The sequence below is a fragment of the Serratia sp. CY84636 genome (assembly GCF_052166245.1).
GTDB lineage: Bacteria > Pseudomonadota > Gammaproteobacteria > Enterobacterales > Enterobacteriaceae > Serratia > Serratia nevei.
Window position 1 is genome coordinate 1 of the sequence record NZ_JBJNOX010000012.1, and the last position, 221,594, is coordinate 221,594.

At 60.7% G+C, this 221,594-nt stretch carries 196 protein-coding genes, 2 tRNA genes and 1 pseudogene; 113 read left to right on the forward strand and 86 right to left on the reverse strand.

The window, feature by feature from the left end:
* Positions 1-42 precede the first annotated feature (42 nt).
* Together ACJ8QI_RS22535 and ACJ8QI_RS22540 are read left to right on the forward strand one after the other, a co-directional pair.
* Positions 43-119, forward strand: a tRNA-Asp gene (locus ACJ8QI_RS22535).
* Positions 120-170: 51 nt separating this feature from the next.
* A tRNA-Trp gene (locus ACJ8QI_RS22540) sits at positions 171-246 on the forward strand.
* A 260-nt stretch (positions 247-506) separates the two neighbouring features.
* On the opposite strand, the gene hdfR is transcribed toward ACJ8QI_RS22540, so the two are convergent.
* Positions 507-1,334: an HTH-type transcriptional regulator HdfR gene (hdfR, locus tag ACJ8QI_RS22545; protein ID WP_060425370.1), complete on the reverse strand. Its 828-nt coding sequence runs from the start codon at positions 1,332-1,334 to the stop codon at positions 507-509.
* A 119-nt stretch (positions 1,335-1,453) separates the two neighbouring features.
* Between hdfR and ACJ8QI_RS22550 the strand changes: the two genes are divergently transcribed.
* Positions 1,454-1,792: a DUF413 domain-containing protein gene (locus tag ACJ8QI_RS22550; protein ID WP_048232148.1), complete on the forward strand. Its 339-nt coding sequence runs from the start codon at positions 1,454-1,456 to the stop codon at positions 1,790-1,792.
* Positions 1,793-1,820: 28 nt separating this feature from the next.
* On the opposite strand, the gene ACJ8QI_RS22555 is transcribed toward ACJ8QI_RS22550, so the two are convergent.
* Positions 1,821-3,344, reverse strand: a complete 1,524-nt coding sequence (locus tag ACJ8QI_RS22555) for a YifB family Mg chelatase-like AAA ATPase (protein WP_442533120.1) — start codon at positions 3,342-3,344, stop codon at positions 1,821-1,823.
* Positions 3,345-3,686: 342 nt separating this feature from the next.
* Here ACJ8QI_RS22555 and ACJ8QI_RS22560 point away from each other — a divergent pair, with 342 nt between their 5' ends.
* The 9 genes from ACJ8QI_RS22560 (at position 3,687) to ACJ8QI_RS22600 (ending at position 12,931) form a co-directional block, all read left to right on the forward strand.
* Entirely contained in the window at positions 3,687-4,919 is a 1,233-nt protein-coding gene (locus ACJ8QI_RS22560) for an MFS transporter (protein ID WP_084827060.1), read from the forward strand.
* A 133-nt stretch (positions 4,920-5,052) separates the two neighbouring features.
* A complete protein-coding gene (gene ilvL, locus ACJ8QI_RS22565) occupies positions 5,053-5,151 on the forward strand; it encodes an ilv operon leader peptide (RefSeq protein WP_013814970.1) in 99 nt (32 codons plus the stop codon).
* A 142-nt stretch (positions 5,152-5,293) separates the two neighbouring features.
* Positions 5,294-6,940, forward strand: a complete 1,647-nt coding sequence (gene ilvG, locus ACJ8QI_RS22570; RefSeq protein WP_159318774.1) for an acetolactate synthase 2 catalytic subunit — start codon at positions 5,294-5,296, stop codon at positions 6,938-6,940.
* Positions 6,937-7,194, forward strand: a complete 258-nt coding sequence (gene ilvM, locus ACJ8QI_RS22575; RefSeq protein WP_038874702.1) for an acetolactate synthase 2 small subunit — start codon at positions 6,937-6,939, stop codon at positions 7,192-7,194. The genes ilvG and ilvM overlap by 4 nt, the downstream gene beginning before the upstream one ends.
* Positions 7,195-7,217: 23 nt before the next feature.
* Positions 7,218-8,144: a branched-chain amino acid transaminase gene (locus ACJ8QI_RS22580; protein WP_033636413.1), complete on the forward strand. Its 927-nt coding sequence runs from the start codon at positions 7,218-7,220 to the stop codon at positions 8,142-8,144.
* Positions 8,145-8,220: 76 nt separating this feature from the next.
* Positions 8,221-10,071, forward strand: coding sequence for a dihydroxy-acid dehydratase (ilvD, locus tag ACJ8QI_RS22585; protein WP_442533121.1), 1,851 nt, complete (start codon positions 8,221-8,223; stop codon positions 10,069-10,071).
* Between the two features lie 5 nt (positions 10,072-10,076).
* The gene (gene ilvA, locus ACJ8QI_RS22590) at positions 10,077-11,621 is read left to right on the forward strand and encodes a threonine ammonia-lyase, biosynthetic (protein WP_060425379.1); all 1,545 of its coding nucleotides are present in this window, start codon (positions 10,077-10,079) and stop codon (positions 11,619-11,621) included.
* A gap of 53 nt (positions 11,622-11,674) precedes the next feature.
* Positions 11,675-12,208 (forward strand): hypothetical protein, encoded by a 534-nt coding sequence (locus tag ACJ8QI_RS22595; RefSeq protein ID WP_141960510.1) that lies wholly within the window; start codon positions 11,675-11,677, stop codon positions 12,206-12,208.
* A gap of 21 nt (positions 12,209-12,229) precedes the next feature.
* Positions 12,230-12,931 (forward strand): DUF2461 domain-containing protein, encoded by a 702-nt coding sequence (locus ACJ8QI_RS22600; protein ID WP_141960508.1) that lies wholly within the window; start codon positions 12,230-12,232, stop codon positions 12,929-12,931.
* Positions 12,932-12,939: 8 nt separating this feature from the next.
* Here ACJ8QI_RS22600 and ilvY read toward each other — a convergent pair whose 3' ends face one another.
* Positions 12,940-13,830: an HTH-type transcriptional activator IlvY gene (gene ilvY, locus ACJ8QI_RS22605; RefSeq protein WP_033636409.1), complete on the reverse strand. Its 891-nt coding sequence runs from the start codon at positions 13,828-13,830 to the stop codon at positions 12,940-12,942.
* 168 nt (positions 13,831-13,998) lie between these two features.
* Between ilvY and ilvC the strand changes: the two genes are divergently transcribed.
* Positions 13,999-15,474 (forward strand): ketol-acid reductoisomerase, encoded by a 1,476-nt coding sequence (ilvC, locus tag ACJ8QI_RS22610; protein WP_442533122.1) that lies wholly within the window; start codon positions 13,999-14,001, stop codon positions 15,472-15,474.
* Positions 15,475-15,522: 48 nt separating this feature from the next.
* Here the strand turns inward: ilvC and ACJ8QI_RS22615 are convergent, their stop codons facing one another.
* Entirely contained in the window at positions 15,523-16,224 is a 702-nt protein-coding gene (locus ACJ8QI_RS22615; RefSeq protein WP_060441493.1) for a LuxR family transcriptional regulator, read from the reverse strand.
* A gap of 243 nt (positions 16,225-16,467) precedes the next feature.
* Positions 16,468-17,400 (reverse strand): sugar kinase, encoded by a 933-nt coding sequence (locus tag ACJ8QI_RS22620; protein WP_442533123.1) that lies wholly within the window; start codon positions 17,398-17,400, stop codon positions 16,468-16,470.
* A gap of 238 nt (positions 17,401-17,638) precedes the next feature.
* On the opposite strand from ACJ8QI_RS22620, the gene pdeH reads away from it, so the two are divergent.
* Positions 17,639-18,430, forward strand: coding sequence for a cyclic-guanylate-specific phosphodiesterase (pdeH, locus tag ACJ8QI_RS22625; protein WP_060425390.1), 792 nt, complete (start codon positions 17,639-17,641; stop codon positions 18,428-18,430).
* A gap of 90 nt (positions 18,431-18,520) precedes the next feature.
* Complete coding sequence (locus ACJ8QI_RS22630) at positions 18,521-20,560, forward strand: AsmA family protein (protein WP_442533124.1); 2,040 nt, start codon at positions 18,521-18,523, stop codon at positions 20,558-20,560.
* Here ACJ8QI_RS22630 and ACJ8QI_RS22635 read toward each other — a convergent pair whose 3' ends face one another.
* The 3 genes from ACJ8QI_RS22635 to yhjD form a co-directional block, all read right to left on the reverse strand.
* On the reverse strand, positions 20,561-21,328 hold the full coding sequence (locus ACJ8QI_RS22635; RefSeq protein WP_060425394.1) for a CDP-diacylglycerol diphosphatase: 768 nt from the start codon (positions 21,326-21,328) through the stop codon (positions 20,561-20,563). It lies immediately after the preceding gene.
* Between the two features lie 101 nt (positions 21,329-21,429).
* Complete coding sequence (locus ACJ8QI_RS22640; RefSeq protein ID WP_038874673.1) at positions 21,430-22,752, reverse strand: MFS transporter; 1,323 nt, start codon at positions 22,750-22,752, stop codon at positions 21,430-21,432.
* A 328-nt stretch (positions 22,753-23,080) separates the two neighbouring features.
* A complete protein-coding gene (yhjD, locus tag ACJ8QI_RS22645) occupies positions 23,081-24,100 on the reverse strand; it encodes an inner membrane protein YhjD (RefSeq protein WP_049270142.1) in 1,020 nt (339 codons plus the stop codon).
* A gap of 342 nt (positions 24,101-24,442) precedes the next feature.
* Here yhjD and ACJ8QI_RS22650 point away from each other — a divergent pair, with 342 nt between their 5' ends.
* Complete coding sequence (locus ACJ8QI_RS22650; protein WP_038874666.1) at positions 24,443-25,309, forward strand: crotonase/enoyl-CoA hydratase family protein; 867 nt, start codon at positions 24,443-24,445, stop codon at positions 25,307-25,309.
* Between the two features lie 16 nt (positions 25,310-25,325).
* Here the strand turns inward: ACJ8QI_RS22650 and pdeR are convergent, their stop codons facing one another.
* On the reverse strand, positions 25,326-27,320 hold the full coding sequence (gene pdeR / locus ACJ8QI_RS22655; protein ID WP_442533125.1) for a cyclic di-GMP phosphodiesterase: 1,995 nt from the start codon (positions 27,318-27,320) through the stop codon (positions 25,326-25,328).
* 535 nt (positions 27,321-27,855) lie between these two features.
* Here pdeR and spy point away from each other — a divergent pair.
* Complete coding sequence (spy, locus tag ACJ8QI_RS22660) at positions 27,856-28,344, forward strand: ATP-independent periplasmic protein-refolding chaperone Spy (RefSeq protein WP_038874659.1); 489 nt, start codon at positions 27,856-27,858, stop codon at positions 28,342-28,344.
* Positions 28,345-28,436: 92 nt separating this feature from the next.
* Here spy and ACJ8QI_RS22665 read toward each other — a convergent pair whose 3' ends face one another.
* Positions 28,437-29,654: a Tm-1-like ATP-binding domain-containing protein gene (locus tag ACJ8QI_RS22665; RefSeq protein ID WP_442533126.1), complete on the reverse strand. Its 1,218-nt coding sequence runs from the start codon at positions 29,652-29,654 to the stop codon at positions 28,437-28,439.
* Between the two features lie 250 nt (positions 29,655-29,904).
* On the opposite strand from ACJ8QI_RS22665, the gene ACJ8QI_RS22670 reads away from it, so the two are divergent.
* The 4 genes from ACJ8QI_RS22670 (at position 29,905) to ACJ8QI_RS22685 (ending at position 38,590) form a co-directional block, all read left to right on the forward strand.
* Positions 29,905-30,558 carry a TetR/AcrR family transcriptional regulator gene (locus tag ACJ8QI_RS22670; protein ID WP_038874652.1) on the forward strand — a complete coding sequence of 218 codons (654 nt, stop codon included), beginning with the start codon at positions 29,905-29,907 and terminating at the stop codon, positions 30,556-30,558.
* Positions 30,559-31,036: 478 nt separating this feature from the next.
* Positions 31,037-34,060 (forward strand): autotransporter outer membrane beta-barrel domain-containing protein, encoded by a 3,024-nt coding sequence (locus ACJ8QI_RS22675; protein ID WP_442533127.1) that lies wholly within the window; start codon positions 31,037-31,039, stop codon positions 34,058-34,060.
* Positions 34,061-34,177: 117 nt separating this feature from the next.
* Positions 34,178-37,282: an autotransporter outer membrane beta-barrel domain-containing protein gene (locus ACJ8QI_RS22680; protein ID WP_442533128.1), complete on the forward strand. Its 3,105-nt coding sequence runs from the start codon at positions 34,178-34,180 to the stop codon at positions 37,280-37,282.
* A 456-nt stretch (positions 37,283-37,738) separates the two neighbouring features.
* Entirely contained in the window at positions 37,739-38,590 is an 852-nt protein-coding gene (locus ACJ8QI_RS22685) for a helix-turn-helix domain-containing protein (RefSeq protein ID WP_038873866.1), read from the forward strand.
* On the opposite strand, the gene ACJ8QI_RS22690 is transcribed toward ACJ8QI_RS22685, so the two are convergent.
* From ACJ8QI_RS22690 to ACJ8QI_RS22705, 4 genes are all read right to left on the reverse strand, one after another.
* A complete protein-coding gene (locus ACJ8QI_RS22690) occupies positions 38,580-40,364 on the reverse strand; it encodes an ATP-binding response regulator (RefSeq protein WP_060441428.1) in 1,785 nt (594 codons plus the stop codon). The two genes, ACJ8QI_RS22685 and ACJ8QI_RS22690, sit on opposite strands and share 11 nt — an antisense overlap.
* Positions 40,361-40,855, reverse strand: a complete 495-nt coding sequence (locus ACJ8QI_RS22695) for a molybdopterin-dependent oxidoreductase (RefSeq protein WP_033636391.1) — start codon at positions 40,853-40,855, stop codon at positions 40,361-40,363. The genes ACJ8QI_RS22690 and ACJ8QI_RS22695 overlap by 4 nt, the downstream gene beginning before the upstream one ends.
* 156 nt (positions 40,856-41,011) lie before the next feature.
* Positions 41,012-42,364 carry a glutathione-disulfide reductase gene (gene gorA, locus ACJ8QI_RS22700; RefSeq protein WP_025304617.1) on the reverse strand — a complete coding sequence of 451 codons (1,353 nt, stop codon included), beginning with the start codon at positions 42,362-42,364 and terminating at the stop codon, positions 41,012-41,014.
* A 130-nt stretch (positions 42,365-42,494) separates the two neighbouring features.
* Positions 42,495-43,337 (reverse strand): 23S rRNA (adenine(2030)-N(6))-methyltransferase RlmJ, encoded by an 843-nt coding sequence (locus ACJ8QI_RS22705; protein ID WP_004931012.1) that lies wholly within the window; start codon positions 43,335-43,337, stop codon positions 42,495-42,497.
* Positions 43,338-43,472: 135 nt separating this feature from the next.
* Between ACJ8QI_RS22705 and ACJ8QI_RS22710 the strand changes: the two genes are divergently transcribed.
* The 4 genes from ACJ8QI_RS22710 to rsmJ all read left to right on the forward strand — a co-directional run bounded on the left by ACJ8QI_RS22710 (position 43,473) and on the right by rsmJ (position 47,271).
* On the forward strand, positions 43,473-43,877 hold the full coding sequence (locus tag ACJ8QI_RS22710) for an ASCH domain-containing protein (RefSeq protein ID WP_047729643.1): 405 nt from the start codon (positions 43,473-43,475) through the stop codon (positions 43,875-43,877).
* Between the two features lie 16 nt (positions 43,878-43,893).
* A complete protein-coding gene (locus ACJ8QI_RS22715) occupies positions 43,894-44,355 on the forward strand; it encodes an HIT family protein (protein WP_442533129.1) in 462 nt (153 codons plus the stop codon).
* 118 nt (positions 44,356-44,473) lie between these two features.
* Positions 44,474-46,516 carry an oligopeptidase A gene (prlC, locus tag ACJ8QI_RS22720; protein WP_049202892.1) on the forward strand — a complete coding sequence of 681 codons (2,043 nt, stop codon included), beginning with the start codon at positions 44,474-44,476 and terminating at the stop codon, positions 46,514-46,516.
* A gap of 8 nt (positions 46,517-46,524) precedes the next feature.
* Positions 46,525-47,271: a 16S rRNA (guanine(1516)-N(2))-methyltransferase RsmJ gene (rsmJ, locus tag ACJ8QI_RS22725; RefSeq protein WP_060441426.1), complete on the forward strand. Its 747-nt coding sequence runs from the start codon at positions 46,525-46,527 to the stop codon at positions 47,269-47,271.
* Positions 47,272-47,299: 28 nt separating this feature from the next.
* On the opposite strand, the gene ACJ8QI_RS22730 is transcribed toward rsmJ, so the two are convergent.
* The 10 genes from ACJ8QI_RS22730 to ACJ8QI_RS22775 form a co-directional block, all read right to left on the reverse strand.
* Positions 47,300-47,899, reverse strand: a complete 600-nt coding sequence (locus ACJ8QI_RS22730; protein ID WP_060424423.1) for a KpsF/GutQ family sugar-phosphate isomerase — start codon at positions 47,897-47,899, stop codon at positions 47,300-47,302.
* A complete protein-coding gene (locus ACJ8QI_RS22735) occupies positions 47,899-49,536 on the reverse strand; it encodes an FGGY-family carbohydrate kinase (RefSeq protein WP_442533130.1) in 1,638 nt (545 codons plus the stop codon). The genes ACJ8QI_RS22730 and ACJ8QI_RS22735 overlap by 1 nt, the downstream gene beginning before the upstream one ends.
* A gap of 10 nt (positions 49,537-49,546) precedes the next feature.
* The gene (locus tag ACJ8QI_RS22740) at positions 49,547-50,500 is read right to left on the reverse strand and encodes an ABC transporter permease (RefSeq protein ID WP_060424425.1); all 954 of its coding nucleotides are present in this window, start codon (positions 50,498-50,500) and stop codon (positions 49,547-49,549) included.
* Between the two features lies 1 nt (position 50,501).
* A complete protein-coding gene (locus ACJ8QI_RS22745; protein WP_047729644.1) occupies positions 50,502-51,491 on the reverse strand; it encodes an ABC transporter permease in 990 nt (329 codons plus the stop codon).
* A complete protein-coding gene (locus ACJ8QI_RS22750; RefSeq protein WP_060441425.1) occupies positions 51,484-52,983 on the reverse strand; it encodes a sugar ABC transporter ATP-binding protein in 1,500 nt (499 codons plus the stop codon). The genes ACJ8QI_RS22745 and ACJ8QI_RS22750 overlap by 8 nt, the downstream gene beginning before the upstream one ends.
* Positions 52,984-53,088: 105 nt before the next feature.
* Complete coding sequence (locus ACJ8QI_RS22755) at positions 53,089-54,075, reverse strand: autoinducer 2 ABC transporter substrate-binding protein (protein ID WP_033636379.1); 987 nt, start codon at positions 54,073-54,075, stop codon at positions 53,089-53,091.
* A 329-nt stretch (positions 54,076-54,404) separates the two neighbouring features.
* Positions 54,405-55,748 (reverse strand): NADP-specific glutamate dehydrogenase, encoded by a 1,344-nt coding sequence (gdhA, locus tag ACJ8QI_RS22760; protein ID WP_033649380.1) that lies wholly within the window; start codon positions 55,746-55,748, stop codon positions 54,405-54,407.
* A 199-nt stretch (positions 55,749-55,947) separates the two neighbouring features.
* Positions 55,948-56,385 (reverse strand): universal stress protein UspA, encoded by a 438-nt coding sequence (gene uspA, locus ACJ8QI_RS22765; protein WP_004930988.1) that lies wholly within the window; start codon positions 56,383-56,385, stop codon positions 55,948-55,950.
* A 267-nt stretch (positions 56,386-56,652) separates the two neighbouring features.
* Positions 56,653-57,561: a LysR family transcriptional regulator gene (locus tag ACJ8QI_RS22770; RefSeq protein WP_442533131.1), complete on the reverse strand. Its 909-nt coding sequence runs from the start codon at positions 57,559-57,561 to the stop codon at positions 56,653-56,655.
* A gap of 103 nt (positions 57,562-57,664) precedes the next feature.
* A complete protein-coding gene (locus ACJ8QI_RS22775) occupies positions 57,665-58,438 on the reverse strand; it encodes an SDR family oxidoreductase (protein WP_049202881.1) in 774 nt (257 codons plus the stop codon).
* A 421-nt stretch (positions 58,439-58,859) separates the two neighbouring features.
* Here ACJ8QI_RS22775 and uspB point away from each other — a divergent pair, with 421 nt between their 5' ends.
* Entirely contained in the window at positions 58,860-59,195 is a 336-nt protein-coding gene (uspB, locus tag ACJ8QI_RS22780) for a universal stress protein UspB (protein WP_016930435.1), read from the forward strand.
* A 73-nt stretch (positions 59,196-59,268) separates the two neighbouring features.
* On the opposite strand, the gene pitA is transcribed toward uspB, so the two are convergent.
* Positions 59,269-60,771, reverse strand: a complete 1,503-nt coding sequence (gene pitA, locus ACJ8QI_RS22785; RefSeq protein ID WP_033636373.1) for an inorganic phosphate transporter PitA — start codon at positions 60,769-60,771, stop codon at positions 59,269-59,271.
* A gap of 300 nt (positions 60,772-61,071) precedes the next feature.
* On the opposite strand from pitA, the gene ACJ8QI_RS22790 reads away from it, so the two are divergent.
* Positions 61,072-62,271 carry an NAD(P)/FAD-dependent oxidoreductase gene (locus ACJ8QI_RS22790; protein ID WP_442533132.1) on the forward strand — a complete coding sequence of 400 codons (1,200 nt, stop codon included), beginning with the start codon at positions 61,072-61,074 and terminating at the stop codon, positions 62,269-62,271.
* Positions 62,272-62,299: 28 nt separating this feature from the next.
* Here ACJ8QI_RS22790 and add read toward each other — a convergent pair whose 3' ends face one another.
* Complete coding sequence (add, locus tag ACJ8QI_RS22795; RefSeq protein ID WP_442533133.1) at positions 62,300-63,268, reverse strand: adenosine deaminase; 969 nt, start codon at positions 63,266-63,268, stop codon at positions 62,300-62,302.
* Between the two features lie 33 nt (positions 63,269-63,301).
* Positions 63,302-64,243, reverse strand: a complete 942-nt coding sequence (locus ACJ8QI_RS22800) for a nucleoside hydrolase (RefSeq protein ID WP_442533134.1) — start codon at positions 64,241-64,243, stop codon at positions 63,302-63,304.
* 161 nt (positions 64,244-64,404) lie between these two features.
* Between ACJ8QI_RS22800 and ACJ8QI_RS22805 the strand changes: the two genes are divergently transcribed.
* Positions 64,405-65,088: a Crp/Fnr family transcriptional regulator gene (locus ACJ8QI_RS22805; RefSeq protein ID WP_442533135.1), complete on the forward strand. Its 684-nt coding sequence runs from the start codon at positions 64,405-64,407 to the stop codon at positions 65,086-65,088.
* Here ACJ8QI_RS22805 and ACJ8QI_RS22810 read toward each other — a convergent pair.
* The 4 genes from ACJ8QI_RS22810 to ACJ8QI_RS22825 all read right to left on the reverse strand — a co-directional run bounded on the left by ACJ8QI_RS22810 (position 65,085) and on the right by ACJ8QI_RS22825 (position 71,965).
* Complete coding sequence (locus ACJ8QI_RS22810; RefSeq protein ID WP_060424441.1) at positions 65,085-65,498, reverse strand: VOC family protein; 414 nt, start codon at positions 65,496-65,498, stop codon at positions 65,085-65,087. The two genes, ACJ8QI_RS22805 and ACJ8QI_RS22810, sit on opposite strands and share 4 nt — an antisense overlap.
* Positions 65,499-65,592: 94 nt before the next feature.
* Complete coding sequence (locus tag ACJ8QI_RS22815) at positions 65,593-67,773, reverse strand: virulence factor SrfC family protein (protein WP_336844237.1); 2,181 nt, start codon at positions 67,771-67,773, stop codon at positions 65,593-65,595.
* Positions 67,770-70,715, reverse strand: a complete 2,946-nt coding sequence (locus ACJ8QI_RS22820) for a virulence factor SrfB (RefSeq protein WP_060424595.1) — start codon at positions 70,713-70,715, stop codon at positions 67,770-67,772. The genes ACJ8QI_RS22815 and ACJ8QI_RS22820 overlap by 4 nt, the downstream gene beginning before the upstream one ends.
* Positions 70,715-71,965 carry an SrfA family protein gene (locus ACJ8QI_RS22825; RefSeq protein ID WP_442533136.1) on the reverse strand — a complete coding sequence of 417 codons (1,251 nt, stop codon included), beginning with the start codon at positions 71,963-71,965 and terminating at the stop codon, positions 70,715-70,717. Before ACJ8QI_RS22825 ends, ACJ8QI_RS22820 begins: the two co-directional genes overlap by 1 nt.
* A 372-nt stretch (positions 71,966-72,337) precedes the next feature.
* Here ACJ8QI_RS22825 and ACJ8QI_RS22830 point away from each other — a divergent pair, with 372 nt between their 5' ends.
* Entirely contained in the window at positions 72,338-73,177 is an 840-nt protein-coding gene (locus ACJ8QI_RS22830; RefSeq protein ID WP_442533166.1) for a DMT family transporter, read from the forward strand.
* On the opposite strand, the gene pdxR is transcribed toward ACJ8QI_RS22830, so the two are convergent.
* The 9 genes from pdxR to ACJ8QI_RS22875 all read right to left on the reverse strand — a co-directional run bounded on the left by pdxR (position 73,174) and on the right by ACJ8QI_RS22875 (position 82,195).
* Positions 73,174-74,667: a MocR-like pyridoxine biosynthesis transcription factor PdxR gene (gene pdxR / locus ACJ8QI_RS22835; RefSeq protein ID WP_442533137.1), complete on the reverse strand. Its 1,494-nt coding sequence runs from the start codon at positions 74,665-74,667 to the stop codon at positions 73,174-73,176. The two genes, ACJ8QI_RS22830 and pdxR, sit on opposite strands and share 4 nt — an antisense overlap.
* A 79-nt stretch (positions 74,668-74,746) precedes the next feature.
* Positions 74,747-75,370 (reverse strand): LuxR C-terminal-related transcriptional regulator, encoded by a 624-nt coding sequence (locus ACJ8QI_RS22840; RefSeq protein ID WP_060441415.1) that lies wholly within the window; start codon positions 75,368-75,370, stop codon positions 74,747-74,749.
* A gap of 108 nt (positions 75,371-75,478) precedes the next feature.
* On the reverse strand, positions 75,479-76,018 hold the full coding sequence (locus tag ACJ8QI_RS22845) for a fimbrial protein (RefSeq protein WP_038871490.1): 540 nt from the start codon (positions 76,016-76,018) through the stop codon (positions 75,479-75,481).
* 17 nt (positions 76,019-76,035) lie between these two features.
* Positions 76,036-77,040, reverse strand: coding sequence for a fimbrial protein (locus ACJ8QI_RS22850; protein WP_060441414.1), 1,005 nt, complete (start codon positions 77,038-77,040; stop codon positions 76,036-76,038).
* 14 nt (positions 77,041-77,054) lie between these two features.
* A complete protein-coding gene (locus ACJ8QI_RS22855; RefSeq protein ID WP_197862541.1) occupies positions 77,055-77,666 on the reverse strand; it encodes a fimbrial protein in 612 nt (203 codons plus the stop codon).
* Between the two features lie 11 nt (positions 77,667-77,677).
* The gene (locus tag ACJ8QI_RS22860; RefSeq protein ID WP_047729655.1) at positions 77,678-78,424 is read right to left on the reverse strand and encodes a fimbrial biogenesis chaperone; all 747 of its coding nucleotides are present in this window, start codon (positions 78,422-78,424) and stop codon (positions 77,678-77,680) included.
* 24 nt (positions 78,425-78,448) lie between these two features.
* The gene (locus tag ACJ8QI_RS22865) at positions 78,449-80,935 is read right to left on the reverse strand and encodes a fimbria/pilus outer membrane usher protein (protein WP_084827083.1); all 2,487 of its coding nucleotides are present in this window, start codon (positions 80,933-80,935) and stop codon (positions 78,449-78,451) included.
* Positions 80,936-81,021: 86 nt separating this feature from the next.
* Positions 81,022-81,573, reverse strand: a complete 552-nt coding sequence (locus tag ACJ8QI_RS22870; protein ID WP_060441410.1) for a fimbrial protein — start codon at positions 81,571-81,573, stop codon at positions 81,022-81,024.
* Positions 81,574-81,664: 91 nt separating this feature from the next.
* Positions 81,665-82,195 (reverse strand): fimbrial protein, encoded by a 531-nt coding sequence (locus ACJ8QI_RS22875; RefSeq protein WP_038871472.1) that lies wholly within the window; start codon positions 82,193-82,195, stop codon positions 81,665-81,667.
* Positions 82,196-82,952: 757 nt separating this feature from the next.
* Here ACJ8QI_RS22875 and ACJ8QI_RS22880 point away from each other — a divergent pair.
* The 5 genes from ACJ8QI_RS22880 (at position 82,953) to fetB (ending at position 86,465) form a co-directional block, all read left to right on the forward strand.
* Complete coding sequence (locus ACJ8QI_RS22880; protein ID WP_038871468.1) at positions 82,953-83,366, forward strand: hypothetical protein; 414 nt, start codon at positions 82,953-82,955, stop codon at positions 83,364-83,366.
* Positions 83,367-83,395: 29 nt separating this feature from the next.
* A complete protein-coding gene (locus ACJ8QI_RS22885; protein ID WP_442533138.1) occupies positions 83,396-84,502 on the forward strand; it encodes an FKBP-type peptidyl-prolyl cis-trans isomerase N-terminal domain-containing protein in 1,107 nt (368 codons plus the stop codon).
* 38 nt (positions 84,503-84,540) lie between these two features.
* Positions 84,541-84,828, forward strand: coding sequence for a FaeA/PapI family transcriptional regulator (locus tag ACJ8QI_RS22890; protein ID WP_070913853.1), 288 nt, complete (start codon positions 84,541-84,543; stop codon positions 84,826-84,828).
* A gap of 190 nt (positions 84,829-85,018) precedes the next feature.
* Positions 85,019-85,705, forward strand: coding sequence for an iron efflux ABC transporter ATP-binding subunit FetA (fetA, locus tag ACJ8QI_RS22895; RefSeq protein WP_038871460.1), 687 nt, complete (start codon positions 85,019-85,021; stop codon positions 85,703-85,705).
* Entirely contained in the window at positions 85,692-86,465 is a 774-nt protein-coding gene (gene fetB / locus ACJ8QI_RS22900; RefSeq protein WP_442533139.1) for an iron efflux ABC transporter permease subunit FetB, read from the forward strand. The genes fetA and fetB overlap by 14 nt, the downstream gene beginning before the upstream one ends.
* A gap of 36 nt (positions 86,466-86,501) precedes the next feature.
* Here the strand turns inward: fetB and ACJ8QI_RS22905 are convergent, their stop codons facing one another.
* Both ACJ8QI_RS22905 and ACJ8QI_RS22910 read right to left on the reverse strand, forming a co-directional pair.
* The gene (locus tag ACJ8QI_RS22905; protein WP_197757769.1) at positions 86,502-87,338 is read right to left on the reverse strand and encodes a TIM barrel protein; all 837 of its coding nucleotides are present in this window, start codon (positions 87,336-87,338) and stop codon (positions 86,502-86,504) included.
* A 32-nt stretch (positions 87,339-87,370) separates the two neighbouring features.
* Positions 87,371-88,813, reverse strand: a complete 1,443-nt coding sequence (locus tag ACJ8QI_RS22910; protein ID WP_049202853.1) for a sugar porter family MFS transporter — start codon at positions 88,811-88,813, stop codon at positions 87,371-87,373.
* 556 nt (positions 88,814-89,369) lie between these two features.
* Between ACJ8QI_RS22910 and ACJ8QI_RS22915 the strand changes: the two genes are divergently transcribed.
* The 4 genes from ACJ8QI_RS22915 to ACJ8QI_RS22930 all read left to right on the forward strand — a co-directional run bounded on the left by ACJ8QI_RS22915 (position 89,370) and on the right by ACJ8QI_RS22930 (position 92,571).
* Complete coding sequence (locus ACJ8QI_RS22915) at positions 89,370-90,875, forward strand: CoA-acylating methylmalonate-semialdehyde dehydrogenase (protein ID WP_049202852.1); 1,506 nt, start codon at positions 89,370-89,372, stop codon at positions 90,873-90,875.
* Positions 90,876-90,952: 77 nt separating this feature from the next.
* On the forward strand, positions 90,953-91,774 hold the full coding sequence (iolB, locus tag ACJ8QI_RS22920) for a 5-deoxy-glucuronate isomerase (RefSeq protein ID WP_033636349.1): 822 nt from the start codon (positions 90,953-90,955) through the stop codon (positions 91,772-91,774).
* 174 nt (positions 91,775-91,948) lie between these two features.
* The gene (locus ACJ8QI_RS22925) at positions 91,949-92,218 is read left to right on the forward strand and encodes a hypothetical protein (protein WP_004930864.1); all 270 of its coding nucleotides are present in this window, start codon (positions 91,949-91,951) and stop codon (positions 92,216-92,218) included.
* A gap of 14 nt (positions 92,219-92,232) precedes the next feature.
* Positions 92,233-92,571 carry a type II toxin-antitoxin system RelE/ParE family toxin gene (locus ACJ8QI_RS22930; RefSeq protein WP_049202849.1) on the forward strand — a complete coding sequence of 113 codons (339 nt, stop codon included), beginning with the start codon at positions 92,233-92,235 and terminating at the stop codon, positions 92,569-92,571.
* Between the two features lie 18 nt (positions 92,572-92,589).
* Here the strand turns inward: ACJ8QI_RS22930 and ACJ8QI_RS22935 are convergent, their stop codons facing one another.
* Complete coding sequence (locus ACJ8QI_RS22935) at positions 92,590-93,426, reverse strand: MurR/RpiR family transcriptional regulator (RefSeq protein WP_004930856.1); 837 nt, start codon at positions 93,424-93,426, stop codon at positions 92,590-92,592.
* A 203-nt stretch (positions 93,427-93,629) separates the two neighbouring features.
* Entirely contained in the window at positions 93,630-95,561 is a 1,932-nt protein-coding gene (locus tag ACJ8QI_RS22940; protein ID WP_442533140.1) for a bifunctional 5-dehydro-2-deoxygluconokinase/5-dehydro-2-deoxyphosphogluconate aldolase, read from the reverse strand.
* Positions 95,562-96,106: 545 nt separating this feature from the next.
* Between ACJ8QI_RS22940 and iolD the strand changes: the two genes are divergently transcribed.
* From iolD to iolE, 4 genes are read left to right on the forward strand one after another with little or no spacing between them, the layout of a single operon-like run.
* Positions 96,107-98,047 (forward strand): 3D-(3,5/4)-trihydroxycyclohexane-1,2-dione acylhydrolase (decyclizing), encoded by a 1,941-nt coding sequence (gene iolD / locus ACJ8QI_RS22945; RefSeq protein WP_442533141.1) that lies wholly within the window; start codon positions 96,107-96,109, stop codon positions 98,045-98,047.
* 35 nt (positions 98,048-98,082) lie between these two features.
* Positions 98,083-99,096: a Gfo/Idh/MocA family protein gene (locus ACJ8QI_RS22950; RefSeq protein WP_038871433.1), complete on the forward strand. Its 1,014-nt coding sequence runs from the start codon at positions 98,083-98,085 to the stop codon at positions 99,094-99,096.
* Between the two features lie 40 nt (positions 99,097-99,136).
* Positions 99,137-100,021, forward strand: a complete 885-nt coding sequence (locus tag ACJ8QI_RS22955; protein ID WP_442533142.1) for a sugar phosphate isomerase/epimerase family protein — start codon at positions 99,137-99,139, stop codon at positions 100,019-100,021.
* A gap of 59 nt (positions 100,022-100,080) precedes the next feature.
* Positions 100,081-100,977 carry a myo-inosose-2 dehydratase gene (iolE, locus tag ACJ8QI_RS22960; protein ID WP_019455194.1) on the forward strand — a complete coding sequence of 299 codons (897 nt, stop codon included), beginning with the start codon at positions 100,081-100,083 and terminating at the stop codon, positions 100,975-100,977.
* A gap of 58 nt (positions 100,978-101,035) precedes the next feature.
* Here the strand turns inward: iolE and ACJ8QI_RS22965 are convergent, their stop codons facing one another.
* Both ACJ8QI_RS22965 and ACJ8QI_RS22970 read right to left on the reverse strand, forming a co-directional pair.
* A complete protein-coding gene (locus ACJ8QI_RS22965) occupies positions 101,036-102,217 on the reverse strand; it encodes a P1 family peptidase (RefSeq protein WP_308345168.1) in 1,182 nt (393 codons plus the stop codon).
* Positions 102,210-102,725: a GNAT family N-acetyltransferase gene (locus ACJ8QI_RS22970; RefSeq protein WP_060424478.1), complete on the reverse strand. Its 516-nt coding sequence runs from the start codon at positions 102,723-102,725 to the stop codon at positions 102,210-102,212. The genes ACJ8QI_RS22965 and ACJ8QI_RS22970 overlap by 8 nt, the downstream gene beginning before the upstream one ends.
* 388 nt (positions 102,726-103,113) lie before the next feature.
* On the opposite strand from ACJ8QI_RS22970, the gene ACJ8QI_RS22975 reads away from it, so the two are divergent.
* The 4 genes from ACJ8QI_RS22975 (at position 103,114) to gntK (ending at position 107,221) form a co-directional block, all read left to right on the forward strand.
* A complete protein-coding gene (locus ACJ8QI_RS22975) occupies positions 103,114-103,809 on the forward strand; it encodes a pirin family protein (RefSeq protein ID WP_038873615.1) in 696 nt (231 codons plus the stop codon).
* 130 nt (positions 103,810-103,939) lie between these two features.
* Complete coding sequence (gntR, locus tag ACJ8QI_RS22980) at positions 103,940-104,935, forward strand: gluconate operon transcriptional repressor GntR (protein WP_060424481.1); 996 nt, start codon at positions 103,940-103,942, stop codon at positions 104,933-104,935.
* 340 nt (positions 104,936-105,275) lie between these two features.
* Complete coding sequence (gntT, locus tag ACJ8QI_RS22985) at positions 105,276-106,592, forward strand: gluconate transporter (protein ID WP_442533143.1); 1,317 nt, start codon at positions 105,276-105,278, stop codon at positions 106,590-106,592.
* Between the two features lie 101 nt (positions 106,593-106,693).
* Positions 106,694-107,221 (forward strand): gluconokinase, encoded by a 528-nt coding sequence (gene gntK, locus ACJ8QI_RS22990; protein WP_033649350.1) that lies wholly within the window; start codon positions 106,694-106,696, stop codon positions 107,219-107,221.
* Between the two features lie 30 nt (positions 107,222-107,251).
* On the opposite strand, the gene ACJ8QI_RS22995 is transcribed toward gntK, so the two are convergent.
* Positions 107,252-107,845, reverse strand: coding sequence for a YhgN family NAAT transporter (locus ACJ8QI_RS22995; protein WP_025159894.1), 594 nt, complete (start codon positions 107,843-107,845; stop codon positions 107,252-107,254).
* A gap of 192 nt (positions 107,846-108,037) precedes the next feature.
* Here ACJ8QI_RS22995 and asd point away from each other — a divergent pair, with 192 nt between their 5' ends.
* The 8 genes from asd to glgP all read left to right on the forward strand — a co-directional run bounded on the left by asd (position 108,038) and on the right by glgP (position 120,518).
* Positions 108,038-109,141: an aspartate-semialdehyde dehydrogenase gene (gene asd, locus ACJ8QI_RS23000; protein WP_016930397.1), complete on the forward strand. Its 1,104-nt coding sequence runs from the start codon at positions 108,038-108,040 to the stop codon at positions 109,139-109,141.
* Between the two features lie 158 nt (positions 109,142-109,299).
* A complete protein-coding gene (locus ACJ8QI_RS23005; RefSeq protein WP_442533144.1) occupies positions 109,300-110,130 on the forward strand; it encodes an RNase A-like domain-containing protein in 831 nt (276 codons plus the stop codon).
* Positions 110,131-110,138: 8 nt separating this feature from the next.
* The gene (locus tag ACJ8QI_RS23010) at positions 110,139-110,429 is read left to right on the forward strand and encodes a contact-dependent growth inhibition system immunity protein (RefSeq protein ID WP_442533145.1); all 291 of its coding nucleotides are present in this window, start codon (positions 110,139-110,141) and stop codon (positions 110,427-110,429) included.
* 475 nt (positions 110,430-110,904) lie between these two features.
* On the forward strand, positions 110,905-113,091 hold the full coding sequence (gene glgB / locus ACJ8QI_RS23015; RefSeq protein ID WP_442533146.1) for a 1,4-alpha-glucan branching enzyme: 2,187 nt from the start codon (positions 110,905-110,907) through the stop codon (positions 113,089-113,091).
* Positions 113,088-115,070, forward strand: coding sequence for a glycogen debranching protein GlgX (gene glgX, locus ACJ8QI_RS23020; RefSeq protein ID WP_442533147.1), 1,983 nt, complete (start codon positions 113,088-113,090; stop codon positions 115,068-115,070). Before glgB ends, glgX begins: the two co-directional genes overlap by 4 nt.
* 15 nt (positions 115,071-115,085) lie before the next feature.
* On the forward strand, positions 115,086-116,363 hold the full coding sequence (glgC, locus tag ACJ8QI_RS23025; protein WP_004930810.1) for a glucose-1-phosphate adenylyltransferase: 1,278 nt from the start codon (positions 115,086-115,088) through the stop codon (positions 116,361-116,363).
* Between the two features lie 135 nt (positions 116,364-116,498).
* Positions 116,499-117,929 (forward strand): glycogen synthase GlgA, encoded by a 1,431-nt coding sequence (gene glgA, locus ACJ8QI_RS23030; RefSeq protein ID WP_049202834.1) that lies wholly within the window; start codon positions 116,499-116,501, stop codon positions 117,927-117,929.
* Between the two features lie 141 nt (positions 117,930-118,070).
* Positions 118,071-120,518 (forward strand): glycogen phosphorylase, encoded by a 2,448-nt coding sequence (gene glgP / locus ACJ8QI_RS23035; protein ID WP_442533148.1) that lies wholly within the window; start codon positions 118,071-118,073, stop codon positions 120,516-120,518.
* A gap of 63 nt (positions 120,519-120,581) precedes the next feature.
* On the opposite strand, the gene glpD is transcribed toward glgP, so the two are convergent.
* The 6 genes from glpD to ulaG form a co-directional block, all read right to left on the reverse strand.
* Positions 120,582-122,090 (reverse strand): glycerol-3-phosphate dehydrogenase, encoded by a 1,509-nt coding sequence (glpD, locus tag ACJ8QI_RS23040; RefSeq protein WP_049202828.1) that lies wholly within the window; start codon positions 122,088-122,090, stop codon positions 120,582-120,584.
* Positions 122,091-122,337: 247 nt separating this feature from the next.
* Positions 122,338-123,096 carry a DeoR/GlpR family transcriptional regulator gene (locus tag ACJ8QI_RS23045; protein WP_004930797.1) on the reverse strand — a complete coding sequence of 253 codons (759 nt, stop codon included), beginning with the start codon at positions 123,094-123,096 and terminating at the stop codon, positions 122,338-122,340.
* A gap of 50 nt (positions 123,097-123,146) precedes the next feature.
* Positions 123,147-123,983 carry a rhomboid family intramembrane serine protease GlpG gene (glpG, locus tag ACJ8QI_RS23050; RefSeq protein ID WP_442533149.1) on the reverse strand — a complete coding sequence of 279 codons (837 nt, stop codon included), beginning with the start codon at positions 123,981-123,983 and terminating at the stop codon, positions 123,147-123,149.
* A 171-nt stretch (positions 123,984-124,154) separates the two neighbouring features.
* Positions 124,155-124,481: a thiosulfate sulfurtransferase GlpE gene (glpE, locus tag ACJ8QI_RS23055; protein ID WP_004930790.1), complete on the reverse strand. Its 327-nt coding sequence runs from the start codon at positions 124,479-124,481 to the stop codon at positions 124,155-124,157.
* Between the two features lie 84 nt (positions 124,482-124,565).
* On the reverse strand, positions 124,566-125,321 hold the full coding sequence (ulaR, locus tag ACJ8QI_RS23060) for an HTH-type transcriptional regulator UlaR (RefSeq protein ID WP_060424494.1): 756 nt from the start codon (positions 125,319-125,321) through the stop codon (positions 124,566-124,568).
* A gap of 110 nt (positions 125,322-125,431) precedes the next feature.
* The gene (ulaG, locus tag ACJ8QI_RS23065) at positions 125,432-126,496 is read right to left on the reverse strand and encodes an L-ascorbate 6-phosphate lactonase (RefSeq protein WP_060424495.1); all 1,065 of its coding nucleotides are present in this window, start codon (positions 126,494-126,496) and stop codon (positions 125,432-125,434) included.
* 354 nt (positions 126,497-126,850) lie between these two features.
* Between ulaG and ulaA the strand changes: the two genes are divergently transcribed.
* From ulaA to ACJ8QI_RS23095, 6 genes are read left to right on the forward strand one after another with little or no spacing between them, the layout of a single operon-like run.
* Entirely contained in the window at positions 126,851-128,248 is a 1,398-nt protein-coding gene (ulaA, locus tag ACJ8QI_RS23070) for a PTS ascorbate transporter subunit IIC (protein WP_060424498.1), read from the forward strand.
* Between the two features lie 14 nt (positions 128,249-128,262).
* A complete protein-coding gene (gene ulaB, locus ACJ8QI_RS23075) occupies positions 128,263-128,571 on the forward strand; it encodes a PTS ascorbate transporter subunit IIB (protein ID WP_047729673.1) in 309 nt (102 codons plus the stop codon).
* Between the two features lie 10 nt (positions 128,572-128,581).
* Positions 128,582-129,052, forward strand: coding sequence for a PTS ascorbate transporter subunit IIA (ulaC, locus tag ACJ8QI_RS23080; RefSeq protein ID WP_047729674.1), 471 nt, complete (start codon positions 128,582-128,584; stop codon positions 129,050-129,052).
* 18 nt (positions 129,053-129,070) lie between these two features.
* Complete coding sequence (locus ACJ8QI_RS23085) at positions 129,071-129,721, forward strand: 3-keto-L-gulonate-6-phosphate decarboxylase UlaD (protein ID WP_442533167.1); 651 nt, start codon at positions 129,071-129,073, stop codon at positions 129,719-129,721.
* Between the two features lie 9 nt (positions 129,722-129,730).
* Entirely contained in the window at positions 129,731-130,585 is an 855-nt protein-coding gene (locus ACJ8QI_RS23090) for an L-ribulose-5-phosphate 3-epimerase (RefSeq protein ID WP_142110641.1), read from the forward strand.
* Positions 130,586-130,589: 4 nt separating this feature from the next.
* Positions 130,590-131,276, forward strand: a complete 687-nt coding sequence (locus ACJ8QI_RS23095) for an L-ribulose-5-phosphate 4-epimerase (protein WP_442533168.1) — start codon at positions 130,590-130,592, stop codon at positions 131,274-131,276.
* Positions 131,277-131,279: 3 nt separating this feature from the next.
* Here ACJ8QI_RS23095 and malT read toward each other — a convergent pair whose 3' ends face one another.
* The gene (gene malT / locus ACJ8QI_RS23100; RefSeq protein ID WP_060424501.1) at positions 131,280-133,994 is read right to left on the reverse strand and encodes an HTH-type transcriptional regulator MalT; all 2,715 of its coding nucleotides are present in this window, start codon (positions 133,992-133,994) and stop codon (positions 131,280-131,282) included.
* 460 nt (positions 133,995-134,454) lie between these two features.
* On the opposite strand from malT, the gene malP reads away from it, so the two are divergent.
* Positions 134,455-136,860 (forward strand): maltodextrin phosphorylase, encoded by a 2,406-nt coding sequence (malP, locus tag ACJ8QI_RS23105; protein WP_055311831.1) that lies wholly within the window; start codon positions 134,455-134,457, stop codon positions 136,858-136,860.
* A gap of 9 nt (positions 136,861-136,869) precedes the next feature.
* Positions 136,870-138,960 (forward strand): 4-alpha-glucanotransferase, encoded by a 2,091-nt coding sequence (malQ, locus tag ACJ8QI_RS23110; protein ID WP_442533150.1) that lies wholly within the window; start codon positions 136,870-136,872, stop codon positions 138,958-138,960.
* A 69-nt stretch (positions 138,961-139,029) separates the two neighbouring features.
* On the opposite strand, the gene nfuA is transcribed toward malQ, so the two are convergent.
* Positions 139,030-139,605: a Fe-S biogenesis protein NfuA gene (gene nfuA, locus ACJ8QI_RS23115; RefSeq protein ID WP_033631902.1), complete on the reverse strand. Its 576-nt coding sequence runs from the start codon at positions 139,603-139,605 to the stop codon at positions 139,030-139,032.
* A gap of 58 nt (positions 139,606-139,663) precedes the next feature.
* Complete coding sequence (gntX, locus tag ACJ8QI_RS23120; protein WP_442533151.1) at positions 139,664-140,347, reverse strand: DNA utilization protein GntX; 684 nt, start codon at positions 140,345-140,347, stop codon at positions 139,664-139,666.
* Positions 140,348-140,387: 40 nt separating this feature from the next.
* On the opposite strand from gntX, the gene bioH reads away from it, so the two are divergent.
* Together bioH and ACJ8QI_RS23130 are read left to right on the forward strand one after the other, a co-directional pair.
* The gene (gene bioH, locus ACJ8QI_RS23125; protein ID WP_442533152.1) at positions 140,388-141,158 is read left to right on the forward strand and encodes a pimeloyl-ACP methyl ester esterase BioH; all 771 of its coding nucleotides are present in this window, start codon (positions 140,388-140,390) and stop codon (positions 141,156-141,158) included.
* Positions 141,159-141,429: 271 nt separating this feature from the next.
* A complete protein-coding gene (locus tag ACJ8QI_RS23130; protein ID WP_049202818.1) occupies positions 141,430-141,714 on the forward strand; it encodes a YdgH/BhsA/McbA-like domain containing protein in 285 nt (94 codons plus the stop codon).
* A gap of 41 nt (positions 141,715-141,755) precedes the next feature.
* Here the strand turns inward: ACJ8QI_RS23130 and ACJ8QI_RS23135 are convergent, their stop codons facing one another.
* The 5 genes from ACJ8QI_RS23135 to greB form a co-directional block, all read right to left on the reverse strand.
* A complete protein-coding gene (locus ACJ8QI_RS23135) occupies positions 141,756-141,995 on the reverse strand; it encodes a FeoC-like transcriptional regulator (protein ID WP_048232091.1) in 240 nt (79 codons plus the stop codon).
* Positions 141,995-144,310: a Fe(2+) transporter permease subunit FeoB gene (gene feoB / locus ACJ8QI_RS23140; protein WP_049272751.1), complete on the reverse strand. Its 2,316-nt coding sequence runs from the start codon at positions 144,308-144,310 to the stop codon at positions 141,995-141,997. Before feoB ends, ACJ8QI_RS23135 begins: the two co-directional genes overlap by 1 nt.
* Before the next feature lie 72 nt (positions 144,311-144,382).
* Positions 144,383-144,607, reverse strand: coding sequence for a ferrous iron transporter A (gene feoA / locus ACJ8QI_RS23145; RefSeq protein ID WP_038878234.1), 225 nt, complete (start codon positions 144,605-144,607; stop codon positions 144,383-144,385).
* A gap of 606 nt (positions 144,608-145,213) precedes the next feature.
* Positions 145,214-147,547 (reverse strand): Tex family protein, encoded by a 2,334-nt coding sequence (locus ACJ8QI_RS23150; protein ID WP_089186540.1) that lies wholly within the window; start codon positions 147,545-147,547, stop codon positions 145,214-145,216.
* 157 nt (positions 147,548-147,704) lie between these two features.
* Positions 147,705-148,178 (reverse strand): transcription elongation factor GreB, encoded by a 474-nt coding sequence (gene greB, locus ACJ8QI_RS23155; RefSeq protein WP_038878177.1) that lies wholly within the window; start codon positions 148,176-148,178, stop codon positions 147,705-147,707.
* Positions 148,179-148,408: 230 nt separating this feature from the next.
* Here greB and cbpA point away from each other — a divergent pair, with 230 nt between their 5' ends.
* The 4 genes from cbpA to envZ all read left to right on the forward strand — a co-directional run bounded on the left by cbpA (position 148,409) and on the right by envZ (position 152,026).
* Entirely contained in the window at positions 148,409-149,371 is a 963-nt protein-coding gene (gene cbpA / locus ACJ8QI_RS23160; protein WP_442533153.1) for a curved DNA-binding protein, read from the forward strand.
* Between the two features lie 5 nt (positions 149,372-149,376).
* Positions 149,377-149,682 (forward strand): chaperone modulator CbpM, encoded by a 306-nt coding sequence (locus ACJ8QI_RS23165; RefSeq protein ID WP_019455157.1) that lies wholly within the window; start codon positions 149,377-149,379, stop codon positions 149,680-149,682.
* A 257-nt stretch (positions 149,683-149,939) separates the two neighbouring features.
* Positions 149,940-150,659 carry an osmolarity response regulator transcription factor OmpR gene (ompR, locus tag ACJ8QI_RS23170; RefSeq protein ID WP_004709363.1) on the forward strand — a complete coding sequence of 240 codons (720 nt, stop codon included), beginning with the start codon at positions 149,940-149,942 and terminating at the stop codon, positions 150,657-150,659.
* Positions 150,656-152,026: a two-component system sensor histidine kinase EnvZ gene (gene envZ, locus ACJ8QI_RS23175; protein WP_038881686.1), complete on the forward strand. Its 1,371-nt coding sequence runs from the start codon at positions 150,656-150,658 to the stop codon at positions 152,024-152,026. Before ompR ends, envZ begins: the two co-directional genes overlap by 4 nt.
* Positions 152,027-152,060: 34 nt before the next feature.
* On the opposite strand, the gene ACJ8QI_RS23180 is transcribed toward envZ, so the two are convergent.
* The 7 genes from ACJ8QI_RS23180 to ACJ8QI_RS23210 form a co-directional block, all read right to left on the reverse strand.
* Complete coding sequence (locus ACJ8QI_RS23180) at positions 152,061-152,540, reverse strand: type II toxin-antitoxin system VapC family toxin (RefSeq protein ID WP_015379310.1); 480 nt, start codon at positions 152,538-152,540, stop codon at positions 152,061-152,063.
* Entirely contained in the window at positions 152,537-152,797 is a 261-nt protein-coding gene (locus tag ACJ8QI_RS23185; protein WP_015379309.1) for a FitA-like ribbon-helix-helix domain-containing protein, read from the reverse strand. Before ACJ8QI_RS23185 ends, ACJ8QI_RS23180 begins: the two co-directional genes overlap by 4 nt.
* A gap of 126 nt (positions 152,798-152,923) precedes the next feature.
* Complete coding sequence (gene pckA / locus ACJ8QI_RS23190) at positions 152,924-154,543, reverse strand: phosphoenolpyruvate carboxykinase (ATP) (protein ID WP_015379308.1); 1,620 nt, start codon at positions 154,541-154,543, stop codon at positions 152,924-152,926.
* Between the two features lie 194 nt (positions 154,544-154,737).
* Complete coding sequence (hslO, locus tag ACJ8QI_RS23195) at positions 154,738-155,616, reverse strand: Hsp33 family molecular chaperone HslO (RefSeq protein WP_015379307.1); 879 nt, start codon at positions 155,614-155,616, stop codon at positions 154,738-154,740.
* Between the two features lie 25 nt (positions 155,617-155,641).
* Positions 155,642-156,049, reverse strand: a complete 408-nt coding sequence (gene hslR / locus ACJ8QI_RS23200; protein WP_015379306.1) for a ribosome-associated heat shock protein Hsp15 — start codon at positions 156,047-156,049, stop codon at positions 155,642-155,644.
* Positions 156,046-156,726, reverse strand: a complete 681-nt coding sequence (gene yrfG / locus ACJ8QI_RS23205) for a GMP/IMP nucleotidase (protein WP_025304546.1) — start codon at positions 156,724-156,726, stop codon at positions 156,046-156,048. The genes hslR and yrfG overlap by 4 nt, the downstream gene beginning before the upstream one ends.
* Before the next feature lie 98 nt (positions 156,727-156,824).
* Entirely contained in the window at positions 156,825-158,960 is a 2,136-nt protein-coding gene (locus tag ACJ8QI_RS23210) for an intracellular growth attenuator family protein (RefSeq protein WP_070913841.1), read from the reverse strand.
* Between the two features lie 445 nt (positions 158,961-159,405).
* Here ACJ8QI_RS23210 and nudE point away from each other — a divergent pair, with 445 nt between their 5' ends.
* Positions 159,406-159,960: an ADP compounds hydrolase NudE gene (nudE, locus tag ACJ8QI_RS23215; RefSeq protein WP_038878156.1), complete on the forward strand. Its 555-nt coding sequence runs from the start codon at positions 159,406-159,408 to the stop codon at positions 159,958-159,960.
* 51 nt (positions 159,961-160,011) lie between these two features.
* On the opposite strand, the gene mrcA is transcribed toward nudE, so the two are convergent.
* Positions 160,012-162,570 (reverse strand): peptidoglycan glycosyltransferase/peptidoglycan DD-transpeptidase MrcA, encoded by a 2,559-nt coding sequence (gene mrcA, locus ACJ8QI_RS23220; RefSeq protein ID WP_047729686.1) that lies wholly within the window; start codon positions 162,568-162,570, stop codon positions 160,012-160,014.
* Between the two features lie 121 nt (positions 162,571-162,691).
* On the opposite strand from mrcA, the gene pilM reads away from it, so the two are divergent.
* From pilM to trpS, 12 genes are all read left to right on the forward strand, one after another.
* Complete coding sequence (gene pilM / locus ACJ8QI_RS23225) at positions 162,692-163,525, forward strand: pilus assembly protein PilM (protein WP_060424519.1); 834 nt, start codon at positions 162,692-162,694, stop codon at positions 163,523-163,525.
* Positions 163,525-164,064, forward strand: coding sequence for a PilN domain-containing protein (locus ACJ8QI_RS23230; RefSeq protein ID WP_060424521.1), 540 nt, complete (start codon positions 163,525-163,527; stop codon positions 164,062-164,064). Before pilM ends, ACJ8QI_RS23230 begins: the two co-directional genes overlap by 1 nt.
* Positions 164,057-164,551, forward strand: a complete 495-nt coding sequence (locus tag ACJ8QI_RS23235) for a hypothetical protein (RefSeq protein ID WP_442533154.1) — start codon at positions 164,057-164,059, stop codon at positions 164,549-164,551. The genes ACJ8QI_RS23230 and ACJ8QI_RS23235 overlap by 8 nt, the downstream gene beginning before the upstream one ends.
* Positions 164,544-164,906 carry a HofP DNA utilization family protein gene (locus ACJ8QI_RS23240; protein ID WP_442533155.1) on the forward strand — a complete coding sequence of 121 codons (363 nt, stop codon included), beginning with the start codon at positions 164,544-164,546 and terminating at the stop codon, positions 164,904-164,906. Before ACJ8QI_RS23235 ends, ACJ8QI_RS23240 begins: the two co-directional genes overlap by 8 nt.
* Positions 164,903-166,147, forward strand: a complete 1,245-nt coding sequence (gene hofQ / locus ACJ8QI_RS23245; protein WP_442533156.1) for a DNA uptake porin HofQ — start codon at positions 164,903-164,905, stop codon at positions 166,145-166,147. Before ACJ8QI_RS23240 ends, hofQ begins: the two co-directional genes overlap by 4 nt.
* 349 nt (positions 166,148-166,496) lie before the next feature.
* Positions 166,497-167,018: a shikimate kinase AroK gene (aroK, locus tag ACJ8QI_RS23250; RefSeq protein WP_004391482.1), complete on the forward strand. Its 522-nt coding sequence runs from the start codon at positions 166,497-166,499 to the stop codon at positions 167,016-167,018.
* Positions 167,019-167,124: 106 nt separating this feature from the next.
* A complete protein-coding gene (gene aroB, locus ACJ8QI_RS23255) occupies positions 167,125-168,225 on the forward strand; it encodes a 3-dehydroquinate synthase (RefSeq protein ID WP_060424528.1) in 1,101 nt (366 codons plus the stop codon).
* A 156-nt stretch (positions 168,226-168,381) separates the two neighbouring features.
* The gene (locus ACJ8QI_RS23260) at positions 168,382-169,398 is read left to right on the forward strand and encodes an SPOR domain-containing protein (RefSeq protein ID WP_442533157.1); all 1,017 of its coding nucleotides are present in this window, start codon (positions 168,382-168,384) and stop codon (positions 169,396-169,398) included.
* Between the two features lie 84 nt (positions 169,399-169,482).
* On the forward strand, positions 169,483-170,295 hold the full coding sequence (gene dam, locus ACJ8QI_RS23265; protein ID WP_038878140.1) for an adenine-specific DNA-methyltransferase: 813 nt from the start codon (positions 169,483-169,485) through the stop codon (positions 170,293-170,295).
* 51 nt (positions 170,296-170,346) lie between these two features.
* The gene (gene rpe / locus ACJ8QI_RS23270; RefSeq protein ID WP_019456160.1) at positions 170,347-171,024 is read left to right on the forward strand and encodes a ribulose-phosphate 3-epimerase; all 678 of its coding nucleotides are present in this window, start codon (positions 170,347-170,349) and stop codon (positions 171,022-171,024) included.
* A complete protein-coding gene (locus tag ACJ8QI_RS23275; protein ID WP_038878137.1) occupies positions 171,017-171,715 on the forward strand; it encodes a phosphoglycolate phosphatase in 699 nt (232 codons plus the stop codon). The genes rpe and ACJ8QI_RS23275 overlap by 8 nt, the downstream gene beginning before the upstream one ends.
* Positions 171,716-171,717: 2 nt before the next feature.
* Positions 171,718-172,725: a tryptophan--tRNA ligase gene (gene trpS / locus ACJ8QI_RS23280; RefSeq protein ID WP_025304534.1), complete on the forward strand. Its 1,008-nt coding sequence runs from the start codon at positions 171,718-171,720 to the stop codon at positions 172,723-172,725.
* A gap of 51 nt (positions 172,726-172,776) precedes the next feature.
* Here the strand turns inward: trpS and cysG are convergent, their stop codons facing one another.
* The 4 genes and pseudogenes from cysG to nirB all read right to left on the reverse strand — a co-directional run bounded on the left by cysG (position 172,777) and on the right by nirB (position 177,554).
* Positions 172,777-174,180, reverse strand: a complete 1,404-nt coding sequence (gene cysG / locus ACJ8QI_RS23285; protein ID WP_442533158.1) for a siroheme synthase CysG — start codon at positions 174,178-174,180, stop codon at positions 172,777-172,779.
* A 107-nt stretch (positions 174,181-174,287) separates the two neighbouring features.
* Positions 174,288-174,665 (reverse strand): annotated as a pseudogene (locus ACJ8QI_RS23290) (formate/nitrite transporter family protein); the annotation flags it as partial.
* A 16-nt stretch (positions 174,666-174,681) separates the two neighbouring features.
* Positions 174,682-175,008, reverse strand: a complete 327-nt coding sequence (gene nirD / locus ACJ8QI_RS23295) for a nitrite reductase small subunit NirD (protein ID WP_038878129.1) — start codon at positions 175,006-175,008, stop codon at positions 174,682-174,684.
* Positions 175,005-177,554 (reverse strand): nitrite reductase large subunit NirB, encoded by a 2,550-nt coding sequence (gene nirB / locus ACJ8QI_RS23300; RefSeq protein ID WP_442533159.1) that lies wholly within the window; start codon positions 177,552-177,554, stop codon positions 175,005-175,007. The genes nirD and nirB overlap by 4 nt, the downstream gene beginning before the upstream one ends.
* 303 nt (positions 177,555-177,857) lie before the next feature.
* Between nirB and ACJ8QI_RS23305 the strand changes: the two genes are divergently transcribed.
* Positions 177,858-179,126, forward strand: a complete 1,269-nt coding sequence (locus ACJ8QI_RS23305) for a cytosine deaminase (RefSeq protein WP_038629982.1) — start codon at positions 177,858-177,860, stop codon at positions 179,124-179,126.
* Here ACJ8QI_RS23305 and ACJ8QI_RS23310 read toward each other — a convergent pair.
* The 6 genes from ACJ8QI_RS23310 to ACJ8QI_RS23335 form a co-directional block, all read right to left on the reverse strand.
* Entirely contained in the window at positions 179,123-179,473 is a 351-nt protein-coding gene (locus ACJ8QI_RS23310; RefSeq protein ID WP_089197523.1) for a type II toxin-antitoxin system ChpB family toxin, read from the reverse strand. The genes ACJ8QI_RS23305 and ACJ8QI_RS23310 overlap by 4 nt on opposite strands.
* Entirely contained in the window at positions 179,467-179,715 is a 249-nt protein-coding gene (locus tag ACJ8QI_RS23315; protein ID WP_089197522.1) for an AbrB/MazE/SpoVT family DNA-binding domain-containing protein, read from the reverse strand. The genes ACJ8QI_RS23310 and ACJ8QI_RS23315 overlap by 7 nt, the downstream gene beginning before the upstream one ends.
* 110 nt (positions 179,716-179,825) lie before the next feature.
* Positions 179,826-181,010: an MFS transporter TsgA gene (gene tsgA, locus ACJ8QI_RS23320; protein ID WP_033636290.1), complete on the reverse strand. Its 1,185-nt coding sequence runs from the start codon at positions 181,008-181,010 to the stop codon at positions 179,826-179,828.
* 191 nt (positions 181,011-181,201) lie between these two features.
* Positions 181,202-182,182 (reverse strand): LacI family DNA-binding transcriptional regulator, encoded by a 981-nt coding sequence (locus tag ACJ8QI_RS23325; protein ID WP_038878117.1) that lies wholly within the window; start codon positions 182,180-182,182, stop codon positions 181,202-181,204.
* A 73-nt stretch (positions 182,183-182,255) separates the two neighbouring features.
* Positions 182,256-183,563 (reverse strand): 6-phospho-beta-glucosidase, encoded by a 1,308-nt coding sequence (locus ACJ8QI_RS23330; RefSeq protein WP_164268679.1) that lies wholly within the window; start codon positions 183,561-183,563, stop codon positions 182,256-182,258.
* Complete coding sequence (locus ACJ8QI_RS23335; RefSeq protein ID WP_038878111.1) at positions 183,560-183,898, reverse strand: PTS lactose/cellobiose transporter subunit IIA; 339 nt, start codon at positions 183,896-183,898, stop codon at positions 183,560-183,562. The genes ACJ8QI_RS23330 and ACJ8QI_RS23335 overlap by 4 nt, the downstream gene beginning before the upstream one ends.
* 353 nt (positions 183,899-184,251) lie before the next feature.
* On the opposite strand from ACJ8QI_RS23335, the gene ppiA reads away from it, so the two are divergent.
* The 8 genes from ppiA to ACJ8QI_RS23375 all read left to right on the forward strand — a co-directional run bounded on the left by ppiA (position 184,252) and on the right by ACJ8QI_RS23375 (position 193,688).
* A complete protein-coding gene (gene ppiA / locus ACJ8QI_RS23340) occupies positions 184,252-184,821 on the forward strand; it encodes a peptidylprolyl isomerase A (RefSeq protein ID WP_038878108.1) in 570 nt (189 codons plus the stop codon).
* A 156-nt stretch (positions 184,822-184,977) separates the two neighbouring features.
* Positions 184,978-186,663, forward strand: coding sequence for a sensor histidine kinase (locus ACJ8QI_RS23345; RefSeq protein ID WP_033636285.1), 1,686 nt, complete (start codon positions 184,978-184,980; stop codon positions 186,661-186,663).
* A complete protein-coding gene (gene btsR / locus ACJ8QI_RS23350; protein WP_047729698.1) occupies positions 186,663-187,388 on the forward strand; it encodes a two-component system response regulator BtsR in 726 nt (241 codons plus the stop codon). Before ACJ8QI_RS23345 ends, btsR begins: the two co-directional genes overlap by 1 nt.
* A gap of 151 nt (positions 187,389-187,539) precedes the next feature.
* Positions 187,540-189,087 (forward strand): helicase HerA-like domain-containing protein, encoded by a 1,548-nt coding sequence (locus ACJ8QI_RS23355; RefSeq protein ID WP_442533160.1) that lies wholly within the window; start codon positions 187,540-187,542, stop codon positions 189,085-189,087.
* A gap of 72 nt (positions 189,088-189,159) precedes the next feature.
* The gene (locus ACJ8QI_RS23360; protein WP_084827108.1) at positions 189,160-189,735 is read left to right on the forward strand and encodes an aminodeoxychorismate synthase component II; all 576 of its coding nucleotides are present in this window, start codon (positions 189,160-189,162) and stop codon (positions 189,733-189,735) included.
* 131 nt (positions 189,736-189,866) lie between these two features.
* Positions 189,867-191,084, forward strand: a complete 1,218-nt coding sequence (gene argD / locus ACJ8QI_RS23365; RefSeq protein WP_197827341.1) for a bifunctional acetylornithine/succinyldiaminopimelate transaminase — start codon at positions 189,867-189,869, stop codon at positions 191,082-191,084.
* Positions 191,085-191,958: 874 nt separating this feature from the next.
* Entirely contained in the window at positions 191,959-193,041 is a 1,083-nt protein-coding gene (locus ACJ8QI_RS23370) for a hypothetical protein (protein WP_442533161.1), read from the forward strand.
* Positions 193,042-193,085: 44 nt separating this feature from the next.
* A complete protein-coding gene (locus ACJ8QI_RS23375; protein WP_442533162.1) occupies positions 193,086-193,688 on the forward strand; it encodes a GNAT family N-acetyltransferase in 603 nt (200 codons plus the stop codon).
* A gap of 432 nt (positions 193,689-194,120) precedes the next feature.
* Here the strand turns inward: ACJ8QI_RS23375 and ACJ8QI_RS23380 are convergent, their stop codons facing one another.
* Together ACJ8QI_RS23380 and crp are read right to left on the reverse strand one after the other, a co-directional pair.
* Positions 194,121-196,199, reverse strand: coding sequence for a YccS/YhfK family putative transporter (locus ACJ8QI_RS23380; protein ID WP_060424556.1), 2,079 nt, complete (start codon positions 196,197-196,199; stop codon positions 194,121-194,123).
* A gap of 50 nt (positions 196,200-196,249) precedes the next feature.
* On the reverse strand, positions 196,250-196,882 hold the full coding sequence (gene crp, locus ACJ8QI_RS23385; protein ID WP_004090925.1) for a cAMP-activated global transcriptional regulator CRP: 633 nt from the start codon (positions 196,880-196,882) through the stop codon (positions 196,250-196,252).
* A gap of 382 nt (positions 196,883-197,264) precedes the next feature.
* On the opposite strand from crp, the gene ACJ8QI_RS23390 reads away from it, so the two are divergent.
* The gene (locus ACJ8QI_RS23390; RefSeq protein ID WP_004930372.1) at positions 197,265-197,672 is read left to right on the forward strand and encodes an OsmC family protein; all 408 of its coding nucleotides are present in this window, start codon (positions 197,265-197,267) and stop codon (positions 197,670-197,672) included.
* 38 nt (positions 197,673-197,710) lie between these two features.
* Here ACJ8QI_RS23390 and ACJ8QI_RS23395 read toward each other — a convergent pair whose 3' ends face one another.
* The 3 genes from ACJ8QI_RS23395 to ACJ8QI_RS23405 form a co-directional block, all read right to left on the reverse strand.
* Positions 197,711-198,580 carry a phosphoribulokinase gene (locus tag ACJ8QI_RS23395; protein WP_033636275.1) on the reverse strand — a complete coding sequence of 290 codons (870 nt, stop codon included), beginning with the start codon at positions 198,578-198,580 and terminating at the stop codon, positions 197,711-197,713.
* A 151-nt stretch (positions 198,581-198,731) separates the two neighbouring features.
* On the reverse strand, positions 198,732-198,965 hold the full coding sequence (locus ACJ8QI_RS23400) for a YheU family protein (RefSeq protein ID WP_004930376.1): 234 nt from the start codon (positions 198,963-198,965) through the stop codon (positions 198,732-198,734).
* Positions 198,962-199,942 carry a hydrolase gene (locus ACJ8QI_RS23405; protein ID WP_442533163.1) on the reverse strand — a complete coding sequence of 327 codons (981 nt, stop codon included), beginning with the start codon at positions 199,940-199,942 and terminating at the stop codon, positions 198,962-198,964. Before ACJ8QI_RS23405 ends, ACJ8QI_RS23400 begins: the two co-directional genes overlap by 4 nt.
* A gap of 119 nt (positions 199,943-200,061) precedes the next feature.
* On the opposite strand from ACJ8QI_RS23405, the gene ACJ8QI_RS23410 reads away from it, so the two are divergent.
* The 6 genes from ACJ8QI_RS23410 to tauD all read left to right on the forward strand — a co-directional run bounded on the left by ACJ8QI_RS23410 (position 200,062) and on the right by tauD (position 205,022).
* Positions 200,062-200,664 (forward strand): LysE family translocator, encoded by a 603-nt coding sequence (locus ACJ8QI_RS23410; protein WP_038878079.1) that lies wholly within the window; start codon positions 200,062-200,064, stop codon positions 200,662-200,664.
* A gap of 10 nt (positions 200,665-200,674) precedes the next feature.
* Entirely contained in the window at positions 200,675-201,457 is a 783-nt protein-coding gene (locus ACJ8QI_RS23415) for a PhzF family phenazine biosynthesis protein (RefSeq protein WP_342121410.1), read from the forward strand.
* 114 nt (positions 201,458-201,571) lie between these two features.
* Positions 201,572-202,567 carry a taurine ABC transporter substrate-binding protein gene (tauA, locus tag ACJ8QI_RS23420; RefSeq protein ID WP_060424564.1) on the forward strand — a complete coding sequence of 332 codons (996 nt, stop codon included), beginning with the start codon at positions 201,572-201,574 and terminating at the stop codon, positions 202,565-202,567.
* A 9-nt stretch (positions 202,568-202,576) separates the two neighbouring features.
* Positions 202,577-203,344, forward strand: coding sequence for a taurine ABC transporter ATP-binding subunit (gene tauB, locus ACJ8QI_RS23425; protein WP_038878069.1), 768 nt, complete (start codon positions 202,577-202,579; stop codon positions 203,342-203,344).
* Entirely contained in the window at positions 203,341-204,177 is an 837-nt protein-coding gene (gene tauC, locus ACJ8QI_RS23430; RefSeq protein WP_442533164.1) for a taurine ABC transporter permease TauC, read from the forward strand. Before tauB ends, tauC begins: the two co-directional genes overlap by 4 nt.
* Positions 204,174-205,022: a taurine dioxygenase gene (tauD, locus tag ACJ8QI_RS23435; RefSeq protein ID WP_033636267.1), complete on the forward strand. Its 849-nt coding sequence runs from the start codon at positions 204,174-204,176 to the stop codon at positions 205,020-205,022. The genes tauC and tauD overlap by 4 nt, the downstream gene beginning before the upstream one ends.
* A 3-nt stretch (positions 205,023-205,025) precedes the next feature.
* Here tauD and ACJ8QI_RS23440 read toward each other — a convergent pair whose 3' ends face one another.
* On the reverse strand, positions 205,026-206,939 hold the full coding sequence (locus ACJ8QI_RS23440; protein ID WP_060424569.1) for an ABC transporter ATP-binding protein: 1,914 nt from the start codon (positions 206,937-206,939) through the stop codon (positions 205,026-205,028).
* Between the two features lie 129 nt (positions 206,940-207,068).
* Between ACJ8QI_RS23440 and kefG the strand changes: the two genes are divergently transcribed.
* The 7 genes from kefG (at position 207,069) to ACJ8QI_RS23475 (ending at position 214,206) form a co-directional block, all read left to right on the forward strand.
* Entirely contained in the window at positions 207,069-207,620 is a 552-nt protein-coding gene (gene kefG, locus ACJ8QI_RS23445) for a glutathione-regulated potassium-efflux system ancillary protein KefG (RefSeq protein WP_033645385.1), read from the forward strand.
* 2 nt (positions 207,621-207,622) lie between these two features.
* Complete coding sequence (gene kefB, locus ACJ8QI_RS23450; RefSeq protein WP_033645251.1) at positions 207,623-209,431, forward strand: glutathione-regulated potassium-efflux system protein KefB; 1,809 nt, start codon at positions 207,623-207,625, stop codon at positions 209,429-209,431.
* Between the two features lie 14 nt (positions 209,432-209,445).
* Entirely contained in the window at positions 209,446-209,649 is a 204-nt protein-coding gene (locus tag ACJ8QI_RS23455; protein ID WP_442533165.1) for a YheV family putative zinc ribbon protein, read from the forward strand.
* A gap of 112 nt (positions 209,650-209,761) precedes the next feature.
* Positions 209,762-210,349: a peptidylprolyl isomerase gene (slyD, locus tag ACJ8QI_RS23460; protein ID WP_038878063.1), complete on the forward strand. Its 588-nt coding sequence runs from the start codon at positions 209,762-209,764 to the stop codon at positions 210,347-210,349.
* Between the two features lie 92 nt (positions 210,350-210,441).
* Positions 210,442-211,470 carry a LacI family DNA-binding transcriptional regulator gene (locus ACJ8QI_RS23465; protein ID WP_102985419.1) on the forward strand — a complete coding sequence of 343 codons (1,029 nt, stop codon included), beginning with the start codon at positions 210,442-210,444 and terminating at the stop codon, positions 211,468-211,470.
* A gap of 122 nt (positions 211,471-211,592) precedes the next feature.
* Entirely contained in the window at positions 211,593-213,032 is a 1,440-nt protein-coding gene (gene nhaC / locus ACJ8QI_RS23470) for a Na+/H+ antiporter NhaC (RefSeq protein ID WP_342121411.1), read from the forward strand.
* A 1-nt stretch (position 213,033) separates the two neighbouring features.
* Positions 213,034-214,206: a MalY/PatB family protein gene (locus tag ACJ8QI_RS23475; protein WP_100396737.1), complete on the forward strand. Its 1,173-nt coding sequence runs from the start codon at positions 213,034-213,036 to the stop codon at positions 214,204-214,206.
* 15 nt (positions 214,207-214,221) lie between these two features.
* On the opposite strand, the gene ACJ8QI_RS23480 is transcribed toward ACJ8QI_RS23475, so the two are convergent.
* The gene (locus ACJ8QI_RS23480; RefSeq protein WP_033649297.1) at positions 214,222-214,449 is read right to left on the reverse strand and encodes a SlyX family protein; all 228 of its coding nucleotides are present in this window, start codon (positions 214,447-214,449) and stop codon (positions 214,222-214,224) included.
* Between the two features lie 356 nt (positions 214,450-214,805).
* Here ACJ8QI_RS23480 and fkpA point away from each other — a divergent pair, with 356 nt between their 5' ends.
* From fkpA to ACJ8QI_RS23525, 9 genes are all read left to right on the forward strand, one after another.
* On the forward strand, positions 214,806-215,645 hold the full coding sequence (gene fkpA, locus ACJ8QI_RS23485; protein ID WP_038878056.1) for an FKBP-type peptidyl-prolyl cis-trans isomerase: 840 nt from the start codon (positions 214,806-214,808) through the stop codon (positions 215,643-215,645).
* Positions 215,646-216,018: 373 nt separating this feature from the next.
* Positions 216,019-216,741, forward strand: coding sequence for a helix-turn-helix transcriptional regulator (locus ACJ8QI_RS23490; RefSeq protein ID WP_004930418.1), 723 nt, complete (start codon positions 216,019-216,021; stop codon positions 216,739-216,741).
* Entirely contained in the window at positions 216,741-217,130 is a 390-nt protein-coding gene (gene tusD, locus ACJ8QI_RS23495; protein WP_033636259.1) for a sulfurtransferase complex subunit TusD, read from the forward strand. Before ACJ8QI_RS23490 ends, tusD begins: the two co-directional genes overlap by 1 nt.
* Positions 217,131-217,137: 7 nt before the next feature.
* Complete coding sequence (tusC, locus tag ACJ8QI_RS23500; RefSeq protein WP_033636258.1) at positions 217,138-217,497, forward strand: sulfurtransferase complex subunit TusC; 360 nt, start codon at positions 217,138-217,140, stop codon at positions 217,495-217,497.
* 9 nt (positions 217,498-217,506) lie between these two features.
* On the forward strand, positions 217,507-217,794 hold the full coding sequence (tusB, locus tag ACJ8QI_RS23505; protein WP_019456119.1) for a sulfurtransferase complex subunit TusB: 288 nt from the start codon (positions 217,507-217,509) through the stop codon (positions 217,792-217,794).
* A 143-nt stretch (positions 217,795-217,937) separates the two neighbouring features.
* Positions 217,938-218,312, forward strand: a complete 375-nt coding sequence (gene rpsL / locus ACJ8QI_RS23510; RefSeq protein ID WP_004930426.1) for a 30S ribosomal protein S12 — start codon at positions 217,938-217,940, stop codon at positions 218,310-218,312.
* A gap of 96 nt (positions 218,313-218,408) precedes the next feature.
* The gene (gene rpsG / locus ACJ8QI_RS23515; RefSeq protein WP_004956203.1) at positions 218,409-218,879 is read left to right on the forward strand and encodes a 30S ribosomal protein S7; all 471 of its coding nucleotides are present in this window, start codon (positions 218,409-218,411) and stop codon (positions 218,877-218,879) included.
* Between the two features lie 93 nt (positions 218,880-218,972).
* Positions 218,973-221,087 carry an elongation factor G gene (fusA, locus tag ACJ8QI_RS23520; protein ID WP_028127620.1) on the forward strand — a complete coding sequence of 705 codons (2,115 nt, stop codon included), beginning with the start codon at positions 218,973-218,975 and terminating at the stop codon, positions 221,085-221,087.
* A gap of 70 nt (positions 221,088-221,157) precedes the next feature.
* Positions 221,158-221,594 (forward strand): GTP-binding protein (locus ACJ8QI_RS23525; RefSeq protein WP_164025591.1); only part of this gene is annotated, 437 nt, incomplete at its 3' end.

Here is a 221,594-nt window from a genome sequence, read left to right on the forward strand (position 1 = left end):
CGATTTTGCCGGCATCGAGAGATGCAACGTAAAAGAATCGGTGGAGCGGTAGTTCAGTTGGTTAGAATACCTGCCTGTCACGCAGGGGGTCGCGGGTTCGAGCCCCGTCCGTTCCGCCACTTATTTAATTATGCCTGCTTTATTAGCAGGCATAATGTTAAGCGAGATTTAGGGGCGTAGCTCAGTTGGTAGAGCACCGGTCTCCAAAACCGGGTGTCGCGAGTTCGAGTCTCTCCGCCCCTGCCATATTAAGAACCCTTTGCGAAAGCAAAGGGTTTTTTTTGCCTATCATTTTTCTTCCTTACCGCTTTGGAACAGAGCACATGGACGTTAGGTGCCGATGATTGCCCGATCCTGGTTGCTCCATCTTTCTTCCGATCTTTACCCCCGTGACCTCCTGATTCCCTTGCTGTTTTGCATTATCTCCTCTCAGAAGGCGATGAGCGCGTTTTTGCTTGATAGACAGTCATGACCACGATAACGGCGTTTAAGGCCGCCATAACGCTTTAGGCTGCGGTATTTAAAGGTATTTTAAGTAATTGCCGAATCAAAGGCTGTTGATCGCTGTTTTGCAACCAGACGGCATACAGTGGGCGGATAATCGGTGGGATCTCAGCGGAGGCCACCAGCTGTGGGTACTCTTGTTCCCACTGGCTGGGCAGGAAAGCGCATCCGCCCGTGGTTTCCAGCAGCTGACGCGTCAGGTGAGCGGAGGTAGTGGTGAGCACCGGCACGTTATCGCCTTCCAGCATGCGGCTTTCCTGTTGGTGAAAGTCGGCTCCCCATTCCAGCTTGATGTAGGGCATTGGGGCTTGTTTATCACGATGCGCGGATGAGAACAGGCGTAATGAGAAATTGCTCAGCTGCTGGCTGGCCAATTCATCCATCTTCGGCGGTTCAGTGGTGATCAGTAAATCGAGCTGCCTTTCATGCAATTGTTTTACCAAAGAGTGCCTTAATGCCACCCTGGCTTCGAGCTGTAGCGCCTCGCGTTGTTGATAGAGCGCTTGCAACCAGGGGGTCAGATAGGCTTCCCACAGCGAAGCGGTAGCGCCGATCGACAACTCGGTGTGTTGCAGCGAACGCACGACCTCCTTCTTCGCCAACTGCCAGGTGTTCATCAGGCTCTCGGCATAGGGTAGAAGCCGCTCACCGGCAGGTGTCAGGCGGATATTATTGCGATGACGGGTAAATAAATTTGCGCCCAGCTGGTTTTCTAACTGACGGATGCGGAAACTGACCGCGGACTGCGTTAAGTACAAAGATTCTGCGGCTCTGCCAAAGTGACGCGTTCTACTGACCTCCAAAAAGGTTTTCAGTAATTCGGTATCCACACCTATCTCCAAAAAAATTTGTCGTTAAGATTTAAATGTTTTGTTTTACACGCTGTCAAGCCTATCTAATACTCCGCGCCATAAACAGCACGGCCATAAGAGAATTAGGAGCGTGTCAGATGGCGGATAGCTTCACCACGACCAATCGTTTTTTTGATAATAAACATTACCCTCGCGGGTTCTCCCGTCACGGCGATTTCACCATTAAAGAGGCGCAATTGCTAGAGCGCTTCGGCTACGCGTTTAACGAGTTGGACTCAGGTAAACGCCAGCCGGTCACTGAAGAAGAACAGCTGTTCGTCGCAGTGTGCCGCGGTGAGCGCGAAGCGGCTACCGAGCAGGAAAAAGTATGGGCTAAATATCTGGCGCGCACACGTCGCCCGAAGAAATTCCATACTCTGTCCGGCGGTAAACCGCAGGCTGACGCAGTAGAAGATTACAGCGACAGCGACGACTAAAGACGATGGGGCCTGCGGGCCCCATTTTCTATTCCAGACTCCGATGCAGCTGTAACAGCAGACGGTCCATACTGCGATAGCCCAGCGCTTCGCTGAGGTGGCGCCTGTTGAGCTCAGCATCTCCCGCCAAATCTGCCAGCGTGCGTGCAACCTTCAAGATGCGCTGCCAGGCGCGGACCGATAACCCCAGCGCGTTTAATGTCGTCTCCAAAAACTCGGCGTCTGCCGCCTGCAAAACGCAATCCCGTTCCACTTCGCGGTTGCTCAACAGCGCGTTGACTTTCCCGGCGCGTTCGAGCTGCCGGGCGCGCGCCAGTAACACTCTTTCTCTCACTTGCTCGCTGCTTTCTCCATGCCTTTGCCGCTGACTGAGCGTACCCGGCGGCAGCAGCGGCACCTCGATAGACAGATCGAAACGGTCGAGAAAAGGCCCCGATAGCCGAGCCAGATAACGCAGCACCTGCTGCGGTGAGGCGCGATTGTGCAACCCTTGGTAATGCCCGGTTGGGCTGGGGTTCATCGCTGCGATCAATTGTACCCTTGCAGGGAAGCAGACCTTGGCGTTGGCGCGTGAAATCACGATCTCGCCGGATTCCAGCGGTTCACGCAGCGCATCCAGTACCTTGCGCTCGAATTCCGGCAGCTCATCCAGAAATAGCACGCCGTTATGCGCCATCGAGATCTCGCCCGGGCGCGGCAGTGAGCCGCCGCCGACCAATGCCGCCATCGATGCGCTGTGATGCGGCGCGCGAAACGGCCGCTGGCGCGATAGCAGAGCGGTGGGAACATGATGCTGCAAGCTGGCGACCGCCAGGCTTTCCAGCGCTTCATGCTCCGCGAGCGGCGGCAGCAAGCCCGTGAGACGGCTGGCCAGCATGGTTTTACCGGTGCCAGGCGGCCCGATCAACAGCAGGTTATGCCCGCCGGCGGCGGCGATCTCCAGTGCCCGTTTGGCCTGTTCCTGGCCGATGATGTCGCGCAGGTCGGCGCTTTCGCAGACGTTGTCCGCAGCGGGAGGCGTGGCCGCCACCGGTAGCTCGCCCTGGCCGAGCAGAAAGGCGCAGACTTCCAACAGGTGTCGGGCGGTATGGGAGTGCGACTGTGCGATCAGGCCGACCTCGGCGGCGTTATCCGTTGAGAGGATCAGTTGTCGCCCGGCCTCGGCCGCCGCCAGCGCCGCCGGGATAGCGCCCTGGACCGCGCGCAGTGAGCCGGACAGCGCCAGCTCGCCGAGAAACTCGTAGCGCGCCAGGGGGGCGAGGGGCAGTTGCTCGGAGGCGGCGAGGATAGCCAACGCTATCGGCAGATCGTAACGCCCGCCTTCTTTCGGCAGATCGGCGGGCGCTAAATTGACGGTAATGCGCCGTGCGGGGAAGGTGAAACCGTTGTTGATCAGGGCGCTGCGCACCCGATCGCGCGCTTCTTTCACCGTGGTTTCCGGCAGACCGACCAGCGTCAGGCCGGGCAGGCCATTGCTGATATGCACCTCTACCGTGACGGAAGGGGCCTGAACGCCGATGATGGCGCGGCTATAGATTACCGACAGTGACATATCGCTCTCCTTGCTGATGGCGACATGATGCGCGATTCATCCTGGTGGCGCGCGGCATTATTGGTATTTTTTCGATGGTTTTCGCAGCTTAATCACCGATTTTTATCTCATTGAATGAGATTGTGCGATCCGCCTCGCAGGCTGCGGCAATACCCATTAACAATATCGCCGAAGGCTGCAACACATTAGCGGCCCAGACGCATTGCAACCATAGGCTTGATGGGTATATTTAACAATTGATTAAAAGAAAAATCACTTCTTTAACAAACTCCGACCGCCGCCGCATTCTGCCCGGCAGCCGCTAAGCCTCCTGACTTCGTACTCTACGGTAGGGATAACACTATGTTTGGTTGGACCCCGCTGCAACGCAATGCGGCAATCGCCAGCTTTTCAAGCTGGACGCTCGACGCTTTCGATTTTTTCGTGCTGGTATTCTTACTCAGCGATATCGCGCAATCCTTTCACGTCGGCCTGGAACAGGTGACGTTGGCGATTCTGCTCACGCTGGCGGTGCGGCCTATCGGCGCGCTGATCTTCGGGCGCGCGGCGGAAAAATATGGCCGCAAGCCGATCCTGATGCTGAATATCGTCTTCTTCTCGGTGTTTGAGCTGCTCTCCGCCGCCGCGCCCTCGCTGACGGTCTTTTTGCTGTTGCGGGTGCTGTACGGGGTGGCGATGGGCGGCATCTGGGGCGTGGCGTCGTCATTGGCGATGGAAACCATACCGGACCGCTCACGCGGCCTGATGTCGGGTATTTTCCAAGCCGGCTATCCGTTCGGTTATCTGCTGGCGGCGGTGGTGTACGGCCTGCTGTTCGAAACGGTCGGCTGGCGCGGCATGTTCGTTATCGGCGCAGCGCCGATCCTGCTGCTGCCGTTTATTTATTATTGCGTGCAGGAGTCGCCGGTGTGGCTGGCGGCGCGCGAACGCAAAGAAAGCACCGCCTTGCTACCGGTGCTGAAGAGCCACTGGAAGCTGTGCTGCTATCTGGTGCTGCTGATGGCGGCGTTCAATTTCTTCTCCCACGGCACGCAAGATCTGTATCCGGTATTTTTGAAAGTTCAGCACGGTTTCGACCCTAAAACCGTCAGTATCATTGCCATAAGCTACAATATCGCGTCCATTATCGGCGGCGTTTTCTTCGGTTCGTTATCGGAAAAGATCGGCCGTAAGAAAGCGATCATCATCGCCGCGCTGCTGGCGTTGCCGGTGATCCCGCTGTGGGCGTTTTCCAGCGGTTCACTGATGCTCGGGATCGGCGCTTTCCTGATGCAGTTCATGGTGCAGGGTGCCTGGGGCGTGATACCGACCTACCTGACCGAACTGGTGCCGGCCAACACCCGCGCGGTGCTGCCGGGGTTCGTGTACCAGCTGGGCAATCTGATAGCCTCGGTCAACGCCACGCTGCAAGCCACCATCGCCGAGCATCATGGGCACAATTACGGCCTGGCGATGGCGATCGTCGCCGGTACGGTGGCGGTGGCGATCGCCCTGTTGGTGTTCTTTGGCAAGGATACGCGCGGCAAGGCGATCACCGACGCGGTGAAAAATCCGGACATGCGCGCCAACGTGTGAAAGAGTGGCGATTTGCGTGAGGTATGACCAGATTGCGCCGAATAATAACGCAAAAAAAGTGTTGTCATGCCGCGCGCGACTATGGTACCTCTGTAAGCATTAGTTCTGAATGAGCACAGTGAACAAACCCATTATGAAAGCCTTTGCCCAAGTGATTAGCCTAGTCGTGATTAGCGTGGTGGTGATTATTATCCCACCGTGCGGGGCTGCACTTGGACGAAGAAAGGCTTAGCAAACAAGCCGGAATCGCAAGAGAACCCCCGCACCGTCAGGTCCGGGGGTTTTTTATTGGCAAGAGAAAAGTGGAGCAAGGGGCAGAGCATGAAAAACAGAACAAAATCCTGCAGTTGTCGAAGTAAGGCGGGGAAATAACTATGAATGGCGCTCAGTGGGTAGTTCAAGCGTTGCGTGCGCAGGGGGTGGATACCGTATTCGGCTATCCGGGCGGGGCAATCATGCCGGTGTACGATGCGCTGTACGACGGTGGTGTGGAACACCTGCTGTGTCGCCATGAACAGGGCGCCGCGATGGCCGCCATCGGCTACGCCCGCGCCACTGGCAAAGTCGGCGTTTGCATCGCCACTTCCGGCCCTGGCGCCACCAACCTGATCACTGGCCTGGCTGATGCGCTGCTCGATTCCGTTCCCGTTGTCGCCATCACCGGTCAGGTGGGTTCCGCGCTGATCGGCACCGATGCCTTTCAGGAGATCGATGTTCTCGGCCTGTCTCTGGCCTGCACCAAGCACAGTTTCCTGGTGGAATCGCTGGACGCCTTGCCGGGCATCATGGCGGAAGCGTTCGCCATCGCCGCAGGCGGCCGCCCTGGCCCGGTGCTGATCGATATCCCGAAAGACATCCAGCTGGCGCAGGGCGACTTGCACCCGCATCTGATGCCGGTCGACGAAGCGCCGGCGTTCCCGGCGGCAGCGTTGGCAGAAGCGGCCGAGCTGCTGGCGCAGGCGCACAAACCGATGCTGTACGTCGGCGGCGGCGTGGGTATGGCACAGGCGGTGCCGGCGCTGCGTGAATTTATCGCCGTGACCCGCATGCCGAACGTCGCCACCCTGAAGGGGCTGGGCGCGCCGGATGCGCAAGATCCGCTGTACCTCGGCATGTTGGGTATGCACGGCACTAAGGCTGCCAACCTGGCGGTGCAGGCGTGCGATCTGCTGATTGCCGTCGGCGCGCGTTTCGATGACCGCGTGACCGGCAAACTGAACGCCTTCGCGCCGCACGCCAAAGTGATCCACATGGATATCGATCCGGCGGAGATGAGCAAGCTGCGCCAGGCGCATATCGCCCTGCAGGGCGATTTGAAAACATTGCTGCCGGCGTTGCAGCGCCCGCTGAACATCGCCGCCTGGCAGCAGCAGGTGACGGCGCTGAAAGCCGAGCACGTCTGTCGCTACGATCACCCCGGCCAGCCGATCTACGCGCCATTGTTCTTGCGCCAGCTGTCCGCCCGCAAGCCGGCCAACAGCGTGGTGACCACCGACGTGGGCCAGCACCAGATGTGGAGCGCGCAGCACATGACGTTCGAACGCCCGGAGAATTTCATCACCTCCAGCGGCCTCGGCACCATGGGGTTCGGCGTGCCGGCGGCGGTGGGGGCTCAAGTCGCGCGTCCGCAAGATACGGTGATCTGCGTCTCGGGCGATGGCTCCTTCATGATGAACGTGCAGGAGCTGGGTACCATCAAGCGCAAACAGCTGCCGCTCAAGATCGTGCTGCTGGACAACCAGCGCCTCGGAATGGTGCGTCAATGGCAGCAGCTGTTCTTCGACGGCCGCTACAGCGAAACCAACCTGTCCGATAACCCCGACTTCCTGATGCTGGCCGCCGCCTTCGGCATTCCCGGCCAGCGCATCAGCCGCAAGGATCAGGTGGAAGGCGCGCTCGAGGCGCTGTTCAGCACCGAAGGCCCTTATCTGCTGCAGGTCTCTATCGACGAACTCGAAAACGTCTGGCCGCTGGTGCCGCCGGGCGCCGGCAACGAAACCATGTTGGAGGAAATATCATGATGCAGCATCAACTCTCGATCCAGGCGCGTTTTCGCCCCGAAATGTTAGAGCGCGTATTGCGGGTCGTGCGTCATCGCGGCTTTCAGGTTTGTGCTATGAATATGGTTTCTCCGGCCAACGCCGACAGCATCAATATCGAATTGACCGTTGCCAGCCCGCGTCCGGTCGCCCTGTTGTCATCTCAGTTAAGCAAACTGCTGGACGTCTCCTGCGTCGAGATCCAGCAGCCAACATCACAACAAATACGCGCCTGAGGCGCCGAGAAGGATAAATAACAATGACAAAGAAAGCCGATTACATTTGGTTCAATGGTGAGATGGTTCCCTGGGCCGAGGCCAAAGTGCACGTGATGTCGCACGCGCTGCATTACGGCACGTCGGTATTTGAAGGCGTGCGCTGCTACGACTCGCACTTGGGGCCGGTGGTGTTTCGCCATCGCGAACATATGCAGCGCCTGCACGATTCGGCGAAAATCTACCGCATGCCGGTTTCGCAAAGCGTCGACGAGCTGATGGAAGCCTGCCGTGCCACGCTGCGCAAGAACAACCTGGTCAGCGCGTACATCCGCCCGCTGGTGTTCGTCGGCGATGTCGGCATGGGCGTCAACCCGCCGGCCGGTTACAAAACGGACGTGATTATCGCGGCGTTTCCTTGGGGCGCTTATCTGGGTGAAGAAGCGCTGGATCAAGGCATCGATGCGATGGTCTCCTCCTGGCACCGCGTCGCACCAAACACGATCCCCACTGCGGCCAAGGCCGGCGGTAACTATCTTTCCTCCCTGTTGGTGGGCAGCGAAGCGCGTCGCCACGGCTATCAGGAAGGCATCGCGCTCGACGTGCACGGCTACATTTCCGAAGGGGCGGGCGAGAACCTGTTTGAAGTGAAAGACGGTGTGATTTACACCCCGCCGTTCACCTCTTCGGCGCTGCCGGGCATCACCCGCGACGCGATCATCAAGCTGGCGAAAGACATGGGCTTCGAAGTGCGTGAGCAGGTGCTGTCGCGCGAATCGCTGTACCTGGCCGACGAAGTGTTCATGTCCGGCACCGCGGCGGAAATCACGCCGGTACGCAGCGTGGACGGCATTCAGGTCGGCATCGGCAAATGCGGCCCGGTGACCAAACAGATCCAACAGGCGTTCTTCGGCCTGTTCAGCGGCAAGACAGAAGACAAATACGGCTGGCTGGATCCGGTAAATCCGTAACGACAAGACAGACAGATAAGAATATCCAGGCGGTTCGTTCGCCGCCTGTCATAAATACATTTGGAGTGAAAAGAGCATGCCTAAGTACCGTTCCGCCACCACCACCCACGGCCGCAATATGGCGGGTGCCCGCGCATTGTGGCGCGCGACCGGGATGACCGACGCCGATTTCGGCAAGCCGATCATCGCCGTGGTCAACTCCTTTACCCAATTCGTGCCGGGCCACGTGCATCTGCGCGATCTGGGCAAACTGGTCGCCGAGCAGATCGAAGCCTCTGGCGGCGTGGCCAAAGAGTTCAACACCATCGCGGTGGATGACGGCATCGCCATGGGCCACGGCGGCATGCTCTATTCCCTGCCGTCGCGCGAGCTGATCGCCGACTCGGTCGAATACATGGTGAACGCCCACTGCGCCGACGCGATGGTGTGCATCTCCAACTGCGACAAGATCACCCCGGGCATGCTGATGGCGGCGTTGCGCCTGAATATCCCGGTGATCTTTGTCTCCGGCGGCCCGATGGAAGCCGGCAAGACCAAACTCTCCAACCAGATCATCAAGCTGGATCTGGTGGATGCGATGATCCAGGGCGCTAACCCGAACGTCAGCGACGCCGACAGCGAGCAGATCGAGCGTTCCGCCTGCCCGACCTGCGGTTCCTGCTCCGGCATGTTCACCGCTAACTCGATGAACTGCCTGACCGAAGCGCTGGGCCTGTCGCAGCCGGGCAACGGCTCGCTGCTGGCCACCCACGCCGATCGCAAAGCGCTGTTCCTCAACGCCGGCAAGCGCATCGTCGAGCTGACCAAACGCTATTACGAGCAGGACGACGAGAGCGCGCTGCCGCGCAATATCGCCAACAAGGCGGCGTTTGAGAACGCCATGACGCTGGACATCGCCATGGGTGGCTCGACCAACACCGTACTGCACCTGCTGGCTTCGGCGCAGGAAGGCGAGGTGGACTTCACCATGGAAGACATCGATCGCCTGTCGCGCAAAGTGCCGCACCTGTGCAAGGTGGCGCCGAGCACGCAGAAATACCATATGGAAGACGTGCACCGCGCCGGCGGCGTCATCGGCATCCTCGGCGAGCTGGATCGCGCCGGCTTGCTGAACCGCGAGGTGAACAACGTGCTGGGGCTGACCCTGCCGCAGACGCTGGAAGCCTACGACGTAATGCTGACCCGCGACGAAAGCGTCAAGAAAATGTACTCCGCCGGGCCGGCCGGTATCCGCACCACGCAGGCATTCTCGCAGGACTGCCGCTGGGATTCGCTGGACACCGACCGCAAGGAGGGCTGCATCCGCACCCGTGAGCACGCCTACAGTCAGGACGGCGGGTTGGCGGTGCTGTACGGTAACCTGGCGGAAAACGGCTGCATCGTCAAAACCGCCGGCGTAGACAAGGAAATCCTCACCTTCCGCGGCCCGGCCAAAGTGTATGAAAGCCAGGATGATGCGGTAGAAGCGATCCTCGGCGGCAAAGTGGTGGCGGGCGACGTGGTCGTTATCCGTTACGAAGGGCCGAAAGGCGGGCCGGGCATGCAGGAAATGCTTTACCCAACCACGTATCTGAAATCGATGGGGCTGGGCAAGGCGTGCGCGCTGATTACCGACGGGCGTTTCTCCGGAGGCACCTCGGGGCTGTCCATCGGCCACGCCTCGCCGGAGGCGGCCAACGGCGGCCTGATCGCCCTGGTGCAGGACGGCGACACGATCGCGATCGACATTCCTCATCGCGGCATCCAGCTGGACGTCAGCGAGCAGGAGCTGGCGGCGCGGCATGAAGCGGAACTGGCGCGCGGCGACGCGGCCTGGACGCCGAAAAACCGTGAGCGTCAGGTATCCTTCGCGCTGCGCGCCTACGCCTCGTTGGCCACCAGCGCCGACAAAGGCGCGGTACGCGACAAGAGCAAACTGGGGGGATAAGCAGCATGGCGGTCTCTCAACCCCTACCCAGCGCCCCCTGCGGCGCGGAATATCTGCGAGCGGTACTGCGCTCGCCGGTCTACGAGGTGGCGCAGGTCACCCCGTTGCAGGCCATGAACAAAATTTCTTCGCGCCTCGGCAACACCATTTTGGTGAAGCGCGAAGATCGTCAGCCGGTGCACAGCTTCAAGCTGCGCGGGGCCTATGCGATGATCGCCGGGCTGGACGAAGAGCAGAAGGCGCGCGGCGTCGTGACGGCTTCGGCCGGCAACCACGCGCAGGGCGTCGCCTTCTCCGGTAAACGGCTGGGCATCAAAACGCTGATCGTGATGCCGGTGTCCACCGCGGACATCAAAGTGGATGCGGTGCGCGGTTTCGGCGGCGAAGTGCTGCTGCACGGCGCCAATTTCGACGAGGCCAAAGCGAAGGCGATCGAGCTTTCCCAGCAGCAGGGCATGACCTTCGTGCCGCCGTTCGATCATCCGACGGTGATCGCCGGGCAGGGCACGCTGGCGATGGAGCTGCTGCAGCAAGACGCGCATCTGGATCGGGTCTTCGTGCCGGTCGGCGGCGGCGGCCTGGCCGCCGGGGTGGCGGTGCTGATCAAGCAGCTGATGCCGCAGATCAAAGTGATCGGCGTCGAAGCGGAAGACTCCGCCTGCCTGCGCGCGGCGCTGGATGCCGGCCATCCGGTGGATCTGGCGCGCGTCGGGCTGTTCGCCGAAGGCGTGGCGGTAAAGCGTATCGGCGACGAAACCTTCCGCCTGTGCCGTGAGTATCTGGACGACGTAATCACCGTGGACAGCGACGCCATCTGTGCGGCGGTCAAAGATCTGTTCGAGGACGTGCGTGCCATTGCTGAACCTTCCGGCGCGTTGGCGCTGGCGGGGCTGAAAAAGTACGTCCAGCAGCACAACATTCAGGGCGAGCGTCTGGCGCACGTGTTATCCGGCGCCAACCTCAACTTCCACGGGCTGCGCTACGTTTCCGAGCGTTGCGAACTGGGCGAACAGCGCGAAGCGCTGTTGGCGGTGACCATTCCGGAACAGCAGGGCAGCTTCCTCAAGTTCTGCCAACTGTTGGGCGGCCGCTCGGTGACCGAATTCAACTATCGCTACGCCGATGCCGACAACGCCTGTATTTTTGTCGGCGTGCGTCTGACGCGCGGGCACGCCGAACGGCGGGAAATCATCGACGAGCTCAATGCCGACGGTTATCAGGTGGTGGATCTGTCGGACGACGAGATGGCCAAACTGCACGTGCGCTACATGGTGGGCGGGCGTCCGTCGAAGCCGCTGCGCGAACGGCTGTACAGCTTTGAGTTTCCGGAGTCGCCGGGCGCGCTGCTGAAATTCCTGCAAACGCTGGGCACGCACTGGAACATTTCGCTGTTCCACTATCGCAGCCACGGCACCGACTTCGGCCGGGTGCTGGCGGCCTTCGAACTGGCGCAAACCGAGCCGGAATTCGAGCGGCACCTGCAGGCGCTGGGCTACGATTGCCACGACGAAACCGACAACCCGGCGTTCCGCTTCTTTTTGCAGGGGTGAGCCCGGTGCGTTTACCCGGCCGGCTGGCCCGCTTATTGACGCAGGGCCGGGAGATGGAACGCCAAATCGCGGCGCGCGATCGCGCACTGTTCGCCGGCGTGGATGCGCAGCTCGAACAGCATTTCCTGACGCCGGGCCAGCGGCTGTCGCCGCCGGGCGTCGGCAATGTCATGTTGCTGATGGTATGCCTGACGCTGGGGCTGGCGGGCGTGATGGGCCTGGCCACGGACGTGGCGGCCGCCTGGAGCGGCAAGACTTCCGCCGCCGTTCTCATGGGCAGCGGCGCGATCGTGGCGGTGTGGATGACGTTGATCCTGTTCCAACTGGTGCAGGGTAAAAACAGCGGGGTGGTATTGTTGCAATATTACCTTGGCATGCTCGGCCTGTTTTGCCTTGGCGCCGTGGCGGCGTGGGCGGCGGGGATGACCGGCATCGCCACTGTCGCCATGCTGCTGGGGGGCGTGGTTGGCGGTGCACTATTCAGCAACCGGGCGGCGTTCTCTCTCTATGTCGCTTATTTTCGCACGCGTCGGCGCGTGTTTATCAAACGCCGTTGGCAGAGGGAAGATCTGCGCAACACCCGATAAACCGTCAGAACGGAAAAACTTATGGCGCAACCTTTCTCCGGCTTTAGCCAGCAGGGTCTGAATTTCCTGCAGCAGGTGCGGATCGAGAACGATAAGGCGTGGTTCGACGGCAACCGCGATATCTACGATCGCGAGCTGCTGGCGCCGTTTCGCGCGCTGGTGGAGCAGCTGGCTCCCGGCATGCTGGCGATCGACCCGCAGTTCGAGACTCGCCCGGCGATCGGCAAAACGCTGTCGCGCATTCATCGCGACACGCGCTTTTCTCATGACAAATCGCGCTACCGCAGCCGCATGTGGCTGACGTTCAAGCGTCCGAGCAAAGACTGGAAAGACGCGCCGGTCTACTTTTTCGAACTGGGGCCGGACATGCTGCGCTATGGGCTCGGCTACTACAGCGCCAACAAGCCGACCATGGATCTGTTCCGCCATACGCTGAGGCAGCGGCCGCAGCCTTTCCTTGAGGTGGCCGCCTGCTGCCGGCGGCCATTCGAGCTGGTGGGTGAGAGCTACAAGCGCCCGCTGGTGAAGGAGCAGGCGGCGGAGATCGCCACCTGGTACAACCGCAAGTCGTTTGCGGTGATGGTGACCGACAGCGAAGTGGAAAAGCTGTTCAGCGCCGATCTGGTGCCGCTGCTGGCCGGGGCATTTTTGCAGCTTGAGCCGCTCTACCACTGGCTGATGCAGGTAGAGACGATGAAGCAGATCGATCCGGCGGATCTGTAAACCCCGCGTCAGCGGGGATGCAGCAAGCGCCAAAAGGCGTCGATCAGCGGATCGCTGAGGCGCTTTTTCTGGACGCAGACCCCCAGCTCGAACGGTTCGACCATCGAGATGTTATCCAGCTGCGAGATGCGGTTGCGTACCGGCTCCGGGCTGTTGTCCACCACCACGCTCGGGATCAGCGCGATGCCGCAGCCTAACGCGACCATCGACACGATGGCTTCGTGGCCGCCGACGGTGGCGTAAATCAGCGGATTGCTGATGCGGTGGCGGCGGAACCACAGCTCGATGCGTTTTCGCGACGGGCCGTGCTCCGGCAGGATGAACGGGATCTCGGCCCAGTCGGGCCTGTCGGCGAATGCCTGGCTGCGCACCGCACAGGGCAGCGCCGGCGCGATCAGCACCAGCGGAATTTCGCCGATTTTGGTGAACGCCACGCTGGCGGGCAGCGTTTCCGGCCGGCCGGCGATGCCGAGATCGGCCTCGTTGGATTGCACTTTGTCGACCGCGTCGGCGGCGTCGCCGGTGGTCAGCTTAATCTCGACCAGCGGGTGCTGCGCGCGGAAACGATCGAGGATCGGCGGCAGGTGGCTGTACGCCGCGGTCACCGAGCAGAACAGCCGCAGTTCGCCGCTCAGCGAAGGGCCGTGCTGGCCGAGCGAGTGCTTCAGCTGCTGATACTGCAGCAGCGTCTGTTGGGCGAATTCTTTCAGCTGTTCGCCGGCGTCGGTGAGCTGCACGGTGCGGTTGTCGCGCAGGAACAGCGGCTGCCCGAGGATCTCTTCCAGCCGCTGGATCTGGCGGGAGAGCGTCGACGGGCTGACGTGCATCGCCTTGGCGGTGCGCCCGAAGTGATGGCTTTCGGCCAAATGCAGGAACAGCTTTAAATCACGTAAATCCATATCGATACGCTCGCAGTGAGAGTGTTGCATAAATTGCAATATCACGTTCTCAATATATCAATTTAAGCAACGCATTTCCTGTTATACATTGAGTTTAACGAATCTCCGCACAGACAGGGCGGGGAATGAAAATAACAATGCAAGACAACATCAAACCGGAGTACCACCATGGCTAACTATTTCAACACATTGAACCTGCGTCAGCAGTTGGCGCAATTGGGTAAATGCCGCTTTATGGCGCGCGACGAATTTGCTGACGAAGCCGGCTACCTGAAAGGTAAAAAAGTGGTGATTGTCGGCTGTGGCGCCCAGGGTCTGAACCAGGGGCTGAACATGCGCGACTCCGGCCTGGACGTCGCCTATGCCCTGCGCAAAGAAGCGATCGACGAGAAGCGCGCTTCCTGGCGCAAGGCGACCGAAAACGGCTTTAAGGTCGGCACCTACGAAGACCTGATCCCGCAGGCGGATCTGGTGGTCAACCTGACCCCGGACAAGCAGCACTCTTCCGTGGTGCGTGCGGTGCAGCCGCTGATGAAAGACGGCGCGGCGCTGGGTTACTCCCACGGCTTCAACATCGTTGAAGTGGGTGAGCAGGTGCGTAAAGACATCACCGTGGTGATGGTCGCGCCGAAATGCCCGGGCACCGAAGTGCGTGAAGAGTACAAGCGCGGCTTCGGCGTGCCGACTCTGATTGCGGTTCACCCGGAAAACGATCCGAAAGGCGAAGGCATGGCGATCGCCAAGGCCTGGGCGGCGGCGACCGGCGGCCACCGTGCCGGCGTGCTGGAGTCCTCCTTCGTGGCCGAAGTGAAATCTGACCTGATGGGCGAGCAGACCATTCTGTGCGGCATGCTGCAGGCGGGTTCGCTGCTGTGCTTCGATAAGTTGGTTGCTGAGGGCACCGATCCGGCTTACGCCGAGAAACTGATTCAGTTCGGCTGGGAAACCATCACCGAAGCGCTGAAGCAGGGCGGCATCACGCTGATGATGGATCGCCTGTCCAACCCGGCCAAGCTGCGTGCCTATGCGCTGTCCGAACAGCTGAAAACCATCATGGCGCCGCTGTTCCAGAAGCACATGGATGACATCATCTCCGGCGCGTTCTCCAGCGGCATGATGGCCGACTGGGCGGAAGACGACGTGAAATTGCTGACCTGGCGCGAAGAGACCGGCAAAACCGCGTTCGAGAATGCGCCGCAGTTTGAAGGCAAAATCAGCGAGCAAGAGTACTTCGATCACGGCGTGCTGATGGTGGCGATGGTGAAAGCGGGCGTTGAGCTGGCGTTCGAAACCATGGTCGATGCCGGCATCATCGAAGAGTCGGCTTACTATGAGTCGCTGCACGAGCTGCCGCTGATCGCCAACACCATTGCGCGCAAACGTCTGTATGAAATGAACGTGGTTATCTCCGATACCGCAGAGTACGGCAACTACCTGTTCGCTAACGCGGCGGTACCGCTGCTGAAGGACTTCATGACCACCCTGCAGACGGGCGATTTGGGCAAAGCCGCGGCGGGTACGGCGGTGGACAACGCGCAGCTGCGCGACGTGAACGAAGCGGTGCGCAGTCACCCAATCGAAACCGTCGGTCGCAAACTGCGTGGCTACATGACCGACATGAAACGTATCGCCGTTGCGGGCTGATTTTCCGCAAGGTAAAGAACACAAAGCCGGCTGTGATGCCGGCTTTTTTTATGCCTCCGGCGGCGCGAGCAGCTGCCGTTCAAGGCAGCGCCGGATCGCGTGTTTGGCGTTGGCGACCCCCAGCTTACGCACCGCATTGCCGATGTGAAACTTCACCGTGCCGGTTTTGATCCCCAGGATCAGCGCGATCTCATGGTAGGTTTTGCCCTGGCTGGCCCAGTAGAGGATTTCCCCTTCGCGCGGCGAGAGCCGGTCTGTCCGGCTCGCCTCGGCGCTGGCCAAGGCCAGAGCGTGCTGGTGGGTATCGACCAATACCATCTGCAGGCTGGCCCTCTCGTCTTCCATCAGCTGCCGCAGATCGGCGTCATCGGCTGCCGTGGCGCTGATCGACAAGATCGCCAGGTTGTTGTCGTGATCGTGCAAAACAAAGCTGCAGCCGTGCACGATGTCGTATTCCCGCGCCTGGCTGAAGATCTTCCGGTAATGCCGATCCTCGGTGGTGACGGGGGTGTCGTGCCACATGAAGGGCGCGCAGCGACTATGGGCGGCGCGCACGACGGGATCGATGCGCTGATAGCGATTGGCGCTGTAGATGTCCAGCCATTCTTGCGGGTAGCTCGAGACCAGCAGATGGCGATCGGGACGGTGTTTGTTGAAGGTCAAATAAGCGTATTTGAATTGGCTGAAGGCGTGCAGTCGGCCGTCAAGATGCAGTCTTGCGGCGACGGCGTTGGCGAATGCGACGGCCATCGGTAACCTCCCTGTCGTTCGGCGGCTCAGCCCGACCTGCACCAAAGTCCAGCTAGTCAGTGCGGCGGATTGAAATTTATACTCGGCTAATAAATTCAAAAAGGCGGTAATGCCAAGACCCGAGCTTAGCAGCTCTGGGCGGAAATAAGCCAACGCCAGGGAAATTCTTTCAATCATCCTCTGATCAATGTTTCTGGGAACTATTGCGCGGGCGGCGGGGTAACCTCGCCGCCGCCTTATTGGCTATGCGGGCATTGCCGTTGCGGGAATGATGGCGCCGCGATGTTGGATCACCGTCGCGGCAAGCCGGTGGCCGCGCTGCGCCGCCTGCTGGGCGCTGCCGCCGCTCAGGCGTTCCGCCAGATAACCGGCGCTGAAAGCGTCGCCCGCCGCGGTGGTATCCACTACGCACTCCGGCGGCAGCGCAATCGCCGGTACCTCAAGTCGCTCTCCCTCCACGCCGAACACCAGACAGGCATCCGCGCCGCGTTTGATAACGATCTCGCCGACGCCGAGCGCCTGCGTGCGTGCCACCACCTGTTCAACCGGCTGCGTGCCCCACAGCAACGCTTCGTCATCCAGCGTCAGGAAGGCAATGTCGGTGCAGGCCAGCACCTCGCGGTAGGCCAGCTGTGTTTCTTCACGGCTTTGCCACAGGCGCGGGCGGTAGTTGTTGTCGAAGATAACCTGGCCGCCGTTGGCGCGGCAGCGGTGCAGCAGCGCCAGCAGCTTCGTGCGGTCGGCAGGCGCGAGGATCGCAAGGCTAATGCCGCTGAGATACAGATAATCGAACTGTGCCAGCTGGGCGCACAGTACCTCGGCCTGGGGGCCCGCAAGCCAATACCGGGCGGCGGCGTCGTTGCGCCAGTAGTAGAAGGTGCGTTCGCCGGCGGCGTCGGTTTCGATCACGTACAGGCCCGGCAGTTTGTTTTCCAACTGCTGAATCAGCCCGGTCTCGATCTTCTCCTGCCGCCAGGCCTGCAGCATCTCGCCGCTGAAGCTGTCGGTGCCGAGCGCGGTGACGTAATGCACCTGCAGCGCCTGTTCCGGCATTTGGCGGGCGAGGTAGACGGCGGTGTTGAGGGTATCGCCGCCAAAGCCGCGCGTCAGCTGCGCGCCCTGCTGCGACAGCTCGATCATGCATTCGCCGATCACGGCGAGATTTCGGATAATCATCGTCAATAAGCCCTGGCTAAAGAAGAAGCAACAGCCATCAGTCTCCACGCAAGGCGGTGAGGGAGTCAATAAATTAAAACAGTGTTTTAATTTTTTATGATCGCGATCGGCCCGTGCCAACAGGGCGAAGAGGAAAGCGCGCGGCAATTCATGCTTAAAGTTTTACGCGGTGCGGCCGATAAGCTGGGTAAAGAAACAGCGGCAGCGCTCTCACTTCCCCGCCACGGCGATAGTACCGATGATAACCAACCTGATCTCGGGTCTGCTGGCGCCCTGTTTTGCCCTCTATGCCTGCGCCAAATCGCGGCGCTACTGGCGGCAATGCCGGCGCTTGTATACCTTCCAGCCGATTTATCGCACCAGCGGCGCGCTGCTGGCGGTGGAACTGCTGACGGCGGTATATCACCCGAATGAGCCGGACAAACGGCAATCCCCGGAACAGTATTTCGCCTCGCTCGGCGTCGCCCAGCGTTTGCGGGTGATCCAGGAACAGCTGGCGTTGTTGCAGCGCTGGCAGGCATTGTTCATTCGCCACGCGGTGATGGTGTCGGTCAATATCGACGGCATCGCGCTGCAAGCGTTGCAACGTCATAGCGAGCTGCAACGCCAGATCGCCGAGATGCCCTATCTGCGCTTCGAGCTGGTGGAGCACGCCGAAACGGCGTCAAACCACCCGTTGCAGCAGATCGTCGGCGGCGAACGGCTGTGGCTGGACGATTTCGGCAGCGGGCTGGCCAACTTCTCCGCCGTCGGCGCCTGGCGCTATCAATACATCAAGGTGGCGCGCGAGTTGTTCACCTTGCTCAAACAGTCGGAAGAGGGCGTACAGCTGCTCGGCACCCTGATCACGATGATGAACCAGCACAGCGACGGGGTGATCGTCGAAGGCGTGGAAACCGAGCAGGAGTGGCGGCTGGTGCAGCGTTCCGGCGCGTTGGCCGCGCAGGGCTACTATCTTTCCCGCCCGGCGTGCTTTGAAACTCTGCACAGCGTACCGACGCTGTTCGCCGCGCCCGGCGCGCCGGCGTGAACTCCGGCCTATCCTCAGCTAGGCTTAAACGGGGCTGCTCATTCTTTTTCCTTTCATTCGGCAGCCCGGTTTATGTGCTGAGGGAGCCCTATGACAAGAACAGGAAAGGTTTTCAGCTGGCTGGGCGGCATTGTGCTGCTGGCGATCGTCGCGCTGGCGATCTTCATCGCTACCTTCGACTGGAATCGACTCAAACCCACCATCAACGACAAAGTGTCGGCCGAACTGCGGCGGCCGTTCGCCATCCGCGGCGATCTGGGCGTCGACTGGTCGCGTAATCGGGATGAGGGCGGCTGGCGCGCCTGGGTGCCCTGGCCGCATATTCACGCCGAAGACGTGTGGCTGGGCAACCCGAAAAACATGCCCGGCGACAGCATGGTGACGCTGCAGCGCGTCGACGCCAGCATCGCGCCGCTGGCGCTGCTGAGGAAAGAACTGCTGATCCCGCGCATCTGGCTCAAGCAGCCGAATGCGTCGTTGGAACGCTTGGCCAACGGCGACAACAACTGGACGTTTGATCTGGCCGCTGGCCAGGATCCGCAGCAACCGCCTTCCGCCTGGTCGTTCACCGTTCATGACATCGTATTCGACAAGGGACAGATCGCCTTTAAAGACGCCACCCTGAAGGCGGATTTCCGCGCCGTCATCGATCCGCTCGGTAAACCGCTGCCGTTCAGTGAAGTGACCGGCAAGCAGAGCGGCGGCAAGGCCGCTACCCCCGACTACGTTTTCGGTTGGCAGGTCAAGGGCAAATATAACGGCGAACCGCTGAGCGGCAGCGGCAAGATCGGCGGCATGCTGTCACTGCAGAGCGCCGATCTGCCGTTCCCGCTGCAGGCCGACGTGCGTTCCGGCAGCACCCGTGTTGCGGTGGCGGGCACCTTGTCCGATCCGCTGAACCTCGGCGGCCTGGACGTGCAGCTGAAATTTTCCGGCGAAAGCCTGGGTGACCTCTATGGCCTGACCGGCGTGCTGCTGCCGAACACGCCGCCGTATGCGACCGATGGCCATCTGATAGCCCGCCTGCATCAGCCGGGCGGCGCCGTGTTCGAATATCAGAAGTTCGACGGCAAAATCGGCGACAGCGACATTCACGGCGACTTGAAATACGTTGCCGGTAAGCCGCGGCCGACGCTGAGCGGCGCGGTGAACTCCCGGCAGCTGAGGTTGGCGGATCTGGCGCCGTTGATCGGCGCGGATTCCAACGCCGCCAAAGCCGGGCGCGGCGAGAAGAGCCGCCAACCGGCGGATAAGGTGCTGCCGGTCGCGCAGTTCGATACGCAAAGCTGGCGCAAGATGGATGCGGACGTGAAGTTTGCCGCCGCGCGCATCGAACGCGGCAGCGATTTACCGCTGAGCGATCTGGCCACGCACCTGAAGCTGAACAATGGCGAGTTGCGTCTGGATCCGCTGCGCTTCGGCATGGCGGGCGGCAGCCTGAACGCCGTGGTGCGCCTCGACGGCGGCAAAAAGCCGATGCGCGGGCAGGTGGATATGCATGCGCGCAAACTCCAGCTCAAACAGCTGTTGCCGAACGTGGCGGCGATGAAGCGCAGCCTCGGGCAGATGAACGGCGACGCCAGGCTGACGGGCAGCGGCAATTCGGTGGCCGAGCTGCTGGCGACCAGCAACGGCGACCTGCGCCTGTTGATCAATAACGGGGTGATCAGCCGTAGCCTGATGGAGATCCTCGGCCTGAACGTCGGCAATTATCTGGTGGCGCAGCTGTTCGGCGACGACGTGGTGGGCATCAACTGCGCGGCGGCGGACGTCGGCATCCGCAGCGGCGTCGCCGCGCCGCGGCTGTTCGTGTTCGACACCGAGAACGCGGTGATCAACATCACCGGCAACACCAACCTCGCCACCGAACGGCTGGATTTGTCCATCGATCCGGAAAGCAAGGGGATGCGCGTGCTGACCCTGCGCTCGCCGCTGTACGTGAAAGGCACCTTCAAGCACCCCGACGCCGGGGTGAAAGCCGGGCCGCTGATCGCGCGCGGCGCGGCGGCGGTGGCGTTGGGGGCGGTGCTGACGCCGGCGGCGGCGCTGCTGGCGCTGGTCTCGCCCAGTGAAGGCGGCGAGGAGAACCAGTGCGGGCAGATCCTGCGGGAGATGAAAGGCAAAAAGTAATCAGGCGCGCGGCGGTGGCGTAAGCAGGCGGCAGTCGTGATCCTGGATCTCTTCCGCCGAGGCCAGGGTGAACGGCAGCAGGCTGCGCTCGGTCGCCAGCAGCAGGAAATCGCCGTCCGGCAGCGCGGTCATCGCCAGGCCGAAGCTGCCCATGCGCCCGTCGGCGCGCGGCAGGCCGGAAGCCAACAGACGGAAGGCGCCCTGCTGTTCCAGCTCGGCAGGGGTCACCCGTCGCCCCAGATAGTCATGCCCCAACAGGCCGCCGGGCAGCGGTTGCCATTGCTCGATAAAATCGGGGCCGATCTGCGCCAGCCGCTGTTTTACCGCCGGCAACAGGCAGGAGATATGAATATGCAGCTGGTTTTGCGTGCGGCCATATTCCGAGTTGATCGCCAGTGAAATATCGCCGTCGTCGATCGGTTTGCCATAGCGTTCCGCCATCACGTGGCGCGCGCGCCAGGCCTGGGCGAAGAAATTCGGCGTGGCGGCGTCCAGCACCGCCGGGCTTTCTATCCCGGTGATTTTGGCGCTGGGCATCAGCAGGTATTGCAGCGGCCCGTTGCGATCCTTAAACACCACGAAGCCGGCCGGCACATCCACCTGCGCGCAGGGCGCCGGGTTGTCATGCGCCTGCTGATTGGGCAGACATTGCTGGCTGACGATGCGCCACAGCGCATCGGGATGGTCGGGCTTCAACCCGTAATAGAGCGCGATGGCGAGAGCCGCCAGCAGCGCAACGCAGACAAATACCCCACGACGCAGAGACATCGGCCAATCCTGTTACCGAGAGAAACGTCCAGCATAGCCCGGTTTTATGACAGGAAACGCACAACGCGTGCGGCCCCCCGCAGTGAGGGGGCCGTAGGGGATCACAGCGACTGGTGGCGGGTTTCTTTCATCAGCAGCAGGGCCAACAGCGTCAACCCGGCCATCGCCGCCAGGTACATGCCGACGTAGAACAGCCCGTAGTGGGCCGCCAGCCAGGTGGCGATATAAGGCGCCACGGACGCGCCGAGAATAGACGCGACGTTGTAGGAGAACGACGCGCCGGTATAGCGCACTTCGGTCGGGAACAGCTCCGGCAGCAGCGCGCCCATGGGGCCAAAGGTCAGCCCCATGATGCTCAGGCCGCACAGCAGGAAGCCCATCACCAGCGCCTGGTTACCGGAACCCAGCAGGGTCGGGAACAGGAACGCGAAGCCGATCATCAGCAGGGTAATGGCGATCATGGTCTTGCGGCGGCCGAACGCGTCCGCCAGCAGGCCGGCGATCGGTACCATCACGCCGAAACCGATTACCGCCACCATCAGCATCCACAGGAAGCTGTTGCGGGAGTAGCCGAGCCCCAACGGCTGCGGCGTGGTGCCGTAGGTCATCGAATACACCGTCATCAGATAAAACAGCGTGTAGGTCGCCAGCATGATGAAAGTGCCGAGGATGGTCGCTTTCAGATGCTTGCTCAGCAGCGTGCCGAGTGGCACTTTCACCTGTTTGCCGGCTTTGGCCACTTTGGCGAACACCGGCGTTTCATGCAGCGACACCCGAACGTACAGGCCAATCAGCACCAGCGCGGCGGAGAGGATGAACGGCACGCGCCAGCCCCATTCCATAAACTGCTGGTCGCTCAGCAGCCAGGAGAGCAGCAGGAAGGTGCCGTTGGCGAAGAAGAAGCCGATCGGCGCGCCCAACTGGGGGAAGGAGCCGTACAGCGCGCGCTTTTTGGCCGGCGCGTTCTCCGTCGCCAGCAGGGCGGCGCCGCCCCATTCGCCGCCCAGTCCCAGGCCCTGCCCGAAGCGCGCCAGCGCCAGCAGGATAGGGGCGAAGATGCCGATGGTTTCATAGCTCGGCAGCAGGCCGATCAGCACGGTGGAAATCCCCATGGTCAGCAGCGAGGCGACCAGCGTGACCTTGCGCCCCACGCGATCGCCGAAGTGCCCGAACAGCGCAGAGCCGATAGGGCGCGCGACAAAGGCGACGGCGAAGGTGGCCAGCGACTGCAGCGTTGCGGTGGTCGGGTCGCCCTGTGGGAAGAAGATATGTGGAAACACGATCACCGCGGCGGTGGCGTAGATGTAGAAGTCGAAGAACTCGATGGCGGTACCGACCAGCGAGGCTACGATGACTTTCCCGCGGGAGTTCACCGGTGTGGACGCGTCGTCGGCGTCGAGTGGGGGTGCGATGGTGGCTTGCATAATATTTCTTATTGTTGGAAGGGGTAAAAATCCATCTTAGTGACAGCATTCGGCCTTTTCAACGCGGGAACTTTGGGCAATGGCCCCGCTAACCGGTTAAAAAGACTAATGTTTTATCTGGCTTGTTTTCTGCAGCGTTAAACGTTGAGAAAGGGCTTTCGTGCAGAGGGAATGGCTGTAAAAGCGGCAAAGAAAAGTGAGCGAGCAGTTTGTTATGCTGGTTTTTCGGATCGCGCGCCTCGTTATTTAGACGTATTGACTGGTTTTCTGGCTGATATCCAGAGGAAAGTGCCGGTGTGTGCGATAACACCGGCACGATCGCATGGCTTCAGCGCGTCGGCGGCTCGCGTTCCGGCAACGCTTTGTCGCCTTTGTAGTCGGCGGTGGCGATCCAGGCGGCGCAAAACAGCGTCAAACGGGCGAAGAAGTAGAAGAACGCCATCAGCCCGATCACCGATCCGAAGGCCGCGCCGGAAGGCGACTTCGCCACCTGCGGCAGCGTCATGGTCATCACGAACTTGATCACCTCAAAGCCGATGGCGGCGAGCAAGGTGCCGCGCAGCAGCGCTTTTTTCTTCGGTTTGTGGCGCGGCAGCATCCAGAAAATCCACAGGAACAGCAGATAGTTGGCGAAGATCGAGATCGACAGCGCGATCAGCGTCAGCGCCGGCCGCAGCCATTCGATGCCGTCCAGCCCCAGCGCATTGACGATCGCCGCCTGCGCCGACCCGGCGACCGAAGTCAGCGACAGCGTAATGATCAGCGCGACCACCAGGCCGGTCAGCGAGATGAAGTCGCGGGTGTATTTGAAGTAGATTTTCTCCTGATCCTGCGGATTGCGCTCCCAGACATCGCGCGACTGCGCGCGGATCGCCTCGCGCAGGTTGCCCATCCAGCTGATGCCGGAATAGAGCGCCAGCGCCAGGCCGGTCAATCCCACGGTGGTGCGCTGCTGAATGGCGGTGTTGACGGTGTTCTTCAGCGTGCTGGCCAGCGTCGGATCGCTGATGCTGCCGACGATGCGGTTGATCAAGCGGGCCAGCAGATCCGGGTTGGAGGCCAGCACGAAGCCGGCGGCGGCAAACGACACCATCAGGATCGGGATCAGCGAGAGGAATGAAAAATAGGTAATAGCGGCGCCGAACTGGCTACCCAGCCGATCGTTAAAGCGTTCGGCGGCGCGCAGCAGGTGCGCCACGCTTGGCCAGGCTTTGATGCGTTCAATCAGACGTGAAAAACCACCGATGCGGCGGTCGAGAGTCTCATGGCCGGTCTTGATGGCGATAAGCGGCTTCGGCGGCGTGTCTTGTGCGGGCTGGCGGCGTTCCTGGTCTGGTCCTGTAGGCATTACTTCACGATTTCCTTAACGTTAAACGGCATGTTTCAGCGTTGATTATAGCCAAAGCCCCGCGGCGTTTTGAACGCCGGAGCGGCAAACGGTCATTTTCCGAGCTTAGCGCGTTAGCGCCCGGCATGAAATGCCGGGGAGGGGCAGATAGGTAAAATTCCTATGAAAACCCCGTGGCGCCTCGGTTTTTTTCACTTCCCTACCTCCAATTTTTATCTGTTTCGTCGGCGAGAAAGCGTTTACTCATGATGTGGCGTCGCGCTTTTGCCGCCCGCCGCTCCGCTGCAGCCGTAGGGGCTGGAACGGTCTCATCCGTCATCAACAGAAAAACTGGAAGGTCTTATGAAATTGCTTAATCACCCCACCTGTCGTCCGTTTACCGAAGCGGGCAATCTGTCGCAGCTGTCTGCCTACTATGAAGAGGGGCGGCACATCATGTGGATGCTGCTGCGCGCCGCGCCGCGCCCCTGCTTCAACCAGGCGCTGATCGAAGACATCATGACGCTGGCGCAGGCGGCGAAGGAGTCTTCGCTGCGGTTCGATTTCTGGGTCACCGGCTCGCTGGTGCCGAACATGTTCAACGTCGGCGGCGATCTGCAGTTCTTCGCCGAAGCGATCAAAAACCGCAAGCGCGAGGCGATGATGGCCTACGCGCGCGCCTGCATCGACTGCGTACATGCGGCGGCGCGCGGTTTCGACACCGGCGCGGTCAGCATTGCGATGGTCGAAGGCAGCGCGCTGGGCGGCGGCTTTGAAGCGGCGCTGGCGCACCATTTCGTGCTGGCGCAGAACAACGCGCGCATGGGGTTTCCGGAGATCGCGTTCAACCTGTTTCCCGGTATGGGCGGTTACTCGCTGGTGGCGCGCAAGGCTGGCATGCGCTTGGCCGAGGAGCTGATTTGGGGCGGCGAGTCGCACACCGCAGAGTGGTTCGAGAGCCGCGGGCTGGTAGACCAGCTGTTCCAGCCCGGCGACGCCTACATGGCGACGCGCACCTTTATCGATACCATACGGCCGAAGCTCAACGGCATGCGCGCCATGCTGCGGGCGCGTCAGCGCGTGTTGCAGCTGACGCGTTCCGAGCTGATGGACATTACTGAAGACTGGGTGCACTCGGCCTTTACCATTGAGGAAAAAGACCGCGCCTACATCGAGCGGCTGGTGATGTTGCAGGATCGCCATACCCTGAACCTGCGTCGTGCCGGCTAACGTTAACGCGCCCGCCTCACGCGGAGGGTGAGTGCGGGCGGTAGGACTGCAGCCAATGCTCCAGCTGTTCCGGGAGCATTGGCCGCGCAAACAGAAAGCCCTGTTTTTCGTCCACGCCGACCTCGTCGAGGAAGTGGTTTTCGCTCTCGGTCTCCACCCCTTCGGCGATCACCCGGAACGCCAACGCCTCTGCCGCCGCAACGATCGCGCGCACCAACGATTGCGATACCGGGTTGAAATTCACCCCGCGCACGAAGCTTTTATCCAGCTTGATGGCGTCCAGCGGAATACGCGCCAGCTGCGCCAGCGACGAATAGCCGGTGCCGAAGTCGTCGAGATGCACCTGCGCGCCCAGTTCGCGCAACCGGGTGATCAGCGCGCGAGCGCGGTTCTCGTCTTCAATCAGGCTGCTTTCGGTCAACTCGAAGTCCAACAGACAAGGGGCCATGCGGTGACGGCGCAGCACCCCGAGCAGGTCGTTGACGATGCTGTCGTCGGCCAACTGCCGGGCGGAGAGGTTGACCGCCACCCGCAGATTCAATCCCTGCTCTTGCCACTGCGCCGCCTGGCCGGCGGCGGTCTGCAATACCCATTGCCCCAGTGGGCCGATCAGGCCGGACTCCTCGGCGTAGGAGATGAACTGCAGCGGCGGGATCAGGCCGCGCTCCGGCGAATTCCAGCGCACCAGCGCTTCCACGCTGTGCACTTCACCGCTGCGCGCGTCGATTTTCGGCTGGTAATACAGCACCAGCTGATTTTGCTCCAGGCCTTTGCGCAGATTGGTGTCCAGCCACATGTATTCGGCGACGCGCTTGTTCATCTCCGGCGAGAAGACGGTATAGGTGCGTTTGCCGTGCTCCTTGGCGACGTACATGGCGGTATCGGCGCTGCGGATCAGGCTGTCGAGATCGTTGCCGTGCTCCGGGCACAGCGCGATGCCGATCGAACAGCCGGTATACACCTCAATCAGGCCGATGCGGAAAGGGGTTTTCAGCCTGTCGATGATGCGCTGCGCCAGCGTTTGCAGGCGCTCGCGATCGGTTTGCGGCGCCAGCACCAAGAATTCGTCGCCGCCGAGGCGGGCGAGCACCTGGTCCGGGCTCAGGCAGCCGAGGATCGCCAGCGCGACCTCGACCAGCAGCCGATCGCCGAACATATGGCCGTAGGCGTCGTTGACCTTCTTGAAGTTGTCGAGATCGAGGTAGACCAGGCCGAAACTCTCTTCGCCGCGCGTGGCGATGGCGTGATTGATTTTGTCCTGGATCGCGTTACGGTTCGGTAGGCCGGTGATGAGATCGGTGTTGGCCAGCACCCGCAGCCGCTCCTGCGCACGGCGTTCTTCGGTGATGTCGGTACCGGAGCAGATAAGATACACCTCGTTCTTGCCGCTGCCGCTGTGCACGAACTTATTGCGGAACAGGAACAGCCGTTCGCCCTTGACCGTTTTTACCCAGCGTTCCACCTCATAGGACGAACCGTTGCGGAAGAAGCCGGCGATGTTGCGCCGCGAAGCGGCGGCTTCTTCCGGGCTCATAAACAGCTGGAAAACGTTTTTGCCGATCACTTCATGTTCGCGCAGCCCGGTGTACTCCTCGCTCAGCCGGTTGAAGCGTTGGATGCGGCCGTGCTGATCGACGATCACGATCACCGAGTTGGCTTCGGACACCACCTGCTCGGCGAAGGAGAGGCCGTGCACCAGATCGCGCGCCACGGATTGGGTGTCGCTGAAGGCGGAAGCGGTGCCCGCCCATTCGAGATTATTGACGCGGCGCCCCACCAGATGCAGATGCAGCGGTTCTCCGGCGAGCGTAATGGTCAGTTCAAGGCTGGCGGTGACGCCGGTCAGACGGCGGATTTTCGCCGCTTCCATGGCGCTGAGCGCCACCGCGACGTGGGCTTTGCCCTTAACGGCGGACAGCTCCAGGGCATTGCTGTCAAACGCCAGCCGCCAGTGGGGGCTTTGGGTGCCGAAGTGGGCGTTAAGAAGCTCAGGGCCTTGGTCTGCGGGCATGATGATTCCTCAAAAGAGCACGGGCGGCCGGTCAGCACAGCTCCGGGGCAGCCTGTTGGCCCGAAAGTGGTTGCCGTGCGCATCTGTGCATCATATAACAGGTTTTCACAGGCGAGGCGGGTGATGGAAACTATTATATAAGCAATGATTAGTTTTGCGGTGTAAACGTCACCCGGCGGCCGGTTGTCTTAAAGTGTAGGAGAACATCGGATCCTGTGATGTTTGTACCGACCTCCCCGCTATCGGAAAACGGTTGATGCAAGGTTGCCGTGGAGGCGAGTAAATTATAGCGGTGAGGGGAAAGCGGAAAAATAACTCCACCGGGGGGATTTTTACCGGGAAATTAAAATTTCCATCAAATAAACGCCATCTTCATAGTTTTCTCATAATTGGTGAATAAATCCGAGACGGGTTTTAAAAAGTTTACACACCCTCGCATTACTTGAATTTTATCAGCCTATTATTATCTCCGACGACGAATGAGCCTGTTAACGTACAGCGCTCCTGATGAAGAAAAACTTTTAAGGAAATGATTATGCGTAAATTGACGGCTTTATTTATTGCTTCCACGCTGGCTCTGGGTTCTGCTTCTGCGGCGTTCGCTGCAGACACGACGGCACCGGCACCGGATGCGGCGCCGATGAAAATGATGCATCACAAGGGTGAAGGCAAAGGCGGCCCGTTCGCCGGGCTGAATCTGACCGAACAGCAGCGCCAGCAGATGCGCGACATCATGAAAGAGTCGCACCAGAAGCGCGGGCCGGGCATGAAAGAGGAACGCCAGGCGCTGCATAATCTGGTGGCTTCCGACAGCTTTGACGAAGCGAAGGCGAAAGCGCAAATTGACGCGATGGGCAAAGCGCAATCCGAACGCATGCTGGAACGCGCCAAAGCGGAAAATAAAATGTATAACCTGCTGACTCCTGAGCAGAAAAAACAATACAATGAGAATTATCAGAAACGCGAGCAAAAGATGATGGACCATATGAATAAAATGAAGGAGCAGATGTCCTCCGGTCAGTAATATCCGCTCGCGGTGAATAAAAAAGGGCCAGACTATTTGTCTGGCCTTTTTTATTTGGCGTTATCACCGGCAGGTTCTGCAGTGAGTGATAATCATTCCCCGCCGACAATGTGCCGGAACTGTTCGGCAACGGCCTGTGCAAAGCGCGGGTCGTTAATATGATAAGGCGTTTTTATCAGCCGGCGTTTGTCGGTGGCGTATACCGTCTCCTCCAGCGCTTGCGTAAAGGCGGCCAGCGCCGCCGGATCCCAGAACGGTTGCCCCGGCGCATCCAGAGCCGATACGCCGCCTGCCGGGATCACGAAGCGCACTTCGCCCGTACAGGCATTGATTTTTTCGCCCATCCAACGTCCGATTAACGCGCTTTCCCGCGCGCTGGTGCGCACCAGCGTCACTTGCGGATTGTGATGGTGGCGCAGGCGGTTGGCGTAGCGAGCCGGCACCGTATTCGGCGCGCCGAAGTTGATCATGTCGATCGCGCCGCAGGAGAGCACGCAAGGGATGCCGGTACGCGCGATGGCCCCGAAACGATCTGCATTGCAGGGTAGCACACCGCCAAACAGGTAATCGGCCACTTCGGTGGTGGTCAAGTCGATGGCGCCGTGCAGTTGGCGGCTATCGATCAGTTTTTCCAGCGCTCTGCCGCCGCTGCCGGTGGCGTGAAACGTCAGGCAATCCCATTGCGGCTCAAGGTCGGCAACCAGCGCCTGAATGCAGGGCGTGGTGACGCCAAACATCGTCAGGCCAATCGCGGGCTTGTCGTCGGGATAGTCGACGGCGGCGAAGCGTACGGCCCCGGCTATCTGGCGCGCCGCGTTGCCGAGCACCCGTCGCGAGATGCGGTTCAGACCGGCGAGATCGGTGACCGAATACAGCATGTTGATGTCACTGGCGCCGACATAGGCGGAAACGTCACCCGCCGCCATGCTTGAGACCATTATTTTCGGCAGGCCGATCGGCAGCTGCTGCATGGCCAGCGTGATGATGGCGGTGCCACCGGAGCCCCCCAGGCCAAGCAGGGCGGCAATATCGCGGCGCGTCAGGATAAAGCGTTCGAAAGCGGTCGCCATGGCGGCGATCGCCTGGCCGCGGCTGGCGCAGAAGACCGCGCCGGCGCCTGCCGGATGGTGGCGGGCAACGTCCTCTGGGCTGATATCGGCGGGGGAATCAAACGGCAGGCTACGGGTGGAGAGATCGACGGTTCGCGTAGGTAAATTCAGGGCAGCGATCAGCCGCCGTACGTACTCCAACTCTTGTCCTTTGGTATCTGCTGTGGTAGCAATATAGACAAAATTTGAAGTATCAATCATGGGGTTTTCCCGAGTGTTTCTAGTTTTTATTTATAAATTATGATGTTATATTTTTAGTGGAACCCTGGTGCTGGCTATTAAGTTAAAGTAATTAATGTATTTATATAATGAGACGGCCGTATCATTTTTGCAAGGGTTAGGCGATGCAAAATGGGACTTCTGTCTCATTTTTGAGCTTTTCAACGTGGCCGGCGCTTTGCCGGCAACCGGCCAACAGAGGCATCGTCCCCGGTTGTGCTAGCGTGTGCAGATGCATGAGGTTTATGTGCCGATAGATGCTTTTCCCGTCCCTCTCGATCCTTCTCTGACCTCCGCCCGGGCAAAAACCTACCGTTTGTTGCTGGCCAGCGCGATGGCGCTGTATGACGAAGGCGCGTTTCCTTCGATCACCGAACTGGCGGCGCATGCACAGGTATCGCGTGCGACGGCCTACCGTTACTTTCCGACCCAAAGTGCGCTGATTAGCGCCGTGGTGGCGGAAAGCCTGGGTCCAATTCTGGAATGGCGCCCGCAAGACGATGATGCTTTGAAGCGTATTCAGCAATTGCTGAGCTTCGCCTATCCTCAGATGGAGCGGCATGAGGGGGCGTTGCGCGCGGCGTTGCAGCTCTCTTTACAGCAGTGGGCGAACGCGACGCCGGGCGAAAAATTCGTGCGCGGCAACCGCAAGCGTCTGCTGGCGCTGGCGGTAGAGCCGTTGCAGGGCAAACTGCCGTCGGACTCTCTGCAGAGAGTGATTCATGCTTTCTCGCTGATTTACGGCTCGGAAGTATTTCTGGTGTTGAAAGATATCTGGGGCCTGGAGCTGGATAATATTCAGGACGTCACGCAATGGATGGCCAAAGCCATCCTTCGTCAGGCGGAAGAAGACGCGATGAACAGCAAAAAAACATCAGCAGGATAATCCAATTTTTGCCGATGGCTGAGTGAAAATCCAGCATAATTCACTGAGTGAATATTGGCAAAATTTATAATTAAAAGTGATAAAAGACGCCTGTTAATCACTTTTCAGGCGTTCTGCCTCTTTGTTATTTAATGAATTATATTCTTATTTATCATAATCATAATATTGTTTCTCTCACCTCATGCCGCGACTTCGGCGTTGGGAGATGTCATTGCCATTTCTTATCCTCCTTCGCCTGATTCACCCCTGAAACTTTCTCTCCTCCCTCCTGACTGCCGGATGACACATTAAGCGCACTTGAGATTGTTGTGCTTTATTTATTTGGTGTTACCAAACTGTTACACAAAAAATCTTATAAAACATTTGCAAACAACAACGGACGGTATCTGGGATGGAGAAGAAACTTAGAGGAGTCAAATCCGCTCGGGCGGCCTTCGGCTGGCCTGAAATCGGAGTTCATCGCGCACAATGGAGCGCGATGCTGATCTGCCTGACGGCGATCGGCGGGGCGCAGGCTGCCACCTATATAGAGAACGGCAAAGCGGGCGATCCGGCCAGCTGGCGCAGCAGTGAGTTCAACGCAGAATGGGGGCTGGGGGCGATCCACGCCGACCAGGCCTACGCCGCCGGTTATACCGGCAAAGGCATCAAACTCGGCATTTTCGATCAGCCGGTCTACGCCAAGCACCCCGAGTTTTCCGGTCCTGATAAGGTGATCAATCTGGTTACCGAAGGCACCCGCGAATACACCGATCCCTATATTCCGGTGAAAAAAGGCGATGACTTCCGTTATGACGGCACACCAAGCACCGACTCCAGCGGCAAATTAGGGTCGCACGGCACCCATGTGGGCGGTATCGCTGCCGGCAGCCGCGACGGCGGCGCGATGCACGGCGTGGCGTTCAACGCGCAGATCATCAGCGCCGAAAACGGCGACCCCGGTCCGGAAGACGGCATTGTGCTCGGCAACGACGGCGCGGTTTATCAGGCCGGTTGGAATAAGCTGGTGGCCAGCGGCGCGCGCATCATCAACAACAGCTGGGGTATCGGTATCACCGAAAAATTCGATAAAGGCGGTTATGACCCGGCTTATCCACACTTCACGGTGAACGACGCGCAAAAGCAGTTCGATCAGATCAAACAGATCCTCGGCACCAAGCCCGGCGGCGCCTATCAGGGCGCGATCGACGCGGCGCGCAGCGGCGTGGTCACCATCTTCGCCGCCGGGAACGATTACAACCTGAACAACCCGGACGCCATGGCCGGCCTGGCGTATTTCGTGCCGGATATCGCGCCGAACTGGCTGTCGGTCGCCAGCCTGCAGGATCCCACCAATACCGGCGATTACAGCATCAGCACCTTCTCTTCCCGCTGCGGCTATACCGCCAGTTTGTGCGTCTCGGCACCGGGTACCCGGGTGTACAGCTCGGTGATCGCGGGCACCGGTGTGGACGATCTTACGACCGGCTATGCCAATAAAAGCGGCACCTCAATGGCGGCGCCGCACGTGGCCGGCAGCGTTGCGGTGCTGATGGAGCGGTTCCCGTATTTGAATGGCGCACAGGTGGCGGACGTGCTGAAAACCACCGCCACCGACATGGGCGCGCCGGGCATCGACGCGCTCTACGGCTGGGGGATGATCAACCTGGGCAAGGCCATCAACGGCCCGGGCATGCTGGTGACCGTCGAAGATATTCCTGCGGAGTTCCGCATCCCGGATCCGACGGGCGTGGCTTACGGCCCGACCCAGTTCGTGGTGGATCTGCCGGGCGTCGGCGCGGTGCAGGACAAGGGTAAACCGACCGAGCGCGTCTGCAGCAGCGATCTTTGCGGCCTGGACTTCTGGAGCAACGACATCTCCGGCCACGGCGGCCTGACCAAGCAGGGCATCGGCACGCTGGTGCTGACGGGTAACAACACCTATGCCGGCCCGACGCTGGTCAATCAGGGGCGGCTGGCAGTCAACGGCTCGGTCACCTCGGCCGTCAGCGTGCAGAACGGCGGCATCGTCGGCGGCAGCGGCACGGTCGGTTCGCTGACCGCCCGTCAGGGCGGCACCGTGGCGCCGGGCAACTCGCTCGGCACCCTGAACGTGGCGGGCAACGTCAGCTTCGAGCCGGGTTCGCGCTACGCGGTGGAAGTGGGGCCGAACGGCCAGAGCGATCGGATCCAGAGCAGCGGATCGGCGACGATCGGCGGCGGCGAGGTGGCGGTGATGCTGGAGAACAGCCCCAACCTGCTGACGCAAAACGAGGTGCGCAGCCTGCTGGGCCAGCAGTACACCATTCTGAGCGCGCAGCAGGGGGTGAGCGGGCAGTTTGACGCGGTGGCGCCGAACTACCTGTTCTTCGGCACCGGGCTGAGCTACCAGCCGACCGGGGTGACGCTGAGCGTCGGGCGCAACGGCACGAGCTTCGCCAGCGTGGCACAGACGCCGAACGAGCGGGCGGTGGCGGCGGCGGCGGATGCGCTGGCGGCGGGCAATCCGGTGTACGAGAGCCTGCTCGGCAGCGGCACGGCGGGCGAAGCGCGGCAGGCGTTCCGTCAGCTGTCGGGGCAAATCCATGCGGATATCGCGTCGGCGCTGGTGAACGACAGCCGCCACCTGCGTGAGGCGCTGAACGGGCGCCTGCGTCAGGCGGAAGGGCTGGCGAGCTCGTCGGCCATCAAGGCGGACGAGGGTGGTGCCTGGGCGCAGCTGCTGGGGGCGTGGGACCACGCGTCGGGCGACGCCAACGCCACGGGTTATCAGGCCTCGACCTACGGGGTGCTGGTGGGGCTGGACTCGGCGGCGGCGGACGACTGGCGGTTGGGGGTAGCGACCGGCTACACCCGCACCTCGCTGCACGGCGGGTACGGGTCGAAGGCGGACAGCGACAACTACCACCTGGCGGCGTACGGCGACAAGCAGTTCGGGGCGCTGGCGCTGCGCGGCGGGGCGGGCTACACCTGGCACCGCATCGATACCAAGCGGTCGGTGAACTACGGAATGCAGTCGGACCGCGACACGGCGAAGTACAGCGCGCGCACCGAGCAGCTGTTCGCGGAAGCGGGCTACAGCGTGCAGGGTGAGTGGCTGAACCTGGAGCCGTTCGTGAACCTGGCGTACGTGAACTTCGAGAACAACGGTATCGCGGAAAGCGGCGGCGCGGCGGCCTTGCGCGGGGATAAACAGCACACGGATGCGACGGTGTCGACGCTGGGCCTGCGTGCGGACACCGAATGGCAGGTGAGCGCGGGCACGACGGTGGCGCTGCGCAGCGAGCTGGGGTGGCAACACCAGTACGGCGGGCTGGAGCGAGGCACCGGGCTGCGGTTCAACGGCGGCAACGCGCCGTTCGTGGTGGAAAGCGTGCCGGTCTCGCGCGACGGGATGGTGCTGAAGGCGGGGGCGGAAGTGGCGGTGAACGAAAACGCCACGCTGTCGCTGGGCTACGGCGGGCTGCTGTCGCAGCACCACCAGGACAACAGCGTCAACGCCGGCTTCACCTGGCGCTTCTAAGCAACATCGACTCAATCCTTGTAGGGAACCGTCTGCGGGCGGTTCCTTTTTCACATCCTGCTAATGAGAACCCGGCGCACCTGGGGCGTCGGCCAATAACAAGCAAAAGGTAAGGAAATGACAACAACAATGGGTTTTGATAGCAAAGGAAACGTTCGTCGCTCGCCGTGGCGGCTGAACGCGCTGGTCTGCTGCATGGCGCTGGCGGGGTATGCGCAGGCGGCACCGCACGAGGTGAACGGCCAAGCCGGCGATCCGGCCAGCTGGCGCAGCGCCGAATTCAACGCCAACTGGGGGCTGGGGGCGATCCATGCCGATGAGGCCTACGCCGCCGGTTATACCGGCAAAGGGCAGAAGGTGGGCATTTTCGATACCCCGGTCAACCGCCATCCCGAGTTCGCCGGCGACGGCAAACTGATCAACGTGGTCACCGAAGGCTATCGCGCCTACACCGATCCGCACCGGCCGGGCATTAACGCCGGCGACCGCTTTTACTTCGACGGCACCTTCCACTTCTACAGCGGCTCACAGGGCATGCTGAGCAATCACGGGGTACACGTCGCGGGCATCAGCGCCGCCAACCGCGATGGCGTCGGCATGCATGGCGTGGCCTTCGATTCGCAGGTGATCAGCGTCGATAACGACAACGACGGCCCGGCCTACGGCGAATTTCTCGGCCTGGACGGCGCCGTCACCAATGCCGGCTGGCAGGCGATGATCAACAGCGGTGCGCGGGTGATCAACAACAGCTGGGGCGTCAGTATTCCCGACTTTCTGTCCGACGGCGGCCGCGATCCTAACGCGCTGCACTTTGAGCTGAAGGATGCGCAGGAACAATTCGATCAGGTCAAACCGCTGCTCGGCAGCCTGGCCGGCGCAGGCTATCAGGGCGCCATCGACGCGGCGCGCAAAAATATTCTGGTGCTGTTCGCCGCCGGCAACGACGGCAACTACAACCAACCGGATGTGATCAGCGGGCTGGCCTACTTCGTGCCGGACATCGCGCCGAACTGGCTGTCGGTTGCCAGCGTGGCGCAGGATGCGGCATCGACCAACAGCGTGCCTTACACCATCAGCAGCTTCTCTTCCCGCTGCGGCTATACCGCCAGCTTCTGCGTCTCGTCGCCGGGCAGCAAAATCTACAGCACCGTGGCCAATGGTTCCGATCCGGCCAACCTGGTGTCGGACTACGGCAATAAAAACGGCACCTCGATGGCGACGCCGCACGTCACCGGCGCGGTGGCGGTGTTGCTGCAGCGCTTCCCGTACATGACCTCGGCGCAGATTGCCGACGTGTTGAAAACCACCGCCACCGACATGGGCGCGCCGGGCATCGATGCGCTCTATGGCTGGGGGATGATCAACCTGGGCAAGGCCATCAACGGCCCAGGTATGTTCTATACCGTCGAGGATATTCCCGCGGAGTTCCGCATCCCGGATCCGACGGGCGTGGCCTATGGCCCGACCCAGTTTGTCGCCAATATTCCGGGGAGGGGCGCCGAGGTGGATGCCGGTACGTTGCACGCCAGGAAATGTGATGACTTCCACTGTGGATGGGAAATCTACTCCAACAACATTTCCGGCCACGGCGGCCTGACCAAAGAGGGCGCGGGAATCCTGGAGCTGACCGGCACCAACACCTATGCCGGCCCGACGCTGGTCAATCAGGGGCGGCTGGCAGTCAACGGCTCGGTCACCTCGGCCGTCAGCGTGCAGAACGGCGGCATCGTCGGCGGCAGCGGCACGGTCGGTTCGCTGACCGCCCGTCAGGGCGGCACCGTGGCGCTGGGTAACTCGATCGGCACCCTGAACGTGGCGGGCAACGTCAGCTTCGAGCCGGGTTCGCGCTACGCGGTGGAAGTGGGGCCGAACGGCCAGAGCGATCGGATCCAGAGCAGCGGATCGGCGACGATCGGCGGCGGCGAGGTGGCGGTGACGCTGGAGAACAGCCCCAACCTGCTGACGCAAAGCGAGGTGCGCAGCCTGCTGGGCCAGCAGTACACCATTCTGAGCGCGCAGCAGGGGGTGAGCGGGCAGTTTGACGCGGTGGCGCCGAACTACCTGTTCCTCGGCACCGGGCTGAGCTACCAGCCGACCGGGGTGACGCTGAGCGTCGGGCGCAACGGCACGAGCTTCGCCAGCGTGGCACAGACGCCGAACGAGCGGGCGGTGGCGGCGGCGGCGGATGCGCTGGCGGCGGGCAACCCGGTGTACGAGAGCCTGCTCGGCAGCGGCACGGCGGGCGAAGCGCGGCAGGCGTTCCGTCAGCTGTCGGGGCAAATCCATGCGGATATCGCGTCGGCGCTGGTGAACGACAGCCGCTACCTGCGTGAGGCGCTGAACGGGCGTCTGCGTCAGGCGGAAGGGCTGGCGAGCTCGTCGGCCATCAAGGCGGACGAGGGCGGTGCCTGGGCGCAGCTGCTGGGGGCGTGGGACCACGCGTCGGGCGACACCAACGCCACGGGTTATCAGGCCTCGACCTACGGGGTGCTGGTGGGGCTGGACTCGGCGGCGGCGGACGACTGGCGGTTGGGGGTAGCGACCGGCTACACCCGCACCTCGCTGCACGGCGGGTACGGGTCGAAGGCGGACAGCGACAACTACCACCTGGCGGCGTACGGCGACAAGCAGTTCGGGGCGCTGGCGCTGCGCGGCGGGGCGGGCTACACCTGGCACCGCATCGATACCAAGCGGTCGGTGAACTACGGAATGCAGTCGGACCGCGACACGGCGAAGTACAGCGCGCGTACCGAGCAGCTGTTCGCGGAAGCGGGCTACAGCGTGCAGGGTGAGTGGCTGAACCTGGAGCCGTTCGTGAACCTGGCGTACGTGAACTTCGAGAACAACGGCATCGCGGAAAGCGGCGGCGCGGCGGCCTTGCGCGGGGATAAACAGCACACGGATGCGACGGTGTCGACGCTGGGTCTGCGTGCGGACACCGAATGGCAGGTGAGCGCGGGCACGACGGTGGCGCTGCGCAGCGAGCTGGGGTGGCAACACCAGTACGGCGGGCTGGAGCGAGGCACCGGGCTGCGGTTCAACGGCGGCAACGCGCCGTTCGTGGTGGAAAGCGTGCCGGTCTCGCGCGACGGGATGGTGCTGAAGGCAGGGGCGGAAGTGGCGGTGAACGAAAACGCCACGCTGTCGCTGGGCTACGGCGGGCTGCTGTCGCAGCACCACCAGGACAACAGCGTCAACGCCGGCTTCACCTGGCGCTTCTGACCTTCAACGGCGATCTCAAGGACAACGGAGCCGGCATGCCGGCTCCGTTTTTATTTGCGGCGGCGGGGTGAGTCCGTATGATGGCGCGGCGCCAAGGGCAATAAAAAACCGGGACCCTGACGGATCCCGGCTCAAAAGTGGGTAAAACAGATTAGCGCTAAAGGCTCAAGCCCCGTTTTGCTTGTGCAGTCCGAGCGATGTGCTCATCGTCTCAGTAGCGGCAACGGAACAAATTTTCCCTGGTGTTACTATGGTTATTATTAAAAAACGTGCTGGTGTTATTTTTTATAGTGTATTGCTGTATGTCTCTTTTGATACCATGTTTGACGATGCAACATGGTATGTCAAGCAACGTTTTTAACGCATAATTGCATGGGATGCTAGTTTTAGATGTGGCTTTTTCAGCAGAAATAATCAAAACGACTGATAAATCAGTAAAAAAAATCGAAGGAACAAATGGATAACAATCACCAAAAATTCGATTCACAGTCGATTGCCAATCGGGTCAGGGAGCTGTTTTTACATTACGGGATTGGAAAACGTCAGCATGCCCGAGAGCTCAGCCGCATCTTGGATCTGAGTTTTTCACATGCGCACCGCAAACTGAAAGGGCAAAGCCCTTGGACGCTGGAGCAGATCAACAGCGTCGCGGCCGCGCTGGGAGAAACGCCGGCGGCGATCGCCGATTTGAGCGCCGAACACGAGACGCCCGAGCCAAACATGGCGCGCGATGCCATCTTTGTCGTGGCGGGGGTGGCGATACCTTGCGTCGGGCACATCGGCGACGAGCTTGCTGCCGGGCGGCCGGCGGAGTTTGTGGCGCTGCGCGTGGAAGGGCAGTGGCATATCTATCGCGCCGATGAGGCGCCGGCAGGCCCGCGTTACGGTGTCGATCTGATCGAAATCCGGCCCGGCTTCGGCGACGACGAGCGGCTGAGCATCGCGGTATTGGACGATTCGCATCAGGCGGCCGATGAGCTGGCCAAGTATCTCGGCGGCTGCGGCTTTAACGCGGTCGCGTTTTACGACGTCGACAGCTTCTGTCAGGCATTGCAGCAAAGCCTGTTCGACGGCTACGTGGTGGACTGGCTGATCGGTGAGGAAACGGCGGATCGCTGTATCGCCACCATCCGCGCCTCCGACAACCCAGATGCGCCGGTACTGGTGCTGACCGGCGAGCTGGGGACCGACCGACGCGAGTCGGAAATCGCTCAGGCGATGCGCGAGTACGACGTGCTCGGCCCTTATGAAAAGCCGGTGCGGCTCCATGTGATCGAAGCCGCACTGCAACGCTGTTTTAATCTTTAGCGGGGAACACCTCGGCCAGCGCGCTCGACAGCGCATCCAGCCGGACCGGCTTCATAAGATAGTTGTCGAACAGGGCGCGCTGGTCCGCCGTCAGCTGCTCCGGCGTGTAGGCGCTGATGCCGATAATCGGCACATGGCGGTTGGGGCCGCGACGGTTGCGCAGCTGCCTGGCCAGGGCGGCCCCGTCGATGCCCGGCATTTGCAGATCCAGCAACAGCGCGTCGTAAGGGCGTCTAAGCAGCTTCTGCAGCGCGCGCTCCGGCGAGTCGCACAGCTCGTGCTGATAGCCCAGCTTGTCCAATAGCGCTGCAAAGGCGTCACCCACCGACTTGTTGTCATCCACCACCAGGACCTGCTGCGGCTTCTGCTGCAGAGAAGCATTGGCGGCGGCGGGCTCGTCGGCACGTTCGTCTTCACTGATCTGCACCGGAATGCTGACGATAAAGGTGCTGCCCTTCTTGATTTCGCTGTACACCGTGATGGTGCCGTCGAGCAACGTCACCAGGCCGTGCACGATCGCCAGCCCCATCCCTACGCCGGCATACTGCTTGGTATGCGACTGATCCAACTGGGTAAAGGGTTTGAAGATCTGATCGAGCTGGTCTTTTTCGATACCGATGCCGGTGTCGGTCACTTCGATGATCAACGAACTGCCGCCCGGTTGGCGGCGCAGGCAGCTGTGCAGCGTGATGCTGCCGCTTTCGGTGTATTTGTAGGCGTTGGTCAGCAGGTTGACGATAATCTGCCGGATGCGCAGCGGATCGGAGTGCACCAGCAGGTGGCTGCACTCCACCTCGCAGCTGAGTTTGACCTGCTCTTTGCGGGTCAGGGTGGCGATTTCGTTGGCGGTCTCCGCGATCAGCTTCTGCGCGTCGAACGGCACGATGCGCAATTCCATCATGCCGCTGTCGAGGTGCGCATAGTCGGTCAGATCTTTCATCTGGCTTTCGATTTGCTGCGCGGCGGTCTCCAGCCGCTGGAAAGTGTCCGCATGCTCCACCGACACCCGGGTGTTCACCAGTACGTCGATGGCCGACATCACGCTCTGCAACGAGGTGCGCAGCTCGTGGCCGATGGCGCCGAGGAAGGCGTTCTTGGTGCGAGTCGCTTTCTCCGCCTCGATCGCCTTGGCCTGCTGGCGAATGGTCAGCCGCTGCTGGCGGAACACGATCAGGGTGATGGCGATCAGCGCAATCACCGAGAACATGACGATCACCAACCCATAGAAAATAATGTGCCGTTTCTCGATGTAGTCCTCATAGGCGGCGGTGCGCTGCTTCACCTCGGCGTGGTCGGTCAGGTTGGCCATTTCGATGGCGTAAGGCTTGATGGCCTTCATGGCCGCGAAAACCTGGTCGAAGTCGATTTTCGGGCTGTCCAGCAGCTTATCGATGCGATCCATCTGCAGGCGCATCTGTTTGACCACTTCCGGGTAGCCCGGCTCGGCGTACAGCGGCTGGGTCGATTCGGAGACGGTTTCCAGCACGTAAAAGCGCGAATAGAGGATTTCGAACCGCAGCCGCAGATTGTCGTTGTCGACCTGCGGAGCGTGGCTCTGCTGCTCGACGAAGGTGTCGAATTCCGCCAGCTTGATGGAGAACTTGGCGATCGACCACGAGTAGTTCTCCTGCGTGCCGGCGATGGCATACAGCCCTTTCTTCGACAGGGTGGCGCTGTAGTAATAGAGCGTGACGGTCGACGCCACCAGAAACAGCGCAGCAAAGATCGCCGGGATCGCCAGCCTGCTGCCGTTCTTAAAGGTCGTCAGCTTCATTTGATCACGATCCTGTCGACTTGCCAGATAAAGCGCGAGTTGTACAACGGCGAGTTCAGTTCAGGCCCGGCGGCGTCGCGCGGGTAAACCAGGAACAGCGGGCCGAAGTTTCTGAGCTTCAGCATTTCCCCGTCCATCTTGTAGGCCAGGATCATGTTGTACTTTTTGACGTCGGACAGCGGCACGTCGATGTAATAATCGTTCAGCGCGTAGAAGGTCAGCGTCTCGCCCTTGGCGCCGACGCGCTCCAGGATATCGGCCACTGAAATTCCTTCGAATTTTCTCTGCGGCGTCCAGGACGTGGAGGTGGTGATGCTGCGCACCGGCATCGCCAACAGCTGCTTATCGGTGAACAGATAGCTTTTATTGACCGGGTCGGTCACGTTGTCGATCTTGCCCGCCACTTCCAGGGTAAAGCTGAGCGCGCTGCTCTGGGCGATAATCAGGGCCACGCAGGCCATCGCAAGGGTTTTGCATAGTTTGAACAGCATCGGTGTTCTCCAGAGGCGCGGGGAGGTTGTATCAGTCCCGCTAATTTATCAGGCAGAATAATGGCAGAAAAAGCAGGCGGGTGCGAAGGGAATAGTAAACCGCACAAAAAGAACAGGCCGGTGTTTACCGGCCTGAGAATGGGCTAACCGCAGCGGTTAGCGCATGGTTACGAACTCTTCCGCCGCGGTCGGGTGGATCGCCACGGTGTTGTCGAAGTCCTTCTTGGTGGCGCCCATCTTCACCGCTACCGCGAAGCCCTGCAGGATTTCATCCATGCCGAAGCCGATGCCGTGCAGGCCGACGATCTTCTCTTCTTTACCCGCGCACACCAGCTTCATGCGGCACGGCTGGCGGTGCTGCGTCACGGCGCTGTACATGGCGGTGAAGGAGGATTTGTATACCTTCACGTTGTCCGCCCCGAACTTCTCGATGGCTTCCGGCTCGGTCAGGCCGACGGTGCCGATCGGCGGGTGGCTGAACACCACGGTGGCGATGTTGCTGTAATCCAGGTGCTCGTCCGGCTTGTTGTTGAACAGGCGCTCGGACAGGCGGCGGCCGGCGGCCACGGCGACCGGGGTCAGCTCTACCGCGCCGGTGTTGTCGCCCACCGCGTAGATGCCTTTGACGTTGGTATTCTGGAACTTATCGACGTCAATATAGCCTTGCTCGTTGGTCTTCACCCCGGTAACGCCGAGGTTCAGGTTGTCGGTCGCCGGTTCGCGGCCGATGGCCCAGATCAGGCAGTCGACGGTGAATGCCTTGCCGTTTTCCAGCTGCAGCGTCAGGCTGCCGTCGGCGTTCTTGACGATCGCTTTCGGCACCGATTCGGTGTGCAGGCTCGGCCCTTCGGTGTTCATCACTTCCACCAGGGTTTCGACGATCATCGGATCGAAGCTGCGCAGCGGCGCGTGCTTGCGCACGAACAGGTGCGTTTCCGCGCCCAGCGCGTTCAGCACGCCGGCGATCTCTACGGCGATATAGCCGGCGCCGACTACGGCGACGCGCTTCGGCATGGCGTCCAGCTCAAAGAAGCCGTCGGAGTCGATGCCGTATTCCGCACCCGGAATCGCCGGGTGGCTCGGGCGGCCGCCGGTGGCGATCAGGATGTGGTCGGCGGTGATGGTCTCGCCGTTCACTTCCACGGTGTGCGCATCCACGAAGCGCGCGAAGCCTTTGATCACGTCGACCTTGTTCTTGCCCAGCACGTTGTCGTAGGAGTTGTGGATGCGGTCGATATAGGCGGTGCGGTTGGCGACCAGCTTCTTCCAGTCGAAGGCGTTGACGGTGGTGTCGAAGCCGTAGTCCGGGCCGTACTGATGGATGGCCTCGGCGATCTGCGCCGCGTGCCACATGACTTTTTTCGGTACACAACCCACGTTTACACAGGTGCCGCCCAGCTCTTTGGCTTCAATCAGCGCACACTTTTGGCCGTACATGGCTGCCCGGTTGATCGATGCGATACCGCCGCTGCCGCCGCCAATTGCTAGATAATCGTAATGTTTCGTCATCTGGGATTTCCATGAGTTGTGAATTTGAAGAGGGTAAGAGTTTAACGCCTGACCGTTGTTTGTCGCAAAGATTGCGTCGATGGCTGCGATAGGTGGACGCAGGGCGCGGCGAACCGCGCCCTGCCGGGGATTATTCCGGTACCACCCAGTTCACCAGATGGTGGCCGATGCCCGACGGCACCAGCACCTTGTGCAGCCACGGCAGCACGTTTTTCATCTGCTGTTCCAGCTTCCACGGCGGGTTGATGACGATCATGCCGGAGGCGGTCATGCCGCGCTGATCGCTGTCGGGTTTCACCGCCAGTTCGATCTGCAGAATACGGCGAATGCCGGTGGCTTCCAGATCGCGCAGCATGCGTTTGATCTGCTGGCGCATCACTACCGGGTACCACAGCGCGTAAGTGCCGGTGGCGAAACGCTTGTAGCCTTCCTGAATGCCTTTGACCACGTCCTGGTAATCGGTCTTCATTTCATACGGCGGGTCCATCAGGATCAGGCCGCGGCGCGACAGGGGCGGCAGCTGGGATTTCAGCTGCTGATAGCCGTCGGCGCGCTGCACTTTGGCGCGTTCGTCTTTCTGGAACTCGCTGCGCAGCAGCGGGTAGTCGCTCGGGTGCAGCTCGGTCAGGTGAATTTTGTCCTGCGGGCGCAGCAGCTGGCGGGCGATCAGCGGCGAGCCGGGATAGTAGCGCAGCGTGCCGGAACGGTTGAAGTTGTGTACCACGCTCATGTAGGCCGCCAGCTCTTCCGGCAGATCGTCGCGCTGCCACAGCAAGCCGATGCCTTCCAGGTATTCGCCGGTGCGCTCGGCGTGTTCGCCGCTGAGCTGATAACGGCCTGCGCCCGAGTGGGTATCCAGATACAGGAACGGCTTCTCTTTTTCCTTCAGCGACTCGATGATCAGGCTCTGAACGGTGTGTTTGAGCACGTCGGCGTGGTTGCCGGCGTGGAAACTGTGGCGATAACTTAACATGACGGGTGGCGATTCCTTGTGCTCCGCAGACGGAGCATTCAATGCAATAAGGCTTATAATCTGCACAGTATAAACTGTCTGGCCGGGAAAAACTGGACTCCGTTGCCGCAGACGTTCACAGAAAGGGACAGGACGATGAGCAAACAGGCGATTTTGGCGAACTACCCCGACGCGGCGCGCTGGGCGTTCGGCGACGGCCCCGAGTTGGCCGATGAACTGCTGCAGTTGGTGCTGAGCGGGGAAAAGACCGCCACCTGCAGCTCCTATGCGAGCTATCGCCGGGAGCAAACGCCGATGATCGGCGACGATAGCATTATTCTCGACGGCCGCGGCGAACCGGCCTGCGTGATCAAAACCCTGGCGTTGCGCCTGGTGCGCTACGACCAGGTGACCGCCGAGATGGCGGCCAAAGAGGGCGAAGGCGACAAAAGCCTGGCGTTTTGGCGCGAGGGGCATCAGGCGTTCTTTACCCGCGAGGGCACTTTTGCGCCGGACATGTGGCTGGTGTTCGAAGAGTTCGAACGGGTTGAAACGCTGTGAATCATAAGGAGAAAGGATGAGCTGCATTTTTTGCGACATCGTGGCGGGCAAGGCGCCGTGCCATAAAATCTGGGAAGACGACGACCATCTGGCCTTCCTGTCCATCTTTCCCAACACCGACGGTTTCAGCGTGGTGATCCCCAAGGCGCACCACCCGAGCTACGCCTTTGACCTGCCGGACGAGGTGTTGAGCGCGCTGATGCTGGCGACCAAGCGGGTGGCGAAACAGCTGGACCGCGCGTTCGACGACGTCGGCCGCTGCGGCATGGTGTTCGAGGGCTACGGCGTCGACCATGTGCACGCCAAACTGATCCCGCTGCACGGCACCGCGTCGCTGGATCAGTGGCGGCCGATCGAATCGACCTCGCCGAAGTTTTTCGAACGTTACGAGGGCTATATCTCCTCCCACGACGCCGCGCGCGCCGACGACGAACAGCTGGCGGTGCTGGCCGCCCGCATCCGCCAAAGCGCCGTTTAAGGCACGAACGATCAACGCCGGGCATTGATTTTCCTGTTGTCTGGCTCCATGTTAGAGATTCATACGCATTTTAAGGCTCGCCCCCGCGGCGGGCCCCAACGCTAATCAGGACTGCCCTATGACAAATCCGTTGCTGACCCCGTTTTCCCTGCCGCCGTTCTCGGCGATCCGCCCTGAAGATATCGTGCCTGCGGTGCAATCCGCGCTGGCGGACTGCCGCGCCGCGGTAGAGCGCGTGGTCGCGCAGCCGGGGCCGTTCACCTGGGATAATCTGTGTCAGCCGCTGGCGGAGTCGGACGATCGCCTGTCGCGCATCTGGTCGCCGATCGGGCATCTGAACTCGGTGAAAAACAGCCCGGAGCTGCGCGCCGCCTATGAGCAGGCGCTGCCGCTGCTGTCCGAATACGGCACCTGGGTTGGCCAGCACGAAGGGCTGTACCAGGCCTACCGCAGCCTGAAAGAAGGCGCGGCGTTCGAAGCGCTGAGCGTGCCGCAGCGCAAGGCGGTGGACAACGCGCTGCGCGATTTCGAACTGTCGGGCATCGGCCTGTCGGCGGATAAACAGCAGCGCTACGGCGAGATCGTCGCGCGCCTGTCCGAACTGGGTTCTACCTACAGCAACAACGTGCTCGACGCCACCATGGGCTGGAGCAAACTGATTACCGACGAAGCCGAGCTGAGCGGCCTGCCGGAGAGCGCCCTGGCGCAGGCACAGGCGATGGCGCAGGCCAAAGAGCAGGACGGCTGGCTGCTGACGCTGGACATGCCGAGCTACCTGCCGGTGTTGACCTACGCCGACAACCGCGCGCTGCGCGAAGAGATGTACCGCGCCTTCGCCACCCGCGCCTCCGATCAGGGGCCGAACGCCGGCAAATGGGACAACAGCGAAGTGATGGCAGAAACGCTGGCGCTGCGCCACGAGCTGGCTCAGCTGCTGGGCTTCGATACCTACGCCGACAAGTCGCTGGCGACCAAAATGGCGGAGAGCCCGGAACAGGTGATCGGCTTCCTGAGCGATCTGGCCAAGCGCGCCCGCCCGCAGGCCGAGCAGGAGCTGGCGCAGCTGCGCGCCTTCGCCAAACAGCACTATGGCGTGGACGAGCTTGAAGCCTGGGACATCACCTATTACGGCGAAAAACAGAAGCAGCACCTGTTCTCCATCAGCGACGAGCAGCTGCGCCCGTACTTCCCGGAACAGCGGGTGGTGGAAGGGCTGTTCGAAGTGGTGAAACGCATTTACGGCATCACCGCCAAAGAGCGTAAAGACGTGGAGACCTGGCATCCGGACGTGCGCTTCTTCGATCTGTTCGACGCTAACGGCGAGCTGCGCGGCAGCTTCTACCTCGATCTGTACGCCCGCGAAAACAAACGCGGCGGCGCCTGGATGGACGACTGCGTCGGCAGCCTGCGCAAGGCCGACGGCACGCTGCAAAAACCGGTCGCTTACCTGACCTGCAACTTCAACCGCCCGCTGGGCGACCAGCCGGCGCTGTTCACCCATAACGAAGTGACCACGCTGTTCCACGAGTTCGGCCACGGTCTGCACCACATGCTGACGCAGATCGATACCGCCGGCGTCTCCGGCATCAACGGGGTGCCGTGGGATGCGGTCGAACTGCCGAGCCAGTTTATGGAAAACTGGTGCTGGGAGCCGGAAGCGCTGGCGTTTATCTCGGGCCACTACCAGAGCGGCGAGCCGCTGCCGAAGGCCATGCTCGACAAGCTGCTGGCGGCCAAGAATTACCAGGCGGCGCTGTTCATCCTGCGCCAGCTGGAGTTCGGCCTGTTCGATTTCCGCATGCACTTCGAATACAGCCCGGAAAAAGGCGCGCAGATCCTGCCGACGTTGGCGGAAGTGAAGAAAATGGTGGCGGTGGTGCCTTCGCCAAGCTGGGGCCGCTTCCCGCACGCCTTCAGCCACATCTTCGCCGGCGGCTATGCGGCGGGTTACTACAGCTACCTGTGGGCGGAAGTGCTGTCGGCCGACGCCTACTCGCGCTTCGAAGAAGAGGGGATTTTCAACGCCGAAACCGGCAAATCCTTCCTCGACAACATCCTGTCGCGCGGCGGGTCGGAAGAGCCGATGGCGCTGTTCAAACGCTTCCGTGGCCGCGAGCCGCAGCTGGATGCTATGCTGCGCCATTACGGCATTAAAGGATAACCCGACACGTGAGCGTGTGTTTATTGTGTGAAGCAGGCGCCGATCCCGGCGCCTTGTCTGTTTTGGCGCAGCGCTGGCAGCTGGTGTCCGACGACGACGCGCCGATGGCGCTGGTACTGACCCCGCAGCGGCTGGAGCTGCGCAAGCGCGACGAGCCGAAACTCGGCGGGATCTACGTCGATTTCGTCTCCGGCGCCATGGCGCACCGGCGCCGCTTCGGCGGCGGCCGCGGCGAGGCGGTGGCCAAAGCGGTCGGCATCAAGGGCAGCTATCTGCCGGACGTGGTGGACGCTACCGCCGGGCTGGGGCGCGACGCCTTCGTGCTGGCGGCGCTGGGCTGCCGGGTACGGATGCTGGAGCGCAATCCGGTGGTGGCGGCGTTGCTGGACGACGGTCTGCAGCGTGGCTATCAGGATGCGGAAATCGGCCCGTGGCTGCGCGAGCGTCTGACGCTGCTGCACGCCTCCAGCCTGACGGCGCTGGCGGATCTCAGCCCGCGCCCCGAGGTGGTGTATCTCGATCCGATGTTCCCGCACAAGCAAAAAAGCGCGCTGGTGAAAAAAGAGATGCGGGTGTTTCAATCGCTGGTGGGCAGCGACGATGACGCCGACGGCCTGCTGGAGCCGGCGCGCCGCCTGGCGACCAAGCGCGTGGTGGTGAAACGTCCGGACTACGCGCCGCCGCTGGCCGACGTGCCGGCGCACGCCGCCACGCTGACCAAAAGCCACCGTTTCGATATCTACATGCCGCTGTAATGTCTGCCGGGCCCGCGGTGTCGGGCCCTCAGTTTTCCTCCCGCAAACTTTTCCCCACGCCGCCGCCCGGATGCACCGCCAGCAAGGCCTCCTTGTCGTAACCGCTGCGCGCCATCAGGCAGGCGCAGGCGGCGTCGAAGATCGCCAGCACCAGCACAATTGAGGTGGTGGCCAGCATGTTCAGCGGATCTATCTCCTTTTGCACCCCGGTGGCGATCGTCAGCTGCGCCGCCTGCGCGATGGCGGAATGCGGGTTTTCCGTCACCGCGATCAGCGTCACGCCCTTGGCCTGCAGCGTTGGCAGCAGGCGGGTCAGCTCGTCGGAATTGCCGCCGCGCGAGATCAGGATCAGCAGATCGTCGGCGCGCAGAAAACCCAGATCGCCGTGCGCCGCGCCGGTGGCGTCGAGGTAGACCGCCGGCCGTTCCACGCAGGCCAGCATGTGGGCTATCTTGCGCGCCGCAATCCCCGAGGTGCCGACGCCGGTGACGGCGATTTTACCGCGGCAGTCGGCCAGCAGCGCCAGCAGCCGCTGCCAGGTGCGCGCGTCGAGGCGCTCGCCCAGCTGCGCCAGCTCCTGGCTGTAGGTTTGCCAACCCTGCACAGCCTGCCGCCATTCCTGCTGCATCACGCCTCCTCCTGCATCAACCGGCGGTATTTCATGTGGTCGTTGTACAGCTCGTGGAATACCCGGTATTTGCGGTCGTAGTAGCTTTTTATCTGGTTGGTCTGCGGCGTGACCGTCTTGCCGATGCGGCTCATGGCGCTCATCGCCTCCGGCAGGGTGTCGAACACGCCCGCCGCCACGGTGCCCATCATGGCGCCGCCCAGCAGCATCGCTTCGCTCTCCTCCGGCAGCAGCATGGCGCAGCCGGTGGCGTTGGCGTGCTCCTGCACGAAGATCGGGTTCTTGGTGCCGCCGCCGCTGGCCATGATGGTGTCGATGCTGTAGCCGCTGTGGTTCATGGTTTCGATGATGTGGCGGGTGCCGAGCGCGATGGCCTGAATGGTGGCCAGGTAGTGCAGCGCCATGTCCTCCGGCGTGCGCGACAGCTTCAGCCCGGTCAGGATGCCGGTCAGCGTCGGGTTGGCGCGCGGCGAGCGGTTGCCGTGGAAGTACGGCAGCATATGGATGTCCTGCGTCAGGAAGGCGATATTCTCCGGCTCGCCGGCCATGCGGCGCAGAATGGCGTTCAGCACTTCATAGATGGTCTGTCCCTGGGTTTTCGCCTGCGCCAGCAGCTCCGGGTAGCACGAGTGCGACTGGATGACGTGGTCGATCAGCGCGCCGGTGGCGGACTGGCCGCCCTCGTTCAGCCAGTATTCCGGCAGGATCGCCGAGTAATACGGCCCCCAGACGCCGCCGATAAAGCGAGCGGTGCGCGACATCGCCATGTGGCCGGTGGAGGTGCCGCCGATCAGCGCGACGCGGCGGTTGAAGTCGGCCACCTCGCCGGAGACGCCGGTGGCGCCCAGCGTGCCGAGGGTGCCGGCGTGGGCGTCGATGATCGACACGCTCACCGCCGTACCTGCGATCAGCCCCATCTCGCTGGCGGCGCGCTGGGTCAGGCCGTGGCCCAGCGGCTCGCCCATCATTTTGACGTCGCTGCCGATCTTGGCCGCGTCATGTTCCAGCACGTCTTCCAGCCCGATCTGCTGGAAGTAGCTCTTGTCCCAGCGCTGTTCGTGGCCGAGATAGGTCCACTTGCACACCGTCGAGCACAGCGAACGGGTGGCGTCCTGGGTGGCGCGCCAGGTGAGGAAGTCCGGCAGATCGAACAGGTAACCGGCGTTGGCCCAGGTGGTGGGCATGTGCTGTTTCAGCCACAGCAGTTTCGGCGTCTGCATCTCCGGCGAAATGATGCCGCCGACGAAGTCCAGCACCCGGTGTTTGGTGGCGTTGATGCGCTCGGCCTGGGCGATCGCCCGGTGATCCATCCACACGATGATGTTCTGTTCGGTGCGGCCGGAGGGGCTGACGGTCAGCGGCTTGCCCTCTTTATCCAGCACCACCAGCGAACAGGTGGCGTCGAAGCCCAGCCCCTTGACCTGGATCGGGTTGATGTCGGCCTGGTTGACCGCGTCGCGCACCGCATTGCACACCGCCTGCCAGATGTTATCCGATGACTGCTCGACGAAATCCGCCTTCGGCCGGTACAGATCGATGGCCCGGCTGGCCTGACCGACCATGTGGCCATTGAGATCGAATACGCCCGCGCGCGCGCTTCCGGTGCCCACATCTACGCCAATAAAATAGCTCGCCATTATTTTCTCCTCAGGCTTTTCGATTCTGTAACGCGATAAACAGGATCAGCACGCCGCCCCACAGGGCCATGGTCAGGTAGCTGCTGACCCCCAGCAGATTGAGGCCGCTTTCCAACATTTGCAGCACGATCAGCGCCAGCACCAGCCCCAGAATACGGCCGAAACCGCCGTCCGGGTTAATGCCGCCCAGCACCGAGGCCAGAATGGTCACCAGCAGATAAGATTCGCCGTAGCCGGCCTTGGCCGAGTTGAACTTGGCCATCATCAGCAGGGCGGCGCCCCAGCCGAGCAGCGCCGACAGGATATACACCGCGATCTGCACCCGTGCGGTGTTCACGCCGCTGAAGCGGGTGGCCTGTTCGTTAGAGCCGATCAGGTACAGGCTGCGGCCCAGCGTGGTGTGCTCCAGCAGCAGCCACAGCCCGGCCGCCACCAGCAGGAACAGGATCAGCGCCACCGGCACGCCGAGTACGGCGCCGTTGCCGAGAAATTGAATCGCCGCCGGGAAGCCGGAGATCACCGCGCCGTTGGACAGCAGGATATTCAGGCCGGTGATCAGCGTCATGGTGCCGAGCGAGGCGAGGATTGGCGAGACGCCGATCCAGGCCACCAGCGCGCCGTTCAGCGCGCCGATCGCCACCGCCACCAGCAGGCCGGCCAACAGCGCCAGCGCCAGGAACAGCGGCTGGTCGGGATGGCTGACGATGATCGCCGCCATCACCAGCGAACAGGCGTTGGCGCCGGCGATGATCGACAGGTTGATGCCGCCGGTCAGCATGGTGATGCCCATGCCGAGCGCCAGCAGGCCGAGGATCGGCAGCTGCGAGGCGATCGACTGGAAGTTGCCGAGGCTGAAGAAGCGCGATCCGAGCAGCCCGGCGAAGAGCAGCGCCACCGCGATGATGATCGCGCCCTGCAGGCGAATGATCCGATCGCTTGGGATCAACCGAGTTAACTGCGTCATGTCAGATCTCCTTGAGCAGCTTGCGTTTTTCGTTCCAGGCGGTGGTGCTGATGCTGATCAAAATGATCGCGCCGCTGAACACCTGGTGCCAATAGGCCGAGACGCTGAGCAGCGTCAGCCCGTTTTGCAGGAAGGCCAGCAGCACCACGCCGAGCAGGGTGCCGGTCAACGAGCCGCGGCCGCCGCTCATGCTGGTGCCGCCCAGCACCACCGCCGCCAATACCGTCAGCTCGAAGCCGAGCAGCGAGTTGGGGGCCACCGACTGGGTGATCTGCGCCTGCACTACCGCCGCGACGCCGGCCAGAATGCCCATGTAGCCGTAGACGCAAAAATGCAGCCGCAGCAGGTTCAACCCCAGGCGCGACGCCGCGTCGCGGTTGCCGCCCATGGCGTAGATCTGGCGCCCCAGCCGGGTGCGGTTCATCAGCACGCCGGTGACGACGATGGTCCCCAGCAGGCACAGCAGCGGCAGCGTCAGGCCGTAGTCGTAGCCGTCGGCGCCCTGGAACGAGAACCAGTTGATGCCGTTCATGAACCAGTCCGGGAAGCCGTACAGCCAGGTGCCGTTAGTGGCGTACACCAGCAGGCCGTAGAACAGGTTAAGGGTGGCGATGGTGATGATGATCGCCGGCACTTTCAGCCAGTACACCAGGAAACCGTTCACCAGCCCGAGCAGCAGGCCGACGCCAATCGCCAGGGCGAACGCCAGCGGAAAGCTGCCGCCGTGCTGGATCACCCAGCTGGCCATCACATACTGGGCGATGGCGGTGACCGCCGGGAACGAAATGTCGATGCCGCCGGCGATCAGCACCACGAACAGCCCGCAGGCCAGGATGCCGAGAATGGCGTAGCTGGTGGCGACGTCGGTCAGGTTGCCGAGCGTCAGGAATTCGTCGGTGCCGGCGCTCAGGCCGATCGCCAGCAGCAGCACCAACAGGCCGAGATAAAACTCGTGCCGCCCGGCCAGGCGGGCCAATAATGACTTATCCATTCACCACCTCGGCGATCTGTTGCTCGGTACTCTGGTGCGGCGCGAATTCGGCGATCAGTTCGCCCTTGCGCATCACCATCACCCGATGGCTGTTGTAATAGGCTTCCGGGATCTCGTCGCAGATCATCAGCACCGCCATGCCCAGCTGCGCCAGATCGCGGGCGATCTGGTAGATCCCCTCTTTGTTGGCGATGTCCACGCCGACGGTGGGCGAGTCGAGGATCAGGATCTTCGGCTGGGTCGCCACCCATTTGGCGATGGCGATGCGCTGGGCGTTGCCGCCGGACAGGGTTTTCACCGGCAACGCGCTGTCGGACACCTTGATGTTCAGATCGCGGATCAGCCGGTTGACCAGCTCGGTCGCCTTGGCGTGATCCAACAGCCCGAGTGAGGTATGCAGCCGATCGAAGACGGTGACGATGGTGTTGTCGTAGATCGATTGTTCCATGATCAACCCCTGCGTCAGGCGATCCTCCGACACATAGCCGATGCCGTGGCGCACCGCTTCGCGGTTGTTGTGCAGCTGCACCGCCTGGCCCTCGATGCGGATCTCGCCGCTGTCCGGCCGCGTCATGCCGAACAGGCTGAGGCACAGTTCGGTGCGGCCGGCGCCGAGCAGGCCGACGATCGAGACGATCTCGCCGCCGCGCAGCGCCAGATTGACGTTGCGGTATTTCTCGCCGCGGCTGAGGTTGCGCACCTCGAGCAGCGGTGCCTGTTCGGCCGGCGGCAGCGGCGGCAGCGGGCTGTAGTGGAAGCGTTGGCCGGTCATCAGGAACGCCAGTTCATGGCTGTCCAGTTCGCTGGCCGGCCAGGTGCCCACCAGCTTGCCGTCGCGCATCACGCTGATGCGATCGGCGACTTCCATTACTTCATCCAATCTGTGGCTGACGAATACCACGCAGATGCCGGCCGCCTTCAGCTCGTTGACCACCCGCAGCAGGCCGTCGACCTCCTGGCGGGTCAGCGAGGCGGTCGGTTCGTCCATGATAACCAACCGCGCCTCGGCGGCGATGGCGCGGCAAATCGCCACCAGTTGCCGATCGGCGATCGACAGTTTTTCCACCTTTTTATCGGGGTCGATGCGTATGCCGACCCGCGCCATGGCGTCGAGCGCCGTCTGGCGCATCACCCGCTTGCGCACCCAGAAGCGGCCGCCGGGCAGGTAACGGTGAATGGCGATGTTCTCCGCCACCGTCAGGTTGGGGAACAGCGACAGGTCCTGGTAGATCACCTGTATGCCGTAATAACCGGACAGCTGTGGCGTCAGGGCGTGGAAGAGTTTGCCTTCCAGCGAAATATTGGCGCCTTTTTCCGGCTGATAGACGCCGGAGATGATTTTAATGATGGTGCTTTTGCCGCAGCCGTTTTGCCCGGCCAGGCAGTGCACTTCGCCTTTATTCAGCGTCAGGTTGATCTGGTCTAATGCCAGCACGCCAGGGAATCGCTTGCTGATATTCTCCAGGGTGATAAATGCGGGGGAGGCTGTCATAACGTTAACCTGTGCTTGCGTAGCGGCCGAAGCCCTGGGCGCAGCAACGCTGCGCCCCTACGAGGGTTTAACTACTTTCCCGGTGTGGCGAAATTACGCGAAAAATCAGAATCCGAGCGATTGGGCGTTGTCTTTGGTCACTTCCAAAATCTTATTAAACCGAATCACTTTGTGTTCCATATCGACGTCGGCCTTGCCAAGGCCCTCGATCGACAGGTCTTTGTTCACTTCCTTGCCCTGCAGCAGCTGGTCGGCCACCGTTACCAGCGCATAGCCGGCGTCTTTCGGATCCCACAGCAGCGCTTTTTTGATGTCGCCGCGCATCAGGTAAGGGGCGGCCTGCGCCGGCATGGCGATGCCCACCACCGCGATTTTGTCCTTGGCGCGTTTCTTGGCCACCGCCTGGCCGGCGCCGATCGGGCCGAGCGAGCCGAAGCCGATGATGCCCTTCATCTGCGGATAGGTTTTCATCAGATCCAGCGTGGTGGCGTAGGATTTGTCGATGCTTTCCGCCACCGGCAGGCGCGAGGTGACTTCAAACATGTCCGGGTATTTTTCTTTCTGGTATTTGATGGCGGAGTCGGCCCAGGCGTTGTGCAGCGGCACGGTCAGCGAGCCGACGTAGATCGCATAGCCGCCTTTGCCGCCCATGTCTTTCGCCAGCTCATCGACGTTGGCCTGCGCGTATTTCTCGCTGTCGATGGTCTCGATGTCCCACTGGCCGATCTGCTGGTCCGGGGATTCATGGGTCAGCACCACGATGCCTTTGTCGCGCGCTTTTTTCAGCACCGGCTCCAGCACCTTGGCGTCGTTCGGCACCACGATGATGGCGTTGACGTTCTTGGCGATCAGATCCTCAATCACCTTGACCTGCGCAGCCGGATCCGGCGTAGAAGGGCCGGTCTGGTAGGCGTTGACGTCGAGTTTTTTCGCCGCTTCGTTGACGCCCACTTCCATGCGGTTGAACCACGGAATGCCGGTCACTTTAGCGACCACGGCAATCTCATACTTATCAGCGGCGAACACAGGTGTTGTCGATAACATGCACGCAGAAACCACACATGCATTTAATAATGCGAGGTTAAATTTCATTAGCTGTACCTTTTTTTATCTGTAGGGGTGGCGGTTTTTCCACCGCTGCAGATTACAAAGGAATGGAAGAGGGGGCGTAGCTGAAGTTAATGAAATGTGATCTGCGCACATTTAAGTAAAATAATGGCGTATTTAATGTTAAATAAATGTTTAATTATTTGGCGGTGGTAAATTTACTACCGATCATGAAGCAATAAGTAACCTTTTATTAACTTTTATTTAACGTATTGGTATCATCTGGATGGCGTGAAAGCATAAAAAAATGCCGGCGCAGAGGCCGGCATTGAAGCATTTAATCGATGTGTGAACAAGATCACCTTTAAGGCGGATTACAGCACGCCCTGCGCCAGCATGGCGTCCGCGACCTTGACGAAACCGGCGATATTCGCGCCGTGCACGTAGTGGGTTTGCTTGCCTTCGCCGCCGTATTCCACGCAGGCGTGGTGAATATCGGCCATGATATGTTGTAAACGTACATCCACTTTCTCTGCCCGCCAGCCGATGCGCGCGGCGTTTTGCGCCATCTCCAGCCCCGAGGTGGCGACGCCGCCGGCGTTGGCCGCCTTGCCCGGCGCGAACAGCACGCCGGCGTCGAGGAAAGCGTCGGTGGCCTGGATGGTGGTCGGCATGTTGGCGCCTTCCGCTACCGCCTTCACTCCGTTGCGGATCAGCGTCTGCGCCGCCTCGAGATCCAGTTCGTTCTGGGTGGCGCACGGCAGGGCGATATCCACCGGCACGTTCCACGGCTGCTGGCCCGCCAGATACGTCAGGCCGCGTTCGCGGGCGTAGTCCGCCACCCGGCCGTAGCGTTGGTTTTTGATCTCCGCCAGGTGCGCCAGCTTCTCGGTGGTGAAGCCGTCTTCGTCCACCAGGGTGCCGCCGGAATCCGACACGGTGATCACGCGCGCGTCCAGCTCCAGCGCTTTCTCGATGGTGTACTGCGCCACGTTGCCGGAGCCGGACACCGCCACCCGCATGCCCTCAAAGCCCAGGCCGTGGCGCTGCAGCATGGCGTCGGTGAAGTACACCAGGCCATAGCCGGTCGCCTCGGGGCGGATCAGGCTGCCGCCGAAGGAGAGGCCCTTGCCGGTAAATACGCAGGCGGTATTGTTGGACAGTTTTTTCATCATGCCGGCCATAAAGCCGACTTCGCGGCCGCCGACGCCGATATCGCCGGCCGGCACGTCGGTGTCCGGGCCCAGATGGCGATACAGCTCGGTCATCAGTGCCTGGCAGAAGCGCATGATCTCGCCCTGGCTTTTGCCCTTCGGATCGAAATCGGAGCCGCCTTTGCCGCCGCCCATCGGCAGGGTGGTCAACGCGTTCTTGAAGGTCTGCTCAAAACCGAGGAACTTCAGGATCGACAGGTTTACCGACGGGTGGAAGCGCATGCCGCCCTTGTAGGGGCCGATGGCCGAGTTGAACTGCACGCGGAAGGCGCGGTTGACCTGCACCTGGCCGCGATCGTCCACCCAGCTGACGCGGAACTGAATGACGCGCTCGGGCTCTACCAGGCGCTCCAGCAGCGCCTGTTCGCGATAGCGCGGATTACGTTCGATAAACGGCCACAGCGAGGTGAACACTTCGCGTACCGCCTGCAGATATTCCGGCTGGTGGGGGTTATGGCGTTGTAACGAGGACAGGAAAGACTCTACCGATACGGCATATTCCATGGATAACTCCTTTTCGCATTAAATTTCCCCCGCTATTTCTTATAGATATGGGTATAGGCGATGCCCGGGGGAGGATGTTGTGTCTTTAGCGACTATATCATCGGAGGGCGGTTGATTATCAAGCGATTAATCGGCGTGGCGGCATGAAAAACGCCCGCAGGGCGCGGGCGTTGGGCAGTTAAGTTAGCAAGTGCTTACTTTATTCGTCTTCTTCATCGCGCAGCGGCACGATCAGCATATCGATGTGCACGGTATTGATCAGCTGGCGAGCGGAAGACATCAGCTTGCTCCAGAAGTCCTGGTGGTGGCCGCACAACACCAGGTCCATGTCGTATTTCTTGATGGCATCGACCAATACCTGCGCCAGATCGCCGCTGCCGCTCAGGGTCTCGGTGATCGGGTAGCCGGCGTTCTGCGACAGCTCGGTCAGCGCCTGATGGGTTTCCTCGGAGATGCGTTTTTGCATGTCGCCGAGATTGACGTCGATAAGGCCGGTATAAAGGTCGGAATAGTTGACATCGACGTGGATCAGAGAAACTTTAGCGTTGTACGGCCGCGCCATCGAGACGGCTTTTTCTACCAGGATCTTGCTTTCCGGGGATAGGTCCACCGCGATCAGTATGTGTTTGTAAGCCATAAGAATACTCCTTCCATAAACATGCCGATTAAAAAGGGTTAGCAGGCGTTCCGTTTACCCGCCTGGCGCTTTTGGTTCCATAGTATCATTCGGATAACGCAATGATATGTTGGGGCGATCACACTGCGCCGCATCGAAAATCTCTCCGCCCGATATCTTTCGTTGTACACCCGCGCGGCGCAAAAGCCTATGGATTATGCGGATGCTGACGGTCTGACCGCTTGAATTATAAGCGTTATTAAACAAAGTATAGCGCTAAATGTGCAATCAGCGCTCCAGATGTGGCTGCAGTAGGCTTTCAAACCACTCATGAAACACCGCCAGGCGGCGCGATCGCTGGCGGCGATGGGGGTAGATCAGGGCGATCGGCATGGAGGTGCCGCGGTAACCGGGCAGGACTTCAACCAGTTCACCGGCGTCGAGCAGGTGTTGCACGTCGTAGCGCGGGATCTGCATCAGCCCCAGCCCGGCGCGGCAGCAGGCGATATAGCTTTCGGCGTTGTTGACCACCACCCGGCTGGGCAGTTCGAGCCGTTGCGTATGGCCGTCGTCGGCCTGGTATTCCCAGGGGGATTCGCGGCCGGTTTTGGGTGAGGCGTAGCCGATGCTCCAGTGTCCCTCGACGAGATCGCCGGGCTGGAGTGGATGGCCGAATTCGCCCAGGTAAGCGGGGCTGGCGCAGTTGATCAGCGCGATATGGCCGAGCGGGCGCATCACCAGGCTGCTGTCGTGCAGATCGCCGACGCGCACCGCACAGTCGACCCCTTCCTGCACCAGATCGATGGCGCGATCGGCGGAGCCGAGCACCAGCTGCAGATGAGGGTGGCGCCGCAGCAGGCCGGGCAGCGCCGGCGCGATCAGCCGGCGGGCGATGCGGCTCGGCACGTCGACGCTGAGCCGGCCGGAGGCCTGGCGCTGGCTGGCCTGAAACGACTGATCGATGTCTTCCACCTCGGCCAGCAGCGGGCGCAGCCGCTCGAGCAGCTGTTCGCCGTCGGCGGTCAGCCGCACCTGCCGCGTGGTGCGGTGCAGCAGGCGCACGCCCAGCTGCGTTTCCAGCTGTTGCACGGCGGCGGACACCGAGGCGCGCGGCACCTCCAGCGCATGGGCCGCCCGGATAAAGCTGCCCATTTCCGCCACCTGTACGAATACGCGGTATTGATTGAATCTGTCCATCTCGTTGACCTGCTGTTCCTTGGCGCCGTTTCTGACAGAGAGTGTAGCCGCATGGCGCGGTTGCGCGCGAGCAGGTGCGGGGGCATCTGTGCCCCCGTCGAACTTATTTGGTGGTGTAGCCGCCGTTGATCAGGATGGTTTGGCCGGTTACCCACCAGCCGTCGCTGACCAGGTGGCGGATGAACGGCACCACGTCTTCGATATCGGTCAGGCCGGTTTTGCTGAACGGCGACAGCGCCGCTGCCGTCTTGTGGTAGGCCACGGCGTCCGCACCCTCCGCCGGGTAGAAGAACGGGGTGTCCATCGGGCCGGGGCCGACCGCCGTCACGGAGATACCGCGTTCGCCAAACTCCTTGGCGGCGGCGCGGGTGAAGTGTTCCACCGGCGCTTTGGTGCCGGCGTAAGCGGCGTAAAACGGCGTGAAGGCGCCGAGCAGCGAGGTGACCAGCGTGCAGATTTTACCGTTGTCGTTGAGGTGTTTGCCCGCCTCTTTCAGGAAGAAGAACGCGGTTTTGGCGTTGACCGCCGTCATCTCGTCGTACTCGGCTTCGCTGATGTCGACCATCGGCTTTTTCAGCACTTTGCCGACGGTATTGATGGCGATATCCGGCTTGCCGACGGCGGCGACCGCATCGGCGAACAGCTTTTCGACCGCGCCCGCGGTGGTGAGATCGGCCTGCAGCGCGACGCCTTGCGCCCCGGCGGCCTGAATGGCGGCGACGGTTTTTTCCGCTTCGGCTTGGGAAGCGGCGCTGTTGTAGTGGATCACCACCGCTTTGGCGCCTTGTTCAGCCAAATCACGTGCGATCAGCCCGCCGAGGTTTTTGGCGCCGCCGGCGATGAGGACGGTTTTTCCCTTGATTGAATGGTTTGCCATAACAGTTTCCTTGGATGAACGTAACGGAAACCTGAGTCTAGCCAGCGTGGGGGGAAAGATCAGCGGCGTGGGGCGGGATAGACTATCCAGAAAAACCGACCAATCACAGCCGTTAGCCCGCCCCGGCGAAGGGCGTTTCGGTGCGAGGCGGTAAATTTTATCCACTGATCAGGCCAGTTTGCGTTTCATTAACCTACAATGATGGATATGGGCCTCATCATTTCCCCTCTGAGTGGAACCACGCTGTGCAAATCTCTCTGTGCGGTGCGGTAACGTCTCCGGAGGCGGTGGGTTATGGGCGTGGCCCGTGCAGGCAAAAAAGGGGATGAGAGCGGTAAGCTCCAGCAGAGTATCGGGTAATGAGGTAGGGCGGTTGGACCCGGCGGATGGCCGCGGATAACAACGCCTTGAGGGGGCAATCATGATCAGTACCGTCGCGCTGTTTTGGGCCTTATGTGTGGTGTGTGTGGTAAACATGGTGCGGTATTACTCTTCTCTGCGCGCGCTGCTGGTGGTATTGCGCGGCTGTGACCCGCTGCTGTACCAATACGTCGACGGCGGCGGTTTCTTCACCGCCCACGGGCAACCCAGCAAGCAGCTGAGGCTGGTGCGCTATATCTTTGCGCAACGCTATGTCGAGCACCACGATCCGGAGTTTATTCGCCGCTGCGAGCGGGTGCGCGGGCAGTTTATGCTGACCTCGGCCCTGTGCGGTCTGGTGGTCATCAGCCTGATAGCGCTGATGATTTGGTATTAATGCCTTCCTGTTTCCCTTGATGCAGGCAAAAAAAAGGCGGCCTTTCGGCCGCCTTTCTCATGATGCTTATCGCTTAGATCAGCTTCAACGCGACCCAATACAGCGCACCGGAAAGCAGAATCGAGATTGGCAGGGTCAGTACCCAGGCCAACAGGATGTTCTTCACGGTTTTGCTCTGCACGCCGCCGCCGTCCACGATCATCGTCCCGGCAACCGCCGAAGAGAGGACGTGGGTGGTGGAGACCGGCATGCCGGTATAGCTCGCCACGCCGATCGACAGCGCTGCGGTCATCTGGGCCGACACGCCCTGGGCGTAGGTCATGCCTTTCTTGCCGATCTTCTCGCCGATGGTGGTGGCCACGCGTTTCCAGCCCACCATGGTGCCGAGCGACAGTGCCAGCGCGACGGCGACGATGATCCACATCGGCGCGTACTCGACGGTCTGCAGCAGATCCTGACGCAGGTTCTTCAGGAAGCGCTGGTCGGCGGATGAGGTTTCCGGCAGCTTGGCGACTTTATCCGCCGTGTCGGTCACGCACATCAGCAGGCGGCGCAGGTGGCTGCGCTGCTCAACCGTCAGCTGATCGTAGCTTTGCAGGTTGGTCAGCATGCCCTGAGCCAGCTCGATCGCCGGCATGGCGCGCGAACTGTCGCAGTGGAACTCGGCCGGCTTGTTCGGCGCAGCTTCATCATCCGGGCTTGGCACCAGCGGCGTCAGCGACACCGCATGCGACAGCGCGTCGCCGTGCTGCTGGTAATATTGCTGCAGGTGGGTCACGGCATCACGCGTACGGGTGATGTCATAGCCGGTTGCATTCATATTGACCACGAAGCCGGCCGGCGCAACGCCGATCAGCACCAGCATGATAAGGCCGATGCCTTTCTGGCCGTCGTTGGCGCCGTGCGAGAAGCTGACGCCAATCGCCGACAGGATCAGCGCGATACGGGTCCAGAACGGCGGCTTGCGTTTGCCGTCGACCTTTTCACGTTCCGCAGGGGTCATGTGGATACGCTGGCGTTTCTTGGTGCCACTCCAATAGCGGCGCAAGGCGAACACCATCACTCCCGCCACCATCATGCCGACCAGCGGCGAGAACAGCAGAGAAAGGAAAATACCAATCATTTTCGGGACGTTAAGCGCATCCACCACCGAAGTGTGGGTCATCAGGGCGTTGGTTAAACCGACACCGATGATTGCGCCTATCAGCGTATGGGAACTGGAGGCCGGCAGACCGAAATACCAGGTGCCGAGGTTCCAGATGATTGCCGCCAACAGCATGGAGAAGACCATGGCTAATCCGTGTGCTGAACTGACGTTCAACAACAGATCGGTAGGCAGCAAATGGACGATGGCGTAAGCAACACTCAAACCGCCGAGCATTACGCCAAGAAAGTTGAACAAACCTGCCATCACGACCGCAAGTTGCGAGCGCATGGCGCGGGTATAAATAACTGTAGCGACCGCATTGGCCGTATCATGAAAACCGTTGATGGCTTCATAAAACAACACGAACAACAATGCGAGAATTAACATCAGGCCGGTATGGAAATCCAGGCCAGCGAACAAATGCAGCATAAGCGTTACGCCAGTTTGTGGACATGAACGCCGCGCATTATCAGTGACAACCGGGGCCGGGGAAAAGGAAAATATGACGTTTTTTTGATTTGGACATGACGAAATGATGGCGTGTCTATAACAAAAATATGGAATATCAACGCGTTATTCTCCTCTGACCTCTGTAATATTTTCTTACTATGGCGTTGGCGGCGCCGGGGCTTTACAATCTGCCGCCGTGAATTTGGCGGTGACCGGCGGCGAAACGGCGTAATATGGCGCTCTTTTGTCGCGATTGTGGTTTTGATAAGTGAGGCTCAGGTGGAACAGTTTGATGTCGTAGTGATTGGGGCGGGCGCCGCCGGCATGTTTTGCGCCGCGCAGGCGGGGCAACTCGGTTGCCGCGTGTTGCTGCTCGACAACGGCAAAAAACCGGGCCGCAAGATCCTGATGTCCGGCGGCGGGCGCTGCAACTTTACCAATATGTATGCCGAGCCGGCGGCCTATCTGTCGAACAACCCGCACTTCTGCAAGTCGGCGTTGGCGCGCTACACCCAGTGGGACTTCATCGATCTGATCAACCGCTACGGCATCGCCTACCATGAAAAAACGCTGGGGCAGCTGTTCTGCGACGACTCGGCGCAGCAGGTGGTGGATCTGCTGGTCAAAGAGTGCGAACTGGGCCAGGTGACGATGCGCCTGCGCAGCGAAGTGCTGGGCGTGGAGAAAACCGAGAACGGTTACGCGCTGGCGCTGAATGGCGAAAAAGTAAGTGCTCGCTCACTTGTGGTGGCCAGCGGCGGTTTATCCATGCCGGGGCTGGGCGCTTCGCCGTTCGGTTACAAGCTGGCGGAGCAGTTCGGCCTCAAGGTGCTGCCGACGCGCGCGGGGCTGGTGCCTTTTACCCTGCATAAGCCGCTGCTGGAGCATGTGCAGACGCTGTCCGGCGTCTCGGTGCCGGCAGTGATCACCGCCGAGAACGGCGTCAGCTTCCGTGAAAGCATCCTGTTCACCCATCGCGGCCTGTCCGGCCCGGCGGTGTTGCAGCTGTCCAGCTACTGGCAGCCGGGTGAGTATGTGAGCGTTAACTTACTTCCTGAGCTGGATCTGGCGGCCTTCCTGGATGACCAGCGCCGCCAGCACCCGAACCAAAGCCTGAAAAACACCCTGGCGTTGCACTTGCCGAAGCGGCTGGTGGAATGCTTGCAAACGTTGGGACAACTGCCGGAGGCCACGCTGAAGCAGCTGAATGCGCCGCAGCAGGCGGCGCTGGTGGATCTGTTGCAGAACTGGCGCGTGCAGCCGAACGGCACCGAAGGCTATCGCACGGCGGAAGTGACGCTCGGCGGCGTCGACACCAACGAACTTTCCTCCAAGACGATGGAAGCCCACAAGGCGCCGGGGCTCTATTTTATCGGCGAAGTGGTGGACGTGACCGGGTGGTTGGGCGGCTACAACTTCCAGTGGGCCTGGAGCTCTGCCTGGGCGTGCGCCCAGGCGTTGGCGGCACAGGAGCGTTAAAACCCGCTCAGCCTTGAAACGTACCGGGTCACATTGGCCCGGCCTTGAGCTGATTCATTAATTTAATTTTAGTATCGCCGTCGAGAAAACTCGCTTCCAACGCCTGTCGGTTGCTGCGGTTAAAATCGTCATCCTGCCAGCCGAAGGCGTCATGCAACAGCTGGTACTCTTTGTTCAGCGTGGTATCGGCGACGGTGCGCGCATCGGTATTCACGTTCAGCCGCACTCCCATCCTTTTCAGCCGGTCTATCGGGTGACTGTCGATGCTGTCGAACAGATTGCAGACGAGATTGCAGCTGGGGCAGATCTCGAGCAGGACACCGGTGGCTACCAGGCGCTCGATAAGCGCAGCATCCTCGATGCTCCTGACGCCGTGGCCGATGCGCGACACCTGCAGCCTATCCAGCGTTTCCCGTACGCTGTCGGCGCCCTTCGCCTCACCGGCGTGGGCGATGACGTTGCCGCCGGCTTCGCGCACCGCCCGAAAGGCCGCTATGTGATTGGCCAGCGGGTAACGCGCTTCGTCGGCGGCCAAATCCAGCGCGACCACGCCGCGGCCCAGAAAGTTAACCACGAGCCCGGCGGTTTGCAGGCTGACGGCCGCATCGAAATGCCGCAGCGTGCACAGGATCAGCCCGGCGGCGACGCCGTAAGTTTGCGCGGCGTCACGCATCGCGGCGAGCACCGTCTCGACCACCGCTTCACCGCTTAACCCCATCCGGGTATGCAGCAGCGGGGCAAAGCGCACTTCCGCATAAATGACGTTATCCGCCGCCAACTGCGCGAACAAGTCATCGACGGCCAGCGCTATCGCCTGGCGCGTCTGCAGGAGGTCTATTTGCGGTGCGATCTTGTTTAAAAAGTCTCCGAGATCGGCGCATCGTTTCGGCGCGATAAATTGCCGATTAAAGGCCGTTCTGGTTATTTGCGGGTCGATCTTTTTGACATAGTGGTAGCTTAAACAGGTATCCAAATGGACGTGTAATTCCACTTTCATCAATTTTCTTGGATCTAATTTCATACGGGCCACTTATTTCATTAACGGCTGAGATAACAACGAAAACAGTTTTTCTTTAAACCGGCCGGGTTTAATGCGGGTGATCACGCGGGCATTGGCCGGTTCGCCGGTCAGATGGGTGGAATCAATGACGTAATGGCCGTAAGACCTTTCACTTTTATATTCTACCCAGGAATACGCCTCCAGACTGGTCTCGACGATGTCCGGGTAGAGCGCCACCGCCATGGTGGTCGGATCGGGCAAATCAAAGCCTTTACGCTCTGTGCGCCCGGCGTTGAACGCCATCAGCGTGCGATTGCAGCGCACGGCAAAGCGCCCCAGTTCGCCGAGATGATGCAATCGTTCAATATCGTCCTCGCCAATAAACGCTTCCCCCATCCCGATCTCCCAACCGACGAGGGTGAGGGGCAGCCCGGCATTCAACACCAGATGGGCGACCTCAGCGTCGGCGTAGAAGTTAAATTCGGCCAGCGGGGTAATATTGCCCGGCGTCAGCCCGGAACCGCCCATGACATAAACCCTTTTCACTTGTTCGGCCAACGCGGGCGCTTTCAGCACCGCCATCGCAAGATTGGTCAGCGGCCCGAGGGTGACGATTTCCAGCTCGCCATTGAGCCGTGCGGCGCAGTCGATGATGGCGTCTACGGCATGAATGGGTGCGGCGGTCAGCTGCGGATCGGGCAAGGCCATGTCGCCCATGCCGTCTTCGCCGTGAATGTGGTGCGAGTGATAGCGCGTGCGGAACAGCGGTTTCGCCATGCCGGCGTATACCGGAGGGGCATAGGTTCCCGCTTTTTCCACGCAGATAAGCGCATTTTTGACGCATTGTTCAAGCGGGCAGTTGCCTGCGACCGTGGTGATCGCTTCCACCCTCACGTCAGGCTCGCGCAACGCCATCAGCAAGGCGACGGCATCGTCGGAGGCGGTATCGGTATCTATCAAAATATGTCGCATGGCACTCTCCTTGGGTGGGGTCTGCGGAGAAAATACCCAGACGGCCCGAGGCAAAAAAGGTCAGATGTCCTGTTTCGTTCTGAAGCGCGCCGGCTATTCTGGGCGCAGCCGAAAAGATAGGATGCAAGACGTTAACGGATAAGCCCTGGGAGTGAATCGCCGTGAAAACTGTCGGTGACAGCAAGCTGAAAGAAGCGTTTATCGAAGCCCACGATCTGCGAACGGCGCTTTCGCCCCCGCTGCTGGCCGCCCTGCGCCTGGTCAGGGTCGAGGCCGGTGAATACCTGGTGACGCAAAGCGATCGGTTGACCCACCTGTTTTTTCTCGTGCAGGGAAAATTGCAGGTTGAGAATTACGATGTGAACGGCATGCACATCGTCTTTTCCTTCGAAACGGATTTCTCCGTGATAGGCGATCTGGAGCTGTTCTCCCAGGCGCAGCGGGCGGTGTTCAGCACCGTTCAGGCGGTGACGGACGCGCTGCTCTTCACGCTGCCTATCGAGGCCATCAAAGAGCGGGCCATGCACGATCCTGTTTTCCTCGCCTTTATGTGCCGGCAGTTAAGCGACAAGCTGCTTAACGCTTCATTGCTGCATGCGAGCGGCGGCTTAACGGCAGAATATAAGTTGCGCAAATTTTTGTTATTTAAAATAAAGCAGGAAGGCTTGCAGATTCAGCTCGAAAACAGGGAGTTGCTGGCGGGCAGATTAGGGATCTCCGTCAGGCAGCTGAGCCGCGCGCTGGCGCAGCTCGCGGCGGACGGTATTATTCAGTTTAAAAACAAATCGCTGCGGGTGGTGGATAGCCAACGGCTGGCCGACATCCACGGGAGCGCCAGGATCTAGCCGATCGCCGGCCCCTTAAGCTCGATGCGATTGCCGTCCGGATCGCTGAAATAAATCGACGGCCCGTCGCCTTCCGCGCCGTAGCGCGTTTCAGCGGGATCGACGGCGATCCCTTGCGATCGCAGATAGGCCAGCAGTTCGTCTTCGTTGAAAGGATCGATGCGCAGGCAGAGGTGATCGACATTTTGCCGGTGAGGATCGGGCGCATCGCCGCCTTTTTTTCCAAGCTGGCCGTTAACGTCGACCAGATCAATCATGGCCGCCCCGGCGCGCAGGTGCATCAGCCCCAAATCCGGCCGCCGTTTGGCGATATCACAGCCGACGATCTGGGTATAAAAATGCAGGCTTTTCTGCATATCGCGCACGCGCAGAACCACATGGTCGATAGTCTTCAGGCTGAAAGGGGGCATGATTTTCTCCCAGAATCGCGGCGTTACTCATCAGCATAATCGGCAACGCCCGATTTATCCTGTTTTCTCCCCCTATTGCAGCCAGAGCCGCCGCTTAGCGCAGAGTCGCCACGATCTCTTCCAACGCCGCGCGCTGCGCCTCGCCGAGTGCGCTCTCCGTCGCCGCATTCTCCGCCAGCAGGGTTTGCAGGCCGATCAGCCAGTCATAGATATAAAACGCGGTGTTTTTGGTCGGCGTCGGCGCCAGCCGGGTTAACCGCTGCTGGCGGCTCCAGTCCACCGCCGGCTGCGGCGGTGGGGTAAAGATCGGCTGGCCGGGATTGACGCGGCTCTCGGGGCGCGTTGCCGCATCGCGCCGCTGGAAACCGAGCCAGGCGACAAAGTCGCCCAGTATCGCCAGCGCCTGGCTGATTTGCCGATCTTCGCTCTGTTCCGGCAGGCCCCCGGCGCACAGCGCGTTCTCCAGCTCATCATCGAGCCGCAGGCGGCAGGCGGCGCCGATCAGCGCATCAACCAGCAGTTCCAGGTGCGGCTTTTCGACGCCGAGCAGCTCCAGCAACCGACGGCTGTCCGGCAGGCTGCGCAGATGGTTGATCCAATCCGCGAATACCCGCGCGGCAAAGGATGACGCGGGGGGCTCGCCGGGCGCCGGGGTTTCCGGTGCGCCGAACAGATCGATATCGAGCCCGAACGGCGCTGGCGTCGCCGTCGGGGCCGGCGCGGCGTGCTGCTGTTGCTGATAAAGCTGGCGCAACGTATCGCGCTGCGGTAACAGCCGTTCCAGCAGTTCGCCGTGGCGGCCGGCCTGCGCCTGCAGCGCTCGCAGCAGCTGCTGGCCGCGTTGCTGCGCCGCGTGTGGATCGGCGGCGGTGAGCCAGTTGCCGAGCAGGCTTTCCGTCAGCTCGCGCTGCAACTCTTCGCGCTGTTCGAGCAGGCGCGCTTGCTTCTGGGCCGGGCGCGCCTGAGCGGTCAGGTAGCTCACCATACGGCGGCAATCCTGTTCATCCAGCGCCAGCAGCGTGGCCCAGCTGTCGCCGGGCTCGCCGACCTGGCGCTGTACGGCGTCGTCGGGGCGCGTTTTGCCTTCCCCGCGTTGATCGAACGGCGTGATCGCCCAGATCAGGCCGGGTTTGCGGCATTGGCGCAGCGCCGGGGTTTCCCCCTGAGTCTGGTTGACCCAGTTGGCGAGCCCCTGGCCGATGCGGGCGGCGTCCTGTGGCGTGGCGGCCGCATCGGCTACCAGCAACAGGTTGGCGTGCAGGCCGTCTGCACAGCGGGTCAGCAAATGGGCGCGTTTCGCCTGTTGCAGCCGCTGCGTCGGTTCCGCCTGCGGGCAAGCGCGGCTGCCGGGCAGGTCGATCAGCGCCACGTCGGCGGGCAGGCCCGTCTGCGCCGTTTGCGGCAGAACGGTGGTGACTTCGGCGGTCAGCCAGGTCAGATCGCTCAGCGCGATCTCCCGTTCCCCGCCGTGTTCGGCCATCACGACGATCGTCGCGTTTTCCGCTGTGGCGCTCGCGGCCAGCAGCGGCAAGGCGCGGTGCGGAGCATGAACCTGTCGGCTGCCACCGAGGGCATGCAGCGTGTGTGCCAGCTGGCGATAACGCGCCGTCAGCGTTGTTTCCTCTCCCCACAGCGGCGCAAACAGGCGCGCACGATCATCGATGCTCAACTGCGGCGCCAGCGCCACGGCCTGCGGCCAGAAATGCCTGTCCAGCGTCTGTTGCCCCTTGTCGCCGTGGCGGCGTTGGCTATCCCACAGCGTCAGCACATCGCTGTCGCTGAGGCCGTCGAGGGCGACGGTTTGGCGGTGGCGCGCCAACGCTTGCAGATGGCCGGCGATCGCGCGGGCGTCCCAGTCCAGACGGAAGCCGTCCATCGCGGCGGCATCGAGCGTGATGGCCAGCCACTGCGCTTCATCGAGCAGCGCGAGGGCGAGAGGATACTCGGCGCACGGCGACGGCGCGGCGGCGCCGTAACGCACCGCCAGCGCGGCGTCTGCGTGCAGCCTTTCTGCGCCGGGGGCCAGCGCCGCCAGCAGGTGGGCCTTGGCGGCGGCGTTGTGGCCGTACAGGCCGATAGCGACCTGCTCAGGTTGCGCATTCGCCAATTGCAGCGCGCGGTTATGGCAACGGCGCAGGCGCAGCGTCAGGCGATCCGCTTCCTGTTCCAAACGGGTGGACTGCCGGCGCGCGGCGTCCACCCAGGCGATCGCCTGCAGAATGCCGGTGCTGAGTGCGTGGTTCGGGGCCGATTGGGCGGTAGTGGTAGCTTTCATCGTGGGTAAATGCTCCCGCTGTCTATCCAGTAGTGGGTCGCGCCGGAGGCGCTGGCAGCCAGGGTATTGAGTTTCAGTTGCAGGTGGTGCGCCGGGACGGGGCTGCCGTCGGCCAGCAACGCCTGCGCGATCTTGACGCTTTCTGCGCCCTGTTCGGCGCTGGCGGTAATGGCCAGCCGCAGGGTGATCACCGCATCGCCGGCCAGTTTGCGCGCCAGCTGGGCGTCATTGATGGTCAGCGTATAGAGCGGCGAGGCCGGCCAGCGTTCGTTGTCCAGTTGGCGGAAGCCCAGGCGCAGCGGGCCGCGCAGCTGGAAGCTGCCGGCGGGGTCGAGCACGAAGTCGGCGCGATCCAGATCGATGTCGCGGTAATAGACGTTATCGTCCGCCAGCATGTTGTTGCCGTCCAGCATGCCCAGATGGCGGATGGTGGAGTAGGGCTGGAAATCGCCGACGTTGAAGTAAAAGCTCTCCAGGCGCAGGTCGATCGCCAACAGGCACAGCATGGCACCCACCGCGGCGGTGGATTTCGGGTTGTCGATGCGGCCGCGTTTGTTGAACGGGTACCAGCTGCGGGTGTGGTAGCCCTCGAGCGGCAGAATGCGGCTGGCGGGCAGCGGCTGCAGATGACGCAGCAGCGCCTGCACGCCGGGGAAACGCGCCGGGCGGCCGGTCAACAGCAGCACGTCGCAGGTATACAGCGCCACCACCTCGGCCAGCAGGCGCAGGCAGCGGCCGATGCCGATGCGATCGGACAAGAAGGCGGCGTGCAGATCGGCCAGGCGGATCACCAGCGGGGTGTGCAGAATATCGAAGGCGTCGCTGTCGGCTTCGCGCTGCACCTCGCCGTTGATAAACGCCAGCACCTGCGGCGTCGGCGGCTGCGGCAGCAGATCGCCCAGGCTGGCGGCGATTTCCGCCCGGCTGTCCAGCGGATCGTATTCTTCATAGGCGCCGAGCAGCGCGCGTCCGGCGGGCATGAAAATCTGCAGCGCCGCCTGCTGACGCAGGGTAGAAAGCCCGTCCATGCGCCCTTCGTTGCCGAACAGCCTGTCCATCAACGCCGGGGCGGCGCTCACGCCGGCGGCTTCGAACGCCTGCTGCACGGCGGGCAGGATAAACTGCTGGATGGCGTCCAGCAGGATATCGTCGCCGGCGACTTTAAAGCCCTCGCGGAACAGCAGGCGCGGGTTGATTTTGATGTTGTTGCCCACGCCGTCATCGAGCGAATAGTGCGTGATCGCCAGATCCGTGGTGCCGCCGCCGATGTCGATGGAGGCGATGCGCAGCGTTTTTCCCGCCTGTTCACCCGGCGCCAGCGGCCGGTCGGGCCGGGCCATGGCGGCGAAAAAGGCGTCGGTGCGGCCGGCGAAGTTCACCTGGGTTTCATTGTACAGATAGACCATCTGGCCGCAGGTGGCCTCGTCCCACTCCATCTGCACCTGAGGCACCGGGAAGCGGACGTGCGCGCCGTCGAACGGCGCATCCTGCGGGTGCCAGCCGAGGGACTTCCACACCAGCCCGATCGCTTCCTGCATGCGGCGGCGGAAGATCTCGCGCTCCGGCTTCGGCATGGCCGAAGGCAGCGTCAGAATGATGGCGCGCAAACGGCGCGGCGCGGCGGCGTTCGGCATGCGGCTGCGCTGGGCGATGCTGTTGATCTGCATCAGCGCCTGCGCCAGCAGCTCGCTCAGCATCAGCGTCATCACCGCGCTGCGGCTGTAATGGGCGGCGAACACCGGCAGCCGTTGCGCCGTCGGCAGGGCGGACAGCGGCACGCCTTCGTCGTTGATGAGGGTGGTCAACGGCGCGGCGGCGGCCATCGGCTCGTGCCGCTCGTTGAAGCGCCAGCCGGGCGCATAGCGCTCCTCGTCCCACAGGTAGCGGCGCGGGCTGGAAATGCCGGTAGTGCCTTCATGGCCCGTTCGCCGCTGCGCCAGCTGCGCGGCTTCGCGGCCGACGCGGGTGATGGAGGGCCACTGGAAGGCGTCGTCGCGCCCGCTCTGGAACGACAGATGCGGCTTGCCGAAGCTGGCCTGAGAAAACTCCACCCGGCTCTCGAACAGTTCGTTGTAGACGCGGTGCGGTTCGGACAGCGAACGCAGCTGCAGCTCGTAGGTTTGCTTCAGGCCGTTGCTCTCTTCCGGGTGGTCTTCGACCAGCACGCCGCAGGTGTGCGAGTTGCCGACGTCCAGCACCAGATCGACGTCGATCGCCGGTTGCTGCAGCGTCGCCGCCACCATCTTTATCTGCGGTACCGCCAGCTGATGGCCGAGCATGTGCAGCAGATTGAGGTAGTGCGCCTGATACTCGAAGGTTTTCAGCCCGGCGTTGATCTCCACTTCGGCACGCTGCTCCCGCTCGGCGGCGCGCTGGCTGAACGCTTCGCGCAGCCAGCCGTCTACCCAGGTCAGATCGAGAAACTCGCCCAGCTCGTGGTTGCGGTGCGCCAGCGCGAAGTTGAGCCCGGTGCCGAGATCGCTTTCGCCCGGCGCCAGCGTCTCCTGGCCGGGCGCGGCGGCGCGGGTGTCGAAGGCCAGCACCACGCGCAGCAGGTTGCCGTCCTGATCCGGTTCATCCAGCTGCACCACCTGCAGGCGCGCCCAGTTGTCCGGGCCCGACAAAAACAGGCCCGCCGGGGTGTGGCGCAAGAAGGGCAGCGGCAGCCAGAGCTTATCCAGCAGGCGCAGCGACTGCTGCAGCGGATAGCTGAACTCCGGCCGCACCACTTCGGCGGCCTGGTCGCCCACGGCCGGCAGCTGGTATTTGCCGCTCTCGGCCTCCCATTGCAGGCGCAGCAGCGGGCCGCTGGCGGTCTTGCGCACGAATTTGCCGGGAAACTCGGCGTCCAGCAGCGGCGTCAGGGCAAAGTCCAGAAACTGAATGCCGCTGTCCTGAATCAGCGTAATGCCGTGTTTGTAGTCCGTAAGGGGTGCCAGCATCATTTACTCTCGCGCTTGAACGTCATGGGATAGGTGGTGTCCGCATCGTAGCGGCCGGTGCACTCCGCCGCGCCGGTTTCGCCCTGGCGGCAAACGATCTCCGGGATCTGGTAGCGGCTACCGTCGCTGCAGCGCGCCTTGGTGCGGCTGTTGATCACCAGATTGCCGGACTGCATCAGCCCGGCTTCGACCGCCACCCGGCAGCTGACGCCGTCGCCGTAGGCGATGATGGCGTTGCCTTTGCCGCCGTTCAGACGGTATTGCAGGCCGGGGCGTTTGCCGGTGATCGGGTCTTTCAGCGCCACCGTGGCGCGCCATTTGCCGTTAAGGAAACGGGTGGAGCCGGCCTTCACCGCCTCGGGCGGCAGCACCAGCGCATTTTTGTCCGCCGGCTGCGGGATGACCGGCGCCGGTGGCGGCGGCAACAGCGTCGCGTGCGCCAGCGGCAAGCGCAGCTTGGGCAACGGCGCGGCGGTTTTTTCCGGCGGCGCCGGATGCTGCACCTCAGTCGGCATCGCCGGTTGCGGCGGTGGTGAGCGATGCAGCCAGGCGGCCAGCGCCGCACTGCCTAGCAGCAGTATGGGCAAGAACCAGAGAGTGTAGCGCCGGCGCGGGCGAACGGCGGCAGGGGGGGCGATAGGCGCTGCCGGGGCAGGCACCGGTTCGGGCTCGGCGGCCGGGGCCGGTTTTACCGGTTCGACAACGGCCGGTTTACGCGGTGCGGCGGCGATCGGCGCCGGTTTTTCCACTTCGACTTTCACCTCTGCTTCGATCGGGCGCAGGCAGGCCAACGGATCGTCCGGGCTCTGCGCCTGCGGCTTGATAAAGCCCCAGAAGGTCAGCACCGGCAGGTCGTCCACCAGATAAACGTGGTTGGGATCGGGCATGTGCATCGCTTTGGCCAGCAGCGCGCCAAACAGGCGATGGCTGGGGTGATCGGTCGCCTGGGCCTGTTCCGTCAGGCTGCGGAAGGTCGTCAGGCAGTGTTCCAGGTGGCGCACCGCCTGCGCGCGCTGGGCGTCGCTCGCCGCCAGCCAGGAGGTGACCTTGCCGGGGAAGGGCGCATACCAGTCGATGCGGGTGCCGCTTTCGTTCGGCTGGGGGATCGCCAGACAGTCGGCGGCCTGCTGCTGCCGGCGAAGACGCAGGGTTTCCCGCAGCTGCTGCGCGCAGGCGTAGACCGGTTGCCCGTTTTCGCCTAAAGCCAGCACATCATCCAAACTGCCACTGCGTAAGAAGGGTTTCACCACGGCACCGCACCTTGTCCTGTTCTGCAAAAACGCATAAAAGTCCATGATACCCCGCAGGCAGAGCCGCCAAACGGCCAAGGACAGCCCGAAAAACGCCCTTCTTTGGCGTTAGCGGCGCGCTTTGCTAACCGGCACAGTGAAAATTTCGCTATCTGGACCTGTCTGTGAACCGCTTTATTTGAAAAATAGAACCTAGCCCCGGCAAGCGACGCCGGGGAACGATGTTCTCTTTCACTATGACATCGCCTCGCGGGTTGCCGATTTCGGTATGCCTCAGGCGTGCGGAGCGTTCACATGACGGACAGTCAGTCTGAAAAAACTCTCGTTGTTCCCCCTGCACATCCCGCCGCCGGGCATTCGGCCCAGGGCTGGATGAACGGCTTCCTCGGCATGATGATCTTCAGCGGCTCGCTGCCCGCCACGCGAGTGGCGGTGCTGGAGCTCGATCCGCTGTTTCTGACGGCGGTCAGGGCGGCGATCGCCGCCTTGCTGGCCCTGTGTGCGTTGCTGCTCACCCGGCAGGCGCGGCCGACGCGGGCCGATTTGCCGCCGCTGCTGTTTGTGGCGCTCGGCGTGGTCATCGGTTTTCCGCTGCTGACGGCGCTGGCGCTGCAGCACACCACCTCGGCGCATTCGCTGGTGTACATCGGCCTGCTGCCGCTGGCGACCGCCGGTTTTGGCGTTTTGCGCGGCGGAGAACGGCCCAAGCCCGCTTTTTGGGCTTTTTCAGGCGTCGGCGCCGTGCTGGTGGGCGCTTTCGCGTTGAGCCAGGGGAGCGGCGGTGCCTGGCAAGGGGATGCGCTGATGGTCGGGGCGGTGTTGCTGTGCGGCCTGGGCTATGCCGAAGGGGCGGTGCTGTCGCGCCGGATCGGCGGCTGGCAGGTGATCTCCTGGGCGTTGGTGGTGGCGTTGCCGTTGACGCTGGCGGCCACCTGGCTGGCGGCGCCGGCCGGTTGGCCTGCGATCAGCGGCGCCGCCTGGCTGTCGCTGGTTTACGTCTCGGTGTTCAGCATGTGGATTGGGTTTATTTTCTGGTATCGCGGCCTGGCGCAGGGCGGCATCGCCGCCGTCGGACAGTTGCAGCTGCTGCAGCCGTTCTTTGGCCTGGCGCTGGCGGGCTGGCTGCTGCATGAGGCCGTCCAGCCGATGATGATCGCCGTGATGGCCGGCGTGGTGGTTTGCGTGTTCGGCGCCAAACGTTTTTCCCGCTAGGCGCCGCTGCCGGCGCAGGCCAGGATCATCTGTCCGAGCCGTTCCACCGCCTGTTGCACCTGGCGGTCGGCGTAACCGCCCAATCCCAGCACCAGACCCGGCTCACCGTGGCCGGGCGCATACATTGGCGACACCGCCCGCAGCGCCAATCCGGCTTCGTTGGCGCATTGGGCGACCCGCACGTCATCGAGATCTTTCCTCAGCCACAGCACCATGTGCATGCCCTGATCGCAGGGCTGCACGACCGCCAGCTCCGCGGGGATATGCATGTTGATCGCCTCGATCAGCACCCGGCGTTTCTCGGCGTAGACGCCGCGCATTTTGCGGATATGGCGGTCGAGATACCCTTCGGCGATAAAGGCGGCCAGCACGTGTTGATCCGCGCTGGGTGGATGGCGATCCATCAGGATCCTGGCGCCGCAAAAGGCGTCGACCAGCGGCGGCGGCACGACGGCGTAACCCAGCCGCAGCGAAGGGAACAGCACCTTGCTGAAGGTGCCGAGATAGAGCGTCCGTTCGGGCGCCAGTCCCTGCAGCGAAGGGAACGGGTGACCGGCGTAGCGCATCTCGCTGTCGTAGTCGTCTTCCACGATCCAGGCCTGCCGCTCTTTGGCCCAGGCCAGCAGGGCGCTTCTTTTCGCCATGCTCATCGGCATGCCCAGCGGATATTGATGCGACGGCGTGACAAAGGCGGCGCGGGCGTCGGCGGCCAGACGCACGCCGGCGGCAACGTCGATGCCGTCGTCGGCGACGGGCACCCTAATCATGTGCCGATCGCGAAACAGGCTGTCGAAAATGGCGGTAATACCGGCGTAGGCGGGATCTTCGACCCAGGCGCTGTCGCCGGCGTCCAGCAGGATCTGGGCGGCCAAATAGAGCCCTTGTTGCGTGCCGGAGGTGATGAGGATTTGCTGCGGCGTGCAGTTTACCGAGCGGGAACGGCGCACATAGTCGCAGATGGCTTCGCGCAGCGGCAACGCGCCCAGCGGATCGCCGTAGCCCGACGGGGCGCCGGGGCCGCGCGCCCGGATGCGGTTGCCGAGCCGCCGCCAGACATCGTCGGGCGCGGTATCGCCGATCGGCACCGAGACGGTGAACGGCACCGGCGGCAGCGCCCGTGCCTGGGCGGCGAAGCGCGCCAGATGCTGCGCCTGTGAAGAAAGCGGCACCGCTACCGCCGAGCTCGCCTGTACGATGGCGTGCGGCGTGCGGCGCGGCGCCTGATAGTGAGCGACCCGGGTGCCGGAGCCGGGCTGCGGTTCGAGAAAGCCTTCCGCCGTTAGCTGAGCGAATGCTTCCAAGACCGTGCCGCGTGCCAGATTCAGCGCCGCCGACAGCCGGCGCGTCGAGGGCAGCAGATCGCCCGCTTTCAGATCGCCCCGATGGATGGCCTGGCGCAGGGCCTGCGCCAGCTGGTGGCTAAGCTGGCCCGCCAGGCGATCGAGCTCGCCGATGGCGGGGATGTCAACGACTTTGGCTGTTCTGGGCATGCATTCCGGCTCGCTTGATAGGGCAAAAATGAGCATTCAGAGTAAACCACTCTGGCGTCACTCGCGAGCCTGTTGTTGCTCAGCCAAGCCCCCGCTGATTCAGCAGCACCTTATTCAACTCGCTGTTTTTGCGCACGTTCAGCTTGCGCATCGCCGAACGCTTGTGGGCGCTGATGGTTTTCTGGCTGCGCTGCAGCAGGCCGGCGATGCTGCAGGCGGACATGCCACTGCTCATCAATCCCAGCACCTTTTTCTCGCAGTGGCTGAGCGCGGCGATGCGGCAGGCCTGGCATTTCCACATGCCGGCGGCATGCAGCGCCATCCACGGATGCTGGATGAATTTTTCCAACGCCATTTGCAGCTTGAGACGGATGGCGTAGGCCGAATCGCGCCGATGGATGCTGAACAGCGGCGGCAGGTTTTTCACCTGTTGCTGGGTCGTGTCGTCGAGGATCAGCAGAGTCAGCTGCCGCTGGCGCGGGATGCCGTAGGGGCTCTGATAACAGCAGGCGCAGCCCCAGCGCTCTTCCGGCGTACGGAACACGATTTCGATGTTATCCAACGCCTGCAGCGCCAGCGGTGAGAACTGCGGATACCGGCGCTGGCATTCGTTCAGGGAGTGCAGATAGTCCTGCAGCAGCAGACGCAGCCCCTGCTGGTAGAAGTTATCGCTGTCGAACAGCGTGAAGCGAATATCTGGCATGGGTGGCTCCTTAAAAGGCCGCGTCACCGCGCCGGAGCGAACGGTGACGGCCAATCGCCGGCGTTCGCGCGCCGGTCGTTTTCCTGATTTCCCTGGGGCGGTGCGGGCTTATTGGTACGCCAGCACAAAATTGGCGACGGATGTGAATTCGCCTTCGGTAATGCTTTGGTTCTGAATCGCACTCGGCCGCCCCTGTACATAGGCGGTGAAGTTCAGGCTGTTGGGGCCGTTTTGCAGCGCGACGGCGCTGGTGGCCTTATTCAGATCGATATCTGCACCCTGATGATCGAACAGGGCGATGGCGGCGCCGTTCGCGCCGTTGTTGATCGCCAGCTTGCCCGGCAGCTCTCCGTCTTCGGTGCCGCTGAAGGTCACGCTGACGGATTTGAACACCGTAGTCTTGCAGTCGGTCAGCTTGATGCTGAACGGTACCGGCGTGGTGTGGCCGTAGCGGTACAGGGTTTTGACGATCACCGTGCCCATCTCCACCAGTTGATCGGCGGACTGCGGTTCGATATTGCACGGGCGGCTCACCACGGTGCCGTGGAACTGCACCGGCGCGCCGATAAGCTCGGTGTTCGCCGTCGCCGGCATGGCGGTAAACCACCAGGGCACGCAGCTCAGCAGCGCTAAAGCGCGTAGACGCATTTTCGTTCCTCCCTCGGTTACTGGAATGCCGCCACGATGGTGGCCGATGCGTTGAATTCCCCTTCGCCGATCTCTGCGCCGCCGTTGGCGAACGGTGCCGCCACCAGGTTCCAGGAGCCGCCGTTGCCGATATTCGGCACCGGGTAAAACTCATTCGGGATAACCAGCTGGCCATTGTGCGTCAGCCGGATGCCGAGATCGTTCTTGTCGGTTTTGAACACCTCGTTGCTGAAGGCGGCCGCCGTGCCCGACACCGCCAGCTTGATGTTTAGCGTACCGTCCTCGAAGCTGCCGCCCTCGCACTGGAAGCGCACCGGAATGCTTTGCGGGTAGTTCGAGCCGTTGAGATCGCTGCCGCCGATCTCGCCGAACTCCACGTTGATCAACTGGCCTTCGTTCACCACGCATTTATCCGGCACGTAGAGGATCGCGGACTGGATGAACACCTGCGCCATCGGATTGGGGCCGAAACCGCCGTCGGTTGAGCCGAGGCGGCCGAACATCTCGATGATCTGCCGATCGTTAATCTCGACGCCGTTGATGATCTTTTTGCGTACCCGGAAGGTGATGCGGCCTTTTGAACCGCTTTCATAGTTGTTGACCTGCACATAGGGCGGTGAGCAACTGTGATTGGGATACTCGTTGGATTCGTTGTAAAAAGGCACCGTGACATAGGCCTTCTTATTACCTGCAATCCACACTTCGGCTTTTAAATCCAGGAAGTCGTTCAACTGCAAGAAGCCGTTGCCGTAGTCAGAGGGGGGCAGCGCCGAATCCGACTTGTAAAAGTGCGGGCTTCGGGGGATCGGCGTATCGCAGTAGGCCTTGCCGGTATAGGTACCGCCTAAGGAATAGGGAAACTGTTTGGTGAACCCCACCTGGTTGGTGATGTTGCTTTGATTCAGATCGATATAGAACTGTTTCGGCCCGCCGTCCGGCGTGACGTAGCCGTTGGCCCAGACGGCGGGGGCCGCCAGGGCGATCGCCAGCGGCAGGCAGAGTTTGGTCAGTTGAGTTTTCATCGCGTTCTCGAGCCTCACAGGTAAGTCACCTGAATGTGCGCCACGGCGGCGAACCCGGCCGCCATCACCGCCCGCTGGGTGGACTCCACGCTGGCGCTGAACCACAGGGTGTTGCTGCCGGGTTGCAGAATGTAGGGGCGGCTGCGCTGATTCAGCTCCAGCGCCTGGCCCTGCTGGTCTTGCAGCCGCAGGCCGATGCCCTGCACGCCGCCGTTCAACTTCAGCAGCGACGGGTTGTCGACGTCGCTTTCGCCGAGAAACACCAGCGTCGCGGCCTGCTCTCCCTGCAGATAGAGGCGGCCGGCGTCGCCGTTGCGCGGGCCGGCCGGGTTATCCGCCAGCGCGCGCGCGCCCAGCAGGCAGTTGCGGAACGAGAGGCGAAAACGCACCGGCGCGCTGCGATCGCCGGCGTTGCGGAAGTCGCGTGCGCTGACGTCGCCCAGATCGACGGACTGATCCCGGCTGTCCGGCGTCAGGCTGCAGGGGGAGCTGAGCAGGCCGCCGTGAAAGCTGACGGTGCCGGTGGTGCCTTCGATCACGCCCAGCGGCGTTGCCGCCAGCGCGCCGCCGCCGCACAGCAGCGCGCCGAGCAGCAGCGGGCGCAGTCGATCGGTGAATTCAGCCATGCTGGACCTCCTTATTTTTTCTCGGGCACGGCGGTGCAAACGTTGCCGTTGCAGGCGAAGCGCAGTTCGGGGTGGCCGCCGTAGTCGTTGATGTAGGTAATGACAAAGCTGTTCATGCCCGTGTCGTGCAGCTTGAGGCTTTCGCTGGATTTCGGTTTCAGCATCAGCGGCTGAAAACCGCCGATCGCGCCGCCGCCCTGTTTTTGCGTCTGCCGCGTCATGCCGGTCAGGGTGATGTAAAACGGCGTCGGGTTGTCGACGGTGACGGCGCCGCCGCTTTTACGGAACACCAGCTTTTCCTGCCACACCTGGCCCTTGGGCGCGACGATGGCCTTCGGCCGGTAGAACAGTTTGATCTGCGTTTGCAGCGCCAGCTGCATCACGTTGGTTTTGGTGCTTTTCGGCGGGATTTCGCGCAGGTTGAAGTAGAACACCGACTCGCGATCCTGCGGCAGGCGATCCGCCTCCGGCGTCTTGGTGATGCGCACTACGCTGCGTTCGCTCGGCTCCACGCGCTGCAACGGCGGCAGCACCACCAGCGGCGAGGTGATTTTCTGGTGCTGCTCGTTCTCCAGCCAGGACTGCGCCAGGAAAGGCAGCTCTTTGTTTTCGTTGACGATATTCAGGCTGATCGATTTGGCGTCGCTCACATAGACGGCGCGCGTGCGATCCAGCGATATCGCCGCGTCGGCGGTGGGCAGTACGGCGCTCAGGGCCAGGCCGGCGGCGGTCAGTAGCGTTATCGGGTGTTTGTTCATGTCATTATTTCTCAGCGTTACGGATTACAGGGTGGCGCACGGCAGCAGCAGCTGGTCCAGCGGCTTGGCGGCGCCCGGGATCACGATGCGGCAGCGGCGTTGGCCTTCCCAGGCGACGTCCAGCTTTTCCTCCGGCTGCACGCCGGTCAGGTAGACCGAACCGCCGTCGTTGACCACCGCGACCTCGCGGCCTTTCTCGCTCAGCACTGCGGCGCCGAACGGCGGTTCGCTGCCGTCCGCGAGGCGAATGGTGGCCAGCAGCTTGCTGCCTTTCACCACCTCGAAGTGGCGGTAGCCGATCGCGCCTTCGGTCAGCGTGCCTTGCACCACGGCGCGAGTGGCCTCAACGTCGTCCGCCAGCTTGTTGACGTCGATGCGAGTGTCGGTGTTGTAGTAGCTGGTGATGTCGGAAATCACCGCCAGCCCGAAACGGTTGCTGTAGGCGCGGCCGTTGTTGATCGGCACGCCGGCGATGCCGTCGGTGTCGAGCATCATGCGGCTGCCGCCGTTGCTCGAGTTCTGGTGCGCCGCGATACCGTGCCGGGTGGCGGTGAGGCCGCCGCGGAACGAGCCGCCGATCGACGAGTAGCTGTCCTGCTGGTAAGAGGCGCTGGCGTTCAGCGAGCCGAACGAAGCGTTATGGGTGTAGTACCCGCGCGCCAGCGATTTGCCGGACTGATTAAAGCCGCCGCTGACCTGCCAGGTATTGTCCGGATCGCTGTAGTCGTTGTACGACGCGGTCTGCGTGACATCGCCATTGTTGGTTTGCAGCGCATAACCGACGCGCCGGCGATCGCCGATCGGCACGGTGAAGTTGAGCATCACGCTGTCGTCGGTGCGGCCCTGGTAATAGGTGCGATAAGCCGACAGCGAGGCGGTGATGTTGCTGATATCGCCGACGCTGAACAGCTTGCTGGCCGACAGCCCGTAACGATCCTGAGTTCGCGCATCCCAATAGGTCTGGTGCGAGTAGGTCAGGTAGGCGGTGATCGCCTTGGCGCTGTCTTCCGCCATAAAGGTTTTGCTGGCGGTGATGGTGTACAGCTCTTTCTGACGGCCGTTGTAATTCTTGTCGTAATCGCCGTAACGCTCCTGCAGGTACTGCGACATGTTCATGAACTTGCGCTGTGAGAAGCGGTAGCCGGCGAAGGTGATCTGGCTGTTCAGCTCGTCGAAGCGTTTGGCGTAGTTGAGCTTGAACGACATGCCGCTGGCGGTCGGTTCGCCGGGCAGGCGGGCGATCGACTGGGTGACGTCCAGCGACATGGCGCCGAACACGTTCAGATCGCGGCCGAGGCCGAGCGCCCAGGCGTTATAGTCGCCGCCGAGCAGCGCGCCGCCGTACAGCGACCAGGCGTTACTCAGGCCCCAGGAGAAGTCGCTGGCGGAAAACAGCGGCCCCTGGGTGCGGTGGTCGTAGGCCGAGGTTTTGCCCAGCGCCACGTTGTAGCGCACGTAGCCCGGTCGGGTCAGGTACGGAATGGTGGCGGTATCCACCTGGAAGGTTGAGACGGTGCCGTCTTGCTCTTCCACCTTGACGTCCAGCTTGCCGCGCACCGAGCTGTTGAGATCCTGAATGGCGAACGGCCCGGCGGGCACGGTGGTTTCGTACAGCGTGCGGCCTTCCTGCGAGACGGTGATCTTGGCGTTGCTCTTGGCGATGCCGCGCACTTCCGGCGCGTAGCCCTGCAGGTTGGGCGGCAGCATGCGCTCGTCGCTGGCCAGGTTGAGGCCGGTGAAGCGATAGGCGTCGAACACCCCGGAGTCGAGGTAGATCTCGCCCAGCGTCAGCTTGGCGGCCTGCATCGGCAGCGCGCGATAGGCGTAGATCTGGTTCCAGTCGAAACCGGTGCTGCGATCGCCGGCCTGCTGATTGTAATTGGACTGGAAGTCCGCGCGCAGGCGCCAGGCGCCCAGGTTGGCGCCCAAGGTGCCGTAGCTGCTCAGGTTCTGGGCAGTGTTGTTGTTGTGGCTCTGCTTGCCTAGCTGGCCGCTGATGTTGTAATCCAGCAGCAGGCCGGGAATGCCGTCGTCCCACTGTTCGGGCGGCGTCCAGTCGGGATCGGAGTATTTCATCCACGCCTGTGGGATGGTGATCGCCAGCACGCCGCCGCCGATGCGATCGGAGACGGTCGCGCCTTTGATACCGCGAATGTCGGCGCACTGGTTGTCGTGCCACAGGGTGACTTTTTTGGCCGCTTCTTCTTTCAGCGCCATTTTTTCCACCAGGTCAGGCGGCAGGCACACCTGGCTGCCACTTTTGTTATCCGGCGACGGGAAATACTGAATGCTGCGCTGGGGCAGCGTTTTCTGGTTGATCTTGATGTCCAGCAAATAAGCGCCGGGCATGACGTAGTCGGCATCGGAGAAACGCGAAAGATCCACTTTGCTGCGCTCGCCGATGTCCAGAACGTCGGTATTGAACTCCGTGGCGGAAAATGCCGGACGCACCCAGAGGAAAGATAGAATGACGAGGAGAGGTAGGTGTTTCCGTGTCAGTAATGACGTCATAGCATAATCACTCATGGCAAGTCCGCGCCCAATAGCAGGTCATCCGTACGACCTGAATACGTAATGCTGTGCAGCGCCCGCCGGCGCTAGAGATAAGACAGGGTGAATTTGGCCAGAGAGCTGAAGCCGCCCGCCCGCGCCTTGTCGGGATGCAGGCGCAACTGCGCGCCGAAGCGCAGCGTGTTGTCGCCGGCGACAATCTGGTAATCCGCCGTCGTGCTGCCGAGCGGGATCGGGGTGCCGGCATCGGTCAACAGCTCGATAGCCACCCCCTTCGCCTCGCCGTAAACGCCCAGCAGAGAAGGATCCCGGCTGTCGGCGGTGCCGTCGAACGTGACGTTGGCCGCGCGATAGATGAAGTCAGGCTTCACCTGGCTGGCCAGCTCGCAGTTCACCAGTTTGATCGTGAAATGGCGGCGGCTGCCGATCAGCACCGACTGCCCGTCCTGCGAGGCGTCGCTCATGGAGATCAGCCCGAAATCGACGGTTTGATCCAGGCTGTCGCTGGCGATGCCGCACGGCGTTTCGACGATGGTGCCGCCCAGGCTGACTTTGCCGTGGCCCTGATTTTTCGCTGCCGCCGCCGCGTTGCCAGCGCTGAGCGCGATGAGCAACAGGCCGCAAAGGCGGATAGTCATACTGGCGTCTCCCTGTCTTTCCCTGTTCCCTTGCCGGTATCCTCGGCATGCAATAAAGCGGGGGATGCCCTGAGACATCCCCTGTGGGGTATTACAGGTAAGCCAAGGTGAAGTTCGCCACGCTGGTGAAGTCGCCCGGTACCACGGTGCTTGAGGCGCTGCTGCCCTGCAGGTAAGCGGCGAATTTCAGCGAGTTGTCGCCGTCGTTCAGGCCCTGGCCGTCGGTCGCGGTGCCCAGTTCCACTTCTTTGGAGTGCAGGTTGTCGTAGATCACGATGCCGGCGCCGGTTGCGGTGCCGCTCAGAGCCAGCAATTTGCTGTTGATCGGATCAGGCGTGCCGGTAAAGGTCACTTTGACGTTTTTCATGGTGGAGATGGAGCAATCTTTCAGTTCGATGTTGAAAGGCTGCATGCTGGATTTACCCTGGTTGGCCAGGATGCGGCTGCTGATCTGGCCCATTGGCACGGTCTGATCAACGGATTCCGGCGCGACGCTGCATGGCGCATCGATAATTTCGCCGGTAAAGGTGACTTTACCGCTGCCCTGATTAGATGCGGCATGAGCAACAGATGCGGAAGCGAAAGCAATCACGGTTGCCAGCATTAATTTATTCAGTTTCATTTCTCAGGTTCCTGTAGAGAGTTTTTAAATAAAAAGAACAGCACATCTAAATCCCCCGCGGCGGCAGCAACGCCATGTCGCCGGCCGTGCGGTTGGAGCCAGATCCTTTTGCTCTGGGCAATACGCCAACATCCGTTATTTATGAGAAATAACGAGATTTGGAAAATCGACAATGGATTTTCTGGTAAATAAAATACGAGTTTTATGTGTGGCGTGTTGCTGGGAATATTCTTGCAAATAATAGTATTGCTTGGAAATAGATTTTATTAAATTAAGTCAAATTCAGAATATAAAACCAAAAGGAAAAAGAAATATATTTGCTTTAAAATCAATAGATCGTATACAAATATTATCCAGTATAAATCACTATATAAATAACGATATGCGAGATATTAGATCGGGGGAAATAGGGGTGCACCTACAATTCACAATATTGTTTTGCTAATATCGCCCTTAGGCAGCAGAAGATGCATTTCTCTTTAGAAACAAAATATAAAACATAATTCATTGTTTTTATTATTGTTTCGTGGTTTTCTGTTCGCGAGTGATTGGGTTTCTTATTCGCGTTTAACCTGTATTTAGATCTGATTAATTAACAATTGAATAACAATTACACCGGTAGTGAATTATTCTATCGCATTGCGGTATAGGGATTTTTCGCTGTCTAACCCCTTTTGATTAATCAAATTAAGGCATGTGCCGCTGCCGTTCGCCACATAATGATGACCTAAGTGACAATTAAAGGATTATAAACGGAATGATAACGATGATTAATGCTTGTGGCGGACGCCGCAAGGTGGGATTGGCTATATTTTTGTTGTCTTTTATGGTGCTATCGGGCTGTGCGGACGGTAGCAAGACAAAACTGAATTCTGTGAAAAAACTTTCACAGAACAATCCTAATGATAAATCCGATGAACAACGCATCGCGCTTTGCCAACAACGGGTTAATTCGTTAAAGAATATTAATCCGCAAAGTTACCAAAAGCGCATTGCCTATTTTAACGGCCTGCTTTCCAACGCCTCGGGATATGCTGGGGTGCGCGGCAACGTGGATGAGAGTACCCGTAAAGCGATTGATGCTCTTTATCAATATAAAACCGAGAAATTCTGCGCCGACGTCGAGCATGAGCTGATGTCCGATCTGTCCAGCCGGGTTGAGAATCTGTAGCCATGAAGCGATGCGCGCAAGGATGGGCGATGGGCTTTTTGCTGTTGGCGGCGAACGGGGCCGCTTGCGCCGCCGACGACGGCATTCCCGCCCTGTTGAAGTTCGCTGAACAACGGCAGGCGCCGCCGGCCGCGCTCGGGGAAGACGCCGCGCGTAAACCGGCGCCCGCACCGGCCGCCAAATCGGCTGCCATCGCCGGGGCAGACGGCGTTCGTTTAACTTCACTGAAGCAGTCTTTGCAACAGCAGGCGGAGAAAATTCGTCAGTTGGAGCGGCAGTTAGCGGCGGCTCAGGCCGCGGCGGCGCCGAAACGGGAGCGGGCCGTCGTCGACATTCGGCCGCTGGCCGATGCCCTGAAGGGATTGCGGCAAGCCGTTGCGCCGGTGCCTGAGGTGGGCGCATTGGCCGCTTCGCTAACGCGGGCCGAACAGCGCAGCGCCAGGTTGGCGGAGCAGTTGGCGCAGCAGCAGCAGCGGATCGACACCTTGCTGGCCGAGCGGCAGCAGGCCACCGAACCGCCCTTGCTGGCCAGCGAGGCGGACAAACAGGCGTATGCCGCCGGCGTGTCTCTGGGGCGCGACATTGTGCATTTGCAGCAGGAGAACCGGCGCGCGGGGCTGGAGGCGGACAGCCGGCTGTTGCTGGCCGGCATCGCCGATACCCTGGCCGGGCGGTTGCGGCTGGATGAGGCCGCCATCGACAGCGCGTTGCGCACGGCGCAGCAGCGGTTGCAGCAGACGCAGGCGCCACCGCCACCGCGGGACGACAAAGCCTATCTGGCCGATTTCGCCCGTCAGGAGGGCGTCAAGCAGGATGCGCTCGGTTTCTACTACCGGGTGGACTATGCCGGCAATGGGGCGATTGGCGCCGACGATCGGGTGGATATCGTGGTGCGCGAAAGCCTGGTCGACGGCCGGGTGGTCAAAGATATGGAGTTGGCAGGGACGGTGATCTCGCAGCCGTTGACGCGCTATCCACCGCTGTTTCGCGCCGCTATCGAAAAGCTGCAGCGCCACGGCTCGATCACGCTGGTGGTGCCGCCGGCGCTGGCGTACGGCAAGCAGGGCAGCCCGCCGGCAATCCCCCCGGACGCCACCATGATTTATACCCTGCGCATCGCTGACGTGCAGCCGTGAGCGGGGGAGCTCAGCAGTAACCACTCAGGAGGAATGCTATGGCCAAGGCGCCGAAAACGTTTGAAAGCAGAAAATCGCTGATGCTGAATGTGTTGCAAGGATTGTGCAGGGAGCGTGTCGAAGGGTCAGGGGGCCACCATCCCCCGCCGGAGCAGTGGCCGAAGACGCGCGAGCTGGCGGATAAATGCGGCGAAAACATTTATACCACCCGAACCCTGCTGCTGGCGCTGGAAAAGGAGGGCAAGGTCCACTGCACCCACCGCAGCATCAACAATTCTCTACGCTGGTACAGCGGCGACGAACAGGCAGCGATAAAAAAAGAGTGATTCGACCCTGGCGGTCGCTTTTGACTATCTCTACAGCTAATCATTAATTAATCTTATCATTTGGCGGGGCATTTTGCTCCGCCAATCCTCCTTTCCGCTCTCTGCCATCCGCGCAGGCATTGCTAAGATGTTTTTTGCGGCCATATACTTATCGCTCAGACGGGAACAGGTGTAGGGAGCCGGCATCGTAATGAAGGAAAAGAAAGACATACTGAGATTGGATGATATTCATTATCAAATAGATAACCAGGTGATCCTGGACTCCGTCTCTTTCACGCTGGGTGAGGGCGAGTTCAAACTGATCACCGGGCCTTCCGGCTGCGGGAAAAGCACGCTGCTGAAAATCATCTCTTCCTTAATGGATCCGACCCGCGGGAGCCTCTATTTCGACGGCCAGGCGATCGCCGAGATGTCGCCTGAGGCGTATCGCAAGCAGGTTTCTTACTGCTTCCAGACGCCGGCGCTGTTCGGCAATACGGTTTATGACAATCTGGCGCTGCCCTACCAGATCCGTCAGCAGTCGCCGGATGAACGAAAAATGAAGGCCGATCTAACGCGTTTCGGGCTGCCGGAGGCGATGCTGACCAAAAGCATCAATGAGCTGTCCGGCGGAGAGAAGCAGCGCGTGTCCCTGATCCGCAACCTGCAGTTTATGCCCCGGGTGCTGCTGCTCGATGAGATCACCAGCGCGCTGGACGAGGAAAACAAACGCAACGTCAATGAGATAGTGCATCAGCTGGTGGCGGAGCACCGGCTGGCGGTGCTGTGGGTGACGCACGATACCGAAGAGATAGCGCATGCGGATGAGGTGATCACCCTGCGCGCGCACGGCGCCGAGCAACAGGAGCAACAGGAGCAACAGCATGAATCAGCATAACATCACCAACGAATCCTTAGGCTTGTCGATGATCCTGGTGGTGGTTGCCATCCTGATCAGCCACCGGGAAAAGCTGGCGCTGGAAAAAGATATTATCTGGAGCATCTGCCGCGCGGTGGTGCAGCTGATCATCGTCGGCTACGTGCTGAAGTATATTTTCGACCTGGATAACGCGCTGCTCACCGTGTTGATGGTGCTGTTCATCTGTTTTAACGCGGCCTACAACGCCAAGAAACGCAGCAAGTACGTCGAGCACGCGTTCGTGACGTCGTTTATCGCCATCACCACCGGCGCGGTGCTGACGCTGGCGGTGCTGGTCTTGACCGGCTCCATCGAATTTACGCCGATGCAGGTGATCCCCATCTCCGGGATGATCGCCGGTAACGCCATGGTGGCGGTGGGGCTGTGCTACACCAACCTCGGCCAGCGTTTCAAAAGCGAACAGCAGAAGATTCAGGAGATGCTCAGCCTGGGGGCGACGCCCAAGTTCGCTTCGGCGACGCTGATCCGCGACAGCATCCGCGCTTCGCTGATCCCGACCGTGGACTCGGCGAAAACCGTTGGGCTGGTTAGCCTGCCGGGCATGATGTCCGGGCTGATCTTCGCCGGCATCGACCCGGTGAAAGCGATCAAATACCAGATTATGGTGACCTTCATGCTGCTTTCTACCGCCAGCCTGTCGACCATCATCGCCTGCTATCTGGCCTACCGTAAGTTTTACAACGAGCGCCACCAGCTGGTGGTCGGCAACCTGAAGTAACGCCATGAAAAACGGCCTCCGCGGAGGCCGTTTTTTTTACCCTTGCAGCAGGGCAATGCTGTGGCGGATTTCCCGTTCGATATCCGCCTCGCTCCAGCTGTCCAGCTGCGAAGAGAAGGGCTCGAAGGCATAGACGCCGGTGTAGCCCAGGCGTTCCAGGTTCTGCACCTGGCGGCGGCTCTCCAGCCGATCGCCCTCGCTCAGCATGATGCGCTCTTCGTCGCTCAGCGCGCCTTTATCCCGCCCGTCTTCCACGCCGGACAGATGCACCAGGCCGATCTGCGCCACCTGGATTTGCGCATCGAAGTCGGCCTGCGTCACATCGCTCAGGTAGTGGTGGAAAGTATCGAGCACGATGCGGTACGGCGCGCCCGAATCGCGGATGAGCGCCTGAGTCAGCAGCGACGATCGCAGCGAACTGATGCCGAAGCCCAGCGGCTCGACGTACCCCTGCACGCCATAGCGCGCAAACAGCGGCGCCAGCAACCGCAATGCCGCGAGGGTGTCGTCGCGTTTTTGCTGCTCGCTGCGCTTGTCATCGGTGCTGCAGTGCGGGCACAGCACCAGCGCCCGGCTGTGGATGGCCTGCGCCTGCGCTAGCAACGCTTCGGCGCGCTGCAGCAGCGCCGCCGGGTCGTCTACCCGATTGAACATGCCAAGGGCGTTGATCGTGACGATCTCGATGCCGTATTGCGCGGCGAGCGCGTTGAGCTGCGCGTCGCTCAGATCGTCAGTTACCTTGCCGCTGGGCATGTCGTTGCGTAGCTCAACCTTGCTGAGCCCGCAGCGTTTCACCAGGCGGAAAAAACTGTCCAGATCGAGATTCGGCGCGATCTTGCGGTTAATGCAGAAGCGGTCCAGCGCAAGTGTCATGAGGCATTACTCCAGCGGTCAGGGTTGAGAGATCAGGATTTGCCGTTTTCCAGCGGCAGCGGCTTGCCGTCGGGCAGGGGGTGACGGTGGCGTTTGGCCAGCACCACCTGCTCCATTTTTTCCAGCGAGACGCCTTTGGTTTCCGGAATGTAGCGGCCGATGAACCAGTAGCTGAACAGGCAGCAGGCGGCGAAGATCCACATCGGGAAGGCGCCGTGGAAATGCGAGAACAGATACGGGTGGTCGTTGATCATCGGGAACGACTGCGACACCGCGAAGTTGGCGACCCACATGCAGCCGACGGCGATGCTCATCCCCTGCGCGCGCATGCGGTTCGGGAAGATTTCCGACACCAGCACCCAGGCGCCGACGCCCCAGGACAGCGCATAAAACACCATGAAGAACAGCATGCCGAACAGCGCGAAATAGCCGGTGGCCTGGGTGTAGAGCGCGTACGAGGTGAGCAGCAGGCCGGCGATGGCGCCCAGCGTGCCATAACGCATCAAGGGAATGCGGCCCATGCGATCCATCAGCATGGCGCCGATGACCGAACCGACCAGCTGCAGCACGCCGATCCAGATGGTCTGAAACAGCGCTTCCTGCGCGTTTTCGGTCACGGTTTTCAGCACCACCGGCGCGTAATACATCATTACGTTGACGCCGGTCACCTGCTGCAACATGGCGATCATGCAGCCGACGAACAGGATGAAACGTACCCGCACATCGCCGTAGTTCAGCTTCCGGTGCTGCTGCTGTTGATCCTGCTGCAGCGAGTCTTTGATTTCTTTCAACAGATTCTGCGCGTGGGCGGCGTTGGAGACCTTGGTCAACATCGCCAGCGCCTGATCGTCGCGCCCCATCATTACGTTCCAGCGCGGCGATTCAGGAATGACGAACACCAGGATGCAGAACAGAATGCAGGGGATTACGCCCGAGGCGAACATCCAGCGCCAGCCCATTTCCACCAGCCAGGCTTCGCTGGCGAGGCTGGCGATTTTGAAGTTGACGTAGAAAATCACGATCTGACCGAAGACGATGGCGAACTGCTGCATGCTGAGCGCGCGCCCGCGCATGTCTTTTGGCGACACTTCCGACATGTACATCGGCGACACGGTGGCGGCAATGCCGACCGCCAGCCCGCCGATGATGCGGTAGATGACGAACCAGGTGAAGGTCGGGGCCAAGGCCGCGCCCACGGCGGACACGGTGAACAGCAGCGCCGCCAGCATCAGCGCCTTTTTACGGCCCCAGCGCGCCGCCAGCGGCCCGGCGGCGAAGGCGCCGACCACGCAGCCGATCACCACGTTGGAGACCGCCCAACCGGTTTCGGCCGGGCTGAGACTGAAATAGGTTTTCAACGCTTCGATCGCGCCGGAGATCACGGCGGTATCGTAGCCGAACAGAATGCCGCCCAGGGCGGCGATGCCGCAAATTCGCAATATGTAGCCGGTATTGTGCTTACGCTGATATGACATGTGTTGCTCCGATTTTTATCCTGGCTTCCGTCCGCACGGTTGGGGTGTCGGGAAGAGGGCGAGCGGAAGGGTGTGAACCGTGCCTGTCATCAAGGCGATGTCGTCGATAAATGCTGGAACAAACAAGAACATTTATTTCATAATTAGTGAATAATGGAATATTGATTTTTAGATCCAGTTCAAAAAAAACCGTCGCGAGCGATTCGGGCATCTTGGGCGAACGGGGGCTGGCGGTAACGACGACAGGGCAGGCATAGCGCGGGTTTTCTGTAGCAAAGTCAGTGTGCATTACCCCGGATTTCTTCTCCGCCGTTGCGCTTTCCCTGGCACGGTAATGAAAGCGCCAACCGGATCGACACCGCAAAATTGCGACCTCACGCACTAAAAATAAATTTTCCAAAACAATTTATTTGAAACTTTTTTTTCAATGAAATAGAGTTTGCTGCATCCGGTCAGGATTTAGCCGGCTTGCCGACGGGGTTTGGCGAGCGGGATGATTAACGCCGCGCCGCCGGCGAGTGGCCAGGCGACAGCGGACTTGAAAAGAGGGCGTGACATGAAAACCGTGGGTAACTTTATTGGCGGGCAGGTGTGCCTGAGCAGCAGTAATCAAACCGTTGACGTGCACAACCCGGCCAGCGGGCAGGTTGAGCGGCGCGTCACGCAGAGCACCGCTGCCGAAGTCAAACAGGCCATCGACGTGGCCCATCGGGCGTTTGCCGACTGGTCGCGCACCACGCCGCTGCGCCGCGCGCGCATCATGTTCAATTTCAAGGCGCTGCTGGAACAGCACCGCGACGAGCTGGCCGAGCTTATCGTCAGCGAGCACGGCAAAGTGTACTCGGATGCGCTGGGCGAACTGACGCGCGGCATGGAAGTGGTCGAATTCGCCTGCGGCATCCCGCATCTGATCAAGGGCGAGTATTCGCCGGACGTCGGCAGCGGCGTCGACAGCTTCTCGCTGATGCAGCCGCTGGGCGTGGTGGCGGGCATTACCCCGTTCAACTTCCCGGCGATGGTGCCGATGTGGATGTTCCCTATCGCGCTGGCCTGCGGCAACACCTTCATCCTCAAGCCGCCGGCGCTGGTGCCTTCCGCCTCGGTGCGCCTGGCGGAGCTGCTGAAAGAAGCCGGCCTGCCGGACGGCGTGTTCAACGTGGTGCACTGCGCCAATGAAGACGCGGCGCAGCTGTGCACCGATCCGCGCATTCAGGCGGTGAGCTTCGTCGGCTCTTCCACCGTGGCGGAACATATCTACACCACCGCCAGTGCGCACGGCAAGCGGGTGCAGGCCTTCGGGGCGGCGAAGAACCAGGCGATCGTCATGCCGGACGCCGATCTGGACGCCACGGTTAACGCGCTGATGGGCGGCGCGTTCGGCTCCGCCGGCGAGCGCTGCATGGCGTTGCCGATCGCCGTGGTGGTCGGTGACGATACCGCCGACAAACTGATCGCCAAATTGAAGCCGCTGATCGCGCAGCTGCGCGTCGGGCCGGGCTTGCAGCAGGGCGGCGAAGAGAATGAAATGGGGCCGCTGGTGTCGTCCGCCCACCAGAAGAAGGTGCTGGGCTACATCGATCTGGGCGTGGAAGAAGGCGCGACCCTGGTGGCCGACGGCCGCAATTATCAGGTGCCGGGCTATCCTGAAGGCTACTACGTCGGCGGCACGCTGTTCGACCATGTGAAACCGAACATGCGCATCTACCGTGAAGAGATCTTCGGGCCGGTGCTGGGCATCGTGCGGGTGCCGGACTACCGTACCGCCATCGACACGGTGAACGGCCACGAGTTCGGCAACGGCAGCGCCATCTTTACCGGCAGCGGCCACTACGCGCGCCAGTTCGTGCAAGAAGTGCAGGCCGGGATGGTCGGCGTCAACGTGCCGGTGCCGGTGCCGATGGCGTTCCACAGCTTCGGCGGCTGGAAGCGCTCGGTGTTCGGCGCGCTGAACGTGCACGGCACCGACGGCGTGCGCTTCTACACGCGCATGAAGACCGCCACCGCGCGCTGGCCGGCCGGGCAGCAGACGGTGTCCGAATTCAGCATGCCGACGCTGGGTTAAGCGCTGTCATATTCAGGCCAGGCCGTTGCTCCTTCGGGGCAGCGGCCTTTGCACGAATCATTAACAGGAGAATCGAGATGTCTTCACTGCTTGCCAAATGTCAGACGCCGAACGCCGAAGGGCGCATCCAGCACGTGACGCCGGAAAATGCCGGTTGGCGCTATGTCGGCTTTGACGTTTATCGCCTGGCCGCCGGGCAGTCGCTTCAGCTTGAGTGCGGCGATAAGGAGCTGTGCCTGGTGCTGGTGGCCGGTATCGCCTCCGTCGCCACGCTGCGCGCCGAGTACCCGCATATCGGCAAACGCATGAGCCCGTTCGAGCGCACGCCGCCTTACGCGGTGTATGTGCCGCATCACGATCGCATCGACGTGCGGGCAGAAACCGATCTGGAGCTGGCGGTGTGCAGCGCGCCCGGCAGCGGCCACCTGCCCTCACGGCTGATCACGCCGGCGGATATCGGCGTGGAGCGGCGCGGCAAGGGGCGTAACCAGCGGTTGGTGCACAACATTCTGCCGGACAGCGAGCCGGCCGACAGCCTGCTGGTGGTGGAGGTTTACACCGACGAGGGCAACACCAGTTCCTACCCGAGCCACAAGCACGATCGGGAAGACTCGCCGGACGAAACCTATCTCGAAGAGACGTATTATCACCGCATTCAGCCGGAGCAGGGGTTCTGCATGCAGCGTGTCTATACCGACGATCGCACGCTCGACGAGTGCATGCCGGTCTACAATCGCGACGTGGTGAAAGTGCCGCGCGGTTATCACCCGGTGGCGACCCTGGCAGGCTACGACAACTATTATCTCAACGTGATGGCCGGGCCGGTGCGGCAGTGGAAATTCACCTGGGAAAAAGACCACGCCTGGATTAACGGCGACGGCTATCCCGCCGCGCAATAAGCGCTTGAGGCCCGGCTTGCCGGGCTTTCTTTTTATCAGGGTATAAATTTGACCTAAATTTGCCCTCCATCTTGTTCAAATGATAACCTGTCCGCACGCGATCGCTCCCCGGCTGAGTGAATCCAAAGAACCGCTGTGATACAGCGTGATTGCCTATGCGCAGGAGGAAAAACCATGACGACTACCATGTCCCAAAAAGCGGCGCGAGAAGGATTAGGTTCGCCCGATCTGTTTGAAGGCGGGGTTTACGTCACAAAAAATGGTGTTGCCGAGCTGTTTGTGCAAACGGCGGCTGAGAGAGAGGCCGAAATTCGGGAACGCAATCTGGAGCGCCAGTCCAACGCGTTGCTGAAACTGACTATGATGGCGAAGCAAGAGATTAAAAATCAGCGCGGTCTGTCGCCCGAAGAAACGTTGCAGCGGCTGCGCGACGCGCGGAAATAGGCCCGAGGTGCAGGATGCCCAAGGAAATACGTTTTACCGTCGCGCCGGCGGCGGAATGGAGCCTGAAAGACATCGAGTCTTACAAGAGCGGAACGATAGGGGCCGCCGCAGCCGGGGTGTTCGTGGACAATCTGTTGTTATCGTCTCTTGCGGCAATTGCCGACGATCCTGCCCGCTACCGCTTCAACGCCGTGCTGGCGGGCATGGGGGTACGGTTGCACGAGCGATTGGATCCCGATAGCGAATACCGCGTCATCTATGACTACGACGGCCAGACGGTGGAGATTCTGCTTTTCATCAGCATGAAGCAGGATCTGGAAAGCGCGCTCTACCGCTATTTGTTGCTGCAATAATCCTGCCGCGCCCGAGCCTTACTCGTCCCGGGCGTTATTCAGCGCCAGCGAGACCGCCAGCGTCTGCGCCAGGCACATCGAAGCCACCTGCGAGCGGAACCCATCCACCTGCGCTTCGCGCACCACGAAACAGACGTCGCTGAAGGCGGCCAGCGGGCTGACCTGGCTGTCGGTGATGGCGATCTGTTGCGCGCCGCGCTTGGCGCCCAGTTCCACCAGTTCCACCGCCTCGCGGGCGTACGGCGAATAGCTGATGGCGATCACCACGTCCTTCGGTTTCACCATGCTCAGCTGTTCGGTGAACATGCCGCCCAGGCCGTCGATCAGAAACGCGCGGCGCTCCAGATGGCGCAGCGCATAGGTGAGATAGGAGGCGACGCTGAACGAACGGCGCAGGCCGATCACGTAGATATTTTCGGCGTTGTTGAGCAACTCGACGGCGCGATCCAGCTGCTCGGGGGCGATCTGCATCGCCAGCTGCTGCAGCGCCTGCGCGTTGACCATGGTGAATACGTTGAGAATTTCCGCCGGTTTCTCCGGCGCGACGTTGTCGTCGGTGGAGGTTTGGCGGAACAGGCGCGCGCGTTCGGTATAGTTCACCGTCTCTTCCATCAGATGCTGACGGAACACCTGCTTCATTTCGTTGAAGCCGCTGAAGCCGAAGGCGTTGGCGAAACGGATCAGGGTGGAAGGCGGTACGCTGGCCTGTGCGGCGATGGAGGCAACGGTATCGAAAGCGATGCTGTTACTGTTATCCAAAATATAGCGCGCCACCTGCTTCAAACGCTTGCTCAGCGTTTCATAACGGTGGCGAATCTCGTCCTGTAACAGCGAAAGTTGAGTTGGGTTGTTCATCCATTCGGCTCGCAGTGGGGTGAAGGCGCATTGGCCTGACGCCTGAAATATTGACAGGGTATTTTAACAGACGGAGCGGAAATTTCATTTCCTCAAAAAGCGATTTATTCGATCGCACATTGCGCGACTTCACAGAAGAGGGGCAAAAAAATCCCCTTAAAGCGGCGAAATGGCCTTAAGGGGACGTGAACTCGCGCTCGCTGTCAGTGCGCACCGCTCGCCTGCGGACGGTACTGGCGCCAGAAACCGATCAGCGTCAGGTATTTTTGTTTCACCTGCTCGATCAGGACCGCGTCGTCGATTTCATCCTGCAGCCAGCGGCGCGAAGGCTGGCCGAAGATGGTGCGGCCGACGGCGAAACCTTTCACCCAGCGCGCATCCGCAGCGGCGGCAAAGCCCGCCTTCAGCACCGCTTCCGGGGAGTCGAGCCCCAGGATCAGCACGCCGCGGCAGAAGGGATCGTAGGTATCGATCAGCGCACCGACCCGCTGCCAGTTTTCCGCGCTCAGCGGCGGCAGTTTCCACCAGTCCGGCTGAATGCCCAACCGGTAGAAGTGTTCAATCATCTCCAGGTAATGGCGTTCGTCCTTGTCGGGGTTGTTGTCCGGCAGGATCACTTCCAGCAGCAGCTCGTGGCCGGATTTGCAGCAGCCGCGGTAGACGTCGGCGATCAGCGCATCCTGCTCGCGGCGCAGTTCCGCCGCGTCGTGCGGGTGATAAAACACCAGGCACTTCACCACGTGCTCCTGCGGCCAGTCGATCAATTGCGAGCCGATATTGCCGTGCTCCAGGCGCAGCGGGCGCGAGCTGGGCAGCTCCACCGGCCGGCCGATCCACCATCCCTGGCCGGTGATCTCGTTCAACGCCGCCTGCCCGTAGGTGGTGTCGGCCAGAATGCCGCTGTTGCCGTTGAGCCCGGCCTGCGCGGCAGCCTGTTGCGCCGCGGTGAGCAGCAGGGTTTTCAGGCGCGGAATGCGTTCCTCGCCGACGCCGGCTTCGCGCGCCATGTCCGCCAGCTGCTTGCGGTGATCGAAGGCGAACACGCACAGCTCTGGCCATTGCTGCTTGCGGGTGGTCACCCGGTGCAGGTGGTTTAGGCGTGCGTCGCGGTCCGGGCGCGTGACCTGTTGTTCACGCTGCAGATAGTCATCCAGCTCCCGCTTGGTCGGCATGGCCGGCGCGCAGCCATGGCGCGACACCACCAATGCGCCGCAGGCGTTGGCGTAGCGGCAGGCTTGATCCCAGCCCTCATCGTTGAGGTAGCCGCGCAGCAGGCCGGACATAAAGGCGTCGCCGGCCCCCAGCACGTTCAGCACTTCAACCCGCACGCCGGTGTGCAGCTTCACCTGCGCCCAGTCGTCGGGGATTTCGCCTTCGAACACCGAGCAGCCCTGCGCGCCGCGCTTGCACACCAGCGTGGCCGCCGTGGCCCGGCGCACGTTTTTCAGCGCCGTCAGCGTGTCGGTGCTGCCGCCGGCGATATGAAACTCTTCTTCGGTGCCGACGATCAGATCGAAATGGTGCAGCACCTCCTGCAGCTCGCGCGTGACCTGGTCCGATTCCACAAAGCGGGTTTCGCCGTCGCCCAGCGACGTCAGCCCCCACAGCACCGGGCGGTAATCGATGTCCAGGGCGGTGCGCAGACCGTGGCGGCGCGCGTATTCCAGCGCCTTCAGCACCGCGGCGCGGGTGTTCGGGTGCGACAGGTGCGTGCCGGTGATGGCCAGCGCGCGCGAGGAAGCGATGTAGGCCTCGTCGATGTCGTCCGGCGTCAGCGCCATGTCCGCGCAGTTTTCGCGGTAGAAGATCAGCGGGAAAGTTTCCTGATCCTTGATGCCGAGGATCACCAGGCCGGTTAATCGTTGCTTGTCGGTGATGAGGCAGCGGGTATCGGCCCCGACGCGCTGCAGCTCTTCACGCAGAAAGCGGCCCATGTGCTCGTCGCCGACGCGCGCCAGCATGCCGGATTTTAACCCCTGAATGGCGGTGCCGTAGGCCACGTTGCCGGAAGAGCCGCCGAGGTACTTGGCGAATGTGCCGGCGTCTTCCAGCCGCGCGCCGATCTGCTGAGCATAGAAATCGACGGCGATGCGCCCGAGACAAATGACATCAAGCTGTTTTTCTTGTGTAGCCATACCCGTTTCCTTCTGTTTAAGCAAAACTCCGGCGGCGGCCCGAGCGTGGCGCCCTGCAGGAAGCATGTGGACAGTATGGGGAATGAAAATTTCAATTTCAATATAGAATGAAATTTACACCCCAAAAATGTGATGCATTTAAAACATCGGTAAGGGGCTGGAAAAGGCGGTGAAACGGCCACGGAAGGGCGGCCAGGCGCGCGCTGAAAAGGAGTGCGAGGACAGGATAAAAGGCTGTCATCCTGAGTGCTGACGGTGGTCACCCGCCACTGCGCGGTGCGAAGTCAGCGAAGGCTGAAGCACGAGATGAAACGGGCTTTTCATGCAATATGCGATCTTTATCGCAAAATGAAATGTTTCTTCTGTAATGTGATTTTATGAAAAATATATTTGTTTATAATCGCTTCACGTTTCAGGTTGTCGACTTCGTGAGCAGCGGGCATCGCCTGCTCAAGATAATAGCTGCCGCCGCGTAACACAAACACGGGATTGTCGGCTCGGCGCGAGCCCTTTCCGGGGCGGCCCTCAATCTAAAGGGTGAGTAAATGGGCAAGATCAGGCTAACCATGGCGCAGGCGCTCGTCAGATTTCTCGATAACCAGTATCTGCTGGCCGACGGCGTGGAAACCAAATTCGTCGCGGGCATTTTCGCGATTTTCGGCCACGGCAACGTGCTGGGGCTGGGGCAAGCGCTGGAACAGGATAGCGGCGAGCTGCGGGTACATCAGGGCCGCAACGAGCAGGGCATGGCCCACGCGGCGATCGGCTTCGCCAAACAGAAGCTGCGCCGGCAGATCTACGCCTGCACCTCATCGGTCGGCCCCGGCGCCGCCAACCTGATCACCGCCGCGGCCACCGCCACCGCCAACCGCATTCCTTTATTGCTGCTGCCGGGCGACGTTTACGCTTCCCGCCAGCCGGATCCGGTGCTGCAGCAAATCGAGCAGCCTTACGATCTCAGCATCAGCACCAACGACGCGTTCCGCGCGGTGAGCAAATACTGGGATCGCATCGTGCGGCCGGAGCAGCTGATGAGCGCCTGCATCAACGCGATGCGCGTGCTGACCGATCCGGCGGATACCGGCGCGGTGACGCTGTGCCTGCCGCAGGACGTGCAGGGTGAAGCCTACGACTATCCCGACTATTTCTTCCATAAACGCGTGCATCGGCTCGATCGCCGACCGGCGACCGACGGCATGTTGGCGGACGCGCTGGCGCTGCTGACCGCCAAGCGCAAACCGCTGCTGGTGTGCGGCGGCGGCGTGAAATACTCGCAGGCCGGGCGGGCGCTGCGCGAATTTGCCGAGCGCTTCGGCATTCCGTTTGCCGAAACCCAGGCCGGCAAAGGCACGGTGCCGAGCGACCATGAATTCAACCTCGGTGGCATCGGGGAAACCGGCTGCCTGGCGGCCAACACGTTGGCCCGGCAGGCCGATCTGGTGATCGGCGTCGGTACCCGTTACACCGATTTCACCACCTCATCCAAATGGCTGTTCCAACACCCGGACGTCAGCTTCCTCAATATCAACGTCAGCGCCTTTGACGCCGGCAAGCTCGACGGCGTGCAGGTGCTGGCGGACGCCCGCGAGGCTCTGAACGCATTGGGCGCGCTGCTGGCGCAGGCTGACTACCGCGCCGGCTGGGGCGACGCCATCGCTGCGGCGCGCGGTGCCCAGCGTGAAGAGACCGCGCGTGTTTACGCGGTGGAATACGGCGGCGCGGGTTTTGTACCGGAGATCGACGATCACCTCGATCGCGAGCGGGTGTTCGCCGAATTTATCGCCCAGACCGATTCCGCGCTGACCCAGAGCCGCGTGCTGGGGGTGTTGAACCGCGAGCTGCCGGCGGACAGCGTGATCGTCGCCGCCGCCGGCAGCCTGCCGGGCGATCTGCAGCGGGTGTGGCACAACCGCGGCGAGCACGGCTACCACGTGGAATACGGTTACTCCTGCATGGGGTACGAGGTGAACGCCGCGCTGGGGGTCAAGCTGGCCGAGCCGCAGCGCGAGGTGTACGCAATGGTGGGCGACGGCGCGTTCATGATGCTGCATTCCGAACTGGTCACCTCGATTCAGGAAGGCTGCAAGATCAACGTGGTGCTGTTCGACAACATGACCAACGGCTGCATCAACAACCTGCAGATGGAACACGGCATGGACAGCTACACCACCGAATTCCGCTTCCGCAATCCAGAGGGCGGCAAGCTCGACGGCAAGCTGGTGCCGGTCGATTTCGCCATGCTGGCGGCGGCTTACGGCTGTAAAACCTATCGGGTCACCACCGAGCAGCAGCTGCTCGACGCGCTGGCCGACGCCCGCAGGCAAACCGTGTCCACGCTGCTGGACATCAAGGTGTTGCCGAAGACCATGGTGCACAAGTATCTCAGCTGGTGGCGCGTGGGCGGCGCTCAGGTGGCCGACAGCGAGAAAATCGTCGAAGTGGCGCGCAAGCTGCAGGAAAACATCGATAAGGCGCGCGATTACTGATTCGTTTTCATACATAAATCTCGAGGGTAGCGAAAATGACATTGAACATTGGGGTTATCGGCACCGGCGCCATCGGCCGCGATCATATCCGTCGCTGCAGCAAAGTGTTGCAGGGTGCCCGCGTGGTGGCGGTAAACGACATCAACCGCGACAACGCCGCCAAGGTGGTGAGCGATCTGCAGCTGGATGCCCGGGTGTATGACAACGGCCACGATCTGATCAAGGCCGCCGACGTGCAGGCGGTGCTGGTCACGTCCTGGGGGCCGAGCCACGAAGAGTTCGTGTTGGCGGCCATCGCCGCCGGCAAACCGGTGTTCTGCGAGAAGCCGCTGGCGGTGACCGCGCAGGGCTGCAAAAACATCGTCGATGCCGAAGCGAAACACGGCAAGCGGCTGGTGCAGGTCGGCTTTATGCGCCCTTATGACCAGGGCTATCGCGCGTTGAAACAGGTGCTGACCAGCGGCCAGATCGGCGAACCACTGATGCTGCACTGCGCGCACCGCAACCCGACGGTCGGCGAGGCCTACACCACCGATATGGCGATCACCGACACCCTGATCCACGAGATCGACGTGCTGCGCTGGCTGCTCGATGATGACTACGTGTCGGTGCAGGTGGTGTTCCCGCGTAAGAGCCCGAAGGCGTTCCCGCACCTGAAAGATCCGCAGATTGTGCTGTTTGAAACCGCCAAGGGTACGCGCATCGACGTCGAAATCTTCGTCAACTGCCAGTACGGCTACGACATTCAGTGCGAAGTGGTGGGGGAAACCGGCATCGCCAAACTGCCGGAGCCGTCCTCGGTGCAGATGCGCAGCGGCGCCCGCCTGTCGACCGAAATCCTGACCGACTGGAAAGATCGCTTTATCGACGCCTATGACGTCGAGCTGCAGGGTTTCATCAACGACGTGGCTGCGGGCAAGCTGACCGGGCCTTCCGCCTGGGACGGCTACGCCGCCGCGGTGACCGCCGACGCCTGCGTGGCGGCCCAGCTCAGCGGCGAGATTGTGCCGGTGACCTTGCCGGCGCGCCCGGTGTTCTACAACAAATAATCGGCCTGTCCCCCATACCTACGATTGCAGAGGAGTGACCATGAAGATCGCTTTTGATGTCGACGTTATACGGGATTTGGGCGTGACCAAGATGGTGCAGCAGGTGGCGGACTGGGGCTACAAATACATCGAACAGTCGCCGCACCCGCAGATCAACCCGTTTTACAAGCATCCGAAGGCCAGCCGCGAAATCATGGCGGAGTATAAAAACGCCCTGAAAGCGACCGGCGTGGAGATCTCCTCATTTATCGTGGTGTATCGCTGGTCCGGGCCAGGGGAAGATCGCCGCCAGGCGGCGGTCAAAAACTGGCGGCGGATGATCGAAATCGCGGTGGAAATGGGCGTGCAGGTGATTAACACCGAACTGGCGGGCAACCCCAACGAACCGGAGATCTGCGAGGAGCTGTGGTATCGCTCGATGGAGGAGCTGTTGCCGATCGTCGAGCGCGAGGGTATCCGTATGGAGATCCAGTCGCACCCGTGGGACTTTTGCGAGCTGAGCAACGAAACCGCCGATCTGGTGAAGTCGCTGCGCAGCGACCACGTCAAATACCTCTACAGCGTGCCGCACACCTTCTATTACGACAAGGGGCAGGGTGACGTGGCCGGCATGCTGCAGTACGCCGGGGACGATCTTTCCCACGTGCTGATCGCCGACACCATGAATCACACCAAGCATTGCCGTTATATCGTCAACCCGCCGGGCGTTGACGCCGCGGTGCATCAGCACGTCGGCATCGGCGAAGGCGAGGTGAATTTCGACGCCCTGTTCCAGACGCTGCGCGACATGGAATTTGCCAACCGCAGCTTCAAGGTCGGCGACGAATCGATCATCTGCACCTCGCTGTTCGGCTACCCGGAAAAGATGCCGAGCCAGGCGGTGGCGACCAGAGAGCGCATCGAAAGAGAGCTGTTGGGCAAATAATCTTATTCGGCTCGCCGGCGGCGTTTGCACCGGCGGCCCTCCAAGGACCGAGGCAGACCATGAATAAAGACAACGTGAAATTGGCCATTGCGCCGATCGGCTGGACCAACGACGACATGCCCGATCTGGGCAAGGAAAACACCTTCCAGCAGTGCGTCAGCGAAATGGCGCTGGCCGGCTTCACCGGCAGCGAAGTGGGCAGCAAATACCCGCGCGATCCGGCGGTGCTGAAACCGATGCTGGATATTCGCGGCATCCAGATCTGCAACGCCTGGTTCAGCACCTTTTTCGCCGACGGCCAGAAAGACAAAACCATCGATGAATTTATCAACCACATGAATTTCCTGCATGCCATGGGCGCCAGGGTGATCGGCTGCTCCGAGCAGAGCAAGAGCATTCAGGGCACCACCAAAGGCGTGTTCGAAGAGAAGCCGTACTTCAGCGATGAAGAGTGGCAGCGCGTGGCCGACGGTTACAACGAGCTGGCGAAGATCGCCGCCGGCAAAGGCATGCAGGTGTGTCTGCACCACCACATGGGCACCGGCATTCAGACCACGGCCGAAATCGATCGCTACATGAGCATGGTCAACGACGACGTCTACCTGCTGTTCGATACCGGCCATGCCTACTATTCGGAAGGCAGCCAGCAGGCGATGATGGCGATCCTGGAGAAGTATCTGCCGCGCATCAACCACGTCCATCTGAAGGACGTGCGCGATGAGGTGGTGGCGGAAGTGAAAGCCAACAAGCTGAGCTTCCTCGACGGCGTGAAGAAGGGCACCTTCACCGTGCCGGGTGATGGCGTGATCGACTTCAGGCCGGTGTTCAAGCTACTGGACGAGCGCGGTTACAAAGGGTGGATGGTGGTGGAGGCCGAGCAGGATCCGGCGCTGGCCAACCCGTTCGAGTATGCGGTAAAAGCGCGCCGTTATATTCGGGAAACCGCCGGCATTTAAGCGACGAGGGTTAATCATGATTAAGGGGCGCCAGCGCCCCTTTTTTGGTGGCGGCGTGTTAGCCGCCGAGCGTTTGCCAGGTTGCGACCTGGCTGCCGGGCCACGGCGTGGCGGCATGTACGCCACGGGCGATCGCCCGGGCCAGGGTGTCCGCCGCCAGCGCGCCGATCTGCAGCACCGCCAGTTCGCGGCTGCCCTGAACCTCGCGCTGCCCGGTGGACAGGGCGAACACTACGTCGCCGTCAAACGGGCTGTGCAGCGGGCGGATGGCGCGCGCCATGCCGTCTTGCGCCATGATGGCCACCCGTTTCAACTCCACCCGCGTCAGCGCCAGGTCGGTGGCGATGCAGGCCAGGGTCGTGTTCTTTCTGCCGCCCTGCGGCTCTTGTTCCATCCAATCTTCGCCCTGCGCGCGCAGTTGTGCCAGCGCCGCTGCGCCGCCGTTGCCGAATTCACCGTCAATTTCATAGGGGGTCGCCCAGAAGGCGCGGGTGCCGGGTGCGACCACCGCACCCAAACTGTTGACCGCCACCAGTGCGCCGACGGTAGCGCCATTGGCGGCAATGATAGATGCCGAGCCGAGGCCGCCTTTCAGCTTACCCATGCCGGTCATGGCACCGTAGCCGGCGCCGACGGTGCCCAGCGGAAAGTCCAATCCGGCCTTGCCGACCGCATCGATGCCCAGTTGGCGATACGGCGGCGTGAGCTGCCAGTTTTTGTCGCCGCCGTTGGCCAGATCGTACAGGCAGGCGGTGGGCACGATAGGGGATACCGGCACGCCGGGGGCCGGGCGCAGCGCGTAGCCTCGGCCCTGTTGCCCCAGCCAGGCTGCGACGCCGTCCGCCGCCGCCAGGCCGTAAACCGAGCCGCCGCTGAACGTCAGTGCATCGACGGTCTGTACCAGATTGTCTTCACCCAGCGCGTCGGTTTCCCGGGTGGCGGGGCCGCCGCCGCGCACGTCCACGGCGGCGATCGCCGGGCTGTCCGGCAGGATAACCGTCGTGCCGGTACGCACCCGGCTGTCTTGCGCCACGCCGACCTTCAGGCCCGGCACATCGGTAATCAGGTTGCGGGCGCCTGGGCGCCCGGCGGCGGAAGTTGGCATAGCGGCACCTAATGGGGTGAGAGGAGAGAATATGCCGGCGGCGGCGGTCAGGCCGGCCAGCGCTTGTAAAAAGGTTCGGCGGTTGATGCACAGGGGCCGGCGCAGCAGCCCCTGTGGGTAAGGGCGATTACGCATCGCCGTGCGGCTGCCCGGAGCGCAAACGCGCCATATGGTAGGCGTCGACCAGCACGCCGTCGCGCATGGCATAGGCGCGGCTGGTGCCCTCTATTTCGAAACCGAACTTGCGGTATAGCGCGATAGCCGCCGGGTTGTCGGTGAACACCGTCAGTTCGATGCGCTCGATGGCCGCCCAGTTGTCGCACAGGTCGATCATCGCCTGCATCAGGCGGCTGCCGACGCCTTGACCGTGGTAGCGTGGATCGACGCCGATGCCGAAGGTGGCGACGTGGCGGCGGCGAACGCGCTGATTCAGCATCACGACCAACTGCCCGGCAAGCTGTCCGTCGATGAAGGCTGCCAGGTTATGCGTGCCCGGTTCGGGATTGGCGAGGCGCTTCTGCCAGGACTCGACGGACGGTAGCGGGAGCTGCAGCGTATCGCGGTAGACGGGCGTCTGCGAATAAAGATGATGCAGGGCTTGCGCATCCGTCGTTTCCACGTGGCGTATCACGATCTCGCTCATCTCGCTGCTCCTGTTGCTTACCGGTTGAATAACCTCTGAATTTATCCGTTTACTGCCTTGAGTCAATATTATTTGAACGGGTCAAAAAAAACGCTTTACAGGTGCGAATGATAATGATTATTATTGCGATGCGTTCCGGGGAGGGCATCAACCCTTGATACTCTCGCTGCGAAGGCACGACATTGCTCACATTGCTTCCAGTGTTTACTTAGCCAGCTCGGGTGCTGGCTTTTTTTTTGCCCTTTTTCAACCGCTTCCGCCTTCAACAAATCCGTTGCCCATCAGGTGTTTCATTTCATCGAAATTTTTGAACAGAGGCATGAGTTTTTTACGCTTTCTTATTCTGCCCGCAGGACTAGACTGTAAAAAACATTGAGGAGAGTTGAATATGATTTATGTACGTAAAGCGGAAGACCGCGGCCACGCCAATCATGGCTGGCTGGATAGCTGGCACACCTTCTCTTTTGCCGACTACTACGATCCGAACTTTATGGGGTTCTCGGCGCTGCGTGTGATCAACGAAGACGTGATCGACGCGGGGCAGGGTTTCGGTACCCATCCGCATAAAGATATGGAAATCCTGACCTACGTGCTGAGCGGCACTGTGGAACATCAGGACAGCATGGGCAACAAGGAGCAGATCCAGGCCGGCGAATTCCAGATCATGAGCGCAGGCACCGGGGTGCGTCACTCCGAGTACAACGCCAATCAGGATCGTCCGTTGCACCTGTACCAGATTTGGATCATTCCGGATCAGGTCGGGCTGGAGCCGCGCTACGAGCAGCGCATGTTCGACGCGCCGCAGGGCCGTCAGCTGGTGCTGTCGCCGGATGCGCGCGACGGTTCGCTGAAGGTGTTCCAGGATATGACGCTGTCGCGTTGGGCGCTGAATAAAGGCGAACAGGGTGAGTACCCGATCGCCGCCGGCCGCCGTATTTGGATCCAGGTGGTGCGCGGCAAAGTCTCGGTCAACGGCCAGGCCGCCGGCATCAGCGACGCATTCGCGGTGTGGGATGAATCGGCGCTGACGATCCAGGCCGACGAAGAGAGCGAAATCCTGCTGTTCGATCTGCCGCCGGTGTGATTAAGCGGTAAATTTCAAGGGCTCACGCTGTGAGCCCTTTTTGCGTTGGCCGTCGCATAACCGACAATATCGGCCCGCCGTTTTTTTTGCTAAAATGACTGCCCATTCACGGTTAGTCAGTTCATTGATAATGAAGAAAAAACGGCCGGTACTCCAGGATGTGGCGGACAAGGTGGGCGTGACCAAGATGACGGTGAGCCGTTATCTGCGCAATCCCGACCAGGTTTCTGCCGCCCTGCAGCAAAAAATCGCCGTCGCGCTGGATGAGCTGGGCTACATCCCCAACCGCGCGCCGGACATCCTCTCCAACGCCACCAGCCGGGCGATTGGCGTGCTGTTGCCGTCGCTGACCAACCAGGTGTTCGCCGAAGTGCTGCGCGGCATCGAAAGCGTCACCGACGCGCACAACTACCAGACCATGCTGGCGCACTATGGCTACCTGCCGGAGCGTGAAGAAGAGCGTCTGACCTCGCTGCTGTCTTACAATATCGACGGCCTGATCCTGTCTGAGCGCCATCACACGGCGCGCACCCTGAAAATGATCGAGGTGGCGGGCATTCCGGTGGTGGAGCTGATGGACTGCGTCTCGCCGTGCATCGATCTGGCGGTGGGCTTCAACAACTTCGAGGCAGCGCGCCAGATGACCCAGCAGATCATCGCGCACGGCCACCGTCACGTGGTCTATTTCGGTGCCCGTCAGGATGAACGTACCCTCATCAAGCAGCAGGGGTATGAGCAGGCGATGCGCGAATCCGGCCTGGAACCTTACAGCATCATGACCGCGCGTTCTTCCTCCTATTCCGCCGGCGGCGAGCTGCTGCGCCTGGCGCAGCGCGACTATCCGCAGATCGACAGTATCTTCTGCACCAACGATGACCTGGCCATTGGCGCGGCCTTCGAGTGCCAGCGGCAGGGGCTGTCGATCCCGCAGGACATGGCGATCGCCGGTTTCCACGGCCATGATATCGGCCAGGTGATGGTGCCTAAGCTGGCCAGCGTGCTGACGCCGCGCGAACGCATGGGGCAGATCGGCGCCGAGCGCTTGCTGGCCCGGCTGCGCGGCGAAACGGTGTGCCCGCGCATGGTGGACGTCGGTTTCACCGTGATCCCCGGCGGCAGTATCTGAGCCATTTTAACGTTCTGTTTTAACACCCTTTCTTTTTGCAGCGCGCCCTGAGGCGCGCGGGTTATCCCGCCTGTAAGCCCGCCGGCCGTTGCCGGCATAAGTTTGATCTCTGTCCCAGAACGCGAATTTTAGCCGCTTACCCGGTTCCTGCGCTTATGTTGTTACCGGTATCATGATACCGGTAACAACGAGTGTGCGGTCATCTTGCTGCAAGACTGAACCTCTGAATCAACAACACCTACAGCTCTTCTTAAACACCGGGAAAGAGCCTAAAAATAAAACAACCGCACGCTTTACGCCTATCGTAAAGAGAGTCGCGATAAAAGGTTGGAGAAAAATTATGCCATTAGTGATTGTTGCAGGCGGCGTAGCGCTGCTGCTGCTGCTGATGATCCGCTTCAAGCTGAACGGCTTTATCTCTCTGGTGCTGGTTGCTCTGGCGGTCGGGATCGCACAGGGTATGCCGGTCGATAAGGTCATCGGCTCCATCAAGGCCGGCGTGGGCGGCACGTTGGGCAGCCTGGCGCTGATCATGGGCTTCGGCGCCATGCTCGGCAAACTGCTGGCGGACTGCGGCGGCGCACAGCGCATCGCCACCACGCTGATCGACAAGTTCGGCAGAAAACATATTCAATGGGCGGTGGTGCTGACCGGCTTCACCGTCGGCTTCGCGCTGTTCTACGAAGTGGGCTTCGTGCTGCTGTTGCCGCTGGTGTTCACCATCGCCGCCTCCGCGCACATCCCGCTGCTGTACGTCGGCGTGCCGATGGCCGCCGCGCTGTCGGTGACCCACGGCTTCCTGCCGCCGCACCCGGGCCCGACGGCCATCGCCACCATCTTCCATGCCGACATGGGTAAAACCCTGTTGTACGGCACGCTGCTGGCGATCCCGACGGTGATCCTGGCCGGCCCGGTTTATGCCCGCTTCCTGAAAGGCATCGACAAGCCGGTGCCGGAAGGCCTGTACAACCCGAAAACCTTTACCGAAGCAGAGATGCCGAGCTTTGGCGTCAGCGTCGCCACGTCGCTGGTGCCGGTGATCCTGATGGCGCTGCGCGCGGTGGCTGAAATGGTGTTGCCGAAGGGCCACAGCCTGCTGCGCTTCGCCGAGTTCTTCGGCGACCCGGTGATGGCGACCCTGATCGCCGTGCTGATCGCTATCTTCACCTTCGGCCTGAACCGCGGCCGCACCATGGATGAAGTGATGGGCACCATCACCGACTCGATTAAAATCATCGCCATGATGCTGTTGATCATCGGCGGCGGCGGCGCCTTCAAACAGGTGCTGGTGGACAGCGGCGTCGAGCAGTACATCGCCGGCCTGATGGAAGGCAGCAACGTTTCGCCGATCCTGATGGCCTGGTCGATCGCCGCCGCGCTGCGTCTGGCGCTGGGTTCCGCCACCGTGGCGGCGATCACCGCCGGCGGCATCGTCGCCCCGCTGATCGCCACCACCGGCGTCAGCCCTGAGCTGATGGTGATTGCGGTCGGTTCCGGCAGCGTTATCTTCTCGCACGTTAACGATCCGGGCTTCTGGCTGTTCAAGGAGTACTTCAACCTGAGCATCATGGAAACCATCAAATCCTGGTCGGTGCTGGAAACCATCATCTCGGTGTGCGGCCTGGTGGGCTGCCTGCTGCTGGCGACGGTCGTATAATCGTTATCCGACGCCCTGCGGGGCGTCGGCGTTCCAGAGTATCTTTATCAGTTGGGACGCATTTGGCGCGCTCGCGCCAGTTCCCATAAGGGCATGACACAATGAGTAATCCGCAGAATCACGTATTTATCCTGATGGGGGTGTCCGGCAGCGGTAAATCCGCCGTGGCCAGCGCCGTCGCCCGGGAAGCCGATGCCGCCATGCTGGACGGCGATTACCTGCACCCGCGCGCCAACATCAACAAAATGGCCGCCGGGCATGCGCTGGACGACAACGATCGCGCTCCGTGGCTGGCTGCGCTCAACGACGCCATCTTCGCCATGCAACGCACCAATCCGGTGTCGCTGCTGGTCTGCTCGGCGCTGAAAAAAAGCTATCGCGACCGCCTGCGCGAAGGCAATCGCAACCTGCATTTCCTCTACCTGAAAGGGGATAAAACGGTGATTGAGGAGCGCCTGAAACAGCGCAAGGGCCACTTCTTCAAACCGCAGATGCTGGTTTCGCAGTTCGCCACGCTGGAAGAGCCGGGCGAGCAGGAGCCGGATGTGCAGGCGATCGACATCAACCAGCCGCTGGACGGCGTGGTCGCCGACACGCTCGCCTGCATCAACCGCATCACCGCCCGCTAAGCGCGGGCCGTCGTCGGCGCCGTCAGGCGCCTACAGCTTCATATAAGCCCGCACGCCGTCCAGGAACATCTGGGTCGACAGCATCACCAGAATCAGCCCCATCAACCGCTCCAGCGCGCTGACGCCTTTGCTGCCCAGCAGGCGCAGGAACAGGTTCGACATCAGCAAAATGGCCGCGGAGAGGCCCCAGGCGATCAACAGCGCCGCCACCAGATGGGGCAGCTGATGCGGATACTGGTGCGACAGCAGCATCAGCGCTGCCAGAATCGACGGCCCGGCCACCAGCGGGATCGCCAGCGGCACCAGGAAGGGCTCTTCGCCGGCGGACAGCCCCGAACTGTTGCCCTCCTGAGACGGGAAAATCATCTTGATGGCGATCAGAAACAGGATGATGCCGCCGGAAATGGAGACGGTTTCGGTACGCAGGTTGAGGAACGCCAGAATTTTCTCGCCGGCGAACAGGAAAATCAGCATCAGCAGCAGGGCGATCAGCAGCTCGCGGATCAGCACCACCCGGCGCCTGCGCGGCTCCAGGTGCTTGAGCACCGACATGAAAATCGGCAGATTGCCCAGCGGATCCATAATTAAAAACAGCAATACCGTAGCGGAAATCATCTCTGTCATGGTGACCTCGTGATCGGGAAAACGCCTCGGCCTTTCTGGCCGCGTCCTTGCCTATAAGAAGGATTGCTGAGAAATCCTCAGCCATCGAATAAATTCACTTTGCGCCCGCGCCGACATTTTGTAAGGTGAGGAGATATTGCACACAACTCGTTATCACCTACATAGCCCTTATCCGGGCGGGAAACAGATATTATGAAAAACGTTGGTTTCATCGGTTGGCGCGGAATGGTCGGCTCGGTTCTCATGCAACGCATGACGGAAGAGCGCGATTTCGACGCCATTCGCCCGGTCTTTTTCTCCACCTCGCAGCACGGTTCTGCCGCGCCGGCCTTCGGCGGCCAGCAGGGCACGCTGCAGGATGCGTATGACATCGACGCGCTGAGCGCGCTCGATATCATTATTACCTGTCAGGGCGGCGATTATACCAACGAAGTGTATCCTAAGCTGCGCGCCAGCGGTTGGCAGGGTTATTGGATCGACGCGGCCTCTTCGCTGCGCATGCAGGACGATGCCATCATCATCCTGGATCCGGTCAACCACGCGGTGATTCAGCAGGGCCTGGACAAAGGCATCAAAACCTTCGTCGGCGGCAACTGCACCGTCAGCCTGATGCTGATGTCGCTCGGCGGTCTGTTCGCCAACGATCTGGTGGAGTGGGCGTCGGTCGCCACCTACCAGGCGGCCTCCGGCGGCGGCGCGCGCCACATGCGCGAACTGCTGACTCAAATGGGCATGCTGCACGCCGACGTGGCGAAGGAACTGCAGGACCCGGCCTCCGCCATTCTGGATATCGAGCGCAAGGTGACCGAGGCCACCCGCAGCGGCAAACTGCCGACCGATAACTTCGGCGTGCCGTTGGCCGGCAGCCTGATCCCGTGGATCGACAAGCAGCTCGACAACGGCCAGAGCCGTGAAGAGTGGAAAGGTCAGGCGGAAACTAACAAGATTCTGAACACCGGCAGCGTGATCCCGGTCGATGGTCTGTGCGTGCGCGTTGGCGCGCTGCGCTGCCACAGCCAGGCGTTCACCCTGAAGCTGAAAAAAGACGTGTCGCTGCCGGAAATCGAGCAGATGCTGGCGACGCACAATGACTGGGTGCGCGTGATACCGAACGACCGCGAGCTGACCATGCGCGAACTGACGCCGGCGGCGGTGACCGGTACGCTGAATACGCCGGTTGGCCGTCTGCGCAAGCTGAATATGGGGCCGGAGTACCTGTCGGCGTTCACCGTGGGCGACCAGCTGCTGTGGGGCGCGGCCGAGCCGCTGCGCCGCATGCTGCGCATCCTGTTGTAAACCCCACTCGCCAGTTCATCTGTAGTATTTCAAAGCCCGCTTATTGCGGGCTTTTTCATATGAGTTGGGTCATGTCGGTATTGTCTGAGTGTGGTTACAAGTTAACCTGTGCTGTGGTATTTATAAACGCATTGTCTACATAGCGCAGGTATAGGGATATGATCTCCAACGAAGGATTGCAGGTTGCGCTTTCACCCGTGCAGCTAGCGGCTGTGATATCGGATAGCACGGTCACAGAAGGGGAAACCTGGAGTAATCGGCTCATGGGGGGGCTGGGTTTGGCGGGGGGAGTCGTCGAACTTCTTGGGGCTGGGGTTATGTGCTATGCACCTGACCCAACATTGTTAACCAAAGTGGGATGCGTGGTCGTAGGCACTCACAGCATGGATAGCATAAAAACCGCTTCAAATCAGATCATTACCGGTCGATCATTTACGACAGATACTTACAAGTCGGCGGTTTTGCTGGCTCAGATGTTGGGGGCCGACGAGGATACGGCCTACAACGTCGGTTTAACGGTAGATATTGCCGTTCCTTTGGTGTTTGCAAGCGCTTTAGGCGTTGCGCGCGTGGCTTCCGTTCGGGTGGGGCAACTAAAATTGCTTGAGCACGAGTCTATAGCCGGTGCCAAAGGAGGCGGGCACACCATTGCTAAGCATGTCGCTAAAAGCTCAGAGGAGTTGTTGGAGCGCTTGGCAAAGAGCCCTGGTTTACAATCAGCCTCGACGTTTACAGATTTACGTACTGCTGAATACGCAATTAGTCGGGCGTTGAGAGTGAATCACTCGCTTATTAAGCACTGGGCGCAACAGCCTGCTTCGGCCAACGTGCTTGAACTCACGTATCAGGCGGGTAAAGTGGTTGGTTTTGGCTACAGGCAAGGAGGCGCAATTCAATTAACGTCCAACAGCGTGCGAGTTGTCTTGCTAAAGAAGATTTACAACGGTAAGCCATATTACATTTTAACCGCTTACCCCATTATCAGATAAGGGACCCTATGGGCTTTTCAGTCACTAATCTCGGTACACTTGTGCGTGTTTTTTTTGGACAAGATTATGATTTATTTGGAGAGTCTGTAGAAGAGATCCTGGCCTCTTATCGGGAGACGGAAAATACCGCGGCAGTGAGAAAAACCGTCGATGAAGCACGAGCGTTGCTGGCGCAATATCCTGAGGAACAACAGCTTGAACTTGCTGTTGCTGAACTTGCTGATGGGGAGTTTGCACCAGCGCCATGGGGATACACAGCGCGATCGTTTCTTGAGAAGGTGATCTCTGCTTTGGAATAGGCGATACCTGCTGCTTCTGTACTTTGTTATAAACCCGCACTTCCTGGGGGCTGGCTGATTTCAGCCCCCTAAAGCCTCGTTTTCCGCTTTTTTGTTCGCCGCGCACCGCGCCGGGCAACGTCACCGCAAGCCTCGTTTCACCGTGCTCCACCCCGCATATCTCCTCGTCGGCCGCCGCATGCAGAAGCCGCCGGGCTGGCAGTTTTCTTAATGAAGAATTTTCCTGAGCAATGCTGAGCAGTTTTTAACAGACATTGGCTATGCTTAACGCATGGGCGAACAATTTTTCACCATGACTGAAATATTTCAAAAAATAAGCATAAAGAGCGAAATTCAGGTCGGCAGAGTAAAGATTGGTCAATAACCGACCGCAATCACGCTTTAGAGTCCGAATGCATTGCATGATGACCAAAACGGCCAAGGAATAACCAACAAGCCGTGCTTAGATCATGCTGTTAATCTAAGGAAGAAGACTATGCCTGTACTTCCCGATCGTGACGTGATTGATCAGATCATCTCCGGCCATTACGCCGATCCCTTTGCTCTGCTTGGCATGCATGCGACCGATAACGGTCTGCAGGTGCGTGCGCTGCTGCCGGACGCCACCGAGGTTTGGCTGATTGAGCAGCAAACCGGCCGGCGGTTGGCGCAGCTGAACTGCGACGATCCGCGCGGCTTCTTCAGCGCCGTGGTGCCGCGGCGCAAAAATCCTTTCCGCTATCAGCTGCAGGTCAGCTGGCGCGATCACCAACAGACTGTCGACGATCCCTACCGGTTCGGCCCGCTGCTGCAGGATATCGACAGCTGGCTGCTGGCCGAGGGCACGCACCTGCGTCCCTATGAACGCCTGGGGGCTCACCTCGCCACGCTGGATGGCGTCGACGGCGTCAGCTTTGCCGTTTGGGCGCCTAACGCCCAGCGCGTCTCGGTGGTGGGGGAGTTCAACTTCTGGGACGGCCGCCGCCATCCGATGCGTTTGCGGCGTGAAAACGGCATCTGGGAGCTGTTCCTGCCCGGCGTGCGGGCCGGCCAGCTGTACAAATATGAAATCGTCGATTGCTACGGCAATACCCAGCTGAAAGCCGATCCTTACGCCTTCGAGGCGCAGATGCGCCCGGACACCGCCTCGCTGGTGGCGCCGCTGCCGGAGGGGGTGCCGTCGACGCAGGCGCGCCGCCGCGCCAACGATTTTGACCAGCCGATCGCCATCTACGAGGTGCATCTCGGCTCATGGCGTCGCCACACCGACAACCACTTCTGGCTCAGCTACGGCGAGCTGGCGGTGCAGCTTATCGACTATGTGAAGGACATGGGATTCACCCATATCGAGCTGCTGCCGATCAACGAGCACCCGTTCGACGGCAGTTGGGGCTATCAGCCGCTGGGGCTGTATGCGCCGACCCGGCGCTTCGGCACGCCGGCCGATTTCAGGGCGTTCGTGGCGGCGGCGCATGAGGCGGGCATCAACGTGATCCTCGACTGGGTGCCGGGGCACTTCCCGAGCGACGCCTACGGCCTGGCAAACTTCGACGGCACCGCGCTGTACGAATACGCCGATCCACGCGAGGGCTTCCATCAGGACTGGAATACGCTGATCTACAATTACGGCCGCCACGAGGTGCGCAACTACCTGGCGGGCAACGCGCTGTATTGGCTGGAGCGCTTCGGCATCGACGCGCTGCGGGTCGATGCGGTGGCGTCGATGATCTATCGCGACTACAGCCGCGCCGACGGCGAGTGGGTGCCGAATTACTACGGCGGCAACGAGAACCTGGAGGCGATCGCCTTCCTGCGTTATACCAACCAGACTATCGGCCAGGCGCAGCCGGGCGCGGTGACGTTGGCGGAGGAGTCCACCGACTACCCCGGCGTCACCCTGCCGCCGGACGCCAACGGTCTGGGGTTCCACTACAAATGGAACCTCGGCTGGATGCACGACACGCTCAATTACATGAAGTGCGATCCGGTGCACCGTAAGTATCACCACAACCAGATGACCTTCGGCATGCTGTATGCCTATACCGAGAACTTCGTGCTGCCGATCTCGCACGATGAAGTGGTGCACGGCAAAAAATCGATCCTCGACCGCATGCCGGGCGACGCCTGGCAAAAGTTCGCCAACCTGCGCGCCTACTACGGGTTTATGTGGGCACATCCGGGCAAAAAGCTGCTGTTTATGGGCTGCGAGTTTGCGCAGGGGCGCGAGTGGAATTTCGATACCAGCCTCGATTGGCATTTGTTGGAAGGGCTGGATAACTGGCACAACGGCGTGCAGCGGCTGGTGCGCGATCTGAACCACTGCTACCGGCAGCAGGCGCCGCTGTATGAGCGTGACTATCGCCCGGACGGCTTCGAGTGGCTGGTGGTCGACGATCACGACAACTCGGTGTTCGCGTTCGCGCGCTACGATTCGCAGGGCAATGAGCTGATCGCCATCAGCAACTTTACCCCGGTGCCGCGCTACCGCTACCGCATCGGCCTCTCCCGCGCCGGCGACTATCGCGAGATCCTCAATACCGATTCGCACCACTATCACGGCAGCAACGCCGGCAATCAGGGGCGGGTCTCTTCCGAAGCGGTCGGCAGCCACGGCCGCGACTTTTCCATCTGCGTGACGCTGCCGCCGCTGGCGACCATTTATCTGCTGCGGGAGGCGCCATGACGGAGCTGACGGCCGGCCTCGCCGCACCGCTGGGCGCGCATTACGACGGCGAAGGCATCAATTTTACCCTGTACTCGGCGCACGCCGAGCGGGTGGAGCTGTGCCTGTTCGACGGCCAGCAGCGTGAGGTGCGCCTGCCGCTACCGGCGCGCAGCGGCGATATCTGGCATGGCTATTTGCCGGGCGGCAAGCCGGGACAACGTTACGGTTACCGGGTCTACGGCCCGTTCGACCCGGCGAACGGACAGCGGTTCAACCCCAACAAGCTGGCGCTCGATCCGGCCGCGCGCGCGGTGGAAGGGCCGGTGGCGGACCACCCGCACCTGCACGGCGGTTACGATCGGCCGGATCCGCACGACAGCGCCGAGCTGATGCCGAAATGCGTGGTGGTGGACCAATGCTACGACTGGCAGGACGATCGCCCGCCCGCCACGCCCTGGGGGCAGACGGTGATTTACGAAGCGCACGTACGCGGTCTGACGCTGCTGCACCCGAAGATCCCGCCGGCGCTGCGCGGCAGCTTCGCCGCGCTGGGGCACCCGGTGATGATCGCCCACTTCAAACGCCTCGGCATCACCGCGCTGGAACTGCTGCCGGTGCAGCAACATACCTCCGAACCGCGTCTGCAGCGGCTGGGGCTGATCAACTACTGGGGCTATAACGTGCTGGCGCCCTATGCGCCGGACAACCGCTACGCCAGCCTGAGCACCGACGGCACGCCGCTGAACGAATTTCGCGATGCGGTCAAGGCGCTGCACCAAGCCGGCATCGAGGTGATCCTCGACGTGGTGTTTAACCACAGCGCCGAGCTGGACAGGGACGGGCCGATGCTGTCGCTGAGCGGCATCGACAACCAGAGCTACTACTGGCTGACGCCGGAAGGGGACTACGTCAACGACACCGGCTGCGGCAATACCCTGCGGCTCGATCAGCCGCAGGGCGTGGCCTGGGTGATGGACTGCCTGCATTTTTGGGTGCGGGAGTGCCACGTCGACGGCTTCCGCTTCGATCTGGGCAGCGTGCTCGGCCGCACGCCGGGGTTCGATCGCGATGCGCCGCTGTTCCAGGCGATGCTGGCGGACGATGTGCTGTCGCGCTGCAAGCTGATAGCCGAACCCTGGGACGTTGGCCCCGGCGGCTATCAGGTGGGGGCGTTTCCCGGCCGCTTCGCCGAATGGAACGACCATTACCGCGACGACATGCGCCGTTTCTGGCTGCAGAGCGGCGTGTCGCTCGGCCAGTTCGCCCGGCGTTTTGCCGCCTCCAGCGATGTGTACAACCAGCGCGGGCGAGCGCCTTACGCCACCGTCAACATGCTGACCGCCCATGACGGTTTTACCCTGCAGGACGTGGTCAGCTTCAACGAGAAACACAATCAGCCGAACGGCGAAGGCAACCGCGACGGCAGCGATCGTAATTTCAGCAACAACCACGGCGTGGAAGGCCTGGTCGCCGACGACGCCATTGTGCAACGCCGCAGGGCCAGCCAGCGGGCGATGCTCGCCACGCTGTTGCTGTCCCAGGGAACGCCGATGCTGCTGGCCGGCGATGAACAGGGACACAGCCAGCAGGGGAACAACAACGCCTATTGTCAGGACAACGCCACCACCTGGCTCGACTGGTCCACGGCGGATGACGCGCTGACCGATTACGTCGCGGCGCTGATCGCGCTGCGCCGCCGGATCCCCGCGTTGCAACAGGACCGCTGGTGGCAGCAGGACGACGGCAGCGTGCAGTGGCTGAACGCACAAGGGCAGGCGCTCGACGCGCAGCAGTGGGAGCAAGGCGATCTGCTTATGCAGATCCTGCTGTCGCAGCGCTGGCTGCTGCTGGTTAACGCCACGCCGCAAACGGTGGAGATGAGGTTGCCGGAAGGCGATTGGCAGGTTGTCGCTCCGTTCACTCAGGAAGACTCACGGGCGGTGTTACCCGCCTGGCACCAGGACGCGCGCTCGCTTTGCGTTCTGGTACGGAAATAATAAAAGGAGTCCGCTATGGTTAGGTTTGAAAATAAAGACCCCCTGATGTTGGCGCGCCAGCTGCCGATTAAATCCGTAGCGCTGATCCTGGCCGGCGGCCGCGGCTCGCGCCTGAAAGATTTGACCTCCACCCGCGCCAAGCCCGCCGTCCACTTTGGCGGCAAATTCCGCATCATCGATTTCGCCCTGTCGAACTGCCTGAACTCCGGCATCCGCCGCATCGGCGTGATCACCCAATACCAGTCGCACACGCTGGTGCAGCACATTCAGCGCGGCTGGTCGTTCCTCAACGAAGAGATGAACGAGTTCGTCGACCTGCTGCCGGCCCAGCAACGCCTCAGCACCGAACATTGGTACAAAGGCACCGCCGACGCGGTCTACCAGAATCTGGACATCATCCGCCGCTATGAGGCCGAATACGTGGTGATCCTGGCGGGCGACCATATCTACAAGATGGATTACTCGCGCATGCTGATCGACCACGTCGAGAAGGGGGCCCAGTGCACCGTGGCCTGCCTGCCGGTGCCGCGCAGCGAAGCCGGCGAATTCGGCGTGATGAAGGTGGATGAAAGCGACCGCATTATCGAGTTCCTGGAGAAACCCGCCGATCCGCCGGCGATGCCGGGCAATCCGGATATGTCGCTGGCCAGCATGGGCATCTATATTTTTAATGCCGCCTACCTGTTCCAGCTGCTGGAAGAGGATATGTCGACCCCCGGCTCCAGCCACGATTTCGGCAAGGATCTGATCCCGAAAATCACCGCGCAACAGGCGGCGTGGGCGCATCCGTTTACCTTGTCCTGCGTGACCTCCAACCCCGATCTACCGCCGTACTGGCGCGACGTGGGCACGCTGGACGCCTACTGGCGCGCCAACCTCGATCTGGCGTCGGTAACGCCGGAGCTGGACATGTACGACCGCGCCTGGCCGATCCGCACCCACATGGAGCCGCTGCCGCCGGCCAAGTTCGTGCAGGATCGCTCCGGCAGCCACGGCATGACCATGAACTCGCTGGTGTCCGGCGGTTGCATCGTGTCCGGGTCGGTGGTGGTGCATTCGGTGCTGTTCCCGCGCGTGCGAGTGAACTCGTTCTGTACCATCGACTCTACCGTATTGTTGCCGGACGTGAACGTCGGCCGTTCCTGCCGCCTGCGGCGCTGCATCATCGACCGCGCCTGCCACATTCCGGAGGGCATGGTGATCGGGGAAAACGCCGATGAGGACAGCAAGCGCTTTTATCGCTCGGAAGGCGGCATCGTGCTGGTGACGCGCGAAATGTTGTCAAAATTGTGAGTTAACGTGGGCGGCAGAACGATAGCCTGCCGCCTGATGAACGGTTCGATGGCTTGCGCAACGCGGCAAACATAACAGCGGCAAGCCTGCTTTATTTCTTATCCAGAGGCCTTCGGCCGACTTTCAGGAGTGATAATGCAGGTCTTACACGTATGTTCTGAAATGTTCCCCCTGCTGAAAACGGGCGGACTCGCAGACGTGGTTGGCGCACTGCCGGCGGCGCAAATCGCCGAAGGCGCCGATGTTCGGGTGCTATTGCCCGCTTTCCCTGACGTACGCAACGGCATTCCGGACACCGTGCTGGTGGCGGAAATCGACTCGTTCGCCGGCCGGGTGGGCCTGCGTTACGGCACCTACCATGGCGTGGGCATCTATCTCATCGATGCGCCCTGGCTGTATGACCGGCCGGGCAGCCCGTACCACGACCAATCCATGTACGCCTACCCCGACAACCATCGCCGCTTTGCGCTGCTGGGCTGGATGGCCTGCGAGCTGGCCAAGGGGCTGGATCGCTACTGGCGCCCGCAGCTGGTGCACGCCCACGACTGGCACGCCGGCCTGAGCTGCGCCTATCTGGCCGCCAACGGCCACCCGGCGCGCTCGGTGTTCACGGTGCACAACCTGGCCTATCAGGGGCTGTTCTCCGCCCATCATGTGACCGAGCTGTGGCTGCCGGCGTCGTTTTACGACGTTTATGGCCTGGAGTTCTACGGCCAGATGTCGTTCCTCAAGGCCGGGCTGTTTTATGCCGACCACGTGACCGCCGTCAGCCCGACCTATGCGCGCGAGATCACCCGGCCGGAGTTCGGCTATGGCATGGAGGGGCTGCTGCAGGAACGGCAGCGGCAGGGCAGACTGAGCGGCATCCTCAACGGGGTGGACGACAAGATTTGGGATCCGGCCCACGACCCGCGGCTCAGTACCCGCTACGACGCCGACGATCTGAAAAGCAAGGTCAAAAACAAGCTGCATCTGCAAAAGGCCATGGGGCTGAAGGTGGACGAATCGCTGCCGGTGTTCGCGGTAGTGAGCCGCTTGACCAGCCAAAAAGGTCTGGACCTAGTGCTGCAGGCATTGCCTGAGCTGCTGGCGCAGGGCGGGCAGCTGGCGCTGCTGGGCGCCGGTGACGCGGTGCTGCAACAGGCGTTTCTGGCCGCCGCCGCCGACTATCCCGAGCAGGTTGGGGTGCAGATCGGCTATCACGAGTCCTTCTCCCACCGCATCATCGGCGGCGCCGACGTGATTCTGGTGCCGAGCCGCTTCGAGCCCTGCGGCCTGACGCAGCTCTACGGCCTGAAATACGGCACGCTGCCGCTGGTGCGGCGCACCGGCGGGCTGGCGGACACGGTGGTGGACTGCGCGCTGGAAAATCTGGCCGACGGCACCGCCAGCGGCTTCGTGTTCGACGATTGCGATGCCGTCGCGCTGGGCAACGCCATCCGCCGCGCCATGGTGCTGTGGAGCCGGCCGAAACACTGGCGCCACGTTCAGCGTCACGCCATGAGCGTGGACTTCGGCTGGCCGGTGGCGGCGAAAGAGTATCTGTCGCTTTATCAACGTTTGTAGCCCGCGTTTCGCGTCTTGGGTTGACGCGCGGCGGGCAGCCGTTTGGGTTGATTGTCGGGGCGCGGCATACCGCGTCCATGTTCAGCGGGGCCAGCTATTCCGCGGCGAATGGCTGGGCTCCCTAAAAGGGATCAAAAAGCCATGACTTCACCGTTTAGTTACACCTCACCTACGGTCAGTGTGGAAGCGCTGAAACACTCCATCGCCTATAAGCTGATGTTTATCGTCGGCAAGGATCCGGCCATCGCCAACCGGCACGACTGGCTGAACGCCGTGCTGTTCGCGGTGCGCGATCGCATGGTTGAACGCTGGCTGCGCTCCAACCGCGCCCAGCTGTCGCAGGACGTGCGGCAGGTGTATTACCTGTCGATGGAGTTCCTGATCGGCCGCACCCTGTCGAACGCGCTGCTGTCGATGGGCATCTATCAGGACATCGACAACGCACTGAACGAAATGGGGTTGAGCCTGGGTGAACTGCTGGAAGAAGAGAACGACCCTGGCCTCGGCAACGGCGGTCTGGGGCGCCTGGCGGCCTGCTTCCTCGATTCGCTGGCGACGCTGGCGCTGCCGGGGCGCGGCTACGGCATTCGCTACGAGTACGGCATGTTCAAGCAAAACATCGTCAACGGCCAGCAGATGGAATCGCCGGACTATTGGCTGGAGTACGGCAATCCGTGGGAGTTTCCGCGCCACAACACCCGCTACAAGGTGCGCTTCGGCGGCCGCGTGCAGCAGGAGGGTGCCAAGGCGCGCTGGCTGGAAACCGAAGAGATCGTGGCCATCGCCTACGATCAGGTGATCCCCGGTTTCGACACCGACGCCACCAACACCCTGCGGCTGTGGAGCGCGCAGGCCAGTAACGAGATCAACCTTGGCAAGTTTAACCAGGGCGATTATTTCGCCGCGGTGGAGGATAAAAACCACTCGGAGAACGTGTCGCGCGTGCTGTATCCGGACGACTCGACCTCCTCCGGGCGCGAGCTGCGGCTGCGGCAGGAGTATTTCCTGGTGTCGGCCACGGTGCAGGACATCCTCAACCGCCATTGGCTGATGCACAAAACCTTCGACAACCTGGCGGACAAGATCGCCATTCACCTCAACGACACTCACCCGGTGCTGTCGATTCCCGAACTGATGCACCGGCTGATCGACGAGCACAAATTCCAGTGGCTCGACGCCTGGGAAGTGGTGGAGCAGGTGTTTTCCTACACCAACCACACGCTGATGAGCGAGGCGCTGGAAACCTGGCCGTTGGACATGATAGGGCGCATCTTGCCGCGCCATCTGCAGCTGATTTTCGAAATCAACGATCACTTCCTCAAGATGGTGCAGGAAGTGGCGCCGGGCGACAATGACCTGCTGGCGCGGGTCTCGATCATCGATGAAACCAACGGCCGCCGGGTGCGCATGGCGTGGCTGGCAGTGGTGGCCAGCCACAAGGTCAACGGCGTTTCCGCCCTGCATTCCGAGCTGATGGTGCAGTCGCTGTTCGCCGACTTCGCCCGGCTGTTCCCCAATCGCTTCTGCAACAAAACCAACGGGGTGACGCCGCGCCGTTGGCTGGCGCTGGCCAACCCGCCGCTGGCGGCGGTGCTGGACGACTGCATCGGGCAAACCTGGCGCACCGATCTCAGCCAGCTGAGCGAGATCAAAGCCAACGTCGATTACCCGAGTTTCCTGCAGGCGGTGCAGCGCGCCAAGCGGCAGAACAAGGAGCGGCTGGCGCTGTACATCGCCAAAACGCTCAACGTGGTGGTCAACCCGGACGCGCTGTTCGACGTGCAGATCAAGCGCATCCACGAGTACAAACGGCAGCTGCTCAACGTGTTGCACGTCATCACGCTGTATAACCGCCTGCTGGACGATCCGGAGATCGAGCGCGTGCCGCGGGTGGTGATCTTCGCCGGCAAGGCGGCGTCCGCCTACTACGCCGCCAAGCAGATCATCCGCTTGATCAACGACGTGGCCAAAGTGATCAACAACGATCCGCGCGTGCATACCCAGCTGAAGGTGGTGTTCATTCCGAACTACGGCGTCAGCCTGGCGCAGATCATTATCCCGGCGGCGGATCTGTCGGAACAGATCTCGCTGGCGGGCACCGAAGCCTCAGGCACCAGCAACATGAAGTTTGCGCTGAACGGCGCGCTGACCATCGGTACGCTGGACGGCGCCAACGTCGAGATGCGCGAGCACGTGGGGGAGGAGAACATCTTTATCTTCGGCAATACCGCCGAACAGGTGGAGGAACTGCGCCGCAACGGTTACAACCCGCATCAATACTACGAGCAGGATCCCGAGCTGCATCAGGCGCTGACGCAGATCGCCACCGGCGTGTTCAGCCCGGACGAACCGAAGCGCTACAGCAACCTGTTCGACTCGTTGGTGAACCTGGGGGATCACTACCAGCTGCTGGCGGATTATCGCAGCTACGTGGATACGCAGGACAAGGTGGACGAGGTGTATCTCAATCAGGACGAGTGGACGCGGCGCGCGGTGCTGAATATCGCCAACATGGGCTACTTCTCCTCCGATCGCACCATTCAGGAATACGCGGACGAAATCTGGCACATTCAGCCGGTGAAGCTGTAAGACGGAAGAGAAAGCGCAAAGAAAAGGGCCGGATAACCGGCCCTTTTTTCGTTACGCTGCGGCTCAGGAAGCCAGAGACAGCGCTTTCGTTTTCGCGTGTTCCGCCAGCCAGGCTTTCACCCGCGCCTGTTGCGCGTCGTCCAGCCACATACCCAGCTTGGTGCGGCGCCAGATGGCGTCGTCCAGCTCTACGACCCACTCTTTGTCGGTCAGGTAGCGGAGTTCGGCTTCATACAGACCGTGGCCGAAGTCTTCGCCCAGATCGCCGAGGCCGTTGGCGCCGGCCAGGATCAGCTCGCTCTGGCTGCCGTAGGTGCGGGCATAGCGGCGCGCCAGGGCTTCCGGCAGCCAGCCGTGCGCACGGCGCAGTTTGGCTGCGTAGCCGTCGCGATCGCCGCCGATGTCACCGCCCGGCAGCGTGGCGTTTTTGGTCCACGCCGGGCCGCAGCCTGGGTAGTAGTGGGCCAGTTTTTCCATCGCGTGCTCGGCCAGCTTGCGGTAGGTGGTCAACTTGCCGCCGAAGACCGACAGCAGCGGCGCCTTGCCTTGCTCGTCGTGCACGTCCAGCGTGTAATCGCGGGTGATCGCCTGCGGCGAATCGGATTCGTCGTCGCACAGCGGACGCACGCCGGAGTATGTCCAGACGATGTCGTCGCGGCCCAGCTGCTTCTTGAAGTGATCGTTGTACACTTTCAGCAGATAAGCGATTTCGTTCTCGTCGATCTTCACGTCCTTCGGATCGCCTTTGTACTCCACGTCGGTGGTGCCGATGATGGAGAACTCGTCATTCCACGGGATCACGAACACGATGCGGTGGTCTTCGTTCTGCAGAATGTAAGACTGCGGCTGATCGTGCACGCGCGGCACCACGATGTGGCTGCCTTTGATCAGGCGGATGCCGTAAGGCGATTTCAGCTTCAGGCCGTCGTCGAAGAAGTTTTTCACCCACGGGCCGGTGGCGTTCACCAGGCCTTTGGCGCGCCAGGTGAAGGTTTTGCCGCTGTCGATATCGACCGCTTCCACCATCCACAGGCCATTTTCACGCCATGCGCGGGTCACTTTGGTGCGGGTGCGCACTTCGCCGCCGCGTTTTTCCACTTCCTGCGCGTTAAGCACCACCAGGCGAGCATCGTCGACCCAGCAGTCGGAATATTCGAAACCGCGCTTCAGTTCAGGCTTCAGCACCGACTCTGGTCCAAAGCGCAAGCCCTTGCTGCCCGGCAGGCTGGTGCGTTTGCCCAGGTGATCGTACAGGAACAGGCCGATACGGATCATCCAGGCCGGACGCAGGTGCGGCTGGTGCGGCAGGCGGAAACGCATCGGGAACGCGATGTGCGGCGCCAGCTTCAGCAGCACTTCACGCTCGGCCAGCGCTTCGCTCACCAGACGGAATTCGTAGTGTTCCAGGTAGCGCAGGCCACCGTGGATCAGTTTGGAACTGGCGGAAGACGTAGCACAGGCCAAGTCTTGCGCTTCCAGTAGCAGTACCGACAGCCCGCGCCCGGCAGCATCCGCCGCGATGCCGGCACCGTTGATGCCGCCACCGATAACGATCAAGTCTTTGGTTTCCACGTCATCTTCCTCCAGATGTTCGAAATAGCTCTTTCATGTTCGTTTTCGCTCATGATTGTAATCAAAAACCAACAAGCAAGCCAAGACTTAACCAAACAAAAACATTTAGGCGTGATAGAGGTAACAGTTTGGTGATGATAGTCACATAAATGATGTGGATATGGCGCGAGCGCGCAAACGGCTGTCGATGAAGAGGGGCGGGGGGGAGGAAACGGGGCGGCGGCGCACCCCGCAGGTTAACAGCGGATCAGCACAGCTCCAGCTGCACGTCGTACTGCTCGATGATTTTCATCACGCTCGGCGGCGGCAACTGGTCGGTAAACAGGTAGTCGATCAGATTCATGTTACCCAGGTTGACCATGGCGTTGCGGCCGAATTTGGAGTGGTCGGTGACCAGCATCACGCAGCGGGAATTTTCGATAATCGCGCGTTTGGTGCGCACTTCGTGATAGTCGAATTCGAGCAGCGAGCCGTCCATATCGATGCCGCTGATGCCGAGAATGCCGTAATCGAGGCGGAATTGGGAGATGAAGTCCAGGGTGGCTTCGCCCATGATGCCGCCGTCGCGGGTGCGCACTTCGCCGCCGGCCAGGATCAGGCGGAAGTCTTCCTTGGCGGTCAGCAGGGTGGCGACGTTGAGGTTGTTGGTGACCACGCGCAGGTTCTTGTGGTTCATCAGCGCATGGGCCACCGCTTCCGGCGTGGTGCCGATATCGATGAACAGCGTGGCGCCGTCCGGGATCTGGCTGGCGACGCGCTGCGCGATGCGGGCTTTCTCTTCCGACCACATCACCTTGCGATCGTTATAGGCAGCGTTGACCGAGCTGGAAGGCAGCGCCGCGCCGCCGTGGTGACGCTGGATCTTGTTCTGGTCGGCCAGGTCATTCAAATCGCGGCGAATCGTTTGCGGGCTGACGTCAAAATGTTCCACCAGCTCTTCCGTGCTGACGTAACCTTGCAGGCGCACCAGCTCGATAATTGCGTCATGACGCTGTGTTTGCTTCACGATAATCCCCTAAAACGCCCGCTGTGCCCGCTGGGCACAGCTCCCGGCTGTTATTGTTCGTTGTGTGCGCGATGACGCGTATCCCAAAATGCCATCAATAACCCTAACACTAAACCGGCTACGTGTGCCGCGTTGGCGATCGACATTCCTAAAATATCGAAATATCCGGCCACCAGCCACAGCACCGAGAACACCATCAGCCCGCGCGGCAGCATCAGGCCACGCTCCGGCGCCCGTTCACCCGTCAGCCACACATAGCCCATCAGCGCATAGACCACGCCCGACAGCCCGCCGAACAGCGCGCCGCTGAACAGCGATTGCGCCCAGCCGCTGAAGAAGGCCGACACTACCGCCAGCACGAACAGCTTGCCGGCGCCGAGGCGTTTTTCCATCTGGCCGCCGAGATACCACCACCACATCAGGTTAAACAGGATATGCAGCAGGGAGAAATGCAGGAACGCATGGCTGACCCAGCGCCACAGCTGCGTGTATTGGCTGCTGTCCTGCGGCCAGGAGAGCCAGTACATCACGGTGTCGTCGCCCAGCACCTGCATCAGGATGTAAACCGCGATGCACAGCACCATCACGCCGAGCGTCAGCGGCCCGGCCTTGCTGCGCAGGGTGTGCAGGTAGGATTCGCTCTGATAGTGCAGGCCGGCGTCGGTATGGCCGGTCTGCCAGCTGGCGGCCTGATAACGGCGGTTGAGCGGATCGACCAGAAACTGCTGCAGCTCGTGTTGCACCTGTTCGAGGTGGCCGTCGTCGGCCAGCCAGATTTCCGCCGCCTCGCCGCTGTTGCGCAGCTCAAGCCGGATGCCCTGGGTCGCCATATAGTCGACAAAGGCCAGCGCCAGGCGCGGGTTGGATATGGCGATTACTCTAACCATTGCTCTTCCGTCGTAAGTGAATGATTTTGGCCGCGGCTTGCTCGCCGGCGACCCTGACGGCCGATTATAACGTCGAAATCCTGAGCGCTGGCAAACGGATCTGCGAAAAACCCGCGAAAACGCGCACAAAAATGAAGGGGAAGCCCGCCGACGCACAGCGGGCGGCGGGGATCAGGCAGAGGTTTCCACGTCTTGCGGATACTGGCGGGCCCAGGCCTCGAAGCCGCCGTCGATGCTGTAGACCGCGTCGAACCCCTGGTGCAGCAGGTACTGCGCCGCGCTGCGGCTGCTGTTGCCGTGGTAGCACATCACCATCACCGGCCGCTCGAAGTCGTTTTGCTGCATAAAGGCCGACAGGGTGGCGTTGGTGAGGTGAAAGGCGCCCGGCGTATGCCCGGCTTCAAAACTTTGCGGATCGCGGATGTCGACCAGGGCGGCGCTGCCCTCTTTCCAGCGGGTGTACGCCTGCTCAACGTTGATCGCTTCGAACTGTTCCATACTGCTGACTGCCTCGTAATTGGGGGACGCCGCTATTGTAACCAACTCTGCGGCGTTTAAGACCAGAGTAAGGTTGTGGTTTTGTCACACCAGCAGCACTTCAACGCCTTGCTGACGCAGTTGCTCAACGATCGCCGGATCGGCGGCCCGGCCGGTGATCACCATGGCAATTTGCTCGGTGCGGCTGAACAGCATGCCGGCGCGTTGGCCGACTTTGCTGCTGTCGACCAGCACCACCAGTTTACCGACATAGTTGAGCATCTTCTGTTCTGCCATCGCGGTCAGCATATCGGTTTTATACAAACCGTCAGCGGTGAGGCCGATACCGCTGGTGAACATCCAGTGCCCGGCGTACAGGGTTGCGTCGCCTTCCTGAGGCGCCAGAGTAATCGACTGGGTTTTGTTGTACTGGCCTCCCATGATCACCACGCTGTCGTGTTCCTGATCGATCAGGTAATTGGCCAGCGGCAGATAGTTGGTGATCACCTGAACCGGCTTGCCGCAAATTTCACGGCCCAACAGAAATGCGGTGGAGCCGCAGTTGATCACCACACTTTCACCCGGCTGACAGAGCTGTGCCGCGGCCGCCGCAATGCGCATTTTTTCATCGAGGTGCTGGGTTTGGTGGATATTGAGCGGCGTCCAGGCCGGGCGCGGAGTTTGCGTGGCTTCGGCGCCGTTGCGTACTTTGCGCAATTTGCCGATTTCATTCAGCTTGTTGATGTCCCGGCGCGCGGTGGCCGGAGAGATGTCAAACGCCGCGATGACGTCCGCCACGGAGATTTGCCCCTTGCGCTGCAAGAGATCGAGAATAGCGTTGTGGCGTTGGGACTCTGTCATGCGGGCTCCGTGGAGAGAAAAAACGTCGTTGCCTTCGATTATATGCGCGCCGTTTGACGATTTGAATCATTGCCGTTCAAAAGCGCGCATCCGTATGCAACACCGATTGATTACAAGAAAGACTTGAAGGGCAGGTCGGGTTCCTGGATGAAACAATCATCAAACCCGCGCGGGTAGTGATATTCCAGATTGTCTTTGTCCTGCGGCCAGATGAACTTGCCGCCAACCTGCCAGATAAACGGTTTGAAACCGTACTTGAGCCGGTCCTTTTTCATATCCCACAACACGCGGATCTCCTGCGGATCTGCCTGGAAATTAGACCAAATATCGTGGTGGAAGGGGATAACGACCTTGGCGTTCAGCGATTCCGCCATGCGCAAGATGTCTGCGCTGGTCATCTTGTCAGTAATGCCGCGCGGGTTCTCGCCGTAGGAACCGAGGGCGACATCGATCTGATGATCGTTGCCGTGCTTGGCGTAATAGTTGGAGTAGTGGGAATCGCCGCTGTGATAAAGGTTGCCGCCCGGCGTTTTGAACAGGTAGTTGACCGCCCGCAGGTCCATGCCGTCCGGCAGAACGCCCGCCGCTTTTTGTTCCACCGGCAATGTGATGAGTGCCGTGCGATCGAAGGCGTCCAGCGCATGAATTTCAATGTCTTTGATTTTTATCACGTCGCCAGGTTTGACGGTGATGCAGCGCTCCGGCGGCACGCCCCAGCCGATCCAGATATCTACGCAGCTTTGCGGCCCGATAAACGGGACGGTGGGGGCGCAGTTCTGCAACACTGCCGCCGCTACGTTCACATCGATATGATCGTTGTGATCGTGCGTGGCCAACACGGCGTCGAGCTGGGTAATGGCGAACGGATCGAGCACGAATGGGGTGGTGCGCAGGTTCGGTTGCAGTTTACGCACCCCGGCCATGCGCTGCATTTGGTGGCCGGTTTTCATCAGCGGGTTGCCGTGACTCTGCTTGCCGGTGCCGCACCAGAAATCGACGCACAGGTTGGCGCCTTCTTCAGACTTGAGCCAGATGCCGGTGCAACCCAGCCACCACATGGCGAAAGTACCGGGCGCGACGTTCTCCTGCTCTATCTCTTCGTTCAGCCAGGTGCCCCATTCGGGAAAGGTGTTCAATATCCAGGACTCGCGGGTGATGTCGTTGACTTTACTCATGGGTCTTTCCTCGTTGGTGATGATAATAAAATCACAAGTAATCATTTAAAGATTTTATGTGATTTGTTTTGATCGAATCTAGCACCGTTTTTTTCAACTGACAACGATCGAAATACACGTAAACGCCGCCGAATTTACGCGCTGCGCCGGCGTTTTCTCTCCTTTTCTTTTGATTAACTGCTATTAAATTCAATAGGTAATAAAGTGTAAGTCGTCTAATTCATTGAATGTTAGTGGAATTGATTTTTAACTTGCGAGGTTGTTCACAAATAATCATTTATGATCTTTTTGTGATTTATTGTGATTGGTATGGTGAAGGCGTTACCTGCATGCCAACCTTTTCGGGAGAGCCGTATGGAAACTCTTTACACCATCTTCACCGTCTTTTTTAACCAGGTGATGACCAATGCACCGCTGCTGTTGGGGTTGGTTACGCTGTTGGGTTACACGTTGCTGCGCAAAAGCGCGGCAGTCATTATCAAAGGCACGATCAAAACCATTATCGGTTTCATGTTATTGCAGGCCGGCTCCGGCATCCTGACCGGCACGTTCAAACCCGTTGTGGCGAAGTTGTCCGAGGTATACGGCATCAACGGGGCGATTTCAGATACCTATGCCTCGATGATGGCCACCATCGAACGTATGGGGGACGCCTATAGTTGGGTCGGCTACGCGGTCTTGCTGGCATTGGCGCTGAACATACTCTACGTGTTGTTGAGGCGCATCACCGGCATCCGCACCATCATGCTCACCGGCCACATCATGTTTCAGCAGGTTGGGTTGATCGCGGTATTTTTCTACATTCTGGGTTACGGCATGTGGACGACGGTATTGTGCAGTGCGCTCTTGGCTTCACTGTACTGGGGCATCACCTCCAACATGATGTTCAAACCGACGCAGGCGGTAACGGAAAACAGCGGTTTCTCCATTGGGCACCAACAGCAGTTCGCTTCGTGGCTGGCATACAAGGCCGCACCGTATCTCGGTAAAAAAGAGGACAGCGTAGAAGATCTGAAGCTGCCCGGATGGCTGAACATTTTCCATGACAACATCGTGTCCACCGCCATCGTGATGACGCTGTTTTTCGGCATCATTCTGTGCTCGTTCGGCTTGGATACTCTGCAGGCGATGGCCGGTAAAACTCACTGGAGCATCTATATCCTGCAAACCGGGCTGATGTTCGCGGTGGCGATTTTCATCATCGTGCAGGGCGTGCGCATGTTCGTCGCCGAATTGACCGAGGCCTTTAACGGCATTTCCCAACGTCTGATCCCCGGCGCGGTACTGGCCATCGACTGTGCCGCCATTTATAGCTTCGCGCCCAACGCCGTGGTGTGGGGTTTTATGTGGGGCACCATCGGCCAACTGATCGCCGTCGGCATACTGTTAGCGCTTGGCTCTTCCATCATGATTATTCCCGGTTTCATTCCCATGTTCTTTTCTAACGCCACCATCGGCGTATTCGCTAACCACTTTGGTGGCTGGCGCGCGGCGATGAAGATCTGTCTGGTGATGGGAATGATAGAGATCTTCGGCTGCGTGTGGGCCATCAAACTGACTGGGCTAAGTGCCTGGATGGGCATGGCGGACTGGTCGATTCTGGCGCCGCCGCTGATGCAAGGGCTGAGTCTGGGCCTGTGGTTTATGGGCGTGGTGATCGTTATCGCCCTGCTGTACATGTTCTTCGCCGGACGCACCCTGCGTGCGGAAGAAGATGCTGAAAAACAATCGGTTGAATCGGCGTCACGTTAATAGGAGTGCAGATTATGACGGTACGAATCCTGGCGGTATGCGGTTGCGGACAAGGCAGTTCCATGATCATGAAAATGAAAGTCGACCAATTTTTAACGCAGCAAGGCGTGGATCATTCGGTCAACAGCTGTGCGGTGGGGGAATACAAATCCGAGTTGAATGGGGCTGACATCATCATTGCTTCCACCCATGTCGCGGATGAAATCGTCGTCAGCGGCAACAAATACGTGGTCGGGGTGCGCAATATGCTCTCGGCGGCGGACTTCGGCCCGAAGCTGATGGACGTCATCGGCGCGCATTTTCCGCAAGATTTGAAGCAGTGAGGAGCGAGTCATGAAGCTGAGCGATTCGTTGGCGCAGAATAACGCTATCCAACTGCAGGCGGAGGCTGCCGACTGGCGCCAGGCGGTGCGGCTGGGGGTCGATCTGCTGGTGGCCGCCGGCGTGGTGGAACCACGCTATTTTGACGCCATTTTGGCCGGCGTCGAACGGCACGGCCCTTACTTCGTGCTGGCGCCGGGCCTGGCGATGCCGCACGGCCGGCCGGAGGAAGGGGTGCTGAAAACCGGCTTCGCCTTAGTCACCCTGAAGACGCCGGTGTGTTTCGGCGATGAGGACAACGATCCGATAGACATCTTGATCACCATGGCGGCGGTGGACGCCAAAACGCATCAGGAGGTGGGGATCATGCAAGTGGTGAACCTGTTTGAAGATGAGGCGAATTTCGATCGCTTGCGGGCCTGTCGCCACGCGAGCGAGGTATTGGCGTTGATCGACAAAACGTCTACGGCGGCGGCGAATTGAAGGAGACAACCAATGAACATGCATTTACCGATGTTGCAGGTGGCGCTGGATAACCTGTCTATGGCTGCGGCTTACGACACGACTCGCCTGATCGCGGCCGAAGTCGACATCATCGAAGTCGGCACTATTTTGTGCGTGGCGGAAGGCGTGCGAGCCGTACGCGATTTAAAAGCGCTGTATCCGGATCGCATCGTGTTGGCGGACGCAAAAATCGCCGATGCGGGTCAGATTTTGGCGCGAATGTGCTTCGAGGCGCATGCCGATTGGATCACGGTGATCTGCTGCGCCGATATCAATACGGCCAAGGGAGCCCTGCAGGTGGCGCATGAGTTCGGTGGTGACGTGCAGATAGAACTGACGGGATTCTGGACCTGGGAACAGGCGCAGGCGTGGCGTGAAGCGGGAATTGGTCAGGTGGTGTATCACCGCAGCCGTGACGCGCAGGCGGCGGGGGTATCCTGGAGCGATGACGATATCCGCGCGGTTCGTCGCCTGAGCGAGATGGGTTTTAAGGTGACGGTCACCGGCGGACTGACGCTGGAGGATTTGCCTCTGTTCCAAGGTATTCCCATCCATGTCTTTATCGCCGGGCGCAGCATTCGTGATGCCGCCGATCCGGTCGCGGCGGCGCGGGAATTTAAACGTGTCATCGCCCAGCGGTGGGGCTGAGGAGCGGTTATGTTGCACAAATCCGTGCCGTTGGGCATCTATGAGAAAGCGTTGCCGCCGGGCGAGGATTGGCTGACGCGCCTGCAACTGGCGGGTGAGTTGGGATTCGATTTCGTTGAAATGTCGATCGATGAAAGCGACGGCCGCCTGGCGCGGCTGGACTGGAGCGTTGAACAGCGGCTCGCGTTGGTTAGCGCCGTTGCGGCGAGCGGTGTGCGCGTGCCTTCTTTATGCCTCAGCGCCCACCGGCGTTTTCCGTTGGGCAGTGAAGACGACACGACGCGCGAGCGGGGACTGGAGATCGTGCGAAAAGCTATTCGGCTGGCGCAGGATACCGGCATCCGGGTGATCCAACTGGCCGGGTATGACGTTTATTACCAGCAGTCTACTGCGCAGACCCGCACCCGTTTCCGCGCCGGATTGGTGCAGGCGGTAGAGATGGCCAGCCGTGCACAGGTCATGCTGGCGATGGAAATCATGGACTATCCGCTGATGAACTCGATCAGCAAGGCGCTGGGCTATGCCCACTACCTGAATAACCCGTGGTTTCAGCTATACCCGGATATCGGCAACTTGTCTGCCTGGGACAACGATGTGCCGATGGAGCTCATGGCCGGGCGCGGACATATCGTGGCGGTACACGTTAAGGATACGCGGCCGGGGGAGTTTAAGAATGTACCGTTCGGCGAGGGCGTAGTGGATTTCGTACGCTGTTTCGAAACGTTGCTTGCGAGCGGCTATCGTGGTCCCTATCTGCTCGAGATGTGGAGCGAGAAAGCGAACGATCCGCTGCGGGCGGTGCGGGAGGCGCGTGCCTGGGTGGTTGAACGCATGGTCGAGGCCGGGTTGGAAATAAGGAGGTAGCATGCTGGAGCAACTGAAAAGTCAGGTGTACCGAGCCAACATGGCCTTGCCTGAGCACGGGCTGGTGACCTATACCTGGGGCAATGTCAGCGGCATCGATCGGGCCAGTGGGCTGGTGGTGATCAAACCCAGCGGCGTACCTTATGAAACGATGCGGGCTGAGGATATGGTGGTGGTGAATGTGCGAGGTGAGGTTGTTGAGGGGCAGCTGCGGCCTTCGTCCGATACGCCGACGCATTTGGCGCTGTACCGGGCATTCCCTCAACTCGGCGGTGTGGCGCATACGCACTCCACCCATGCCACCGCCTGGGCGCAGGCAGGGGAAGCGATACCGGTGCTCGGCACCACCCACGCCGACTATTTTTCCGGCGATATTCCTTGTACCCGCGGGCTGACGGCAGAAGAGGTGGCGCGGGAATATGAGCTGAACACCGGTCGGGTGATTATCGAAACCCTGAAAGGGCGTGAACCATTGCACATTCCCGGTATCCTGGCGTATCAGCATGGCCCGTTCAGTTGGGGAAGGACGCCGGATGAGGCGGTGCATAACGCCGTGGTGTTGGAAGAGGTGGCGAAAATGGCGTGGATCAGCCGGGATATTAACCCCGGCCTACGGCGGATCGATGACTATCTGCTGGAAAAGCATTTCAGCCGCAAACATGGCGCCGGTGCCTATTACGGCCAGCGCTGACTCTCAGGCGCCGTACCCCATCATCTTCAACAGCTGCTGCGCCTGCTGCACCGCTTCCTGGCGATGGGCCACGCCGAGCTTCTGGTACAGGTTGCGGATGTGCGTCTTGATGGTGGTGGCCGCCACGTCCAGCTCGCCGGCGATCTGGTCGTTGCTGTAGCCGGAATAGATCAGCCCCAGCACCTGCCATTCGCGCTGGGTGAGCGGGCTGGTGCGGATCAGCTCCGGCACCTGCGGATGGGTCAGCAGCTTATCGACGAAGTTTTCGTCAAAATGCGCGAACTTGTGCCGATGATGCTGGTTAATGTCGCGCAGGATGCGCTGGGCACGATGCTGTTCCAGCTCCGGCAGCGTGTTGAGCTGGATCAGCTGGCGCAGCTGCTGCGCCATCGCTTCGCCCTCGATGACGAAGTGGCTGATGAAACCGGTGCGGTTGGCCAGCGACAGCGCTTCGATCAACGCCTGCTGTGCTTCGCCCTTGCGCTCTTGCAGCCAGTACAGCTGGTTGCTGAGCAGCAGGTTGCGGTTGAGATCGCTCACCAGCCGCAGCCGGCGGGCGTTCTCGTTCAGTTCATCCAGCACCACGCCGGCCTCGTCATACTGGCCGAGCAGAATCTGCACCCGCGCGATGTTGCGCCACTGGCCCTGCGTGAAGTGGTTATCCGCCATGCCGGGCTTTTCGGTGTGGCGCAGCCACTGGGCGGCGGCGGCGGTGTCACCGGTCATCTGCCAGTGGATCACCCGTGACTTGTCGGTGTTGGTCAGCCAGTCGCGATGGTAGTGGGCGCCGTGCAGCAGGGTTTCGCAGCGCTGCAGGTGGGTATTGGCATTGTCCAGATCGCCGCGCGCCAGCGAGCATTTGGCCAGCATGGCGATGCACTGCAGCTGTTGCTGCGGTTGGTAGTTCGCCAGGATTTTCAGCCCGGTGCGCGCCGCGTCTTCCGCCTCGTCCAGCCGCGACCACGACCACAGGATCTGCGCGCGAATGCGCAGCAGGAATTCGTGCATTGGCAGCTGTTCAAGATGCTGTTCGCGGATCAGTTCGAACGCCTTGTCCTGGGTTTCGTAAGCGGCCTGCAGGAAGCCCTGGGCGATGAGGATTTCGCTCTGCTGCAGCAGTGCCCAGAGCGCGTAATGGTTGGCCTGATGGCGACGCGCCATCTGCTCTGTTTGCTGCATCATCGGCAGCGCGCGCGCCAGCTCGCCCTTGCAGTGGTGCACTTCGCCGGTCACCGAGGTGGCGACGATGCGGCTGTAATAGCTGGACAGCGGCAGGAATTTCAACGCTTCGGTCGCCAACCGTTCGGCCTCTTCCGGTTTGCCGGCGTTGATCGCCACCTGGGCGCGCAGGGCGTCGAACTCGGCGTGCAGCGTTTGGTCTATCTCGATTTTCTGTTCGCGCATGGTGCGCTCGGCGCGCTCCAGCAGGGTGTTGACCTCGCCGTAGCGGTGCTGGCTCTGCGCCAGCCAGGCCTGCAGCAGCGCCAGCTTGGGATTCTGGATCAGGCGCTCATAGGGCAGCGCGTTGAGGCACTCTTCCAGCAAGGCCAGTTCGCTGTGGTGGAACAGCGACCAGGCGTGTTGCAGCAGGATATCGCGCAGCATGCTGACGTCGCTGGCCGCCAGCGCATGGTGAATGGCCTCTGCCGGATATCCCAGCGCCAGCCAGCCTTCGGCGGCGGCGCGGTGCAACCCCGGCAGCTCCAGTGCCAGTTCCCATTGGCAACGCTGGCGCAGGAAAGAGGCGAACAGCGGGTGGAAGTTGAACCATTCGCCGGTGTCGTCCATGCGGTGGATAAACAGCCCCTGGCGCTCCAGCTCCTCCAGCCGCTGCTGGCCGTTGTCTTCGCCGGTCAGCCGCACGATCAGCGCGTCGTTCATCGAGCGCAGCACCGAACAGCGCAGCAGGAAGGCGCGCGCATCGGCATCGACGTGATCCAGCACTTCGTCCACCAGGTAGTCGGACAGGTGACTGGCGTTCAGCCCCGCCAGGCGCTTGGCCGACAGCTGGGCCGACGAGGCGGACTGGCGGGCCGACAACGCGATCAGCTGCAGCGCGGTGGCCCAGCCTTCGACTTCGTCGCACAGGCGGCTGCTGTCCTGCTGCTCCATCGGCGCCGCCAGGCGGCAGTCGAAGAACTGTTTGGCTTCCTGATGGGTAAACGCCAGCTGCTGCGTACCCATTTCCAGCAGCTGATCGCGCACCCGCAGATTGGCGATGCCGAGCGGCGGCAGGGTGCGCGAGAGCAGGATCAGCGTCAGGTTTTCCGGCTGATGGCGCAGGAAAAAGCGCATGGCTTCGTGGATGGCGTCGTTGGTGATCAGGTGGTAGTCGTCGATCACCAGGTACAGTGGCTGGTGCCAGTCGGCCAGCTCGATAAACAGCTGGGCGAACAGCGCCGACAGGCTGGCGTACTGATGCTTCTGGCTCAGCGCCTCGCTCTTGACGCAGCGGCCGCCGCTGGCCTGCTGCAGCGCGGCGATCAGGTAGCTGGCGAAGCGCTCCGGCTGGTTGTCGCTCTCATCCAGGGAATACCAGCCCAGATCGGCCTTGCCGGCCGCCCATTGGGCGATCAGCGTGGTTTTCCCGTATCCCGCCGGGCAATTGACCAGTGTCAGGCGATAGTTGCCCGCGCTGGCCAGTTTGGCCAGCAGGCGATCGCGGATCACGGTATTTTGCAGCCGTACCGGGCGGCTCAGTTTTGATGGGATCAGCATAGTATTCCAGGGTATAAATCGCGGTTCCCGCCGGGATTGGAGTGGCGCTAATTATTTTATGGTTCGTAATTAATAGCTCCCCCTAACTTCTGCCAACCCTAAACGTATTGCAACAAGCTTCCGCATCGGCTTGGAGTTAAGTTGCTATCGATCACACTTTTTTACGTTTGGCGCCGGCGCGCGGCGATGCGGTTGCAGATCGCATTTCCGGCCATGGACAAAACTTCAGCAGTGCGAATACTTGTGCTAACGTCATGGTTAACGTTCTCAGTGCTCGCCGCACGCGTTGGCGGGCTTTTTTGCATCGTTGCAAGGGAGTCAAAAAGTGCCTGAGATCACAATTCCAGCTACGCCCCAATCCTCCTCCCCAGCTAATCCCCAGGCGGGATGATGCCGTCAGGCTTTCTCACCGGCACGATAGCGGCAATTTGACCCACTTACTGGATAGAGAGTTTTCCTTATGTCACAGCCTACGCTCAAGAAGGATGCTTTTCTGGCGGCGCTTGCCCGCCAGTGGCAACGGTTCGGCCTCAGTTCCGCACAGCAGATGACGCAGCATCAATGGTGGGAAGCCGTCAGTGCGGCGCTGGCCGAGCAGTTGGCCGCGCAGCCGGCGCCGCGCAAAAGCGCCAAACCGCTGCGCCACGTGAACTACATCTCGATGGAGTTTCTGATCGGCCGGCTGACGGCGAACAACCTGATCAACCTGGGCTGGTACGACACCGTCGAGCAGGCGCTGGCGGAGCAGAACGTCAAGCTGGCGGATTTGCTGGAGCAGGAAACCGATCCGGCGCTGGGCAACGGCGGGCTGGGGCGCCTGGCGGCCTGTTTCCTCGACTCGATGGCGACGGTGGAGCAACCGGCCACCGGCTATGGGCTGAACTACCAGTACGGGCTGTTCCGCCAGTCGTTCCAGGGCGGGCAGCAGCAAGAGGCGCCGGATAACTGGCAGCGCGAGAGCTACCCGTGGTTCCGCCACAACGCCGCGCTGGCGGTGGACGTGGGCATCGGCGGCAAGCTGGAAAAGCAGGCCGACGGCCGCGAACTGTGGCGCCCGGCCTTCACCCTGCGCGGCGAAGCCTGGGATCTGCCGGTGCTGGGGTATCGCAACGGCGTGGCGCAGCCGCTGCGCCTGTGGCAGGCGACCCATCAGCATCCGTTCAACCTGAGCGATTTCAACGACGGCAAATTCCTGCAGGCGGAGAAGCAGGGCGTAGAAGCCGACAAGCTGACCAAGGTGCTCTACCCGAACGACAACCATCAGGCCGGCAAGCGCCTACGCCTGATGCAGCAGTATTTCCAGTGCGCCTGCTCGGTGGCGGACATTTTGCGCAAGCACCATCAGGCCGGCCGCAAGATTGAAGAGCTGCCGAAGTACGAAGTGATCCAGCTGAACGACACCCACCCGACCATCGCCATTCCGGAAATGCTGCGTATTCTGCTGGACGAACACCAGCTGGAGTGGGAGGCGGCCTGGGCGATCACCAGCAACACCTTCGCCTACACCAACCACACCCTGATGCCGGAAGCGCTGGAGTGCTGGGATGAAAAACTGGTGCGCAGCCTGCTGCCGCGCCATTTCTCCATCATCAAACAGATCAACGCCAGGTTCAAAAAGCAGGTGGATAAGCACTGGCCGGGCGACGAGGCGGTGTGGGCCAAACTGGCGGTGCATCACAACAAGCAGGTGCGCATGGCCAACCTGTGCGTGGTCAGCGGCTTTGCGGTCAACGGCGTGGCTCAGCTGCACTCGGATCTGGTGGTGAAGGATCTGTTCCCGGAATATCACCAGCTGTGGCCGAACAAATTCCATAACGTCACCAACGGCATCACGCCGCGTCGCTGGCTGAAACAGTGCAACCCGGCGCTGTCGGGCCTGATCGACGAGACGCTGAAGGTGGAATGGGCGAACGATCTCGACGCGTTGCGCGGGCTGGAAAAATTCGCCGACGACGCGGCGTTCCGCCAGCGTTATCAGCAGATCAAACGCGACAACAAGGTGGCGCTGGCCCATTACGTGCACGGCGTGATGGGGTTGACGCTCGATCCGGACGCGATTTTCGACGTGCAGATCAAGCGTCTGCACGAGTACAAACGCCAGCACCTGAACCTGCTGCACATCCTGTCGCTGTATCGCCAGCTGCGCGACAACCCGAATCTGGACATCGTACCGCGCGTCTTCCTGTTCGGCGCCAAGGCGGCGCCGGGCTACTACCTGGCGAAAAACATCATTTACGCGATCAACCAGGCGGCCGAGAAGATCAATAACGATCCGTTGGTGAAAGATCGCCTGAAAGTGGCGTTCATTCCCGACTACCGCGTGTCGGTGGCCGAACTGATGATCCCGGCGGCGGATATCTCCGAGCAGATCTCCACCGCCGGTAAAGAGGCCTCCGGCACCGGCAACATGAAGCTGGCGCTGAACGGCGCGCTGACGGTCGGCACGCTGGACGGCGCCAACGTCGAAATCGCCGAGCAGGTGGGCGAAGACAATATCTTTATCTTCGGCAATACCGTGGAGCAGGTGAAGGCGATACTGGCGAAGGGCTACGATCCGCTCAGCTACCGCAAGAAAGACAAGCACCTGAAGGCGATTTTGGACGAGCTGGCGAGCGGCGCGTTCAGCCACGGCGACAAGCACGCGTTCGACATGATGCTGCACAGCCTGCTGGAAGGCGGCGATCCCTATCTGGTGCTGGCGGACTTCGCCTCGTACTGCCAGGCGCAGCGCCGGGTCGACGAACTGTACCGCGACCGGGACGAATGGACGCGGCGGACTATCCTTAACACTGCGCGCGTCGGCATGTTCAGCTCGGATCGCTCGATTCGCGATTACCAGCAGCGCATCTGGCAAGCCAAACGTTAAGGAGAGCGAATGGATCGTAAGCGTATCGATCAGGCGGCAGCGCAGGCGGGGATCGCTGCCGATTTCATCAATGCCCACGGCAAGCGGCAGGCGATTGAGCCGGAGACCAAGCGTAAGCTGCTGGCGGCCATGAATCGGGCCGATGCCGCGCAGGAAGGGGCGGCATCGCCGTTGCCGGCGGTTAAGGTGTTCTATCAGGGCGCGCCGCTGGCGCTGACCCCGGCGGGCGAAGGCGACTACCTGTGGGTGCTGCAGCGTGAAGACGGCGAATGCCTGCAGGGGCGCGTCGGCGCGCGCAAGACCCTGACGCTGCCCGGCGACCTGCCGGCGGGGTATCACCAATTGACGCTGAGCCAGGGCGCACGGCAGTGGCCATGCCGAGTGATCGTCGCGCCGAGGCGCTGCTTCGAGCCGGACGCCTTGCTGACCGGCAAGAAACTGTGGGGCGCCTGCGTTCAGCTGTATACGCTGCGTTCCGATCGCAACTGGGGCATCGGCGATTTCGGCGATCTGCGTCTGATGGTGGAGCAGGTGGGGGAGCGCGGCGGTGCCTTCGTCGGTCTCAATCCGATCCATGCGCTGTATCCGGCCAACCCGGAGAGCGCCAGCCCTTACAGCCCCTCGTCGCGCCGCTGGCTGAATCTGGCGTATATCGACGTCAACGCGGTGGAGGATTTCCAGCGCAGCGACGCAGCGCAGCGCTGGTGGCAGAAGCCGGCGACGCAGAAGCAGCTGGCCAAGGCGCGCGCCGCGGAGTGGGTGGATTACACCGCCGTGATGCAGCTGAAGCTGGCGGCGCTGAAGCTGACGTTCCCGCTGTTTCAGGCGCGCAAGCCGAACGACGCGCAGCGTCAGGCGTTCGAACGGTTCGTGACTGAGGGCGGCGACAGCCTGTATCAGCAGGCGGCGTTCGACGCGCTGCATGCCCACTTGGCGGCCAAAGACGCCAGCCAGTGGGGATGGCCGGCCTGGCCCGAGGGCTATCGGCGGGGGCAGAGCGAAGCGGTGCGGCAGTTCTGCGACGAACATCAGGACGCGGTCCGCTTTTACCTGTGGCTGCAATGGCTGGCGGCCACGCAGTTTGCGCAGTGTTTTGAGCAGAGCCGGCAGCAGCAGATGCCGATTGGTCTGTATCGCGATCTGGCGGTCGGGGTGGCGGAAGGCGGGGCGGAAACCTGGTGCGACCGCGAGCTGTACTGCCTGAAAGCGTCGGTCGGCGCACCGCCGGACATCCTGGGGCCGCTGGGGCAAAACTGGGGCCTGCCGCCGATGGATCCGCACGTGATGGCGGCGCGCGGTTATCAGCCGTTCATCGATCTTTTGCGCGCCAACATGACCAGCTGCGGCGCGCTGCGTATCGATCACGTCATGGCGCTGCTGCGGCTGTGGTGGATCCCTTATGGCGAAACCGCCGATCGCGGCGCCTACGTCAAATACCCGGTGGACGATCTGCTGGCGGTGCTGGCGCTGGAAAGCCAGCGCCACCGTTGCATGGTGATCGGCGAGGATCTCGGCACCGTGCCGGTAGAGATCGTCGGCAAGCTGCGCGACAGCGGCGTCTATTCCTACAAGGTGCTGTATTTCGAAAGCGACGGTGAACACCATTTCCGCGCGCCGCAGGCCTATCCGGTGCAGGCGATGGCGACCATCACCACCCACGATCTGCCGACGTTGCGCGGCTATTGGCAAAGCGGCGATCTGACGCTGGGCAACCGACTGGGGCTCTATCCGGACGCGGAGATCCTGCGGGCGCTGTTCGCCGATCGGGAACGCGCCAAGCAAGGGCTGCTGGACGGGTTGCATCGCTATGGCTGCGTGCCGCAGAAGGTGGGCAAGAGGGCGGCGCTGCTCGGCATGAGTCCGCTGCTTAACCGCGGTCTGCAGCGTTATGTCGCCGACAGCGCCAGCGCCCTGCTCGGCCTGCAGCCGGAAGACTGGCTGGACATGGCCGATCCGGTCAATATTCCCGGCACCAGTGACCAGTACCCTAACTGGCGGCGCAAGCTGATCCAAACGCTGGAGGAGATGTTCGCCGATCCGCGGATAAACCGGCTGCTGAAGGATTTGGACAAACGGCGGCGCAAGGTGTCGGTGGGCTAAAAACGACAATGCCGGAACGGGTTCCCCCTTCCGGCATTGCGTTATCTACCGTGGCGTGAGCGCCGGGTATCAGTAGTAAGAGTGCTCGCCGCGCTGGTGTTCGGTCAGATCACGCACGCCTTTCAGCTCCGGGAACTTCTGCAGCAGCTCTTTCTCGATGCCTTCTTTCAGCGTGACGTCGACCATCGAACAGCCGTTGCAACCGCCGCCGAACTGCAGGATCGCCATGTTGTCGTCGGTGATCTCCATCAGCGTCACGCGGCCGCCGTGGCCCGCCAGCTGTGGGTTGATCTGCGACTGCAGCACGTATTCCACGCGCTCCATCAGCGGCGCGTTGTCATCGACCTTGCGCATTTTGGCGTTCGGCGCCTTCAGCGTCAGCTGAGAACCCAGCTGGTCGGTCACGAAGTCGATTTCGGCGTCTTCCAGATACGGCGCGCTCAGCTCATCGACATAGGCGGACAGTTTGTCGAACTTCAGTTCGGTATCCGTCGCTTCTACCGCGTCCGGCGGGCAATAAGAGACACCGCATTCGGCCGTCGGCGTGCCCGGGTTGATCACGAATACGCGGATTTGGGTGCCTTCTTCTTGATTTGCCAGCAGTTTGGCAAAGTGTTCCTGTGCAGCATCTGTTATACGGATCATAGCATTAGCTCAATAGTTGACTTCTATAGTCGGTTATAATACGCCCATTGCCGTGGCACTACAACGTGCGGCAAACGCACCAGATCTGCACCGAGGCGGCGCCTTGCCGCCGCAGCAGCGCCGCGATCTCCGCGACGGTGCTGCCGGTGGTCACCACGTCATCCACCAGGGCGATATGCCGGCCGGCGGCCGAGACGGTGCAGACGAACGCGCGCTGCAGATTGCGCCTGCGCGCTCCGGCGCTCAGCCGCTGTTGCAGGGCGGTCTTGCGTACCCGGCGCAAGGCGGCGGGCCGATAGGGGCAGCCCAGCCAGCGCGCCAGCGGCCGGGCCAGCAGATCGCTCTGGTTATAGCCGCGGCGCCAGCAGCGTGATGCATGCAAGGGTACCGCTAAAATCAGGTCGGGTCTGTTCAGATACTGCTCTCTGCGCGCCTGCTGCCAGCGCAACAGCATCAGGCGCGCCAACGCCGGGGCCAGCTCGGGCGCGCGATGAAACTTGAACCTCTTTACCAGTTGGCTGAGGGGCGCAACGTAGTCGCCGACGAACACCAGCCGTTGCCAGGGCGGCGGCCGTTGCAGGCAGCGGCCGCAGGGCGTTTGCGTCTCCCCGGCGGGCAACCCGCAGCGCGGGCAACACGGGGGGCTGGCCGGCAGATGGCGCAGGCAGCAGCTGCAGATGCCATGACGCATCAGGCTCAACGGCTGTCGGCATAGCCAACAGCGGCTGCGGATTGATAGCATAGAGCCTCCGAGACGGATAAGCATGAAAGGACAATAACCAATGACAGCGCTGTACTGGCAAACAATAGGTGAAGGCGAACGCGATCTTGTGCTGCTGCACGGCTGGGGATTGAACGCCGAAGTGTGGAGTTGCATTCAGGCGCGACTGGCGCCGCATTTTCGCCTGCACCTGGTCGATCTGCCGGGGTACGGCCGCAGCCAGGGGTTCGGTGCCCTGTCGCTGGAGCAGATGACGGAAATTGTGCTGGTGGCTGCCCCGTCGCAGGCCTGGTGGCTGGGCTGGTCGCTCGGCGGGCTGGTGGCCAGCCAGGTGGCGTTGATGCAACCTGAGCGGCTCAAGGGCTTGATCACCGTGGCCTCTTCGCCTTGCTTTGCCGCCCGCGATGAGTGGCCGGGGATCCGCCCGGACGTGCTGAGCGGTTTTCAGCACCAGCTGAGCCTGGATTTCCAGCGCACCGTCGAGCGTTTTCTGGCGCTGCAGACGCTGGGCACCGAGAGCGCGCGTCAGGATGCGCGCCAGCTGAAAGCGGTGGTGCTCAACCAGCCGACGCCGAGCGTCGAGGTGTTGAACGGCGGGCTGGAGATCCTGCGCACCGCCGATCTGCGTGCGCCGTTGGCCGCGCTGGAGCTGCCGTTGCTGCGGATTTACGGCTATCTGGACGGGCTGGTGCCGCGCAAGGTCGCCGAGCTGCTCGACGCGGCCTGGCCGAATTCTACGTCGCAGGTCGTGGCCAAAGCCGCCCATGCGCCGTTTATCTCTCATCCCGACGAATTTGTGACGATGATCGAAGCGTTTATTGCAGCACATTGAATGCGGCGGTAAAACGCACGATAGGGCGCGAAAAAAAACGCTGCCGGGTGGATAAAAGACAAAGCTGTTCGATACTTAGTGAGTCAATGCGTTGGCTGCAAAATGAAAAGACCGCGTGCGGCGCTTTTCATTTTGGCGTTTCGTCTCTGGGAAAACAGGCCCCGTCAGGGAAAGCAACGAGGTCTGAGGATGTCGCGGCAGCCTGCTGTACTACGCATGGATTCTTGACGGCTTTCATAACAGATAAATTATCCATTGAGAGGTTAGTGTCATGAAATCATTGAAGATGATTATTGCAGCGGCAGTGCTGGGTTCGGTGTCTTTCGGCTCCATGGCGGCAACCCTGCTGACCAAGGAAGATCTGGATAAGAACCCGGGTAAATACGAGAAGATCGGCACCGTGACCACCACGGCGCAGACCACCTCGCCGATGGATGCCAAGGATGAGCTGTCCAAACTGGCGGACGAAAAGGGCGGTCAATACTACGTGATCCTGGCAGGCCGCGAGCACGGTAAATTCAGCGCCATCGCTGAAGTTTACAAAGACAAGCAATAAGCCTTCAACGGCAAGGGGCGCCGCAGCGGCGCCCCTGATCGTCAGGCCTTCAGCCGGTAGAACACCGTACTGCACCCCTGGCCCTGCGGGCAGCCTTTGCAACTGCCGCTCAGACAGGCGCCGTCATCCTGTTCGATACGCTCTACTTTTCCCATCGCCGCCAAACGGTCCAGCATCGCCTGCACCAACGGCAGCGGCGTCGCCAGCGATTGGCTGAGCTGCTGTGCCTGAGCGCTGCCAAGCAGCGCCAGCGCATCGCGCACCTGCAGCAGCCCGGCCATCAGTGACAGCTCCCCTTGGCGCCCTGGCAACAGGCCGCCGGCGTAGCGTTGCCCAGGCGCACCGTAACGCGGCTGCGCGCCCGGCGCAGGCCGAACAGCACCAGCAGGTTCACCGCCAGCACCACCAGGATCGCCGTCAGGCTGTACTGTGGGTGTTGGTTGAAGGTGGCCACCTGGTAGAACAGCGTCGCCAGCGAGTAGGCCACGTTCAGCCCCCACAGAATAGAGAAGGTCATCCAGCCGCGGCTCGATTCACGAGCGATGGCGCCCATCACCGAGACGCAAGGCACATACAGCAGCACGAAGATCAGGTAGCTGTAAGCGGAGATACCGGAGCCGAATTTGCTGCTCATTACGCCCATCGAGCCGACACCCATCTCGCCGTCGCCCTTGCTGGCTTCGATTGGGTTGGAGAGCACGCTCAGGCTGAAGGTGTTTTTCAGGCCGTCCCAGGTTTCGTTCAGCGCGCCGCCCAGCTCATCGAGCAGGTTGAAGTTGGCGGCGTCGAACGCCTCTTTGTTGATGTGCTCGGCGGTGTACAGCGTGTTCAGCGTGCCGACCACCACTTCTTTCGCCATCGCACCGGTCACCAGACCGACGGTGGCCTGCCAGTTATCGCTGTGGACGCCCATCGGCTGCAGCAGCGGCGTCAACACCTTGGAGACCGAGGCCAGCGCGGAGTCGTTGATATTGTCGACCGTCTTGCCGCTGAACGAGAAGCTGTTCAGGCCGCCGATGAACATGCTGGCCACCACGATCACCTTACCGGCGCGCAGCACGAAGCCTTTCAGCCGCTGCCAGGTTTGCAGCAGCAGGCTTTTCAGGTGCGGCACGTGGTAGACCGGCAGCTCCATCACGAACGGCGAGGCCTCGCCACGCATGATGGTGTATTTGAGCACCAGACCGGTGAGGATCGCCACCGCAATGCCGAGCATGTACAGCGAGAACACCACCCCGGCGCCGTCCTGGCCGAAGAAAGCGGCGGCGAACACCGCAAAGATCGCCAGACGGGCACCGCATGACATGAACGGCGCCATCATGATGGTGATCAGGCGCTCACGCTGGGCGTCCAGCGTCCGGGCACCCATGATGGACGGCACGTTGCAGCCGAAGCCGACGATCAGCGGCACGAAGGATTTGCCCGGCAGCCCGAGCGCCTGCATCAGACGGTCCATCACGAACGCCGCGCGCGCCATGTAGCCGGAATCCTCCAGGAAGGACAGGAACAGGTACATCATGCCGATCTGTGGCACCAGCGGCAGCACGGTGTTGATACCACCGCCGATGCCCTGCGCCAGGAAAACGGTCAGCCAGTCGGGGAAGTGCAGGGTGTAGCCGAGCCACTGAATGCCCTGAATGAAGATCGCCGCCGAGCCGATATCGAAGATCGGCTGCAGCGCGCCGCCGATGTTGATCGCCAGCAGGAACATCAGGTACATCACCAGCAGGAAGATCGGCACGCCCAGCCAGCGGTTGAGGATCACTTTATCCAGCATCTCGGTCAGGCGGTTGGGCATCGCCTGCTGCGAGTTGCTGACCGCGTCGCACAGGGCGGCGATAGACTGGTAGCGCGCGTCGGCGATCACCAGCGCCGGGTCTTCTTGCTGCTGCTGTTGCAACGCCTGGGTGGCCGCAGGCAGCAGTGCGACGGCGGGGCCGGCCAGCCGGTGGCTGTAGATGTCGCCTTCCAGCATCTGCAGCGCCAGCCAGCGGCGCTGTACTGCCGGCAGCGTTTGCGGCATGGCGTCGCTCAGCGTGGCGACCTCTTTCAGCAACAGCGGCGGATAGTTCACCAGCGCCTGCTGTTCGTTGATGTGGTGATTGTCGATCATCTGTTTCAGCACGCCGATGCCGTCGGCGCGGGTGGAGACCATCGGCACCACCGGGCAGCCGAGGCGCGCCGACAGCGCGGCGACGTCGATATCGATATGCTGGCTTGTGGCGATGTCGAGCATGTTCAGCGCCACGATGCAGGGAATGCCCAGCTCCAGCAGCTGCAGCGTCAGATAGAGGTTGCGCTCCAGGTTGGAGGCGTCGACCACGTTGATCAGCAGATCGGCGTCGCCGCTCAAAATGTAGTGGCAGGCGATCTGCTCATCGAGCGAGGTTTGCTCTGAAATGGTGGTCAGGGAATAGGTGCCCGGCAAATCGACCAGCCGCACGTCGGACTGCGGGGTCGTGAAATGGCCTTCTTTGCGTTCGACCGTCACGCCCGCCCAGTTGCCGACCCGTTGGCGTGCGCCGGTCAGCTGGTTGAACAGCGTGGTTTTGCCGGAGTTCGGGTTACCGATTAAGCCGATGGTGAGTTTTTTCATAGTTCAGCGTGTCGTCTTCAAGGAGAACAGCGCCGGCGCAAGGGCGCGTCGGCAAACGGAGGGCGTGCCGGCTCAGGACTGGCCGTCGAGCTGCAGCAGCGCCAGATCCTTCCTGCGCAGCACCAGGCTGACGCGGCGAGTTTTAATTTCTATCGGATCGCCCAGCGGCGCGACGCGCACCACGTCGAACGAAGAGCCGGGCAGCATGCCGAGCGATAACAATTTCTGGCGGTAGGCCGGCGCAATTTCACCGGAAAAGCCGACAATCTTATACGTGCGTTTAGGTTGAAGCTGCATGTGATTAACCTTCCGGGTGCCGATGAACATCGGGCTGATGATAATTGGACGTTGCCGGCGAAAATGCCACGCCGTCGGCGGTATTCATCCATAAGGTCATGCAATAAAGTGAGCGCAAATAATAGTAATTATCATTATCGCGTTCAATACAAAAAGTAAGGGTATTGTAACCAATTATTATGGCGACGACAGTTTTTGATGGCGTTGCCTGGATTAATGACGTTTTACCACCGCTGGCGAGCGGGAACAAATGAGAATGACGAGTTAAATCAGTTACGTATTTGTAGCCGAGTTTTCTCGTTTGCAAACTTCGAGGGTTTTTTCCCTTTATTTATTTCCGCCGAAAGGCAATTCAATAACATTATTCCGGCGTAATGCGAGCGGTAACCATTTGTGTTTCGTTCACAATTCGCGAGATGAAACAGGCGTGTTAACGAAGTTGTTAATAAATGGCTGCGGAGAGGATTTTTATTGCCTGAATAATGGGAGGACGGTCACGCAGGAACGGGGCATAAAAAGATGACGGTTTATTGAGACGGGTCAAAAAATGCCGCAGGTTTTATTCATCAGAAAGGGCGGAGCAGGCTCCGCCCTGTCGGTTCCGACTTAGCGTTTCTTACCGAACGCCGCCGCCAGCGCGTCGCCCATGGCGCTGTTGCCGGCCGGCGCTGCATTGCGCGGTTTGGCCTTGTTGGCACCCGCCGAACGGCTGGCGTTGTCGCGTGCCTGCGCTGGCGCGTTGCCGCCGCGGCGCGGTGAACCTTCGCCCGGCTGCTCATCCAGGCGCATGCTCAGCGCGATGCGTTTACGCTGCAGATCGACTTCCATCACCTTCACTTTGACGATGTCGCCGGCCTTCACCACGGTGTGCGGATCTTCAACGAACTTGTCCGCCAGCGAGGAGATGTGCACCAGGCCGTCCTGATGCACGCCGATATCCACGAAGGCACCGAAGTTGGTGACGTTGGTAACCGACCCTTCCAGGATCATGCCCACCTGCAGATCGTTGAGGGTTTCCACCCCTTCGGCAAAGGTCGCGGTTTTGAACTCAGGGCGCGGATCGCGGCCCGGTTTCTCCAGCTCTTTCAGGATATCGGTGACCGTCGGTACGCCGAACTTGTCGTCGGTGAAATCGACCGCTTTCAGGTTGCGCACCGCCGAAGCGTTGCCCATCAGGTCCTGCAGCGCCTGCTCGGTGGCGGCCAGAATGCGCTGCACCACCGGGTAGGCTTCCGGGTGAACGGTGGAGGCGTCCAGCGGGTTGTCGCCGTGGTTGATGCGCAGGAAGCCGGCGCACTGTTCGAAGGCTTTCGGCCCCAGGCGGCTGACCTTCAGCAGCTGTTCACGGTTGCTGAAGCGGCCGTTCTCGTCGCGCCAGTTGACGATATTTTGCGCCATCATGCGCGTCAGGCCGGCCACGCGGGTCAGCAACGGCACCGACGCGGTGTTCAGATCGACGCCGACGGCGTTCACGCAGTCTTCCACCACCGAGTCCAGCTTCTTCGCCAGCTGGCTCTGGCTGACGTCGTGCTGATACTGGCCGACGCCGATGGATTTCGGGTCGATCTTCACCAGCTCCGCCAGCGGATCCTGCAGGCGACGGGCAATGGATACCGCGCCGCGCAGCGACACATCGAGATCCGGGAATTCCAGCGCCGCCAGTTCGGACGCGGAATACACCGATGCGCCCGCTTCGCTGACGATCACTTTCTGCGCTCGGACCTCGGCGAACTGCTTTTGCAGGTCGAGATAAAAGCGCTCGGTTTCACGCGAGGCGGTGCCGTTGCCGATGGCCACCAGCTCCACGTTATGTTTGATACACAGTGCCGCGACGATGGCGGCGGCTTTGGCCGCTTGCCCGGTGTGTGGGTAGACGGTGTCGGTGGCGACCAGCTTGCCGGTCGCGTCGACCACGGCGACTTTCACCCCGGTGCGCAGGCCAGGATCGAGGCCCATGGTGGCGCGCATGCCGGCCGGCGCGGCCATCAGCAGATCGTGCATGTTGCGGGCGAACACGTTGATCGCTTCGTCTTCCGCGCGCTCACGCACCGTGCCCATCAGCTCGGTTTCCAGGTGTAGCAGCACCTTGATGCGCCAGGTCCAGTTGACCACTGCCTTGCGCCAGGCGTCGGCCGGGGCGTTGTTCAGGCGCAGGTTGAGGTGATTGATGATGATCAGCTCCGCCTGGCTTTCGCGCGGCGCTTCCTCAAACTGCGGATCGGCGTTCAACGCCAGCTGCAGCACGCCTTCGTTGCGGCCGCGGAACATCGCCAGCGCGCGGTGCGAAGGCACCTGGGAAATCGGTTCGTGATGATCGAAATAGTCGCGGAACTTGGCGCCTTCTTCTTCCTTGCCCTCGACCACTTTGGACACCAGATGGGCGTTTTTCCACAGGTAGTCGCGCACCTTGGCCAGCAGCGTGGCGTCTTCGGCGAAGCGCTCCATCAGGATATAGCGCGCGCCGTCGAGGGCGGCTTTGACGTCCGCCACGCCCTTGTCGGCATCGACGTAGCGTTCAGCCAGTTGTTCCGGCTGCTGTTGCGGATCCTGCCACAGCGCGTCCGCCAGCGGTTCCAGACCGGCCTCGATGGCGATCTGGCCGCGGGTGCGGCGCTTCGGTTTGTACGGCAGGTAGAGGTCTTCGAGTTCGGTCTTGCTCAGCGTGGCGTTGATCGCCCCCGCCAGTTGTTCGGTCAGTTTGCCCTGTTCATCGATCGACTTCAGGATGGTCTGGCGACGATCTTCCAGTTCACGCAGATAACCCAGGCGGGTTTCCAGCTGGCGCAGTTGGGTGTCGTCCAGGCCCCCGGTGACTTCCTTACGATAGCGTGCAATAAAGGGCACGGTATTACCTTCATCCAGCAGACGGATGGCGGAGTCGACTTGCTCCGGCCGGGCCTGCAGTTCTGTTGCAATAATGCGGCTCAGTGGGTCATTCATAGGTCTGGTATCTGTATTGAGAACGGTGAATAAACAGGGGACAGTTATACGGATTGATCGCGGAAAATGCCAGCGGAGCGGGCCGCCGCCGCGCGGCCGCGGCGTGGAGAACAGCTCAGGCGGCGGCGTTGGCGGCGGTTCGAAAAAAGCTGAAAGCTTACTTCGGGTAGTCTATCTCGTTCACGTACCACTGCGCCTCGCCCAGCGGCGTATTGACGGTGGCGACGTCCCCGACCTCTTTTTTCAGCAGGGCGCGCGCCATCGGCGCGTCGATGGAGATGTAATCCTTGCGGCCGAAGATCTCGTCGTAACCGACGATGCGAAAGCGTTTGGTCTCGCCGTCTTCGTTCTCTACTTCCACCCAGGCGCCGAAGAACACTTTGCCTTCCTGCTGCGGGGAGTAATCGACGATCTTCAGCTGCTCCAGGCATTTGGTCAGATAGCGGACGCGGCGGTCAATTTCGCGCAGCCGCTTCTTGTTGTACTGGTAGTCGGCGTTTTCGCTTCTGTCGCCCAGGCTGGCGGCCCAGGTCACTTTCTTGGTCACCTCGGGGCGTTCTTCGCGCCAGAGGTAATCCAGCTCTTGTTTGAGCTTGTCATACCCTTCACGGGTTATCAGTTGAGTTCTCATCGTGATTTATCTTTATGGGGCTACCGCCACAGTGTACGTGAATGCGCAGGGCTTTAGAAATGGCGTGGGGGCCTGCGCGTTGTCGCACGGTTTTTATTCAGTTTGCGCAGCTTTTAACAATCGGGAGTATGCTTAGCGATAGCGGAAAAGGAATGTGACGAAAGGAGGATATCTGGCGAGAGAGACAAGGAATTTTGGCGCACAACCCAACACATTGAAGGTATTACCGCATGGAATTTAAAGATTACTACGCAACGATGGGCGTTGAGCCCAACGCCGATCTGAAAACCATCAAAACGGCCTACCGCCGGCTGGCGCGTAAATATCACCCTGACGTGAGCACCGAAGAAGACGCCGAGAGCAAATTCAAGGAGCTGGCCGAAGCCTATGAGGTGCTGAAGGACGAAGAGCGCCGCGCCGAGTACGATCAGATCCGGCTGCACCGCAACGATCCGAACTTTGGCCGCCAGGCGCGCGGCGAGCACGGTGGCTATCAGCAGAGCGCTTCATGGCATGGCGGCGGTGCCGACGCACAAGACTTCTCCGATTTCTTCGAAAGCATGTTCGGCGGGCGTGCGGCAGGCGGGCACCGCTCCGCTTCGCACTCGCACGGCGGGCATGGCTTCCGCGGCCAGGATCTCGAGATGGAGGTGCCGCTGTTCCTCGAGGAAACGCTGCATGGCCAAAGCCGCGAGATCGCCTACAAGCTGCCGGTGTACGACGAGCTGGGGCGGCAGGTGAGCGAAGCCAGCAAAACGCTGAACGTGAAAATCCCGGCCGGCGTGGGCGACGGCGAGCGCATTCGCCTCAAGGGGCAGGGCGTTGCCGGCGTGGGCGGCGGCCAGAACGGCGATCTGTATCTGGTCATCCGCCTCGCGCCGCATCCGCTGTTTGAGATCGACGGCCACAACCTGAGCATCGTGGCGCCGCTCGCACCGTGGGAAGCGGCGCTCGGCGCCAGCATCGAGGTGCCGACGTTGACCGGCAAGATCGCGCTGACCGTGCCGGCCGGCAGCCAGAGCGGCAAACGGCTGCGGGTCAGAGGCAAAGGGCTGGCGGGCAAGAAAGAGCCCGGCGATCTGTACGTCATTCTCAAGGTGGTGATGCCGCCGAAACCCAACGAGAAAGCCAGCGCCCTGTGGCGAGAACTGGCCGAGCAGGCGCCGTTCAACCCGCGCGCGGAATGGGAGTAAAGCACATGATGAAGAAAGAGATCACCTTCACCGTGGTGGAATTGTGCCAACGGGTGGAAATTTCAGAGGATGAGCTGGTCGAGATCGTCGGCCTGGGCGTGATCGTGCCGCTGGAGCCGGCGCAGCCGAGCTGGGTGTTCGATTATCCGGCGCTGAGCCATCTGCAGCGTGCGCGCAGGCTGCGGGCCGAACTGGATCTGGACTGGCCGGGGATCGCCATGGCGCTGACGCTGCTCGACCGGGTTGATGCGCTGCAGCAAGAAAACCGTCAGCTGCGTAGGCAGCTGGCGCGTTTCCTGCAGACTTCCTGACCCGATATCAAAACGCCACCGTGCGGTTCGCCGGTGGCGAAATTGCGTAAAATTGGGCCGCTGCCCCACATTGCGCCGATAAAGGGCAAAATTTTGACGAACCCCCGTCGACATTCGATGAAAATTGTTGATAAATGGGGAAAAGAATAAGCTTTGTAACAATTTCGTCTAGAATACATACCATTAAACGCTGTCTCAAATGGCAAGGTTTTCTAACAATATTCGAGTCAGGCAATAAAGCCTTTGGGAGTAATACCATGCAAGAGAATCATAAGATCCTGGTTGTCGATGATGACATGCGCCTGCGCGCGCTTTTAGAACGTTATTTAACCGAGCAGGGCTTCCAGGTTCGCAGCGTTGCCAACGCTGAGCAAATGGATCGCTTGCTGACCCGTGAATCCTTCCATCTGATGGTGCTCGATCTGATGTTGCCGGGCGAAGATGGGCTGTCCATCTGCCGCCGCCTGCGCAGCCAGAGCAACCCTATGCCGATCATTATGGTCACCGCCAAAGGCGAAGAGGTCGATCGCATCGTGGGGCTGGAAATCGGCGCCGACGACTACATTCCTAAGCCGTTCAACCCGCGTGAGCTGTTGGCTCGCATCCGCGCGGTGCTGCGCCGCCAGGCTAACGAACTGCCGGGTGCGCCTTCGCAGGAAGAGGCGGTGATCGCGTTTGGCAAATTCAAACTGAACCTCGGCACCCGCGAGATGTTCCGCGAAGATGAACCGATGCCGTTGACCAGCGGCGAGTTCGCGGTCCTGAAGGCGCTGGTCAGCCACCCGCGTGAACCACTGTCGCGCGATAAGCTGATGAACCTGGCGCGTGGCCGCGAATACAGCGCCATGGAGCGCTCCATCGACGTGCAGATCTCGCGCCTGCGCCGCATGGTGGAAGAAGATCCGGCGCATCCGCGTTATATCCAGACCGTTTGGGGTCTCGGCTACGTGTTCGTCCCGGACGGCAGTAAGGCATGAGGCGATTGCGCTTTTCACCGCGTAGCTCGTTTGCCCGAACCCTGTTGTTGATCGTCACCTTGCTGTTCGTCAGCCTGGTGACGACCTATCTGGTGGTGCTGAACTTCGCCATCCTGCCCAGTCTGCAGCAGTTCAACAAGGTATTGGCGTACGAAGTGCGTATGCTGATGACCGATCGGCTGCAGCTGGAGGACGGCACGCTGCTGGAAGTGCCGCCGGCGTTCCGCCGTGAGATCTACCGCGAACTGGGCATCTCTCTCTACACCAACTCGGCGGCGGAGGAGAGCGGCCTGCGCTGGGCGCAGCACTACCAGTTCCTCAGCCAGCAGATGGCACAGCAGCTTGGCGGGCCGACCGATGTGCGGGTGGAGGTGAACAAGAACTCCCCGGTGGTGTGGCTGAAAACCTGGCTGCAGCCCGATATCTGGGTGCGCGTACCGCTGACGGAAATCCACCAGGGCGACTTCTCTCCGCTGTTCCGCTATACGCTGGCGATCATGCTACTGGCGATCGGCGGCGCCTGGCTGTTTATCCGCATTCAAAACCGCCCGCTGGTGGAGCTGGAACATGCGGCGCTGCAGGTGGGCAAGGGCATCATTCCGCCGCCGCTGCGCGAGTATGGCGCTTCCGAAGTGCGGTCGGTGACTCGCGCATTCAATCAGATGGCGTCGGGCGTCAAGCAGCTGGCGGACGACCGCACCTTGCTGATGGCCGGGGTCAGCCACGACCTGCGCACGCCGTTGACGCGCATCCGGCTGGCGACGGAGATGATGAGCGCCGAAGACGGCTATCTGGCCGAGTCGATCAATAAAGACATCGAAGAGTGCAACGCCATCATCGAGCAGTTCATCGATTACCTGCGCACCGGGCAGGAGATGCCGACCGAAAGCAGCGATCTGAACGCCATTTTGGGCGAGGTGGTCGCGGCGGAGAGCGGCTATGAGCGGGTGATTGAAACCGCGCTGTCGCCGGGCGAGCTGATGATGAACGTGCATCCGCTGTCGATTAAGCGGGCGGCGGTGAACATGGTGGTGAACGCGGCACGTTACGGCAACGGCTGGATCAAGGTCAGCAGCGGCCGTGAGCTGCAGCGCGGCTGGTTCCAGGTGGAGGATGACGGCCCGGGCATCAAACCGGAAGAATTGAAGCATCTGTTGCAGCCGTTCGTACGCGGTGACAGCGCGCGCAGCACCAGCGGCACCGGTCTGGGGCTGGCGATCGTGCAGCGCATTATCGACGCGCACGACGGCGAACTGGATATCGGCACCAGCGAACGCGGCGGGCTATTGATCCGCGCGTATATTCCGTTGCCGATGGAGAAAAAAGAGTCGGCCAACGGCCATCAAACCGCCAGGGAAAACGCCTGACGCTCTTGGCGCGGGCCGCGTTGCTGCGGCCCCGTCAGGACTTCCTGCTCATCACGTAGTATTCCGCCGCATCCTCATGCAACCGACGGCCGGTCGGCGCCTGCCACGGATCGATTAACTCGATGCCGCAGTGGAGGAAGTCTTTGGTGTTGCGGGTGGCCAGGGCGGCACCGTAATGCAGGCAGGTGGCGGCGATTTGGGTATCCGGCATGCTGACGCCAATGCCTCGGCGGCGATTGGCGCCCATTAATTCCGCATGCTGCATCGCACAGCCGACGTCAAAGGGTAAGATTCTGTCTGAAAACTCTTCCTGCAGCATGTCGCCGAGGTTAGTTTGCAGTTCGAGCTGTTTCTTGCCGTGAGGCATGCAGGCGATGCCCGTATACAGCTCCGCAACCACGATGGCGCTCAAATAGAACCGATACGTATCCTGCTCATCTAACCAGCGCAATACATTGTAGTGAGGCGCCGGCCGCAGCAATTCCGAAACGACGTTGGTATCCAGCACAATCATTTTTCATCGTCTTCATCAAAGTTGACAATACGATGAGGGGCTTCATCACGTGGGGGGATCTCCAACTCAACGCCGCCGAATTCGGCGAAGTACTGATGCATGCGTGTTCCTAACCCATAGCGCGGTGGCTTTTTCACCAGCGCCTGTTTCAGGATCATGCGCGCTTCCTCTTCCATGGAATGGCCGTTTTTCGCCGCTGAAATACGCAGCAGCTCTTTGATTTCGTCGTCCAGATTTCTGACGGTGATAGTAGCCATTGAAACCTCCTTTGCTATCAATGATTGCATTGACTTATTTTCTCGCCTTGCTGGTTAAAAAGCAATCGCTGAAAATAAAAAAAGGCGCGGGATCCGCGCCTTAGCTGAAGAGGTAACGCTACCGAATTACAGCTTAGGGCCGGCGCTGACCAGCGCGGCGCCCGCAGGCGTGTCGGTGTATTTATCGAAGTTGGTGATGAAGCGCTCGGCCAGATCCTGCGCTTTTTCCTGCCACTGCTCGAGGCTGGCATAGGTATTGCGCGGATCGAGGATCTCCGGGTTCACGCCCGGCAGCGCGGTCGGCATCGCCAGATCGAAGATCGGCAGGGTAACGGTTTCCGCCTTGTCGATTTCACCGCTCAGGATGGCGTCAATGATGCCGCGCGTATCTTTGATCGAGATGCGCTTGCCGGTACCGTTCCAGCCGGTGTTGACCAGGTAAGCCTGGGCGCCGGCGGCCTGCATGCGTTTCACCAGCACTTCGGCGTACTGCGTCGGGTGCAGCGACAGGAATGCGGCGCCGAAGCAGGCGGAGAAGGTTGGCGTCGGTTCGGTTACGCCGCGCTCGGTGCCGGCCAGCTTGGCGGTGAAGCCGGACAGGAAGTGGTACTGAGTCTGGTTGGCGGTCAGACGCGATACCGGCGGCAGCACGCCGAAGGCATCGGCGGTCAGGAAGATCACCTTGGTGGCGTGACCCGCCTTGGACACCGGCTTGACGATGTTCTGGATATGGTAGATCGGGTAAGAAACGCGGGTGTTCTCGGTTTTCGAACCGTCGTTGAAGTCGATGCTGCCATCGGCCAGCACGGTAACGTTTTCCAGCAGCGCGTCGCGTTTGATGGCGTGATAGATGTCCGGCTCGGCTTCTTCAGACAGCTTGATGGTCTTGGCGTAGCAGCCGCCTTCGAAGTTGAACACGCCGTCGTCGTCCCAGCCGTGCTCGTCATCGCCGATCAGCTGACGCTTCGGATCGGTGGAGAGGGTGGTCTTGCCGGTACCGGACAGGCCGAAGAACACCGCCACGTCGCCTTTCTCGCCCACGTTGGCCGAGCAGTGCATCGAGGCGATGCCTTTCAGCGGCAGCAGGTAGTTCATCATCGAGAACATGCCTTTCTTCATTTCGCCGCCGTACCAGGTGCCGCCGATCAACTGCATGCGCTCGGTCAGGTTGAAGGCGACGAAGTTCTCCGAGTTCAGGCCTTGCTGCTGCCAGTTCGGGTTGGTGCATTTGGCGCCGTTCATCACCACGAAGTCCGGCTCGAAGTCAGCCAGTTCTTCATCGCTCGGGCGGATGAACATGTTTTTCACGAAGTGCGCCTGCCAGGCCACCTCGGTGATGAAGCGCACTTTCAGGCGCGAGTCGGCGTTGGCGCCGCAGAAGGTATCCACCACGAACAGGCGTTTGCCGGACAGTTGTTCGGTGACCAGGTGTTTCAGATCGGCCCACACTTCCGGGCTGAGGGGTTTGTTGTCGTTTTTGCCTTTGCCCTGATCGGCCCACCACACGGTATCGCGGGTGATGTCGTCGCGGACGATGTATTTGTCTTTCGGCGAGCGGCCGGTGAAGATGCCGGTATCGACGGAGACGGCACCCAGCTTGGTGACTACCCCACGCTCAAAACCTTCCAGAGATGGGTCTGTTTCTTCCTTAAACAGCAGTTCATAGCTCGGGTTGTGAACGATTTCGCTAACGTCGTGAATGCCGTAAGCGGCCAGATCCTGAGGGGTTATACCTTTAACGCGCATGTTACTACTCCTTGGTCACAGAATTTCTGGCGGCAATTGTAGGGATCTAACGGTGCGTAACCGCGATGGGTATCAAATATTTAACGTTTTAGGCGGTATTTCGTTACGATCTGAGAGATAGCACACGGAAAAAAGCAAACGTGCAAACGGCGGGCGTTGGCGGGCGCCGAGCGCGCCCGCCGAGGAGGTGTGACTTAGTGCAACTGGTCGCTTTCGCCGGTGTTACCCGCATACAAAGCGGCAACATCAACCGGGTCAAAGACATAGTGGCTGCCACAGTAGTCGCAGTGCATGTCGATATTGCCGTCCTGCTCCAGCATGTCCGCCACTTCGTCGGTCGGCAAGGTCAGCAGCGCGTCAGCGCAACGCTGGCGCGAACAGGTGCAACGGAACTGCACGTCCTGCGGTTCGTACAGGGTGACCTCTTCCTGGTGATACAGGCGGTACAACACTTCGTTGGCCGGCAGGCCGAACAGCTCTTCGCTTTTTACCGTGTTGGTCAGTTGCACCAGATGATCGAAATCATCGAGGTTGCCGTCCTGCGCCGGCAGCACCTGCAGCAGCATACCGGCCGCCGCGGCGTTGCCTTCCGCTTCGCCGGTGCGGATGAACAGGCGGGTTGGCAGCTGCTCGGACTGGCGGAAGTAGGCTTCCAGGCATTCGGCCAGGGTTTCACCTTCCAGACCGACCACGCCCTGATAGCGCTCGCCTTCCGTCGGCGAAATGGTGATGACCATGACGCCGTTGCCGATCATCTGATGCAAGGTGCTGTCGTCGGCGATAGGCGCCTGGGTGCGCGCAACGCCGCGCATCTCCTGACGGTTGTTGCCGTTGATCACCGCCAGCTTCAGCGGGCCGTCGCCTTGCAGCTGCACGGTGATGTCGCCGTCGAACTTCAGGGTCGCGGTCAGCAGACTGGTGGCGACCAGCAGTTCGCCCAGCAGCTTCTGTACCGGCGCCGGGTAGTCGTGGTTGTTCAGGATCTGCTGATAGGTTTCGCTGACGGTAACCAGCTCGCCGCGCACCGCGTAGTTTTCAAACAGGTAACGGTGCAATTGGTCATGGTTGGACATAATCTTCTCTCATTGCGGTGAGGGGTTATTCCGGCTCACCAAATTTAAATTTCATCAGGTCTCGCCGCTCCTTTTTGTCCGGACGACGGTCCGGATGCGGCATGGTCAACGCGTTCATCTTGCGCGCCAGCGCCATCTTTTCGCGGTTGGCGATGCTGGCTTCGGTTTCCTGATACATTTGCTGCGCCTCGCCAGCGCCGCGGCGTTGGCTGGTCAGCGCCAGCACGATCACCGTACGTTCTTCGTTGCCTTGCCGCAGCTTGAGCTCGGCGTTGAGTTCGACAATCTTGCTCGGCTTGCCGCGCTGGCCGTTGTAATGCACCTTGCCGCCGTCGATCATTTCGCGTGCCAGCGCACGGGTCTTATAGAAGCGAGCGGCCCAGAGCCACTTATCCAGCCGTACCGCGTCGTCGCGCGTCGCTTTTTCCTTCATGCTTCCCCCTTGGCCAGCGCCGGTATCAGCAGGCGGTAGTCACGCATCGACGGATGGCGCTGGAAGCTTTTTTCCGCCGTACTGGAGTCCGGGTTTTGCACGCCCAGGCAGTAACGAATGCCGAAAGTGCGCGCCGCGTCGAGGATCGGCTCGCCGTCGTCGACGAACAGCGTGCGCTGCGGATTGAATCCGGTGTGCTGTTGCACCGCCTGCCACAGACGCTGATCTTCTTTCGGATAACCAAATGTGTGGGTGGAAAACAATAAATCAAGGTGCCGATCGAGGCCGGTATGCTCGATTTTCACCGCCAGGCTGTGCGGATGGGCGTTGGTCAGCAAAATGGTTTGCAGACCGGCGTCGCGCAGCGCCCGTAAAAACGGCTCGGTGTCTTCGCGCAGCCGGGCGCGGCTGCCGACTTCGCTGGTCATGCGGTAGATATCCAGATCCAACCGCTCGCTCCAGTAATCGAAGCAATACCAGTTCATGGTGTGCTGCACCGCCTGATACTCCCGCTCAATGATATGACGGGCTTCGTCGAAAGGAATGGCGCGCCTTTCGCTCAGCGCCTGCGGCACCAGGCTGAGCCAAAAGTGGCTGTCGAACTCCAGATCCAGCAAGGTGCCGTCCATATCCAGCAGCACGGTATCGATCTGCGGCCAATCAAACTCGGGAACCATAAAAACTCCACGGGCGGACCGACGGGCGGTCCGCAGATGAGAATAATAGCGTTAGCGTAGCATAAGCAGATGACAGGGCGGAGGCCCCGGCGTCAGGTTCAGGCCATCGGCCGCATCGACATCGGATTGAGCTGCGGATTGAAGCAGCTGTCGTAGTAACGCTGGATATCGGCGACGCGGTGCTGATTGATGCGCCGACGCTGCACCAGCCGCCAGGCGTTATAGCCCAGGCTGATGACGACCGCCAGCAACAGCAGACTGGTACCGAGGTAGCGCCACAGGGTTATCATGTCCGGTTCGCTGTGCAGCGCCACATGACGGGTGCCGTTGGCGTCGACGCTGAGGCTGGTGATCACGCCCTGTGCCTGGAAGGGGGTGTGCAGCAGCAGAGTGGAAAGGCGCTGCAACTCATTCCACTGGTCGAGGGCGTTGTATTCGCTCTGCGGCGCCGACGGTTGCGGATGGCTGACCAACTGGCGGCCTTCGTCGCTGCTGATCAGGAAACCGCCCGGCGGCGGGCTGTTGAGCGCTGCGGCGGCCAAACGCGTTTCATTGAAGATGAACGACGATGTGGCCACTTTGGTCAGGCTTTCCAGCGACTCGGCGCTCACCGGGCGCAGCAGGACGTTGACGCCTTGCAGCGCGCCGGACCTGGCGCGTTTCACCAGACCGCTCCAGTTTTTGGCGTTGCCCAGGTTGACCAGGGCGTTCTTCAACCGCACGCAGTCGCTTTCTGCCTGGCACAAATCCTGTGTTTTCAAAACGATATCAGAGAAGTCGTCCAACAGGATCATGCCGGATTTCTCGATGGCGCTGGCCAACTGAGGGTTGACCTTCTGATCGGCGCCGCTCGGATGCAGCTGGCTGTTGACCGTAGCCAGCAGGGCCGTCGCTTTGTCTATGACTTCCGATTCCGGCTGTGGCAGTGGGGCGGCGTTGTTCCAGTAGATGCCGGAACAGTCGAACGGCGCAAAATTGACGGCGCTGCCCCCATTGGCCGGCGGGGGCACATAGCACATGCCACTGCCGCGCACTTTCAGCGTGTCGCCGATGCGCAGCGGCGTGGCTTCCAGCGCCTGAACGCTGGTCACTTCCACTTTTTGCGCACCCTGCAGCCAGGCCATGCTGAGGGTCAGCGGCAGGTTGAGCGGGATATAGATCAGCAGCAACAGCAGCACCAGCGCCGAGCTGGCGACCAGCACCGCGTTGCGGCCCCACTGCTGCAGCGGGAAGTTTTTCACTTCGTCATGCAGCGAGAGGAAGCGCCCCTGGCGCACCACCTGCCGATTGAGGTAGACGTCCACATCGGTGGTCTTGCCCAGGTCCTGCGTCAGGTAAGGCTGCCAATGCGGCGGGTAGATAAGATCGATGATGCCGAGTGAAATGTTGCTGATCTGCCCCTGGCCGGATTCGCCGAACAGGCCCCAGCGCTTCGGCGTACCGCGCAGACAGTGGATCTCTTTCAGCTCGCGTGACGCCGGACGGCGGAACAGGTTCCAGCATCCCCAGGCGATCATCAGCACCGCCACGAAAATCATCCAGGGGATCACCAGCACCGGGCTTATCAGGCTGAAGAACAGCAGCAGCAGCGCGGCGGAGATGATGACGGCTTCACGGATGCCGTTCGGCCGGTTCAGCGCATGCTCTTCCGGCGTTTCCTTGCGAATATTGACCAGCTCGACATGCTCGCTCTCTTCCTTGCGGATAGAGGCGTTTTTGGTCGGCGCGGCGCTCACCACCGGCGGTTGCGGCCGGTCGTGAATATGATCTTTCAGCGAGTGCCCGTTGAGCGAAATCACCAGCGGCAGCGTCTGGGTACGGATCACTTCCACATGGTTGTCGGCGGTGATATAGGGTTCCCAAAACGGCGGCAGGTGCACCTCTTCGGCATCGAGATAATAGCGCCATTTATTGGGATCGTCGCTGGCCAGCCCATAGCGGGTGATGGCGTGCGTGACGGGATAAACGTTATCGCTTTGCGGGGTGAGCGCCAGTTTGGCTGCGGGCAAGGTAGCGCCGCCGCCGGGCAACAGCTTGTTGCTCAGCTTGTTTTGCTGATTGAGATAGAACTCGACCGCAGCACGCTCTTCGTCGGTCAGCTTGCGGTGGGCAGGTTTGATAAACGGCAGCGCGTGCGCCAGCGCCGACGGGTTGCGCGCCTTGAACCACAGGTACAGGCCGGCGGCAATCAGGCAGACAAGCACTAAGGCCAATATCAACACTATTGTGCTCATGCAATCCCCATCTCACACCCGTGAATTTCGCCAACCTGATGAAAAGGTGAATATTATACGGAGTAAACCGCCAGGAGGCACCCAGAACTAATGAGGGAACAAACAGATTCTCGCTCTGGATCTCATTCCTTCATGACGCAAGGCCATTTTATCACTGATTCTTGCCTGCGTGATACTAGCAACCGGCCTCTGCCGTCGATATCGGTATTATCCTATTTTCATGCGTGCTGTTTGCTGAATCAGTACGGAAAATCGCCCGCCGCTGGCTACGCTTGTTAAAAGAAAGTAAATTACTGCTCATGCTCGTTGCGGCGGAGCTTACCCTTAACGCACAATGTGATCAGGACCGAATTTGGTCAGCGTTTGAGCGCCAACGAGCCGTGCGTTACGCCAATCATTATTTCGGTTGCCCCGTCCGCGCCTGGGTAACCTCTTTGAGGCAATCATGGATAAACACCTGCAAAAACCTAAAATTCTGAAAGTGGAAACCGTCGCGCGTTCGCGTTTGTTCAACGTCGAGTCGGTCGATTTGGAATTCAGCAACGGTGTGCGGCGGGTGTATGAGCGCATGCGTCCTTCGGATCGCGAAGCGGTGATGATCGTGCCGGTGATTGGCGATGACCTGCTGCTGATCCGCGAATATGCGGTAGGCACCGAATCCTATGAGCTGGGGTTCCCGAAAGGGCTGATCGATCCCGGTGAGGGGGTGCTGGAGGCCGCCAACCGCGAGCTGATGGAAGAGGTGGGATACGGCGCGAAGCGCTTCGATTTTCTCAGCAAGCTGACGATGGCGCCCTCTTACTTTTCCAGCAAAATGAATATCGTGCTGGCGCACGATCTCTATCCGCAGAGCCTGGAAGGGGATGAGCCGGAGCCCCTGCCGCAGGTGCGTTGGCCGATCGCCGACATGATGGCGCTGCTGGCGGAACCGGATTTTCGTGAGGCGCGCAACGTCAGCGCGCTGTTCCTCTCAGAGGCATTTTTGCGCGCTTCGCGCTGATACGCTTCGCGCCAAACAAAAAAAGGGCCAGATTTCTCTGGCCCTTTTCGATCAGAACAGCTCGTGGCTTTCACCGCCCGGATCGGTCAACGTGGTGCCGGTATCGCGCGATGGGTAGTCCGTCGGCTGAGTGCCTTCGATGAAGTACTCGGAACGGCTACCGCCGCCACCGCCAGAGAGCTTGCCGCTGCTCTTGTCGATGGTGACGCTGATGATGCCCGGCGGCGGCGTGACTTTCTGCTCCGGGATGCCTTCCAGCGCGGTCTTCATGAAGTCGTCCCACGCCGGCTGGGCGCTCTTGGCTCCGCCTTCACCGCCGGAAATCTGATCCGGGATGGCGCCGGATACCGTCGAACGGCCCAGGTCGCGGCGGTGATCGTCGAAACCGATCCACACCGACGTCACGGTATCCGGACCATAGCCGGAGAACCAGGCGTCTTTGGAACTGTTGGTGGTACCGGTTTTGCCGCCGATGTCATGACGCTTCAGATCGCGCCCGGCGCGCCAGGCCGTGCCCATCCAACCCGGTTCACCGAAGATGTTGCTGTTCAGCGCGTCGTGGATGAGGAAGGCCAGCGGCGTGCTGATCACGTGCGGCGCATACTGTTGGTCGCCGTCCTGCTGCACCTGAGCCGGGGTAACCTGCTCCAGCTGCGGCATCGGCACCGTGCTGTTGCTGCCTTCCTGCGAGGTGGCGACGTTTTCGATGTTGTCGTCGGACAGCACCGCCGAACGGTGGGTGTCGCCGTAGATCACCGGCAGGTTGCAGCTGCTGCACACCACTTTCGGTTTGGCTTCGAACACCGTATTGCCGTTGTCGTCTTCAATTTTGGTGATGAAGTACGGGTCAACCAGGTAACCGCCGTTCGCCAGCACCGCGTAGCCGCGTACCAGCTGCATCGGGGTGAAGGAGGCGGAGCCCAGCGCCAGCGATTCGGTATGCACGATGTTCTGCGCCGGGAAGCCGAAGCGCTGCAGATATTCCGCCGCGTAGTCGACGCCCATCGCACGCATCGCGCGCACCATCACCACGTTCTTCGATTGCCCCAGTCCCTGCCGCAGGCGAATCGGGCCGTCGTAGGTCGGCGGCGAGTTCTTCGGCCGCCAGTCGGTGCCGGCGCCGGCATCCCAACGGGTAATCGGCAAGTCGTTCAGAATGGTGGCCAGCGTCAGGCCTTTATCCATCGCGGCAGTGTACAGGAACGGTTTGATGTTCGACCCTACCTGGCGCAGAGCCTGCGTGACGCGGTTGAACTTGCTCTGGTTGAAATCGAAGCCGCCAACCAGCGCTTTCACCGCGCCGTCGTTCGGGTTGATTGAGACCAGCGCCGAGTTGACGTCCGGCACCTGCGACAGCCACCAGGCCTCGTTCACTTTACGCACCCACACCTGCTGGCCGGCCTGCACCACGTCGGTGACGCGTTTCGGCGTTGGGCCTTGCTGCGTGTCTGAACGGTATGGGCGCGCCCAGCGCATGGTCGCCATCGGCAGGGCAATGCTGCTGCCGTCGGCCAGCATCGCCGTCGCTTCCTGCGGGTTGGCGGCGGTGATCACCGCCGGCGCCAGCGGGCCGTAGTTCGGCAGGTTTTTCAGCGAATCAACAATCTGTTTGCGATCCCAGGCCGCTTCGCCGACTTTCCACAACACGTTGGACGGGCCGCGGTAGCCGTGGCGCATGTCATAGGCCAGCACGTTGTTGCGTACCGACTCCTGCGCCGCCAGCTGCAGCCGCTTGGTGACGGTGGTGTAAACCTTGTAACCGTCGGTATAGGCATTTTCACCGTAGCGCTTGATCATCTCCTGACGCACCATCTCGGAGAGATATGGCGCGGAGAAGCTGATTTCCGGCGCATGGTAGTTGGCGACCAGATCTTCGGCGCGCGCCTGATCGTACTGCGCCTGCGTGATGTAGTGTTCGTCCAGCATGCGCGACAGCACCACGTTGCGACGGGCAACGGCGCGATCGTGCGAATAGAGCGGGTTGAAGGTGGACGGCGCTTTCGGCAGGCCGGCGATGGTCGCCATTTCGCTCAGGGTCAGCTGGCTGACGTCTTTGCCGAAATAGACCTGCGCGGCGGCGCCCACGCCGTAGGCGCGGTAACCCAGATAGATCTTGTTCAGATATAGCTCAAGGATTTCATCCTTGGTGAGCATCTGCTCGATGCGCACAGCCAGGAAGGCTTCCTTGATTTTACGCATCAGGGTGCGTTCCGGGCTTAAGAAGAAGTTACGCGCCAGCTGTTGGGTAATGGTACTGGCCCCCTGCGAAGCGTGGCCGGAGACCAGCGCGATGGAGGCGGCGCGGAAGATGCCGACCGGATCGACGCCGTGGTGATCGTAGAAGCGGCTGTCTTCGGTGGCGATGAATGCGTGCACCATCACCGGTGGAATTTGATCCAGCTTCAGCGGAATGCGGCGCTTCTCGCCGTATTGGGCGATCAGTTCGCCATCGGCGCTGTAAACCTGCATCGGTATTTGCAGCCGCACATCTTTCAGCGTTGCGACGTCGGGCAGCTGTGGCTCGACATATTTGTACAAGCCGAAAATCGAGGCTGCTCCCAGCACGATGCAACATACTGCAAGGATTAGTAAATACTTTACGAACTTCACCTGAGATTTCCCATTTCTAAGTCATTTGGGCAGTTTATAAACAACCGCGCGGTAGTATAAAGGCAAGCCTGCGACATGGATATGTTCTTTTATCATCTGATGTTATGGAGGCTTGCGAAACATGTTCCCTCAAGCATGGCAGGTGGGGCTGGATATACAAATCGACTGCGTGCGGGCGGTGGCGGCCCAACGCCGCCGCAACGGCTGGCAGTTGCGCCACTGGTGGCAGCAGGCGCTGCCGCAGGCAGTTTTACGCGACGGCTGCCTGGAACCTTCCGAATTCCTGATCCGGGCGCTGCGGCAATGGCGCGTCCAGCTGCCGCGACATATTTCCTTACGCATTGCCCTGCCGGCGCAGCGTGTGTTGCAGCAGCGTATGGCACGGCCTGATGCGCGGCTGCGCGAGCCGGAACGCAGCGACTATATCGGCGGCCACGGTTTGAAGCAGTTTCCGCTCGACGGCCAGACGCTGGCGCTCGACTATCGCGCCGCACCGGGGGATGAGGCGGCGCTGCTGTTGACCGCCGCGCGGCGGCAGGAACTGCAGCAGTGGCTGCTTTGTCTGCGTCAGGCTGGCCTGCATCCGCAGGCGGTCGATATCACCCCCTGCGCGCTGCGGATGATGGCGACGGCGGCAGGCGTGCCGCCCGCCGCGGGGCTGATGCATCGCCTCGAACGAGAATGGCTGTGGGTGGCGCCGGCCGATGGCGCCTTCGCCTTTGGTCTGGCGCCGGGCGACGATGGCGCCCAGGCGCTGCGGGCGCTGCAAGCCCAGACGCCGGCGGGCGACGATCGGCCGGTCTATGCCGGCAGCGTGCTGGCGGGAGCCCTGCCCGCCGGCTGCCTGGCCTGGTCGCCGCTCAGCGCCTTTACGCAGCTGCGTCCGCCGTTGCCCGTGCATCCCTCGGCGTTCGCGTTGGCCGGTGGTCTGGCGCTGCGCGAGGAGGATCGTTGATGTATCAGGTTAACTTTCTGCCCTGGCGCCAGCGCCGCGATCGGCGACGCGCCTATTTCTGGCTGGGCGTGCTGCTGTTGCAGGTAACGGCGCTGCTGCTGGCACTGTTCCTGGCCGCTGGCCAACTGCGTCACCAACAGACGCAGCGGCAGGCGCGGCAGGCGATGCTGGGTGAGGAGCTGGCGGCATTGACGTCGCTCGCCCGCCAGCAGCAGCAAGAGCGGGCGCAGCAAGCGATGCACAGTGCCCGCGCCGAACGGCAGGCAAATAACGCCCAACATAACCGGCGTTATTTGCAGCTGCTGCAGCAATTGTCCTCCAGCATTCCTCCGCCGCTGTGGCTCACGGCGTTGGACTGCAATGCGGCGAACGGCCTGCGGCTGCGTGGATTGAGCCGCTCTCCTGCGGCCATCACGCAGTTCGAACGGCGGCTGGCGGGGATACCTGCGTTGCCACGGCTGCATTTGGCGGAGATGGCGCAACGCGAAGACGGCCTGTACTCCTTTCATCTGGCGGCGCAGTGGGGGCGTGATGGATAGCCGTTTGTCCTCCGGGCTGCGCCTCTGGCTGAGCTTACCGGGCTGGCTATTGCTGCTGTCGCAAGGGTTGGGCATCGGCACGCTGGCGCTGTTGGGCGGCGGTTGGCTGCTGCAAGACGAATGGCGTCAGCGGGAAAATGCGGCGGAGCGGCAACAGCGCCTGCTGCAACAGATCGCTATGGTGCAGAGCCAGTTGGAAGAGACGCCGCAAACCATTATCCCGGCGGCGGTGCTTGCGCCGACCACCACCGGCGATTTGGCGAGCGTGCTGCAACGGGCGGGGGGCGCTTTGCTGCGCTGGCAGCGGCAGGAAAAACCGCTGCGGCAAACGCTGAGCTTGCGCATTGACTACGCCGGTTTGTTGGCGCTGCTGGAGGCGCTGCCCGCCGATTTGCGCCTCGAGCAGTTGAGCGTGGAGACACCGCCCCTTGGCATGACGGCGCGGTTGGTTTTGCAGGATGCCACCGAGGATCAGCCCGATGAGTAAAAGACCCGGCCGTGGGTGGTGGTGGCTGCTATGGCCGTGGGCCCTATGTGCTGAGCCGCGCGACCCGTTTGCGCCGCCTCCGCTGCCTGCTTGTGCCCAAACGGCGGCATCGCCGGCGGGCTGGCGCCTGAAAGGCGTCATCGGGCAACCGACGCTGCGCTATGGCTGGGTGGTGACGCCGGCGGGGCAGTGGCTGCGCCTGCGGCCGCAGCAGCGGGTGCTGGCCGAGCGTTGGCAGGTGACGCAGGTGCAGGCGCGCAGCCTGACGTTAACGGCGCTGGTGGCCGAACCGGATTGCCCGGCGAGCCAGGGCGACATCTCGCTGATAATGGACAACAAGGATGGTAAGCCATGAAAGGACGCGCTGGACTGGGCGTGGCGCTGTGGTGTCTGACGCTCGGCGCCGCACAGGCGCAGGATAAACAGGTTATTTCGCTGGAGTTTCAGGATGCGCCGGTCACGGTCATCCTGCAGGCGCTGGCGGATTATCGGCAGATGAACCTGATCGCCGCGCCCGGCGTGAGCGGCAACCTGACGCTGCGGCTGGAGAATGTGCCCTGGCCTCAGGCGCTGGCGCTGACCCTGCGCATGGGCAAACTGGCGATGACGCGTGAGGGTAACGTGATGCTGATTGCGCCGGAGCCGGACGCGCAGGAAAAAAGGCAGCAGCGAGAGGCGATGGCGCAGCGGCAATCGCTGCACAGCCTGAGCCTGACGTTACAGAACGGCGATGCGGCGGAGATTGCCGAAAGCCTCAATGCCCAACGCGGCGCCTTGCTCAGCGAGCGGGGCAGCGTGCTGGCGGATAAGCGCACCAATACGCTGCTGCTGCGCGATACCGCGCCGATCCTGGCGCAGTTGAAAAAGCGGGTAACGGAAATGGACGCGCCGCTGGCACAGGTCCAGCTGGCGGCGCATATCGTGACCATCAACAGCGAAAGCTTGCGCGAACTCGGCGTGCGTTGGGGATTGGCGCCTGACGACAGACCGGCGCAGCCGCTGCGGCCGGGCAATCTCGGCGTCAACCTGCCGCTGGAGCGCAGCGCGGTGAACGCCGGTTTCCATCTGGCGCGCATCAGCGGGCGTTTGCTGAGCCTCGAGCTGACGGCGCTGGAACAGGAGAATCAGGTGGAGATCATCGCCAGCCCGCGCCTGCTGACGGCGCACCTGCAAACCGCCAGCATCAAGCAGGGAACCGAGATCCCTTACGAAGTGTCAAGCGGCGCCAGCGGTGCGACCGCCATCGAGTTCAAAGAGGCGGTGCTGGGCATGGAGGTGACGCCGAAAGTGTTGCCGGACGGGCGCATCACGCTGACGTTGCACATCAGCCAAAATATGCCGGGGCGCGCCATCAGCCGGGGCGCGGGGGAAGCGCTGACCATCGATAAACAGGAGATTAAAACGCAGATCACGGTGAAAAACGGTGAAACCCTGGTGCTCGGCGGTATTTTTCAACGGCATAGCGGCAAGACGGCGGACAAGGTGCCGGGATTGGCGAATGCGCCGTTATTGGGAGGCTTGTTCCGACAAAGCGGCGCACAACAGAAAAAACGCGAGCTGGTGATCTTCATTACGCCGACCCTGATTAAGGGATAAGCGGCTACCTGTCAGCCGGACGGCAAATCTCCTAAAGTTGATGAGCAGATACACTTTTTTATCTCCTTGGGGGGATCTGCGTTTGACGCTGCGGCCGATTTAGCTTACAAGGGTTACCGAATTGAGCACCGAGGTTTTTTGTTAGCGTCAAGACGCCGTTAAAAACATATGGTTTCCCTCCCGCGGCGTGGATTGCGATTTATTCGGTTGCCAAACTACCAAGAGTGTTGAGATAATTTTTCGTCTGATCTCGCACTATCGCTCATGAGGTTTCAGTTTAGGTCCCGCCGCTGATTTGATTGGCGGGGCGGGTTAACATTAACGAATTGTCTTAGTAATACCGAAAAACATGGCAGAGAAACGCAATATCTTTCTGGTTGGGCCTATGGGTGCCGGCAAAAGCACTATTGGCCGTCAGTTAGCTCAGCAACTCAATATGGAGTTCTTCGACTCCGATCAAGAAATTGAGCGACGTACCGGAGCTGACGTGGGCTGGGTATTCGACGTGGAAGGGGAAGAAGGTTTCCGCGATCGTGAAGAAAAAGTCATTAATGAACTGACGGAAAAACAAGGGATTGTGTTGGCGACCGGCGGCGGTTCGGTGAAGTCGCGCGAAACGCGCAACCGTCTGTCCGCGCGCGGCGTGGTGGTCTATCTGGAAACCACGATCGAGAAGCAGCTGGCTCGTACCCAGCGTGATAAAAAACGCCCGCTGCTGCAGGTCGATTCTCCGCCGCGTGAAGTGCTGGAAGCCTTGGCGAAAGAGCGCAATCCGTTGTATGAAGAGATTGCCGATGTCACCATCCGCACCGACGATCAGAGCGCTAAAGTGGTTGCTAACCAGATCATCAACATGCTGGAAAGCAACTGATTGCCGATTTTCGCGTTCGCCGTCGGCCAATGCGGAAAACTGATTTGTGTTCCCCGCCGCTGCGGGGATCAACCACCGCCGCACCATACAGAGAACTGAGCGCGACATGGAGAGAATTACTGTAACGCTTGGGGAGCGCAGCTACCCGATTACCATCGCCGCCGGATTGTTTAACGATCCGGCTTCTTTTATGCCGTTGAAGGCGGGTGAGCAAGCGATGTTGGTCACCAACCAGACCCTGGCGCCGCTCTATCTGGAGCGCGTCCGGCAGGTGCTGGAGCGGGGCGGCGTCGTGGTGGATCAGGTGATCCTTCCCGATGGTGAGCAGTACAAATCTCTGGCGGTGTTGGAGCAGGTGTTTTCGGCGCTGCTGGAAAAACCGCACGGGCGCGACACGACGCTGATCGCGCTCGGTGGCGGCGTTGTCGGCGATCTGACCGGCTTTGCCGCCGCGTGCTATCAACGCGGCGTGCGCTTCATTCAGGTTCCCACCACGCTGTTGTCGCAGGTGGATTCTTCCGTGGGCGGCAAGACCGCCGTCAACCACCCGCTCGGCAAAAACATGATCGGCGCTTTCTATCAACCCGCTTCGGTGGTGGTTGATCTGGATTGCCTGAAAACGTTGCCGACGCGTGAACTCTCTTCCGGCTTGGCTGAAGTTATCAAATACGGGATCATCCTCGATCGCGAGTTCTTCGTCTGGCTGGAAAACAACATCGATGCGCTGATGGCGTTGGATATGCAGGCGTTGGCCTACTGTATCCGCCGCTGCTGCGAGCTGAAGGCCGAGGTCGTGGCCGCCGACGAACGCGAAAGCGGCCTGCGCGCCTTGCTGAATCTGGGCCATACTTACGGCCACGCCATCGAAGCCGAAATGGGCTACGGCGTATGGCTGCACGGCGAAGCGGTGGCTGCGGGCATGGTGATGGCGGCGGAAACCGCGCACCGTCTCGGCCAGTTCTCCGTTGAAGACATCGAACGCATCAAAACGCTGCTGCTGCGCGCCGGCTTGCCGGTCTGCGGGCCGCAGGAAATGACGCCGGAATCCTATTTGCCGCACATGCTGCGCGACAAGAAAGTGCTGGCGGGTGAACTGCGTCTGGTGCTGCCGACCGCGATCGGTGCGGCCGAAGTGCGCGGCGGCGTAGGGCATGAGCTGGTGCTGGCGTCGATCGCCGCCTGCCTGCCTGAGCAGCAGCGTAATTAAATCGGACCAAGTAACAGTGGCTTAGCCGCCATTTGCATCTATATTAATACAGTGAGCAGAGCACGACGGGTGTCGCTTTGCCATCATCGGGTTAATCTGCCCGTGCCACGGTAGGTCTACGGTGGTGGGCTTTTGCCTCTAGTTGGAGGGTTTCAGATGGACGAGTTTAAACCGGAAGACGATCTCAGACCTGATAGCAGCGATCGTCGTCCTACGCGTTCGCGCAAGCCGGCCGCCGCGCCGCGCTTCGCCGTTTCGCGCCAGCATTTGATGATCGGCATCGGCATTTTGGTGCTGTTGCTGCTGATTATCGGCATCGGTTCCGCCTTGAAGGCGCCGACCAAGCATGAGGCGGCTCAGGATAGCGGCGCGCAAAACGGCGCGGCTCGCGACATCAACCTGTCCGGCTCTTCGTCGCTGACCACCGCCAACAACGGCGTGCCGGGCGGCACGACGGATACCCACGATAACAACGGTGTGAGCGCGACTCAGCCGCAGCAACCGCAGAACGTCAGCGTTCCGCCGATCTCCGGCACGCCGACCGAAGCGCAAACTCAGCCTCAGCAGGGCGGTGCGCAGCAGCGCGTCGATCTGCCGGGCAACATGGCGGATGCGCTGTCGCAGCAGCAGGGGCAGGTGGATGCCGCAACCCAGGGCATGACCGGCGCAGCGTCGACGTTGCCGACTGCACCGGCAACGGTGATGAGCGGCGCTGCGGCGCGCGAGGCGACGCGCCCTGTGCAAGGCACCACGCCGCAACAGCATAAAACGCCGGCGAAAACCGCCGCCACCAAACCGACCGCGACGCAGCATAAATCACCGACCACGGTGTATACGCCGCCAACCAAGCCGTCTTCCACCGCGAAAGCGGGAGCGGTCAGCAGCAGCAGCGGCAGTTCGCTGCAGTCTGCACCGGGCAGCCATTACACGCTGCAGCTGAGCAGCGCTTCGCGTTCCGATACGCTGAACGCCTACGCCAAACAGCAGAAGCTGCAGAACTACCTGGTGTACGCCACCAAGCGTGACGGCAAACCGTGGTATGTGCTGGTAAGCGGCAACTACGCGTCTTCCGCGGAAGCGAAGCGCGCCATTGCTTCGTTGCCGGCGGATGTACAGGCGAAAAAACCATGGGTCCGACCTGTACATCAGGTACAGCAAGATCTTAAAAAATAAATCATTTAAATTTGTGCGCTGATGTGCTGTCTGAAACAGAGTACAATCCGCCGCTCTGAATTGTATAAGTAGCTAATTGACGGCATGAAGAAAAACCGCGCTTTTTTAAAATGGGCTGGTGGAAAATACCCGCTGGTAGACGAGATTCGTCGCCATCTGCCGGCGGGAGACTGCTTAATCGAGCCCTTCGTGGGTGCGGGATCCGTCTTCTTGAATACGGATTACGACGCCTACATTCTCGCCGACATCAATAGCGATCTTATCAACCTGTATAACATCGTTAAGCTGCGCACTGATGACTTCGTGCGCGATGCCCGCACGCTTTTCGCCGATGAATTCAATAACTCGGATCAGTTTTACCTGCTGCGAGAAGAGTTCAATACTAGCACCGAGCCTTACCGCCGGGCGCTGCTGTTCCTGTACCTGAACCGCCACTGCTATAACGGCCTGTGCCGCTATAACCTGCGCGGCGAGTTCAACGTACCGTTCGGCCGCTACAAGAAACCGTACTTCCCGGAAGAAGAGCTCTACTGGTTTGCTGAAAAATCGCGCAATGCCACTTTTGTCTGCGAGCATTACCGCGATACCATGGCGAAGGCCGTGGCCGGCGCCGTGGTGTATTGCGATCCGCCTTATGCGCCGCTGTCGGCGACGGCGAATTTCACCGCTTACCACACCAACAGCTTCAGCATCGCCGATCAGCAGAGCCTGGCGCAACTGGCGCATCAGCTCTCGGTAGAGAGCCGGGTACCGGTATTGATCTCCAATCACGATACCGAACTGACGCGCGACTGGTACCAGAATGCTGCGCTGTATGTGGTGAAAGCGCGCCGCACGATCAGCCGCAATATTCTCGGCCGCAGCAAAGTGAACGAGCTTTTGGCGCTGTATCGCTAAGCCGGGGGCACCCCGGCGCATAACAACTCGACCCTACGTTTGGAGAAGCGGATGAAAAAGTTTTTGATTGCCCCGTCCATTCTGTCGGCAGATTTTGCCCGGTTAGGTGAAGATACCGCCAACGTGCTGGCCGCAGGCGGTGACGTGGTGCACTTCGACGTGATGGACAACCACTACGTGCCCAATTTGACCATCGGTCCGATGGTGTGCGAAGCGCTGCGCAACTACGGTATTACCGCGCCGATTGACGTGCACCTGATGGTCAAGCCGGTGGACCGCATCGTGCCTGATTTCGCCAAGGCCGGCGCGTCTTATATCTCTTTCCACCCCGAAGCTTCCGAGCATGTCGATCGCACCATTCAGCTGATCAAAGAGCACGGCTGTAAAGCCGGCCTGGTGTTCAACCCGGCCACGCCGCTGAGCTATCTCGACTACGTGATGGATAAAATCGACGTGATCCTGCTGATGTCGGTTAACCCGGGCTTCGGCGGCCAGTCGTTCATCCACGGCACCCTGGACAAGCTGCGCCAGGTGCGCAAGCTGATCGACGACAGCGGTCGCGACATCCGCCTGGAAGTCGACGGCGGGGTGAAGGTGGATAACATCGCCGAAATCGCCGCTGCGGGCGCCGATATGTTCGTCGCCGGTTCCGCCATCTTTGGCCAGCCGGACTACCGCAAGGTGATCGACGAGATGCGCAGCGAGTTGGCGAAGGTTTCCCATGGCTGATTTCGGCGCGATCCGCGCATTGGCCTTCGATCTGGACGGCACGCTGGTCGACAGCGCGCCGGGCCTGGCGGCCGCCATCGATATGGCGCTGGAAGAAGCGGGCCTGCCGCAAGCGGGTGAGGAGCGGGTTGGCACCTGGATCGGCAACGGCGCCGACGTGCTGGTGCAGCGCGCGCTGCGCTGGGCGGAAGCGGAAGGCACGCCGGAACAGTGCGGCCGGCTGCGTGAACGCTTCGACCATTTCTATGCGCAGACCGTCGACAGCGGTAGCCGCCTGTTCCCGCAGGTGCAAGAGACGCTGGCCCGACTGGCCGCGCACGGCTACCCGATGGCGCTGGTGACCAACAAGCCGACGCCGTTCGTGGCGCCGCTGCTGGCATCGTTGGGGATTGGCGACTATTTCTCGCTGGTGATCGGCGGCGACGACGTGACGGAAAAGAAACCGCACCCGGCGCCGTTGTATCTGGTGCTCGGCAAGCTTGGGCTGCGCGCGCATGAACTGCTGTTCGTCGGCGATTCACGCAACGATATTCAAGCCGCGCAGGGCGCCGGTTGCCCAAGCGTCGGCTTTACCTACGGTTATAACTACGGCGAATCGATAGCCCTGAGCCACCCCGATCGGGTGTTGGAGCGCTTTGCCGATTTGTTGCCCGCTCTTGGGCTGTCATCTTTAGAGAATCAGGAAATTTAAACATGAGTAAGCCCATCGTATTTAGCGGCGCGCAGCCGTCCGGCGAACTGACCATCGGCAACTACATGGGTGCGCTGCGTCAGTGGGTGCAGATGCAGGACGACTACGACTGCATCTACTGCATCGTCGATCTGCATGCCATCACCGTGCGCCAGGACGCCGAGAAACTGCGCAAAGCCACGCTGGATACGCTGGCGCTGTACCTGGCCTGCGGTATCGATCCGGAAAAAAGCACCATCTTCGTGCAGTCGCACGTGCCTGAGCACACGCAGCTGAGCTGGGTGCTGAACTGCTACACCTATTTCGGCGAACTGAGCCGCATGACGCAGTTCAAAGACAAATCCGCGCGCTACGCGGAGAACATCAACGCCGGGCTGTTCAGCTATCCGGTGCTGATGGCGGCGGATATCCTGCTGTATCAAACCAACCAGGTGCCGGTGGGCGAAGACCAGAAGCAGCACCTGGAACTGAGCCGCGACGTGGGCCAGCGTTTCAACGCGCTGTACGGCGACGTGTTCAAAGTGCCGGAGCCGTTTATTCCTAAATCCGGCGCGCGCGTGATGTCGCTGCAGGAACCGACCAAGAAGATGTCCAAGTCGGACGATAACCGCAACAACGTGATCGGCCTGCTGGAAGATCCGAAAGCGGTGACCAAGAAGATTAAACGCGCAATGACCGACTCGGAAGAGCCGCCTGTCGTGCGTTACGACGTGGTCAACAAGGCGGGCGTCTCCAACCTGCTGGATATTCTCGCCGGCGTGACCGGCAAGAGCATCGCGCAGCTGGAAGCCGAGTTCGAAGGCCAGATGTACGGCCACCTGAAAGGCGCGGTGGCGGAAGCCGTCTCCGGCATGCTGGGTGAGCTGCAGGAGCGCTATCACCGCTTCCGTAACGACGAAGCCTATCTGCAGCAGGTGATGCGCGACGGCGCCGCCAAGGCCCGCGCGCGCGCGCAGGAAACCCTGGCGAAGGTCTATCAGGCCGTCGGTTTCGTACCGCCGCAGGCGTAACGCCGGCGAAAATAAAAAAAGCGGCCTGTGGCCGCTTTTTTTACGTCGGTATCACGCCATTTGCGCCAGGCTGACGGGTGATGCCTCGCTGGCGAACCAGTTGAGTTTGCTGCGCAGGCTGACCACGCTGCCGACGATGATCAGACTGGGGCTGGCGGCCTGCAGTGACAGGGCGCCCAGTTGGCCGAGCTCGCCTTCGATCACCCGCTGGCGGCAGGAAGTGCCGTTTTCTACCAGCGCCACCGGCGTGGTGGCCGTCAATCCATTCGCTATTAGCTGGCGTTGGATCTCCGCTGCCTGCGACAGCCCCATATAGAACACCAGCGTCTGTTGCCCGGCGGCCAGCGTCGCCCAGTCCAATCCGCCGTCGGCCTTGGCGTGGCCGGTCACCAGGCGCACGCTCTGCGCATGGTCGCGGTGGGTAAGCGGGATACCGCTGTAGGCGGAACAGCCGGAGGCGGCGGTGATGCCCGGCACCACCGAGAACGGCACGTTGGCGTCCGCCAGCGTCTCCAGCTCTTCGCCGCCGCGGCCGAAGATAAAGGGATCGCCCCCTTTCAGGCGCACCACGCGTTTGCCTTGCTGCGCCTGCTGCAGCAGGATTTGGTTGATTTGCTCTTGCGGCACGCAGTGGTGGCCGGCGCGTTTGCCGACGAAGATGCGTTCGGCGTCGCGGCGCACCAGCGTCATGATCTCTTCGGAGACCAGCCGGTCGTAAACCACCACGTCGGCCTGCTGGATCTGCTGCAGCCCTTTCAGCGTCAGCAAGCCGGCATCGCCCGGCCCGGCGCCCACCAGCACCACTTCACCGCGATCTTCCGGCTGTTCGCTGAACAGCTGCTCGAGCTGGCGTTCGGCCAGCGTGGCGTCGTCGTTGGCCAGCGACTGCGCCAGCCGATCGTGGGCGAATAACCGTTCCCAGAAGCGACGGCGCGCGCCGAGGCTGCTGAAGCGTTGTTTTACCCGCTGCCGCAGCGAGCCGCCCAGCTGGGCCAGCTTGCCGAGGTGCTGCGGCAGCATCGCTTCCAGCTTCTCGCGCAGCAGCCGCGCCAGCACCGGCGCTTTGCCGCCGGAGGACACCGCCACCATGATCGGCGAACGATCGATGATTGACGGCATGATAAAGCTGGCGCGTTTCGGATCGTCCACCACGTTGCAGAACACCCGCTGCTGGTTGGCGCACTGATACACCCGTGCGTTGACCTCCAGCCGGTCGGTGGCGGCGATCACCAGCCATTTTTCCGCCAGCAGGGCCGGGCTGAATTCGCCTTCGGCCAGCGTCAACCGGCCTTCTTCCGCCCACAGGCGGAACTGCGGGGTGAAGTCCACGGCGTTGACGGTCAGCGCTGCGCCGGCATCCAGCAGCAGGCGCGCCTTGCGTTCGGCGATCTCGCCGCCGCCCACCAGCAGGCAGGCTTTATGTTGCAGTTGGCAGAAAATCGGCAGGTAGTCCATCGGCACTCCTCGGGGTAATCAGTGTGGGGGCGAAATGCGCCCCCGAAAACTCAGGCGGTCTGGCGTGCGGCGGCTTTCGCCGCCTGCGGGCGTTCGGTGCGCGGCGTAGCGTACCAATACCCCAGGCCCACCAGCACCGAGCCGAGCAGGTTGCCGAGCCAGGTTTGCGGCAGCACCGCCCACATCTGGCTTTGGCGGATGGTGCCGGCCTTGACGCCGAGCGTCAGGAACATCGTATGGCCGGTGAACAGCTCGGAACCGGCGATGATCACCAGCGTCAGCGCGATGCCGAAGGTGGCGCCCATCACCAGCGGTCGCACGCTTGGGTCGACCAGGTTGCCGAGGGTGAAGATCAGGATGATGCCGAGGCCGACGTAGGCGCCGGCCATCGCCGAGCTGATCCAGAAGCCGAGCGGGCTCTCCTTCGCCAGGCGGACGATGCGCGCCGCGTTGGCGGCGCATTTATTTATCGTGTCGGTAAACATGTTGCCTCCCGAAAGGTTATGCCGCGACTTGCACGATGCCGTCGACCACCCGGCTGGTGAAGCTGGCGACGGAACGGCTGTCGTCTTCCAGACAGTGACCGTCGTACAGGCGGAAATGCTGTTTCTTCAGCGGACTGGCGACCCACAGCTCGCCCTGATGCTCGGCGATGAGGCCGCGCGACAGCACGCTGGCCTGGGCGAACGGGTCGATATTGCTGATGGCGAACACCTGCTCGTCGGCATAGGGGCGGAACACCGCCACCTGCCGATCGCCGATCAGGGCGCACACGCCGGTGCCGGGCAGAATGTCGGCGACGGGACAAACGGTAATCCACTGGCTCATGCGTGGCTCTCCTCGGTATCGATCAGGGTGACGGGAATGCGCTCGTCCGGGCGCGCAGGGCGGTGCTGGTCGCGTTCGGCCACCACCTGCACATTCGGATCGCGCAGTGGGCTGTTGATGAAGTGGGCGAAGCGCAGCTGCGTTTCCGGATGCTCGACGGTCTCTTTCCACTCGCAAATCACCGCATCGCGCAGGCGGGCGATCTCCGCTTCCAGTTGGTCGTTGATGCCGAGTTTGTCGTCGACGATCACCTTGCGCAGGTAGTCGATACCACCTTCCAGGCTTTCCAGCCACACCGAGGTGCGCTGCAGTTTATCGGCGGTGCGGATATAGAACATCATGAAGCGGTCGAGATAGCGCACCAGCGTCTCGCGATCGAGGTCGGCGGCCAGCAGGTCGGCGTGGCGCGGTTTCATGCCGCCGTTGCCGCAGACGTACAGGTTCCAGCCGTTCTCGGTGGCGATGATGCCGACGTCCTTGCCCTGCGCCTCGGCGCATTCACGGGTACAGCCCGAGACGCCGAACTTCATTTTGTGCGGGGTGCGGATGCCTTTGTAGCGATGCTCCAGCGTGACGCCGAAGCCGACGCTGTCGCCGACGCCGTAGCGGCACCAGGTGCTGCCGACGCAGGTTTTCGCCATGCGCAGCGCCTTGGCGTAAGCGTGGCCGGTTTCAAAGCCGGCGGCGAGCAGCTTGCGCCAGATGGCCGGCAGATCGTCTTTCTGCGCGCCGAACATGCCGATGCGCTGCGAGCCGGTCATTTTGGTATAGAGATTGTATTCCTTAGCGATCTGGCCGATGGCCAGCAGGCCGTCCGGGGTGATTTCGCCGCCGGCGGAGCGTGGGATCACCGAGTAGGTGCCGTCTTTCTGGATATTGCCGAGGAAGTTGTCGTTGGTATCCTGCAGCGGCGTATGCTGCGGCTTGAGGATGTATTCGTTCCAGCACGAGGCCAGCAGCGAGCCGACGGTGGGTTTACACACTTCGCAGCCGTAGCCTTTGCCGTATTTAGCCAGCAGCACCTCGAACGACTTGATGCCTTCGACGCGGATCAGGTGGAACAGCTCCTGGCGCGAGTAGGCGAAGTGTTCGCACAGGTGATGGTTGACCTCGATGCCTTGCTTGCTCAGCTCGGCGTTCAGCACCTGGGTGAGCAGCGGGATGCAGCCGCCGCAGCCGGTGCCGGCCTTGGTTTCGGCCTTCAGCGCCGCTACGGTGTGGCAGCCTTTGTTGACCGCCTGGATAATGTCGCCTTTGCTGACGTCGAAGCAGGAGCAGATCTGCGCGCTTTCCGGCAGCGAATCCACGCCGATGGCCGGTTTGCTGCCCGCGTGGGCCGGCAGGATCAGGCCGTCCGGGTTTTCCGGCAGTTCGATGCCGTTCAACGCCAGCTGCAGCAGGTTGCCATAATCGCTGGTGTCGCCCACCAGCACCGCGCCCAGCAGGGTTTTGTTGTCGGCGCTGACCACGATGCGTTTGTAGACTTCTTTGCTTTCATCCAGATAAACGTAGCTGCGGGCGCCCTCGGTGCGGCCGTGGGCATCGCCGATGCCGCCGACGTCTACGCCCAGCAGCTTCAGCTTGGCGCTCATGTCGGCGCCCTGGAAGCCGTTTTCGCGGCCCAGCAGGTGATCGACGGCCACCTGCGCCATTTTGTAACCCGGTGCCACCAGGCCGAAGGTGCGATCGCGCCAGGCGGCGCACTCACCGATGGCGTACACGTCCGGATCCGACGTCTGGCAGCTGTCGTTGATGGCGATGCCGCCGCGGCGGCCAATCTCCAGCCCGCACTGACGCGCCAGCTTGTCCTGGGCGCGGATGCCGGTGGAGAACACGATGAAATCCACTTCCAGCAGGCTACCGTCGGCGAAATGCATGGTTTTGCGCGCCGTGCCGCCGCCGTTGACGATCTCCTGGGTATTTTTGCCGGTGTGTACCTTGACGCCCATGCGCTCGATCTTGCGGCGCAGCTGGTCACCACCCATCGGGTCGAGCTGTTCGGCCATCAGCACCGGAGCGAACTCGATCACATGCGTTTCCACCCCCAGGCTTTTCAGCGCGCCAGCGGCTTCCAGCCCCAACAGTCCGCCGCCGACTACCGCACCGCGTTTGCTGCGGCGCGCGCAGGCTTCGATGGCGTTCAGGTCTTCGATGGTGCGGTAAACGAAGCAGTCCTGGCTATCCGAGCCTTTAATCGGCGGGATCCACGGATAGGAGCCGGTGGCCATGATCAGCTTGTCGTAATAGACGGTACGGCCGGTGTTGGAGTGGATGACCTTCTCGTCGCGATTGATGGTGATAGCGCGTTCGCCGACCAGTACCTTCACGCCGTGTTTTTCGTAAAAGCCTTCGCGCACCAGCGACAGCTCTTCTGCGGTGTGGTGCGAGAAGTAGGAGGAAAGGTGCACGCGATCGTAAGCGATGCGCGGCTCTTCGCAAAATACGGTGATTTCGAACTGGTCTTTGTCTGCTTTATCCAACAGATCTTCGATGAACCGGTGGCCGACCATGCCATTGCCGACGACGGCAAGTTTGACTCTGCTCATTATTGCCTCAAAATTCTGGTTTCCTAGGCTTACCTTATCTCTCCCGATGGGCAATTTATTGATGCAAATCAATCACACCCCTATATACCTCTAACGTGGTATATGGATGATTTTTCACGTTTTTTGATAAGTTGCGGATTTTATTCACCTTTAGCTGAAGCGAGTCAGTTTGCATGCAAATTACCCCGCAGGGAGTAAACGCAGGGGGTAGGCAGGCAACGGCGACTTTGTCAGCGCGATCCACTGCCAGTATGATGAAGAAAACCAGCGCAACGGCAGAGGTGAAGGGTGGCGAAACGTCCATTGAAGTTTATCGACAACCTGCGTTTAAGCGGGCATGAAGGGTTGTGGCAACTGGCGATCGAACAGGGGCGCATCGCGCATCTGGTGCCGCAGCCGGAAGGGCAGGAGTGGCGCAGCGACGTGTTGGATGCGCAGGGCGGGCTGGCGTTGCCGGCGTTCGTCGAACCGCATATTCACCTGGATACCACGCAAACCGCCGGTCAGCCGGCCTGGAACCAGTCCGGCACGCTGTTCGAGGGCATTGAGCGCTGGGCCGAACGCAAAGCGTTGCTGACCCATGAAGACGTCAAACAGCGCGCCTGGCAAACGCTCAAGTGGCAGATCGCCAACGGCGTGCAGTATGTGCGTACCCACGTCGACGTTTCCGATCCCACGCTGACCGCGCTGCGTGCCATGCTGGAGGTGAAGCAGGAGGTGGCGCCCTGGGTGACGCTGCAGATCGTCGCCTTCCCGCAGGAGGGGATCCTTTCCTATCCTAACGGCGAAGCGCTGCTTGAAGAGGCGCTGCGGCTGGGGGCCGACGTGGTGGGTGCCATTCCGCACTTCGAATTCACCCGCGAGTACGGCGTGGAGTCGCTGCATAAGGCGTTCGCGCTGGCGCAAAAATACGATCGGCTGGTGGACGTGCACTGCGATGAAATCGACGACGAGCAGTCGCGCTTCGTCGAGACCGTAGCGGCGCTGGCGCTGAAGCTGGAGATGGGGGCGAAAGTCACCGCCAGCCACACTACGGCGATGCACTCTTACAACGGCGCTTACGCCTCGCGGCTGTTCCGCCTGCTGAAAATGTCCGGCATCAACTTCGTCGCCAACCCGCTGGTGAATATTCACCTGCAGGGGCGTTTCGACAGCTACCCGAAACGGCGTGGCGTGACGCGGGTGAAGGAGATGCTGGAGGCAGAGATCAACGTCTGCTTCGGGCATGACGACGTGTTCGATCCCTGGTACCCGCTCGGCACCGCCAACATGCTGCAGGTGCTGCATATGGGGCTGCACGTGTGCCAGCTGATGGGCTATGGCCAGATCGACGATGGGTTGAAGCTGATCACCCACCACAGCGCGCGCACCCTTAACCTGAGCGACTACGGCCTGGCGGCCGGCAACAGCGCCAACCTGGTGATCCTGCCGGCGGAAAGCGGCTTCGACGCGGTGCGCCGCCAGACGCCGGTGCGTTATTCGATTCGCCAGGGGGCGGTGATCGCTGAAACGCGGCCGGCGGAAACCACGCTGCATTTGCAGCAGGAAGAGACGGTGGATTTTCGGCGTTAGTCGATGATTGCCTGAAGCCGTGCCAGCGCGTCGGCGATGACTTCGCCAGGAGCACGTTCAACGAATTGCGCGCTGCGCCCGGCCAGATCCATCATGCGAACCTGGTTGATCAAGATGACGCCCTGCGTTGCGGTGCCGCTCCCGCTCAGGCTGACGGTGAAACCCGCTGTACGGGCAAAATTAGCCCCTTGTGAAATAGGGGCAACTAGCACCATGCCCAGCGCATTAAACTCGCGGGGAGAAAGCACCAGTGCCGGACGAAAGTCGCCTTGCTGCTCACGGCCAACCACGGGATTCAGGCTGACCCGGATAAGATCTCCGCGCTGAAAAACGGGGCGCTTCACCATACTTCTTTCCCCGCCGGCGGCATGTGTTCCCAGTTGTCGTCTGCGGCGGCCGGCGCTTCACCGTCACAGCTATCGAGCAATTGCTGCAGTGAATAGCGTTTCTTAACCGGTTTAATGACCAACGTTCCATCGATGACCTGCATGTCCATTTCCTGACCTACCTGGAGTTCCAGCTCGTTCATTAGCGCTGAGGGCACCAGCATTCCTGCGCTGTTGCCCCATTTTTTGATAAAGACTTTCATGAGCAATCCCTCTCCATTGTTCATGTATAAACAATGTATAATTAAGTGTGAAAAATGTACATAAAAAAGGGCGCCTTGCGGGCGCCCTTGGTGCATTTAATAAAAAGAAATCAGTGCGTCACGTGACCGTGGCTGCGGTGCTTGGTTACGAAGCCCAGCAGCAGACACATCACGAACACTGCCAGGTACAGGCCGTTGGCGGTGGTTAGCGCTGCGTGCGCGCCGCCTTTCGCCACGATCGGGCCGGTGACCACGAAGGTCAGCATGGTGCCGATGGTGCCGCAGGTCAGGATAAAGTTGACCAGCTTCGGTGAGGAGACCTTGGTCTGCAGCGAGCCGAGGGTGATCAGCGTGGTGTAGATGGCGCTGGAAACGAAGCCCAGGGCCATGATGTAGTAGCCCAGGTGCTCCGGGTTGTCGGTGCTGACGAACAGGTACATTGCGCCGGTAGCCAATGCGGCCAGCACGGTAACGATGCGCTGCAGATCGAAGAAGCGCAGGATGAAGCTGAACACCCACATGCCGACCATGTAAGAGGTCCAGAAGTCGCTCACCAGCTTACCGGCCTGGCCGATGTCCATGTTGAACGACTTGGTGGCGTACTCAGGCACCCACTGAATGAAGCCCAGCTGGCCGAGGATGTAGCACAGCGCGGCGATCGACAGGAACAGCACGCCAATGCCCCATTTTTCTTTCTCGACCGGCTGACCGGCGTCGGCACCTTTCTTGCCCAGCACCGGGAATTCGGAGCACAGGGTCAGCACGAAGATCCCCACGTACAGCAGGCCGATGCAGGCATAAACCCAGTACCAGCCGATGTGGCGGGCCAGCAGCATCGCAGCGACGATCGGGAAGATCATCCCGGCCATGCTGAAGAAGGAGTCGGTGAACAACAGGCGTGAACCGCGCTGGCGGCCGGCATACATGTGCGTGATCAGGAAGGTGCCTATCGACATGGTGATACCGCTAACCACGCCGAGGATAAACATGCACAGCGAGAACATGGTCAGGCTCTTGCCGAGCATCAGCCCTGCGACTGCCAGCACCATCAGGACAAAGCCGAAGATCAGCTGACGCTTCAGCGGGATGATTTCCATCAGCCAGGCATTGAGGAAGATCGAAATCAAAATACCGGCGTTGAGGAAAGTAAAGGTGTTACTCATGCTGGAAACCGGCAGGTTAAAGTACTCTGCAATGTTTCCCATCACCATCCCTGTGACGATCACTAAAGCACCGGTCAGCGCGTACGAAAAGAAGCTGATCCAGGTAAGCCGTATGCGGTTACTGTCATTCATTGTATAGGCCTGAATATGTCTGTTAGAGGTTTTAAAGCTGGCATAAGGCCGCTGGCTTTTCCTGACAAACGCAGAAAAAAGTCCCGATCAGGCCACCAGGGGGCGGATCCTAGCACAGACAACGGGATTTTTTGTGATGGCTGTCGATTTTTTGATGTAACCCATGAAGGGGTGATGCGCATTATTGTGATCTATTTGCGCACCGTCACAATGGAATCACGGTTGACGATCGTCGGCTCAAACCGGTGCGCCGGGGTGGCGGGGTCGATCAGCCTGCGCGCCGCGTATTGGGCCATCTCGCTGATGGGAAAATGGACGCTGCTTAACGCCGGGCGCACGAAAGGCGCGCGTTCGCCGCTGTCGTAGCAGATCAAGGAGATATCCTGCGGCACCCGCAGGCGGTGCTCGTTGATCGCCAGCAGCGCGCCGATCGCCATCTCTTCGTTGCAGCAGTAGATGGCGCTGGGCCGCGCGGCTTGCTGCAGCAGCCGATCGGCGCAGCGGTAACCGCTCTCCAGATCGTAAACGCCCTCCAGGCAGGCCACCGGTTCGATATTCGCCGCCTGCATCGCCTCTTCAAACCCTTGCAGCCGCAGGCGGCTCGACGGGCGCTCACGCGGGCCGCTGATGCAGGCGATGCGCCGGTGCCCGGCATCGAGCAGTTGCTGCGTCGCCATGCGGCTGGCGAGCGGGTGATCGAAGGTGACACAGCGGGCTTCCAGCCCCGGTACCAGACGATCGAGCAACACGAAATCACGTTGTTCCGCCGCCAATTGGCGCAGCCGATCGTCGCTGAGAAAACGCACGTGCAGGATCACGCCGTCGCAGCGCAGGCTAAATAGCCGCTGTATCGCCTGCCATTCGTTTTCGGCGCTGTTGCGGCCCTGGGTCACCAGCAGCTGTTTGCCGTGGGATTCGGCCTCGGTCTGCACGAAGTCCATCAGCGCGCCGAAGAAGCCGCCGCGGTACGACGTGGTGACCAGCCCGAGGGTATTGCTGTGGCTGGAGGCGAGCGCGCGGGCCGCCGGGTTGGGGGTATAACCGAGCTGGGCGACGGCGCGTTCAACCTTCTCGCGGGTCGGCGCCTTGACGTTGCTGTCGCCGTTCACCACGCGCGATACGGTGGCGCGCGAAACGCCCGCCAGCGCCGCGACATCTTCCAGTGTCACCATCGTCCCACTCCTGAATTACGGCTAAAAAAATGGGTTCGGCGCGCCGAACCCCTGTCTGGCTGCGTATAGCCGCTTACCTGAACTGCGGCAAATACGGCGCGTTTATCGTCAACACCTCGTCCAGCAGCGGCTGCGCCAGGTTGGCGTTGCCCACTAACGGGTTGGCGATCAGCGCCAGCAACCCGCGGCGGCGGTCGCCGTGCACCGCGGCTTCGATGGTTAGACGTTCGTAGGCTTTCACCTGCTGCGTCAGGGCCTGCATCGGCTCCGGCAGCGGGCCGAAGGTCAGCGGGTGTGCGCCCTGAGCATCGACGATACAGTTGATTTCTATCACAGCATCGTCCGGCAGGCCATGGATTGCGCCGCGGTTTGCGGTGTTGACCACTAATTGCGTGCCGAGATTATTATGGATAGCACGAATCAGCTCCAGCGCAACTTCGGAATAGAAAGAACCGCCGCGGAAGCTGAGCTGCTCCGGTTTCGTGTTTAACTGCGGATCGGCATACAGCTCGAACAGCTCTTTTTCTACCTGCATCACCTGCTCGGCGCGGGTGCCGCGCTCGCCGGCGGCGGCCATCTCTTCCGCCAGCATCTCGCGGGTCTGGTAAAAATAGCGGTGGTACGGGCAGGGGATCGCGCCGAGCGCGCGCAGGAAGTCCGGCTGCCAGGGCTCTTCCTTGATGTTGTTCATGGTCAGCGCCGCACCGTCGCACAGCATGTCGATCACCTTGGCGGTGACGTCGCGCCCCTGGTGCGTGACCCGATGCACCCAGACCATGTGGTTCAGGCCGGCGAACTGCAGCTGTACGTCGGCGTAAGGTGCCTGCAGCATGTTGGCGATCATGTGATGCATGCTGATCGGCACGTTGCACAGGCCGATGATCTTCGCTTTGGTAAAGCGAGACACCGCCTCGGTGACGATGCCGGCCGGGTTGGTGAAGTTGATGATCCAGGCGTCCGGCGCCAGCTTTTCCACCCGGCGAGCGATATCCAGCATCACCGGGATGGTGCGCAGCGCTTTGGCGAAGCCGCCGACGCCGGTGGTCTCCTGGCCGAGCAGCTGATATTTCAGGCCCAGCCGTTCATCGGCGGCGCGCGCCGGCAGTTGCCCGACGCGGAACTGGGTCAGCACGAAAGCGGCGCCGCGAATGGCGTCGTCCAGCGCGAAGTGCACGCTGACCTTCACCTGCTCCAGCCCGTGGCGCGCCAGCATGCGGCGGGTCAGGGCGGCGATGGTTTCCACTTTTTGCCGGCCCGGTTCGACGTCCACCAGTGCCAGTTCGGTGACCGGCAGCTCCTCGATGCGCTGGATCAGCCCGTCCACCAGTTCGGGGGTGTAGCTGCTGCCGCCGCCGATCACGGCGATTTTGAGCGTGCTCATGGGCGGCCCTCCGTCTGCGACTGACGGCGATAGAGCTCGATCATATCGTCGGCCAGATCCTGGATCACCATGGCGTTCATCAGATGGTCCTGCGCATGCACGGTGATCAGGTTGATCGCCAGCTTGCCGCAGCCTTCGTCCAGGCCGATCAGCTCGGTCTGGATCAGGTGCGCCTTCTTCACCCACTCTTTGGACTCGGCCATGTGCTTGGCCGCAGCGGCGAAGTCGCCGGCGCGCGCTTGCCGCAGCGCCATCAACGCATTGCTGCGCGCGCTGCCGGAGAACACCAGCAGTTCCATGATGGTGCTTTCAAACTCGGGGCTGACTTCAGTCATCAATTCACTCACGTCATTTCTCCAGGGGTTGCGCGGCGACGCCGCCGTGGGATGCTTCAGTATCCGTTCTTTTTATAATGAGAGCGCTCTCATTTAAATAGAGTAACGACAATGCGTGTGCAAACTGGGAGGCAGATCGCAAAAACCGACCCAGGGTGGCGCGGGGCAAAAAATGCGTGATGCGGTTGGCAAAAAAGCCTTCTGCGCCCATACTTTCCGCAGCAAAATTCAGGGCCGCCTAGGATATGTCCCGTAATTGGGTAAATATAGGTAAATGGCTGGCACTTGCCGATACAGCTCTTTAGAATCAAAGCGCTTTTCCGTTGTTTGTCTCTCAGAGAAAGGACCCGTTAATGTTCAAACGTACTTTAGTGACCTTCGTCGCGCTGTGTTCCCTGACCGCAGTGGCGCCAGCCGCACTCGCCGCCGGTGAGACCCACGTCATGCTGACGACCTCGGCGGGGAATATCGAGTTGGCGCTCGACAGCCAGAAGGCACCGGTTTCCAGCCAGAACTTCGTCGACTACGTGAACAGCGGGTACTACAACAACACCATCTTCCACCGCGTGATCCCGGGTTTTATGATCCAGGGCGGCGGTTTCACCGCTGACATGCAGCAAAAATCCACCAAGGCGCCGATCAAGAACGAAGCCGACAACGGCTTGCGCAACCTGCGCGGCACCATCTCGATGGCGCGCACCGCCGACAAGGACAGCGCCACCAGCCAGTTCTTCCTGAACGTGGCGGATAACGCCTTCTTGGATCACGGCCAGCGTGACTTCGGCTACGCGGTGTTCGGCAAAGTGGTGAAAGGCATGGACGTGGTGGACAAAATTGCCCAGGTGCCGACCGGCAACGTCGGCCCTTACCAGAATGTGCCGACCAAACCGGTGGTGATTCTGTCGGCCAAGGTACTGCCGTAAGTTTTTTGGCCGATCCCGCCGGGATCGGCCGCTCCTTCCTCCCGAAGCCTTGCCTTCATCACTGTTTTCTCCCGCGCCCCATGCTCTAATCGGCAGACAATAATCAGACCGGAAATCCGGCGTTCGCCCTTTGTTGTCTCTGGATGAGTTGCTGCCATGTATGAATTTAACCAGGTGCTGTTGCTGCTGCAGCAGATGTGCGTCTATCTCGTTATCGCCTATCTGCTGAGCAAAACCCCGCTGTTCATCCCGCTGATGCAGGTGACCATCCGCCTGCCGCACAAGCTGCTGTGCTACGTGATCTTCTCGGTGTTCTGCATCATGGGCACCTATTTCGGGCTGCACATTCAGGATTCGATCGCCAACACTCGTGCGATAGGCGCGGTCCTGGGCGGGCTGCTGGGCGGGCCGTCGGTGGGCTTTCTGGTCGGGCTGACCGGTGGCCTGCACCGGTATACGCTCGGCGGCATGACCGATGTGGCCTGCGCGATTTCCACGGTGTCGGAAGGCCTGGTCGGCGGCATTGTGCACAGCATCGCCATGCGCCGGGGGCGTATCGAGCTGCTGTTCAATCCGCTGTTCGTCGGCGGCGTGGCGCTGGTGGCGGAAGTGCTGCAGATGGCGATCATCCTGGCGGTGGCGCGCCCTTACGACGAAGCGTTGCAGCTGGTGGAGCACATCGCGCTGCCGATGATGATCGCCAATACCGTCGGCGCGGCGATGTTCATGCAAATCCTGCTGGATAGGCGCGCGATGTTCGAAAAATACACCAGCGCCTTCTCTTCCAAGGCGCTGAAGATCGCCGAGCGCACCGAGGGCATCCTGCGGCAGGGGTTCGATCAGGAGAACAGCATGAAGGTCGCCCGGGTGATCTATCAGGAGCTGGGCATCGGCGCGGTGGCGATCACCGATCGCGACAAGCTGCTGGCGTTTATCGGCATCGGCGACGATCATCACCTGCCGGGCACGCCGATCGCCTCAGTGCATTCGCATCGCGCCATCGACAACAACGAGGTGGTGTACGCCGACGGCAATCAGCTCTCTTACTGCTGCTCGATCAATCCGGCCTGCAAGCTGGGTTCGACGCTGGTGATCCCGCTGCGCGGCGAAAACCAGCGGGTGATCGGCACCATCAAACTGTACGAACCGAAAAGCCAGCTGTTCAGCACCATCAACCGTACGCTGGGCGAAGGCATCGCCAGCCTGCTGTCGGCGCAGATCATGGCCGGACAGTACGAGCGCCACAAGCAGCTGCTGGCGCAGTCGGAGATCAAGCTGTTGCATGCGCAGGTCAATCCGCATTTCCTGTTCAATGCCTTGAATACCCTGGTGGCGGTGATCCGCCGCGATGGCGAGCGCGCCTGCGATCTGGTGCAGTCCCTCTCGACCTTCTTTCGTAAAAACCTCAAACGCTCGGATGACGAAGTCAGCCTGGCGGACGAGATTGAACACGTGAACGCCTACCTGCAGATCGAGAAAGCGCGCTTCGCCGATCGGCTGGAGATCGCGGTATCGCTGCCTGAGGCGCTGTTGGCGGTGCGGCTGCCGGCGTTCTCGCTGCAGCCGATCGTCGAAAACGCCATCAAGCATGGCACCTCGCATCTGTTGGGCGTGGGCCGCATCGAAATCGGCGCCTGCTGCGAAGGCGAGCATCTGCTGTTGCAGGTGACGGACAACGCCGGGCTGTTCCAGCCGAAACCGAACTGCAGCGGGCTGGGGATGAATCTGGTGGATAAACGCATTCGCGTGCGCTACGGCGAAGGCTATGGCGTGCAGGTGGATTGCCGGCCGGACGCCTACACCCGCATTACGCTCAATGTCCCCATGGAGAGGGCCGCCTGATGTTAAACGCACTGATTGTTGACGATGAACCTTCCGCGCGCGACAACCTGCGCCATCTGCTGGAGGCCGAGGCGGAGATCGCGATTATCGGCGAATGCGCCAACGCCATCGAAGCCATCAGCCAGATCCACCGGCTGCAGCCGGACGTGGTGTTTCTCGATATCCAGATGCCGCGCATCAGCGGGCTGGAAATGGTCGGCATGCTGGATCCCAACCGCATGCCGCACATCGTGTTTCTGACCGCCTACGACGAATACGCGGTGCAGGCGTTCGAGGAGCATGCCTTCGACTATCTGCTGAAGCCGGCGGAGCCGAAGCGGCTGAGCAAGACGCTGCAACGCCTGCGGCAGCGCAGTGCACCGCAGGACGTGGCGGCGCTGGAAGAGAGCGCCGGTTACCTGAAATACATTCCCTGCACCGGCCACAGCCGCATCTATCTGCTGCGGTTCGACGAAGTGCTGGCGATCCGTTCCAAACTGAGCGGGGTCTTCGTGGTGCGCAGCGACGGCATGGAGTGTTTCACCGAGCTGACGCTGCGCACGCTGGAAAGCCGTACGCCGCTGGTGCGCTGCCATCGGCAGTATCTGGTCAATCTGGAGCAGGTGCGCGAGATCCGCTTCGAAGAGGGCGGCGCGGCGGAAATGATCATGTCGGCCGGCGATCCTGTACCGGTCAGCCGACGCTATTTGAAGGCGCTGAAAGAGCAACTGGGGCTGCGGGGGTGATGCAGGTCTTAGGGGGATTCTGAAAAGACAGGCATCATGGGCGTCCCGACGGTACCCATTTTGTTTGTCCTTGACGGGGTTACGCGGCGCTTATAGCTTTATTGCATCAACAGGCGCGTTTCGCGCCGCGTCAGCGTCAAAGGAACAGAAAATGAGTGAACCACGGATTATCGCCAAAGCGATGAAAGACGGAAAACCGGAGCAGGATCTGGTGATTTTGCCGGCGTTGGCCAACCGCCACGGGCTGATCACCGGGGCAACCGGCACCGGCAAGACGGTGACGCTGCAGAAAATGGCCGAACAGTTCTCGCGCATCGGCGTGCCGGTGTTCCTGTCCGACGTGAAGGGCGATCTGTCAGGCATCGGCGCCGAGGGCGTGCCTTCCGAGAAACTGCAGGCGCGCCTGGCGGCGATCGGCGTCACCGACTGGCAGCCGCAGGCCTGCACCATTATCCCGTGGGATATTTACGGCGAAAAGGGCCACCCGATCCGCGCCACGATTTCCGATCTCGGGCCGCTGTTGCTGGGGCGCCTGTTGGATCTGAACGAGGTGCAAAGCGGCGTGCTGCAGCTGGTGTTCAAGATCGCCGATGACAATGCGCTGCTGTTGCTGGACATGAAGGACCTGCGCGCCATGGTGCAGTTCGTCGGCGACAACGCCAAACAATTCCAGACTCAGTACGGCAATATCTCTGCCGCGTCGATCGGCGCCATCCAGCGCGGGTTGCTGACGCTGGAAGAACAGGGCGCCAACCAGTTCTTCGGCGAGCCGATGCTGGACATTAACGATCTGATGAAAACCGACGCCAACGGTCACGGCGTGATCAACCTGCTGGCGGCGGACAAGCTGATCAATCAGCCGAAGCTGTATTCGGTATTCCTGCTGTGGCTGCTGGCCGAGCTGTTTGAGCACCTGCCGGAAGTGGGCGACCCCGAACAGCCGAAGCTGGTGTTCTTCTTCGATGAGGCGCACCTGCTGTTCAACGATGCGCCGGCGGCGCTGTTGACCAAGATCGAACAGGTGGTGCGTCTGATCCGCTCCAAAGGCGTCGGCATTTACTTCGTCACCCAGAACCCGCTGGACATTCCGGACAGCGTGCTGGGCCAGCTGGGCAACCGCGTACAGCATGCGCTGCGCGCCTTTACCCCGCGCGATCAGAAGGCGGTGAAGACGGCGGCGCAAACCCTGCGCGCCAATCCGGCCTTCGATGCCGAAACGGCGATCACCGAGCTGGGCGTGGGCGAAGCGCTGGTGTCATTCCTCGACGAGAAGGGCCGGCCTAACGTGGTGGAGCGGGCGATGGTGATCGCGCCGGAATCCAAAATGGGCATGCTTGGTGCGGAAGGGCTGAACAGCGCGATCAACAAGTCGCCGCTGTATGGCCGCTATGAGGATATGATCGATCGCGAATCCGCCTACGAGAAGCTGTCGTCGGGCGGCTTCGCCACCGTCGGCACCCCGCAGCAGGGGCAGCAACCGCAGGCGCAACAGCAACAACAGCAGGCGCAACAGCAACAACAGCAGGCGGGCGGCGGCCTGATGGACGGCCTGAACGAGCTGCTGTTCGGTTCCACCGGCCCGCGCGGCGGCAAGCGCGACGGCATCGTCCAGACCGCCGCCAAGAGCATGGCGCGCGATCTCGGCCGCCAGATCCTGCGCGGCGTGCTGGGGTCGATCACCGGCGGCCGTAAAAAGTAAGCGGAAATTATCGTCGGCAGCGGCGGGTTAAATCAGTACACTGTGGCGGCATTTTTCTCTGCCGGACCTAACATGCTGCTGCTGATCGATAACTACGACTCCTTTACCTATAACCTTTACCAGTACTTCTGCGAATTGGGCGCCGAGGTGCTGGTGAAGCGCAACGATGAGCTGCAGCTGGCCGATATCGAGCGGCTGGCGCCGCAGCATCTGGTGATTTCCCCTGGCCCCTGTACCCCGAACGAAGCGGGTATCTCGCTGGCCGCCATTCGTCATTTCGCCGACAAGCTGCCGATCCTCGGCGTGTGCCTGGGGCACCAGGCGCTGGGGCAGGCGTTCGGCGCCGAGGTGGTGCGCGCCCGCGCGGTGATGCACGGCAAAACCTCGGCGATTCGTCACCTGGGCGTCGGCGTGTTTCGCGGCTTGAGCGATCCGCTGACCGTGACCCGCTATCACTCGCTGGTGCTGAAAGCCGATACGCTGCCGGACTGCTTTGAAGTGACCGCCTGGAGCGAGCGCGACGGCGTACGCGACGAGATCATGGGCATCCGCCACCGCACTTTGGCGCTGGAAGGCGTGCAGTTCCATCCGGAAAGCGTGCTCAGCGAGCAGGGCCACCAGCTGCTGGATAATTTCCTCAAGCGTTAATTCCGGTGCGTTTTTTTCGCCCGTCAGGCGTTTTGCGTTTGCGCCTGATTGGTTTTTTATGCATATTTCGTGATTATGTTTTCAATCTGACATTACGATAGCGCTGAAAAACTTTCAGGGTGGAGCCGAAAATGACTGAAAAATCCGCAGTGAGCCGCAGTACCTTTGACCAGGTGATCCTGCCTGTTTATGCGCCTGCCCAGTTTGTGCCGGTGCGTGGCCAAGGCAGCCGGGTCTGGGATCAGCAGGGAAAAGAGTACATCGATTTTTCCGGCGGCATCGCGGTGACGGCGCTGGGGCACTGCCATCCGGCGCTGGTCGAGGCGCTTAAACGCCAGGGCGAAACCCTGTGGCATACCAGCAACGTCTTCACCAATGAGCCCGCGCTGCGCCTGGCAAGCAAACTGATCGACGCCACCTTCGCCGATCGGGTGTTCTTCGCCAACTCCGGCGCTGAGGCCAACGAGGCGGCGTTCAAACTGGCGCGCCATTACGCCATCACCCGCCACAGCCCGTACAAAACTAAAATCATCGCTTTCTATAACGCGTTTCACGGCCGCACGCTATTCACCGTGTCGGTGGGCGGGCAGGCTAAATACTCCGACGGGTTCGGGCCGAAGCCGGCCGACATCGTGCACGTGCCGTTCAACGATTTGGCGGCGGTGAAGGCGGTGATGGACGACCACACCTGCGCGGTGGTGATGGAGCCGATTCAGGGCGAGGGCGGTATTACGCCGGTCGACGCCGGCTTCCTCAAAGGCGTGCGCGAGCTGTGCGACCAACATCAGGCGCTGCTGGTGTTCGACGAAGTGCAAAGCGGCATGGGGCGCAGCGGCAAACTGTTCGCCTATATGCATTATGGCGTGACGCCGGACATTCTCACCACCGCCAAGGCGCTGGGCGGCGGTTTCCCGGTCAGCGCCATGCTGACCACCGAAGACATTGCGTCGGTGATGCAGGTGGGCACCCACGGCACCACTTACGGCGGCAACCCGCTGGCCTGCGCGGTGGCGGAGGCGGCGCTGGACGTGATCAATACGCCGGAGGTGCTGAGCGGCATTGAGCAGCGTCATGCGCTGTATGTGCAGGCTTTGCAGCATATCGGCGATAAATACGGTATTTTCACCGCGATTCGCGGCATGGGGCTGCTGATTGGCGCCGAGCTGACGCCGCATTATCACGGCAGGGCGCGCGACTTCCTCACCGCCGCCGCCGCGCGTGGGTTGATGATCCTCAATGCCGGGCCGAACGTGATCCGCTTCGCGCCGGCGCTGGTGGTGGAGCTGCAGGATATCGAGGCCGGCATGGCGCTGTTCGAGCTGGCGGTGCAGGATGTGATCAACGCCTGAAGCCCGCGCGGCGAATAACGGGGCGCGGCATGCCGCGCCCTATTACTTATGGCATAAGGCTATGTTAAGCCGCAGTGCAAAATTGCTATCAACAAAAAATTATGAGCACTAAAGATAGTTATAATATGACTCACCATTATCTATTATTTCTAGTCTGGTTTTATATTTTATAGACGAGCTTATATTGTGCTGAATGCATCGGAAGGTGTAATTTTATTTTAAATGGTTATGTTTTATTATTTATAATTCTTCAATTATTGCATGATATAATGACTTATTGGTTTAACTGCGAGGTTTTTACGATGTGGCTTTATCTATTCGCCCTTCACATCGGAATGAAAGGGCTCTTGGAATATTGATGCTCAGACTCGGCTTGCTATATTTTACCTTTAAGGAACGAACTGAAATAATATCTGGAAAATACAATGAAAAGAAAGCTATTTATTTTTGATTAAACAATATCCTTTCCTCGATGAACTTCTGTATGCTGCTGTTTATATACAAGTATGACTGGGGAGGGGAAAAGTTAGGAAATTTATCTCTCAATAACTCTAATGAAATGGGCTGAACAACTTTCAAGTTTTTTATCTTAATTCCATAAGCTTCTTTTCCAGAAGTATAGCTAAGCATTTCTTTTATATCGAGACATGAGTCAAGGAGTAGTTTTTCATCGATATTATTACTATTGAATTTGATTATAGAATCTATCTGAAAAAAACCAACTATCTTCTTATCTGGACTGGAAGAGTAGATGAATACAGTATTGTTTTCATAAAAGTGGCGACCGATTTTCTTTCTTATTTCAATCTTTTTTGTTTGTGCTATAATTTTGTTGGAAAATTTAGGCTTGATACTTAGTAAAATAGGATTGCACATGGCTAAAAGTTTCGCTGTATGGATTGAAGGTGAGGACTATGATACTGCTAATTCGACAATGTGCATAGATGAGCTACACATTAATTTTTGGTGTACAAGAGAACCTGATATTAACTGTATTGATTTAGGTATTAAGTTTTCTTGTGGTAAAGCTGATATAAAATCTGAGGATTTAAAAGGTTATAACCTAAATATATTTATCCCTTTCCCCATTAACAAAGACCGGATTGAGGATTTAAGTACAAGGATGGAGTCGAACAGTGACCTGGTCTCCGCCATTTTTAATGACCACATACGTTGTACAAGAAACATAAAAACGAAACATGTTGTTTATAGTCTGGCATCTAAAAAAAACGAGTATCTAGCTTTAAATACTGGGTTGGAGTTTAGAGATATAGATGGGAGGTACGATGACAGAGTGATGGTGAGTGTCAATCACGATCATGCTAAAATAACATTTAAACTATCAAAATGTATTTTGTCATCTAGTTTTATTGATGGATTTAATGATGAAGAAGATTTTGTTAAAAATTATGTGAGATTGAGGTTAAATGAGCTAACTTCTTTAGAGTTAGATGCTTTATCTCATAAGACAATTAACTCAGATAGATATTTAAAACCTTATAAAGATGAACTTATAGTAATTGATTTTAGAATTAATGAATTACGTGTTCTACCTAACGATGTGAAAATCAGTCTTGCAAATTCGATTGCCTGCCCATCAAGATATCATTTATTTATCATACGAAATGAAACTGATGAATATCAGTTATCGCATTCTGGTCAAAGTTATAAAAAATGTAGAATACTTGAAGGAGAGACATGGCAAAAGTATTTCGAGAAAGATAAGTTTAAAAAAGACCAATCATCAATGATCTATCATTGGGAGAAAAAGTACGAAGGTAAGGAATCCAGGGGTGATTATAGAATGACGGATTTCATCGCTGTGGCAAAGTTTAGACAAACGGAGTCACCAGGCAAGACTATTATTATATACATACTAGTTATAATCATTATAAGTATTGTAAGTTGTGGGCTTTATGATTTGATTAAATCATTTTTTGTTGATTCTAATTCTTGAATGAACTAAAATATACGATTATATGATGACGTGAGGGGTGTTCAGTGTTTACACTCAAAAGCTTTGATAAAGATGAGTTGAAAAAACTCAATATGAACATTCCTCTGTCGATTAAGAGCATACAGCTTTTAATGCTTGATGAGCTATCTGACTTCTCGAACAGTGAAGTTAGAAATCTTTTTGTAAACGCTAACGAATATTATCCCGAGTTTCAATCGTGGTATGAGTCAAAGTTAATCGAGGATGCAATTGAAAGTCAAAGCCTTCATAAGGATTTCTTTATAGAGAATTCGTTTTTCAATAAAGGAAATGATCATCCATATCATAATCATATCCCAAGTGGTCGATTGGCTCTGGTTGCAGCTGTGAATGACAAGTTGGCTGGGTTATCTGTTTTGAAGAAGCATCCTGACGAGAATAAAATATCTACTTTTTATATTAACAAAAAATACAACAGGTTTGGGCTAGGCTCATTTTTATTGGAAAGTTCACTTTCATTGTTTAATGACCAGCCTGTTAATATCACTGTAAGTGAGGACTCGTTAGATGAAATGGCCCCATTCTTAATAAAGAATGGGTTTAAAGAGTATAAGTCAATTGACGGGGAGTATAAGAAAAATAAAAAAGAAATGCACTTTAGGAAGTGATTAAATTATATTGATTTGGAATTAATGGAATATGTTCTTCTGAAGTTATTAATTTATCCAACGATAAAGTCATCATTGATGAAGTTGTGAATTGAAGATCTATTAAATAAAACCCGTGTTAGATAAGGGCATCACTCAATACTCAGCGGGTTTGCCAATTTTTTATCGACTGAAGATTAAAAAAACAGCGCGCTGAAATGAGTGGTGTTTATCAACCGGATAATGAAAGGTGCCTTTATTTTTCTGAAAGTACAAACAGTTGTTTGATACTGCTGAAGTCTATGTCAGGTGTAATAAATAATTACATTAACAACTTACTGTAACTACGATAATATAACGGAAAATGACTAACCAGAGGCCTCTTTAGATTATGAATAGTCATTTGAATTTTTATCATCCAACATCTTTGTTAGGTTGTTCATCCGCGCGCCCTTATTGATCGCGGAGTTTGCGCTTGAGCCAGATGCCGTGGTGCGGGCGCTGGCGCCAGGCCAGCGACGAAATGGTGTGCATCACGCTCAGGTGCGACAAAATGCGCCGCAGATGGCGCTCCATCTCGGTAACGGGCATGTCCGGATGCAGATCCGGCGGCTGCATGATGCCGCTGTTGCCGCTGCTCGGGCCGTCGTATTCCAACCGCTGCTGGCAGCTTTGCAGCGCGATTTCACAGGTCTGCAGATACTCTTCCGCCAGTTTCGGCGTCAGCATGTAGTGCTCGCGTGCCAGAATGGTCATGGCGTTCAGGTGCTCGACGATGAACTGGCTGTGAGTGACCCACAGCCGCATGTCCGCCAGATAGTTTGACGCGAACCCCGGCTCTTGCATCGCCTGATTGAGCGAGGTGAACAGCGCGTTGTGTGCCTGGTTGACCTGCATGCGGGTATAGGCCAACGCGGTGGCGTCCGGTTCCGGTTGCTTCAGCATCAGCCGCAGCGCGGCTTGATCGTTCTCCAGCGCCTGATGGGCATTCTTGCGCAGCAGCCCGCTTTGCCACTGCGGCCACAGCCAAATGGTGCCGCCGAACGCCAGCACGCAGCCGATCAGCGTATCGATCAGGCGCGGTACCAGAAAATGCGAGCCGTTCAGCGCCAGCAACTGCAGGGTGTAAACCGCCGTGACCGTAAAGCCAATCACCGACAGCCCGTAGTTCTTGCGCGAAACCAGGTAGGCCAGCAGCGTGATCACCAGCATGATGCTCAGCGTTTCTCCCTCCGGCAACTGCAGCTGCAGCAGCCCGGCTGCCAGCAATAGCCCGGCAATCGTGCCCAGCGCACGGTGCTGAATACGCACCCGGGTGGCGTTATACCCGTTTTGGCTCACCAGCATGATGGTGAGCAGGATCCAGTAAGGCTTCGGCAGGTTGAATACCGCACCCAGGCTGCTGCCGACCGCCAGCGTTACGCCCAGCCGCGCGGCGTTGCGCAGGGCGGTGGATTTGAACGACAGATAGCTGACCAGCGCCGGCCAAAACGGCAGGCGGTGCTGGCCGGGCATCAGGTCGCGGCGGTACAGCGGATGCTGGGTGCGCAGCAGGCGGGCGATGCGGCTGAAGTGGTAATAACAAAACTGGCCGACCGGATTATCGGGATGCTGCGCCGCCATTTTTTCCAGCGCCGCCAGCTCGTGGGTCATGGAGAAGCGCTTCGAATGTTGATGATAGAGAATATCGTGCGCCACCACGCGCAGCCGGCCGGCGATCACCTGAGCATTGCGGCGAATGATCGCTTCGGCCTGGCTCTGCTCCACCAGTTTTTGCACCTCTTCCGGCAGATGCAGGCTGACGGTGATGTGCTCCTGCAGGTCCATCGCCACCTGAAAGGCGCGCTGCAGGCGCTTTTGCTCGAGATTGTTGGCGTGCGGCAGGAAATTAAGCTGTTGGTACAACAGGCTGATCAGGTCCATCACCTTTTGCTGGCGCACCAGCAGCGGCGGCAGCGCGGTCTGCGGATCGGTGTGCTGGGTCAGCAGCGAGTATTTGGCTTCGAAATAGTCCGCCAGTTCCAGGTAGAGCTGGCTCAGCGTCTCGCGCATCGGCTGCTCTTTCCACAGCTTGAACCAGAACCAGGTGAATAAGCCATACCAGGCGGTGCCGATCGCGTACAGCAGCGGCGCCTGCCAGATAGGCACCGTGCCGGCCGTGCTGAGGGCGAAGATGGCGGCCACCAGCGCCGCCGGCAACAGCCGGGCGTGCAGCGGGCTGATTTCGCCGGTGACGCCGAGCAGCAGCGCCAGGCCCAGCATCAGCGCCGGCAGCGGCACGTGCCACAGCAGGGCCTGTTGCAGCAGCACGCTGCTGAAGGCGAACAGCGAACCGCCGACGATCAGTCGTTTAAAGAAGCGCTTATGCGGCGTATCCAGCCCGGCGATATTGCAGCAGGCGGGCACGAGGGAGAACATCAGGCCGAGCTGCAGCTGGCCTATCAGCAGGCCGAACAGCACCGGCAGGCACAACACCAGCGTTTGTCGCAGTGCGTAGTTGATTTCCGGGTGGTAGATCAGGCGGCGCCACATGGCAGAGAGCAGACAAAAAAACGGCGCAGACTGCGCCGTTTTTTCAGGGATTAACGGGTGCCGTAGACGACAATGGTTTTGCCGTGGGCGGAAATCAGGTTTTGATCTTCCAGCATTTTCAGAATACGGCCAACGGTTTCACGCGAGCAGCCGACGATCTGGCCGATCTCCTGACGGGTGATCTTGATCTGCATGCCGTCCGGGTGAGTCATGGCGTCGGGTTGCTTCGCCAGATTCAGCAGGGTTTGCGCGATGCGGCCGGTAACGTCCAGGAAGGCGAGGTTGCCCACTTTTTCGGAGGTGACCTGCAGGCGGCTCGCCATTTGGGCGGACAGACGCATCAGGATGTCCGGGTTCACCTGGATCAGCTGGCGGAATTTCTTGTAGGAAATTTCGGCCACTTCACAGGCGGTTTTCGCGCGAACCCAGGCGCTGCGCTCCTGGCCTTCTTCGAACAATCCGAGCTCGCCGATGAAATCCCCCTGGTTGAGGTAGGACAGGATCATCTCTTTACCTTCTTCATCCTTAATCAGCACCGCGACGGAGCCTTTCACGATGTAGTAAAGCGTTTCGGCCTTTTCACCTTGGTGAATCAGCGTACTCTTCGATGGATATTTGTGGATATGGCAATGAGACAGGAACCATTCGAGAGTAGGGTCTGTTTGCGGTTTGCCGAGAACCATTCGCTGTTATCCTCTGTTGTTATCGCTGCCTTGTGTCACAGGGGTCAGAGTTCCCTGTAAAACCCGCCTGTAGCCGCAGTCATGAGCGAGGGCTACCGGCAAGTTTTGAGGCGTGTCATAAAAATACGCTGTCGCTCTAGCATATTAACTTGCCGTAAGCGCTGCAAGCTACATTCTGTTAACATACCGGTAAAGGAGCCTTTCTCTGGGCGTTTCCCTGAAATTCAGTGTCCCGGAAAGATTTATTGCGGCTCTGTTTGTAGCACAGAGTAAGGCGGGTGTCTCGTGTTGTCTCGCTTCAGCATGATTAGCATCAGGTTACGTTGCCTGTTTCTATGCGAAAGCGTACTCTGATTTTAAGAAATCAACCGGAGTGACCAGAATGCAGGCAAGAGTTAAATGGGTGGAAGGGTTAACGTTTTTGGGGGAATCGGCCTCCGGCCACCAGGTGCTGATGGACGGCAACGCCGGTGATAAAGCGCCCAGCCCGATGGAGATGGTGCTGATGTCGGTGGGCGGCTGCAGCGCGATCGACGTGGTGTCCATCCTGCAAAAAGGGCGCAACGACGTGCGCGACTGCGAGGTGAAGCTGACCTCCGAGCGCCGCGAAGAAGCCCCGCGGTTGTTCACCCATATCAACCTGCACTTCATCGTTACCGGCCAGGACCTGACCGACAAGATCGTCGAGCGTGCGGTGAACCTGTCGGCGGAGAAGTACTGCTCGGTGGCGCTGATGCTCAACAAGGCTGCCACGGTGACCCACAGCTTCGAGATCCGCCAACCGGCGTAATCGAAACGGAGCGCGGCCCGGCGCCGCGCTCAACGCATTTATTCGATCTTCTTGCCTTCCAGCAACCGCTGCACCAGCGGCGCCATGATCAGCTCCATCGCCAGCCCCATCTTGCCGCCCGGCACCACTAACGTATTGATGTGTGAGATAAACGAACCCTGCAGCATCGCCAGCAAATAGGGGAAATCTATCTGATCCAGCCCGCGGAAGTGGATCACCACGAAGCTTTCGTCCAGTGAGGGAATCGCCTTGGCGGCGAACGGGTTGGAGGTGTCCACCGTCGGCACGCGCTGGAAGTTGATGTGGGTGCGCGAGAACTGCGGCGTGATGTAGTTGATGTAATCTTCCATCGAACGCACCACCGAATCCATCACCGCTTCGCGAGAGTGGCCGCGCTCGCCGGTATCGCGGATCAGTTTCTGAATCCACTCCAGGTTGACGATCGGCACCACGCCGACCAGCAGATCGACGTGGTTGGCCACGTCATGGTGCTCGGTGACCACGCCGCCGTGCAGCCCCTCGTAGAACAGCACGTCAGTCGGCGCCGGCAGCGGTTCCCACGGGGTGAAGGTACCCGGCACCTGATTGTAGGGCACCGCTTCGTCGTAGGTGTGCAGATACTTGCGCGAGCGCCCGGTGCCGTTCTTGCCGTAGTCGATAAAGCTCTGCTGCAGCAGGCCGAAGTCGTTGGCCTCGGGGCCGAAATAGCTGATGTGTCTGCCCAGATCGCGCGCCTTGCGGATCGCCGCGTCCATTTCCGGCCGGGTGTAGCGATGGAAGCTGTCGCCCTCCAGCTCGGCGGCGCGGATGTTGAGCTGTTGGAAGATCTTACGGAACGCCACGCTGGTGGTGGTGGTGCCGGCGCCGCTGGAACCGGTCACCGCGATAACGGGATGTTTGGCAGACATGATGGTTGTCACTCCGTGTTGAATGCGCCGGCGTCAGGGGATTATTGTGGCTCTTGTTGACGCTCTCTATCTCAGGAAAAAATGGCGCGCGCTGGTTTGCAATGCCCCATTGTTACCTGATTTTTTCCGTCAGTCATAGAACCGAGCGCCACTAAATTTCTTCCTGCCCGGCGCGGAACTGGCCGCGCGGCATGATGTTGACGCTCTCGTGCAGTTCCGACCACACCAGCACCACTTCGCCGTTTTTCAGCTGGCGACGCACGTCCTCCACCTTCTGTTCCAGCGAGCGTTCGTGTTCGCCGTAATCGGTGCCTTCGCGCAGTACAAAGGATTCGATCAGGCTGTTCAGGGTGTCGGTTGCCAGTTCTTGCCAGGGAATGATCACGTCGGGATGTCCAGATAAGGGGAAAGCCAGGCCGGAATGCGATGTTCCAGCCACATGTGCGGTTTTTTCAGCGTGCCGCCGACGAAGCCGACGTGGCCGCCGTACTCGGTCAGCTGATATTCGATATTGCGCGGCAGGCTGGCGACGTCGGGGATCACCTCATGGGTCATGAAGGGATCGTCCTTCGCATGGATGATCAGCAGCGGCGTCTGAATAGCCGGCAACAGCGGTAGGGCGCTGCAGCGGCGATAGTAGTCGATAGCGTCGCTAAAGCCGTGAATGCGCGAGGTAATGGCGTCGTCGAATTCGCGGATGCGCCGCAACCCGTTCAGCTGTGACAGCTTGAGCGGCAGAGTGTCCGGGTAGTGCAACAGCTTGCGGGTGGCGTTTTGTTTCAGCTGCCCCAGCAGGTAGCGCTGATAAACACGGGAGAAGCCTTGCTCCATGCGGTAGGCGCAGGGCTCCAGCATCAGCGGCGCCGAGACCACCACCGCCGCTTGCAGCAGGCTGTCGGCGCCTTGCTGCGCCAGATAGCAGGCCAGCATGTTGCCGCCGAGCGAAACGCCTACCGCCGCGGTCGGCACCTCGCCGTAGCGGTCGCGCAGCCAGCGCAGAAAGAAGCGCGCATCTTCGGTTTCACCGGAGTGGTAGATGCGCTGCTTGCGGTTGGGCACGCCGCTGCAGCCGCGAAAGTGCATCACCACGCCGAGCCAGCCACGCTCACGCCAGGCGTTGAGCAGGCCATGTGCGTAGGGGCTGTAGAAGCTGCCTTCCAGGCCGTGGAACAGCACCGCGCGCGGTTTGTCGCGCGCCTGTGCCGGATCTTCGCTCCAGGCGAGATCGACGAAATCGCCGTCAGGCAATTCCAGCCGTTGCCAATGCGGTTTCAATAACACGCGGCGGCGCACCAACCGCGGCAACAGCGTTTGCAGGTGCGGGTTACTGGCCCCGGTCAGAGGGCGAAAGGTGTTAGGCATAGGCTGAGTAAAAATGTTGTGGGCGGCTATTGTGAGATCCCTAGCGCACTGTTAGCTTCAATACCAAGAAATAACAATGATACTGCAAAAAAGCGCCTTGGGTGAGGAGCACCCGTGCCATGGAACCGAGTTTATTCCTTTCGATGCTGGGCTTCCTGTGGGTCGCCGCCATCACGCCTGGCCCCAATAACCTGCTGTTGACTACCTCCGGCGCTAACTTCGGCTTTATGCGATCGCTGTGGCTGATGGTCGGTATCATGCTCGGCATGCAAAGCATTTTGCTGCTGGTGGCTTTCGGCGTCGGCAGCCTGATCCTGGTCTACCCGTCGCTGCACCTGATCCTGAAAATCCTCGGCAGTCTGTACCTGCTGTGGCTGGCGTGGAAAGTCGCCACCGCCGCCTATGAAAAACTGGAAACCGACGTGGCGCCGCCGCAGCCGGTGCGGCTGTATCAGGGCTGGCTGCTGCAGTTCCTCAACCCGAAAGCCTGGCTGATGGCGCTGGGGGCGGTGGCCAGCTTCAGCCTGGCGGGCGATAAGTACAACGGATCCATTGCGGCGATCGCGCTGGGCATTTTGGTGGTCAACATTGTCGCCGGCATTATCTGGCTGGCGTTCGGCACCGTGATCGGCCGCCTGCTGCGCAGCAAAAAGGCCTGGGTTATCTTCAACGTTTCCATGGGGTTGTTGACCGCAGCCTGTGTGTTACTGATCTGGCATTAAGGAGCGAACGATGGCGGAAAATTATTATCACGTGGTTGCCTTTACCGGCAAAGGGCTGCGCGGCAACCCGGCCGGGGTTTGCCTGCTGACGCAGCCGCTGCCGGCGGAGCGGCTGCAGGCGATCGCCAACGAGATCGGCCTGCCGGAAACCAGCTTTGTCTGGGATGACGGCGACATGACCGCTATCCGCTGGTTTACCCCGGAACGCGAGGTCGATCTTTGCGGCCACGGCACCCTGGCGGCGGCGCATGTGATGTTCAGCGCGATCAATCCGGCGCTGCAGGATATCCGCTTCCGTTCGGCCGGCGGCGAGCTGTTCGTCAAGCGCGATGCGCAGGACGGGGAACGGCTGGTGCTCGACTTCCCCGCGCGGCCGCCGCAGAAGGTGGCTGAGCCGGCGGGCCTCGCGGCGCTGCTGGGCGTGCAGCCGCTGGAGGTGTGGCAGGCGAAAGCGCTGATGGTGGTGCTGGAAAATGAGGCGCAGGTACGCGCGCTGCGGCCGGACATCCCGGCGCTGATCGCGCTGGCCGGGCGTGCGGTAATCGTTACCGCGCCGGGTGACACCGTGGACTTCGTGTCGCGCTATTTCACGCTCGACGGCGGTGAAGATCCGGTTACCGGCTCCGCGCACTGCACGCTGATGCCTTACTGGACGGCGCGTCTCGGCCGCCATCGGCTGCATGCGCAGCAGATCTCGGCACGCGGCGGCGAACTGTTCTGCGAACTGCACGGGGATCGCACGCTGCTCGGCGGCTATGCTCATGTGTTCCTGCACGGAAGTATCGCGCTGTAACCCGTGTTTATATTACTCACGGTAATAAAGAAGACTTTTTTATTCTTTTATAGCCCGTCATCGCTCAGATAAAACTGTCAGCAACTGAACAGATTTTTATCAACGGAGCGGAACATGGCGGGCAAACTCTTTTCCTTACGCAACGCGGCGCTGTTGGCGCTGTCGCTCAGCGCAACCAGCGCCTACGCGGTGGATGTGACCGTGGCGTACCAGACGTCGGCGGAACCGGCCAAGGTGGCGCAGGCGGAAAACAGCTTCGCCAAACGGTCCGGCGCGACCGTCGACTGGCGTAAGTTCGACAGCGGCTCCAGCGTGCTGCGTGCGTTGGCCTCCGGCGACGTGCAGATCGGCAATATCGGCTCCAGCCCGCTGGCGGTGGCCGCCAGCCAGAAACTCCCCATCGAAGTGTTCCTCATCGCCTCGCAGCTCGGCAGTTCCGAAGCGCTGGTGGTGAAAAATGACATCAAAAGCCCGCAGGATCTGATCGGCAAGCGCATTGCGGTGCCGTTTATCTCCACCACCCATTACAGCCTGCTGGCCTCGCTCAAGCATTGGGGCATCAAGCCTGAGCAGGTGAAGATCCTCAATCTGCAGCCGCCGGCCATCGCCGCCGCCTGGCAGCGCGGCGACATCGACGGCGCCTACGTCTGGGCGCCGGTGGTCAACGAACTGGCCAAACAGGGCAAGGTGTTGACCGACTCCGCGCAGGTGGGCGAATGGGGCTCGCCGACGCTGGACGTGTGGGTGGTGCGCAAAGATTTTGCCGAGAAACATCCCGACGTGGTGACCGCCTTTGCCGCCAGCGCCCTGCAGGCGCAAAAAGCCTACCTGGCGGCGCCGGAACAGTGGCTGAAAGATCCGAACCACCTCAGCACGCTGGCGCGCCTGAGCGGCGTGCCGGAAGCGCAGGTGCCGGAGCTGGTGAAGGGAAACCGTTATCTGCCGGTGGCGGATCAGGTTGCCCAGCTCGGCCAGCCGGTGGACAAGGCGATCCGCGATACCGCCGAATTCCTCAAGCAGCAGGGCAAGATCCCGCAGGTCGACAGCGACTACAGCGCTTACGTGACCGACCGCTTTGTGAAACAGGTGCAGGCTGCGCCGCAGTCGTAAGGAAGCAGGATGCTAAACGTCAATCATCTTTCAGCAGAGTATCAGGGGCGGCCCGCGCTGCGTGACGTGTCGTTCCAGATCGCCGCCGGGCAACTGGTGGTGGTGCTCGGCCCGTCGGGCTGCGGCAAGACCACGCTGCTGAATTTGATCGCCGGGTTTATCGAGCCTTCAGCTGGCAGCATCACGCTGGATGGAACGCCCGTTCACGGCCCGAGCGCCGAACGGGGCGTGGTGTTCCAGCATGAGGGCTTACTGCCGTGGCGCAACGTGGTGGACAACGTCGAGTTCGGCCTGCAACTGGCCGGCGTCGGCAAGGCGCAGCGCCGCCAGGTGGCGGAGCAGATGCTGCAGCGCGTGGGGCTGGCGGGCTATGAACAGCACTTCATCTGGCAGCTTTCCGGCGGCATGCGCCAACGCGTCGGCATCGCCCGCGCTCTGGCCGCCGATCCGCGGCTGTTGTTGTTGGACGAGCCGTTCGGCGCCCTGGACGCGTTCACCCGCGAGCAGATGCAGGAGCTGTTGCTGACCATTTGGCGTGATACCGGCAAGCAGGTGCTGCTGATCACCCACGATATCGAAGAGGCGGTGTTCCTCGCCAGCGAACTGCTGCTGCTGTCGCCGGGGCCAGGGCAGGTGGTGGAGCGGCTGTCGCTGAACTTCGGCCAACGCTATGCCGACGGCGAAGCCTGCCGCGCCATCAAGTCAGATCCTGAATTTATCGCGCAGCGCGAATACGTGCTGGGCAAAGTTTTCCAACAGCGCGAGGCCTTGCTATGAGCCTGCATTCCACTCTGAAGGCCGCGGGGCAGCCGCAGGGCAAAGCGGCACGCCGTTTCAGCGTGCCGCGCAACGTTTGGCTGAGCGGCGCCACGCTGTTGACGGTGTTGATCGTCTGGTGGGGCGTAACGGCGCTGCAGCTGATCAGCCCGCTGTTTTTGCCGGCGCCGCAGCAGGTGCTGCACCAGTTGATCACCATCGCCAGCCCGCAAGGCTTTATGGACGCCACGCTGTGGCAACATCTGGCGGCCAGCCTGGGGCGCATTCTGGTAGCGCTGTTGGCGGCGGTGATCGTCGGCATTCCGGTGGGCATTGCCATGGGGCTGAACGACACGGTACGCGGCATCCTCGATCCGCTGATTGAAATCTATCGCCCGGTGCCGCCGCTGGCCTATCTGCCGCTGATGGTGATTTGGTTCGGCATCGGCGAAACCTCAAAGATCTTGCTGATTTATCTGGCGATCTTCGCGCCGGTGACGCTGTCTGCCGTGGCCGGCGTGCGCAGCGTGGCGCAGGTGAGGGTGCGTGCCGCCCGCGCGTTGGGCGCCACGCGTTGGCAGGTGCTGCGTTTCGTGGTGCTGCCGAGCGCGCTGCCGGAGATCCTGACCGGCATTCGCATCGGGCTGGGCGTCGGCTGGTCGACGCTGGTGGCTGCCGAACTGATCGCCGCCACGCGCGGCCTGGGATTTATGGTGCAATCCGCCGGTGAGTTTCTGGCGACCGACGTGGTGTTGGCCGGCATCGGCGTGATTGCGGTGATTGCATTTGGGCTGGAGCTGGGGCTGCGTGCCCTGCAGCGCCGATTGACCCCGTGGCATGGAGTACAGCAATGAACGAACGTCTGAATATCACCCCGCTGGGGCCTTACATCGGGGCGCTGGTGGAAAACGTCGAGTTGGCCCGGCCGCTGGGCGACGGCCAGTTTGAACAGCTTTATCATGCCTTGCTGAAGCATCAGGTGCTGTTCTTCCGCAATCAGCCGATCACGCCGCTGCAGCAGCGCGATCTGGCCGGCCGCTTCGGCGATCTGCATATCCATCCGGTCTATCCGCACGCCACCGACGTGGAAGAGATCATCGTGCTCGATACCCACGACGACAACCCGCCGGACAACGATAACTGGCACACCGACGTGACCTTTATCGAGAACCCGCCGCTGGGGGCGATCCTGGCGGCCAAGACCTTGCCTTCCACCGGCGGCGATACGCTGTGGGCCAGCGGCATCGCGGCCTACGAGGCGTTGTCGGCGCCGTTCAGAACGCTGCTCGCAGGGCTGCGTGCGGAGCATGACTTCACCAAGTCGTTCCCGGAACATAAACATCGCGGCAGTGAAGAGGAGCATCAGCGCTGGCAGCTGGCGGTGCAGAAAAACCCGCCGCTGCTGCATCCGGTGGTACGCACCCACCCGGTCAGCGGCCGGCAGGCGCTGTTCGTCAATGAAGGATTTACCACGCGGATCGTCGATCTGGCGCCGAAAGAGAGCGACGCTTTGTTGAACTTCCTGTTTGCTCACATCACCAAACCGGAGTTTCAGGTGCGCTGGCGCTGGCAGGAAAATGACGTGGCGATCTGGGATAACCGCGTGACGCAACACTACGCCAACGCGGATTATCTGCCGCAGCGGCGCATCATGCACCGCGCGACCATTCTGGGGGATAGGCCTTTTTACAAGGCCTGAGGCTTAGGCTTCGAACGCCTGCGTTAACTGTTCCAGCTGTTCCTGTGCATCCAGCCAGGTCATTTCCGTCTCTTCCAGCGCGGATTTGGCCTGGCTTTGCTTTTGCAGGCAGTCGGTCAACTCGGCCTTGCGGCTGATGTCGTACAGTGCGGAATCCGCCAGCTGTTCCTCCACCGCCGCCAGTTCGGCGCCCAGTTTTTCCATTTGCTGTTCCAGCTTGGCGATCTGCTTGCGCAGCGGCTGGGTCTGCGTACGGAACTCCGCCTCGCGGCGTTTTTGATCCTTGCGCGCCTGCGCGCTGTTGCCGCCGCTCTCTTTTTCCGGTGCGTCCTGCTGGCTTTCCTGGCGCTGCAGGTCGACAAGCCACTGCTGGTAGTCGTCGAGATCGCCCTCGAAAGGCTCGACCTGGCCGTCGTGCACCAGGTACAGATCGTCGGTGGTGGAACGCAGCAGGTGACGGTCGTGCGAGACCACCACCAACGCGCCTTCGAAATCGATCAGCGCTTCGGTCAGCGCCTGACGCATGTCGAGATCCAGGTGGTTGGTCGGTTCATCGAGCAGCAGCAGGTTAGGGCGCTGCCAGACGATCAGCGCCAGCACCAGCCGCGCCTTCTCGCCGCCGGAGAAACGTTCGGTCACTTCGCTGACCTTGTCGCCCTGGAAACCGAAACCGCCCAGATAGTCGCGCAGCTGCTGCTCCAGCACCCGTGGCGCGATGCGGCTCAGGTGCTGCAGCGGCGATTCGTCGGCGCGCAAGAATTCCAGCTGGTGCTGGGCGAAGTAACCCAGCTTGATGCCTTTCGCCAGGCCGATCTCGCCGCTCAGCGGTTCCAGAGTGCCGGCCAGCAGTTTGATCAGCGTCGATTTACCGGCGCCGTTGCGGCCGAGCAGGCCAATGCGCGAGCCGGGCACCAGGTTCAGCTTGATTGACTTCAGGATCACTTTGTCGCCATACCCGGCGCTGACTTTGTCCATGCGCAGCAGCGGATTCGGCAGGCTTTCCGGCGGACGGAAGCTGAAGGTGAACGGGTTGTCGACGTGCGCCGGGGCGATCAGCTCCATGCGCTCCAGCATCTTGATGCGGCTCTGCGCCTGCTTGGCCTTGGTGGCCTGCGCGCGGAAACGGTCGATATAGCTTTGCAGGTGCGCCACTTTTTCTTGCTGGTGCTGATACAGCGACTGCTGCTGCGCCAGTTTGGTGGCGCGCTGGCGTTCGAACGACGAATAGTTGCCGGTGTATTCATTCATCGTCTGCTGTTCGATATGCAGGATCTTGTCGACGATCGGATCGAGGAAGTCGCGGTCGTGCGAGATCAGCACCAGCGTGCCGGGATAGCTTTTCAGCCAGCGCTCCAGCCAGATCACCGCGTCGAGATCCAGGTGGTTGGTCGGTTCGTCGAGCAGCAGCAGGTCGGAACGGCACACCAGCGCCTGCGCCAGGTTGAGGCGCATGCGCCAGCCGCCGGAGAAGTCGCGCACCGGGCTTTGCAGCTGTTCGTTGGAGAAGCCGAGGCCGTGCAGCAGGCTGGCGGCGCGGGAGCGGATGGTCCAGGCGTCGATGGCGTCCAGCTTGCCGTGCAGGGTGGCGATGGCGTGGCCGTCGTTGCGATCGTTGGCCGCCTGCAATTCGGCTTCGAGTTGGCGAAACTCGCGGTCGCCGTCGATAACATACTCGATTGCCGGCACGTCCAGCGCCGGCGTCTCCTGGTTGACCCAGGCCAGCGCCCAGTTGCCGGGGAAGGTGAAGCTGCCGCCGTCCGCCGCGATCTCGCCCTTCAGCAGCGACAGCAGCGTGGATTTGCCGCAGCCGTTTTTGCCCACCAGGCCGACCTTCTGACCTGGATTAACCGTCGCCGTGGCGTTGTCCAGCAGGACGCGGATGCCGCGTCGGATTTGTAGCGAGGAGAATACAATCATAAAGCGCCGTATGTTCAGAGTATGTTAAATTATCATTAAGGTAACAGAACGCGCACCGCGCGCTGTTTTTGTCTTTGCGATGCATGGTAACGGAAAACCGCTACCCTGACGACGCTTTGGAGGGGAATGATGTCGCAGCCGCCCAAGGTCTTGCTGCTGTATGCCCATCCGGAATCCCATGACTCGGTGGCGAACCGGGTTTTGCTTCGACCGGCGCAGCAGTTGGAACATGTCACCGTGCACGATCTCTACGCGCACTACCCTGATTTTTTTATCGATATCCATCACGAACAACAGCTGCTGCGTGAGCATCAGGTCATCGTGTTTCAGCACCCCCTGTATACCTACAGCTGCCCGGCGCTGCTGAAGGAGTGGCTGGATCGCGTGCTGTCGCGCGGCTTTGCCAGCGGCGTGGGCGGCAATGCGCTGGCGGGCAAATACTGGCGTTCGGTGATCACCACCGGCGAACCGGAAGGCGCCTACCGCACCGGCGGTTATAACCACTACCCGATGGAAGATATTCTGCGGCCGTTCGAGCTGACCGCCGGGATGTGCCATATGCATTGGCTGACGCCGTTCGTGGTGTATTGGGCGCGGCGGCAAAAGCCGGAGGTGCTGCGTAGCCATGCGGACGCCTACGGCGAGTGGCTGAGCCACCCGCTGCCGCGCGGAGGGCGGTGAGCATGGAAGGATCGACCTTACTGACCGCCATTTTACTGTTCCTGTTCGCCGCGGTGGTGACGGTGCCGATCGCCCGTCGCCTGGGGATCGGCGCGGTGCTGGGCTATCTGATCGCCGGCATCGCCATCGGCCCCTGGGGATTGGGCTTCATTCGTGACGTCGACGAGATCCTGCACTTCTCCGAGCTGGGCGTGGTGTTCCTGATGTTCATCATCGGCCTGGAGCTGAACCCCAGCAAGCTGTGGGAGCTGCGGCGTTCGATCTTCGGCGCCGGCGCCGGCCAGGTGTTGATCACCGCGGCGGTGCTGGGCGCGTTGCTGTACCTGACGCACTTCGCCTGGCAGGCGGCGGTGATCGGCGGCGTCGGCCTGGCGATGTCTTCCACCGCCATGGCGCTGCAGCTGATGCGCGAGAAGGGCATGAACCGCAACGAAGGGGGGCAGCTCGGCTTCTCGGTGCTGCTGTTCCAGGATATGGCGGTGATCCCGGCGCTGGCGCTGATCCCGATTCTGGCCGGCGCCGGCGGCACCAGCGACGACTGGGCGAAGATCGCGCTTAAGGTGGCGGCGTTCGGCGGCATGCTGATCGGCGGCCGTTTCCTGCTGCGGCCGCTGTTCCGCTATATCGCCGCTTCCGGCGTGCGCGAGATCTTCACCGCCGCGGCGCTGTTGCTGGTGCTCGGCTCGGCGCTGTTTATGGAAGCGCTCGGCCTGTCGATGGCGCTCGGCACCTTCATTGCCGGGGTGCTGCTGGCGGAGAGCGAATACCGCCACGAACTGGAAATTTCCATCGAGCCGTTTAAAGGGCTGCTGCTGGGGTTGTTCTTTATCTCGGTGGGCATGGTGTTGAATATCGGCGTGCTCTACACCCATCTGGCCGAGGTGTTGATCGGCGTGCTGGTGCTGGTGACGGTCAAATCCGGCGTGCTCTACGGCGTGTCGCGCCTGTTCGGCCTGCGCAGTTCGGTGCGGCTGCAGTTTGCCGGGGTGCTCAGCCAGGGCGGTGAGTTCGCCTTCGTGCTGTTTTCGGCGGCGGGCGCCCAAAAGGTGCTGCAGCCGGATCAACTCTCTTTGCTGCTGGTGGTGGTGACGCTGTCGATGATGACCACGCCGCTGTTGATGCAGGCCATCGACCGCATTTTGGCGCGGCGCTATAACGCCAAAGACGAAGACGAGGAGACGCCGTACGTGGAAGATGACGACCCGCAGGTGATCATCGTCGGCTTCGGGCGTTTCGGCCAGGTGATCGGCCGCCTGTTGATGGCCAACAAAATGCGCATTACCGTACTGGAGCGCGACGTCAGCGCCGTTGGCGTACTGCGGCGCTATGGCTACAAGGTTTATTACGGCGATGCCACCGAGCTGGAGCTGCTGCGTGCGGCGGGCGCCGAGAAGGCCAAGTCGATCGTGATCACCTGCAATGAGCCGGAAGACACCATGGAGATCGTGCGGCTGTGCCAGCAACACTTCCCGAACCTGAGCATTCTGGCGCGGGCGCGCGGCCGCGTGGAGGCGCATGAGTTGCTGCAGGCAGGGGTAAAACAGTTCAGCCGCGAAACCTTCTCCAGCGCGCTGGAACTGGGGCGCAAGGCGCTGATGGAGTTGGGCATGCACCCGCATCAGGCCTTCCGCGCCCAGCAGCATTTCCGCCGCCTGGATATGCGTATGCTGCGTGAACTGATGCCGCCGCATCAGGGCGACGTGGCTCAAATTTCCCGCGTGAAAGAGGCGCGGCGCGAGCTGGAAGAGCTGTTCCATCGCGAAATGCAAAAAGAAAGCCGCCAGTTCGACGGCTGGGACGAATACGAATAAGCGGGAGCATAACGATGTCTGCAACACGTAAAAGATTTATCGCCGGGGCGGTGTGCCCAAGCTGTAGCTCCATGGATACGCTGGCGGTATGGCGGGAGGATCAGGTGGAGGTGGTGGAGTGCGTCAAGTGCGGCCACCATCAGCGCCAGACCGAACAACAGGTGGAAAAACACGTTCGCCCGCAAGAGCAGGTGATCGGCATTTTCCAGCCGAAGTAGCGTTTTTTTATCCCGGAGGGTACAGCGAGGCAGATTTCCGATACAATCTGTCCGGAAAAGGCGCGCATCCCGATAACGGTGTGCGTCCTAGTAGCCAACGGTAGGAGATATCATGAAAGTAGCAAAAGACTTGGTGGTCAGCCTGGCTTACCAAGTACGTACAGAAGACGGTGTTTTGGTTGATGAGTCTCCGGTGAGCGCACCGCTGGACTATCTGCACGGGCATGGTTCTCTGATCGCAGGTCTGGAAAAAGCACTCGAAGGCCACGACGTTGGCGATCGTTTTGACGTTCACGTCGGCGCGAACGACGCGTACGGCAACTACGACGAAAACCTGGTGCAGCGCGTACCGAAAGACGTCTTCATGGGCGTTGACGAACTGCAGGTCGGCATGCGTTTCCTGGCTGACACCGATCAGGGCCCGGTACCGGTTGAAATCACCGAAGTTGACGGCGACCACGTGGTGGTTGACGGCAACCACATGCTGGCCGGCCAAAACCTGAACTTCAACGTGGAAGTTGTCGCGATCCGCGAAGCGACCGAAGAAGAACTGGCGCACGGCCACGTACACGGCGAGCACGACCATCACCACGAGCACGGTGAAGGCTGCTGCGGCGGTCACGGCCACAGCCACGATCACGACCATGGTCACGACCACGGTAAAGGTGGTTGCGGTAACGGCGGCTGCGGCTGCCACTAAGCAGAGCGCAGTGACGAGACAAGAGGGCGGCCATCGGCTGCCCTTTTTTATGCGCGGCGCACCGGGCGCCGAACGGCACAACAGGACATGCCATGGCCACCATGAAAGACGTTGCGCGCCGCGCCGGCGTTTCCACGGCCACCGTCAGCCGGGTGATCAATAATACCGCCTACGTTGAACCGGTGACCCGCGAACGCGTCGAGAAAGCGATGCGCGAGTTTAACTACCATCGCAACGCCGCCGCGCTGGCGCTGGCGAAAAGAAGCGGCAATATGCTGGGATTGCTGACCGGCAACCTCGACGATCCGTTTTTTTCACGCCTGGCGCGGGGCGTGGAAGACATCACGCGGCAGGCCGGCGTGCGGTTGATGTTGTGCAGCGGCGGGCATCAGGCCGAGCTGGAAAAAAGCGGCCTCGATTTTCTCATCAACCAGGGATGCGAAGCCATCGTGGCGCACGTCACGCGCATGGGGGAGGAGGAGCTGCTGCGCTACGCCGCCCACACGCCTGCGCTGGTGCTGATCAATCGTTATCTGCCCGCCATCGCCAACCGTTGCATCTGGCTCGACAACGCCAATGCGGCGCAGACGGCGACCGAGTTGCTCATACGCCAGGGGCATCGGAGAATTGCCTGCGTGACGGCGGATCTGCCGATCGACGACCGCGCGCAGCGGTTAGCGGGTTACCGCAAGGCCATGGCCGCCGCCGGCATTGAGGTACCCGGCAGCTGGATCATCAGCGTGCCCTTCAACGAGCGAGGGGGCGAACTGGCGGCCGAGCGCGTGCTGGCCAGCGACCCATGCTTCACCGCCGCAGTGACCTTCAACGACGTAATGGCCGCCGGCATGATGCGCACCTGCCACCAACGGCACATTCAGCTGCCTGAGGCGCTGTCGATCGTCGGTTTTGACGACATTGCCCTGGCGAAGTATCTCCACCCCGCGTTGACCACCGTGCATTATCCCATCGAGAAAATGGCTCGGCGTGCCGCGCGCCTGGCGCTACAGATTCACAGCGGCAGCGACGTCGCGCCACGAAACAACCGCTTTTCGGCCGAACTTATCCTGCGAGACTCCGTAGCCGACGGCGAACCGCATGAGCAAAGCAAGCGCGGTGAATGAGAGACGGCTCACACAACGCCATCTCATGAAACCGATTACATGGCCGGTTGCCTGCGCTCACATCCTCCAATTACCGAAGCCATTACGCTGTTGCAGTACCCCATCTTCAACAGGAGCCGTATATGGATAATAAGAAAACGCTCAACCTTGGGCTGGCGACGCTGCCGATTGTGGCCATGCTGTTGCTGCTCATCATCGGCTATGGCCAGTTTGGCCTGCGCATTGAACCGCTGCTGCTGGTTTCCGCCGCCATCGCCGCGGCGTTAGCCTGGTGGCAAGGCTACCGCTGGGACGACATCATCGAGGCCATCGTGGCCAAGCTGGCGAAGGCGATGCCGGTGATCATGATCCTGATCTGCGTGGGCGGCCTGATCGGCACCTGGATGATCAGCGGCACCATCCCTTACATGGTGTATTGGGGGCTGAAGCTGATCAGCCCCCAATACATTCTGATCGCCGCGTTCTTCATCACCAGCGTGATCTCGGTGTGCACCGGCACCTCGTGGGGGGCGGCCGGCACCGTGGGCGTGGCGCTGATGGGCGTGGCCGCCGGTCTGGACGTGCCGCTGGCCGCCGCGGCCGGGGCGGTGGTGTCCGGCGCTTACTTCGGCGACAAAATTTCGCCGTTGTCCGATTCGACGAACTTCGCGGCTATCGTTGCGGATACCGATCTCTACAGCCATATCCAGCATCTGATGTACACGACGCTGCCGAGTTTTATCCTGGCCGCCGTGGTGTACCTGATCGCCGGCCACACCGGTTCGGTGGGCAGTGTGGCAACGCCCGAGAAAGTGACCGAAATTGTCGGTGCGCTCGAGGGGCTGTACCACTTCAATCTGCTGCTGATCCTGCCGCCGGTGCTGGTGCTGTGGGGCGCGGTGACCAAACGGCCGGTGATCCCCGTCATGCTGGCCGCCTGCGCGCTGGCGATCGCCATCGGCGTCGCGCTGCAGGGCTTTAGCCTGCAGCAGGGGCTGAATGCGTTGATGGACGGCTTCAATCTGTCGATGTTCGCCACTCAGGGCCATAACGTCGAAGGGATCGTCGCCGATGTGCCGCGCCTGCTGAACCGCGGCGGCATGTTCTCGATGATGAGTACGATCCTGCTGGTGTTCTGCGCCTTTTCCTTCGCCGGTGCCCTGACGCTGACCGGCGCGCTGACGGTGATCATCAGCCGGCTGCTGAAAGTGGTGCACACCACCGGCCAGCTGATCGCCGCCACCGTTGCCACCACTATCCTGGTGACCGGCGCGACCAGCGACGGCAAGCTGGCGCTGCTGATCCCGGCGGAGCTGTTCAAAGGGGCCTATCGACGCATGGGGCTGGACAACAAAAATCTGTCGCGCACCGTCGAAGATGCGGGCACCGTCATCGAACCGCTGATCCCGTGGACGGCCGCCGGCATTTACATGGCCACCACGCTGGGGGTCAGCACCCTCGATCTGCTGCCGTGGGCGATCCAATGTTATGCCGCGGTGGTGTTCGCCCTGATTTATGGGTCTACCGGCTTCGGTATCGCCAAACTCCAACCTCAGAACGACTTGCAGCGTAAGGAAGCCTGACATGACGAGTCATTTCAACGCCATCATCGATCGCCACAACACCGGCTCCGTGAAGTGGGACTTCATCGACCGCTATCTGCAACTGGACGGCAGTGAACTGTTGCCGATGTGGGTGTCCGATTTCGACTTTCCGTGCCCGCCGGAGGTGCAGCAGGCGCTGCATCAGCGGGTGGACCACGGCGTCTTTGGCTACAGCGAACGCGACGACGCTTACTATGAGGCGGCGATCGACTGGTTTGCCAAGCGGCACGGCTTGCCGCTGCGGCGCGAATGGTTCACGTCGATTGAAGGGGTAGTGCCGGGGTTGGCGATGCTGATCCAACTGCTCAGCAGGCCGGGGGATGGCGTGGTGGTGCAGGGGCCGTACTATGGCTCGTTCGCCAAGATAGTCACCATGAACGGCAGAGAGGTGATTGAAAACCCGCTGCTGGAAACCCCGCAGGGATACCGGATCGATTTCGACCAGCTGGCCGCCTGCCTGGCGCAGCGTAAACCGCCGCTGTTGTTGCTGTGCAATCCGCACAACCCGACCGGCCGTTGCTGGCGCCGTGATGAACTGGAGCGGCTCATGGCGCTCTGCCACGCCCACGACGTCACGGTGATCTCCGATGAAATTTGGGCCGATCTGCTGCTGCCCGGCGAGACGTTTACGTCGGTGTTGCATCTGGGCGAGGAATATCGCGAGCGGGTCATTGCGGCGACGTCCGCCAGCAAAACGTTCGGCCTTTCCTCGCTGCGCATTTCGAATTTCCTGATCCCCAATGCCCGGCTTCGGCAGGCGTTTGTCGATCGGCTGAACGCCCACGGGCTGGATGTGTTCAACGCGCTGTCGATGACGGCGGCGACCGCGGCCTATCAACGGGGCGCGGCCTGGCTTGATGAGCTGCTCGACTACCTGGCGGAGAACCGGCGTTGGTTTAAGCAGGCGCTGGCGGACGCCGCGCCCTGGTGCACGATGACCCAGGCTGAAGGGACCTATCTCGCCTGGCTGGATTGCCGCTCGCTGGGTTTGAACGATGCTGACTTGCAGCAGGCGCTGGTGGCGGTGGCGAAGCTGGCGCCGTCGATGGGCAACGGTTTCGGCCCGCAGGGGAGCGGTTTTATCCGTATCAACCTGGGGTGCCCGCGCCGGTATCTCGAGCGTGCCGTCGCAGGGCTGGCACGCCTGAAATAACCGCATGGCGGGCCCTCAATAGTGCGGTGGAGGCGTTTCTTCCGATTGCGAGGCGATCATTGAGGTTTGGGTCGAGCGCAGCTTGTCGGTCAACATGCGCAGATGTTCGCGCATCTTCAGCATTTCCATTTGATGCTGGATGACGGTCTGGTTGAGCTCTTCGATGGTGAGCTCTTGGAAGGCCTGACGGCTCTCCAGTTCTTCAAGCCGCTGTAGCAGGCGTTGAGTGTCGGCGTTGTGCATGAGGCTACCTCTGACGCGATAAAATCCTGATTCGGCGCTATGGTAACAGCTGGCGCCGGGTTTGCTCGCGCTATTTCTCCAGACGGCGCGCAACGTTGCGATCGGCAGTGTAAAGTGCTGAAAAGTTGCGCGCCTGATACGCCGTTTTTTGCTAACCTCGCCGAATATTCTGCAAGAAAAATCTGATTTATCATGCGAGTAGCACGCGGTGGGAAACTTCTTGGCAAAGCGGGAGTCACACTTTGACTCGATTGGTTACCTGTGCGACTGTTTTGTTTTGTTTCAGGCAGCTATAGTAGCCCGGTTATCTTACCTAATGATTGTTTGGGGCATTGCTTCAGACACTGGAGAAATGGATGAAATCTTTGTTTAAAGTCACGCTTCTGGCAACCACCATGGCTTTTGCTCTGAATGCGACCCAGGTCATGGCAGCCGATGCCGCCAAACCGGCAGAAGCCGCTAAACCAGCGGACGCGGCAGCAGCACCGAGCACCGGCAAGTTCAAAAACGACGACGAGCAAGCGGCTTACGCACTGGGCGCCTCTCTCGGTCGTTACATGGACAACTCTCTGAAAGAGCAAGAGAAGCTGGGCATCAAGCTGGACAAAGATCAGCTGATCGCCGGCGTTCAGGACGCGTTCGCCAACAAGAGCAAGCTGAACGATGCCGACATCGAGAAGACCCTGCAGGGCTTCGAAGCGCGCGTGAAGGCTTCCGCTCAGGCGAAGATGGAACAGGACGCCAAGGACAACGAAACCAAAGGCGCCAAGTACCGCGACAGCTTCGCTAAAGAAAAAGGCGTGAAGAAAACCGAATCCGGCCTGCTGTACCAGGTAGAGAAACCGGGCGCGGGTGAAGCACCGAAAGACAGCGACACCGTGGTAGTGAACTACAAAGGCACCCTGACCGACGGTACCGAGTTCGATAACTCCTACACCCGCGGCGAGCCGCTGTCGTTCCGTCTGGACGGCGTGATCCCAGGCTGGACCGAAGGCCTGAAGCACATCAAGAAAGGCGGCAAAATCAAGCTGGTGATCCCACCGGCGCTGGCCTACGGTAAAACCGGCGTTCCGGGCATCCCGGCTAACTCCACGCTGGTCTTCGACGTTGAGCTGCTGGACGTGAAAGCGGCGCCGAAAGCCGACGCTAAAGCTGAAAAACCGGCTGACGCGAAAGCCGCTACCAAAGCGAAATAACATCGTCGCTCTGTTTGCCACCGCCGCGGATGCCCTCCGCGGCGGTTTTCATTTCGGCAGCCGCCGCCTCTCTCTCCATTGAACGCTTGACGCCTGCCGGGCATCGGGCTTAACGTCAATACCACGCGCAAACGCAAGGACTTTGCTCCGGCCGCTTTGCTAGACTAATAATTCTGATTTATCAGTCATGCGTCTGCCCCTTAGGGCGTGTACCTAAAATTGTTCCCGGCCGCCTCGCCCGCGGATGTCATCGTGCCGTTTGATGCCGCTCTCAGCCGGCCGCGCTGCGGCGTGCCGACGACGGCAGCGATCCGGTCCGAGCGGTTTTAGCTGCGCCCCCTGGCACAGGCGATCTATGAGGGTGGTATCTTCGATGTCGAATTCGCTTTTATCCAGCGAAGCCAGCGAACTTGATTTGCTGAATGAACGTCCGTTTACTCAAACGGATCATGAAATCCTGAAATCCTATGAAGCGGTGGTCGACGGGCTGGCGATGTTGATCGGCGGCCACTGCGAGATCGTACTGCACGCGCTGGAAGACCTGAACAGCTCAGCGGTACGCATCGCCAACGGCGAGCATACCGGGCGCAAAATCGGCTCGCCGATCACCGACCTGGCCCTGCGCATGCTGCACGACATGGCCGGCGACGACAGCAGCGTGTCGAAAGCCTACTTTACCCGCGCCAAGAGCGGCGTGTTGATGAAGTCGGTGACCATCGCCATTCGCAATCGCGAGCAGCGGGTGATCGGCTTGCTGTGCATCAACATGAACCTCGACGTGCCGTTCTCGCAGATCATGCAGACCTTTATGCCGCCGGCCACGCAGGACGTGCCGTCGTCGGTGAATTTCGCTTCTTCCGTCGACGATCTGGTGGCGCAGACGCTGGAGTTCACCATCGAAGAGGTGAACGCCGACCGCTCGGTGTCCAATAACGCCAAGAATCGTCAGGTGGTGCTCAATCTCTATGAGAAAGGCATCTTCGACATCAAGGATGCGATCAACCAGGTGGCGGATCGCCTGAATATCTCCAAACACACCGTGTATCTGTATATCCGCCAGTTCAAGAGCGGCGATCTGTTGGGAAGCGACCGTTGATGCTCGATTATTGCCTGTTGGTCACCGGCCCGGCTTACGGCACGCAGCAGGCCAGCAGCGCCTATCAGTTCGCTCAGGCTTTGCTGGCGAAAGGGCACCGGCTTTCCAGCGTTTTTTTCTACCGTGAAGGGGTGTTGAACGCCAACCAGCTGACCGCGCCGGCCAGCGACGAGTTCGACCTGGTGCGTGGCTGGACGCAGCTGGCGCAGCAACACGGCGTGGCGCTCAACGTCTGCGTTGCTGCTGCGCTGCGCCGTGGCGTCACCGACGAGCAGGAGGCGGCGCAACAGGGGCTGGCAAGCGCCAACCTGCAGCCCGGTTTTACCCTGAGCGGGCTGGGTTCCCTGGCCGAAGCGTCGCTGAGTTGCGACCGTCTGGTGCAGTTCTGAGGATATGATGAAACGAGTCGCTTTTGTTTTCACCCACGGGCCGCACGGCGGCGCCGGCGGCAGGGAAGGGCTGGATGCGCTGCTCGCCACGTCGGCGCTCAGCGAAGACTTGGGGGTGTTTTTTGTCGGCGATGGCGTATTGCAGCTGTTGCCGGGCCAGCAACCGGAAAAGATTTTGGCGCGCAATTACATTGCCACCTTCGGCGTGCTGCCGCTGTATGACGTGGAGCGCTGCTATCTGTGCCAGGCTTCGCTGCAGGAGCGTGGGCTGAGCCAGGTGACCGATTGGGTGCTGGACGCCGAGGTGTTGGCGCCGGACGAACTGCGCCGCGAACTGGCCGGCTACGACGCCGTAATGACGTTTTAGGATCCTTTGATGCTGTATACCCTGAGCCATTCGCCAAACCAATGTGACTTACCTGCGCTGCTGCGCCTGACGGCCGAGGGCGACGCGCTGCTGCTGCTGCAGGACGGCGTGCTTGCCGGCCTTGCCGGCAGCGCCCATCTTGAATTGCTGCTCGCCGCCCCCATATCCCTTTACGCGCTGCAGGACGACCTGGAAGCCCGGGGATTGGTTGGTCATTTCTCGCACAAAATCACTGTCGTCGGCTATAATCACTTCGTTGAATTAACCGAACAACACCGCAGCCAAATGGCCTGGTGATGAGAGTGATGTTGTATATTTCTTGACACCCATACTGGTCAGCCCTAAAATTCTGCGTCCTCGTACTTTGCCAATAGTGCATACGAGGGGATTTATCACATGTTTACGAAGCTAGTACGAAGCAAAAACCAGGAGCTTTTTTAATGGCAACAATTAACCAGCTGGTTCGCAAACCACGCTCTGTGAAGGCTGCTAAAAGCAACGTTCCAGCGCTGGAAGCCTGCCCGCAGAAACGTGGCGTATGCACCCGCGTATACACCACTACCCCGAAAAAACCAAACTCCGCACTGCGTAAAGTTTGCCGTGTGCGTTTGACCAACGGTTTCGAAGTAACTTCCTACATCGGTGGCGAAGGCCACAACCTGCAGGAACACTCCGTAATCCTGATCCGTGGCGGTCGTGTAAAAGACCTGCCAGGTGTGCGTTACCACACCGTCCGTGGTGCACTTGACTGCTCCGGTGTTAAAGACCGTAAGCAAGCTCGTTCCAAGTACGGCGTGAAGAAGCCAAAGGCTTAATGGTTCTCCGTTAAGTAAGGCCAAACGTTTTAACTTTAATGTCAAAATAAACTCGTAGAGTTTTGGACAATCCTGAATTAACAACGGAGTATTTCCATGCCACGTCGTCGCGTAATCGGCCAACGTAAAATCCTGCCAGATCCTAAGTTCGGATCTGAGCTGCTGGCCAAATTTGTAAATATCCTGATGGTAGACGGTAAAAAATCTACTGCAGAAGCAATCGTCTATACCGCGCTGGAGACCCTGGCTCAGCGTTCTGGTAAAGATCACCTGGAAGCTTTCGAAGTCGCTCTCGACAACGTTCGCCCGACTGTAGAAGTTAAGTCGCGTCGCGTTGGCGGTTCTACTTATCAGGTACCAGTTGAAGTCCGCCCGGTTCGTCGTAATGCTCTGGCAATGCGTTGGATCGTTGATGCTGCACGTAAACGCGGTGATAAATCCATGGCTCTGCGCCTGGCGAACGAGCTGTCTGACGCAGCAGAGAACAAAGGTTCTGCTGTTAAGAAGCGTGAAGACGTTCACCGTATGGCCGAAGCCAACAAGGCGTTCGCCCACTACCGCTGGTAATCACCCGGCTGTAGTCATGCTAACCAAGCGGGCGCGTCAAATCGGCCCGCTTGGGTTAACTGAACTTGAACGCCCTAGGAATAGAGGAATCAAATGGCTCGTACAACACCCATTGCACGCTACCGCAACATCGGTATCAGTGCTCACATCGACGCCGGTAAAACCACCACTACCGAACGTATTCTGTTCTACACCGGTGTAAACCACAAAATCGGTGAAGTTCATGACGGCGCTGCCACCATGGACTGGATGGAACAGGAGCAGGAGCGTGGTATTACCATCACTTCTGCAGCGACTACTGCTTTCTGGTCTGGTATGGCCAAGCAGTTCGAACCGCATCGCGTAAACATCATCGACACCCCAGGGCACGTTGACTTCACCATCGAAGTAGAACGTTCCATGCGTGTGCTGGATGGCGCGGTAATGGTTTACTGTGCTGTTGGTGGTGTTCAGCCACAGTCTGAAACCGTATGGCGTCAGGCTAACAAATACAAAGTGCCACGTATCGCGTTCGTTAACAAAATGGACCGTATGGGTGCTAACTTCCTGAAAGTTGTTGGCCAGATCAAATCTCGTCTGGGCGCTAACCCTGTTCCTCTGCAGCTGGCTATCGGCGCAGAAGACAAATTCACCGGCGTTATCGACCTGGTGAAGATGAAGGCGATCAACTGGAACGAAGAAGACGCAGGCGTAACCTTCGAATACGAAGACGTGCCGGCTGACATGATGGATCTGGCTGAAGAATGGCGCCAGAACCTGATCGAGTCCGCTGCGGAAGCTTCCGAAGAGCTGATGGAAAAATACCTGGGCGGCGAAGAGCTGACCGAGGAAGAAATCAAATCCGCTCTGCGTCAGCGCGTGCTGAACAACGAAATCATCCTGGTTACCTGTGGTTCTGCGTTCAAGAACAAAGGCGTACAGGCGATGCTGGATGCGGTAATCGAATACCTGCCAGCACCAACTGACGTTCCTGCGATCAACGGTATCCTGGACGACGGTAAAGACACTCCGGCTGAGCGTCACGCAAGTGATGACGAGCCGTTCTCTGCGCTGGCGTTCAAAATCGCAACCGACCCGTTCGTGGGTAACCTGACCTTCTTCCGCGTGTACTCCGGCGTTGTTAACTCCGGCGACACCGTGCTGAACTCCGTTAAGGCTGCGCGTGAGCGTTTCGGCCGTATCGTTCAGATGCACGCCAACAAGCGTGAAGAGATCAAAGAAGTTCGCGCAGGCGACATCGCCGCTGCGATCGGTCTGAAAGACGTGACCACCGGGGACACCCTGTGTGACCCAGACTCTCCAATCATCCTGGAGCGTATGGAATTCCCTGAGCCGGTAATCTCTATCGCCGTTGAACCGAAAACCAAAGCTGACCAGGAAAAAATGGGTCTGGCTCTGGGCCGTCTGGCTAAAGAAGACCCGTCATTCCGCGTATGGACTGACGAAGAGTCTAACCAGACCATCATCGCCGGTATGGGTGAACTGCACCTCGACATCATCGTTGACCGCATGAAGCGTGAATTCAACGTTGAAGCTAACGTGGGCAAACCTCAGGTAGCTTACCGCGAAGCGATTCGCGCGAAGATTACCGATGTTGAAGGTAAGCACGCCAAGCAGTCTGGTGGTCGCGGTCAGTACGGTCACGTTGTGATCGACATGTACCCACTGGAGCCGGGCTCTAACCCGAAAGGTTACGAGTTCATCAACGACATCAAAGGTGGTGTAATTCCTGGCGAATACATCCCTGCCGTTGATAAAGGCATCCAGGAGCAGCTGAAGTCTGGTCCGTTGGCTGGTTACCCGGTAGTAGACATGGGTATTCGTCTGCACTTCGGTTCTTACCACGACGTTGACTCCTCTGAACTGGCGTTTAAACTGGCCGCGTCTATCGCCTTTAAAGAAGGCTTTAAGAAAGCGAAACCAGTTCTGCTTGAGCCTATCATGAAGGTTGAAGTTGAGACTCCAGAAGAGAACACCGGTGACGTTATCGGTGACTTGAGCCGTCGTCGCGGCATGCTGCGCGGTCAGGAATCTGAAGTGACTGGCGTTAAGATCCACGCTGAAGTACCGTTGTCCGAAATGTTCGGCTACGCAACTCAGCTGCGTTCTCTGACTAAAGGTCGCGCATCATACACCATGGAATTCCTGAAGTATGATGATGCACCGAACAACGTCGCTCAGGCCGTAATCGAAGCCCGTGGCAAATAAGCCGCAGGGTTAAAACCAAAGTCCCGTGCTCTCTCCAGAAGGGGAGAGCGCTATAGTAAGGAATATAGCCGTGTCTAAAGAAAAATTTGAACGTACAAAACCGCACGTTAACGTTGGTACTATCGGCCACGTTGACCACGGTAAAACTACCCTGACTGCAGCGATCACCACCGTACTGGCTAAAACCTACGGCGGTTCTGCACGTGCTTTCGACCAGATCGATAACGCGCCAGAAGAAAAAGCTCGTGGTATCACCATCAACACCTCTCACGTTGAATATGACACCCCGACTCGTCACTACGCGCACGTTGACTGCCCAGGGCACGCCGACTACGTGAAAAACATGATCACCGGTGCTGCTCAGATGGACGGCGCGATCCTGGTAGTAGCTGCGACTGACGGCCCAATGCCTCAGACTCGTGAGCACATCCTGCTGGGTCGTCAGGTTGGCGTTCCTTTCATCATCGTATTCATGAACAAATGCGACATGGTAGATGATGAAGAGCT

Coding starts and splice junctions, on each gene's coding strand:
- ACJ8QI_RS22550 (WP_048232148.1), top strand. CDS start 1,454: ATGGCGGATAGCTTCACCACGACCAATCGTTTTTTTGATAATAAACAT.
- ACJ8QI_RS22555 (WP_442533120.1), bottom strand. CDS start 3,344: ATGTCACTGTCGGTAATCTATAGCCGCGCCATCATCGGCGTTCAGGCC.
- ACJ8QI_RS22560 (WP_084827060.1), top strand. CDS start 3,687: ATGTTTGGTTGGACCCCGCTGCAACGCAATGCGGCAATCGCCAGCTTT.
- ilvL (WP_013814970.1), top strand. CDS start 5,053: ATGAAAGCCTTTGCCCAAGTGATTAGCCTAGTCGTGATTAGCGTGGTG.
- ilvG (WP_159318774.1), top strand. CDS start 5,294: ATGAATGGCGCTCAGTGGGTAGTTCAAGCGTTGCGTGCGCAGGGGGTG.
- ilvM (WP_038874702.1), top strand. CDS start 6,937: ATGATGCAGCATCAACTCTCGATCCAGGCGCGTTTTCGCCCCGAAATG.
- ACJ8QI_RS22580 (WP_033636413.1), top strand. CDS start 7,218: ATGACAAAGAAAGCCGATTACATTTGGTTCAATGGTGAGATGGTTCCC.
- ilvD (WP_442533121.1), top strand. CDS start 8,221: ATGCCTAAGTACCGTTCCGCCACCACCACCCACGGCCGCAATATGGCG.
- ilvA (WP_060425379.1), top strand. CDS start 10,077: ATGGCGGTCTCTCAACCCCTACCCAGCGCCCCCTGCGGCGCGGAATAT.
- ACJ8QI_RS22595 (WP_141960510.1), top strand. CDS start 11,675: ATGGAACGCCAAATCGCGGCGCGCGATCGCGCACTGTTCGCCGGCGTG.
- ACJ8QI_RS22600 (WP_141960508.1), top strand. CDS start 12,230: ATGGCGCAACCTTTCTCCGGCTTTAGCCAGCAGGGTCTGAATTTCCTG.
- ilvY (WP_033636409.1), bottom strand. CDS start 13,830: ATGGATTTACGTGATTTAAAGCTGTTCCTGCATTTGGCCGAAAGCCAT.
- ilvC (WP_442533122.1), top strand. CDS start 13,999: ATGGCTAACTATTTCAACACATTGAACCTGCGTCAGCAGTTGGCGCAA.
- ACJ8QI_RS22615 (WP_060441493.1), bottom strand. CDS start 16,224: ATGGCCGTCGCATTCGCCAACGCCGTCGCCGCAAGACTGCATCTTGAC.
- ACJ8QI_RS22620 (WP_442533123.1), bottom strand. CDS start 17,400: ATGATTATCCGAAATCTCGCCGTGATCGGCGAATGCATGATCGAGCTG.
- pdeH (WP_060425390.1), top strand. CDS start 17,639: ATGATAACCAACCTGATCTCGGGTCTGCTGGCGCCCTGTTTTGCCCTC.
- ACJ8QI_RS22630 (WP_442533124.1), top strand. CDS start 18,521: ATGACAAGAACAGGAAAGGTTTTCAGCTGGCTGGGCGGCATTGTGCTG.
- ACJ8QI_RS22635 (WP_060425394.1), bottom strand. CDS start 21,328: ATGTCTCTGCGTCGTGGGGTATTTGTCTGCGTTGCGCTGCTGGCGGCT.
- ACJ8QI_RS22640 (WP_038874673.1), bottom strand. CDS start 22,752: ATGCAAGCCACCATCGCACCCCCACTCGACGCCGACGACGCGTCCACA.
- yhjD (WP_049270142.1), bottom strand. CDS start 24,100: ATGCCTACAGGACCAGACCAGGAACGCCGCCAGCCCGCACAAGACACG.
- ACJ8QI_RS22650 (WP_038874666.1), top strand. CDS start 24,443: ATGAAATTGCTTAATCACCCCACCTGTCGTCCGTTTACCGAAGCGGGC.
- pdeR (WP_442533125.1), bottom strand. CDS start 27,320: ATGCCCGCAGACCAAGGCCCTGAGCTTCTTAACGCCCACTTCGGCACC.
- spy (WP_038874659.1), top strand. CDS start 27,856: ATGCGTAAATTGACGGCTTTATTTATTGCTTCCACGCTGGCTCTGGGT.
- ACJ8QI_RS22665 (WP_442533126.1), bottom strand. CDS start 29,654: ATGATTGATACTTCAAATTTTGTCTATATTGCTACCACAGCAGATACC.
- ACJ8QI_RS22670 (WP_038874652.1), top strand. CDS start 29,905: ATGCATGAGGTTTATGTGCCGATAGATGCTTTTCCCGTCCCTCTCGAT.
- ACJ8QI_RS22675 (WP_442533127.1), top strand. CDS start 31,037: ATGCTGATCTGCCTGACGGCGATCGGCGGGGCGCAGGCTGCCACCTAT.
- ACJ8QI_RS22680 (WP_442533128.1), top strand. CDS start 34,178: ATGACAACAACAATGGGTTTTGATAGCAAAGGAAACGTTCGTCGCTCG.
- ACJ8QI_RS22685 (WP_038873866.1), top strand. CDS start 37,739: ATGGATAACAATCACCAAAAATTCGATTCACAGTCGATTGCCAATCGG.
- ACJ8QI_RS22690 (WP_060441428.1), bottom strand. CDS start 40,364: ATGAAGCTGACGACCTTTAAGAACGGCAGCAGGCTGGCGATCCCGGCG.
- ACJ8QI_RS22695 (WP_033636391.1), bottom strand. CDS start 40,855: ATGCTGTTCAAACTATGCAAAACCCTTGCGATGGCCTGCGTGGCCCTG.
- gorA (WP_025304617.1), bottom strand. CDS start 42,364: ATGACGAAACATTACGATTATCTAGCAATTGGCGGCGGCAGCGGCGGT.
- ACJ8QI_RS22705 (WP_004931012.1), bottom strand. CDS start 43,337: ATGTTAAGTTATCGCCACAGTTTCCACGCCGGCAACCACGCCGACGTG.
- ACJ8QI_RS22710 (WP_047729643.1), top strand. CDS start 43,473: ATGAGCAAACAGGCGATTTTGGCGAACTACCCCGACGCGGCGCGCTGG.
- ACJ8QI_RS22715 (WP_442533129.1), top strand. CDS start 43,894: ATGAGCTGCATTTTTTGCGACATCGTGGCGGGCAAGGCGCCGTGCCAT.
- prlC (WP_049202892.1), top strand. CDS start 44,474: ATGACAAATCCGTTGCTGACCCCGTTTTCCCTGCCGCCGTTCTCGGCG.
- ACJ8QI_RS22730 (WP_060424423.1), bottom strand. CDS start 47,899: ATGCAGCAGGAATGGCGGCAGGCTGTGCAGGGTTGGCAAACCTACAGC.
- ACJ8QI_RS22735 (WP_442533130.1), bottom strand. CDS start 49,536: ATGGCGAGCTATTTTATTGGCGTAGATGTGGGCACCGGAAGCGCGCGC.
- ACJ8QI_RS22740 (WP_060424425.1), bottom strand. CDS start 50,500: ATGACGCAGTTAACTCGGTTGATCCCAAGCGATCGGATCATTCGCCTG.
- ACJ8QI_RS22745 (WP_047729644.1), bottom strand. CDS start 51,491: ATGGATAAGTCATTATTGGCCCGCCTGGCCGGGCGGCACGAGTTTTAT.
- ACJ8QI_RS22750 (WP_060441425.1), bottom strand. CDS start 52,983: ATGACAGCCTCCCCCGCATTTATCACCCTGGAGAATATCAGCAAGCGA.
- ACJ8QI_RS22755 (WP_033636379.1), bottom strand. CDS start 54,075: ATGAAATTTAACCTCGCATTATTAAATGCATGTGTGGTTTCTGCGTGC.
- gdhA (WP_033649380.1), bottom strand. CDS start 55,748: ATGGAATATGCCGTATCGGTAGAGTCTTTCCTGTCCTCGTTACAACGC.
- uspA (WP_004930988.1), bottom strand. CDS start 56,385: ATGGCTTACAAACACATACTGATCGCGGTGGACCTATCCCCGGAAAGC.
- ACJ8QI_RS22770 (WP_442533131.1), bottom strand. CDS start 57,561: ATGGACAGATTCAATCAATACCGCGTATTCGTACAGGTGGCGGAAATG.
- ACJ8QI_RS22775 (WP_049202881.1), bottom strand. CDS start 58,438: ATGGCAAACCATTCAATCAAGGGAAAAACCGTCCTCATCGCCGGCGGC.
- uspB (WP_016930435.1), top strand. CDS start 58,860: ATGATCAGTACCGTCGCGCTGTTTTGGGCCTTATGTGTGGTGTGTGTG.
- pitA (WP_033636373.1), bottom strand. CDS start 60,771: ATGCTGCATTTGTTCGCTGGCCTGGATTTCCATACCGGCCTGATGTTA.
- add (WP_442533133.1), bottom strand. CDS start 63,268: ATGAAAGTGGAATTACACGTCCATTTGGATACCTGTTTAAGCTACCAC.
- ACJ8QI_RS22800 (WP_442533134.1), bottom strand. CDS start 64,243: ATGCGACATATTTTGATAGATACCGATACCGCCTCCGACGATGCCGTC.
- ACJ8QI_RS22810 (WP_060424441.1), bottom strand. CDS start 65,498: ATGCCCCCTTTCAGCCTGAAGACTATCGACCATGTGGTTCTGCGCGTG.
- ACJ8QI_RS22815 (WP_336844237.1), bottom strand. CDS start 67,773: ATGAAAGCTACCACTACCGCCCAATCGGCCCCGAACCACGCACTCAGC.
- ACJ8QI_RS22820 (WP_060424595.1), bottom strand. CDS start 70,715: ATGCTGGCACCCCTTACGGACTACAAACACGGCATTACGCTGATTCAG.
- ACJ8QI_RS22830 (WP_442533166.1), top strand. CDS start 72,338: ATGAACGGCTTCCTCGGCATGATGATCTTCAGCGGCTCGCTGCCCGCC.
- pdxR (WP_442533137.1), bottom strand. CDS start 74,667: ATGCCCAGAACAGCCAAAGTCGTTGACATCCCCGCCATCGGCGAGCTC.
- ACJ8QI_RS22840 (WP_060441415.1), bottom strand. CDS start 75,370: ATGCCAGATATTCGCTTCACGCTGTTCGACAGCGATAACTTCTACCAG.
- ACJ8QI_RS22845 (WP_038871490.1), bottom strand. CDS start 76,018: ATGCGTCTACGCGCTTTAGCGCTGCTGAGCTGCGTGCCCTGGTGGTTT.
- ACJ8QI_RS22850 (WP_060441414.1), bottom strand. CDS start 77,040: ATGAAAACTCAACTGACCAAACTCTGCCTGCCGCTGGCGATCGCCCTG.
- ACJ8QI_RS22855 (WP_197862541.1), bottom strand. CDS start 77,666: ATGGCTGAATTCACCGATCGACTGCGCCCGCTGCTGCTCGGCGCGCTG.
- ACJ8QI_RS22860 (WP_047729655.1), bottom strand. CDS start 78,424: ATGAACAAACACCCGATAACGCTACTGACCGCCGCCGGCCTGGCCCTG.
- ACJ8QI_RS22865 (WP_084827083.1), bottom strand. CDS start 80,935: ATGACGTCATTACTGACACGGAAACACCTACCTCTCCTCGTCATTCTA.
- ACJ8QI_RS22870 (WP_060441410.1), bottom strand. CDS start 81,573: ATGACTATCCGCCTTTGCGGCCTGTTGCTCATCGCGCTCAGCGCTGGC.
- ACJ8QI_RS22875 (WP_038871472.1), bottom strand. CDS start 82,195: ATGAAACTGAATAAATTAATGCTGGCAACCGTGATTGCTTTCGCTTCC.
- ACJ8QI_RS22880 (WP_038871468.1), top strand. CDS start 82,953: ATGATAACGATGATTAATGCTTGTGGCGGACGCCGCAAGGTGGGATTG.
- ACJ8QI_RS22885 (WP_442533138.1), top strand. CDS start 83,396: ATGGGCTTTTTGCTGTTGGCGGCGAACGGGGCCGCTTGCGCCGCCGAC.
- ACJ8QI_RS22890 (WP_070913853.1), top strand. CDS start 84,541: ATGGCCAAGGCGCCGAAAACGTTTGAAAGCAGAAAATCGCTGATGCTG.
- fetA (WP_038871460.1), top strand. CDS start 85,019: ATGAAGGAAAAGAAAGACATACTGAGATTGGATGATATTCATTATCAA.
- fetB (WP_442533139.1), top strand. CDS start 85,692: ATGAATCAGCATAACATCACCAACGAATCCTTAGGCTTGTCGATGATC.
- ACJ8QI_RS22905 (WP_197757769.1), bottom strand. CDS start 87,338: ATGACACTTGCGCTGGACCGCTTCTGCATTAACCGCAAGATCGCGCCG.
- ACJ8QI_RS22910 (WP_049202853.1), bottom strand. CDS start 88,813: ATGTCATATCAGCGTAAGCACAATACCGGCTACATATTGCGAATTTGC.
- ACJ8QI_RS22915 (WP_049202852.1), top strand. CDS start 89,370: ATGAAAACCGTGGGTAACTTTATTGGCGGGCAGGTGTGCCTGAGCAGC.
- iolB (WP_033636349.1), top strand. CDS start 90,953: ATGTCTTCACTGCTTGCCAAATGTCAGACGCCGAACGCCGAAGGGCGC.
- ACJ8QI_RS22925 (WP_004930864.1), top strand. CDS start 91,949: ATGACGACTACCATGTCCCAAAAAGCGGCGCGAGAAGGATTAGGTTCG.
- ACJ8QI_RS22930 (WP_049202849.1), top strand. CDS start 92,233: ATGCCCAAGGAAATACGTTTTACCGTCGCGCCGGCGGCGGAATGGAGC.
- ACJ8QI_RS22935 (WP_004930856.1), bottom strand. CDS start 93,426: ATGAACAACCCAACTCAACTTTCGCTGTTACAGGACGAGATTCGCCAC.
- ACJ8QI_RS22940 (WP_442533140.1), bottom strand. CDS start 95,561: ATGGCTACACAAGAAAAACAGCTTGATGTCATTTGTCTCGGGCGCATC.
- iolD (WP_442533141.1), top strand. CDS start 96,107: ATGGGCAAGATCAGGCTAACCATGGCGCAGGCGCTCGTCAGATTTCTC.
- ACJ8QI_RS22950 (WP_038871433.1), top strand. CDS start 98,083: ATGACATTGAACATTGGGGTTATCGGCACCGGCGCCATCGGCCGCGAT.
- ACJ8QI_RS22955 (WP_442533142.1), top strand. CDS start 99,137: ATGAAGATCGCTTTTGATGTCGACGTTATACGGGATTTGGGCGTGACC.
- iolE (WP_019455194.1), top strand. CDS start 100,081: ATGAATAAAGACAACGTGAAATTGGCCATTGCGCCGATCGGCTGGACC.
- ACJ8QI_RS22965 (WP_308345168.1), bottom strand. CDS start 102,217: ATGCGTAATCGCCCTTACCCACAGGGGCTGCTGCGCCGGCCCCTGTGC.
- ACJ8QI_RS22970 (WP_060424478.1), bottom strand. CDS start 102,725: ATGAGCGAGATCGTGATACGCCACGTGGAAACGACGGATGCGCAAGCC.
- ACJ8QI_RS22975 (WP_038873615.1), top strand. CDS start 103,114: ATGATTTATGTACGTAAAGCGGAAGACCGCGGCCACGCCAATCATGGC.
- gntR (WP_060424481.1), top strand. CDS start 103,940: ATGAAGAAAAAACGGCCGGTACTCCAGGATGTGGCGGACAAGGTGGGC.
- gntT (WP_442533143.1), top strand. CDS start 105,276: ATGCCATTAGTGATTGTTGCAGGCGGCGTAGCGCTGCTGCTGCTGCTG.
- gntK (WP_033649350.1), top strand. CDS start 106,694: ATGAGTAATCCGCAGAATCACGTATTTATCCTGATGGGGGTGTCCGGC.
- ACJ8QI_RS22995 (WP_025159894.1), bottom strand. CDS start 107,845: ATGACAGAGATGATTTCCGCTACGGTATTGCTGTTTTTAATTATGGAT.
- asd (WP_016930397.1), top strand. CDS start 108,038: ATGAAAAACGTTGGTTTCATCGGTTGGCGCGGAATGGTCGGCTCGGTT.
- ACJ8QI_RS23005 (WP_442533144.1), top strand. CDS start 109,300: ATGATCTCCAACGAAGGATTGCAGGTTGCGCTTTCACCCGTGCAGCTA.
- ACJ8QI_RS23010 (WP_442533145.1), top strand. CDS start 110,139: ATGGGCTTTTCAGTCACTAATCTCGGTACACTTGTGCGTGTTTTTTTT.
- glgB (WP_442533146.1), top strand. CDS start 110,905: ATGCCTGTACTTCCCGATCGTGACGTGATTGATCAGATCATCTCCGGC.
- glgX (WP_442533147.1), top strand. CDS start 113,088: ATGACGGAGCTGACGGCCGGCCTCGCCGCACCGCTGGGCGCGCATTAC.
- glgC (WP_004930810.1), top strand. CDS start 115,086: ATGGTTAGGTTTGAAAATAAAGACCCCCTGATGTTGGCGCGCCAGCTG.
- glgA (WP_049202834.1), top strand. CDS start 116,499: ATGCAGGTCTTACACGTATGTTCTGAAATGTTCCCCCTGCTGAAAACG.
- glgP (WP_442533148.1), top strand. CDS start 118,071: ATGACTTCACCGTTTAGTTACACCTCACCTACGGTCAGTGTGGAAGCG.
- glpG (WP_442533149.1), bottom strand. CDS start 123,983: ATGGTTAGAGTAATCGCCATATCCAACCCGCGCCTGGCGCTGGCCTTT.
- glpE (WP_004930790.1), bottom strand. CDS start 124,481: ATGGAACAGTTCGAAGCGATCAACGTTGAGCAGGCGTACACCCGCTGG.
- ulaR (WP_060424494.1), bottom strand. CDS start 125,321: ATGACAGAGTCCCAACGCCACAACGCTATTCTCGATCTCTTGCAGCGC.
- ulaG (WP_060424495.1), bottom strand. CDS start 126,496: ATGAGTAAAGTCAACGACATCACCCGCGAGTCCTGGATATTGAACACC.
- ulaA (WP_060424498.1), top strand. CDS start 126,851: ATGGAAACTCTTTACACCATCTTCACCGTCTTTTTTAACCAGGTGATG.
- ulaB (WP_047729673.1), top strand. CDS start 128,263: ATGACGGTACGAATCCTGGCGGTATGCGGTTGCGGACAAGGCAGTTCC.
- ulaC (WP_047729674.1), top strand. CDS start 128,582: ATGAAGCTGAGCGATTCGTTGGCGCAGAATAACGCTATCCAACTGCAG.
- ACJ8QI_RS23085 (WP_442533167.1), top strand. CDS start 129,071: ATGCATTTACCGATGTTGCAGGTGGCGCTGGATAACCTGTCTATGGCT.
- ACJ8QI_RS23090 (WP_142110641.1), top strand. CDS start 129,731: ATGTTGCACAAATCCGTGCCGTTGGGCATCTATGAGAAAGCGTTGCCG.
- malT (WP_060424501.1), bottom strand. CDS start 133,994: ATGCTGATCCCATCAAAACTGAGCCGCCCGGTACGGCTGCAAAATACC.
- malP (WP_055311831.1), top strand. CDS start 134,455: ATGTCACAGCCTACGCTCAAGAAGGATGCTTTTCTGGCGGCGCTTGCC.
- malQ (WP_442533150.1), top strand. CDS start 136,870: ATGGATCGTAAGCGTATCGATCAGGCGGCAGCGCAGGCGGGGATCGCT.
- nfuA (WP_033631902.1), bottom strand. CDS start 139,605: ATGATCCGTATAACAGATGCTGCACAGGAACACTTTGCCAAACTGCTG.
- gntX (WP_442533151.1), bottom strand. CDS start 140,347: ATGCTATCAATCCGCAGCCGCTGTTGGCTATGCCGACAGCCGTTGAGC.
- bioH (WP_442533152.1), top strand. CDS start 140,388: ATGACAGCGCTGTACTGGCAAACAATAGGTGAAGGCGAACGCGATCTT.
- ACJ8QI_RS23130 (WP_049202818.1), top strand. CDS start 141,430: ATGAAATCATTGAAGATGATTATTGCAGCGGCAGTGCTGGGTTCGGTG.
- ACJ8QI_RS23135 (WP_048232091.1), bottom strand. CDS start 141,995: ATGGCCGGGCTGCTGCAGGTGCGCGATGCGCTGGCGCTGCTTGGCAGC.
- feoB (WP_049272751.1), bottom strand. CDS start 144,310: ATGAAAAAACTCACCATCGGCTTAATCGGTAACCCGAACTCCGGCAAA.
- feoA (WP_038878234.1), bottom strand. CDS start 144,607: ATGCAGCTTCAACCTAAACGCACGTATAAGATTGTCGGCTTTTCCGGT.
- ACJ8QI_RS23150 (WP_089186540.1), bottom strand. CDS start 147,547: ATGAATGACCCACTGAGCCGCATTATTGCAACAGAACTGCAGGCCCGG.
- greB (WP_038878177.1), bottom strand. CDS start 148,178: ATGAGAACTCAACTGATAACCCGTGAAGGGTATGACAAGCTCAAACAA.
- cbpA (WP_442533153.1), top strand. CDS start 148,409: ATGGAATTTAAAGATTACTACGCAACGATGGGCGTTGAGCCCAACGCC.
- ACJ8QI_RS23165 (WP_019455157.1), top strand. CDS start 149,377: ATGATGAAGAAAGAGATCACCTTCACCGTGGTGGAATTGTGCCAACGG.
- ompR (WP_004709363.1), top strand. CDS start 149,940: ATGCAAGAGAATCATAAGATCCTGGTTGTCGATGATGACATGCGCCTG.
- envZ (WP_038881686.1), top strand. CDS start 150,656: ATGAGGCGATTGCGCTTTTCACCGCGTAGCTCGTTTGCCCGAACCCTG.
- ACJ8QI_RS23180 (WP_015379310.1), bottom strand. CDS start 152,540: ATGATTGTGCTGGATACCAACGTCGTTTCGGAATTGCTGCGGCCGGCG.
- ACJ8QI_RS23185 (WP_015379309.1), bottom strand. CDS start 152,797: ATGGCTACTATCACCGTCAGAAATCTGGACGACGAAATCAAAGAGCTG.
- pckA (WP_015379308.1), bottom strand. CDS start 154,543: ATGCGCGTTAAAGGTATAACCCCTCAGGATCTGGCCGCTTACGGCATT.
- hslO (WP_015379307.1), bottom strand. CDS start 155,616: ATGTCCAACCATGACCAATTGCACCGTTACCTGTTTGAAAACTACGCG.
- hslR (WP_015379306.1), bottom strand. CDS start 156,049: ATGAAGGAAAAAGCGACGCGCGACGACGCGGTACGGCTGGATAAGTGG.
- yrfG (WP_025304546.1), bottom strand. CDS start 156,726: ATGGTTCCCGAGTTTGATTGGCCGCAGATCGATACCGTGCTGCTGGAT.
- ACJ8QI_RS23210 (WP_070913841.1), bottom strand. CDS start 158,960: ATGAGCACAATAGTGTTGATATTGGCCTTAGTGCTTGTCTGCCTGATT.
- nudE (WP_038878156.1), top strand. CDS start 159,406: ATGGATAAACACCTGCAAAAACCTAAAATTCTGAAAGTGGAAACCGTC.
- pilM (WP_060424519.1), top strand. CDS start 162,692: ATGTTCCCTCAAGCATGGCAGGTGGGGCTGGATATACAAATCGACTGC.
- ACJ8QI_RS23230 (WP_060424521.1), top strand. CDS start 163,525: ATGTATCAGGTTAACTTTCTGCCCTGGCGCCAGCGCCGCGATCGGCGA.
- ACJ8QI_RS23235 (WP_442533154.1), top strand. CDS start 164,057: ATGGATAGCCGTTTGTCCTCCGGGCTGCGCCTCTGGCTGAGCTTACCG.
- ACJ8QI_RS23240 (WP_442533155.1), top strand. CDS start 164,544: ATGAGTAAAAGACCCGGCCGTGGGTGGTGGTGGCTGCTATGGCCGTGG.
- hofQ (WP_442533156.1), top strand. CDS start 164,903: ATGAAAGGACGCGCTGGACTGGGCGTGGCGCTGTGGTGTCTGACGCTC.
- aroK (WP_004391482.1), top strand. CDS start 166,497: ATGGCAGAGAAACGCAATATCTTTCTGGTTGGGCCTATGGGTGCCGGC.
- aroB (WP_060424528.1), top strand. CDS start 167,125: ATGGAGAGAATTACTGTAACGCTTGGGGAGCGCAGCTACCCGATTACC.
- ACJ8QI_RS23260 (WP_442533157.1), top strand. CDS start 168,382: ATGGACGAGTTTAAACCGGAAGACGATCTCAGACCTGATAGCAGCGAT.
- dam (WP_038878140.1), top strand. CDS start 169,483: ATGAAGAAAAACCGCGCTTTTTTAAAATGGGCTGGTGGAAAATACCCG.
- rpe (WP_019456160.1), top strand. CDS start 170,347: ATGAAAAAGTTTTTGATTGCCCCGTCCATTCTGTCGGCAGATTTTGCC.
- ACJ8QI_RS23275 (WP_038878137.1), top strand. CDS start 171,017: ATGGCTGATTTCGGCGCGATCCGCGCATTGGCCTTCGATCTGGACGGC.
- trpS (WP_025304534.1), top strand. CDS start 171,718: ATGAGTAAGCCCATCGTATTTAGCGGCGCGCAGCCGTCCGGCGAACTG.
- cysG (WP_442533158.1), bottom strand. CDS start 174,180: ATGGACTACCTGCCGATTTTCTGCCAACTGCAACATAAAGCCTGCCTG.
- nirD (WP_038878129.1), bottom strand. CDS start 175,008: ATGAGCCAGTGGATTACCGTTTGTCCCGTCGCCGACATTCTGCCCGGC.
- nirB (WP_442533159.1), bottom strand. CDS start 177,554: ATGAGCAGAGTCAAACTTGCCGTCGTCGGCAATGGCATGGTCGGCCAC.
- ACJ8QI_RS23310 (WP_089197523.1), bottom strand. CDS start 179,473: ATGGTGAAGCGCCCCGTTTTTCAGCGCGGAGATCTTATCCGGGTCAGC.
- ACJ8QI_RS23315 (WP_089197522.1), bottom strand. CDS start 179,715: ATGAAAGTCTTTATCAAAAAATGGGGCAACAGCGCAGGAATGCTGGTG.
- tsgA (WP_033636290.1), bottom strand. CDS start 181,010: ATGAATGACAGTAACCGCATACGGCTTACCTGGATCAGCTTCTTTTCG.
- ACJ8QI_RS23325 (WP_038878117.1), bottom strand. CDS start 182,182: ATGGTGACACTGGAAGATGTCGCGGCGCTGGCGGGCGTTTCGCGCGCC.
- ACJ8QI_RS23330 (WP_164268679.1), bottom strand. CDS start 183,563: ATGAGCACGCTCAAAATCGCCGTGATCGGCGGCGGCAGCAGCTACACC.
- ACJ8QI_RS23335 (WP_038878111.1), bottom strand. CDS start 183,898: ATGACTGAAGTCAGCCCCGAGTTTGAAAGCACCATCATGGAACTGCTG.
- ppiA (WP_038878108.1), top strand. CDS start 184,252: ATGTTCAAACGTACTTTAGTGACCTTCGTCGCGCTGTGTTCCCTGACC.
- ACJ8QI_RS23345 (WP_033636285.1), top strand. CDS start 184,978: ATGTATGAATTTAACCAGGTGCTGTTGCTGCTGCAGCAGATGTGCGTC.
- btsR (WP_047729698.1), top strand. CDS start 186,663: ATGTTAAACGCACTGATTGTTGACGATGAACCTTCCGCGCGCGACAAC.
- ACJ8QI_RS23355 (WP_442533160.1), top strand. CDS start 187,540: ATGAGTGAACCACGGATTATCGCCAAAGCGATGAAAGACGGAAAACCG.
- ACJ8QI_RS23360 (WP_084827108.1), top strand. CDS start 189,160: ATGCTGCTGCTGATCGATAACTACGACTCCTTTACCTATAACCTTTAC.
- argD (WP_197827341.1), top strand. CDS start 189,867: ATGACTGAAAAATCCGCAGTGAGCCGCAGTACCTTTGACCAGGTGATC.
- ACJ8QI_RS23370 (WP_442533161.1), top strand. CDS start 191,959: ATGGCTAAAAGTTTCGCTGTATGGATTGAAGGTGAGGACTATGATACT.
- ACJ8QI_RS23380 (WP_060424556.1), bottom strand. CDS start 196,199: ATGTGGCGCCGCCTGATCTACCACCCGGAAATCAACTACGCACTGCGA.
- crp (WP_004090925.1), bottom strand. CDS start 196,882: ATGGTTCTCGGCAAACCGCAAACAGACCCTACTCTCGAATGGTTCCTG.
- ACJ8QI_RS23390 (WP_004930372.1), top strand. CDS start 197,265: ATGCAGGCAAGAGTTAAATGGGTGGAAGGGTTAACGTTTTTGGGGGAA.
- ACJ8QI_RS23395 (WP_033636275.1), bottom strand. CDS start 198,580: ATGTCTGCCAAACATCCCGTTATCGCGGTGACCGGTTCCAGCGGCGCC.
- ACJ8QI_RS23405 (WP_442533163.1), bottom strand. CDS start 199,942: ATGCCTAACACCTTTCGCCCTCTGACCGGGGCCAGTAACCCGCACCTG.
- ACJ8QI_RS23410 (WP_038878079.1), top strand. CDS start 200,062: ATGGAACCGAGTTTATTCCTTTCGATGCTGGGCTTCCTGTGGGTCGCC.
- ACJ8QI_RS23415 (WP_342121410.1), top strand. CDS start 200,675: ATGGCGGAAAATTATTATCACGTGGTTGCCTTTACCGGCAAAGGGCTG.
- tauA (WP_060424564.1), top strand. CDS start 201,572: ATGGCGGGCAAACTCTTTTCCTTACGCAACGCGGCGCTGTTGGCGCTG.
- tauB (WP_038878069.1), top strand. CDS start 202,577: ATGCTAAACGTCAATCATCTTTCAGCAGAGTATCAGGGGCGGCCCGCG.
- tauC (WP_442533164.1), top strand. CDS start 203,341: ATGAGCCTGCATTCCACTCTGAAGGCCGCGGGGCAGCCGCAGGGCAAA.
- tauD (WP_033636267.1), top strand. CDS start 204,174: ATGAACGAACGTCTGAATATCACCCCGCTGGGGCCTTACATCGGGGCG.
- ACJ8QI_RS23440 (WP_060424569.1), bottom strand. CDS start 206,939: ATGATTGTATTCTCCTCGCTACAAATCCGACGCGGCATCCGCGTCCTG.
- kefG (WP_033645385.1), top strand. CDS start 207,069: ATGTCGCAGCCGCCCAAGGTCTTGCTGCTGTATGCCCATCCGGAATCC.
- kefB (WP_033645251.1), top strand. CDS start 207,623: ATGGAAGGATCGACCTTACTGACCGCCATTTTACTGTTCCTGTTCGCC.
- ACJ8QI_RS23455 (WP_442533165.1), top strand. CDS start 209,446: ATGTCTGCAACACGTAAAAGATTTATCGCCGGGGCGGTGTGCCCAAGC.
- slyD (WP_038878063.1), top strand. CDS start 209,762: ATGAAAGTAGCAAAAGACTTGGTGGTCAGCCTGGCTTACCAAGTACGT.
- ACJ8QI_RS23465 (WP_102985419.1), top strand. CDS start 210,442: ATGGCCACCATGAAAGACGTTGCGCGCCGCGCCGGCGTTTCCACGGCC.
- nhaC (WP_342121411.1), top strand. CDS start 211,593: ATGGATAATAAGAAAACGCTCAACCTTGGGCTGGCGACGCTGCCGATT.
- ACJ8QI_RS23475 (WP_100396737.1), top strand. CDS start 213,034: ATGACGAGTCATTTCAACGCCATCATCGATCGCCACAACACCGGCTCC.
- ACJ8QI_RS23480 (WP_033649297.1), bottom strand. CDS start 214,449: ATGCACAACGCCGACACTCAACGCCTGCTACAGCGGCTTGAAGAACTG.
- fkpA (WP_038878056.1), top strand. CDS start 214,806: ATGAAATCTTTGTTTAAAGTCACGCTTCTGGCAACCACCATGGCTTTT.
- ACJ8QI_RS23490 (WP_004930418.1), top strand. CDS start 216,019: ATGTCGAATTCGCTTTTATCCAGCGAAGCCAGCGAACTTGATTTGCTG.
- tusD (WP_033636259.1), top strand. CDS start 216,741: ATGCTCGATTATTGCCTGTTGGTCACCGGCCCGGCTTACGGCACGCAG.
- tusC (WP_033636258.1), top strand. CDS start 217,138: ATGAAACGAGTCGCTTTTGTTTTCACCCACGGGCCGCACGGCGGCGCC.
- tusB (WP_019456119.1), top strand. CDS start 217,507: ATGCTGTATACCCTGAGCCATTCGCCAAACCAATGTGACTTACCTGCG.
- rpsL (WP_004930426.1), top strand. CDS start 217,938: ATGGCAACAATTAACCAGCTGGTTCGCAAACCACGCTCTGTGAAGGCT.
- rpsG (WP_004956203.1), top strand. CDS start 218,409: ATGCCACGTCGTCGCGTAATCGGCCAACGTAAAATCCTGCCAGATCCT.
- fusA (WP_028127620.1), top strand. CDS start 218,973: ATGGCTCGTACAACACCCATTGCACGCTACCGCAACATCGGTATCAGT.